Annotated in this window: 202 protein-coding genes and 2 riboswitches (2 of these 204 running past the window's edge); of the genes, 88 read left to right on the forward strand and 114 right to left on the reverse strand. The window is 71.1% G+C overall.

Features of this window, described 5'->3' with window-relative positions:
• Positions 1-158 carry the 5' portion of a DedA family protein gene (locus OG470_RS29185; RefSeq protein ID WP_328417394.1) on the reverse strand. Its footprint begins 628 nt before the window's first position, so the window shows 158 of its 786 coding nt (coding positions 1-158); its start codon is at positions 156-158; its stop codon lies off the left edge, out of view.
• An 82-nt stretch (positions 159-240) separates the two neighbouring features.
• Here OG470_RS29185 and OG470_RS29190 point away from each other — a divergent pair, with 82 nt between their 5' ends.
• Genes OG470_RS29190 through OG470_RS29200 form a run of 3 tightly spaced genes read left to right on the forward strand, consistent with a single transcriptional unit; the run spans position 241 to position 2,301 of the window.
• Positions 241-939, forward strand: a complete 699-nt coding sequence (locus OG470_RS29190) for a carbon-nitrogen hydrolase family protein (RefSeq protein ID WP_442931220.1) — start codon at positions 241-243, stop codon at positions 937-939.
• A gap of 19 nt (positions 940-958) precedes the next feature.
• Complete coding sequence (locus OG470_RS29195) at positions 959-1,789, forward strand: MOSC domain-containing protein (protein WP_328417398.1); 831 nt, start codon at positions 959-961, stop codon at positions 1,787-1,789.
• A gap of 17 nt (positions 1,790-1,806) precedes the next feature.
• Complete coding sequence (locus tag OG470_RS29200; protein ID WP_328417399.1) at positions 1,807-2,301, forward strand: VOC family protein; 495 nt, start codon at positions 1,807-1,809, stop codon at positions 2,299-2,301.
• Here the strand turns inward: OG470_RS29200 and OG470_RS29205 are convergent.
• Together OG470_RS29205 and OG470_RS29210 are read right to left on the reverse strand one after the other, a co-directional pair.
• On the reverse strand, positions 2,285-2,623 hold the full coding sequence (locus tag OG470_RS29205) for a DUF1330 domain-containing protein (RefSeq protein ID WP_328417400.1): 339 nt from the start codon (positions 2,621-2,623) through the stop codon (positions 2,285-2,287). The genes OG470_RS29200 and OG470_RS29205 overlap by 17 nt on opposite strands.
• A gap of 41 nt (positions 2,624-2,664) precedes the next feature.
• Positions 2,665-3,033: a nuclear transport factor 2 family protein gene (locus OG470_RS29210; RefSeq protein WP_328417402.1), complete on the reverse strand. Its 369-nt coding sequence runs from the start codon at positions 3,031-3,033 to the stop codon at positions 2,665-2,667.
• Positions 3,034-3,173: 140 nt separating this feature from the next.
• Here OG470_RS29210 and OG470_RS29215 point away from each other — a divergent pair, with 140 nt between their 5' ends.
• Both OG470_RS29215 and OG470_RS29220 read left to right on the forward strand, forming a co-directional pair.
• Positions 3,174-3,986, forward strand: coding sequence for a helix-turn-helix domain-containing protein (locus tag OG470_RS29215; RefSeq protein WP_328426674.1), 813 nt, complete (start codon positions 3,174-3,176; stop codon positions 3,984-3,986).
• 55 nt (positions 3,987-4,041) lie between these two features.
• A complete protein-coding gene (locus OG470_RS29220) occupies positions 4,042-4,566 on the forward strand; it encodes a GNAT family N-acetyltransferase (protein ID WP_328417404.1) in 525 nt (174 codons plus the stop codon).
• A 14-nt stretch (positions 4,567-4,580) separates the two neighbouring features.
• Here the strand turns inward: OG470_RS29220 and OG470_RS29225 are convergent, their stop codons facing one another.
• The 8 genes from OG470_RS29225 to OG470_RS29260 all read right to left on the reverse strand — a co-directional run bounded on the left by OG470_RS29225 (position 4,581) and on the right by OG470_RS29260 (position 10,656).
• Complete coding sequence (locus OG470_RS29225) at positions 4,581-5,213, reverse strand: histidine phosphatase family protein (protein WP_328417406.1); 633 nt, start codon at positions 5,211-5,213, stop codon at positions 4,581-4,583.
• Between the two features lie 33 nt (positions 5,214-5,246).
• On the reverse strand, positions 5,247-6,713 hold the full coding sequence (locus OG470_RS29230) for a serine/threonine-protein kinase (RefSeq protein ID WP_328417408.1): 1,467 nt from the start codon (positions 6,711-6,713) through the stop codon (positions 5,247-5,249).
• Positions 6,714-6,844: 131 nt separating this feature from the next.
• Positions 6,845-7,048 (reverse strand): hypothetical protein, encoded by a 204-nt coding sequence (locus tag OG470_RS29235; RefSeq protein ID WP_328417410.1) that lies wholly within the window; start codon positions 7,046-7,048, stop codon positions 6,845-6,847.
• A 2-nt stretch (positions 7,049-7,050) separates the two neighbouring features.
• A complete protein-coding gene (locus tag OG470_RS29240; protein ID WP_328417411.1) occupies positions 7,051-8,094 on the reverse strand; it encodes a LacI family DNA-binding transcriptional regulator in 1,044 nt (347 codons plus the stop codon).
• Positions 8,095-8,217: 123 nt separating this feature from the next.
• The gene (locus tag OG470_RS29245) at positions 8,218-8,391 is read right to left on the reverse strand and encodes a zinc-binding dehydrogenase (protein WP_328417412.1); all 174 of its coding nucleotides are present in this window, start codon (positions 8,389-8,391) and stop codon (positions 8,218-8,220) included.
• A gap of 47 nt (positions 8,392-8,438) precedes the next feature.
• The gene (locus OG470_RS29250; RefSeq protein ID WP_328417414.1) at positions 8,439-9,281 is read right to left on the reverse strand and encodes an SAM-dependent methyltransferase; all 843 of its coding nucleotides are present in this window, start codon (positions 9,279-9,281) and stop codon (positions 8,439-8,441) included.
• A gap of 107 nt (positions 9,282-9,388) precedes the next feature.
• Positions 9,389-10,270, reverse strand: a complete 882-nt coding sequence (locus OG470_RS29255) for a helix-turn-helix domain-containing protein (RefSeq protein WP_386992541.1) — start codon at positions 10,268-10,270, stop codon at positions 9,389-9,391.
• Positions 10,271-10,416: 146 nt separating this feature from the next.
• Positions 10,417-10,656 (reverse strand): DUF397 domain-containing protein, encoded by a 240-nt coding sequence (locus OG470_RS29260; RefSeq protein ID WP_328417417.1) that lies wholly within the window; start codon positions 10,654-10,656, stop codon positions 10,417-10,419.
• Between the two features lie 267 nt (positions 10,657-10,923).
• Between OG470_RS29260 and OG470_RS29265 the strand changes: the two genes are divergently transcribed.
• A complete protein-coding gene (locus OG470_RS29265) occupies positions 10,924-11,574 on the forward strand; it encodes a GGDEF domain-containing protein (RefSeq protein ID WP_328417419.1) in 651 nt (216 codons plus the stop codon).
• A gap of 24 nt (positions 11,575-11,598) precedes the next feature.
• On the opposite strand, the gene OG470_RS29270 is transcribed toward OG470_RS29265, so the two are convergent.
• The 3 genes from OG470_RS29270 to OG470_RS29280 form a co-directional block, all read right to left on the reverse strand.
• Complete coding sequence (locus OG470_RS29270) at positions 11,599-12,612, reverse strand: phosphotransferase enzyme family protein (protein WP_328417421.1); 1,014 nt, start codon at positions 12,610-12,612, stop codon at positions 11,599-11,601.
• A 95-nt stretch (positions 12,613-12,707) separates the two neighbouring features.
• The gene (locus OG470_RS29275; RefSeq protein WP_328417423.1) at positions 12,708-13,181 is read right to left on the reverse strand and encodes an SRPBCC family protein; all 474 of its coding nucleotides are present in this window, start codon (positions 13,179-13,181) and stop codon (positions 12,708-12,710) included.
• On the reverse strand, positions 13,165-13,509 hold the full coding sequence (locus tag OG470_RS29280) for an ArsR/SmtB family transcription factor (protein ID WP_328417425.1): 345 nt from the start codon (positions 13,507-13,509) through the stop codon (positions 13,165-13,167). Before OG470_RS29280 ends, OG470_RS29275 begins: the two co-directional genes overlap by 17 nt.
• A gap of 162 nt (positions 13,510-13,671) precedes the next feature.
• Between OG470_RS29280 and OG470_RS29285 the strand changes: the two genes are divergently transcribed.
• Entirely contained in the window at positions 13,672-14,112 is a 441-nt protein-coding gene (locus tag OG470_RS29285; RefSeq protein ID WP_328417427.1) for a hypothetical protein, read from the forward strand.
• Between the two features lie 22 nt (positions 14,113-14,134).
• Here the strand turns inward: OG470_RS29285 and OG470_RS29290 are convergent, their stop codons facing one another.
• Complete coding sequence (locus OG470_RS29290) at positions 14,135-14,626, reverse strand: type II toxin-antitoxin system PemK/MazF family toxin (RefSeq protein ID WP_328417429.1); 492 nt, start codon at positions 14,624-14,626, stop codon at positions 14,135-14,137.
• Between the two features lie 94 nt (positions 14,627-14,720).
• On the opposite strand from OG470_RS29290, the gene OG470_RS29295 reads away from it, so the two are divergent.
• From OG470_RS29295 to OG470_RS29305, 3 genes are read left to right on the forward strand one after another with little or no spacing between them, the layout of a single operon-like run.
• Positions 14,721-15,152 (forward strand): OsmC family protein, encoded by a 432-nt coding sequence (locus OG470_RS29295; protein ID WP_328417430.1) that lies wholly within the window; start codon positions 14,721-14,723, stop codon positions 15,150-15,152.
• On the forward strand, positions 15,145-15,660 hold the full coding sequence (locus OG470_RS29300) for an NUDIX hydrolase (RefSeq protein ID WP_328417431.1): 516 nt from the start codon (positions 15,145-15,147) through the stop codon (positions 15,658-15,660). Before OG470_RS29295 ends, OG470_RS29300 begins: the two co-directional genes overlap by 8 nt.
• 50 nt (positions 15,661-15,710) lie before the next feature.
• Positions 15,711-16,955, forward strand: coding sequence for a hypothetical protein (locus OG470_RS29305; protein ID WP_328417433.1), 1,245 nt, complete (start codon positions 15,711-15,713; stop codon positions 16,953-16,955).
• A gap of 76 nt (positions 16,956-17,031) precedes the next feature.
• Here the strand turns inward: OG470_RS29305 and OG470_RS29310 are convergent, their stop codons facing one another.
• Both OG470_RS29310 and OG470_RS29315 read right to left on the reverse strand, forming a co-directional pair.
• The gene (locus OG470_RS29310) at positions 17,032-17,520 is read right to left on the reverse strand and encodes a YcxB family protein (protein WP_328417435.1); all 489 of its coding nucleotides are present in this window, start codon (positions 17,518-17,520) and stop codon (positions 17,032-17,034) included.
• 155 nt (positions 17,521-17,675) lie between these two features.
• On the reverse strand, positions 17,676-18,665 hold the full coding sequence (locus OG470_RS29315; protein WP_328417437.1) for an ATP-grasp domain-containing protein: 990 nt from the start codon (positions 18,663-18,665) through the stop codon (positions 17,676-17,678).
• 91 nt (positions 18,666-18,756) lie between these two features.
• On the opposite strand from OG470_RS29315, the gene OG470_RS29320 reads away from it, so the two are divergent.
• The 3 genes from OG470_RS29320 (at position 18,757) to OG470_RS29330 (ending at position 21,233) form a co-directional block, all read left to right on the forward strand.
• Positions 18,757-19,347, forward strand: coding sequence for a DinB family protein (locus tag OG470_RS29320; protein ID WP_328417438.1), 591 nt, complete (start codon positions 18,757-18,759; stop codon positions 19,345-19,347).
• Between the two features lie 285 nt (positions 19,348-19,632).
• A complete protein-coding gene (locus tag OG470_RS29325) occupies positions 19,633-20,019 on the forward strand; it encodes a YciI family protein (RefSeq protein WP_328417439.1) in 387 nt (128 codons plus the stop codon).
• Positions 20,019-21,233 carry an RNA polymerase sigma factor gene (locus OG470_RS29330; protein WP_328417441.1) on the forward strand — a complete coding sequence of 405 codons (1,215 nt, stop codon included), beginning with the start codon at positions 20,019-20,021 and terminating at the stop codon, positions 21,231-21,233. The genes OG470_RS29325 and OG470_RS29330 overlap by 1 nt, the downstream gene beginning before the upstream one ends.
• 81 nt (positions 21,234-21,314) lie before the next feature.
• Here the strand turns inward: OG470_RS29330 and OG470_RS29335 are convergent, their stop codons facing one another.
• Positions 21,315-22,040 carry a TetR/AcrR family transcriptional regulator C-terminal domain-containing protein gene (locus OG470_RS29335; protein WP_328417443.1) on the reverse strand — a complete coding sequence of 242 codons (726 nt, stop codon included), beginning with the start codon at positions 22,038-22,040 and terminating at the stop codon, positions 21,315-21,317.
• Between the two features lie 28 nt (positions 22,041-22,068).
• Between OG470_RS29335 and OG470_RS29340 the strand changes: the two genes are divergently transcribed.
• The 3 genes from OG470_RS29340 to OG470_RS29350 all read left to right on the forward strand — a co-directional run bounded on the left by OG470_RS29340 (position 22,069) and on the right by OG470_RS29350 (position 24,963).
• Positions 22,069-23,193, forward strand: coding sequence for an FAD-dependent oxidoreductase (locus tag OG470_RS29340; protein WP_328417445.1), 1,125 nt, complete (start codon positions 22,069-22,071; stop codon positions 23,191-23,193).
• A gap of 96 nt (positions 23,194-23,289) precedes the next feature.
• Positions 23,290-23,952, forward strand: a complete 663-nt coding sequence (locus OG470_RS29345; protein WP_328426676.1) for a HEAT repeat domain-containing protein — start codon at positions 23,290-23,292, stop codon at positions 23,950-23,952.
• 6 nt (positions 23,953-23,958) lie between these two features.
• The gene (locus OG470_RS29350) at positions 23,959-24,963 is read left to right on the forward strand and encodes a HEAT repeat domain-containing protein (RefSeq protein ID WP_328417446.1); all 1,005 of its coding nucleotides are present in this window, start codon (positions 23,959-23,961) and stop codon (positions 24,961-24,963) included.
• Between the two features lie 35 nt (positions 24,964-24,998).
• Here OG470_RS29350 and OG470_RS29355 read toward each other — a convergent pair whose 3' ends face one another.
• Positions 24,999-25,190: a DUF397 domain-containing protein gene (locus OG470_RS29355; RefSeq protein WP_328417447.1), complete on the reverse strand. Its 192-nt coding sequence runs from the start codon at positions 25,188-25,190 to the stop codon at positions 24,999-25,001.
• Positions 25,181-25,948 carry a DUF5753 domain-containing protein gene (locus tag OG470_RS29360; RefSeq protein WP_328417449.1) on the reverse strand — a complete coding sequence of 256 codons (768 nt, stop codon included), beginning with the start codon at positions 25,946-25,948 and terminating at the stop codon, positions 25,181-25,183. The genes OG470_RS29355 and OG470_RS29360 overlap by 10 nt, the downstream gene beginning before the upstream one ends.
• A 198-nt stretch (positions 25,949-26,146) precedes the next feature.
• On the opposite strand from OG470_RS29360, the gene OG470_RS29365 reads away from it, so the two are divergent.
• Entirely contained in the window at positions 26,147-26,488 is a 342-nt protein-coding gene (locus tag OG470_RS29365) for a hypothetical protein (RefSeq protein ID WP_328417451.1), read from the forward strand.
• Positions 26,489-26,572: 84 nt separating this feature from the next.
• On the opposite strand, the gene OG470_RS29370 is transcribed toward OG470_RS29365, so the two are convergent.
• From OG470_RS29370 to OG470_RS29440, 15 genes are all read right to left on the reverse strand, one after another.
• Positions 26,573-27,634, reverse strand: a complete 1,062-nt coding sequence (locus tag OG470_RS29370) for an FUSC family protein (RefSeq protein WP_328417453.1) — start codon at positions 27,632-27,634, stop codon at positions 26,573-26,575.
• Positions 27,635-27,894: 260 nt separating this feature from the next.
• Complete coding sequence (locus OG470_RS29375; RefSeq protein ID WP_328417455.1) at positions 27,895-33,480, reverse strand: non-ribosomal peptide synthetase/MFS transporter; 5,586 nt, start codon at positions 33,478-33,480, stop codon at positions 27,895-27,897.
• Complete coding sequence (locus OG470_RS29380; protein WP_328417457.1) at positions 33,477-36,593, reverse strand: non-ribosomal peptide synthetase; 3,117 nt, start codon at positions 36,591-36,593, stop codon at positions 33,477-33,479. The genes OG470_RS29375 and OG470_RS29380 overlap by 4 nt, the downstream gene beginning before the upstream one ends.
• A 55-nt stretch (positions 36,594-36,648) precedes the next feature.
• Complete coding sequence (locus OG470_RS29385; RefSeq protein WP_328417459.1) at positions 36,649-36,837, reverse strand: MbtH family protein; 189 nt, start codon at positions 36,835-36,837, stop codon at positions 36,649-36,651.
• Positions 36,837-37,790 (reverse strand): TauD/TfdA family dioxygenase, encoded by a 954-nt coding sequence (locus OG470_RS29390; protein ID WP_328417461.1) that lies wholly within the window; start codon positions 37,788-37,790, stop codon positions 36,837-36,839. The genes OG470_RS29385 and OG470_RS29390 overlap by 1 nt, the downstream gene beginning before the upstream one ends.
• 23 nt (positions 37,791-37,813) lie before the next feature.
• Complete coding sequence (locus tag OG470_RS29395) at positions 37,814-43,288, reverse strand: type I polyketide synthase (protein WP_328417463.1); 5,475 nt, start codon at positions 43,286-43,288, stop codon at positions 37,814-37,816.
• Between the two features lie 14 nt (positions 43,289-43,302).
• Positions 43,303-46,824 (reverse strand): amino acid adenylation domain-containing protein, encoded by a 3,522-nt coding sequence (locus OG470_RS29400; RefSeq protein WP_328417465.1) that lies wholly within the window; start codon positions 46,822-46,824, stop codon positions 43,303-43,305.
• Entirely contained in the window at positions 46,821-49,163 is a 2,343-nt protein-coding gene (locus tag OG470_RS29405; protein ID WP_328417467.1) for a lantibiotic dehydratase, read from the reverse strand. Before OG470_RS29405 ends, OG470_RS29400 begins: the two co-directional genes overlap by 4 nt.
• Positions 49,160-52,291, reverse strand: coding sequence for a thioesterase domain-containing protein (locus OG470_RS29410; protein ID WP_328417469.1), 3,132 nt, complete (start codon positions 52,289-52,291; stop codon positions 49,160-49,162). Before OG470_RS29410 ends, OG470_RS29405 begins: the two co-directional genes overlap by 4 nt.
• Positions 52,288-55,839, reverse strand: coding sequence for an AMP-binding protein (locus tag OG470_RS29415; protein WP_328417471.1), 3,552 nt, complete (start codon positions 55,837-55,839; stop codon positions 52,288-52,290). Before OG470_RS29415 ends, OG470_RS29410 begins: the two co-directional genes overlap by 4 nt.
• Before the next feature lie 321 nt (positions 55,840-56,160).
• A complete protein-coding gene (locus OG470_RS29420) occupies positions 56,161-56,568 on the reverse strand; it encodes a DUF2267 domain-containing protein (protein ID WP_328417473.1) in 408 nt (135 codons plus the stop codon).
• Positions 56,569-56,634: 66 nt separating this feature from the next.
• Positions 56,635-57,033 carry an NUDIX hydrolase gene (locus OG470_RS29425; protein ID WP_328417475.1) on the reverse strand — a complete coding sequence of 133 codons (399 nt, stop codon included), beginning with the start codon at positions 57,031-57,033 and terminating at the stop codon, positions 56,635-56,637.
• A gap of 56 nt (positions 57,034-57,089) precedes the next feature.
• Entirely contained in the window at positions 57,090-58,445 is a 1,356-nt protein-coding gene (locus OG470_RS29430) for an MGH1-like glycoside hydrolase domain-containing protein (RefSeq protein ID WP_328417477.1), read from the reverse strand.
• Entirely contained in the window at positions 58,442-59,263 is an 822-nt protein-coding gene (locus OG470_RS29435; protein WP_328417479.1) for a sugar phosphate isomerase/epimerase family protein, read from the reverse strand. Before OG470_RS29435 ends, OG470_RS29430 begins: the two co-directional genes overlap by 4 nt.
• Positions 59,260-60,300, reverse strand: coding sequence for a zinc-binding dehydrogenase (locus tag OG470_RS29440; RefSeq protein ID WP_328417481.1), 1,041 nt, complete (start codon positions 60,298-60,300; stop codon positions 59,260-59,262). The genes OG470_RS29435 and OG470_RS29440 overlap by 4 nt, the downstream gene beginning before the upstream one ends.
• A gap of 116 nt (positions 60,301-60,416) precedes the next feature.
• Here OG470_RS29440 and OG470_RS29445 point away from each other — a divergent pair, with 116 nt between their 5' ends.
• The 5 genes from OG470_RS29445 to OG470_RS29465 all read left to right on the forward strand — a co-directional run bounded on the left by OG470_RS29445 (position 60,417) and on the right by OG470_RS29465 (position 65,015).
• The gene (locus OG470_RS29445; RefSeq protein WP_328417483.1) at positions 60,417-61,811 is read left to right on the forward strand and encodes an ABC transporter substrate-binding protein; all 1,395 of its coding nucleotides are present in this window, start codon (positions 60,417-60,419) and stop codon (positions 61,809-61,811) included.
• Positions 61,808-62,764: a carbohydrate ABC transporter permease gene (locus tag OG470_RS29450; protein ID WP_328417485.1), complete on the forward strand. Its 957-nt coding sequence runs from the start codon at positions 61,808-61,810 to the stop codon at positions 62,762-62,764. The genes OG470_RS29445 and OG470_RS29450 overlap by 4 nt, the downstream gene beginning before the upstream one ends.
• Positions 62,764-63,630, forward strand: coding sequence for a carbohydrate ABC transporter permease (locus OG470_RS29455; protein WP_328417487.1), 867 nt, complete (start codon positions 62,764-62,766; stop codon positions 63,628-63,630). The genes OG470_RS29450 and OG470_RS29455 overlap by 1 nt, the downstream gene beginning before the upstream one ends.
• Positions 63,631-63,739: 109 nt before the next feature.
• Positions 63,740-64,354, forward strand: a complete 615-nt coding sequence (locus tag OG470_RS29460) for a methyltransferase domain-containing protein (RefSeq protein WP_328417488.1) — start codon at positions 63,740-63,742, stop codon at positions 64,352-64,354.
• Between the two features lie 55 nt (positions 64,355-64,409).
• Positions 64,410-65,015, forward strand: a complete 606-nt coding sequence (locus tag OG470_RS29465; RefSeq protein ID WP_328417489.1) for a class I SAM-dependent methyltransferase — start codon at positions 64,410-64,412, stop codon at positions 65,013-65,015.
• A gap of 34 nt (positions 65,016-65,049) precedes the next feature.
• On the opposite strand, the gene eccB is transcribed toward OG470_RS29465, so the two are convergent.
• Complete coding sequence (gene eccB, locus OG470_RS29470; protein ID WP_328417490.1) at positions 65,050-66,435, reverse strand: type VII secretion protein EccB; 1,386 nt, start codon at positions 66,433-66,435, stop codon at positions 65,050-65,052.
• Positions 66,436-66,562: 127 nt separating this feature from the next.
• Here eccB and OG470_RS29475 point away from each other — a divergent pair, with 127 nt between their 5' ends.
• Both OG470_RS29475 and OG470_RS29480 read left to right on the forward strand, forming a co-directional pair.
• Positions 66,563-67,282 (forward strand): spermidine synthase, encoded by a 720-nt coding sequence (locus OG470_RS29475; protein WP_328417492.1) that lies wholly within the window; start codon positions 66,563-66,565, stop codon positions 67,280-67,282.
• Between the two features lie 150 nt (positions 67,283-67,432).
• Positions 67,433-67,609, forward strand: coding sequence for a hypothetical protein (locus OG470_RS29480; protein WP_328417494.1), 177 nt, complete (start codon positions 67,433-67,435; stop codon positions 67,607-67,609).
• 12 nt (positions 67,610-67,621) lie between these two features.
• Here OG470_RS29480 and OG470_RS29485 read toward each other — a convergent pair whose 3' ends face one another.
• Entirely contained in the window at positions 67,622-69,424 is a 1,803-nt protein-coding gene (locus OG470_RS29485; RefSeq protein WP_328417496.1) for an acyl-CoA dehydrogenase, read from the reverse strand.
• A gap of 164 nt (positions 69,425-69,588) precedes the next feature.
• Here OG470_RS29485 and OG470_RS29490 point away from each other — a divergent pair, with 164 nt between their 5' ends.
• The 5 genes from OG470_RS29490 (at position 69,589) to OG470_RS29510 (ending at position 72,620) form a co-directional block, all read left to right on the forward strand.
• Positions 69,589-70,011 carry an MmcQ/YjbR family DNA-binding protein gene (locus tag OG470_RS29490; RefSeq protein WP_328417498.1) on the forward strand — a complete coding sequence of 141 codons (423 nt, stop codon included), beginning with the start codon at positions 69,589-69,591 and terminating at the stop codon, positions 70,009-70,011.
• 131 nt (positions 70,012-70,142) lie between these two features.
• Complete coding sequence (locus OG470_RS29495; protein WP_328417499.1) at positions 70,143-70,787, forward strand: L-dopachrome tautomerase-related protein; 645 nt, start codon at positions 70,143-70,145, stop codon at positions 70,785-70,787.
• Positions 70,788-70,797: 10 nt separating this feature from the next.
• The gene (locus OG470_RS29500; RefSeq protein WP_328417501.1) at positions 70,798-71,427 is read left to right on the forward strand and encodes a DUF4291 domain-containing protein; all 630 of its coding nucleotides are present in this window, start codon (positions 70,798-70,800) and stop codon (positions 71,425-71,427) included.
• Between the two features lie 77 nt (positions 71,428-71,504).
• Positions 71,505-71,885 carry a VOC family protein gene (locus OG470_RS29505; protein ID WP_328417503.1) on the forward strand — a complete coding sequence of 127 codons (381 nt, stop codon included), beginning with the start codon at positions 71,505-71,507 and terminating at the stop codon, positions 71,883-71,885.
• Between the two features lie 39 nt (positions 71,886-71,924).
• Complete coding sequence (locus OG470_RS29510) at positions 71,925-72,620, forward strand: alpha/beta fold hydrolase (RefSeq protein ID WP_328417505.1); 696 nt, start codon at positions 71,925-71,927, stop codon at positions 72,618-72,620.
• A gap of 102 nt (positions 72,621-72,722) precedes the next feature.
• Here the strand turns inward: OG470_RS29510 and OG470_RS29515 are convergent, their stop codons facing one another.
• From OG470_RS29515 to OG470_RS29525, 3 genes are all read right to left on the reverse strand, one after another.
• Positions 72,723-74,006, reverse strand: a complete 1,284-nt coding sequence (locus OG470_RS29515) for an MFS transporter (RefSeq protein ID WP_328417506.1) — start codon at positions 74,004-74,006, stop codon at positions 72,723-72,725.
• On the reverse strand, positions 74,003-74,599 hold the full coding sequence (locus OG470_RS29520) for an ArsR/SmtB family transcription factor (RefSeq protein WP_328417507.1): 597 nt from the start codon (positions 74,597-74,599) through the stop codon (positions 74,003-74,005). The genes OG470_RS29515 and OG470_RS29520 overlap by 4 nt, the downstream gene beginning before the upstream one ends.
• A gap of 61 nt (positions 74,600-74,660) precedes the next feature.
• Positions 74,661-76,241 carry an LLM class flavin-dependent oxidoreductase gene (locus OG470_RS29525; protein WP_328417509.1) on the reverse strand — a complete coding sequence of 527 codons (1,581 nt, stop codon included), beginning with the start codon at positions 76,239-76,241 and terminating at the stop codon, positions 74,661-74,663.
• 102 nt (positions 76,242-76,343) lie between these two features.
• Between OG470_RS29525 and OG470_RS29530 the strand changes: the two genes are divergently transcribed.
• Positions 76,344-76,937, forward strand: a complete 594-nt coding sequence (locus OG470_RS29530) for a MarR family winged helix-turn-helix transcriptional regulator (RefSeq protein WP_328417511.1) — start codon at positions 76,344-76,346, stop codon at positions 76,935-76,937.
• Between the two features lie 31 nt (positions 76,938-76,968).
• Here the strand turns inward: OG470_RS29530 and OG470_RS29535 are convergent, their stop codons facing one another.
• From OG470_RS29535 to OG470_RS29550, 4 genes are all read right to left on the reverse strand, one after another.
• Positions 76,969-78,018 (reverse strand): aldo/keto reductase, encoded by a 1,050-nt coding sequence (locus OG470_RS29535; RefSeq protein ID WP_328417515.1) that lies wholly within the window; start codon positions 78,016-78,018, stop codon positions 76,969-76,971.
• A gap of 161 nt (positions 78,019-78,179) precedes the next feature.
• Positions 78,180-79,688, reverse strand: coding sequence for a phosphoesterase (locus tag OG470_RS29540; protein WP_328417517.1), 1,509 nt, complete (start codon positions 79,686-79,688; stop codon positions 78,180-78,182).
• Between the two features lie 195 nt (positions 79,689-79,883).
• Complete coding sequence (locus tag OG470_RS29545; RefSeq protein ID WP_328417519.1) at positions 79,884-81,896, reverse strand: Xaa-Pro dipeptidyl-peptidase; 2,013 nt, start codon at positions 81,894-81,896, stop codon at positions 79,884-79,886.
• A 104-nt stretch (positions 81,897-82,000) separates the two neighbouring features.
• Positions 82,001-82,663 (reverse strand): hypothetical protein, encoded by a 663-nt coding sequence (locus OG470_RS29550; protein WP_328417521.1) that lies wholly within the window; start codon positions 82,661-82,663, stop codon positions 82,001-82,003.
• 334 nt (positions 82,664-82,997) lie between these two features.
• Between OG470_RS29550 and OG470_RS29555 the strand changes: the two genes are divergently transcribed.
• A complete protein-coding gene (locus tag OG470_RS29555; protein WP_328417523.1) occupies positions 82,998-83,960 on the forward strand; it encodes a helix-turn-helix transcriptional regulator in 963 nt (320 codons plus the stop codon).
• Between the two features lie 21 nt (positions 83,961-83,981).
• Here OG470_RS29555 and OG470_RS29560 read toward each other — a convergent pair whose 3' ends face one another.
• The gene (locus OG470_RS29560; RefSeq protein WP_328417525.1) at positions 83,982-84,386 is read right to left on the reverse strand and encodes a winged helix-turn-helix transcriptional regulator; all 405 of its coding nucleotides are present in this window, start codon (positions 84,384-84,386) and stop codon (positions 83,982-83,984) included.
• A gap of 90 nt (positions 84,387-84,476) precedes the next feature.
• Between OG470_RS29560 and OG470_RS29565 the strand changes: the two genes are divergently transcribed.
• On the forward strand, positions 84,477-85,334 hold the full coding sequence (locus OG470_RS29565) for an NAD(P)H-binding protein (protein WP_328417527.1): 858 nt from the start codon (positions 84,477-84,479) through the stop codon (positions 85,332-85,334).
• Positions 85,335-85,441: 107 nt separating this feature from the next.
• Here the strand turns inward: OG470_RS29565 and OG470_RS29570 are convergent, their stop codons facing one another.
• The 3 genes from OG470_RS29570 to OG470_RS29580 form a co-directional block, all read right to left on the reverse strand.
• Positions 85,442-86,608 carry an epoxide hydrolase family protein gene (locus OG470_RS29570; RefSeq protein WP_328417529.1) on the reverse strand — a complete coding sequence of 389 codons (1,167 nt, stop codon included), beginning with the start codon at positions 86,606-86,608 and terminating at the stop codon, positions 85,442-85,444.
• A gap of 313 nt (positions 86,609-86,921) precedes the next feature.
• Complete coding sequence (locus tag OG470_RS29575) at positions 86,922-87,281, reverse strand: hypothetical protein (protein ID WP_328417531.1); 360 nt, start codon at positions 87,279-87,281, stop codon at positions 86,922-86,924.
• Positions 87,282-87,471: 190 nt separating this feature from the next.
• Positions 87,472-88,173 (reverse strand): TetR/AcrR family transcriptional regulator, encoded by a 702-nt coding sequence (locus OG470_RS29580; RefSeq protein ID WP_328417533.1) that lies wholly within the window; start codon positions 88,171-88,173, stop codon positions 87,472-87,474.
• 62 nt (positions 88,174-88,235) lie between these two features.
• Here OG470_RS29580 and OG470_RS29585 point away from each other — a divergent pair, with 62 nt between their 5' ends.
• The 6 genes from OG470_RS29585 to OG470_RS29610 all read left to right on the forward strand — a co-directional run bounded on the left by OG470_RS29585 (position 88,236) and on the right by OG470_RS29610 (position 93,992).
• Complete coding sequence (locus OG470_RS29585; RefSeq protein WP_328417535.1) at positions 88,236-89,072, forward strand: alpha/beta fold hydrolase; 837 nt, start codon at positions 88,236-88,238, stop codon at positions 89,070-89,072.
• Between the two features lie 194 nt (positions 89,073-89,266).
• Entirely contained in the window at positions 89,267-90,214 is a 948-nt protein-coding gene (locus OG470_RS29590) for an ion transporter (protein WP_328417537.1), read from the forward strand.
• A gap of 139 nt (positions 90,215-90,353) precedes the next feature.
• Entirely contained in the window at positions 90,354-91,523 is a 1,170-nt protein-coding gene (locus tag OG470_RS29595) for an acyl-CoA dehydrogenase family protein (protein WP_328417539.1), read from the forward strand.
• Positions 91,523-92,368, forward strand: a complete 846-nt coding sequence (locus OG470_RS29600) for a phosphate/phosphite/phosphonate ABC transporter substrate-binding protein (RefSeq protein WP_328417541.1) — start codon at positions 91,523-91,525, stop codon at positions 92,366-92,368. Before OG470_RS29595 ends, OG470_RS29600 begins: the two co-directional genes overlap by 1 nt.
• Positions 92,365-93,582, forward strand: a complete 1,218-nt coding sequence (locus OG470_RS29605; protein WP_328417542.1) for a ferritin-like domain-containing protein — start codon at positions 92,365-92,367, stop codon at positions 93,580-93,582. The genes OG470_RS29600 and OG470_RS29605 overlap by 4 nt, the downstream gene beginning before the upstream one ends.
• Before the next feature lie 56 nt (positions 93,583-93,638).
• Positions 93,639-93,992, forward strand: a complete 354-nt coding sequence (locus tag OG470_RS29610; protein WP_328417545.1) for a TraR/DksA family transcriptional regulator — start codon at positions 93,639-93,641, stop codon at positions 93,990-93,992.
• Positions 93,993-94,162: 170 nt separating this feature from the next.
• Here OG470_RS29610 and OG470_RS29615 read toward each other — a convergent pair whose 3' ends face one another.
• From OG470_RS29615 to OG470_RS29625, 3 genes are all read right to left on the reverse strand, one after another.
• A complete protein-coding gene (locus OG470_RS29615) occupies positions 94,163-95,623 on the reverse strand; it encodes a GTP-binding protein (protein WP_328417547.1) in 1,461 nt (486 codons plus the stop codon).
• The gene (locus tag OG470_RS29620; protein WP_328417549.1) at positions 95,620-97,476 is read right to left on the reverse strand and encodes a dynamin family protein; all 1,857 of its coding nucleotides are present in this window, start codon (positions 97,474-97,476) and stop codon (positions 95,620-95,622) included. Before OG470_RS29620 ends, OG470_RS29615 begins: the two co-directional genes overlap by 4 nt.
• A gap of 115 nt (positions 97,477-97,591) precedes the next feature.
• Positions 97,592-98,482, reverse strand: coding sequence for an IniB N-terminal domain-containing protein (locus OG470_RS29625; protein WP_328417551.1), 891 nt, complete (start codon positions 98,480-98,482; stop codon positions 97,592-97,594).
• A 298-nt stretch (positions 98,483-98,780) separates the two neighbouring features.
• On the opposite strand from OG470_RS29625, the gene OG470_RS29630 reads away from it, so the two are divergent.
• The 12 genes from OG470_RS29630 (at position 98,781) to OG470_RS29685 (ending at position 113,549) form a co-directional block, all read left to right on the forward strand.
• Positions 98,781-100,046: an Hsp70 family protein gene (locus OG470_RS29630; RefSeq protein WP_328417553.1), complete on the forward strand. Its 1,266-nt coding sequence runs from the start codon at positions 98,781-98,783 to the stop codon at positions 100,044-100,046.
• A 5-nt stretch (positions 100,047-100,051) separates the two neighbouring features.
• Positions 100,052-102,628: a helix-turn-helix transcriptional regulator gene (locus OG470_RS29635; protein WP_328417555.1), complete on the forward strand. Its 2,577-nt coding sequence runs from the start codon at positions 100,052-100,054 to the stop codon at positions 102,626-102,628.
• Positions 102,629-102,671: 43 nt separating this feature from the next.
• On the forward strand, positions 102,672-104,699 hold the full coding sequence (locus tag OG470_RS29640) for a sensor histidine kinase (RefSeq protein WP_328417557.1): 2,028 nt from the start codon (positions 102,672-102,674) through the stop codon (positions 104,697-104,699).
• Positions 104,696-105,145, forward strand: coding sequence for a roadblock/LC7 domain-containing protein (locus OG470_RS29645; RefSeq protein ID WP_328417559.1), 450 nt, complete (start codon positions 104,696-104,698; stop codon positions 105,143-105,145). The genes OG470_RS29640 and OG470_RS29645 overlap by 4 nt, the downstream gene beginning before the upstream one ends.
• Positions 105,123-105,503, forward strand: coding sequence for a DUF742 domain-containing protein (locus OG470_RS29650; RefSeq protein WP_328417562.1), 381 nt, complete (start codon positions 105,123-105,125; stop codon positions 105,501-105,503). Before OG470_RS29645 ends, OG470_RS29650 begins: the two co-directional genes overlap by 23 nt.
• 72 nt (positions 105,504-105,575) lie before the next feature.
• Positions 105,576-106,301 carry a cellulose binding domain-containing protein gene (locus OG470_RS29655; RefSeq protein ID WP_328417564.1) on the forward strand — a complete coding sequence of 242 codons (726 nt, stop codon included), beginning with the start codon at positions 105,576-105,578 and terminating at the stop codon, positions 106,299-106,301.
• A gap of 85 nt (positions 106,302-106,386) precedes the next feature.
• A complete protein-coding gene (locus tag OG470_RS29660; RefSeq protein WP_328417566.1) occupies positions 106,387-107,139 on the forward strand; it encodes an ABC transporter ATP-binding protein in 753 nt (250 codons plus the stop codon).
• Positions 107,136-109,676, forward strand: a complete 2,541-nt coding sequence (locus OG470_RS29665; protein ID WP_328417568.1) for an ABC transporter permease — start codon at positions 107,136-107,138, stop codon at positions 109,674-109,676. The genes OG470_RS29660 and OG470_RS29665 overlap by 4 nt, the downstream gene beginning before the upstream one ends.
• Before the next feature lie 110 nt (positions 109,677-109,786).
• On the forward strand, positions 109,787-111,004 hold the full coding sequence (locus OG470_RS29670) for a sensor histidine kinase (protein WP_328417570.1): 1,218 nt from the start codon (positions 109,787-109,789) through the stop codon (positions 111,002-111,004).
• A complete protein-coding gene (locus tag OG470_RS29675) occupies positions 111,004-111,648 on the forward strand; it encodes a response regulator transcription factor (RefSeq protein ID WP_328417572.1) in 645 nt (214 codons plus the stop codon). The genes OG470_RS29670 and OG470_RS29675 overlap by 1 nt, the downstream gene beginning before the upstream one ends.
• Positions 111,649-111,744: 96 nt before the next feature.
• On the forward strand, positions 111,745-112,725 hold the full coding sequence (locus OG470_RS29680; protein ID WP_328417574.1) for an ATP-binding cassette domain-containing protein: 981 nt from the start codon (positions 111,745-111,747) through the stop codon (positions 112,723-112,725).
• Positions 112,722-113,549 carry an ABC transporter permease gene (locus OG470_RS29685; RefSeq protein ID WP_328417576.1) on the forward strand — a complete coding sequence of 276 codons (828 nt, stop codon included), beginning with the start codon at positions 112,722-112,724 and terminating at the stop codon, positions 113,547-113,549. Before OG470_RS29680 ends, OG470_RS29685 begins: the two co-directional genes overlap by 4 nt.
• A gap of 1 nt (position 113,550) precedes the next feature.
• Here the strand turns inward: OG470_RS29685 and OG470_RS29690 are convergent, their stop codons facing one another.
• The gene (locus OG470_RS29690) at positions 113,551-116,730 is read right to left on the reverse strand and encodes a BTAD domain-containing putative transcriptional regulator (RefSeq protein WP_328417578.1); all 3,180 of its coding nucleotides are present in this window, start codon (positions 116,728-116,730) and stop codon (positions 113,551-113,553) included.
• A 161-nt stretch (positions 116,731-116,891) separates the two neighbouring features.
• Here OG470_RS29690 and OG470_RS29695 point away from each other — a divergent pair, with 161 nt between their 5' ends.
• Complete coding sequence (locus OG470_RS29695) at positions 116,892-117,950, forward strand: zinc-dependent alcohol dehydrogenase family protein (RefSeq protein ID WP_328417580.1); 1,059 nt, start codon at positions 116,892-116,894, stop codon at positions 117,948-117,950.
• A gap of 15 nt (positions 117,951-117,965) precedes the next feature.
• On the opposite strand, the gene OG470_RS29700 is transcribed toward OG470_RS29695, so the two are convergent.
• Together OG470_RS29700 and OG470_RS29705 are read right to left on the reverse strand one after the other, a co-directional pair.
• A complete protein-coding gene (locus OG470_RS29700; RefSeq protein ID WP_328417582.1) occupies positions 117,966-119,615 on the reverse strand; it encodes a glycoside hydrolase family 10 protein in 1,650 nt (549 codons plus the stop codon).
• A gap of 158 nt (positions 119,616-119,773) precedes the next feature.
• Positions 119,774-120,853 carry a glycoside hydrolase family 19 protein gene (locus OG470_RS29705; protein ID WP_328417584.1) on the reverse strand — a complete coding sequence of 360 codons (1,080 nt, stop codon included), beginning with the start codon at positions 120,851-120,853 and terminating at the stop codon, positions 119,774-119,776.
• A 223-nt stretch (positions 120,854-121,076) separates the two neighbouring features.
• Here OG470_RS29705 and OG470_RS29710 point away from each other — a divergent pair, with 223 nt between their 5' ends.
• Entirely contained in the window at positions 121,077-121,850 is a 774-nt protein-coding gene (locus OG470_RS29710) for an AAA family ATPase (protein ID WP_328417585.1), read from the forward strand.
• A gap of 53 nt (positions 121,851-121,903) precedes the next feature.
• Here the strand turns inward: OG470_RS29710 and OG470_RS29715 are convergent, their stop codons facing one another.
• Positions 121,904-122,311 carry a RidA family protein gene (locus OG470_RS29715; protein WP_328417587.1) on the reverse strand — a complete coding sequence of 136 codons (408 nt, stop codon included), beginning with the start codon at positions 122,309-122,311 and terminating at the stop codon, positions 121,904-121,906.
• Positions 122,312-122,387: 76 nt separating this feature from the next.
• Here OG470_RS29715 and OG470_RS29720 point away from each other — a divergent pair, with 76 nt between their 5' ends.
• Positions 122,388-123,011 (forward strand): TetR/AcrR family transcriptional regulator, encoded by a 624-nt coding sequence (locus OG470_RS29720; RefSeq protein ID WP_328417589.1) that lies wholly within the window; start codon positions 122,388-122,390, stop codon positions 123,009-123,011.
• A gap of 38 nt (positions 123,012-123,049) precedes the next feature.
• On the opposite strand, the gene OG470_RS29725 is transcribed toward OG470_RS29720, so the two are convergent.
• Positions 123,050-123,520, reverse strand: coding sequence for an amidohydrolase family protein (locus OG470_RS29725; protein ID WP_328417590.1), 471 nt, complete (start codon positions 123,518-123,520; stop codon positions 123,050-123,052).
• Between the two features lie 2 nt (positions 123,521-123,522).
• Here OG470_RS29725 and OG470_RS29730 point away from each other — a divergent pair, with 2 nt between their 5' ends.
• Both OG470_RS29730 and OG470_RS29735 read left to right on the forward strand, forming a co-directional pair.
• Entirely contained in the window at positions 123,523-123,912 is a 390-nt protein-coding gene (locus tag OG470_RS29730; RefSeq protein ID WP_328417592.1) for an ATP-binding cassette domain-containing protein, read from the forward strand.
• 33 nt (positions 123,913-123,945) lie between these two features.
• Complete coding sequence (locus OG470_RS29735; RefSeq protein WP_328417594.1) at positions 123,946-124,761, forward strand: methyltransferase domain-containing protein; 816 nt, start codon at positions 123,946-123,948, stop codon at positions 124,759-124,761.
• Positions 124,762-124,871: 110 nt separating this feature from the next.
• On the opposite strand, the gene OG470_RS29740 is transcribed toward OG470_RS29735, so the two are convergent.
• A complete protein-coding gene (locus tag OG470_RS29740) occupies positions 124,872-127,247 on the reverse strand; it encodes an acylase (protein WP_328417596.1) in 2,376 nt (791 codons plus the stop codon).
• 197 nt (positions 127,248-127,444) lie between these two features.
• On the opposite strand from OG470_RS29740, the gene OG470_RS29745 reads away from it, so the two are divergent.
• Positions 127,445-127,972, forward strand: a complete 528-nt coding sequence (locus OG470_RS29745; protein ID WP_328417598.1) for a MarR family winged helix-turn-helix transcriptional regulator — start codon at positions 127,445-127,447, stop codon at positions 127,970-127,972.
• Between the two features lie 61 nt (positions 127,973-128,033).
• Here OG470_RS29745 and OG470_RS29750 read toward each other — a convergent pair whose 3' ends face one another.
• On the reverse strand, positions 128,034-130,340 hold the full coding sequence (locus OG470_RS29750; protein WP_328417600.1) for an LLM class flavin-dependent oxidoreductase: 2,307 nt from the start codon (positions 130,338-130,340) through the stop codon (positions 128,034-128,036).
• 116 nt (positions 130,341-130,456) lie between these two features.
• Between OG470_RS29750 and OG470_RS29755 the strand changes: the two genes are divergently transcribed.
• Positions 130,457-131,383, forward strand: coding sequence for an acetamidase/formamidase family protein (locus OG470_RS29755; protein ID WP_328417602.1), 927 nt, complete (start codon positions 130,457-130,459; stop codon positions 131,381-131,383).
• Between the two features lie 132 nt (positions 131,384-131,515).
• Here the strand turns inward: OG470_RS29755 and OG470_RS29760 are convergent, their stop codons facing one another.
• Both OG470_RS29760 and OG470_RS29765 read right to left on the reverse strand, forming a co-directional pair.
• Complete coding sequence (locus tag OG470_RS29760; protein ID WP_328426678.1) at positions 131,516-132,454, reverse strand: DUF2470 domain-containing protein; 939 nt, start codon at positions 132,452-132,454, stop codon at positions 131,516-131,518.
• A gap of 162 nt (positions 132,455-132,616) precedes the next feature.
• Entirely contained in the window at positions 132,617-132,913 is a 297-nt protein-coding gene (locus tag OG470_RS29765; protein WP_328417604.1) for a DUF1540 domain-containing protein, read from the reverse strand.
• 354 nt (positions 132,914-133,267) lie between these two features.
• Here OG470_RS29765 and OG470_RS29770 point away from each other — a divergent pair, with 354 nt between their 5' ends.
• Positions 133,268-133,600, forward strand: coding sequence for a putative quinol monooxygenase (locus OG470_RS29770; protein WP_328417606.1), 333 nt, complete (start codon positions 133,268-133,270; stop codon positions 133,598-133,600).
• Between the two features lie 64 nt (positions 133,601-133,664).
• On the opposite strand, the gene OG470_RS29775 is transcribed toward OG470_RS29770, so the two are convergent.
• Complete coding sequence (locus OG470_RS29775; RefSeq protein ID WP_328417608.1) at positions 133,665-134,057, reverse strand: hypothetical protein; 393 nt, start codon at positions 134,055-134,057, stop codon at positions 133,665-133,667.
• A gap of 281 nt (positions 134,058-134,338) precedes the next feature.
• Positions 134,339-135,337 carry a glycoside hydrolase family 11 protein gene (locus OG470_RS29780; RefSeq protein ID WP_328417610.1) on the reverse strand — a complete coding sequence of 333 codons (999 nt, stop codon included), beginning with the start codon at positions 135,335-135,337 and terminating at the stop codon, positions 134,339-134,341.
• A 560-nt stretch (positions 135,338-135,897) separates the two neighbouring features.
• Between OG470_RS29780 and OG470_RS29785 the strand changes: the two genes are divergently transcribed.
• On the forward strand, positions 135,898-136,923 hold the full coding sequence (locus OG470_RS29785) for a polysaccharide deacetylase family protein (protein ID WP_328417612.1): 1,026 nt from the start codon (positions 135,898-135,900) through the stop codon (positions 136,921-136,923).
• 48 nt (positions 136,924-136,971) lie between these two features.
• Here the strand turns inward: OG470_RS29785 and pdxY are convergent, their stop codons facing one another.
• The 7 genes from pdxY to OG470_RS29820 all read right to left on the reverse strand — a co-directional run bounded on the left by pdxY (position 136,972) and on the right by OG470_RS29820 (position 145,453).
• Positions 136,972-137,823, reverse strand: a complete 852-nt coding sequence (pdxY, locus tag OG470_RS29790; protein WP_328417614.1) for a pyridoxal kinase PdxY — start codon at positions 137,821-137,823, stop codon at positions 136,972-136,974.
• A gap of 108 nt (positions 137,824-137,931) precedes the next feature.
• Positions 137,932-139,764 carry an ABC transporter ATP-binding protein gene (locus tag OG470_RS29795; RefSeq protein ID WP_328426680.1) on the reverse strand — a complete coding sequence of 611 codons (1,833 nt, stop codon included), beginning with the start codon at positions 139,762-139,764 and terminating at the stop codon, positions 137,932-137,934.
• Positions 139,765-139,778: 14 nt separating this feature from the next.
• Positions 139,779-141,485 (reverse strand): ABC transporter ATP-binding protein, encoded by a 1,707-nt coding sequence (locus OG470_RS29800; protein ID WP_328417616.1) that lies wholly within the window; start codon positions 141,483-141,485, stop codon positions 139,779-139,781.
• A 5-nt stretch (positions 141,486-141,490) separates the two neighbouring features.
• Positions 141,491-142,339: an ABC transporter ATP-binding protein gene (locus tag OG470_RS29805; protein WP_442931000.1), complete on the reverse strand. Its 849-nt coding sequence runs from the start codon at positions 142,337-142,339 to the stop codon at positions 141,491-141,493.
• Positions 142,336-143,370 (reverse strand): FecCD family ABC transporter permease, encoded by a 1,035-nt coding sequence (locus OG470_RS29810; RefSeq protein ID WP_328417620.1) that lies wholly within the window; start codon positions 143,368-143,370, stop codon positions 142,336-142,338. The genes OG470_RS29805 and OG470_RS29810 overlap by 4 nt, the downstream gene beginning before the upstream one ends.
• The gene (locus OG470_RS29815) at positions 143,367-144,410 is read right to left on the reverse strand and encodes a FecCD family ABC transporter permease (RefSeq protein ID WP_328417622.1); all 1,044 of its coding nucleotides are present in this window, start codon (positions 144,408-144,410) and stop codon (positions 143,367-143,369) included. The genes OG470_RS29810 and OG470_RS29815 overlap by 4 nt, the downstream gene beginning before the upstream one ends.
• Positions 144,407-145,453, reverse strand: a complete 1,047-nt coding sequence (locus OG470_RS29820) for an iron-siderophore ABC transporter substrate-binding protein (RefSeq protein ID WP_328417624.1) — start codon at positions 145,451-145,453, stop codon at positions 144,407-144,409. Before OG470_RS29820 ends, OG470_RS29815 begins: the two co-directional genes overlap by 4 nt.
• Positions 145,454-145,638: 185 nt before the next feature.
• On the opposite strand from OG470_RS29820, the gene OG470_RS29825 reads away from it, so the two are divergent.
• Entirely contained in the window at positions 145,639-146,433 is a 795-nt protein-coding gene (locus tag OG470_RS29825; protein WP_328417626.1) for a siderophore-interacting protein, read from the forward strand.
• A 44-nt stretch (positions 146,434-146,477) separates the two neighbouring features.
• On the opposite strand, the gene OG470_RS29830 is transcribed toward OG470_RS29825, so the two are convergent.
• The 3 genes from OG470_RS29830 to OG470_RS29840 all read right to left on the reverse strand — a co-directional run bounded on the left by OG470_RS29830 (position 146,478) and on the right by OG470_RS29840 (position 150,257).
• Entirely contained in the window at positions 146,478-146,780 is a 303-nt protein-coding gene (locus tag OG470_RS29830) for a GNAT family N-acetyltransferase (protein ID WP_328417628.1), read from the reverse strand.
• Between the two features lie 109 nt (positions 146,781-146,889).
• Positions 146,890-147,885: a ribonucleotide-diphosphate reductase subunit beta gene (locus tag OG470_RS29835; RefSeq protein WP_328426682.1), complete on the reverse strand. Its 996-nt coding sequence runs from the start codon at positions 147,883-147,885 to the stop codon at positions 146,890-146,892.
• Positions 147,886-147,923: 38 nt separating this feature from the next.
• A complete protein-coding gene (locus OG470_RS29840; RefSeq protein WP_328426684.1) occupies positions 147,924-150,257 on the reverse strand; it encodes a ribonucleoside-diphosphate reductase subunit alpha in 2,334 nt (777 codons plus the stop codon).
• Positions 150,258-150,460: 203 nt separating this feature from the next.
• Positions 150,461-150,676, reverse strand: a riboswitch (cobalamin riboswitch).
• A gap of 132 nt (positions 150,677-150,808) precedes the next feature.
• A riboswitch (cobalamin riboswitch) is annotated at positions 150,809-150,955 on the forward strand.
• 35 nt (positions 150,956-150,990) lie between these two features.
• Between OG470_RS29840 and OG470_RS29845 the strand changes: the two genes are divergently transcribed.
• Genes OG470_RS29845 through OG470_RS29855 form a run of 3 tightly spaced genes read left to right on the forward strand, consistent with a single transcriptional unit; the run spans position 150,991 to position 152,605 of the window.
• Positions 150,991-151,194, forward strand: a complete 204-nt coding sequence (locus tag OG470_RS29845) for a CbtB domain-containing protein (RefSeq protein ID WP_328417630.1) — start codon at positions 150,991-150,993, stop codon at positions 151,192-151,194.
• On the forward strand, positions 151,185-151,958 hold the full coding sequence (locus tag OG470_RS29850; RefSeq protein ID WP_328417632.1) for a CbtA family protein: 774 nt from the start codon (positions 151,185-151,187) through the stop codon (positions 151,956-151,958). Before OG470_RS29845 ends, OG470_RS29850 begins: the two co-directional genes overlap by 10 nt.
• Positions 151,955-152,605: a histidine phosphatase family protein gene (locus OG470_RS29855; RefSeq protein ID WP_328417634.1), complete on the forward strand. Its 651-nt coding sequence runs from the start codon at positions 151,955-151,957 to the stop codon at positions 152,603-152,605. The genes OG470_RS29850 and OG470_RS29855 overlap by 4 nt, the downstream gene beginning before the upstream one ends.
• Positions 152,606-152,621: 16 nt before the next feature.
• Here OG470_RS29855 and OG470_RS29860 read toward each other — a convergent pair whose 3' ends face one another.
• Positions 152,622-153,380, reverse strand: a complete 759-nt coding sequence (locus tag OG470_RS29860) for a TetR/AcrR family transcriptional regulator (protein ID WP_328417636.1) — start codon at positions 153,378-153,380, stop codon at positions 152,622-152,624.
• Between the two features lie 107 nt (positions 153,381-153,487).
• Between OG470_RS29860 and OG470_RS29865 the strand changes: the two genes are divergently transcribed.
• The 3 genes from OG470_RS29865 to OG470_RS29875 all read left to right on the forward strand — a co-directional run bounded on the left by OG470_RS29865 (position 153,488) and on the right by OG470_RS29875 (position 157,309).
• Positions 153,488-154,684: a DUF418 domain-containing protein gene (locus tag OG470_RS29865; RefSeq protein ID WP_328417638.1), complete on the forward strand. Its 1,197-nt coding sequence runs from the start codon at positions 153,488-153,490 to the stop codon at positions 154,682-154,684.
• A 224-nt stretch (positions 154,685-154,908) separates the two neighbouring features.
• A complete protein-coding gene (locus tag OG470_RS29870; protein ID WP_328417640.1) occupies positions 154,909-156,513 on the forward strand; it encodes an MFS transporter in 1,605 nt (534 codons plus the stop codon).
• Positions 156,514-156,580: 67 nt separating this feature from the next.
• Positions 156,581-157,309: a DUF1223 domain-containing protein gene (locus OG470_RS29875; RefSeq protein WP_328417642.1), complete on the forward strand. Its 729-nt coding sequence runs from the start codon at positions 156,581-156,583 to the stop codon at positions 157,307-157,309.
• Between the two features lie 19 nt (positions 157,310-157,328).
• Here OG470_RS29875 and OG470_RS29880 read toward each other — a convergent pair whose 3' ends face one another.
• Both OG470_RS29880 and OG470_RS29885 read right to left on the reverse strand, forming a co-directional pair.
• Entirely contained in the window at positions 157,329-158,045 is a 717-nt protein-coding gene (locus OG470_RS29880) for an isocitrate lyase/PEP mutase family protein (RefSeq protein WP_328417644.1), read from the reverse strand.
• 148 nt (positions 158,046-158,193) lie between these two features.
• Complete coding sequence (locus OG470_RS29885; protein WP_328417646.1) at positions 158,194-158,949, reverse strand: SDR family oxidoreductase; 756 nt, start codon at positions 158,947-158,949, stop codon at positions 158,194-158,196.
• A 90-nt stretch (positions 158,950-159,039) separates the two neighbouring features.
• Here OG470_RS29885 and OG470_RS29890 point away from each other — a divergent pair, with 90 nt between their 5' ends.
• Positions 159,040-159,630: a TetR/AcrR family transcriptional regulator gene (locus OG470_RS29890; RefSeq protein WP_328417648.1), complete on the forward strand. Its 591-nt coding sequence runs from the start codon at positions 159,040-159,042 to the stop codon at positions 159,628-159,630.
• A 32-nt stretch (positions 159,631-159,662) separates the two neighbouring features.
• On the opposite strand, the gene OG470_RS29895 is transcribed toward OG470_RS29890, so the two are convergent.
• Positions 159,663-160,475, reverse strand: coding sequence for an SAM-dependent methyltransferase (locus OG470_RS29895; RefSeq protein WP_328417650.1), 813 nt, complete (start codon positions 160,473-160,475; stop codon positions 159,663-159,665).
• A gap of 216 nt (positions 160,476-160,691) precedes the next feature.
• Here OG470_RS29895 and OG470_RS29900 point away from each other — a divergent pair, with 216 nt between their 5' ends.
• Complete coding sequence (locus OG470_RS29900; protein WP_328417652.1) at positions 160,692-161,876, forward strand: low temperature requirement protein A; 1,185 nt, start codon at positions 160,692-160,694, stop codon at positions 161,874-161,876.
• Positions 161,877-161,911: 35 nt separating this feature from the next.
• Here the strand turns inward: OG470_RS29900 and OG470_RS29905 are convergent, their stop codons facing one another.
• The gene (locus OG470_RS29905; protein ID WP_328417654.1) at positions 161,912-163,099 is read right to left on the reverse strand and encodes a low temperature requirement protein A; all 1,188 of its coding nucleotides are present in this window, start codon (positions 163,097-163,099) and stop codon (positions 161,912-161,914) included.
• Between the two features lie 308 nt (positions 163,100-163,407).
• Between OG470_RS29905 and OG470_RS29910 the strand changes: the two genes are divergently transcribed.
• Positions 163,408-164,430 (forward strand): LacI family DNA-binding transcriptional regulator, encoded by a 1,023-nt coding sequence (locus tag OG470_RS29910; protein ID WP_328417656.1) that lies wholly within the window; start codon positions 163,408-163,410, stop codon positions 164,428-164,430.
• A gap of 52 nt (positions 164,431-164,482) precedes the next feature.
• Here the strand turns inward: OG470_RS29910 and OG470_RS29915 are convergent, their stop codons facing one another.
• The 11 genes from OG470_RS29915 to OG470_RS29965 form a co-directional block, all read right to left on the reverse strand.
• Positions 164,483-165,511, reverse strand: coding sequence for a LacI family DNA-binding transcriptional regulator (locus tag OG470_RS29915; protein ID WP_328417658.1), 1,029 nt, complete (start codon positions 165,509-165,511; stop codon positions 164,483-164,485).
• Between the two features lie 311 nt (positions 165,512-165,822).
• On the reverse strand, positions 165,823-168,846 hold the full coding sequence (locus OG470_RS29920) for a beta-L-arabinofuranosidase domain-containing protein (protein ID WP_328417660.1): 3,024 nt from the start codon (positions 168,844-168,846) through the stop codon (positions 165,823-165,825).
• Positions 168,847-168,933: 87 nt separating this feature from the next.
• Complete coding sequence (locus tag OG470_RS29925) at positions 168,934-169,998, reverse strand: hypothetical protein (protein WP_328417662.1); 1,065 nt, start codon at positions 169,996-169,998, stop codon at positions 168,934-168,936.
• A gap of 65 nt (positions 169,999-170,063) precedes the next feature.
• Complete coding sequence (locus OG470_RS29930) at positions 170,064-170,687, reverse strand: hypothetical protein (protein ID WP_328417664.1); 624 nt, start codon at positions 170,685-170,687, stop codon at positions 170,064-170,066.
• Between the two features lie 24 nt (positions 170,688-170,711).
• Entirely contained in the window at positions 170,712-173,897 is a 3,186-nt protein-coding gene (locus tag OG470_RS29935; RefSeq protein ID WP_442931001.1) for an OmpL47-type beta-barrel domain-containing protein, read from the reverse strand.
• A gap of 68 nt (positions 173,898-173,965) precedes the next feature.
• Complete coding sequence (locus tag OG470_RS29940; protein WP_328417666.1) at positions 173,966-178,705, reverse strand: discoidin domain-containing protein; 4,740 nt, start codon at positions 178,703-178,705, stop codon at positions 173,966-173,968.
• Between the two features lie 87 nt (positions 178,706-178,792).
• On the reverse strand, positions 178,793-180,715 hold the full coding sequence (locus OG470_RS29945; protein WP_328417668.1) for a glycoside hydrolase family 127 protein: 1,923 nt from the start codon (positions 180,713-180,715) through the stop codon (positions 178,793-178,795).
• 2 nt (positions 180,716-180,717) lie between these two features.
• Positions 180,718-181,524 carry a carbohydrate ABC transporter permease gene (locus OG470_RS29950; RefSeq protein WP_328417670.1) on the reverse strand — a complete coding sequence of 269 codons (807 nt, stop codon included), beginning with the start codon at positions 181,522-181,524 and terminating at the stop codon, positions 180,718-180,720.
• A 113-nt stretch (positions 181,525-181,637) separates the two neighbouring features.
• Entirely contained in the window at positions 181,638-182,555 is a 918-nt protein-coding gene (locus OG470_RS29955; RefSeq protein WP_328417672.1) for a carbohydrate ABC transporter permease, read from the reverse strand.
• Positions 182,556-182,669: 114 nt separating this feature from the next.
• Positions 182,670-183,968 (reverse strand): ABC transporter substrate-binding protein, encoded by a 1,299-nt coding sequence (locus OG470_RS29960; RefSeq protein ID WP_328417674.1) that lies wholly within the window; start codon positions 183,966-183,968, stop codon positions 182,670-182,672.
• A 738-nt stretch (positions 183,969-184,706) separates the two neighbouring features.
• Positions 184,707-185,471, reverse strand: a complete 765-nt coding sequence (locus tag OG470_RS29965; RefSeq protein WP_328417676.1) for a FadR/GntR family transcriptional regulator — start codon at positions 185,469-185,471, stop codon at positions 184,707-184,709.
• A 186-nt stretch (positions 185,472-185,657) separates the two neighbouring features.
• Here OG470_RS29965 and OG470_RS29970 point away from each other — a divergent pair, with 186 nt between their 5' ends.
• From OG470_RS29970 to OG470_RS29995, 6 genes are all read left to right on the forward strand, one after another.
• Entirely contained in the window at positions 185,658-186,896 is a 1,239-nt protein-coding gene (locus tag OG470_RS29970) for an ABC transporter substrate-binding protein (RefSeq protein WP_328417678.1), read from the forward strand.
• Between the two features lie 70 nt (positions 186,897-186,966).
• On the forward strand, positions 186,967-187,914 hold the full coding sequence (locus OG470_RS29975; RefSeq protein WP_328417680.1) for a carbohydrate ABC transporter permease: 948 nt from the start codon (positions 186,967-186,969) through the stop codon (positions 187,912-187,914).
• Positions 187,911-188,726, forward strand: a complete 816-nt coding sequence (locus tag OG470_RS29980; protein WP_328417682.1) for a carbohydrate ABC transporter permease — start codon at positions 187,911-187,913, stop codon at positions 188,724-188,726. Before OG470_RS29975 ends, OG470_RS29980 begins: the two co-directional genes overlap by 4 nt.
• Positions 188,727-188,733: 7 nt before the next feature.
• Complete coding sequence (gene dgoD, locus OG470_RS29985; RefSeq protein WP_328417684.1) at positions 188,734-189,882, forward strand: galactonate dehydratase; 1,149 nt, start codon at positions 188,734-188,736, stop codon at positions 189,880-189,882.
• Between the two features lie 74 nt (positions 189,883-189,956).
• A complete protein-coding gene (manD, locus tag OG470_RS29990; RefSeq protein ID WP_328417686.1) occupies positions 189,957-191,186 on the forward strand; it encodes a D-mannonate dehydratase ManD in 1,230 nt (409 codons plus the stop codon).
• Positions 191,176-191,739, forward strand: a complete 564-nt coding sequence (locus OG470_RS29995) for a gluconokinase (protein ID WP_328417688.1) — start codon at positions 191,176-191,178, stop codon at positions 191,737-191,739. Before manD ends, OG470_RS29995 begins: the two co-directional genes overlap by 11 nt.
• 37 nt (positions 191,740-191,776) lie before the next feature.
• Here the strand turns inward: OG470_RS29995 and OG470_RS30000 are convergent, their stop codons facing one another.
• The 3 genes from OG470_RS30000 to OG470_RS30010 all read right to left on the reverse strand — a co-directional run bounded on the left by OG470_RS30000 (position 191,777) and on the right by OG470_RS30010 (position 193,556).
• Positions 191,777-192,244 carry a MarR family winged helix-turn-helix transcriptional regulator gene (locus OG470_RS30000; protein ID WP_328417690.1) on the reverse strand — a complete coding sequence of 156 codons (468 nt, stop codon included), beginning with the start codon at positions 192,242-192,244 and terminating at the stop codon, positions 191,777-191,779.
• A gap of 119 nt (positions 192,245-192,363) precedes the next feature.
• Positions 192,364-192,486 carry a ribosomal protein bL36 gene (locus OG470_RS30005; RefSeq protein WP_328417692.1) on the reverse strand — a complete coding sequence of 41 codons (123 nt, stop codon included), beginning with the start codon at positions 192,484-192,486 and terminating at the stop codon, positions 192,364-192,366.
• Positions 192,487-192,650: 164 nt separating this feature from the next.
• A complete protein-coding gene (locus tag OG470_RS30010; RefSeq protein WP_328417694.1) occupies positions 192,651-193,556 on the reverse strand; it encodes a LysR family transcriptional regulator in 906 nt (301 codons plus the stop codon).
• Between the two features lie 245 nt (positions 193,557-193,801).
• Here OG470_RS30010 and OG470_RS30015 point away from each other — a divergent pair, with 245 nt between their 5' ends.
• Complete coding sequence (locus tag OG470_RS30015) at positions 193,802-194,737, forward strand: SDR family NAD(P)-dependent oxidoreductase (protein ID WP_328417696.1); 936 nt, start codon at positions 193,802-193,804, stop codon at positions 194,735-194,737.
• 93 nt (positions 194,738-194,830) lie between these two features.
• Here the strand turns inward: OG470_RS30015 and OG470_RS30020 are convergent, their stop codons facing one another.
• Together OG470_RS30020 and OG470_RS30025 are read right to left on the reverse strand one after the other, a co-directional pair.
• On the reverse strand, positions 194,831-197,686 hold the full coding sequence (locus tag OG470_RS30020; protein WP_328417698.1) for a glycosyl hydrolase: 2,856 nt from the start codon (positions 197,684-197,686) through the stop codon (positions 194,831-194,833).
• Between the two features lie 362 nt (positions 197,687-198,048).
• A complete protein-coding gene (locus OG470_RS30025; RefSeq protein ID WP_328417700.1) occupies positions 198,049-199,089 on the reverse strand; it encodes an intradiol ring-cleavage dioxygenase in 1,041 nt (346 codons plus the stop codon).
• 224 nt (positions 199,090-199,313) lie between these two features.
• On the opposite strand from OG470_RS30025, the gene OG470_RS30030 reads away from it, so the two are divergent.
• A complete protein-coding gene (locus OG470_RS30030; protein ID WP_328417702.1) occupies positions 199,314-200,732 on the forward strand; it encodes a WGR domain-containing protein in 1,419 nt (472 codons plus the stop codon).
• A gap of 23 nt (positions 200,733-200,755) precedes the next feature.
• Here OG470_RS30030 and OG470_RS30035 read toward each other — a convergent pair whose 3' ends face one another.
• From OG470_RS30035 to OG470_RS30055, 5 genes are all read right to left on the reverse strand, one after another.
• A complete protein-coding gene (locus OG470_RS30035; protein ID WP_328417704.1) occupies positions 200,756-202,186 on the reverse strand; it encodes an FAD-dependent oxidoreductase in 1,431 nt (476 codons plus the stop codon).
• A 130-nt stretch (positions 202,187-202,316) separates the two neighbouring features.
• Positions 202,317-203,111, reverse strand: a complete 795-nt coding sequence (locus OG470_RS30040; protein WP_328417706.1) for a S1 family peptidase — start codon at positions 203,109-203,111, stop codon at positions 202,317-202,319.
• Between the two features lie 136 nt (positions 203,112-203,247).
• The gene (locus OG470_RS30045) at positions 203,248-203,988 is read right to left on the reverse strand and encodes a GNAT family N-acetyltransferase (RefSeq protein WP_328417708.1); all 741 of its coding nucleotides are present in this window, start codon (positions 203,986-203,988) and stop codon (positions 203,248-203,250) included.
• 171 nt (positions 203,989-204,159) lie between these two features.
• The gene (locus tag OG470_RS30050; RefSeq protein WP_328417710.1) at positions 204,160-205,701 is read right to left on the reverse strand and encodes an LPXTG cell wall anchor domain-containing protein; all 1,542 of its coding nucleotides are present in this window, start codon (positions 205,699-205,701) and stop codon (positions 204,160-204,162) included.
• 241 nt (positions 205,702-205,942) lie between these two features.
• Positions 205,943-206,959: a LacI family DNA-binding transcriptional regulator gene (locus tag OG470_RS30055; RefSeq protein WP_328417712.1), complete on the reverse strand. Its 1,017-nt coding sequence runs from the start codon at positions 206,957-206,959 to the stop codon at positions 205,943-205,945.
• 240 nt (positions 206,960-207,199) lie between these two features.
• Here OG470_RS30055 and OG470_RS30060 point away from each other — a divergent pair, with 240 nt between their 5' ends.
• Complete coding sequence (locus tag OG470_RS30060; RefSeq protein WP_328417713.1) at positions 207,200-209,554, forward strand: AbfB domain-containing protein; 2,355 nt, start codon at positions 207,200-207,202, stop codon at positions 209,552-209,554.
• Positions 209,555-209,686: 132 nt separating this feature from the next.
• Here the strand turns inward: OG470_RS30060 and OG470_RS30065 are convergent, their stop codons facing one another.
• Positions 209,687-209,815 (reverse strand): hypothetical protein, encoded by a 129-nt coding sequence (locus tag OG470_RS30065; RefSeq protein ID WP_328417714.1) that lies wholly within the window; start codon positions 209,813-209,815, stop codon positions 209,687-209,689.
• 66 nt (positions 209,816-209,881) lie between these two features.
• Between OG470_RS30065 and OG470_RS30070 the strand changes: the two genes are divergently transcribed.
• Positions 209,882-211,003 carry a DUF4185 domain-containing protein gene (locus tag OG470_RS30070; RefSeq protein WP_386992557.1) on the forward strand — a complete coding sequence of 374 codons (1,122 nt, stop codon included), beginning with the start codon at positions 209,882-209,884 and terminating at the stop codon, positions 211,001-211,003.
• Between the two features lie 37 nt (positions 211,004-211,040).
• Here OG470_RS30070 and OG470_RS30075 read toward each other — a convergent pair whose 3' ends face one another.
• Entirely contained in the window at positions 211,041-211,397 is a 357-nt protein-coding gene (locus OG470_RS30075) for an endo alpha-1,4 polygalactosaminidase (protein ID WP_328417717.1), read from the reverse strand.
• Between the two features lie 386 nt (positions 211,398-211,783).
• Here OG470_RS30075 and OG470_RS30080 point away from each other — a divergent pair, with 386 nt between their 5' ends.
• Positions 211,784-212,389 (forward strand): hypothetical protein, encoded by a 606-nt coding sequence (locus OG470_RS30080; RefSeq protein ID WP_328417719.1) that lies wholly within the window; start codon positions 211,784-211,786, stop codon positions 212,387-212,389.
• Between the two features lie 68 nt (positions 212,390-212,457).
• Here OG470_RS30080 and OG470_RS30085 read toward each other — a convergent pair whose 3' ends face one another.
• The 5 genes from OG470_RS30085 to rpsD form a co-directional block, all read right to left on the reverse strand.
• A complete protein-coding gene (locus tag OG470_RS30085; RefSeq protein ID WP_328417721.1) occupies positions 212,458-213,732 on the reverse strand; it encodes a rod shape-determining protein MreC in 1,275 nt (424 codons plus the stop codon).
• Positions 213,725-214,246 (reverse strand): SigE family RNA polymerase sigma factor, encoded by a 522-nt coding sequence (locus OG470_RS30090; protein WP_328417723.1) that lies wholly within the window; start codon positions 214,244-214,246, stop codon positions 213,725-213,727. The genes OG470_RS30085 and OG470_RS30090 overlap by 8 nt, the downstream gene beginning before the upstream one ends.
• Positions 214,247-214,342: 96 nt before the next feature.
• On the reverse strand, positions 214,343-214,528 hold the full coding sequence (locus OG470_RS30095) for an NUDIX domain-containing protein (RefSeq protein WP_442931002.1): 186 nt from the start codon (positions 214,526-214,528) through the stop codon (positions 214,343-214,345).
• Positions 214,529-214,713: 185 nt separating this feature from the next.
• Positions 214,714-215,379 carry an endo alpha-1,4 polygalactosaminidase gene (locus OG470_RS30100; protein WP_328417725.1) on the reverse strand — a complete coding sequence of 222 codons (666 nt, stop codon included), beginning with the start codon at positions 215,377-215,379 and terminating at the stop codon, positions 214,714-214,716.
• Between the two features lie 220 nt (positions 215,380-215,599).
• The gene (gene rpsD, locus OG470_RS30105) at positions 215,600-216,208 is read right to left on the reverse strand and encodes a 30S ribosomal protein S4 (protein WP_328417726.1); all 609 of its coding nucleotides are present in this window, start codon (positions 216,206-216,208) and stop codon (positions 215,600-215,602) included.
• A gap of 71 nt (positions 216,209-216,279) precedes the next feature.
• On the opposite strand from rpsD, the gene OG470_RS30110 reads away from it, so the two are divergent.
• From OG470_RS30110 to OG470_RS30120, 3 genes are all read left to right on the forward strand, one after another.
• Entirely contained in the window at positions 216,280-216,990 is a 711-nt protein-coding gene (locus OG470_RS30110) for a DUF2470 domain-containing protein (RefSeq protein WP_328426688.1), read from the forward strand.
• Positions 216,991-217,140: 150 nt separating this feature from the next.
• Positions 217,141-218,601, forward strand: coding sequence for an SDR family NAD(P)-dependent oxidoreductase (locus tag OG470_RS30115; RefSeq protein ID WP_328417728.1), 1,461 nt, complete (start codon positions 217,141-217,143; stop codon positions 218,599-218,601).
• A 114-nt stretch (positions 218,602-218,715) separates the two neighbouring features.
• Positions 218,716-219,192 (forward strand): heme-degrading domain-containing protein, encoded by a 477-nt coding sequence (locus tag OG470_RS30120; protein WP_328417730.1) that lies wholly within the window; start codon positions 218,716-218,718, stop codon positions 219,190-219,192.
• 8 nt (positions 219,193-219,200) lie between these two features.
• Here OG470_RS30120 and OG470_RS30125 read toward each other — a convergent pair whose 3' ends face one another.
• Positions 219,201-220,577, reverse strand: coding sequence for an FAD-dependent oxidoreductase (locus tag OG470_RS30125; RefSeq protein ID WP_328417732.1), 1,377 nt, complete (start codon positions 220,575-220,577; stop codon positions 219,201-219,203).
• 336 nt (positions 220,578-220,913) lie between these two features.
• Between OG470_RS30125 and OG470_RS30130 the strand changes: the two genes are divergently transcribed.
• Complete coding sequence (locus OG470_RS30130) at positions 220,914-222,209, forward strand: alpha/beta hydrolase (RefSeq protein WP_328417734.1); 1,296 nt, start codon at positions 220,914-220,916, stop codon at positions 222,207-222,209.
• Between the two features lie 81 nt (positions 222,210-222,290).
• Here the strand turns inward: OG470_RS30130 and OG470_RS30135 are convergent, their stop codons facing one another.
• A complete protein-coding gene (locus tag OG470_RS30135) occupies positions 222,291-222,980 on the reverse strand; it encodes a TetR/AcrR family transcriptional regulator (RefSeq protein WP_328426690.1) in 690 nt (229 codons plus the stop codon).
• Between the two features lie 137 nt (positions 222,981-223,117).
• On the opposite strand from OG470_RS30135, the gene OG470_RS30140 reads away from it, so the two are divergent.
• Entirely contained in the window at positions 223,118-223,801 is a 684-nt protein-coding gene (locus OG470_RS30140; protein WP_328417736.1) for a DUF4386 domain-containing protein, read from the forward strand.
• Between the two features lie 70 nt (positions 223,802-223,871).
• Here OG470_RS30140 and OG470_RS30145 read toward each other — a convergent pair whose 3' ends face one another.
• From OG470_RS30145 to OG470_RS30155, 3 genes are all read right to left on the reverse strand, one after another.
• On the reverse strand, positions 223,872-224,348 hold the full coding sequence (locus OG470_RS30145) for an SRPBCC family protein (RefSeq protein WP_328417738.1): 477 nt from the start codon (positions 224,346-224,348) through the stop codon (positions 223,872-223,874).
• Positions 224,349-224,388: 40 nt separating this feature from the next.
• Positions 224,389-224,901, reverse strand: coding sequence for a DinB family protein (locus OG470_RS30150; protein WP_328417740.1), 513 nt, complete (start codon positions 224,899-224,901; stop codon positions 224,389-224,391).
• Positions 224,902-225,009: 108 nt separating this feature from the next.
• On the reverse strand, positions 225,010-225,387 hold the full coding sequence (locus OG470_RS30155; protein ID WP_328417742.1) for a MerR family transcriptional regulator: 378 nt from the start codon (positions 225,385-225,387) through the stop codon (positions 225,010-225,012).
• 110 nt (positions 225,388-225,497) lie between these two features.
• Between OG470_RS30155 and OG470_RS30160 the strand changes: the two genes are divergently transcribed.
• Positions 225,498-226,202 carry an SDR family oxidoreductase gene (locus OG470_RS30160; protein WP_328417744.1) on the forward strand — a complete coding sequence of 235 codons (705 nt, stop codon included), beginning with the start codon at positions 225,498-225,500 and terminating at the stop codon, positions 226,200-226,202.
• A 44-nt stretch (positions 226,203-226,246) separates the two neighbouring features.
• Here OG470_RS30160 and OG470_RS30165 read toward each other — a convergent pair whose 3' ends face one another.
• Positions 226,247-226,696: an Rv0361 family membrane protein gene (locus OG470_RS30165; protein WP_328417746.1), complete on the reverse strand. Its 450-nt coding sequence runs from the start codon at positions 226,694-226,696 to the stop codon at positions 226,247-226,249.
• Between the two features lie 138 nt (positions 226,697-226,834).
• On the opposite strand from OG470_RS30165, the gene OG470_RS30170 reads away from it, so the two are divergent.
• Positions 226,835-227,371, forward strand: coding sequence for a hypothetical protein (locus OG470_RS30170; protein WP_328417748.1), 537 nt, complete (start codon positions 226,835-226,837; stop codon positions 227,369-227,371).
• A gap of 113 nt (positions 227,372-227,484) precedes the next feature.
• Here OG470_RS30170 and OG470_RS30175 read toward each other — a convergent pair whose 3' ends face one another.
• Genes OG470_RS30175 through OG470_RS30185 form a run of 3 tightly spaced genes read right to left on the reverse strand, consistent with a single transcriptional unit; the run spans position 227,485 to position 229,528 of the window.
• Positions 227,485-228,465: a hypothetical protein gene (locus OG470_RS30175; protein ID WP_328417750.1), complete on the reverse strand. Its 981-nt coding sequence runs from the start codon at positions 228,463-228,465 to the stop codon at positions 227,485-227,487.
• A 32-nt stretch (positions 228,466-228,497) separates the two neighbouring features.
• Entirely contained in the window at positions 228,498-228,719 is a 222-nt protein-coding gene (locus OG470_RS30180; protein ID WP_328417752.1) for a hypothetical protein, read from the reverse strand.
• Positions 228,716-229,528, reverse strand: coding sequence for a multicopper oxidase domain-containing protein (locus OG470_RS30185; RefSeq protein WP_328417754.1), 813 nt, complete (start codon positions 229,526-229,528; stop codon positions 228,716-228,718). The genes OG470_RS30180 and OG470_RS30185 overlap by 4 nt, the downstream gene beginning before the upstream one ends.
• A gap of 528 nt (positions 229,529-230,056) precedes the next feature.
• On the opposite strand from OG470_RS30185, the gene OG470_RS30190 reads away from it, so the two are divergent.
• A protein-coding gene (locus OG470_RS30190; RefSeq protein ID WP_328417755.1) for a GNAT family N-acetyltransferase crosses the window boundary here: on the forward strand, positions 230,057-230,686 show its 5' portion. The gene runs 135 nt beyond the window's last position; 630 of the gene's 765 nt are visible here — the first part of the coding sequence; it begins with the start codon at positions 230,057-230,059; the stop codon falls past the right edge of the window.

The following is a 230,686-nucleotide window of genomic DNA, read 5'->3' on the forward strand; positions in this document are numbered from 1 at the left end:
GGCGGGAACAGGTTCTCCAGCGCCACCGCCAGGCCGGCGCCCGGCCCGCCGAGCCGTTCCACCAGGTCACTGACGTAGCCGACCAAGCCATCCTGGGGCGGTCCGGCCTCAGCGATGGGGGTTCCGGTGGCGAGCACGGCGTGGGACGTTCGAATCATGCCCCCACGCTACGAAGTGATCCTGAGAGCCGACCATGGGGTCGACCACCCGGCCGCGCAGCCCGACCACAGCCCCGGGGGTGTGGAAAACCGCACCCCGCTACGGTTCGCTGTGGCGCAGCCACTGTGCGTACCCCGGGACGTCGCGGCGAACGCGCGGACGCACGCCGCCGCAGTCCGCGCGGCGCGCGCCCGGGTGGTGCTCTTTCCGGAACTGTCCCTGACCGGGTACGAGTTGAACGCCCCGGTCGTGCCAGTCGACGACCCCCGACTGACGCCGCTGGTCGAGGCGTGCGCCGAGACGGGCGCGCTGGCCCTGGCCGGAGCGCCGGTCGCCGGTGACCACATCGCCATGCTGGCGGTGACCGGCGCTGGCGTGACGGTGGCGTACCGGAAGATGTGGCTGGGCGACGTGGAGGCCCGCCGGTTCCGGCCGGGCGACGCGCCGGCCGTGCTCGACGTGGACGGATGGCGGGTGGGGCTGGCGATCTGCAAGGACACCGGCGTCGCCGCGCACGCGGCGCGGACCGCCGCGCTCGGGATCGACGTGTACGCGGCGGGCGTGCTGGAGTCGGCGAGCGACGCCGACGTGTCGGACCAGCGGGCGCACCGGATCGCCACCGCGCACCGGGTCTGGGTGGCGATGGCGAGCTTCGCCGGGTCGACCGGTGGCGGCTACACCGAAGCAGCCGGTCGGTCCGCCATCTGGTCGCCGAAGGCCGAGGTGTACGGCCGGACGGGCACGGAGCCGGGTGAGCTGCTCCGCGCCAGCCTCGACTGAACGCGGTTAGGGTGGGCCGGTGATCTCTGGGAGGCTGGTGCAGTTGCGGCGCTATCCGGTGAAGTCGTTGCTGGGCGAGCGATTGCCGGCCGCCGACGTGGGCGAGACCGGCGTCGCGGGTGACCGCGCGCTGGCCCTGCTGGATCGGGCCACCGGTCGGGTTGCCAGCGCCAAGCAACCTCACCGGTGGCGCACCCTGCTCACCCTGCGGGCGGCCGGCACGGCACCCGACGCGGTGCGGATCACCCTGCCCGACGGCCGGCACCTGTCGACCGCGGAGCCCGACATCGACGTGGTGCTCTCCGCGACGGCGGGCCGTTCGGTGACGCTGGTCGACGCCGTACCGGCCGACGCCACGCTGCTGCGTTCCCACCCGGACGCGGTGCTGGCCGCCGGATTGGCGGACGAGGTCCCGGCGGACGAGAGCCGGCTCGGGTCAGCCGCGCCCGGCACCTTCTTCGACTTCGCCCCGATCCATCTGGTCACCACCGCAACCCTGGACCGGATCGCCGCCGACCTGCCGCCCGAGGCTGGGACGGTGGAACGCTACCGACCCAACCTGGTGCTCGACACGTCCGGGGACGCGTTCGCCGAGAACGCCTGGGTGGGCCGGGAGCTGCGGATCGGCCCGGCCCTGGTGCTCGCCGTGCTCGCCCTGACGCCGCGCTGCGCGGTGCCGACGCTGGCGCACGGCCCGCTGCCACGGGAGACCGAGGCGCTGCGGGTGCCGGCTCGGCTGAACCGGATCGAGCCGTTGCCGGGCCTGGGCCCGCAGCCGTGCGTCGGCGCGTACGCCCGGGTGGTCCGTCCCGGCCGGGTGGCGGAGGGCGATCCCGTCACGGTCGGCTGATTCTCGCCCGCCAACTGATGACGCTCGGCGCGGCTCCGGCCGATGTCGTACGGGCCGGGCATCATCGCCACATGAGCACGCTCCCTTCTCGACTGTCCGTTGTCACGCTGGGCACGCGCGACATCGGCACGTTGCGCTCGTTCTACCGTTCGTTGGGCTGGCCCGAGCTGCCGTCCAGTGACGACGGTTGGTCGGCGTTCCTGCTCGGCGGCGTTCTGCTCGCGCTCTATCCGCTGCCCGAGCTGGCGGCCGAGGCGGCGCCCGGCGTGGCAGATCCGGCGGGCGGCTGGTCCGGCGTCACGCTGGCCTGCAACGTCGACAGCCGCGAGGCCGTCGACGCGGCCTTCGCCACGGCCGTCGCGGCGGGCGCCACCGTGGTCGCGGAGCCGACCGACCGGGCCTGGGGTGGGCGCTCGGGCTACTTCGCAGATCCGGAGGGCAACCGCTGGGAGCTCGCGTGGGCGGGCACGGCCCGTTTCGACGAGCGCGGTGCCCTCATTTCGTTCGGCTGAGTTCGGCGGCCATCTGCGCTGAGCTGTGGTTGGGCTCCACTCCGTCCACCAGGATGGCCTCGCCGGCGAGGTGCCTTGTCCGCAAGGGCTTGATCTCCTGATAGTTGCTGGAGTGATACCAGGAGCGAGCCGTGGGCAGGTCGGGAAATTCGATGATCACCACATCGCCCGGCCAGGTGCCTTCCATCACGTCAACGGTGCCGCCGTGGACGATGAACCGGCCACCGAAGGGGGCGAGGGTGGCATCGATACGCTCCAGATACTCCAACACGTCGGCGTGGATGGGTGCTCTGCGCAGGTGCGCAAGCGCGTACGCGGTCATGGGTTCTCCGTTCGTTACGGGTGGTCGGCCCTGGGAGTCAATTACGCCGTCGGGACGCGGTCCAGGAAACCCAGGACCTGGGTCAGCCGTCCGTCCTCGTCGGTCGTTGCGACGTCGAAGCCCACGATCGGTGCCTCGACGCCTTCCGGCCCGAGCTCCCAGGTGAAGCGGACCTGGTTGTGGTGGCCGTCGACCGGTCCGGCCAACCGGAATGTCATGCCGGGGAACTGGTTCTGCACCGCGGCGATCGTCGCGTCGATCGCCTCCCGGCCCTCGGCGACGGCCAGTGGGTCGACGTAGCGGCCCTCGGGGGCCCACAGGTCGTTGATGTCCCGGCGCCGCCTCGCCGGATCGCTCTCATTCCACATCGCGATATACCGCTCGGCCAGCTCATCGAAGGTGGTAGCCACGGATCTCTCCTTGCCCACTAGGGATGGGGCGGGTTGTCGCCTCTGGAAGAAATGATCTCGGCGCCCTGGCGCCTTGTCGATTACGTCGCAGGTAATGGCCGGTGCGCCGATGCGGTCACTAGGGTCGGGGCGTGAGGACCATGACCAGGCCCGGGCGACCAGTCGGGGAGTTGCTGCGCGACTGGCGCCGAACTCGCGGGATGAGTCAGCTCGACCTGTCGATCGAGGCGGGAGTGTCCGCCCGGCATCTGAGCTTCGTGGAGACCGGGCGATCTCGTCCGAGCCCGGAGCTGATCCTGCGGCTGGCGGAGCAGCTCGACATGCCGCTGGCTGAGCGCAACACGATGCTGCTCGCCGGCGGCTACGCGCCCGCCTACTCCAGCCACGAGCTGAGCGATCCGGAACTGGATCCGGTACGTGCCGCCATACGACAGATCCTCGACGGACACAGCCCGTACCCGGCGCTGCTCGTCGACCAGCACTGGCAACTCGTCGAAGCCAACCCTGCCGTCGCCCTGTTCACCGCCGGCGCCGAGCCCCGCCTTCTGACTCCACCGATCAACGTGCTGCGGCTCAGCCTGCACCCCGACGGCATGGCCCCGCGAATCCTCAACCTGCCCGAGTGGCGCGCCCACCTGCTCAACCGGCTGCGGCAGCAGGCCGTGACAACCAACGACCCGGTCCTGTACGACCTGCACGAGGAGCTTCGCGGCTACCCCGGCGGCAACGGCCACGGCGCACCGATCAGCGAGGCGGTTTCGCGCATCGTCATCCCGCTCCGGTACCGCCACAACGACCAGGAGATGTCCTTCTTCAGCACCACCACCCTCTTCGGCACGCCGCTGGATGTCACCGTCTCCGGGCTGGCCGTCGAGGCCTTCTTCCCTGCCGACTCGGCGACCACCGAAACGCTCCAGGCCCTCGCCACGTCGGGAGTCGGCACGGGCACGTGACACTTCACCACCGGCTCCGGTGTCGGTACGCCACCCGGGCGGATACCGTCGCCCCATGCCCGAGCTGATCGCTCCCACCGTCCGCCTGCACGCCGCCTGGCTCAAGGCGCATGCCGAGTGGGGTCCCGGCCTCCACGAGGACGGTTTCGGGCTGCGGCCGTCCGACGAGGTGCGCTCGCCTGACGAGTTCGCTGCCTGGGTGGGCCGTCTCACGGACGAGTCGGACCCGGCGAAGCCGCTGGCCGCTGGACAGGTGCGGTGCACGTACCGATGGATCGTCGAAGGTGACGAGGTGCTCGGTGGGATCGCGCTGCGGCACGGGCTCGACGACTACCTGTTGCGGGTCGCCGGCCACATCGGTTACGGCATCCGGCCGTTCTCGCGCCGGCGTGGGTTGGCCACCTGGGCGCTGGGACGGATGCTCGATGAGGCACGGGCCCTCGGCCTGGATCAGGTGCTCGTCACCTGCGCCGTGGACAACGTCGCCTCAGCGAGGACGATCGAGCACCACGGCGGTGTCCTCGAGGACATCCGGGACACCGAACACGGCGCGGTGCGCCGGTACTGGATCAAGCTCTAGCCCGCCGTCGGCTGTCACACACCCCCGGTGTCGCTGAAGCGTCGCAGGGTCCAGCGGGCCGGCGGCCAGCCGGCGGTGTCGTCGTCCGTGGTCCATTCGGTGATCGAGGCTGCGGCCACCCCCAGGTCGAACGCCCGGTAGAGCGGCTGAGCGCCGAGCGCGTGGAACGCGCCTTCGACGGTCTCGGTGTGTCCGACCAGCAGCACCGTGGCACCCCGGTGTCGTTGTGCGATCTCCATGATCGCGCGGCTGACGCGGACGACCAACTCGGCCCAGCTCTCGTTGCCCTTCTCGAACGGCCGGAACACGCCCCCACCCTCCGCCGCGTAGTCGGCCTGGAACCGGCTGATCGGCAGACCGTCGGCGTACGGCGGCGTGTGCCAGGTGCACAGACCACAGTCCGCGACCGGATTGACGCCCAGCGCCGCGGCGATCGGCTGAGCGGTCTGGACGGCCCGGCGCAGCACGGACGAGTACACGGCGGCTGGTCTGTCGGCGGCAAGGTCCACGGCGAGCCGCCGGGCCAACTGGCGAGCCTGATCGTGGCCCAGGTCCGTCAGGCCCCGGCAACCGTGCGGGCCGCCCACGATCCCCTCGACGTGGTGGATCGACTCGCCATGTCGTACGAAGATCAGCCGCGTCCGCATCGGACCATCATGCCAGCGGCGCTGGTAGATGTATCAGTCGTCCGTACGGCCGGTGGAAAAGCCGTTGGCCTGACTGAGCAGGGCATCGAGTTGTGCGCCCGTCCGCGCCGACAGCCGGTCCCGGTCCACCAACTCGGCGATGCGTTCCCGCAGCTCGGTGACGTGCTTGGCGCGGTCCTTCGAACGGCGGCTGAGGTCCTCCAGATCGTCGCGCAGATCCTCGGCGGTCCTCCGGTCGATCTCGCCGCGGGCCTGCGCCTCAGCGAGCACCGCGGCGAACGCGGTGGTTACCTGCCGCAGGCTGACCGGCACCTGCTGACCGATGGTCGGAGGCGCGGAGCTGCTGGCCGGCGGCGAGGATGGTGCCGCCGGCGTCGGCGACTGGCTGGTGGTTGACGGTGCCGGGGCGGTGGTCGACGGTGAGTCGGCGACCTGTGACGAGTCGGGCGAGCCGACGCTCTGGGCGAGCAGCGCGCCGAGACCGACCAGCGCCGCGAGACCGGCCGTGGCCAGCACAGCGAGGGGTCGTCGTGACCGGCGGCGGCGGGGCGGGGCGTCAGCCGGTGTGGGGTGGGGGCGGGCCGCCGAGCGGTCGATCAGGGTGGGCGGGTGGGCCGAGTGCGCTGACGGCAGGACGCGCAGCATCTCGGTGGGCGGCTCGACCGGCTGGCCGGCACCGAACCGGGTGGCGAGCTGTGCGGCGGTCGGGCGGCGGGCCGGGTCGGCGGCCAGGCAGGCGATGGTCAGCTCGGCGATGTCGGCTGGCAGGCCGGGCACCCGCAGCGGCGGGACCGGAGTGCCCCGCCGGTGCACCTCCAGCGCGTCCTCCCAGCTCTGCACGGGCAGCGGTGCCCACCCGGTGAGCGTGCGGTAGAGCAGCGCGCCGAGGGCGTACACGTCGCTGGCCGGGTCCGGAGGGCCGGCGGCCAGTCGCTCCGGTGCGAAGTAGGCAGGCGTGCCCATCAGCGGCTCGCCGGTCTGGCCGCCGAGCGGGTGGTGCGGCCCGCCGAGCGCAGCGATGCCGAAGTCGAGCACCTTGGCGCCGGTGTCGGTGAGCATGACGTTGCCCGGCTTGACGTCGCGGTGCACCACGCCGATGCGGTGCGCGGCGGCCAGCGCCGCGGCGATCTGCCCGGCCACCCGGACCGCCTCCGGCCAGGGCAGCGGGCCGGTCCGCAGCCGGTCGGCCAGGTTGTGCCCGTCGACCAGCTCCATCACCAGGTACGGCACCACCGCGCCGCCGGCCAGGGTCGCCTCGCCGTAGTCGTACACCTGGGTCACGTGCGGGTGGGTCAGCCGGGCGGCCGCGCGGGCCTCGCGCTGGATGGTGGCCCGCAGTTGCGGGTCGGCGGCGAGCTGCCCGGCGAGCACCTTGACGGCGACCGGCCGGCCGAGGACCTCGTCGTCGGCCCGCCAGACCTCGGACATGCCACCAAGGCCGATCCGCTCGTGCAGTACGTAGCGGTCGTGGAGACGGAGAGTGGGCGTGAACGGCGACATGGCCTCACCAGTCTGCCTGGCCGCGTCCCCCTCGACCACCCAGGGCGCCCGGTACCGGCCCACTCCTCACCTGCGTACCGAAATGGGCCGGTGCGCGGTGACGGCGGACCGGCCCCGGGCCGGCGGGTCGGCTAGGAGCAGGGGGTTGCGGCGGGCAGCGGTCGCGGCTGGATCCGGTCGGCGAGCCGGCGCAGGACGACGGCGGTGGCCCGCCGGGACGGCGCGAGCAACGGCGGCCGGACTCGCTCGACCTGGACCGGAGCATCCGGGCGGGCCGAGTTGACGTGTCGGTTCATCGCGTCGAGGGCGGTGATGTAGCCGGTCGAGTGTTCCATGGTCAACTCCTCGGGACAGGTCCGGTTGAGGCCCGGACGACGAGTGCGGTGGGCAGCAGCACGTGGCCGGCCGCGGTGTCCGCGGGCGGGTCGAGCAGTAGTTCGGCGGCGATCCGGCCCTTCTCCTCGGCCGGCTGCCGAACGGTGGTGAGGCCGGCAGCGGCGGCCTCGGGGATGTCATCGAAGCCGGTCACCGACACCGGCGGGCGCTCGCCGGCCGGTCGCTGGGCCAGGGCGTCCAGCACGCCGAGGGCGAGCACGTCGGAGCCGGCCAGCACGGCGGTCGGCGGTGTGGGCCCGTCGAACAGCCCGGCGACGGCCGCGGACGCCGCCTGGCGGCTGTTGCCCGGAGCGTTGACCACGGTCAGCTCGGCCCAGTCGACGCCGACCTCGGCGAACGCGTCGGCGAACCCGGCGAGCCGGCCTCGGGTGGTCGGGTGTACCGCCTCGTTCACCCCGGACAGGGTGAGTCGGCCGGCCGGCGCGTCGGGCAACACGCCATCGGCGAGCAGGGCCACCCGGCGGTGGCCGAGGCCGGCCACGTGCGCGGCGACGCTGCGGGCCGCGGCCCGCTCGTCGATGCCGACGAACCGCTCGTCGGGGCCGGCGTCGTCGCGGGAGGCCGTGCTGACGTACGGCAGCCCGCGATCCCGGATCACGTCCAACGCCCACTCCTCGTCGGCGACGCAGTAGACGCAGAACCCGTCGACCGCTGCGTTTTCCACCGCCCGCCGGGCGTCGGTCTGCGCCGGGGGCAGCGGCACCAGCAACATGCTGGTGCCGTGCCGCTCTGCCGCGCTGCCGACCCCGGCGAGGAAGCGGACCGCGAACGGGTCGGTGAAGGCGTACGACAACTGCGAGGTGAACAGCACCCCGATCGATCCGACGAAGCCGCGGCGCAGGGAGCGGGCGGTGGGGTTGGGGCCCGGGTAGCCGAGCTGCCGGGCGGCGTCCAGGATCCGTTCGCGCAGCGCGGCGGAGAGCTGGTCGGGGCGGCTGTAGGCGTTGGAAACGGTGCTGCGCGAGACGCCAACGGCGTCTGCCACGGCTTGCAGGGTTGGCTTCACCGGCACCTCTCTGTATCGATCCAGTCTGTATCGATACAGAGATTAGCCGGACCGGTCGGCGTCGGTCAATACCGTGCGCCGACCAATCCCGTCGTCGAGCCGTCAGGGCACCAGCACCAGACGACCCCGCACGCCCCCGGCGGCCAGCCGCTCGTGCGCCACCGCCACCTCGGCCAGTGGCAGCCGTCCGGCCAACCGCAGGCCGAACTGCCCGTTGTCGACCAGCGCGGACAGCTCGGTCAGCCGGGCGCCGTCGGCGTACACCTCCTGGACCACCACCCGGCTCCTGAACCGGGGACCGACGAGCGCGCCGCCCGACGGGGTCAGGGCAGGCGGGCCACCGCGCCGTACATGCTCACCTCGGTCGCCGAGGGGCGCGGCTGCGGCTCGCTCTCGGCCCGCCACTCGGCGACCGAGGTGATGCCCGGCTCGACCACGTCGAGGTCGGTGAAGAAGCCGGTGAACTCGGCCCGGGTGCGCAGGTTGATCAGCCCGTGCGGGCCGCCGCCCCTGGCCGCCGCCCTGGCCTCCTCGGCGACCTGCGGGGGCAGGTACTCGTGGGTGGCGTGAGAGGCGGCCAGGTAGCTGCCGGCCGGCAGCGCGTCGAGCAGCCGCCGCACCAGCGCGTACGGGTCGTCGCCATCCGGCACGAAGTGCAGGACGGCCACCAGCATGAGCCCGACCGGCCGCGACAGGTCGATGGTGCGCAGCATCTCCGGATGGGTGAGAATCCGCTCGGGGTCGCGCAGGTCGGCGTCGATGTAGGCGGTGGCGCCGTCGGCGGAACTGGTCAGCAGCGCGCGGGCGTGGGCGAGCACGATCGGGTCGTTGTCCACATAGACCACCCGGGACTCCGGCGCGATGCCCTGGGCGACCTCGTGGGTGTTGTCGGCGGTCGGAATGCCGGTGCCGATGTCGAGGAACTGCCGGATGCCGGCCTCGCGGGCCAGGTAGCCCACCGCCCGCCCGAGAAAGCGGCGATTCTCCAGTGCGGAGATGCGGATGGTCGGGAACGAGGCCGCCATGGCGTCGCCGGACTCCCGGTCGGCCTCGAAGTTGTCCTTGCCGCCCAGCCAGTAGTTGTAGCGGCGGGCCGGGTGGGGCACCGAGGTGTCGATCCGGTCGCTCGGTACGCCGGCCGTCGCGCCGGGAGCATCGGTGGTCAAGGCTGCCTCCGCGAGTCGGCGCGCATCGACCGACATCATCTGTCCACTGTCACCGGTCGCCGACCATGTTAGTGGCACCCAGGCCCGGGCACCGCCCCGGTCGCCGGTCACGCTGGATAGAGATCCTCCAGCAGCCGTCCGAGGATCTCCGGGGTGCGCTCCGGCGGCTCGGCCTCGACGCACAGCCGCTCCATCGCCACCGCGTAGTAGTCCAGGTCGTCTCGCTTGTCCAGGTAGATGGCACTGGTGAGCTGTTCGATGTAGACGATGTCGGGCAGCTCCGGGTCACCGAAGCGCAGGATGGTGAACGCTCCCCCGGCGGCGGCGTGGCCACCGGCGGCGAACGGGATGACCTGGAGGCGGATGTTCGGCGACTTGGTCGCCTCGATCAGCGCGGTCAACTGGTCGCGCATCACCTCGGCGCCGCCGATCGGGCGGCGCAGCGCCGCCTCGTCCACCACGGCCCAGAGCTGTGGCGGGTGCTCCCGGTGGAGCAACTGCTGGCGCTGCAGTCGCAGGGCGACCCGCCGGTCGATCTCGGCCGAGCCGGCCGCGCCGTGCCCGAGCAGCACCACCGCGCGGGCGTACTCCCGGGTCTGCAGCAGGCCGGGCACGAACTGCACCTCGTAGCTGCGGATCAGCGCGGCCGCCGCCTCCAGCCCCAGGTACGACTGGAACCAGGTGGGCAGGACGTCGCCGTAGCGGTGCCACCAGCCGGGGCTGTTGGCGTCCCGGGCGAGTTTGAGCAGCGCCTCCCGCTCCTGCTCGTCGGTGACCCCGTAGAGGGTGAGCAGGTCCGACACGTCGCGTTCCTTGAACCCGACCCGGCCCAGCTCCATCCGACTGATCTTGGATTCGGAGGCCCGGATCTCCCAGCCGGCGCCCTCCCGCGTCACCCCGCTGGACTCCCGCAGCCGGCGCAGCTGGGCACCGAGCAGGATGCGCAGCACGGTTGGCCCGGTTGTCGGGCCGCCCTCGGCGGGAACCATCGTCACGTGCGGACCTCCGGATACCGATCCACGCGGTCGGGCACCCCGGCCCGACCGACGTGTAAGCATGCCATGGACCGACAGTGAGATGAACTCCTCCGGACCGGTGAATCAGTCCCGTCGCCGGGATGGTCCATCGGCAACGCTCAGTTGATCAGATGGTCGAAGTCGCCATCCCGAGCGCCGAGCACGAAGGCCGCGATCTCATCCACCGTGTAGATCAGCGCCGGCCCCTCCGGATGTCGCGAGTTGCGGACCGCGATGCCCGCTCCGCCGGGCAGTTCGGCGAGTTCGACACAGTTCCCGCTGGGGTTGCTGCGGCGACTCTTCTTCCAGCTCAGCGGAGGCAACTGATGGATCGGAACGCCATTCGGAGGCTGCTGCATGAGGGCGTCTTTCTGCTCACGAGCCCGCCGATGCCCGTGGGAGGAGCGGTGACGGCGAGGGGTGCGGTATCGACATTGGACGGTGCTGCACGTGCATCTGCTATTGCATCTGCACCGGACGGCGAGCATGATAACGCACGTGAACGGTGCCCATCCGTTTACGTTGAGTTACCCGAATGGGGCAACCATCAGGAGAAACTGGGCCCGACGCGGCGTGCGCGCCGCGCCGGCCGAGGGCTGGAGGCGGTCGCGGCGATGGGAGTGTTCGTGCCGGATCCGATGAGTGTCGCCTCCGGCATCTGCGCCGCGGGCGCGCTGCTCTCCTCCTGGCAGCTCCGCCGACGGGCGCTGCGCGCCGAGGCCGAGATCGAGCACCTCCAGGCCGAGCTCGCCGCCGAGCGGCACGCCGCCAGCCACGACCCGCTCACCGGGCTGCCCAACCGGCGCGCCTTCTACCGGCTCGCGGCCACCCTGCTCACCGACGCGGCCGGGCAGCCGTTGATCGCCATCGTGCTCGACCTGGACGACTTCAAGCAGATCAACGACCGGTACGGGCACGCCGCCGGCGACCAGGTGCTGATCTGCGTGGCCGAGCGGCTGGCCGGGTTCGCTGGCGACAACCTCGTCGCCCGCCTCGGCGGGGACGAGTTCGCCGGGCTGCTCGCCAGCCCGACCGTCGATCGGCGCTGGATCGAGCACGCCACCCGGCGGCTCAGCGAGACCCTCGCCGCCCCGATCCGACTGACCGGATGCAGCGTCCAGGTGACCGCCTCGGTTGGTCTCGCCCCGGTGACCGGCCCGGCCCAGCTCACCGATGCGCTCAGCCGCGCCGACGCGGCCATGTACCAGGCGAAAAGTCTCGGCGGCAGCAGGTCACCCCGGCAGCTCGTCGACATCGCACGTGTGGCCGAGTGCTGACCGGTCGGGGATCCGCGGGTGGGGTCAACGCACCTGGTCGAGGTCGCGCAGTGCCGCGTCGGCGAGGGTGACCAGGCCGACCGGCGACACCAACCCTCGCACGATCCCCGCTGACCGTGCCCGGTCGGCCGCGCTCGCGCCGGTGTCCAACGCCTGGCGGGTCCAGTCGCTCAGGTCGTCGAGCGCGCGGACCGCGAGGAACCAGGCCAGGCGGGCCGGGTCGACGTCGACCCGGCCGTAGCCGGCGAGGACGGCCATCTCCTGCTCGGCGGTGATCGGTGCGAAGGCGAGCACCCCGCCGATGACGAACATCAGGTCACACTCGGGCGGGGCGAGCACCGCGTCGTCCCAGTCGATCAGCCAGACCTGCCCGTCCGGGCCGAGCAGCAGATTGCCCAGGTGCGGGTCACCGTGGCAGACCACGACTGGCCCGGCCGGGTCGGCGGCGCGGCGCTCGACCTCGCGGGTCAGGGCCGACACCCGGTCGGCCACCGCGGACCAGACGCCCGCCAGCTCGGCCAGCAGCGGGCCGGCGGGGTCGGCCGGGTCCGGGTCGCGCAACCGCTCGGCCATCGCGCGGGTCCCGGCCACGATCGCCGGGTACGCCGCGCCACCGGCCGGCAGCAGCCGCATCAGCTCGTCGGTCACCGGCACCGCGTGCACCGCGGCCAGCAGTTCGCCGTACGTGCGCCAGTGCGCCTCGGTCATCGGGCCGTCGAGCGCCCGATGGTCGGAGACCCAGGGCACCACCGAGAGGCGGCGGCCGTCGCGGTCACCGCACAGCCGCCCGTCGCGGGTACGCAACGGCGCGGGAATGCCCGGCACCCCCTGCCCGGCCAGGTGCGCCGTCACGACGAGGCCGGCCGGGGTGCCGGCACCGCTCAGCTTGACCGCGTACCGGGTGCCGTCGGCGGCTCGCGCCAGCCACAGCCGGGCGTGCTGGTCGGCACCGTGGGTCACCTCGTCCATCGTGGTCAGGTCGAGGCCGAAGTCCGCGCGGATCCAGCCGACCACGTGCCGCGACGCGTCCTCGATCATGCGGACACCCTGCCATCGGCCGGGCCGCCGGCCCATCGAATTTAGACCGGCGCCGGCCCGAGCGTCGCCGCGCGCGGCACCCGGGCCCGACCGGCTCAGCGCAGCGTGGCGAGGTGCCGGTCCAGTGCGGCGTACGACTCGGCGGCGCCCTGCGCCATGCCGGAATCGGCCATGCCGTCGCGCTGCTCCTTGGTGTCGAACCGGGTCGTGCTGGTGATCACGGTGCCGCCGTCGCCCTCGGTGAAGACGATCGTCTCCACCGCCACCTGGCCCGGCATGCCCTCGAACTCGAAGGTCTGCACGATCCGCTCCGGTGCGGCGATCTCCCGGAACTCGCCGCGGAACGCGTAGTCGTTGCCGTCCTCGGCGTGTTCGACGAAGCGGTAGCTGCCGCCCTCCCGGAAGTCGATCTCGATGTCCAGCGGGTTGCCCCGCCCCCACCACTGCCTCAGGTGCTCGGCCTGGGTGTGCGCGGCGAAGACCAGCTCGCGCGGGGCGTCGAAAGAACGGGTGAGGGTGATCTCCCGGTCGGACGGGAGGTCGATCACGAGGTCACGGAGCTCGCTCATCACTGTTCTCCTTCAGATCGCGTAGGTAGTCGTCCAACCTGTCGTAACGGTCGTCCCAGAGCCGGCGGTACTGCTCGACCCATTCAGCAAGCGTGCGCAGCGGGGCCGGGTCGAGCCGGCATCGACGCCACTGCGCCTCACGGGTCCGCACGATCAACCCGGCGCGTTCCAGCACGTTGAGGTGCTTGGAGATCGCCTGCACGCTGATCGGGAACGGCTCCGCCAACTCGTTGACCGTCGCCTCGCCAGCCGCCAGCCGGGCCAGGATGGCCCGCCGGGTCGGATCGGCGAGAGCGGCGAACACCGCGCTGACCGGATCTGTCGTCATTAGTCGCTCTCAACCATCTGGGTTATCAACCGTTGGGTTGAATATACCGCTCACCGGGGTTCCGTCAACCCCGTCAGGAGAAGCCGGTCCGGCACCGGTGTGATTCGGACCGGCGCCGGGGTATGAGTGGCGATCACCGATCGACGGCCGAGAGGAACCGACGTGGCGAGCATCCGCGCCCTCGTTCTCAACTGCACCCTCAAGCCGTCGCCGGTCCCGTCCAGCTCCGAACAGCTCGGTCGGGAGGTGCTGGCCGAACTCACCATGCAGGGTGTGGACGGCGAGATGCTCCGGGTGGTCGACCACGACGTGCAGTTCGGGGTGTCGACGGACGAGGGCGACGGGGACGGCGCGCACCACACCATCGGCCAGGTGCAGCAGGCACTCAACGAGGTCGGGTTCACCTGCGCCGGAGCCGGCGCCACCTACTGGGTCGGCGAGGCGCTGCACACACTGGACTACCAGGATGCCGGCCCCAAGCCCGACACCACCGGCCGCACCACGAAGACGCTGGCACTCAACAGCGCACACCTGGCCCGGCTGCTTGCCGAACAGCCGTACCCGCCGCCGGACGCGAAGGGCGCCGGCCGCGAGCCGGCCTGACGTCAGGTGCCGGGCGGGGCGGTCAGCGCCAGCCGTAGCCGGCGCGCAGGGCCTGCCCGACCCGGTCGAACCGGGGCCGGTCCAGCACGGCTCCTTCGCGGCGGATGCTGTCCTCGCGCATGGTGAGCACCCGGTCCAGCCGGACCCAGCTCGGCCGGTTGTCCCTGTCCCATTCACCGGGCCCGAGCGCGAACCAGTGCCGCTGCCCGTGCCGCTCGCTCTGGCTGGACAGCATCAGCCCGAACAGCGTCCGGCTGTGCCGGCCGACAACCAGCACCGGCCGGTCCTTGCCCTGCCGGGGGTCATCCTCGTACGGCACCCAGGTCCACACGATCTCCCCGGGGTCGGCTTGGCCGTCCCGCTCGGGGGCGTAGGTCAGCTCCCGCCGCTGCAACGCGCTCACCTGGCGCTGGCGGGCCACCTTCGCCGGGGCCGGACCGGACCGCCGGGGCGACGGGATCGCGGCGCCCACCCGTGAGATGCGCGCTGCCACATTCCTCAACAGACCAGCCACGGCGGGCAGCCTACCGGTCCCGCAGCGGCCGTCGAAGCGGGCGGTACTACGGCAGACTGGTGCGCGGCATCGCGACGACGCGGAGGTACGCGCAGTGACCATCGAGGTACGTACCAGGAGTCTGCCCGGGGCGGTTACGGCACTCGGTTCCGCCGGGGCGTACACCCTGGTGGTGGACCGGCCGGTGGACGGCGGCGGTGGCGGGCTCGGGTTCAACGGGGGCCAACTGCTCTACCTCGCGGTCGCCGGCTGCGTCTCCAACGACCTGTTCCGGGAGGCGCGGGCGGCCGGCCTCGACCTGCACCGGGTCGAGGTGACGGTGCGGGGCGACTTCACCGGCGAGCCGGCCGTGTCCACGGAGGTCCGCTACGACGTACGGGTCGAGGGCGACGCCCCGCCGGAGGTGCTCCGGGCACTGGTCGAGCGGGTGGACGCGATCGCCGAGATCCCCAACTCGCTGCGCGGTGGCACCCCCGTACGGCTGGGTCGAACCGAGATCGCCGGCGCCGGGCGTACCGATGACTGAGCTGCCACACGACCTGCCGATCCTGGAGCGGAGCGCGGTGCGGGTGGTGGTCCGCGACGGCGCCGACCGGGTGCTGCTGTTCCACACCCGCGACCCGGACCACCCGCGGCTGGGCACCTGGTGGGAGCTGCCCGGCGGTGGCATGGACCCCGGGGAGACCTACCGCGACACGGCGGTGCGGGAACTGCGGGAGGAGACCGGCATCGCGGTCACCGCCGACCAGGTGGGCCCGCCGACCTGGCGGCGGCGTGCGAGCTTCCTGCACCGCCAACTACGCCACGTCCAGGACGAGGTGGTCGTCGCGGTACGGCTGGACGGCCCCGGTCCGGACGTGGACGAGGCGCAGCGACTCGACTACGAGCTGGAGGACTACTTCGGCTTCCGCTGGTGGCCGCTGCCCGAGGTGGTGGCCAGCTCGGCCCGCTTCTACCCGGGACGGCTCCCCCGGCTGATCACGCCCTTCCTGGCCGGCGAGGAGATCGACGAACCGTTCGAACTGTTCTCGTGAACCGGGTCAGCGAGGATGCCGGACCGAGCGGCGGCGGGCAGAGTGGGGGCATGACGAGCGACCTGCACGGCCCGCTGTCCCGGTACGCCGAGAACCTGCACGCTCAGATCGGCGCCGAGCACCACGTCGCCTCCCCGCTCGGCGCCTGGCTGCTGCTCGCGCTCTCCGCCACGGCGGCGACCGACCCCCGTGCGGTCGACCGCAGAGCGGCCGACGGGTTGGCGGAGGCCCTCGGCACCGACCTGACCAGCGCGGCCGAGGTCGCCCGCGCGCTGCTGGACGCGCCGCATCCGCTGGTCGCGTCCGCCACCGCGCTCTGGCACCGGCCGGGGCAGGGCGACGGGGGACCGTCCGACTGGCGGGCCGCGCTGCCCGCGGCGACCGAGGTCGGCGCGCTACCCGACCAGGCCGGGTTGGACGCCTGGGCGCGTGAGAACACCCTCGGCCTGATCGAGACGTTCCCGCTGCGGGTCGGGCCGGACGTGGTGCTGGCCCTGGCCAGCGCACTGGCCACCCGGATCTCCTGGGCCGACCCGTTCGAGGTCGCCGACGCTGACGCGCTCGGCGTCGACAGTGCCTGGGCGACCAAGCTGCGCCGGGCGCTGCGCAGCCCGGGCCACGGCCACTGGGCCGCCATCGCGACGACCCCGGGGGCCGGTGACCTGATCGTGCACGCCGCGCCAGCCCAGGCGACCGACGGCGCGGGGCTGGTCGTCGTCTCGGTGGCCGCCGCGCCGCAGGTGCCGCCGGCCGAGGTGCTGGCCGCCGCGTACCAGCTCAGCGCCGGCGCGGCCGACGGCGCCGAGCCGGCCGGACGCCGCTCGCTGTTCGACCTACCGCTCGGCGACGCTCCGCTGTGGACGCTGCGCGAGGAGCGGGTACGGACCCGGGCCCGCGACGGCCGAGAGGAGCGACACCGCGCGGTACTCCCCTGCTGGTCGGCCCGGAGCGAGCATGACCTGACGGCTCCGAAACTGGGCTTCCCGGCCGCGTCGGCGACGTTGGCGACCGCGCTGGCCCTGCCGGTGGAGACCTTCGAGGCGCGTCAGGCGGCGATGGCCCGGTTCGGCCGGTACGGCTTCGAGGCGGCGGCAGTGACCGGGATGTTCGGCCTGACCAGCCTGCCGCCGGAGGGCGTCGCCCGCACCGCCGAGTTGCGCTTCGGCCACCCGTACGCGGTGGTCGCGGTCGCCACCGATACCCGGCCGGACGGCACCACCGGGCCCTGGCACGGGGTGCCGGTCTTCTCCGGCTGGGTCGCCGACCCGGAGGAGCTGCCCGAGGCCGACGCCTGAGCCAGGGAGTTCCGTGCGCAGTGACGAAGCGCCGGCGGCCCGCACGCTTTGTCAGCGGCAGATGAGGTCACCGAAACTACAGCAGCCCACGTTTGGCCATATGGGCTCGCAACGTCTCGGCGTCCTCGGCGGACATCAACCGACGTGGGATGACGGTCGCCGGCATCTGGCCGACGTACACGATCCAGAACTCCGGGGTATCCCTTACCTGGGCGACCCCGTCCCAGGCGATGCCGCCGGACTCCGAGCCGCTGCGCATCATGATGTTGTCATCGGTGATGTCGTAGCTGCCCTCGACAGCGTAACGACTGGAGCGGCGCCGGGCGCGCAACCGCACCCACGGCGAGTACAGCAGCGACAGCAGGCCACCCACGACCATCGCAATCCACAGCGGTGAGATCTGCTCGCCCCACGCGAACCCCCGCGAGACGGCCAAACCGATCGCCCCGACCACCGCCAGCGCCGCGCCGATATAGCCGAACCTGCGCAGCCGCACGCTGCTGAGAGCAGCGGCCACGCGACCTGGGTAGGCGGGATCGGCTGGGACGTCAAAACGGATGTGCACGCAAGAACGATAGTGCCCCCACCCGCCGCCCGGGCGGCGCCTGACCTCCGGCCCGCTGGCCGGACGTCGGGGCCGCCCGTGTCAGCGGCAGGTCCGTGCACGAATCTCGTGAGTGCGGTGTCGGTGTGCGAGCCCTCAGTGGCGCTGTTGAGGGGTTAGCGGTTCTCGGTGTCGAGAGCCGCGATCAGCTCGGCAGCCGGGGTACTTTGCGGCCGGTCGCTGACCTGGCCGTCACCGATCTCGACGATTCGCCACTGACCATCGTCACGCAGAGCGAAGTCCGCCGTCACGAACGGCAGGTCCAAGGCCCGCACCGAGGCCTCCACGGCCGACGGGTCGAACTCCGCGGCGGGCTGGTGCTCCGGGGTATCCGGGTGAGCGGTGACCAGACGGCAGAAACCCTCGACCCACCATGTCCGCACCTCCGCACCGACGAACGACTCGAACCGGCGCAGCACAAAGCCGCCGACGTAGGCGTCACCACGCAACTGCCGAAACCGGCTCGCCACCCGCCATGCCGCGTCGCGATCAGCCACGTCCGGGATGAACGACGCCTCGTGCCAATAGTGCTTCATCGACTTGCTGTAGTCGCGCAGCACCGCCGGGCCGGCGCCGAAAGCCGCGCAAGCTTGAAGGAAATCGCGGCGATCGTCGCCGGAGGTCCAGACCGACTCCGGAGTGTGAGCCTCGATCACGGAGTACCAACCAGGAAGCTCATGTGCCCGCCGGTACTGCTCGGGGCCGGTCCGCACGCTCACACCACGACCCGCGAGGGCACCCACCAACGCTGCGTACTGCTCACCTCGCAGCATCCACCCCCGGTAGACCGCATCCGCACCCTCGGGAACCCTGCCGACCGCCGTCCCGTCCGCCTGCCCGCGAACAAAGGCGTCGTGGTCGATCACCGCGACTTCGATCCCGGCCCGACCGGCCGCTTCGGCCTCCTCGGCGAAGTGCTCGTCCGGGCAGCGGGGGCGCAACACATCGGCGGGCACCAGCAACATCATGCGACAACGATCAGCTAAACAGCCGACCAATGCATCCGAGTATCCACCTCCGGCCTGCTCAGCCAGGTCACGTCCGCGCCGTTGAGGCCCGACATCACCGTCTACCCGCGGTAACGGGTGCGCTGGTGGCAGCCCCATCTCACCGCGGCAGATGCTGACCGCTCCAGCCGGGCGCTGATCTTGTAGACGACACCTCGCACGATGGCTTGGATAAGGAAAACTGGCGGGCATGGCTGACTTGGGCGATGCGAAGGCCGCGCTGCACCACTACCTCCAGGCGACTCGCGAAGACCTGATCTGGAAGGTCGACGGGCTGAGCGAACGCGAAGCCAGAATGCCCCGCACTGCGACCGGCAACAACCTACTGGGAGTCCTCAAGCACTGCCTCAATGTCGAAGCCGGCTACTTCGGGCCGACCTTCGGGCGCGAATTCCCGACGCCTGAGGAACTGGTCCCCATGCAGGCGTTCGAGGAGGACCCGCAGGCAGACTGGTACGCGACGGAGGAGGAGACGAAGGATGGACTGATCGACCTGTATCGCCGCGTCGGGGTGTTCGCGGATCAGACGATCCAACAGCTACCGCTCGACGCGCCGGGGCGGGTGCCGTGGTGGCGGCCAGGCAAACAGGCCGTGACGCTGCACAGGATCATCGTCCACGTGACCTGCGACCTCGCTCGTCACGCCGGTCACGCCGACATCATGCGCGAGCAGCACGACACGGCGATCGGCCTGCGGCGGGAGAACACCAGCATCCCCGACGACTATGACTGGCCGGCGTACGTCACCAAGCTGACGAAGCTCGCTGACCGATTCGGATAGCCGTCCGGGTCCGTCGACACCGGCGGTGAGGTCAGCATCCACCGGCGACGTTGCGAGCGGCTGGCGATGTACCGGAGATCCGGGTGAGCGTCGCCGCCCTGCCGAGCTGCGACAATGAGCTTCCTGATCAGCCAGGCGTCCGCGTTGGCCAACGCTCAGGGGCCGGCCTGACGGGCGGGACGCGGGTGGGAAGATTTTTTCCGGGGCCGTGTCGATCCGCGGGCCGCTCGTTCGACGTGTGGGGGCGAGGGCCGAGGGGCGGCCCCGCCGGACGAGGAGAACGCGATGTCGAAGTACCTGCTGATCATGCGGGGCACCGATGAGACGAACGCGGCCATGATGGCTGATCTCGACGAGATGATGGCCACGACCCGCCAGTTCATCGAGGACATGATGAAGGCCGACGTTCTCGTCGCGGCGGAAGGGCTGGACGATCCGGGCCAGGGCGTCGTGGTCGACTTCAGCGGCGAGGCGCCGGTGGTCACGGACGGGCCGTACGGCGAGACCAAGGAACTGTTCGGTGGCTACTTCCTGCTCGATGTCGCCACGAAACAGGAGGCGGTCGAGTGGGCCAAGCGGGTCCCGGCGGTCCGCGGGTCCAAGATCGAGGTCCGGCGGGTGGCCGAGGCCGACGAGGTCCCGCAGGGCGGCGAGAGCAACGGCCAGATCTGATGGCTACGGCCGACGTCGAGGCCGTCTGGCGGATCGAGTCGGCCCGGATCGTCGCCGCGCTGACCCGATTCACCGGCGATTTCGGGCTGGCCGAGGACGCGGCCCAGGAGGCGGTGGCTGAGGCGCTGGTGTCGTGGCCGCGTGCCGCTCCGGCCAATCCGGCCGGCTGGCTGATGGCCACGGCCCGGCGGCGGGCGATCGACGCGATCCGCCGCCGGGCCGCCCTCCAGCACCGATACGCCCTGCTGGCGGCCGACCCCGCGGTCGACGAAGAAGTCGACCCCGACAAGATCGACGACGACATCCTGGCGCTGATGTTCGTCAGCTGCCACCCGGTGCTCTCCCCGGAGGCCCGGGTGGCGCTGACCCTGCGCGTGGTCGGCGGCCTGTCCAGCGAGGAGATCGCCCGCGCGTTCCTCGTACCCGTGCCGACCGTGCAGGCCCGCATCACCCGGGGCAAGAAGACGATCGCGGCGGCCGGGGTGCCGTTCGAACTGCCGGCGGCCGGCGAGCGCCGGGAACGGCTGGGCGGCGTGCTCAGCGTCCTCTACGTGATCTTCACCGAGGGGTCGACGGCCACGTCGGGCGGCCGGCTGCTGCGCCCCGACCTCGCGTACGAGGCGATCCGGCTGGCCCGCACGCTGGCCGCGCTGCAGCCGGACGAGCCGGAGGTGCACGGCCTGCTCGCGCTGTGCGAGCTGACGGCCGCGCGCTTCCCGGCCCGGACCGGCCCGGACGGCTCGCCGGTCCTACTCGAGGACCAGGACCGGCGGCTCTGGGACTTCCCGGCGATCCGCCGTGGGCTGGCCGCGCTGGCCAAGGCATCGACTCGCGGCCTCGGCCCCTACGGTCTGCAGGCCGCGATCGCCGCCACCCACGCGTCGGCACCCTCGGTCGAGGAGACCAACTGGGACCGGATCGTGGTGCTCTACGAGGCGCTCGGCCGGGTCGCGCCCTCCCCGCTGGTCGAGCTCAACCGGGCTGTCGCCGTGGCCATGGCCTCGGGTCCAGCGCAAGCCCTGGCCATAGTGGACGAGCTGATCGCCTCGGACCGGCTCCCCGGTTCGCATCTGGTTCCCACCGTGCGCGGTGAGCTGCTGACCCGCCTCGGCCGGCGACCGGAGGCACGCGCCGAGCTGGAGCTGGCGGCCCGGCTGTGCGCCAACCAGCGCGAACGCTCAGTGCTGCTGCGGAAGGCAGCCGCGCTGGGCTGACTTCCCCAGCTCGGTCAGCCAGGATCCGAGCAGATGCGTTGTTTCCCTCCCCGCTTCGGCCGCTGGCCTCGGAGCAGTTGGTCACGCGCGGGGATGGCTGGTGATGCCGTCCAAGACGGTGGTCAGGTTGTGGTTGAAGGTTTCCTCGGCGTTGAGGTGGGCGCCGTCGATGACGAGCCGGGCGACCGTGGGGTACCGGCCGGTTTCCAACATGCGGGTGAGGTAGGGGCCGAGGCTGGCCTTCCAGGCGGCTTCATCGGTGCCGGTGGAACGGGCGGTGCGTCGCTCGGTGACCTCTCTGCGGACCGCTCCGATGATGAAGGCGTTGAGGGCGCTCAAAGCCCGCTGGAGATCGTCGATGCCGCGCACGCTGGGGGCCTGGCTCAGCGCCGCCGCGGTCGCTTCACCCACGGCGAGCGCGTGAGGTCCCAAGTGTGGCCTCCCGCCGAGCAGATCGGAAAACCACTCATGATCAAGGGCGGCGTCGCGGGTCGCGTGGGCGACGGCCAGTACCGTGGCGCGCCACTCGGAGTGCCGGCCGACCTCGGCGATCCGGGCATAGACGACGTCGACCATCAGATCGAGCAGTTCGGATCTGTTGGTCACGTAGTCGTAGAGCCGCATCGGGCCGACCCCCAGCTCTTTGCCGATCTTGCGAAGCGACAGTCCGTCGAGGCCGTGCACGTCGGCTAGCCGAATCGCCGTAGCGGCGATCTTCTCGCGGCTCAACGGCACCGGCGCCGCTCGCGGCTGGGGCTCGGGCCGTTCCCAAACGGGCATCGGCGCGCTACCGTACGGCGTATCCATGAATACAGCGTACGCTAAGGGGACGAAGATGAGAATCGCGATTGCCGGTGGCGGCCTTGGCGGGCTGACGCTGGCACGGATCCTGCATCGGCACGGCATCGATGCGGTGGTGTACGAGCGCGAGGCAAGCCGATCCGCGCGATCGCAAGGCGGCACGCTCGACCTGCACCCGGAGTCCGGGCAACGGGCCCTGGCCGAGGCGGGCCTCACCGGCCGGTTCCGGTCGGAGGCGCGGCCCGAGGGCGAGGAACATCGCATCGTCGACCCGACCGGACGGACCCTGGTACACCATGAGCCGCAACCTGGCTCATTCTCCGGACGTCCCGAGATTGACCGGAGCGTACTGCGTGATCTTCTGCTCGATTCGCTCCCCAGCGGCGCGGTTGCGTGGCGACACCGGCTTGTCGCAGCGACGCCACGACCTGACGGAGGCTGGGGACTCACGTTCGACGGCGGCCAAAAAATCGACTGCGACATCCTCATCGGTGCCGACGGCGCGCGCTCGGTCGTCCGGTCGCTGCTGACCGACGCGGAAACATCCTATGTGGCCACCTTTGCGGAGCTGAACATCTGCGACGTCGACCGGCGCCATCCCGATCTCGCCGAGCTGGTCGGCCCCGGGAACCTGTGGTGCGTCGGGGTGAATCAGATCCTGGCAGCGCAACGCATCGGCGATGGCAGCCTCCGCGTCGGGATCTCGCTGCGCGCAGAGGATCGCCCGATCGACACATATCGCAGCAAGCGTGCCCTGCTGGACATGTTCGGTGGCTGGCACCCACGCCTCACCGCACTCATCGAGGCCGGCGACAGCGCGCCGACGCCGCGCAGGATCGAAGCGATGCCCATTGGTACGCGCTGGTCCAGCCGGCCGGGTATCACCCTCATCGGCGACGCCGCGCACCTCATGCCGCCGGTCGGCGAGGGCGCCAACCAGGCCATGCTCGACGCCGCCGAACTCGCCAGCCGACTCGCCGCCAACCCCGCCGACCCGGCCTCGGCAATTCAGGCGTACGAGGAGGCGATGTTCAGCAGGATCCACCCGATCGCCGAAATGTCCGCACGAGTCCAGGCGATGATGCTGTCCCCCACCGCAGCGGAAGACATCATCCGCTTCTTCACGCCCCGGCCCGCCGAACCGGCACCCGCAGACTGAGAACGCGCTGCGCCTGGCCATCGCACGGGATGGTCCCGCTTGACCTTGACACAGTGACAAGCTCTTCACTCTGTCAGGGAGGTGGTCCCGATGACCATGCCGAACGAGGACACGGACGCGATGCGAGCTCTCCAGGGGCTGGCGAACAGCGGCTCGTCGGTGCGGCTGCGGGCAGCGCTGGCGGTCGGCACGAACCCTGACCCCCGGTTCATCGACAAGCTCATCGAACGATGCGCGATCGAGCCCGACTTTCACGTACGCGAGATGCTGACGTGGGCACTCATCCGACACTCGTCAGCAGTGACGGTCCCAAGACTCATGGACGAACTTCGCTCGGAGCGTGCGCAGGCACGAAGCCAGGCGTTGCACACGCTGTCCAAGATCGGGGATCGGCAGGCGTGGCCAGCGATAACACGGGCGCTGCTGACCGACGCCGACGACGAGGTGGCGCGGAGCGCCTGGCGAGCAGCGGTCGTACTCGTGCCCGAAGGTGAAGAGCCCGAGTTGACCGGAGTGCTGTCGACACAGCTCGGGCGCGGCAACCGTGAGACGCAGTTGAGCCTCAGCCGGGCGCTGATCGCGCTCGGTGAGGTGATCATGCCGACCCTGCGCGCCGCGATGACGGATCTCGACCCTCGCGTACGCGCGCACGCGATCGCCACGGAAGGGCTGTTGCGCGACCCGGATGCCGGATTCGAGTTCGCGATCGAGGAGGCGAAGCGCGTCGTAGCCCTCGGCAGGGCCGGCCAGGAGGGGTGACAGGCAGTGTTGATCGGTGAGGTGGCGCGACGGTCCGGGGTCAGCGCCCGGATGCTCAGGCACTACGACTCGCTCGGCCTGGTGCGGCCGACGGGTCGTACCAACGCTGGCTATCGGGAGTACTCCAGCGAGGACATCCGGCGGATCTTCCATATCGAGAGCCTGCGGTCATTGGGGCTGTCGCTGCGTGAGGTCGGGCGCGCGCTCGATGATCCCGGCTTCACGCCGTCCGAGCTCGTCGATGACCTCATCCGCCAGACGCGAAAGCGCATCGCAGATGAGACGGAGCTGCTCACCCGACTCGGTCGGATCGGTGCCGCGGAACCCGCCGGCTGGGAGGACGTCCTCCAGGTCGTTGCCCTCCTCCAGGCACTGGGGTCGGAGAGTGCCGGGAAGCGCCAGCGCGCGGCCTTGTCCGCAGTCGAGGAGGTTCCGGTACCAGTGGAGGCACTGGTCGAGGCAGCACTGAGCGAGACGGACCCGAACGTCGCCGGAGCCCTTCGATGGGCTCTGGCGCAATCGGGGGGTGGCGGATTGGCACTGCTGGCGGAGGGCCTCGGCTCACCCGTGGCCGAGGTGCGGAAGCGTGCCGTCCAGTCCATCGCCGAGATCCCGAACGGTGACGCGACCGCACTGCTGCGGGACGCCCTCGCGAGCTCCGACATCGTGGTCCGCAGGTATGCAGCTCTGGCGCTCGGGGCACGTGGAGTAGCCGACGCGGTCCCGACGCTCATCGACATGGTCGTCGAGGAGACGAATGACGTCGATGCAGCCGACGCATTGAGCGCGCTGGCGAGTGACCCCGCGTTAGCGGATCAGATCGCTACCAGGCTCGTTGACCGCCTCGCCCACGGCACGGGTGAATCGTCTGCCCGTCGACGGCTGACACAGGCGCTCGCGGACATCCCGGGGATCACGACCGCACGGGCCCTCGCAGATCTGTCACATGACGAAGACCGTGCCGTTGCGCTTACTGCGACATACATTCTGAAGCTGCGCGACGCGCGGTAACGGACCGTCACGGTGTGCGGGAAAGGCAGAAGCACCTACGACCGCTCGGCGACCTGGGTGACGAACGTGCGCCACGCCGTCGGGCTGAAGGCCAGTGTGCCGCCGTCGCGGTTCTTCGTGTCGCGGACCAGGACGACGCCGGGAAGGTTGTCGGCGACCTCCACGCAGTCGCCACCGTTGCCGCCGCTCTTCGTGCTCTTACGCCACCGTGCGCCGGTCATGTCCATGATCTCGCCGCTTCTGTGAGGAGTTCCAGGGAGCGCCCTCGGGGAAGGGCCTCACCCCGTATGCGTTCCCACCGCCGCTCCAGCGTACCAATCTCGGACGTCTGGTCGATGATTTGCGCACGGGCCTGGCTGTCCACATGCGCCACTCGCGTCCCGTCGGGCAGTTCAGCAAGTGTGAACGGCCCATCGAGTCCTGGATATGTCGCCGTGTCATGCGGTACGACGTGGAGTTGAACGCTTGGCAGGTCGGCGCAGGCCAGGAGATGGGCAAGTTGCTCGGCCATGAGCGCCCGGTCTCCGGCGGCCGGCCGACGAATGATCCCCTCGTCGATCACCGCGACGAACAGGGGTCCCCGCTCACGGCTCAGGATCGCTTGCCGGTCAAGACGCGCTGCGACCAACTCGTCAACCTCGTCCGGCGCCAGCGCCTGGCCCTTGAAAGTGGCGCGTGCGTACGCCTCGGTCTGGAGCAGGCCCGGAACCCAGGCGAGCTGGAACGCCCGCAGCGCGACCGCTTCACGCTCGATGTCGACCCACGGTCGGAACCACACCGGCTCACGGCGGTTGAGCACGTCCGGCCATAGTTCCAGCACGTCCTTCCGGAGGATCTGTGCTACCTCGGCACGGTGCCGGGTCTGCGGGATGCGCCCAGGGTTTGCCCACCGGGCGACGGTCTTCGGGTGCAGACCGATGCGACCGGCCAGGCTTTCGGCCGTCTCGCACGCCTCGGCGAGCGCCGCGACGAATGCATGGTTCATGCCCGCGTCCCTTCGGGAGCAAATGGTACGTACCGAAGAAATCATCTAACGCTGTGTGATTGTCACGCAACCCTCGGCAGGGTGCTGTGTAGACGGCGCGAGTGGTGGAGGCGACAGAAGCCCGCCGCCCGCGTTCGTGCCGGGGGCCCGGCCGATCCGACGGCGAGCACCGAGGCCGGGCCCCCTTCCCATCACCGGATGCGAGGGGAAGCCGTGCCGGACACACCGAAGACGCCCGACGCGAGGCCGAATGCCGAGGTGGCAGAGCGGACGATCCAGTCCGGTGACCTGCTGCGCCTGACCCGGGATGCGAGCCCGCAGTTCGTCCGGGCGGTCACCGTCCGCGTGAGCCGCGTACTGGCCGACCGGCACACCTACCACGGTTGGCTGTGGATCGAGTGCTACGAGCTGGCCCCGCACGGCGACGCGGTAGCCCGTCGCGAGCTGTACCTGATGCCCGAGGGTGTGCGCTGGCTGACGGCTCCACCCGCCCCGGTCCGTCGGCGCCGGTCGGTCGTACCCCGGCGGGTGACGCTGTGACCCGCCGCCGGTCCCTCGCGGCCCACCTGGCGCTGTCAGGCGTGTGGGATCGCCTGGCCGGGCCTCGGCCCGATGACCAGGCCGCTAATCATCGCCCGCGTGAACAGAATTCTCGCCGTCCTGCACTGCCTTCCGTACCTCGTCGTTCGCCGTTGTCGGGTCGTAGCCGGTGGCGCGAAGGAGGTCGCTGGCGGCGGTACGCAGTTGGGTCACCACCGCGTCGCCAAACTCGTCGACCCCCTGGGCTCGGGCTCGGCCAGCCTGGTGGAGGGCAGCGCGCACCGTGTGGCGGGTCCTCTCGGTGGGGCGCCCGGCGCGGTGCTCACGGCGCAGCAGGTCGACCGCGTCGGCGAGTTTTCCGACGCTGGCGGGCAGGTCGGGCGGAATCGGCTCGTTGTACTGCAACGCCATCGCCGAGCGGCGGGCCACTCCCCGGCTGTGCTCGATGACTCGTTCCAGCAGCTGGCTCGCGCGCGCGAACCGCTCCACATCCTGACGGCGCAGCCAACGGGCCGGCGCGAGGCTGACCACCTCCTCGGCGCCGCTGAGTGCCTGGTGCATCCGATCGAGGTCCGGCCCCATGCCGCGGAGGGCGTCCAACGCGCGAACCGCCCGCTGCTGATCGCTCGTCGTCAGCGCTGCGGAAACCTCTCGCAACTGACGTGCGAGGCAGTGGAAGATCGGGGCCGCGTCACGGTCGAGGATCCGCATCGGGTTCAACGGCACCAGCAACGCGACGACCACGATGCCCACCACGCCGCCGACCATCGCCTCCACGATCCGCGGCCACTCCAGGTCCTTCTGAGCCGGAGCGAGGGCCGCGAGCAGCACCGCCGTGCCGCCGGCCTGGCCGACGGCAGCCCCACTGCGCCCGAACAGCACAAGCGTGGCGAGGATGGCGCATCCGACGATGAATCCGGTCTGCCAGAACCCGGTGCCCAGAAAGCTCAGCAGGAAGTCGGTGGTGGCGATGCCGAGCCCGACGCCGAGCAGCAGTTCGACCGTGCGGTGTGCGCGCTGCCCGAGTGAGGCGACGATCGTGCCGACCGCGGCGGAAGGGGCGAAGATCGGCGCGGGGTTGCCCAGCAGGTCGTGGCCGATCGACCAGGCCAGAGCCGCAGCGAGGCCCGCCTGCACCGAGATCACCAGGGCGGCTTCCAGTTGGCTCAGCCGCAGTCGTCCCGCCCGGCCACCTCGACCCCGAACCCGAACAGCAGTTGCCTTCGCACGTGCCGCCAGCCGGTCGCGCCGTGTCGGGCTGGCGCCCGGCTGACGGCGGCCATCAGGATTCACCGAGCACTCGTACCACGGCGCAGCTCGGCAGGTCCGGCCAATCCCCAACATGATCTCTTACGCGATGGGTGCCGCCGCAGTGCCGTGCGGCACCGCGGTGGCACCCGCACCCGTCACACCCCGACCGGTACCCGCTCCTCCTCGCGCTGCGCGGCGCGGGCCGCCAGCCGACGTTCCCGCTCCTGCGCGCCGATCAGGTCGTCGGGCAGCGAGTCCGGCACCTCCAGGTCGAAGCGGCGCAGCAGCCGGATCGCGAAGCCGCCCAGGGTGATGAGGAACAGCGCCGCGCCGAAGCAGACGTACGCGAAGCCGATGCCCCGGCCCGGGCCGGTGCCGATCACGGCGCCCACCGACCCGGCGAGCGCCCCGTCCGAGGCGAGCAGCGGCTCGAACAGGCTGGTCGCCGCCGGGGCGAGCAGCGCGAAGCCGATCGGCAGCGTCGACCAGGAGATGGTCTGGTTGAGGCTGAACACCCGGCCGTGGAAACGCTGCGGCACCTTGACCTGGACGATGGTGGCGTAGATGGACTGCGCGGTGGTCATCGACATGGCCAGCCAGAACGCCCCGACGCAGATCATCGCGACCGAGGCGTCCAGGCCGACCAGGACGCAGCCGAGCGCGGTGCCGAGGTTGCCGATCAGTACGCCGATCATGCGCCGGTGTCGGGGCCCGCCCCAGAGCGACATGAGCACGCCACCGGCGACCGCGCCGACCGCCTCGGCGAGAGCCACCTGGGCCACCTGCGTGGCGCTGCCGAAGGAGAGCACCAGCGGGGTGGTGAGCACCAGCGCGGGGGCCAGGAAGATGTTGCCCAGCGCGAAGTAGCCCAGCATCAGCCGGAAACCGCGGTGCCGCCACGAGTAGCGCAGGCCGTTGGCGATCGCCACCAGCAGCCGCTCCTTGGGCCGCCAGCCGAGCAGGTCGGGGAAGCGGACCAACGACAGGGTCACCACCGCGACCAGGTAGCTGACGACGTCCAGCAGCAGGATGCCCTTGAGGTCGATGGCGGCCAGCAGACCCGCGGCGAAGACCGGCATCAGCAGCATGCCGAAGCCGTTGGAGAGCTGGGTGATGCCCATCGCGTGCCCCAGGTAGCGCTTGGGCACCAGTTGCGGCACGGCCGACTGGAACGCGATGCGCTGGAACGACCCGGCCACCTGACTCAGCGCCACCAGGGCGTAGATGTGCCAGAGCGCCAGGTTGTCGGTCCAGAGCAGCGCGGCGAGCACGAGTTGGATCGAGCCGGCGCTGCAACTGGCGATCATCATGATCTTCCGCCGGCTGACCCGGTCGGTGATCGCGCCGGCCACCGGCAGCATCAGCACCCCGCAGACCAGCGCGAGTGCCCAGAGCAGACCCAGGTTGGCCACCGAGCCGGTGCGGGTGAACAGCCAGATCGGCAGGGCGAACGCGGTCAGCGCGGAGCCGGTGGTGGAGACCAACTGCCCTGCGGTGACCGCCACGAACCGGGCCATGCTCGGGCGGACCACCGGCTGCTCCGGACCGGTGATGTCGTCGACCCCGCGGGTGTCGGCCACCGCCCAGCCGGCGTCCTCACCGCGCGCCGCCGGGGTCAGGGCGGAGACGTCGCCGGCGGCGAGCGCCGGGTGCACCCGGGTGACGATCTCGGCCAACTCCTGCGCCCGGTACTTGAGGAAGAAGTGCCCGGCCTGGTCGAGCACGACCAGCGCCAGCCGGTCGCTGAGGAACTGCCACTCGGCGTACCGCTCGGTGTGGTAGTCGGTGACCGGGTCCTCCGAGCCGACCACCGAGATGATCGGGGCGCGCAGCTTCACCGCGCGCCGGTCGAGCAGGTCGGTGAAGTACTCCTCCGAGGCTCGGGAGTCGGCCCGCATGTTGCTGATGATCCGGTCAGCCTGCTCCGGGTCCAGCTCGTCGGTGTCCACCCCCATCGACTTTAGCCAGCTCGCGTAGTGCTTGTTGCTGCGCAGCTTCTCTAGTCGGGTGCGGACCGCCGCGAACAGTCCCTTCGGGCGGGCGAACGGGAACATCGCGCCGATGTAGAGCGCGGTCAACTCCCGACCGGCGGCCTCCACCTTGCGCGCCACCTCGGCGACGATCGCGCTGCCGACGCCGCAGTGCCCGTACAGGGCGAGCGGACCCTCGACGCGCTCCAGGATCTCCTCGGCGACCCGGGTGGTCAGCTCGTCGAAGGGCAGCGCGTCCTCGGTGAGCCCCACGTCGTGGCCGGGGATGGCCAGTGACCACAGCGCATGCCCGGCCGGCAGCGCGTCCGCGAGGGGCTGGTAGACGATCGCGCTGCCGCCGCCGTACGGCACGCAGACGTAGGTGATCACCCGCTGCGCCGCCGGAATCGGCTTGGTCAGCTCGTAGAGCAGCCGGCGCGGCCCGTCGCCCTCGCCGCCGCCGGACATGAAGGTGGCCAGGTCGCGGATGGTCCGCTGCTGGAACAGGTCCATCACGCCGACCGGCCGCCCGCCGTGCTCGGCCTTGCGGATCCGGGCCACCACCTGGGTGGCGAGCATCGAGTGCCCACCCAGGTCGAAGAAGTCGTCGTCGATGCCGAGGGTGTCCACCCCGAGCACGTCGGACCAGATGCCGGCGAGCAGCCGCTCGGTGTCGTCGCGCGGCTCGACCAGCGCCACCGACGCGGCGCGGGTGACCACCGGCGCGGGCAGCGCCTTGCGGTCCAGCTTGCCGTTCGGGGTCAGCGGCAGCGCGTCCAGCGTGACGAACGCGGCCGGCACCATGTACTCGGGCAGGGTCTCCTTCAGCGCCGCCTTGACCGTGTCGTGCTCGGCCGCGCCGACCAGGTAGCCGGTGAGCCGCTTGTCGCCGGGGGCGTCCTCGCGGACCAGCACCACCGCCTCGGTCACCCCCGGCTGGGCGCGCAGCGCGCTCTCGATCTCGCCCAGCTCGATGCGCAGCCCGCGCAGCTTGACCTGGTGGTCGATCCGCCCGAGGAACTCCAGCACCCCGCCGGGCGGGCCGCCAGCGTCGCCGCCGCTCGGGGTCACGTCGGCCGGCGCGGCACCGGCCCGGTCGTCCGCCTCGCCGGGTACGCCGGGCGCGACCCGCCAGCGGGCCAGGTCGCCGGTGCGGTAGAGCCGGGCGCCCGGCTCGGCGGCGAACGGGTCGGGGACGAACCGCTCGGCGGTCAGAGCCGGCCGGCGGTGGTAGCCACGGGCCAGTCCGATGCCGCCGATGTGCAGCTCACCGGCGACGCCGACCGGGCACGGGTTGCCCCGGGCGTCCAGCACGTGCAGCCGCAGGTTGCTGATCGGCGCGCCGATCGGCACGCTGGTCAACTCGGCCAGCAGCGCCGGGTCGCACGCCCACGCGCTGACGTCGATCGCCGCCTCGGTCGGACCGTACAGATTGTGCAGACCGCAGCCGGGCAGCCGGGCGGTGAAGTCCCGGGCCGCGGCGACCGGCAACTCCTCACCGCTGCAGATCACCCGGCGCAGCGCGGTGGCCGCCTCGACGCCGTCCTCGGCGAGGAAGACGGTGAGCATCGACGGTACGAAGTGGGCGGTGGTGACCCGCTCGGAGATCAGCAGGTCGCGCAGGTAGCCGGCGTCCTTGTGACCGCCCGGCTCGGCCAGTACCAGCCGGGCGCCCTCCCGCAGCGGCCAGAAGAACTCCCACACCGAGACGTCGAAGCTGGCCGGGGTCTTCTGCAGGACCGCGTCGTCGGCGCCGAGACGGTAGGTGCGCTGCATCCAGTCGAGGCGGTTGACGATGCCCCGGTGGGTGTTCGGCACGCCCTTGGGCCGGCCGGTGGAGCCGGAGGTGTAGATGACGTACGCCAGGTGGGCCGGGCCGGCTGTCGGCGTCGGGTCGGTGGCCGGCTGGTCGGCCCAGACCGACTCGTCGTCCAGGGCGAGCACGCTGGCGTCAGTCGCCGGCAGCACGTCGCGCAGGTGCTCCTGGACGAGCACCACCGGCGCGGCGGCGTCGGTGACCATGAAGGCCAGCCGGTCGGCCGGGTACTCCGGGTCCAGTGGCAGGTACGCGCCACCGGCCTTGAGTACGCCGAGCAGGCCGGCCACCAGCTCCACGGAGCGTTCCGCGCAGACCCCGACCAGGGTCTCCGGGCCTACTCCGCAGGCGCGCAGCCGGTGCGCGATCCGGTTCGCCGCCGCGTTCAGCTCGGCGTACGTCACCGAGCGGCCGGCGAACGTCAGCGCCACCGCGTCCGGCGTACGGGCGGCCCGCTCCTCGATCGGGGCGTGCAGGGTCTGCTGCCGGGGGAAGTCGCCGGCGGTGTCGTTCCACCCGGCGAGCAGCTCCCGCTCGGCGGGGGCGAGCAGATCCAGCGTGGAGACCGGCCGGTCCGGGACGGCGACCACGGCGCGCAGCAGGGTGGTCAGCCGGTGCGCCATCCGCTCGACGGTGGCCCGGGTGAACAGGTCGGTGTTGAAGACCAGCTTGCCCCAGAGCCCGTCGCCGGTCTCGACGGCGTGCAGCTCGAAGTCGAAGCGGGTGGCGCGCAGCTCCATCGGATGCCACTCGAAGCCGACCCCGGCGTCCTCGGCGACCCCGTCGAAGCGGCCCATCTCGTAGTTCTGCAGGACGAACATCGCCTGGAACACCGGTGAGCGGCTGACGTCGCGGGGCAGCCCCAGCTCGTGCACCACCCGCGCGAACGGCACCTCGGCGTGCTCCAGCCCGTCCAGCACCGCGCGCCGGGTCCGCTCCAACAGCTCGGTGAAGGTCGGGTCGCCGGCCAGCTCGGCGCGCATCGGCAACATGTTGACGAACATGCCGACCACGTTCTCCAGCTCCGGTGCGGACCGGCCGGCCACCGACGCGCCGACCGCGAAGTCGTCCTGCCCGGAGTGCCGGGCCAGGAACACCTGGTACGCGGCGAGCAGCGTCATGAACAGCGTGCCGCCGTAGGAGCGGGTCAGCGCCCGCAGCCCATCGGTGGCGACCCTGTCCACAGTGAACTCGACGAAGTCGCCCCGGTAGGTCTGGGTGGCCGGACGGGGCAGGTCCAGCGGCAACTCCAGCGGGGTGATCCCGGCCAGCCGCCCCTTCCACCAGTCCAGGTGCCGACGGGCGCCCGGACCGGCCAGCTCCCGCGCCTCCCAGACCGCGAAGTCGCCGTACTGCACCGGCAGGGCGGGCAGTTCCCCGTCGCGGTAGCCGGTGATCAGGTCGCGCAGCAGCACGTCCACCGACCAGCCGTCGCCGACGATGTGGTGCTGGCCGAGGAAGAGCACGTGCTCGGTCGGCGCCAGCCGGATCAGCAGAGCGCGCAGCAGCGGCCCGTTGGCCAGGTCGAACGGCTCCGCGGCGGCGTGGTCGACCAGCGCCTGAGCGGCGGCCTCGTCGACGGCGTCCAGCACGGTCAGCGGCACCTCGACCGCGTCGTCGAGCACCACGGTCGGCCGACCGTCGGAGTCGGCCGGGAACCGGGTGCGCAGGGACTCGTGCCGCCGGGTCAGGACAGCCAGCGCGCGGCGCAGCGCCGCGACATCGAGCGGGCCACGCACCCGCAGCGGCACCGCGATGTGGTACGCGGCCTCGCCAGGAGCGAGCTGGTCCATGAACCAGACCCGCTCCTGCGCGTACGACAGTGGCACCTCGGCGTCCGGCGGGCGGGGCGTGATCCGTTGCGCGGCGGGTGTACCACCCGACCGGCGGCGCAGCCGTTGGGAGATCAGCGCCTGTCGGGCGGCGTCGCGGGCCGGATCCTTCACGTCGGTCATGACGGGGTGTCCTTCTCCGCCGCGAGCAGCGCGGCGACCTCGGTTTCGGAGAGCTCGTCCAGTTCGGCGGCGATCCGCTGCTCGATCTGGGCGGCCAGGTCGGCCACCACCGGGCTGCTGAACAGCGCCCGCATCGGCAACTCCACGTCCACCTCGGCGCGGATGCGGGCCATCGCCCGCATGCCGCGCAGCGAGTTGCCGCCGAGGGCGAAGAAGTCGTCGAGCGCGCCGACCTTCTCCAGTTGGAGGATCTCGGCGTAGACCTCGGCGACCAGCGCCTCGGCGTCGGTGCGCGGGGCGAGGAAACCGTCGGAGGTGGCGGCGGCCGGTGCCGGCAGCGCGGCGGTGTCCAGCTTGCCGTTCGGGGTCAGCGGCAGCGCGTCCAACCGGACGAACGCGTCGGGCACCAGGTGCGCGGGCAGCTCAAGGGCCAACTCGGCGGCGAGCGCCGTCTCGTCGACCGGGCCGACCAGGTAGCCGACCAGCGTCGGCTCGCCGGCGTCAGCGCGGACCACCACGGCCGCCGCGTCCACGTCCGGGCGGGCCCGCAGCACCGACTCGATCTCGCCCAGCTCGATCCGCATCCCCCGGATCTTGACCTGGTCGTCCCGGCGGCCCAGGTAGTCCAGCGTGCCGTCGGCCCGCCAGCGGGCCAGGTCACCGGTGCGGTACATCCGCTCCCCCGGCGGCCCGTACGGGCAGGGCAGGAATCGCTCGGCGGTGAGCGCCGGGCGGCGCAGGTAGCCCCGGGCCAGTTGCGCCCCGGCCACGTACAGCTCGCCGACCACGCCCGGCGGCACCGGGTTCAGCGCCGCGTCGAGCAGGTGGACCCGGGTGTTCCAGGTGGGCTGGCCGATCGGCACCGGCCCGGCGGGTACCGGGCTCCCGGGCGCGATCCGGGCCGCGACGCAGCCGACGGTGGCCTCGGTCGGGCCGTACTCGTTGATCACGGCCACCTCGGGGTGCGCCGCCCGCCAGCCGGCCAACTGCTCACCGGTCAGCGCCTCCCCACCGATCACCAGGTCGGTGGTGGGCGACAGCGCGCCGTCGAGCAGCGGCAGATGTCTGGGGGTGACCTTGAGGAAGGTCGGCGGCCCGCCGGCCCGGGCGGCCGGCGTGTCGATGCCGGCCAGCCGGACCGTGCCGCCGGCGGTGAGCGGGCCCAGCAGCCCGGTCACCGTCAGGTCGAACGAGACCGGCGAGTGCAGCAACGCGGTGCCGGCCAGGCCCGGGTAGGTGTCCCGGGCCCAGGCCAGGTACGCGGTGACCGCGCGGTGCTCGACCAGCACGCCCTTGGGTCGGCCGGTGGAACCGGAGGTGTAGAGCAGGTATGCCGGGTGCTCCGGGCGCAGCGGCGCCCGGCGGTCGTCGTCGGTGAGGTCGGCGTCGTCCAGGTCGGCGGCGGTCGCCGGGTCCAGCACCAGTGCGTCGGCCGGGGCCAGCGCAGCCGTCTGCGCGGTGACCAGCACCAGCGTCGGCTCCGCGTCGGTCAGCAGATAGTTGATCCGGTTCGCCGGATAGCCGGTGTCCACCGGCAGGTACGCCGCGCCGGCCTTCAGCACCGCGAGGATGGCCACCAGCAGCTCCACCGAGCGGGGGAGCAGTAGCGCGACCCGGGTCTCCGGGCCGGCGCCACGGCCGACCAGCAGCCGGGCCAACCGGTTGGCCCGGGCGGCCAGCTCGGCGTAGCTCAGCTCCGTTCCGTCGCAGATCAGGGCGACCGCGGCCGGGGTGGCGGCGGCCTGCCGCTCCACCTCGGCGACCAGGCTGCTCGGGGCCACCTCGCGGCCGGTGCCGGTCCAGGTGCGCAGCAGGTCGCGTTCGGCGTCGTCGAGCAGGGGCAACGCGGACAGCCGCGTCCCCGGGTCGGCGACAGCGGCGGTGAGCAGCCGCAGGTAGCGGGCGACGACCGTCTCGGCGGTGGCCCGGTCGAACAGGTCGGTGCGGTAGACCAGCCGGCTGGTGCCGCCGGTGATGTCGAAGGCCAGGTCGTCCTTGGTGGTGCCCAGCGGCACCGGGTCCAGGCCCGAGTCCGGGATGAGGTTCAGCGCGGTCTGGAACACCGGCTGCACCGACGGGTCGCGCTGCGGGGCGACCGCCTCGACGATCCGCTGAAACGGGACCTGCCCGTGCTCCATCGCGTCCACCAGGCCGGTACGCACCCGGCCGAGCAACTCGGTGACGGTCGGGTCTCCGGTCAGGTCGCAGCGCAGCGCCACCGGGTTGACGAACATGCCGATCAGCGGGGTCAGCTCGGTGGTGTCCCGGCCAGCGGTGGAGACGCCCACCACCACCTCGGGGTCGCCGGAGATCCGGGACAGCAGCGCGGCGAAGGCGGCCAGCAGCACCATGTACGGGGTGGCCGAGGTGCCGGAAGCGAGCTTCCCGACCCGATCCAGCAGCCCGTCGGGGAGGTCGAAGCGCACCTCGTCCCCGGCGAAGCCGAGCTGGGCGGGGCGCGGCCGGTCCAGTGGCAGGCCGGTCAGCGCCGGCGCGCCGGCCAGGTGGTCGCGCCAGAAGGCGAGCTGCCGGTCCAGCTCGTCGCCGGTGAGTTGGCCGCGCTGCCAGACGGCGAAGTCGGCGTACTGGATGGGCAGTTCCGGCACGTCGGCGGGCGCGCCGGTCAGCGCGGCCCGGGCGAACGCGGCCACCTCGGCGTCGAACAGCACGGCGGAGTGGCTGTCGAAGACCGCGTGGTGCACCACGAACTGCAACCCGAGCTGTTCGCCGGAGAAGCGGACCAGCCGGGCCCGCCACAGTGGCGGGGAGTCCAGCGGGATCGGGGTCCGGGCCAGCTCGGTCATGGTCTCAGCGTGGCGCCGCTCCTGCTCGTCGGCGGGCAGGCCGGTCAGGTCCAGCACCGGCAGCTCCAGCGGCTCGGCGGCCCGGACGACCTGCACCAGCGCGCCGTCGACCATCCGCAGGTGGGTACGAAGCGACTCGTGCCGCTCGACGACCTGGGCGAACACCTCGACGGCCTGGGCCACGGTGACGCCGGCCGGGAACCGCCACGGCGCCGAGACGTTGTAGACCGGCGAACCGGCGTCGAGCTGGTTGGCCGTCCACACCCGCTCCTGGGCGAAGGAGGCCGGGAAGGTCCACTCGCTGGTCATCGTTGCTGCCTTCCGTTCGCGACTGCGGGGCTCCGCTTCGCTGCACTCCTCGCGCTCACTGGCTCGCCTCGCGAACCGAGCGGGGACGCATGTCGGTCCAGACGGTGTCGATGTGCGCCAGGCACTCCTCGCGGGTGCCGGCGAACCCAGCGTCGTGCCACCCCGCCGGGAGCTCCCGGTCGGCCGACCAGATCGAGTACTGCTCCTCGTCGTTGCGCACGACCAGGAATCGGGGTTCGGCCATCACTGTGCTCCATCGGTGTCGGGGGTGTGCGGTTCGGCCATCGCGACGGCGATCTTGCGAGGGCCGGTGAAGGGCTCCCGGCCGTGCGCGGCGGTCATGTTGTCGACCACCAGCACGTCGTCGCGCTGGTAGTCGAAGCGGACGCTGGCGGCCCGGTAGGCGGCGCGCAGGTGGTCCAGGACGTCGGCGGGGATCTCGCCGCCGTCGCCGTAGTAGGTGTTCGATGGCAGCCCGTCGGCGCCGAACATGGCCAGCAGCCCTTCCTGAAGGTCCTTGGCGAGGCTGCTCACGTGGAAGAAGGTGGCGTGGTTGAACCAGCGGGGAACGTCCGAGCCGGCCCGGTGGTGCACGGCGTCGCGGACCGCCCGGGTACGCAGCCCGTCGCGACCCACCCACTCCAGCGTGATCCGGTTGGCCGCCGCGTACGCCTCCACCTCGGCCCGGTCGTCGGTGCCGAACACGTGCTGCCAGTTGGCCCCGAAGTCCTCGTGGAAGTTGCGCATCAGCATCCAGCGGCGGCGGACGAACTCCTCCCGTACCGCCGGGTCGATCTCCCGGTAGACCCGGCGGATGTCGGCCAGCGGGGTGGCGCCCAGCGTCTGCGGCGCCGTGATGCAGTAGAAGAACAGCGTCAACGGCCAACGGGCCTGGTACGAGTTCTCGTTGTGCAGGAAGATCTCCTCGTCCGGCGGGTAGTCGGTCGAGGTGTACACCCGGCCCTTGATGGCGTGCCGTGGTGAGGACCGCTCGGTGTAGGTCAGCGGCTCACCGGACAGTGCCCGGACCACCCGGTCGAAGCCGTCGACTCCGCCCACGTCGAAGCCGCGGAACAACAACCCACCCTGCTCGGCCAGGGTGGCCCGCAGCTCGGCGCGGCGCTCGGTGATCAGCTCGGTCAGCGCCCGGCCGTCGGATTCGACGACGACGGGCAGCGTGGCGATCGTGTCGCTCATTGCTCTCTACTCCTGATTTCTCGTCACGCGCGGGGCAGTCGCGGAATGGCGGGGATCGGCGCCGGGCTGGCCGGCTCGTCGGTGGTGGTGGCGCGCAGTTCCTCGATCCGGGCGGCCAGCCCGGCCACGGTGGGGGTCTCGAAGAGGCTGCGCATCGGCAGTCGTACCCCGGTCGCCCTGCGCATCGCCGCGATCAGCTGCACCGCGACCAGGGAGTTGCCGCCCAGGGCGAAGAAGTCGTCGTCGATGCCGACCTCGGCAACCCCGAGCCCGTCCTGCCACACGCGGGCGATGGTCATCTCCAGCTCGGTGCCCGGTGCGGCGCTGCCGTCGCCGGACGGGGTCGGGGCGGCGACCGCGTCGTCCCCGGCGAGGTTGTCGGTGGTGACCCGGCCGGCACGGCGGCGGATGTCGTCGACCGTCCGGGTGGCGATGACCACCTGGGCGCCGAGGCCGGCGGTGAGGCTGCGGCGGAACGCCTCCGCACCGTCCACCGGGCGGATGTCCTCGGTCGAGATCGGCGCACCCGCCCCGGAATCCGCGGTGGACGGTCCGGCCAGGCCACCGGTGACCGCACCCTGGTCCACCCGGCGCAGCACGAAGTCGCTGATCGCGACCAGCTCCCGGCCGTCCGGGTCGCGCAGCGACAGATCGGCGGCGACCACCTCGTCGGTGCCGCCGGACCGGTGCCGCAGCTCGCTGGTGAACCGTGCCGGCAGCGTGTCGCGCACCACGATCCGGCCGTACGACAGCGGCAGGTAGGTGCCGCTGCCCTGACCCCGGCCGAACGCGGTCGCCACGTCCAGCAGCGCCGGGTGCAGCCCCCAGGCGGGCAGGTCACCGACGGCCGCGGCGGGCGCCTCGACCACCGCGAGTTCGGTGCCGTCGGCCAGGTGGTGCTCGCCCAGCGCCGCCCAGCGCGGCCCGAAGGTGAGCATGCTGGTCCGCCCCCGACCGAACGACGCGTCGTCGTCCACCCGTCGTCCGGCCGGGATCGCCGGGTGGGCCGGCGGGGCCGGCTCGTCCGTCCAGCCGGCCGAGCCGCGCACGTGGGTACGCAGTCGACCGCCGGCGAGACTCCGCACCGCGAAGTCGGTGCCGCCGTCGTCGGCCGGCGTCAGCTCCACCCGGTACTGGGCGATTGTGCCGTCGGGCACCGCGAACGGCTCCAGGAAGACCACATCGCGCAGCTCCACGGCGGCGCCCGGGCCGGGCGCGGGCAGCGCGGCGGCCACCGCGGCCCGCACCGACTCCAGGTGGGCGGTGCCCGGTATCACCGGCACGCCGCCGATCCGGTGCTCGTCGAGCAGCCAGTGGGTGTTGGCGGAGACCAGGCCGTGCAGCACGGTCTCCGCCGGCCCGGTGACCTTCGTGGTGAGCACCGGGTGGTCGACGGCGCTGGTGACCGTGTCGCGGCCGGCCGCCCGGAACCCGGTCGGCACGGCGGTCTCCACCGCCATGCCCACCTCGGCCCAGCCGCCCCAGTTCTGCGACAGCACCGGGGCCCGCCAGCCCGCGCCGGAGCGGGCGTGCGCGTCCAGGAACGCGTTCGCGGCGCAGTAGTCGATTTGCCCGAAGCCGCCGACCAACCCGGTGATGGACGAGCAGAGCACCACGAAGTCCAGCGGCAGGTCGCCGAAGACCTGGGCGAGGGCGAGGGTGCCGGCGAGCTTCGGGGCGAGCACCCGCTCGGCCTCGGCCCGTTCCTTCACCTCGGCCATCCCGCCGCCGGGCAGGCCGGCCGCGTGCACGATGCCGTCGATGCCGCCGTACGCGGAGGTCGCGGCGTCGCGGACCCGGCTCAGGTCGGCCGGGTCGGTGACGTCGGCGGCGAGCACCAGCACCTCGGCGCCGGCGGCCTCCATCCGTCGGATCGCCGCGATGGCCCGACCGGCCCGGTCGTCGCCGTGCACGGCGAGGTGATCGTCCCAGCGCTCCCGCTCCGGCAGCCCGGATCGGGCCAGCAGCACCAGCTTCGCCCGGGCCCGGGTGGCGAAGTCCTCGGCCAGGGTGATGCCGATGCCGCCGAGACCACCGGTGATCACGTACCGGCCGCCGTCGCGCAGTGCGCCCGGATCCCCCTCGGCGTCGATCGTCACCTGCTCGACGCCGGCCACCCAGCGACGGCCGCCGCGCAGGGCCACCTCCGGTTCCCGGGGACGACGCAGCTCGGCGACCACCGCCGTGGCGTCGTCGTCGGTCGGGTCGGCGTCGACCAGCCGGACGGCCAGACCGGGCAGCTCGGCGGCGAGCACCCGGACCAGTCCAGCCAGCGTGGCGTGCTCGGGGCGGCGCAGGTCGTCGCCGCGTACGTCGCCGGTGCCGGCGGTGACCAGGTCCAGCGCGAGCCCGCTCTCGTCGCCGGTCAAGCCGGCGCCGGCGAGCGCCTGCACCAAGTGCAGGGCGCTGAAGAAGCCCAGCTCCTGGGCGGCCCAGGTGGCCGCGATGTCGGTGCCGGTCGGCGCGCCGTCCAGGGTGAACGCGTGCACCAGCCGCGTCGGCGATCCACCGTCGGCGGTGAGCGCGGCGACCAGCGCGTCGTGGTCGGCGCGCGCGCCGGGGCGCAACCGGTAGCCGCCGTCGGCGGCGGCGAAGGAGTCGCCGGGGCGTACCGGCACCGGGTCGGCGCCGGCTGCCCGCAGGCCGGCGAGCAGCGCGTCGGCGCGCGGACCCGCGGTCAGCACCAGGCAGCGGCCCAACGGCCCGGCCGGCGGCAGCGGCGCGGCCTGCCGCCAGACCGGCACCGCGAACCACTCGGGCAGCGGGCGCGGACCGGACTCCACCGGGGCTGCCGCGACCGGCTCCTCCCGGTCCGGGTCGATCCAGTACCGGCGGCGCTCGAACGGGTAGCTGGGCAGCGGCACCCGGCGGGCCGTCGGGTCGGCGTCGACGCGTACCGGCAGGCCGGCGCACCAGAGCGTGGCGGCAGTGCCGAGCAGCGTCGCGAGGTCGCCGGTGCTCTCCCCGGCGCCGGGCAGGCTGCCCAGCGGGGTGAGCGCGCGCTGCTCCGGCGCTCCCTTGGCGACCTGCATCCGGGCCAGGTTGGCCAACTGCCGGCCGGGACCGCACTCGACCAGCTGCCAGGTGCCGGCGGCCAGCAGGGTGGCCACGCAGTCGCCGAAGCGGACCGGCCGGCGCAGGTGCGTCGCCCAGTACGCCGGGTCGGTGGCCTGCTCGGCGGTGATCCAGGTGCCGGTGACGTTCGACAGGAACGGCATCGTCGGCGGGCGCAGCGGCACCTCCGCCATCAGCGCGGTGAACTCGGCGAGGATCGGCTCCATCATCGGGGAGTGGAACGCGTGCGAGGTGCGCAGCATCTTGGACTTGCCCTTGAGTGTCGCGGCGAACGCCTCGACGGCGGCGGTCTCGCCGGCCACCACGCAGGTGCCCGGGCCGTTGACCGTGGCCACCGAGAGCCCTTCGGGTAGCAGTCCTGCGACGACCGACTCGTCCAGCGCGACGGCGAGCATCGACCCGGCGGGCAACGACTGCATCAGCCGGCCCCGGGCGGCGACCACCCGCAGCGCGTCCGGCAGGCTCAGCACCCCGGCCACGGTGGCGGCGACGTACTCGCCGATGGAGTGGCCGATCATCGCGGCCGGGCGGATCCCGGCGGCCTGCCAGAGTGTGGCCAGGGCGTACTCGACGGTGAACAGCGCCGGCTGGGTGTAGCGGGTCTCGGTGAGTTTCTCCCCCGCCGCGGGGTCCCGGCCGAGGATCAGGTCGCGCAGGTCCAGGCCCAGGTCGGGGCGGAGCAGTTCGGCGCACTCGTCGACGACGGCGGCGAAGCGGGGCTGCTCGGCGTAGAGCTGCGCGCCCATCCCGGCGTACTGGGCGCCCTGGCCGGAGAACAGGAACGCCACCTTCGGGGCTGGACTGTTGGTCAAAGGTTTCGGACCGCGGACCGGGGCGCGGAGGGCGGCGACCGCACCCGGGAGGTCGGTGGCTACCACGGCACGGCGGTGCGGGTACGGGCGGCGGCCGACGAGCAGGGTGTGCGCGACGTCGGCGAGGTACGCCGGTCCGGCGTCGGCGGCGCCGTCCAGGTGGGTGGCGAGGCGCTGCACCGCGGCGTCCAGGGCGCTCGGGGTGGCTGCGCTGACCTGGAGCAGGTGCGCCGGGCGCACCCGCCGCTCGGTGCGGTACGCCGCTGGAGCCTCCTCCAGCACCACGTGCGCGTTGGTGCCGCCGATGCCGAACGAGCTCACGCCGGCCCGGCGCGGCCCACCGTCGGTGTCCCACTTGGTGAGGGTGTTCGCCACGTAGAACGGGGTGTCGGCGAACTCGACGGCCGGATTCGGCGTCTCGTAGTTGATCGTCGGCGGGATAAGCCCGTGCTCCATCGCGAGCACCGTCTTGATCACGCTGACGATGCCGGAGGGCTGGCTGAGGTGGCCGATGTTCGACTTCACCGAGCCGATGCCGCACCAGCCCCGCTCGTCGGTGTCCCGGGTGTACACGGCCGAGAGCGCGGCCACCTCGATCGGGTCGCCCATCGCGGTGCCGGTGCCGTGCGCCTCGACGTAGCTGATGCTGCGCGGGTCGACGTCGGCCATCGCCACGGCCTGGGCGATCGCCGCCACCTGCCCGTCGACGCTGGGCGCGGTGAAACCGACCTTGCCGGCACCGTCGTTGTTGATCGCGTTGCCGAGCACCACGGCGCGGATGGTGTCCCCGTCGGCGATCGCGTCGGAGAGCCGCTTGAGCAGGGTCACCCCGACGCCGCTGCCCCACACCGTGCCGTTGGCGGCGGCGTCGAACGGGCGGCACCGGCCATCGGGGGACGTGAAGCCGTCCATGCCGAGGTAGCCGACGTGCGGCAGCTCGATGTTCACGCCACCGGCGAGCGCCATGTCGCACTCGCCGTTGCGCAGCGCCTCGCAGGCCAGGTGGAACGCCACCAGCGAGGTGGAACAGGCGGTGTGCACGGTCAGGCTCGGCCCACGCAGATCCAGCCGGTACGACACGTTGGTGGCCACGTAGTTCGGCGAGTTCCCGGTGGCAATGGAGACCGCGCCGTGCGGGTTGCCGCCGACCCGCCGGTTGCGCAGCACGTTGCGGTTCAGGTACACGTTGCCGCCGGTGCCGGCGTACACCCCGATGGCGCCGTCGTAGCGGGCTGGGTCGTAGCCGGCGTCCTCCAGCGCGGTGTGGCAGGACTCCAGGAACAGCCGGTGCTGCGGGTCGGTCAGCTCCGCCTCCCGGGCGGTCATCCCGAACAGCGTGGCGTCGAACTCGTCGTAGCCGTCGACCAGCGGGGCACGGTTGACCCAGCCCGGGTCGTCGACCTCCTCGACGGTCGAACCCCGGGCGAGCTGCTCCTCCCGGGTCAGCTCGGTGACCGACTCCACCCCGTCGACGAGGTTGCGCCAGAACTCGTGCACGTCGGCCGCGCCGGGTAGGCGCGCGGCCAGGCCGACGATCGCGATCGGTTCGATGCCCTCGTGGGGCAGCTCGGTGACGTCGTCGGGTAGATCGACTGCGATCGGGTTGCTCATCAGGCTGTCCTTCGTCACGCGGTGCCGCCGGGGCGGCGGGGAGGGATACGGCGGGTACGGCTGCGGCGGGCGGCGGCGCGCAGGGCGGCCCGGGCCAGCTCCGGCCGGTCGGCGGCACCGTCGAGGCTGGCGGCGAGCGCCCGGACGGTGGGGTGGCGGAACAGGTCGAGCATCTTGATGGACCGGCCGGTGGCGGCGATCAGCCGGGCGTGCACGGCGGCGAGCGCGAGGGAGTGCCCGCCGATGTCGAAGAAGTTGTCGGTCACCCCGACCCGGTCGCGCTCCAACACCTCCCGCCAGATCCCGGCGATCAGCTCCTCGGTCTCGGTGAGCCCGTCCGGGCCAGCGGGCATCAGGGCCGGCGGAGGGCCGGCCGCGTCGCCACCGGCGACGGTCATCGCGCCGAGCTGCGGCACCCGCACGGTGGGTCGGGGCAGCGCGGCGGCCACCTCGCGTGCCGGCGTGTCCGGTGCGGCGGCCAGCGCGCCCACCAGCTCGGCCAGGTCGGCGAGCAGGTCGTCGATGCGGGCGGGGTCGAACAGGTCCGGGTTGTAGACCACCTCGACGCCGGTACGGCCGCCTGTCTGCACCACGTAGACGGTGATGTCGAACGGTGAGCCCGGTTTGGGCACCGGCACCGGCTCGGCGGTCAGCCCGGTCAGCGTCAACCGGGGCGGCGCGAAGTTGAGCACGTTGAACAGCACCTGCACCAGCGGCGCGCGGGCGGTGTCCCGGCCGACGCCGAGGGCCTCGACGATGCGTTCCAGCGGCGCCCCGGGGTGGGCGGTGGCCTCGTGCAGCTCCCCGGCACACCGGTCGACCAGCTCGGCGAAGCTCGCCCCGCCGGTGCGGACCCGCACCGGCACCGTGTCGATGAAGAAGCCGATCACGTCGTCGAAGGCGGCCAGCCGCCGGTCGGCGACGATCGCGCCGAGCACGTGGTCGTCGCCGCCGGTGAGCCGCGCGATCAGCTCACCGAAGGCGGCCAGCAGCACCGCGGCGACCGTGGTGCCACGCCGCTCGGCCAGCTCGCGGACCGCGCGGTCGGTGTCGGCGGACAGCCGGACGGCCGCCTCCACCCCGGCGTAGGTCTGCACGGCCGGTCGGGGCCGGTCCCGGGGCAGGTCCAGGACCGTCGGTACGCCGTCCAGGTGCGCGGTCCACCAGGCCAGGTCGGTCGCGCCGCGCAGCCGGTCCCGCTCGGCCCGCCACACCGCGTAGTCGGCGTACCGGGCGGGCAGCTCCGGCAGCGCCGGCGGCTGGCCGGCCACCGCCTGGGCGTACCCGGCGGCCAGGTCGTCGTAGCAGACCCGCTCGGACCAGCCGTCGAAGACGGCGTGGTGCCAGGTGGCGGCCAGCACGTGCTCGGCCGGGCCGAGCCGGTAGACGGTCACCTGCCAGGGCGGCCCGGTGGCCAGGTCGAAGGGGTGCGCGGCGCCGGCGGCGAGCATCCGGGCCAGCTCCGCCTCCGGCTCGGCGCTGCCGGTCAGGTCGACCACCGGCACCGCCACGTCGGTCGGCTCGGCGCAGACCGCGTACGGCACGCCGGCGGTCTGCGGGATCCGCCAGCGCAGCACGTCGTGCCGCTCGGCGACGGCCCGCAGCGCCGCGCTGAGCGCGGCCGTGTCCAGCGGGCCGTGCAGCCGGTGCGCCACCGCGATGTTGTACGGCGCGCTGGACGGCGCGAGCTGGTCGACGAACCAGAGTCGTCGCTGCGGCGGGGAGAGGGTGGGCGGGTTGCCGGTGCTCAGTCCGTCGGCGCCGACCGGCGCGGCGGCCACCCGCTCGGCCAGTCGGCCGAAGGTACGCTGGGTGAACACCTCGCGGGTGTCGAGCTGCCTGCCCAGCTCGGCGCGGAGCGCGGCGACCAGGCGCATTGCCGCGATGGAGTTGCCGCCAGCGGCGAGGAAGTCGGTCGCCGGCTCGGGTGCCGCGCCGAGCAGCCGGGTCCAGATGCCGGCCACCGCCGCCACCATGGACCCACCTGTGGCATCAGGCGTGCGGTCGTCCACAGTCGACGTGGTGCGGGCGGCGGCCAGCGCGCGCAGCGCCGGACGGTCCAGCTTGCCGCTGACCGGGCTGACCGGCAGCGTGGCGTGACGCAACACCCGGGCCGGCAGCATCGCCGTGGTCAGCCGACTGCCGGCGTACGCCCGCAGCCGGCCATCGTCGGGCGCGTCCGCCGGGCTGAGGAACGCGACCAGCTCGACGCCGGCCGGGCCGGGCACCGCCTCGACCGCCACCCCGGTCACCCCGGGCAGGTCGGCCAGCACGGCCTCCACCTCGCCCAGCTCGATGCGCTGCCCCCGGATCTTGACCTGCCGGTCGACCCGGCCGAGGTAGACGATCCGGCCGTCCGGGTCGTGGCGCACCAGGTCGCCGGTGCGGTACAGCCGCTCGCCGGGCAGCCCGGAGAACGGGTCCGGGACGAACCGCTCGGCGGTCAGCGCCGGCTGGCCCAGATAGCCGTCGGCCAGCCCGGGCCCGCCGATCAGCAGCTCACCTGTCTCGCCCGGCGGCACCGGGTCCAGCGCGGCGTCCACCACGTACGCCCGGTGGTTGGGCAGTGGCCGGCCGATCGGCATCGGATCGGTCTCGGTGGCGCTCAACGGGCCGCTGACCGCCAGCACCGTCGTCTCGGTGGGGCCGTAGCCGTTGAGGAAACGGCGGCCGGGTGCCCACCGGGCGACCAGCGCGGCCGGCACCGCCTCGCCGCCGCAGAGCACGGTACGCCAGTCGGGCAGCTCGGCCGGGTCCAGCATGGACAGCACGGTGGGCGTGATGAAGCCCCAGTTGACCTCGTGCGCGGCGATGAACCGGGCCAGCCGGACCGGGTCGGCGCGGTCCTCGGCGCCGAGCAGCTGCACCGAGCCGCCGAGCAGCAGCGGCACGAACAGGTCCATGGTGGCCGCGTCGAAGCCGAGCGAGGCGATGCCGAGGCTGCGTACGTCGGCGTCGGCGCCGGTGAGCGCGACCACGCCGGTGACGAACTCGACCACGTTGCGGTGGCTGGTGAGCACGCCCTTCGGGCGGCCCGTCGAGCCCGAGGTGAACAGCACGTACGCCGGGTCGCCCGGGCGGGCCGGGCAGGGCGTGAGTGGGGCCGGGCCGGGCAGCCCGACCGCCTCGATGCCGGGCGCGTCGCCGAACTCCGCCTCGGCGGCGTCGCCGACCACCAGGGACACGCCCGCGTCGGCGGCGATCCCGCGCAGCCGCCGACGCGGGCCTCCCGGCTCCAGCGGCACGTAGCAGCCGCCGGCCAGCAACACCCCCAGTACGGTGGCGACCAGCTCGGGCCGGCGGGCGCCACACACCCCCACCCGGGTCTGCCGGCCGACGCCCCGGGCACGCAGCGCGGCGGCCACCCCGGCGGCCAGGGACAGCAGCTCGGCGTAGCTGAGCCGGCTGTCCCACTGGCGCACCGCCACTGCGTCCGGTGTGCGGGTGGCCTGTGCGACCACCAGCTCGGCGATCGTCGCGTCCGGCCAGGGCAGCGGCTCGCCCCGTATCGCGCTGATGGACAGGATGTCGGTCACCGGTTCCCCCCGGGGTAGCTGCTCGGATCGGTGATCTGCAGGCGCAGCTCGCTGACGTAGGCGCGGCCCGCCGCGTCGGTCACCCAGCTGTCGGTCGGCGTCGGCAACAGCTCGCTGACCACGAGCGTCACGTCCGGCCCGCTGCGGGCGGCGGCGTCGACCATCGCGCACAGCGACTGGGCGTAGAGCGGGCCGGTCAGGTCGACGTAGCAGGGTTTGACCTCGGTGCCGACCTTCACGAACACCTGCTCGGGCAGGCCGAGCCGACCCCGCCAGCGGCGTACCGCGAGGAACCGCGCCGCCTCCCCGGTCACCCCGGCCAGGCCGCTCTCCTCGACCGTGGTCCGCCAGGTGCGTCGGGCCACGACCAGCCGGTCGATGGTGATCCTGGGCGTGTGCGGTGCCGGGTCGAGCAGCTTGAAGGCGTCCACCAGCAGCGAACCGAGCAGGTTGGCGAAGACCTCCATGAGCGGCCACCGGCTGCCGTCGGGCAGCACCACCGCCAGCCGGTCGCCGTCCGGCACCACCCGCACCTCGGTCGCCGGGACCAACCGGTCGACCTCGCCGCCCCGGGCGGTGTCGATGCCGAGCTGCCGGTCGGCCGGGCTGGTCAGCCCGTACGTGGTGCGGGTGGTGACGCGGGGGAAGCCCTCCGGGTAGAGCACCCGGACCCGGGCGGGGCCGAGGTCGGCGTCCAACCCGGCGCGCAGCGCCGCCGGATCGGGGTGGAACGGCACGAACACCGCGCTGTCGAAGGTGGCGTTGGCCGGGTGCAGCTCGCCGAGCACGAGCAGGAACTCGCCCCGGTTCAGCGCGGCCAGGTCGGTGGCGCTGATCTGCACGTCCGGGCTGTGGATCCGGGCCGACGGCCAGCCGGGCGCGCTCGCCGGGAACACCCGCCGGGCCCGGTCGGCCAGCTCCACGCCGCGCAGCCGCAACTCGGGCTGCCCGGGTGGCAGCGCGGCCAGGTCGAACAGGTCCGCCCAGCGGGCGGTGAAGCCGGCGGTGGTGGCGGCCAGCGGACCGTCCTGGGCCATCAGCAGCCCCTGGGCCAGGGACCAGACGTCGGCCAACCGCACCGGCCCGTCGGCGCGCAGCTCCTCGTACAGCTCGGCGAAGATCCGTTCGCAGGCGGCGCCGATCTCGGCGGTCAGCCAGCGGGCCGCCTGGAGCACCACGGCCAGCGGCGTGGCGAGCGCGGCGAGCACCTCGGCGCCCACGCTGACGGTGAGGTCCCGGGCGCTCTCCTCGTAGGCGACCGTGCGGCCGACGTACATCTGACCGGCCTGCCGGGTGGCGGGTCGTCCGGTGACGGCGGTGAACTCCGCGTTCAGCACGGCCAGCGCGGCACCGAGCCGGTCCGGGTCTCCGGCGCTCGCGGCGACTTCGTCGCAGGCCACGCAGAGCCGTTCGAAGCCGGCGCTCACCTCCGCGCGCAACGCGAGATCGCCGATCGCGGCCAGCCTTTCGCGCAGCACCTGCTCGGCCCGGGGGCTGATCGGCAGGCCGGCGTCCCAGGTCAGCAGGCCACGCTCGACCAGCCGGTCGAGCAGCAGGAAGCCGTCGGCATCGGTGCGCAGCCCGGCGTCGCCGTCCGCGCGGACCCGTTCGACCAGGCGTACGGCCGGGGTGCGCCCGTCGCAGGAGACCAGCAACCGTGCGTCGAGGGCGGACAGCTCGACCGGCGGGTGCAGCGGCCGGTGCAGCCACCGACCCGTCACGCTCAGGTGCGGCGGCAGCGCTGGCGCCCACCAGCGGCGCACGGCCGGGTCGTCGGCGAGCCGGTCGGCGTACGCGATCAGCGCCCACGCCTCGAAGTGGACCTCGCGCCGGGACACCAGCCGCGGTCCCGGCCACAGCCGGGTCGCCGGGTCGGCGGGGTCGAACGTGCCCCAGCAGACCGGGCCGAAGAACCCGATCGTCTCGGCCTTTCCGCAGTAGCGCTGCCAGTAGCGCAGCAGGCTCAGCTCGCGCTTGCGCCGCCGGACGTTGCGCACCATCGGGTCGGTCCGCAGCAGCCCGTCCAGGGCGATCAGCATCTCCGGGTTCTGCCAGGTGACCGCCTCACGCAGCAGCGGGTCGGCGGCGATCCGGCCGGCGGCCGCCGAGGAGTCGGCCAGCGCCACGGCGAACGCCTTGTCGAACATCTCGGCGGCACCGCTGCCGGCACTCGCCCGCCCGTCGGCGGTCTCCTCGGCGGCCAGCAGCGCATCGGCGGCACCGGCGGCGTCCGGGGCGGCGAAGGCGGCCAGCCCGTCGGCCGGGAAGCCGGCGGTGCGCAGCACCACGTGGCGCCACACCGACCAACCCGTGTCGCCCAGGGGCAGCAGGTGGTTCATCGGGCCGACTCCGACTCGTCGGTGTCCACGATGTGCAGCCGCAACTCGCTGAAGTAGCGCCGGCCGGCCGCGTCGGGCACCCAGGCGTCCTGCGCGGTGGGCAGCATCTCGCTGACCACCAGGGTCGTGTCGTCGCCGCCGTCCCGGTCGGCCGCCCGGACCATCGCGCAGAACATGTTGGCGAAGGCGGGGCTGCTCAGGTCGACGAAGCACGGCTTGGTCTCGGTGCCGAGCTTGATGTACACCTGCTCCGGCAGGCCCAGCCGACGCCGCCAGTCCCGCACGGCCAGGAAGCGGGCCTGCTCCCCCGTCACCGCGCCGAGCCCACTCGCGCCGACGGTGGTCCGCCAGGTCTGCCGGGCCACCACCAGACGATCCAGCGTGATCCGCGGGGTGTACGGCGCGGCGGCGACGAGCTTGAACCCGTCCACGGCGTGCGTGCTGAGCAGGCCGGCGCAGACCTCGGTCAGCGGCCAGCGCTGCCCGTCGGCGCCGGTGACCACCAGCCGGCCGTCCTCATCCCGCACGGTCAGCGCCACGGTGGGCAGCACCCGCTCCGGCTCGGCGTTGGGCGCGGGCGCGAACGCCAACTGTCGGTCGGTCGGGCCGATCAGCGCCTCGGCGACCCGGCTGGTGCGCCGCGGCCAGTCGGTGGGAAAGAGCAGCCGGATCCGATCCGGGCCGAGATCAGCCTCCAGCGCGGCGCGCAGCCGCTCGACGTCCGGATGCGCGGCGGTGAAGACGTGACAGTCGAACGACGACCAGGCGGCGTGCATCTCGCCGAGCACGACGGTGTAGTCACCGCGGGCCAGCGCGTCCGCGTCCGCCGCACAGATCTGCAGGTCGGGGCTGTGCAGCCGGGCGTTGGACCAGCCCGGCCGGACGGTCGGGAAGACCTCGTCGACCCGGGCGGCGAGGTCCGCCACGTCCAGCCGCACGTCGGTGCTGCCCGGTGGCAGGTCGGCCAGCCCGAACAGCCCGGCCCAGCGGGCGGCGAACTCGCTGGCCACCGCGTCGACCGGGCGCGGCCCGCTGCCCCAGAAGAGGCCCTGCACCAGGAACCACAGGTCGGACAGGGCCACCGGGGCCTCGCCGGCCTCGGCGCGCAGCTCGTCGTACAGCTCCCGGAACACCGCCCCGTACGCCTCGTCCAGCGCACCGGCCAGCCAGCGGGCGGCCCGCAGCAGCACGGCCAGCGGCGCGGCGATGTCGTCCAGCAGTGGCGCGCCGAAGACCACGTCCAGGTCCCGGCTGGTGTCCTCGTAGCAGAGCGTCCGGCCGGCGTACATCTGCCCGGCCCGGCGCTGCGCCGGCTGCCCGGTGAGGTCGGTGAACGTCTCGTCGAGCGCGTCCAGGGCGGCGCGCAGCCGGTCCGGGTCGCCGGCCGCGACGGCGACCGCGTCCCGCGCGGCGCACAGCCGGTCGAAGCCGGCCTGGGCGGCGGCCCGGGCCGGGGCGTCGCCAACCTCCGTGATCCGCTGCCGCAGCACCTCCTCGGCGGTGGGGCTCACCGGCAGGGCGGCGTCCCAGGTGGCCAGCTCCCGCTCCACCAACCGGTCGAGCAGCGCGTACCCGTCCTCCGGTCGGCGCACCCCGATGGCCGGGTCGGTGACCAGGTCGCGCGCCGGGCGTCGGCCGTCGGCGGCGGCGAGCAGCGCCGCCTCGACCGGGGTCAGCGGTACGGGCGGCCGGCCCGGACGGCGCACCTCCCGGCCGGCGAGGCTCAGCTGCGGGGCCAGCCGTGGCGCCCACCAGCGGCGAACCGCGAGGTCGCCACCGATCCGCCGCGCGTACTCGGTCAGCGCCCAGGACTCGAACCACACCCAGCGGCGGCGGGTCAGTGCCGCGCCCGCGCGCACCTCGGCGGCGACCGGCAACTCCGGGTCGACGGTGACCCAGCAGCTCGGGCCGAAGAACCCGACGGTCTCGTTCTTGCCGCAGTAGCGCTGCCAGTACTTCAGCAGGGCGCGTTCCCGGTCCCGCCGGCGGACGTTGCGGGGCGCGTCCGGGCCGCTCCGGACCAACCCGTCCAGGGCGACCAGCGCGCCCCGGTTCTGCCAGGTGACCGCCTCGCGCAGCAGCGGGTCGGCAGCCAGCTCGGTGATCCGCCGTCCGGTGGTGGACACCGCCTCGGCGAACTCCTTGTCGAACAGTTCGGCGCCGACGCCGGTGGCCAGCAGCTCGTCCGCAGCGGTGGCGGCATGCGGGGCGGCCAACAGGGTCAGCCCGTCGGCCGGAAAGCCGGTGCTGCGCAGGATGGCGTCACGCCACACCGACCAGCCGGTGTCACCGAGCGGCACCCGGTGCCCGTCAGCCGTGCCGCTGGCGGCGGCGAGCGTCCCGACCCGGCCCCGGTCGCCACCGACGGTGGCCCGGTCGGCTGCTCGGTCGGCGGTGAGCGCGGCGGCGGTCAGGTCGGCGCGGATCGCGGTGGCCAGCTCGGGCAGCGCGTCGTGGAGGAAGAAGTGCCCGCCGTCCAGCTCGCGCAGGGTGAATTCGGCGGTGGTGTGCTCCCGCCAGGCGGCGCTCTGCTCGCGGGTCACCGCCCGGTCGTTGCGACCGCTGAACGCGACGATCGGCACCGGCAGCGGCTCCTCGGGCTGGTACCGGTAGCCGTCCACCCGTTCGAAGTCGGCGCGCAGCAGCGGCAGGAGCAACTCGACCAGCTCGGGATGCTTCAGCACCCCGGCCGGCAACCCGCCGCCGGCCCGCAGCCGGCGCAGCAGCTCCTCATCGTCCACCCGGGACAGCCCGTCGAAGGCGCTGGGCTCGGTGACGTGTGGCGCGCGGGCGCCGCCGACGTAGAGCCGCAGCGGCAACGGGAGCCCGGCGCGGCGCAGCTCGCGGACCACCTCGAAGCCGAGCCGACCGCCCATCGAGTGGCCGTAGAGGGCGTACGGGCCCGCGGCCCGCCCGGCGATGGCGGTCGCCACGTCGACCACCCGGAAGCGGGGGTCCTCGCTGATCCGGTTCTCCCGACCGGGTAGCTGCACCGGCAGCACCTCGATGTCGGGGCCGAACCGGTCCGGGAATGCGCGGAACGCGCTGGCGCCGGCGCCAGCGTAGGGCAGGCAGAACAACTGCACCGGCGCCGGATCGCGGCTGCCGGCGGAGAGGAACCAGTTCACCGCACACCTTTCTGAGGGGGGTCGATCCAGTACCGCTGCCGCTGGAAGGGGTAGGTGGGCAGCGAGGTGCGTCGGATGCCGCCGGCCGGGTGCAGGGCCGTCCAGTCGAGGTCCCGGCCGGCCACCCAGTCGGCGGCGAGCTCGCGCAGCGCACCGGCCGGTCCGGCCACCCGGGCGTCGGTGCTCAGCAGCTCGTCCAGCGCGGCGACCGCCGCGGCCGGGTCGGTGGCGATCACGGCGGCTCGGCAGCCGAACTCGCGCCGGCCCAACGCCAGCGTCGCGGCGACCTCGGCCAGGGTGGGGGCGGTGCCGGCCAGGTGCCGCCGCAGCCGGGTCAGCGCCGCGCGCAACGCCACCGGGGTACGCGCCGAGACCGGCAGCAGCTGCGCGCCGGCCGACCCGGCGTCGACCGGCTCGACCGGGGGCGGTTGCTCCACCACGACGTGCGCATTGGTGCCGCCCAGGCCGAACGAGCTGACCCCGGCGACCCGGCGCGGCGCGTCCGGCCAATCGCGCACCTTGGTCGGTACGTAGAACGGGCCGGCGGCCAGGTCGATCTCCGGGTGCGGGCGGGTGAAGTGCAGGCTCGGCGGGATGACGCCGTGCTGCACGGCGAGCACCGTCTTGATCAGCCCGGCGATGCCGGCGGCGGCGTCGAGGTGGCCGATGGTGGTCTTCACCGAGCCGAGCGCGCAGGTCTCGGCGGGCGCGGCGCCCTGGTACACCTCGTGCAACGCGGCCACCTCGATGGCGTCGCCGAGCGGGGTGCCGCTGCCGTGCGCCTCGATGAAGCGGACCTCGCCGGGTGCGACCTCGGCGGCGGCGAGCGCGCCGGCCACCGCGGCGGCCTGCCCGGCCGGCCCGGGGACGGCGTAGCCGGCCCGGTCGGCGCCGTCGTTGGTGACCGCCCAGCCGGGCAGGATCGCGAGGACCCGGTCACCGTCGGCCTGCGCGTCGGCGAGCCGGCGCAACGCCACCACTCCGACACCGGAGCCGAAGCCGGCGCCCTGGGCGGCCTCGTCGAAGGCCCGGCAGCGGCCGTCCGGTGAGGCCAGGCCGCCGGGGGTGTGCCGGTGCCGGGGCCAGGTCACGCTCACACCGCCGGCCAGGGCGATGTCGCACTGGTAGTCGGCCAGGCTCTGCGCGGCGAGGCACACCGCGGCCAGCGAGCTGGAGCAGGCGCTCTGCACCGCCACCGCCGGCCCGGTCAGACCCAGCCGGTACGCGACCTGGCCGGGCAGGTGGTCGGTGAGCTGCCGGCCGACCAGCCGGGCCTCCCAGTCGTCCGGGTCGACGTCGCCGACCACGGCCGGGTTGTCCATGAGGTGGAACAGGAAGTAGCGGTTGACGGAGGTGGCGCCGTACACGCCGACCAGGCCGGGGAACCGGGCCGGATCGTGCCCGGCATCCTCCAGCGCCTCCCACGCGGTCTCCAGGAACAGCCGGTGCTGCGGGTCGGTACGGGCGGCCTCCCGCTCGCCGAAGGCGAAGAACTCCGCGTCGAAGTCGGCGACCCCGTCGAGCCGGCCGGTGGCCTTGACGTGCCGGGGGTCGGCGCGCAGCCCCGGGCCGACGCCCAGCGCGGCCAACTCCTCGTCGCTGTGATCGTGAATGGCATCCATGCCGGCGCACAGGTTCCACCAGAAGGTGGCCGCGTCCGGCGCGCCGGGGAACCGGCCGGCGAGACCGACCACCGCGATCTCGTCACCGGTGTACTCACGCACACCGACCGGCACGGCGGACGGGCCGGCGGCGCTCGGCGGCGCGGCGGGCGGGGCCTGGGCCGTGACAACCGCCGGTGCCGGCAGGGTGGCCGGGGTCGGCAGGGTGGCCGGGGTCGGCATGCTCGCCGGTGCTGGCGGGTCGACCAGCCGGGCCTGGGCGGCGACCGTCGGGTGGTCGAAGAGCCGCAGCAGGGGCAGCCGGACGCCGAACCGTTCGGCCAGCCGCTGCTGCACCTGGCCCAGCAACAGGGACTGCCCGCCGACGTCGAAGAAGCTGTCGGTGCGGCCGACCGCGTCCCGGTCGAGCACGGCGCACCAGATGTCGTGCACGATCCGCTCGGTGGGGGTGGCCGGTAGGTCCCCGGCGCGCACGGCCCGGCCCGGGTCCGGCAGTGCCCGCTCGTCGACCTTCCCGCTGACGGTCAGAGGGAACTCCGCGACCGGCACGACGGCGCGGGGCAGCGCGTACTCGGGTAGTTGCCGGGCCAGGGCGGCCCGTAGCGCCGCCGGGTCGACCGGTGTCCCGGCCGGACGGACGTACGCCAGCAGTTCGCCGTCGCGCGCGATGGCCCGCACCTCGGCGATGCCCGGCTCGGCGGCGAGCACCGCCTCGATCTCGGTCAGTTCGACCCGGAACCCACGCACCTTGACCTGCCGGTCGAGCCGGCCGAGACAGCGCAGCTCGCCGGTGGGCAGCAGCTCACCCAGGTCGCCCGTGCGGTACACCGGCACACCGTCGGGGTCGTGGCCGAACCGGTCGCTGTCCTGGTCGAGGTAGCCGGGTGCGAGGTGTCCACTGCGCACCACGATCTCGCCGTCCGGAGCCAGCCGCAGCGCGTACCCGGGCAGGGCGGTGCCGACCGGCAGCGGACCGGTGGCCGTGCGGTCGACGTCGGCCAGCGGCAGCGCGTACCGGGCGGCGAAGGTGAATTCGGTTGCCCCGTAGCCGTTGACCAGCACGCAGCCCGGTGCGAAGCGGCCCCGGGCGCGGGCGGCGTCGGTGTAGCTGGCCTGTTCGCCGCCGAGCAGCACCACCCGGACCCGGTCCAGCCGCTCGACGCCCGGGGTGTCCAGCAGGTACCGGTAGACGGTCGGGGTGGAGTGGTAGATCGTGACGCCGTGCCGGGCCAGCTGCTCGGCGGCGTACGCCAGGCCGTGCCGGCGCAGGTCGACCGGCACGACGGCGGCACCGGTGAGGAGCGCCGGGTACAGGTCGGGGATGGCGGCGTCGAAGCTGAACGAGGCGAGCAAGCTGAGCCGGTCATCTGGCCGCAGGTCGAGGGTGGCGATCTGGTTGTCCACCACGTGCGTCAGGTTGCGGTGGCTCTGCCCGACCGCCTTGGGTCGCCCGGTGGAGCCGGAGGTGAACAGCACGTACGCGAGCGCGTCCGGGTCCACCGGCACCGGTCGCAGCGGCGCGGCCCGCACGTCGACGGCCGGGACGACCCGCAGGCCGGGCCGGTCGGTGGCGAGGCGCCGGGCCAGTTCGGTGTGCTCGCCACCGCAGAGCAGGACGGTCATCTCGGCACCGTCGAGCAGGTGCCGCAGCCGCTGCTCCGGGAACCCGGGGTCGAGTGGCACGTAGGTGGCCCCTGCGGCGAGCGTGCCGAGGATGGCGGCGATGGTGCCGGCGCCGTGCCCGGTCAGCAGGCCGACCCGGACACCGGGCCGGACACCGGCCGCGGCCAGCAGCTCGGCGTGCCCACCGGCCAGGCCGGCGAGGCCGGCATAGTGGAGCGGGCCGGTGTCGCCGAGCACGGCGGGATGGTCGGGGCAGGCGGCAGCGGCATCGCCGAAGCGATGGATCAGCGTCGAGGTGCCCATCTCAGGAGGCGCACACCGTCGCTCCACAACAGACGGACGCGCAGCAATCGACAGCCAAGATCATGATCCCCCCCAGGACGTCACAATGGAAGGAGCATATGGCTCGATGCATGTCGCGAAAGATCATCGACTAGAGTCGACCCGAAGGGGCTATCGACGGCTCCGACGAGGGTCGGCGAATATCGTCCGATCATCCCCCTGGCGCGGCGCGCAATTTTCGCCTAAAGCGTCAACCGGCAACCATTTTTCCGGTTGCATTTCATTTGCGCAGTGGAATTTCCCGGTCAATAGCACCTCGTCCGAATAGCGACATCAAAACGTTCAATCCCCGACAGATGGCGGCGCAACGGGCGCGACTCCGCCGTCCGGATCGCGCGGCAACCCCGCCACCATCTCCCGGAACTCCCGCACCGTGACCGCCTCGCGCAGCGTCGCGAACACCGCACCCGCGCCGGCCCGGGCGGTCGCCTCGTCGACCCCGGCCCGCTCCCCCACCAGACGCAGAAACTCCGCCGGTCCGGCGGCCACCGGCGGCCCGGCCGCGGCTCGATCCGTTCCGCCCACATAGCCGTTCAGCTCGTCCGGGAGCTGTCCGGCCAGGTCGGCCGTCGGACAGCCGGTCACCCGTTCGGCCATCGTCTGGAGCACGGCACGAGCCACCACGGCGGCCTGCTCGGTCGGCAGCCCGGAGCGCCGGGACACTGCGTCGATGAAGCGGGGGAACCGCACGCCGCCCTCCTGTCCGCCACGGGACCCGCGCTTACCCGGGCGCGGTCGCGGCAAACGGCGACGCGGTCAGCGCAGCAGGCCCACGGCCCGCAGGTGGTCGAAGATGAGGTGGTCGACCGGCGAGGTGCGGTGCCGGTCGGCGTACCCGAGCCAGGCCGTCTCGGCAATCTCGTTGGCCGGCCGCAACTGCCCCTCGTATCCCGCCCGATAGCAGATCATCCGCACGGTGGTGCCGGCCGCGTGGCCGTGTGCCTGGGCGCTGAACGTGCCCAGGTGCGCCGCACCGCCCACGTCGACCGTGACGCTCAGCTCCTCCTCGACCTCCCGGCGCAGGGTGTCCAGGTCGGTCTCCCCCGGCTCGCGCTTGCCACCCGGCAGGTACCACACGTCCTTGCCCCGGGACCGGGTGCTCAGCACCAGCCCGTCCTCGATGAGGATCCAGGCCACCTTGTCGATCTCGGACACGCCACCCCTCCCGCCGCTGGGACGGGCACGCTATCACCGGCACCAGCCGGAGCGGGTCACACCGCGTCGGGCGCGGGCTCCTCGGTCAGCAGGTCGAGCAGCAGCGCAGCGGTCCAGCTGAATGCCGGCGAGCCCAGCCCGGCACCGGTGTCCGGATGGAAGTACTCGTGGCAGCCGGCCCCGGCGACCAGCCCGATCATCGACTGGCGCAGCCCGGCGGCCAGCTCGGGATGCCCGTGCGCGAGCAGTCCGCGCCGTACCAGCCACCCGACGTTCAGCCAGCTCGGCCCGCGCCAGTAGCGCAGCGGCTCGAAGTCCGGCGCGGTCCGGTCGTAGCTGGGCAGCGGTCGGTCCATCCGCCGAGCCACCCCGAAACGCGCCGACCGCGCCTCGACGACCAGCGCGTCGGCCTGCCGGGTCGGCAGGTCGGGCAGGATCAGCGGTGCCAGCCCGAGCACGGTACGGGCCGGGATGAGCTGGTCTGTGCGCAGGTCACGGGGGGCGAACGCACCGGTGGCCGGGTCGTACAGCCGGCGCACCACGGCCTCGGTGATCCGCGCGGCGCGGGCCCGGTGTGGCCCCGGGTCGGCGCCGACCAGCGCGGCGATCCGGGCCAGCGCGTGTTCGGCCGCCCCGAACGCCGCGTTGAACAGCGGGCACTCCACCAGGAACGGATGCCCGTCGGCCAGGTCCCGGTCGCGGTAGCCCCGGTCCCGGTAGGCCGCGACGATCGCCAGGTAGCGCGCGTAGTCCAGGTCCGTGGGGCGGTGCGCGGCGTCGGCGTGCGCGGTGTCGTGCCGGCGGTACGCGCGCATCACCGCCGCCTCGGCCGGCACGGCGGCCATCGGCTCGTCCCAGGCCGGGCTGTTGTCCAGACCGGACTCCCACGGGTGCACGATGCACACCAGCCCGTCGCCGGTCAGGTCCCGCCGGTCGGCCAGGTAGCAATGCTGGGCGACCAGCGCGGGATAGAGCCGACGCAGCACGGCCAGGCCGGCCGGATCAGGCGCCCGCCGGTACGCCAGCCAGGCGGCGAGCGCGTGCACCGGCGGCTGGACCAGGCCCGAGGTGTCGACGGCCGGCGCGCCCTCGGCGCTCGCCGAGCGCCACAGCTCCGGCCCCGGGAAGTACGCGCCGACCCGCATCGCCGGGTTGAACACGATGTGCGGCACCCGCCCGTCGGCCCACTGCGCCCGGAACAGGCTCGCCAGCTCACGCCACGCCCGCTCGGGACGGACCTGGGCCAGCCCGACGGCGATGAACGCGGAGTCCCAGCTCCACTGGTGTGGGTAGAGCGTGCGCGACGGCACCGTGTGGTCGTGCTCCCAGTTGGCGTCGAGCGTGGCGACCGCGAGCCGGCGCAGCCCGGCGAGATCGGCCGGACCGCCGGTGCGGGTCGGAACGGCGGTCATGCCGCGGCCCGTCGCGGCAGCGCGTGCCGCAGCACCGTGGCGGCCTGCTGGAGGGCGCGGACCGGGTCGCCACGCAGCCGACACTCCAGCGCCAGCCAGCCCCGGTAGTCCAGCTCCAGCAGGGTCCGCACCAGCGCCGGCCAGTCCAGGTGCCCGGCACCCGGCTGGTACCGGTTGGAGTCGCTGACCTGCACGTGCCCGAGGTACGGCGCGGCGGAACGCAGCGCCCGGGGCATGTCGTCCTCCTCGATGTTCATGTGGAAGGTGTCGGCGACCACCCGGACCGAGGGCAGCCCGACCGCCGCGCAGAGCGCGACCGCCTCGTCGAGCCGGTTGACCATGTGGTCCTCGTACCGGTTGAGGGGTTCCAGGAAGAGGCTGACCCCCTCGGCCCGGGCGTGCTCGCCCAGCTCGCCGAGGGCGTCGACGAGCACCTGCCGGTCGCCGGTCGGCTGACGCGGCGGTTCGAACGGCGGCAGCCGCCGGGAGAACATCCCCCAGGCCGCCGGGGTCATCGCCCCGACGCCACCCAGCTCGGCGATCACCGACAACTGGGAGCGCAGGTTGCGCACCGCGTCGGCGGACCGGGCCGGGTCGAAGTCGCCGATGAAGTGGTCCATCTCGACGCAGACGGTGGGCATCACCACCCCGGCGGCGCGGGCCCGGCGCAGTTCGGGCAGCCGGTGGGCGAACGCGAGGTCGCCGCGCCCGCGCAGCTCGATGCCCTGATAGCCGAGGGCGGTGGCGAGGGCGTACTTCTGGATCAGGTCGGTGCCCGGCAGGAGCTGTTCCTGGCAGGCCAGCGCAATGGTGGTCATGAGAACCTCAACACCACTTGGAGGACGTCACCGGCGCCGCGGTCGAGCAGCGCGAGGGCGTCGGCGACCGCGCTGGCGTCGACGATGTGGCTGACCAGCGGCAACGGGTCGACGCTGCGCTCAGCCACCAGTTCCATGAAGGTCTGCGCCACCCGGTCGCCGGTCCACCGACCGGCCATGCTCGGCGCGGGGGTGGGTCCGGAGACCTGGGCGGCCACCAACTGGATGCGGTTGTGGTGGAACTCCTCGCCGAGGCCGAGCCCGTCGGCCTGGCCCTGGTAGAAACCGGCGGCCACGACGCGGCCGGCGTGTGCGGTGGACCGGATCGCCTCGTGCAGCGCCGGGTACGCCCCGGACAGCTCCAGGCAGACGTCCGCGCCCCGGCCGCCGGTGGCCCGGCGCAGTACGGCGGCGGCGGATTCGGCGCCGGCGTCCACTGCGGACCGGGCACCGTAGCGGGCGGCGTGCTCCAGCCGGTCGGGCATCCGGTCGACCGCCACGACCCGGGCGCCGGAGAGCACCGCGAGCCGGGTGGCGAGCAGCCCGATGACGCCCTGCCCGAAGACACCGACCCAGTCGCCGAGGTGCAGGTCGGCGGCGAGCACGGCGGTCAGCGCGATGGCGCCGGGCCGGGCGAAGACGGCGGCGAGCGGGTCCAGACCGGCGGGCAACGGGTGGACCACCTCGGCGGCCAGTACGGCCTCGGCGCGGTGCCCCCAGATGCCCCACACCAACTGGCCCCGCTGCCGGTCGGTGACCTCCGGGGCCACCTCGACGATCTCGCCGACCTCCTCGTAGCCGAAGCCGATCAGCGGGTAGGGCACCGGGGTCTGCCGGGGCACGAACATCCGGGCGGCGTCGTCCCAGTCCTTGCTGAGCCGTGGATTGCTGCCCCGGTAAAGGGTCAGCTCGGTGCCGGCCGAGATGCCGGAGTAGCAGGTGCGGACCCGAACCTGGCCGGGGCCGAGCTGATCCGGCGGGCAGGGCTCGAGGCTGATCCGTCGAGGCCCGGCGAGAGAGACAACCCAGTTGCCCATGAGTCACATCCCGGTAGCACTGGGTTCCAGGATAGGCAAAAAATCGCTATATGTCTTGCCATTAATCAATCGAAGGCGTTGAATCCGGCATGTACCCTTCGAGAGGAGTGCCACCGATGTCAGCACCTCCGAGGCGGATACTCGCCACCACCTTGATCCTGGCACTTACCGCGTCCACCCTGCTGGCCTGCGGCGATAACGAGTCGGACAGCAGCAGCAAGAAGATCACCGTGTGGAGCCTGGAGGACGTGGCCGACCGGGTCACCGCCACCAAGGCGATCATCGCCGACTTCACCGCGAAGACCGGGGTCCAGGTTGAGCTCGTCACCGTCAACGAGGACCAGTTCCCGTCACTGATCTCCGCCAATGCCGCCGCCGGCGACCTGCCCGACGTGGTCGGCTCGGTCTCCCTGGCCGGCATCCGTACGCTCGCCGGCAACGAGCTGCTGCACGCCTCGGCGAACGCGGAGGTCGTCGACAAGCTGGGCCGGCAGACCTTCTCGCCGCGAGCGTTGGAGCTCACCTCGGACGACGGCAAGCAGCTCTCGGTGCCCAGCGACGGGTGGGGCCAACTGCTCGTCTACCGCAAGGACCTGTTCGCCGCCGCCAACCTGCCCACCCCCGACACGTACGAACGGATCACCACCGCCGCGGCGAAGCTGAACACCGGCGGCGTCGCCGGGATCACCGCGGCGACCGCCCCCAGCGACGTGTTCACCCAGCAGACCTTCGAGCACCTGGCGCTGGCCAACGGCTGTCAGCTCACCGACAACTCCGGCGCCGTCGCCCTGGACTCACCACAGTGCGTCGAGGCGTTCCGCTTCTACGGCGACCTGATCCGGAACAGCTCGGTGAAGGGCGCCCAGGACGTGGACACGACCCGCGCCACCTACTTCGCCGGCAAGGCCGCCATGGTGGTCTGGTCGCCGTTCATCCTCGACGAGCTGGCCGGGCTGCGCAACGACGCCAAGCCGACCTGCCCGCAGTGCCAGGCCGACCCGGCGTTCCTCGCGAAGAACAGCGGGTTCGTCACCGCGATCAAGGGCCCGAACGGCACCGAGCCGGCCCAGTACGGCGAGATCAGCTCGTGGGCGGTGCTGGACGGCGCGGCGACCGACCCGGCGAAGTCCTTCGTGGAGTACATGCTCAGCGACGGCTACCCGCGCTGGTTCGGCATGTCCCCCGAGGGCCGCTTCCCGGTGCGCAAGGGCACCCAGGCAGAGCCCGAGGCGTACCTCACCGGCTGGAACACCAGCCAGGCCGGCGTGGATGTGAAGAAGCCCCTTGCCGACGTGTACGGCGAGGAGGTGCTCGCCACGCTGCGCCGCAGCCCGGACACCTTCCAGCGCTGGGGTCTCACCCAGGGGCAGGGAAAGCTGGTCGGCGCCATGCTCGGCGAGTTGCCGGTGCCCAAGGCGTTGAACGACGTCATCTCCGGCAAGTCCGACGCGGCGGCCGCCGCCGGTCGGGCCAAGAAGGACGTCGAGGCGATCAAAGCAGGCGTGAATTGACCACCACCGCGCCCGGCACCGGCCGCTCCCCCACCCGGGAGCGGCCGGTGCCGGTCCGCCGCCGACCACTGACCCTGCGCCGCCGCGAGTCCCGCGCCGGGCTCGCGCTGGTCGCCCCGACCCTGCTCGTCACCATCGCGGTCATCGGCATCCCGATCGTCTGGACCGTGGTGCTCGCCTTCCAGCGGGTCCGGCTCGCCACGCTGCGCAAGACCGGGCTGTTCGGCGAGTTCACCATGGACAACGTCGACCGGGTGCTGCACACCCCCGGCTTCGCCGACACGCTGTGGATCACCCTGCTCTACAGCCTCGGCGGCACCGTCGGGTCGATCCTGCTCGGCCTGGTCGCCGCACTGGTGGTCCGCCGGCCGTTCCGTGGCCGCACCCTGGTCCGGGCATCCATGCTGCTGCCGTACGTGGCGCCGGTGGTCGCGGTGACGTTCGTCTGGCAGGTGATGCTCGATCCGCAGCTCGGCATCGTCAACGCCTGGGGCCAACGGTGGCTCGGCTGGGACGCCCCGGTGCCGTTCCTGTCCCAGGAGTCGACCGCGCTGGCCACGGTCGTCGTGTTCGAGGCGTGGCGGTACTTCCCGTTCGCGTTCCTGTTCCTGCTGGCCCGGCTACAGGCGGTGCCCGGCGAGTTGGAGGAGGCCGCGCGGGTCGACGGCGCCACCCCCACCCAACGCTTCCGGCACATCCTGCTGCCGCAGCTGCTGCCGGTGATCGCCCTGCTCGGCGTGCTGCGCTTCATCATGACGTTCAACAAGTTCGACGACGTCTACCTGCTCACCGGCGGCGCGGCGGGCACCGAGGTGGTCAGCGTGCGGGTGTACGAGTTCCTCACCGCCCGGACCGACATCGGCGCCGCCGCCGCGCAGGCGGTCGTGCTGGCTGTGGTGCTCATCGTGTTCGTGCTGATCTATCTGCGCTTCTTCGGACGGAGGGTGGGCTGATGGACCGCGACGTGGTCGAGACGGTGAGCCTGCGCTGGCTGCGCCGCCTGGTGATCGCCGTGTTCCTGGTGGTCACCGTCTTCCCCTTCTACTACATGCTGGTGCTCTCGGTGCGACCCATCGAGCGGCTGCTGCTCGACCCCGGCTCGCTGATCGTCGGCTTCGGCGAGCTGACCGTGGCCACGTACGCCGAGGTGCTCAAGGCCACCGACGACGGCGGCCAGGGGTTCCTCACCTTCATCCGCAACAGCGGTCTGGTCGCCGTGGCGGCGACCCTGCTCACCCTGGTCGTGGCGATCCCCGGGGCGTACGCGGTGGCCCGGCTGCGGTTCTTCGGCCGGCGGCAGGTGGACTTCCTGTTCCTGGCCGTCTACCTGTTCCCGTCGATCGTCATCGCGATCCCGCTGTTCGTGGTCTTCACCCGGGCCGGGCTGCGCGGCTCACTGTTCGGCCTGGTGCTGGTCTACATCTCGCAGACGCTGCCGGTCTCGGTCTACATGCTGAAGAACTACTTCGAGACCATCCCGGTCAGTCTGGAGGAGTCCGCCGCCATCGACGGCGCCGGTCGGCTCGGCATCATCCGCCGGGTCAGCCTGCCCCTCGCCATGCCGTCGATCATGGCGGTTGCGCTCTACGACTTCATGATCGCCTGGAACGAGTTCCTCTTCGCCCTGTTGTTCCTGGTCGACAAGCCCGACCGGTGGACGGTGTCGCTGGGGCTGTCCCTGCTCTCCGACGGGGTGGAGGTGCCCAAGACGGTGTTGATGGCCGGGTCGGTCGTCCTCACCCTGCCCATCGTGATCCTCTTCTTCGCCAGCGAGCGGCTGCTCACCGAGGGGCTGACCAGCGGCGCGGAGAAGGGCTGAGCCAACCGGCGTCATCGGCCGGTAAACATGCCGGCCGATGGCTCTGGTTTCTCGCGCCCGGCATCCGTACCATCGGCAAGTCCGTAAGCGCGAAGCCGAGGGGGCCGCGATGAGGCAGAGCGAGCCAAGCCGGCCGACCGATACGGCCGGCGAGGACTACACCGAACGGCTGCAACGACTCGGGGGTGCCCGCTGGAAGCGGCTCCTCGACGTGCAGGCGCCCTACCGGTGGAACCTGCGCCGGCTACGGCTGGGGCACACCCTCGACGTCGGCTCCGGCCTCGGCCGTAACCTCGCCAACCTGGACGGCAACGGCGTCGGGGTGGACCACAACCCCGCCTCGGTGGAGCACACCCGGGCGGCCGGCTTCGAGGCGTACACGGTCGAGGAGTTCTTCGGCGGCCCGCACGCCCGTCCGGGCGCGTTCGACTCGCTGCTCGCCGCGCACCTCCTGGAGCACCTGCCCGCCGAGCAGGCGCGGGAGGTCGTCTCCTCCTACCTGCCGTACGTGCGCTCCGGCGGGACCACCGTGTTCATCACCCCACAGGAGCGCGGGTACGCCAGCGACGCCTCGCACGTCCGGTTCGTCGGCTTCGACGAGGCGGCGCAGATCTGCCGGGAGCTGGGCCTGACCGTCACCCGGCAGTTCTCCTTCCCGTTCCCCCGGGCGCTGGGGCGGGTCTTCACCTACAACGAGTTCATCACCGTGGCCCGGGTGCCCTGACCCCTGCTCCCCGGGTCGCCCGCCGCGTCCCCGCAGGCCCGGTTACGGTGGCCACATGGCCAACCCGACCCGCTGGGCGACCGACACCGGCCCCGAGCACTCGCAGTGGTACATCGACCGGTTCCGGAAGCTCGCGGCTGAGGGAGCGGACCTGGCCGGTGAGGCCCGGCTGGTGGACACGCTGGTCCCGCCCGGCTCGCGGATCCTCGACGCCGGCTGCGGCACCGGCCGGGTCGGCGCCGCGCTGGCCCAGCGCGGGCACACCGTGGTCGGGGTGGACGCCGACCCGGCACTGGTGGTCGCCGCCCGCACCGACCACCCCGGCCCGCTGTGGCTGGTCGCCGACCTCGCCGAGTTGGACCTGCCGGCGGCCGGCGAGGCCGAGCCGTTCGACGCGGCGGTGCTGGCCGGCAACGTACTCGCTTTCGTAGCGCCCGGCACCGAGCCGGAGGTGCTGCGCCGGCTCGCCGCGCACCTGCGCCCGGACGGCGTGCTGGCGGTGGGCTTCGGCACCGAGCGCGGTTACCCGCTGACCGCCTTCGACGCCGACGCGGTCGCCGCCGGGCTGCGCCTGGAGCACCGCTTCGCCACCTGGGACCTGCGCCCGTGGCGCGACGACGCGGCCTTCGCGGTCACCATCCTGCGCCGCCCGGCCGCCTGACGCCAGACCCGGCTCCCGCCACGTCGCCCGACCGTCAGGCGGGGGCGGCGACGGCCCGCGCGGCGGCCGGGTCCAGGGTCGCACCGGCCGGCACCAGGCTGACCAGGCCGGCCGGCAGCCGCAGTGGGCGCACGTCGCGGTAGCCGAGCATCGGGAGCACGTCCCGGTCGGCCAGCACGTACCGCCGGCCCAGGTCGGTGACCACGGAGACCGCGCCGCCGGACGCGCCGGGCGCCGCGGCGGCCTCGACCACCGCACCCCGGCCCGGCTCCACGACCACGTGATCGGCCAGCACGGTGCCGCCGGCCGGCACGGTGCGCGGCACGGCGGCCAGGTCCGGCAGCGGTACGCCCCACCGCACCTCGCTGGCGCCGTCGTCGCCGCTGACCCGGGTGCAGAGCGCCGCGTCGTCCCCGGCCGCCAACCGGGGCGGGGCTGGCGGCGGGGCGGTCGGACCGCTCGGGGCGAGATCCGGCACCGTGGGCAGTGCGGCGAACCGGCCCAGCGTCATCGGCTCCGGCTCGTCCTGGCTGGTGCTGGCCAGCAACAGCCCGGCCTGCAACTCGGTGATCCCGGCCAGCCCCGCGTCGAGCGCCACGGCGTACTGCCGGCCGCCGCCGGAGTTGCTCACCAGGTAGACCTGGCCGATCGTGGCACCCGGCACCCGAGTGGCGGGCCCGCCCAGGCCGGGCAGGGCGAGCGGGGCCAGGTCGAGGCCGGCGGGTAGCGAGTTGAGCAGGGCGGGCGCCACCGGCAGCGCCCGGGCCCGGGTGGTGGCCAGGGCCGCCAGCACCCGGCTGGGATCGCGGATCAGGTAGCGCCGCTGATGCCAGACGAGGTGCAGACCGCCGTCGGGGCCGCGCAGCAGCAGCGCGTCGTCGCCCAGCGGCCGGCCGCCGGCGGGCTCGGTGCCGATCAGCAGCGCGGAGCGGGGCGCGTCGGCGCCCGCGCCGGCCGGGATCGTCGAGCAGACCGTCCACGCTCCGGTGGCCAACCGACCCGGGGCGGGCAGCGAGTCCGGCGCGTCGGCGATGCCCAGCGGCAGCCCGCGCGGCACGCCGTCGATCGAGCGCCGGGAGACCAGCACGGTCTTCGATCGGTCCGCGCCGACGATCAGCAGCGCCGAGGCGTAGTTGAGCACCGGGTGCAGCTTCTGCTCGCGGTAGACGAACCGGGCGCCGGACTCCTTCTCCACGATCACGGCGCCCGCGTCGCGCCAGCCGCTGCCGCCCCCGGCGAACAGGCCGTAGAGCGCGAAGCCGCCCAGCCCGATCGCCGCGACCAGGACGCTGGCCAGGCCGGCGCCGGCCAACCGCCGGAACGGCGACTGGGCCGGGTCGGTCTCCCGCATCACCAGGGCGGCGACCGCCCGCTGAACGCTGAACTGGTAGGAGTGCAGCTGGTCCTGCCGCGACGGCATGGGGTCCCTCCCGGTGGATCGGCCGGCCACAGGATATGCGTTGCGTCGATGTCCCGTGGACCCTGCGTGGCGGTGACCGTGCCGACCGGTACCATCCGGGGACGAATCTGGCGGCGAGAGGGCACCCGTGGGCGCGCGTTTCGAGGAGCTGGCCTGGCGGGAGACCCCGATCGGCGCGATCAGCCTGCGCCGGCGCCGGGACCCGGCGCTCCAGGTCGAGGTGTACGAGGTCAAGCTCGACGACGAGTTCCTCATGTCCAGCCTCTTTCCAGTCGCGGAGATCGAGCTGGCCCGGCTGGGCCTGGCCGAACTGGCCGGTGACACGCTCGACGTGGTGGTCGGCGGCCTCGGGCTGGGCTACACCGCCTGCGCGGCGCTGGATGACCCGAGGGTGCGTTCACTGCTGGTGGTCGAGGCGATCGAGGACGTGATCGACTGGCACCAGCGCGGGCTGCTGCCGTTCGCGGCGGGGCTCGCCGAGGACCCGCGTACCCGGTTCGTGCGGGCCGACTTCTTCGCGGCGGTGGCCGGCGACGCCGGATTCGACGCCGAGGCGCCCGGGCGGCGGTTCGACGCTGTCCTGCTCGACGTCGACCATTCCCCGCGCAACGTCCTGCACCCCAGCCACGCCGCCTTCTACGAGCCGGCCGGGCTGCGCCGGCTGTCCGCCCTGCTACGCCCCGAGGGCGTCTTCGCGCTCTGGTCGGACGACCCGCCGGACGCCGAGTTCACCGCAGCGCTCACCGAGGTGTTCGCGACCGCGCGGGCGCACGTCGTGGCGTTCGCCAACCCGCTGACCGGTGGTCAGTCCGCCAACACCGTGTACGTCGCCCGTACCGCGGGCTGAAACGGGCCCCGCGCACACCGCACGCTGAACCGGCCCGCCCGCACCGCACGCTGGGCTCGGCTCCTCGTGCTGGGCGGGCATGGTGTCGGCCGGATGGGGAACGTGGCGCGGGGGTCGCCGCATGGGCGCGGCCGGTCACGGGAGGTCGAGATGCGTGCCATGCTCTGGGTCGTCGGCGTGGTCGCCGGCGTGCTGATCCTGCTCGGGCTGATCCTCGAGGCGGTCCGCTGGCTCATCATCATCGGCCTGATCGCGCTGGTCGTGGTGATCGTGCTGGGCGTCATGAAGGGACGGCAGGCGATGAGTCACCAGGGCCGGCGGCGGTGAGGCCGGGCCCGCTCAGAACCAGTCCGCGCGCATCTCCAGCGTGGTCCGGTCCCGGCTGTCCAGCAGGTCCAGCTGCGGGCCGGTACGCGGCAGCTCGACCGTGAAGAAGTAGCGGGCGGCCTGCCGCTTTCCGGCGTGGAACGCGTCGCCGGACCCCTCCGGTGGCAGGGCCAGCACCTGCTCCAGCCACATCCACGCGATCACGACGTGCCCGACCGCCTCCAGGTAGACGCTGGCGTTGGCCAGCGCGAGCACCGGGTCGCCGTCGGCCCAGAGTCGGCGGGTGACCGCGACGACCCGGTCCACCGCGCCCGCCAGCCTGTCGGCCAGCTCGGCGGCCTCGCCGCCGACCTGTCGGGCCCGGTCGACGGTGTCGCGGATCGTCCCGGTCAGCAGGACCAGGCCGGCGCCGTCGTGCATGGTCACCTTGCGCCCCAGCAGGTCCAGCGCCTGGATGCCGTGGGTGCCCTCGTGGATCGGGTTGAGCCGGTTGTCCCGGTAGTGCTGCTCCACGTCGTGATCGCGGGTGTAACCGGCCCCGCCGAGCACCTGGATCGCCAGATCGTTCGCGGTCAGGCACCACTGCGAGGGCCAGCTCTTGGTGATCGGGGTGAGCACGTCCAGCAGCAGGTGCGCCCGCTCGCGATCGGCCTCGGCGGGGGCGGTCTTCTCCTCGTCGAGCAGTCGCGCGCAGTAGAGCACCAGGGCCAGCGCCCCCTCCACGTAGCTCTTCTGCGCCAGCAGCATCCGCCGTACGTCGGGGTGGTCGATGATCGGCACCTGCGGCGCGGCCGGGTCCTTACCGCCGACCGGCCGGCCCTGCGGCCGCTCCCGGGCGTACGCCAGGCTCTTGAGGTAGCCGGTGTAGCCCAGCGCGGCGGCGCCGGCCCCCACCCCGATCCGGGCCTCGTTCATCATGTGGAACATCTGGGCCAGTCCCTGGTGCGGCGGGCCGACCAGGTGACCGACCGCGCCGGGACGGCCGGCCGGGGTGTGCCCACCGTCGCCGAAGCTGAGCAGGGTGTTGGTGGTGCCCCGGAAGCCCATCTTGTGGTTGAGCCCGACCAGCACCACGTCGTTGCGGTCGCCGAGCGACCCGTCCGGCCCGACCAGCACCTTTGGCACGATGAACAGCGAGATCCCCTTCACCCCGGGCGGCGCGCCGGGGATCCGCGCCAGCACCAGGTGGACGATGTTCTCGGCCAGTTCGTGATCGCCGCCGGAGATCCACATCTTGGTGCCGAAGAGCCGGTACGTACCGTCCGGCTGTGGTTCGGCGCGAGTGGTGATGTCGGCCAGCGAGCTGCCGGCGTGCGGCTCGGACAGGCACATGGTGCCGAAGAACCGGCCCTCCAGCATGGGCCGCACGTACGTGTCGACCTGCTCCGCGCTGCCGTGCGCCAGCAGCAGGTTGGCGTTGCCCAGGGTGAGGAACGGGTACGCCGAGGTGGAGACGTTGGCGGCCTGGAACCAGGTGAAGCAGGCGGCCGCGACAGCGTGCGGCAGCTGCAGGCCGCCGACCGAGGCGTCCAGCCCGGCCGTGAGCAGGCCGGTCTCGGCGAAGCTCTCCAGCGCCGCCCGGACCTGCGGGATCAGCCGCACTCGCTGCCCGTCGAAGGTGGGCTCGGCGAGGTCGGCGGCGCGGTTGTGCGGGGCGAACTGCTCGGTGGCCACCCGCTCGGCGAGATCCAGGGCATCGTCGAAGGTGTCCCGGGAGTGCTCGGCGTACCGGGGGCGCTCGACAAGCTTGGACACCTGCAGCCAGTCGTGCAGCAGGAAGTCCAGGTCGCGGCGGGAGAGCAGGGTGGACGGCACGGCACTCCTCATCGGGCACGGGGGTGGGTCGGTCCGGGGCGCTGCCCGGCGGCGCCCGTGCCCATCCTGGCGGATCGGCCGGATGGACACCACCGGCACCGACGGGCCGGGCAACCATCACGAACCCGGTGATCTGTCGTACCGGCCCACTAGGGTCGCTGACCGTGACCGAACCCGGAGACGTCCCGCCCGAGGTCCTCGACCGGCTGCGGCCGATCTGCCTCGGGCTGCCGGAGAGCTACGAGGAGCCAGCCTGGGTGGGCACCCGCTGGCGGATCCGCAAGCGGACCTTCGCCCACGTGCTCACCGTCGACCCCGACCACCAGGTCGCCCACGCGCGCGCCGCCGACGTCGACCGGCCGACCTGCCTGCTGATCTTCCGGTCGCCGCCCGACGAGATCGCCGGGCTCGTCGCCAGCGGGCCCCCCTTCTACAAGCCGGAGTGGGGCCCGACCGTGCTGGGCATGGTCGTGGACGACGACACCGGCTGGGACGAGGTCGCCGAGTTGCTCACCGAGAGCTACTGCCTGCTCGCCCCGAAGCGGCTCGCCGCTCTGGTCGACCAGCCCGGCCCACCGGCTGGTTGAGCGGCTGAACGGCATCCGCTGGGGCGATGGTTTCGCCCGACGCGGCCCGGGGATACCGCGCGGCGGGTGGTCGAGGCCGTCGGTCACCGGGTGGAGGCCAGGACGCCGTCGGGCGGGTGAGGAGCGGACCGATGTCCACGCTGCCCACCGAGGAGGATCCCCGGCTGACCCCGGTGCTCACCGAGGACCGGGTGTGCACGGGCGTGACGACCCTGCGGGATCGGATCTTCCTGAGCTACCCGTCGGCGGACCGGCCGGGCGTGCAGGTGGCCGAGGCGCTGCCGGACGGCCGCCGCGACCCGTACCCGAATGCCGCGTGGAATCGGGCGGGCCAGGGACCGGACGGCGCGTTCGTCAACGTCAACGGGTTACGTGCCGGGCCGGACGGCCGCCTGTGGATCATCGACGCTGGGGCGCCACAACTCGGCGCGCGGCAGGTGCCCGGCGGGGCTCGGCTCATCGTGGTCGACCCGGACGGCGACCGGGTGCATCGCGTCTACCACCTCGACGCGGCGGTGCACCCCACCAGCCACGTCGACGACGTCCGGTTCCACGACGGCGTCGGCTATCTCACCGACGCCGGAGCGCCCGGCCTGATCGTGCTCGACCTCGACTCCGGGCAGGTCCGGCGGGTACTGGACGGGCATCCGAGCACCGTCGGCGGGCCTCTGGTCGCCGACGGCCGGCCGTTGCGCGACCCGCCGCCGCAGGTCCAGCAGGTCCAGCACCGGCATGGGTACGGAATCTCGGTGGAGCAGCCGAGGGCGGATCGGTGAGGATCGGGGCATGTCCGTTCCCGCCCGTCAGATTCGCGCTCGCTACTCCGCCGACACCGTCACCGTCTACCAGGCGTATCCCCCACAGGTCGCGCTGCCGGCGGTGGCGGCCGGCCGCTTCGTGGCCCCCTTCAAGCGGGACCGGATGACGTGGATCAAGCCGTCCTTCCTGTGGATGATGTACCGCTGCGGCTGGGCCACCAAGCCGGGCCAGGAGCGGGTGCTGTCCATCGACATCACGCGGGAGGGCTTCGAGTGGGCGCTGGCGCGAGCCTGCCTGAGTCACTACGACCGGGACGTGCACGGCGACAAGGCGACGTGGTCGCGTCAGCTGAAGGCCAGCCCGGTGCGGGTGCAGTGGGATCCGGAACGGACACTGCACCTGAAAGCTCTGCCATACCGGTCGCTGCAGGTCGGGTTGTCCGGCGAGGCTGTCGCCCGGTACGTCGACGACTGGATGGTCTCGGTCACCGACATCACCCCCACCGTCCACCGCGTACGGGAACTTCTGCGCGCCAACGACGCACATGCGGCGACAGACCACCTGCCGGTCGAACATCCCTACCCATTGCCGGCTCAGATCGCCTCCGGCCTCGACGCCAGCGCAGACGTCACGGCCGGAGAGATACCCGGACAGTGACAACGCGCGGCTGGCCGCATCGCTCGGCGGCAGAGGCGGACGCCGATTCTTGCGTGGCCGGCGATATCCTGCCTCGCATGCATCGAAGCCGTGTGTACGCGCTGCTGATCGACGCCCCCGAGGCGGAGGCCGCGCGGGCGGCGCAGTTCTGGTCGGCGGCGCTGGGCGTCAGCACCCGGTCCGATCCCGCAGAGCCACAGTTCATTGGCCTGCACGAGGCGCTGCCCGGGCTGGTCACCGCGGTCCAGGCAGTCGACGACGCCCCGCGCTTTCACCTCGACATCGAGACCGACGATGTGCCGGCCGAGACCGCACGGCTGATCGACCTGGGCGCGACCGAGGTGTCGCAGTGGCTGGAGTGCCGGATTCTGCGGGCACCCGGTGGGCACCTGCTCTGCGTGCTGCCAGTGGCGAGCCCACCGGCGGTCTTCGCCGCCCAGGCCCGAACCTGGCCCTGATCCGCCGGGTTGTCGCAGGTCGGCGCTAGGGTTCCGGCCATGGCAGAGTTCGTACTGGTGGCGGGGGCGTGGCTGGGGTCGTGGGCGTGGGACGAGGTGCTGCCGCCGCTGCGCGCGGCCGGTCACGGCACCCATCCGCTGACCCTCTCCGGCCTCGCCGAGAAGCAGGGCGTGCCGGCCGGGCAGCAGACCCACGTGCAGGACATCGTCGGTGAGATCGAGCGGCGCGACCTGCGCGACGTGGTGCTGGTCGGGCACAGCTACTCGGGCATCCCGGTGGGTCAGGCCGCCGAGCGGTTCGGCGACCGGCTGACCCGGGTGGTCTTCGTCGACTCGGAGGTGCCGGTCGACGGTGGCTCGTTCGCGTCCGGCTGGTGGCAGGGCCCGGCGGCGCTGGAGGCGTTGATCGCCGACAACGGCGGCTACTGGCCGCCGCTCGGCGCGTCCGACCTCGACGGCCAGGGTCTCACCGACGAGCAGGTCACCCGGCTGGTCGAGGGCTCCACCCCGCACCCCGGTGCCACGTTGACCGAGCCGGCCGTGCTGACCCGCCCGCTCGGCGAGCTGCCGGCCACGTACGTCAAGTGCCTGCTCGACGGGCCCGAACCCAACGACACCGTGGCGAAGCTGCTGACCAGCGAGCACTGGCGACTGGTCACGATGGACACCGGCCACTGGCCGATGATCTCCCAACCCGCCGAGCTGGCCCGGCTGCTGCTGTACGCGGCCGGCTGAGCTGCTCCGCCGGCCGGGTTCTCCCCCGGCCGGCGGTGTGCTGGCCGCCTGCCTGCTGCCCGCAGCCCGGTCAGGTCGCCAACTCGTCCCGCAGCGGCGCGGTCAGGTCACCGGCTCGTCCTGCAGCGGCGCGGTCGCTGGCTCGTCGATGGTGGTGATGTGGCGTACTGGCGACGCGAACAGCCAGAGCACGGCGAGCACGCCGCCCAGGCCGGCGACGACCAGTGTCGGCCGCAGCCCGATGGTGGTGCCCAACGCGCCGCCGACCAGCGCGCCGAGGGGCCGGATGCCGTAGTTGACGGCGCTGTACGCACCGGCTCGACGGCCCCGCGCGTCGTCGGGCGTGACCGCGGTGATGAGGGCGTTCAGGTTGACGTCCATCAGCATCACCCCGACGCTGGAGACCAGTTCGATGGCGGCCAGCATGCCGACCTTCGCCCAGGTCGGGCCGGCCACCAGCGCGGTCAGCGCCAGCGGCGCGGGAAAGAGGACGACGCCAATCATCGCGGTACGCCCCAACCCGATGGCGCGGGAGACCCGTGGCGCCAGCGCCGCGCCCGCCAAGCCACCGATCGCGCCAGCGCCGAACGCGATGCCGATGGCACCGGCGGACAGGTCGAGCTCGCGACTCGCGTAGAGCACCAACAACGCGCTGGCGATGAAGGTGAAGAAGTTGACGGTGCTGGTGCAGCCGAGCGCGGCGCGCAGCACCGGGTGGCGCAGCACCAGGACGAGACCTTCGCGGACGAGGCCGAGGGTGGACGACCGCCGCGGCGGCGGAGGCGCCTCGGTCACCGGGATGCGGCCGAGCATCAGCGCGGAGCCGAGGAACGACACCGCGTCGACGATGACGGCGACCGGCGCGGTCAGCGCCTGGACCAGTCCACCGCCGACGGCCGGGCCGGCCACGAACGACACGGCGCGGCTCATGCTCAGCTTGCTGGTCGCGTCGACGTACGCCGACCGCGGCACCAACGCGACGAAGAACGCCTGGCGCGCCATGGCGAACAGCACCGCCCCGGCACCGGTGAGCAGCGCCACCAGGTAGAGCTGGGTGAGGGTGACCGCGTCGAAGAGGTAGGCAACCGGCAGGCTGAACAGCACCGCCGCGCGGATCAGGTCGGCGATGATCAGAAGCCGGCGCTTGTGGGTGCGCTGGTCCACCCACGCGCCCAGGAACAGCCCCAGCAGGTTGGGCAGCCAGATCAGCGCGGTGAGGATGCTGACCTGCGCGGGCGTCGCGGCGAGCAGGGAGACGGCGATCAGCGGCAGGGCCAGTTCGCTGATCCGATCACCGAACTGGGAGATCGTCTCGCCGATCCAGAAGGTGCGGAACCGCCGGTCGCGGTGCAGGGCGGGTGAGGGCGCGGTGCCGACGGTGGTCACGACGCGGCCGAGTCGTCGCCGGGCTCGGGCAGCACGTAGCGCAGCATCCGGACGACCTGCGCGTCGGCCGGTGGCGCCTGGTCGTCCTTGCGCCGTACGTACGGGCCGAGCAGCTCCTCGATCGCCTCCTCCAGCTGCCGCATCTCGTCGGCGGTGGCCACGAACCGGGTGTCGGCCACCCCGGCCAGCCCGCGCCACTCGGCGTCCAGCCGGGGCTCGTCCTGCAGCAGCCACTGCTGCGGAGCGTCGGCGTACCGGGCGAACATCTCGCCCCGCAGCTGGCGGCCGGCGGCCTGTCCCTCGGCGTCGTCAGGGAGCGTGAAACGGAAGCCCCGGGCCGCCGCCTGCCACCAGCGTTCCCGCTTGCTGGTGGCGCCGTCCCAGTCGGTGACCAGGCCGAACGTCGCGAGGTGTCGCAGGTGCCAGCTGACCACCGACGGCGTGGCGCCGACGTGCGGCGAGAGCGCGGTGGCGGTGGCGGGACCGTGCCGCTGCAAGCGGTCGAGGATGGCCAGCCGGACCGGGTGCGCCAGCGCCCGTAGCGCCTGTGGCTCGGTGATCTCGAAATCCCCGTACGGATTCTTGAGAGACATGTTTCGAAAGTAGTCTCTCAGGTTCCGTCGGGCAACCCCGGGCTTCGCCGGATGGCTTCGGTCAGCTCACCCCCAGCCGGGCCAGCGGCTCGACCAGCTCGCGCTCCTCGTAGCTGAGGTGGGACAGCAGGGTGTCGCTCAGCAGGTCCACCGCGGCACGCAGCTCGGCCAACCCGTCGGGCGCGCCGACGTACGCGACCAGGGCCTGGTCGACGCCCTCCAGCACGTCGTGGATGACGTGGTGTTCCTGCTCCAGCCGGTCGACGACCGGGGCGAGGCGGGGATCGCGCTGCCGCAGCCGCGGGAAGAGGGCCTGGTCCTCGATGGTGTGGTGGGTGGTGACGATGCGGCAGTAGGACTCGCAGTAGACGCCGAGGGTCCACCGGTTCTGCCGCATGGTCATCGTGTTGATGTGCGACCGGGCCGTGCCGGCATCGATCTCACCGGCCGCCACCTGCTCGATCAGGTCGTGGATCTGGGCCAGTTCGCCGCGCAGGCCGTCGTGCACCTGCACCAGGTGCTGGCCGTTGGCCTGCTCCTGCGGGGTGTAGGTACGCGTCGGGTCGGGCGCGGGTCCGCTCGGCCGGGTCGACTCGTCCCAGACCTGCCGGTCGCTGCGCCGCCGGCCGTCGTCAGGGGTCGGCACCACCGCGAAGGCGCCGCTCGGGCGGGCCGCCCGCACCGGCGCGGCGACAACCCTCGCCGGCTCAGGCTCAGGCTCAGGGTCCGGCGTGCGCTCCGGCGCCGTGCCACGGTCGCGCTCGGCGGCCACCAACTCGCGGACGGCGGGAGCCACCTCGCCGGCGAACCGGCGCAGGTCGTCGGGGTCGTCGCTGCCGAGGATGAAGGTGCTGATGCCCTCGTCCAGCGCGAGCTCGGCCAGTTCCTGCACCCACTGCTCAGCCGGCCCGTGCAGCGGGCCGCGTCCGACCGAGTCGAACTGTCCGGAGATGTTGAGCAGCCGGCGGATGTCCTCGGGCGAGCGGCCCGCCTGCCGGGCGGCCTCATCGATGATCACGTTGCCCTTTTCCAGGTCACCGGGCTGGAGGTAACCCAGCGAGGGCAGCCAACCATCGGCCCGGCGACCGGTGAGCTCAAGCATCCGAGGCTTGTACGCGCCCAGCCAGATCGGCACCGCGTGCGCGGGCGCCGGGCCGCGCTTGGCACCGACCACCCGGTGGAACTCGCCATCGACGCGCACTCCGCCGCGCGCCTCGGCGTCCCAGAGCTGGCGGATGACCTCGATGGCCTCCTCCAGCGCCCGTACACCCTGGCCGGGGGTCAGCCGACGGCCGCCCATCGCCTCGATGGCCTCCCAGAACGCTCCCGCGCCGAGGCCGAGCTCGACCCGGCCGCCGCTGAGCAGGTCCAGGCTGGCGACGCTGCGGGCGAGCACCGCCGGAGGTCGCAGCGGCAGGTTCGTGACGTTCGCCGACAGGTGCACCCGGGTGGTCCGCGCGGCGACGTAGCTCAGCAGCGTCCACGTGTCGAGGAACTTCGGCTGGTAGGGGTGGTCCTGGAAGGTGACCAGGTCCAGGCCGACCTGCTCGGCCAGGACCGCGAGACTGACGGTGTGTCCCGGGTCGTCGGCGCCGGGCGTGGTGAACGATCCGAAGACCAGGTCGTGGCCGTAGTCGCTCATCTGCGAGCCTCCCGTGTCGCGCGATGCATCATGACCTCAACCTTATGTCATACAGAACATCTGCTGCCAACAAGGTCTGCGACGCTGCGCTATTGTCGGCGTATGACGGGTGCCACCGACGCGCGGGACCGACCCGATCCCCTCGACGAAGACCTGGGCTGGATGCTCGGGATCGTCTTCCGTGGTTACGTCCGGGCGGCCGAGCACGCGCTCACCGACTTCCCCGGTGGCCCACGCGGCTACCAGGTGCTCACCGCCGCGATCAACGGGCCGACCCGGAACCAGGGTGCGATCGCCGAGGAACTCGGCATGGACCGCACCGTGCTCACCTACGTCATCGACGACCTCGAACGACCCGGGTTCGTCGCCCGCCGGGCGGACCCGGCCGACCGGCGCAGCCGACTGGTCGACGTCACCGACGCCGGTCGCGCAGCGTGGGAGCAGCGGCGGCGGGCGCTGCGCCAGGTCGAGTCACACCTGTTGGGGGCGCTCTCGCCGGCCGAGTCGGCGACGCTGCGGGCCCTGCTCCAGCGGGTCGCCTGCTCGGCCCAGGCCGTCGACCCACTACGCGACCTCTGCGAGGTGGTCGCGCAGGTGCAGCCCGACCCGACCCCGCCCACGCTTTCGCCGAGCGCACCACCGGCGTCCGCGCCCCCGCGGCGGACGCCGGCCACCCGCACCCGCCGTCGCGGCTGAGCCGGGCAGGCGGTCTGGTCAGGCGGTCGGGTCAGGCGGCGGCCCGCTCCGGCAGCGGACGACGCCGCAGCGCCGGATCGGTGAGCACCTGCGGCGACCAGGCGCCGTCGGGCTGGTAGAGGTTCGTTCCGGGCGCGACGATCTCGTCGATCCGGTCCAGCACCGCGTCGTCGAGGGTGAGTTCCGCACCCGCCAACAGCCCGTCAAGCTGCTCCATGGTGCGCGGGCCGATGATGGCCGACGTGACACCCGGATGCGCGACAGTGAACGCCACGGCCAGCTCCGGCAGGGTGCAGCCGACCTCCTCGGCGAGCGCGACGAGACGGTCGACCGCGGCGTACTTGGCCGCGTTGCCCGGCAGCGCGGGGTCGAAACGGGCCGGGGTGAGGGCAGGTCGGCCGGCGCTGAGATCGACCGGTCGGCCGGCCCGGTACCGGCCGGAGAGGAAACCGGAGGCGAGCGGGCTCCAGACCAACACCCCCATGCCGAGACGCTGGCAGACCGGCAGCACCGACGTCTCGATCCCCCGGGCCAGGATCGAGTACGGCGGCTGCTCGGTGCGGAACCGACCCAGCGCCCGCCGCTCGGCCACGTGGTACGCCTGCACGATCTCGTCCGCCGGGAACGTCGAGCAGCCGAAGGCCCGGATCTTTCCGGCCCGTACCAGGTCGGTGAGCGCGCCCAGCGTCTCCTCCACGTCGGTGGTGTGGTCCGGCCGGTGCACCTGGTAGAGGTCGATCCAGTCGGTGCCGAGCCGGCGCAGGCTCTCCTCCACCTCTCGGACGATCCAGCGCCGGGAGTTGCCCCCGCGGTTGGGGCCCTCCCCCATCGGAAAGTGGACCTTGGTGGCCAGCACCACGTCGTCGCGCCGGCCGCGCAGCGCCTTCCCGACAATCACCTCCGACTCCCCGGCGGAGTACATGTCGGCGGTGTCGACGACGTTGATCCCCCGGTCCAGTGCGGCGTGCACGATGCGGACGCAGTCGTCGTGGTCGGGGTTGCCGACCGCGCCGAACATCATCGTGCCGAGACAGTGGACGCTGACCTGGATGCCGGTGCCGCCGAGGACGCGGTAGCGCATGGAGTCCCCCGAAATGGTTGGAGCCGCGCGGACGGGGGCGGCTGGCCCGTCCAGCCAACCTAGGCATTCGAGCGCACTCGAGGTCAAGTGAGCGCTGGCCAGGCCCGCCGGCACCGCTCGACCGTCGTGCGTCGAGCCGTACCGGCGGGCCCGTGCCGAGGTCAGCGCACGTGCACGAACACCGGGTTCGAGTAGAACCACAGGTCGTCCCACGGGCTCTCCAGCCCGTCGGCCAGCGGCTCCGCCTCGTCCGTGCTGGTGCCGCGGACCCGCGCGTAGGTGTCGGCCTCCACGTTGCGCAGCGTGTGCCGGATGACGTAGTCCGCACCCTGCCGGCGCCAGTCCCGCGGGCCGAACCGGGCCACCACCTTTGTGGTGGGGTTGGTGTCGGCGTCCGGGTTGGCGCTCGGACCGGTGATCTGACCGACGATCAGGTCGACCCGGCGAACCTCGGGGCGGTCACCGTTGGCGTTCGCGCCGTTCAGCGGACGGAACTTGATCTCGATCTCGACATCGGTGCGGTTGCGACGGCTGACCGTGATGGTCTCGCCCACCTCGGCGGTCCGGCCCTGGGAGCTGGCGGTGACGTCGAGGCTGCTGATCAGGTCACCGGTGGTGACCCAGATCCGGCCGTTGCGCAGGCCGTCCATGATGTCGCCATAGTCCTGGCGGGCGTGCACGTAGGTCTTGCTGTACTCGCCCGGCCAGAAGTCCGAGCCGCCGCGCGTCCAGTGCACGTGTGAGTCCGAGGTCGCCGTGATCCACCAGCGGCGGCCCTCGCCGAGCAGCGAGTCCCACAGCCCACCGACCCGCGCGGTCATCTGGTCGAAGCCACCGTAGGTGGGGTGGTTGCCGTACCCGCCCCGCTTGCCGCCGTTGAGCGGACCCGCCTGGTGGCCGGGCGCACCCTCGAAGCCGATGTACACGTCCGGGGCGGCGTTGTTGCCGTTACGGAACTCCCGTGGGGTGTCCTGGCCGTAGACGCCGAGGCCGGGCGCCGAGCGCGACGCGTGGTGGGCGATCACCAGCGGCTTGTGCGGCATCCCCCGGGCGACCTTGAGGAACTCCACCATCCTGGCCTCGGTGTCCCGGGCCGGGTCGGTGGGGAACGCGTCGTACTTGGCGAACCGGCTCTCCAGCTCGAACAGCTGCTTCGCCTCGTCGTCGTGGCGGGGGATCATCAGCGTGTGGTGGTCCAGCGCCGGCGCGTCGAACTCCATGCCCCAGAACTGGAGCACCTCGGGGACCAGCTTGCGCGAGCGCAGCAGGTCGGGGTACGCCTGCTCGATGTTCACCTTGGAGTGGGTCGGTCCACCGTGGTCGGTGCACATCGCCCAGCTCAGGCCGAAGTTCTTCGCCATGATGGCGTTGGTGACGATCGGGTAGACCGCGTCCGCGCCCTTGTGGAACACGATCGGGGACTTCGTGGTGTCGAATTCGCCGCTGTACTCGGAGTGGACATGGTGGTCACCGGCACGCCACGCCCGGTTCTTGGAGTTGCCCCGGTCGCCCGTGTCGTCGCCGGGCCGCCGCTCCTCGTCGGCCCAGGCCGCGCCTCCGCCGATCAGCGGGCTGGCAGCGGCCAGCGTCGCGCCGACGCCCGCGTACTTGACCAGCTTGCGGCGCGACAGCTGCCCGCGCTCGGTCTCTTCGGGTTGCTTGTCCCTCACGTGAGAGCCTCTCCTCGATCAAGCGAATGCTCTTTCGATCAAGGAGCCTTGAAGAAGGTCGTGAACGCACTCTGTACGGTGCGCGGGCGCACGATGAACACCCGGCCCGGACCTCCCGACAGGCCCGGCGCCGCCCGCTCGAGGCTGCGGCCGGCACCCCGCGACGGCGCGGGGTGCCGGACCAGGATCGCCAGGTCAGGGCACCTGCCGGGTATCCCGCGTGCTCCGGGCGGCCGACGAGTCGGCCGGTCCGGTGACCACCGGTGGCGCGACGTCGACCGAGGGCAGCCCGGCCCGGCCGGCGAGCGGCAGGATCAGCTCGCTGCGACCCAGGTCGACCCGGACGGTGGCGTCCTGGTCGTCGGTCTCGGTGAACTGCGGGTCGCTCTGGCCGAGCACCAGGCCGAGCACATGGCCGGCGGGTAGCACCGCGTCGTACGCGTTCAGCGGCACGGTCACCGTGTACCAGCGGTCCGGCCGCAGGGGGGTGGTGAACCGCAACGAGCGGTGGTGCGCCGCATCGAGCCAGCCCCGGGTGAGCACGGCATGGTCGGAGACTTCGGTGATCTCCTCGGTGTCCCGGTAGCAGGCGTCGTCGACGTCCGTGGAAGCTCCCCAGCACGACTCGGTGCTCAACGTCCGCACCCCCTCCGAGCTGCCGTACCGGATCCGCTCAGCGGTGCCGTAGTCGACCAGCCGGGCGGTCAGCTCGGTGGTCGGTCGGTCCACCCGGATCCGTAGCCGCACCGAGGCGCTGCCGGAGATCCGCACCGGCGCGGTGAGCGCGCCGGAGAGGAAGACCAACCTTCCGGCGGTCGCGGTGCTCGGCTTGGCGACCAACTCCGCCTCGCTCAGCGACTCGTCGACGTACGCCTGCTCGCGGCCCGGCCGCGCGCCGCGCCCGCCCAGGGTGCCGGTCACGCCGTCACCGGCACCGAGGGCCACCCGTACCTCCCGGGTGCCGGGTGCCGGCCAGTCCCGTTGCGTCGTCCAGGTTCCCGGCGCGGTCTCCAGGTCGACCCGCGGCTCGTCCATCACCCCGTTGCGCAGCCCCTGCAACCAGTAGTCGAACCAGCGGTGCAGGTCGGACACCCACTCGGCACGCCGGACGTCGAACGGGTCCTCGTGGCCGGCCTGGTAGAGCCAGAGCTTGCGGGGCACTCCCTGCTCGGCCAGCTCCTGCCACCAGCGGGCGAACTGGTTGGTGGTCACATTCAGGTCGTTGACGCCGTGCGCCACGAACACGCTGGCCCGCACCCGGTCGGCCGCGGGTCGGTAGTCGCGCTGCGCCCAGAACCCGTTGTAGTCGCCGGTCTCCTCGGCGCTGTCGGCGCGCAGCCGGGCCAGCACCTCCGCGCAGGCCTCGTCGGTGCGGCCGTTGACGTACGAGTGCAGGTAGCCGGGATAGTCCGAGGCACGCAGCACCCCCTGGTAGCGCATGTAGTCGTACCAGCTGGAGATCGCCGAGATCGGCACGATCGTCGCCAGCCCCGGCACGCCGGTGGCGGCGACCCCGTTGGCGACCGAGCCGTCCCACGACTTGCCGATCATGCCGACCCGCCCGGTGCTCCACGCCGCGCTGACCGCTTGACCGTCGGCGGTGAAGGCGCGGGCCCGCCCGTTGAGCCAGTCCACCACCGCCTTGGCGCTGCCCACCTCGGCCGGGCCGCCGACGTCCTCGCAGCCGGTGGAGCGGGCGGTGCCGGCGAGGTCCACCGCAGCGAACGCGTAGCCGCGCGGGACGAAGTAGTTGTCGTAGAACAGCGGCGCCTTGGCGATCACGCCTGCCGCGTCGTACGTCTTGCGCTCGCTCTCGTTGCCTCGGCCGCAGCAGAGGTAGTAGGGCGAGGCGTCCATGATGACCGGCACCCGGACCCCCACGGCGGCGGCCTCCCGGGGCCGGACCAGGTCCACCGCCACCCGGTCCCGCACGCCGTCACCGTCGGTGTCGGCCCGGGTCTCCACCCAGACGCTCTCCCGGATCGCGTCGGCATAGGAGTACGCGGGGACGGTCTGGTCGCCGACGACATGCGGCGGGGCCGGGCGGTGCTGGGCGGCCGGGTCAGCGGCCACCGGAGAGGCGGCAAACGAGTCAGCGGCCACCGGGGCGGCGGCCACCGGAGCGGTGGGCAACGTCGCGAGCAACAGGCCGGCCAGGACGGCGGCGACCCGGGCGCGGGTGCCGGCGGTCAACGGAGTGGGCGACATCGGTGTCCTCCCCAGGATGCGGCGCGTGGATGACATTCCATCGCATCGATGCCCTGCTTGCCTAGTGCCCGCCCGATCGCCGCCCACGACCGGCGGGGCCGTCGTCAGATCCGGGCGCGGGGCAGCCAACCCAGGAATCGGTTCCGGACCCGGGGTAACGGCAGCGTCGGCAGGTCCTGGACGGCGGCGACGAGGCAGGAGCCGAGGTACATGGCGAGGGCGGCGCGCGCCCCACCGAACTCGGCGAGGAGCTGGCTCTGTTTCGTGGCGCAGGGCCATTCGCGACCGCAGCCGGTGCAGGTCCAACTAGGCGGGTTGGGCAGGTGCTCGGGCAGTCTCGCCCGGCGGTACCGGCCCACGACACTGTTGTCCGAGCGCACGTCGCGTCGCTGGGCGGCTGGGCCGCCGTTGCGTGGCGCGAGCGGCCGAACGGGCGGCAGGTAGCGCCGGACGGTCCCGAGGAGTACACCGACGCGGATCAGCGCGTCCGGCCCCACCTGGTGGGCCAGCAACGCCGTCATCACGTGGTGCCCCAGCAGGTCGAGGGAGTCACGGTTCAGGCGCAGGTCGCGGCAGAGGTCGACGAATTCGAGGGTGGCCAGTGGTACGCGGTCGTCGAGCGCGCGGCGCAGCACCTCGCGCAAGGCGGTCCCGAGGCCCTCCAGCGCGTCACCCTCGCCCAGTCCCAGGCTGTCCTGGTCCGCCACCCGCGTCAGCGCCTCGGCCACGGCCAGCCGGACGACGCGGTCAGGGTCGGTACTGTCCACTGGTCACCCCGTTCGATGGCCGGTCGTCCGGCAAGGCCCGGCCGCGCTCCGGCGTCCGGGGAATTGTGGACAAGATTCCGGTGGGCGCAACCTGCATGGCTAGGCCAGCAGGCGCACCGATACGAATGCGGTAGTCGGAATGCGAAGTCGACCAGCCGACACACCGAGGTGGAACGGCGGGCGGGCCTCCACCTGCCCTATGGTGGAACTTCCATCAAAGCCTGTTGTGTAAGTGGGAATTGTTCACAGTTCGCTCCGGCCTCGCGGCCCGGTACGTCCCGCCGCCGGCCCCGGTCCAGCATCCGGCGACACCTTCCCCGGACGGAGACAGCGGATGACGTCACCAGTGCAGACCCGAGGATTCGAGAGCCGAGATCCGGCGGCCATTCGCCACTTCCTGGCCCGGACGTACGACACGGACCTGCGCATCCGCGGCGGGGACAACGGCTACCGGCTCTCCCACCAACGCATAGACACCGGGTTGTTCGCTCTCGCGACGATCGCTCAAACGGCGCACCTCGACATCGACGTGCACGGTATCGACGCTCTGGTCATCTGCCGCACCCGCACCGCCAGGGTCGAGCGCGCCACCGACGGAGCGGTCCATCGGTTCGGCCCCGGCGACGTCTTCCTCACCACCAGACCCGGTCTGCCGTTCAACGTGCACTGGCAACCCGGCGAGGTGGAACTCTGCGTGCTGGACCTGGCAGTGCTGGCGCAGGTCGCCACCGCCGCGCCGGCCCGGCGACCCGGTCAGGTCCGGTTCACCGACCTCGGGCCTGCCAGTGCCGCCCACGCCCGGCAGTGGCGGAACACCACCCGCTACATCAGCGACGTCGTGCTGACCAACGCGACCACCAACGCGGAGCCGCTGGTGATCGGCAACGCGGCGCGGATGCTCGCCGCGGCGGCACTCACGGTCTTCCCCAACACGGCGGTCACCGATCCGACCACCGAGGACCGGCGCGACGCCGGCACCGCCACGTTGCGCCGGGCGATCACCTTCATGGACGAGCACGCCGACCGGGACATCACCGCGGCCGACATCGCCAACGCCGCCGCCGTCTCCCTGCGGGCGGTGCAACTGGCCTTCCGCCGTCATCTCGGCACCACCCCGATGGCGCACCTGCGTCGGATCCGGCTCGATCGGGCCCACCACGACCTGGTGCGGGCCGACCCTCGTCGGGATACCGTGTCGGCGATCGCCAGTCGGTGGGGCTTCGCCAGCCACAGCAGATTCACCGCCCGGTACCACGCCAGCTACGGGGTGCCGCCCCGCGAGACCCTCCACGCCTGACCGACGCCAGCACCGCGCGGGCTAGTCCCGGTCGCGCTCGTGGGCGTCGCGGGCGGTCTGCAACTCGGGCACAGAGCCTTCCAGCAGGTCGGCGAGGCCGCGCAACTGCTCGGCGACCCGGGCACCGAGGGGGGTCAGCGAGTATTCGACGCGCGGCGGAATCGCCGTGAGGACCTCGCGGGTCAGCATGCCGTCGCGCTCAAGGGTCTGCAGGGTCTGGGAGAGCATCCGCTCGCTGACCCCGTCGATGCGCCGACGCAGCGCGTTGAATCGGTAGCGACCCTCGCCGAGCGCCAGCAGGGCCAGCGAAGCCCATTTCGAGGTGACGTCCTCGAACGTGGCGCGGGAGGTGCACCCGCGCGCGAAGACATCGCTGACGAGTTCCTGGGTAGGCCCCGCCGGGTCTTGGGCCGGCACGTCGTTCACCTCAACAGCCTACCTCACGATTACGAGTTCGCATGTACTGTGGATTAGTAAGTGCCTACAGTTTCGTCATCGCCGCACCGGAGGTTTCCCATGCCCACCTATGCCGTCACCGGCGCCACCGGCCGACTGGGCCGCCTGGTGATCGAGCACCTGCTCGACGCCGGCGTACCCGCCACCGAGATCGCCGCCGTCGTCCGCACCCCGGAGAAGGCCGCCGACTTCGCCGCGCGCGGCGTCGAGATCCGCCAGGCCAACTACGACGACCCGTCGACGCTGCCCGGCGCCGTGGCCGGAGTACGCCGCCTGCTGCTCATCTCCGGTGACACTCCCGGTCAGCGCGTTGCCCAGCACACCGCGGTCATCGACGCGGCCAAGCTCGCCGGGGTCGAGCGCCTGATCTACACCAGCATCCTGCGCGCCGACACCACCACGAACCCCCTGGCGCCCGAGCACAAGGCCACCGAGGAGGTCATCGCCGCCTCGGGTCTGCCGTACACGATCCTGCGCAACAGCTGGTACACCGAGAACTACACCGACCAGCTGCCGCAGTACCTGCAGACCGGCGTGATCCTCGGCGCCACCGGTGGCAGCAGGGTCTCCGCCGCGACCCGGGCCGACTACGCGGCGGCGGCCGTCGCAGCGCTGACCCGCCAGGAGGACGGCAACGCCGTCTACGAGCTGGGCGGGACGGCCTTCACCTTCGACGAGCTGGCCGCCGCCGTTACCGAGGTCACCGGCACCACGGTCGTCCACCGGGACCTGTCCGCCACCGAGCTCGCCGCGACCCTGGAGAACGTCGGGCTCGACGCGGGCACCGCCGGGTTCGTCGCCGCGCTCGACCACTCGATCGCCATCGGTGAACTGACGACCGACAGCGACGACCTCAGCCGGCTGATCGGCCGCCCGAGCACCCCGCTGCACGACGCCGTCCGGGCCGCGCACGCCTGACCGGCGGCCGTCGGCCACGTCGACGAGCACCGGCGGGCGACGGGTGCGTCCCTGTCGCCCGCCTGCGCTCCGGGAGCCCCCACGGCCGACACGTGCCGGCCGGGCGTTTACGCCCCGCGGCGCAGCGGTCGGAAGAAGTCTCGCAGGTCGTTGGCGAGCACGTCGGGTTCCTCCAAGGGCAGGAAGTGGCCTCCGCGGGTCGGGCCACGCCATTGGCGCAGGTCACGATAAACGCGCTCGGCGTACTCGCGGGGGTAGTCCCGGTCCTCCGGGGTGAGCCGGACTCCTGCTGGCACGTCAACAGCCCTCAGGGGCGGAGTCCGGGAGTCGTCGTAGTAGGGCCTGAAGGATGAGCCGATCGTCCCGGTCGCCCAGTAAAGAGTGGCGATGGTGAGTAGAAGGTCTTTGCTGAACCGAGATTCGAGGTCTCCGTCGCAGTCGCTCCAGGCCCGATACTTTTCCACGATCCAGGCGGCTAGGCCGGCGGGAGAGTCGAGCAGGGCCGCAGCGAGGGTGTCCGGTCGGGTGCTCTGGATGGCGGCGTAGCCGTCATCGCTGCCATCGTGCTCGTTCGATCGCGCTTTCAGGTAGGCCTGCTCGGCTGCGGACAATGGGTGGGCGTCGTCGAGAATGGGGTGCAGGTTCGGATGGTGGGTGTGGATCCCGACCACCCGCTGCCGGTGCCGGGCGCCGAGAAAGCCGGTGACATGAGAGCCGATGTCGCCGCCGTACGCGCCGAACGTGGAGTAGCTCAGGACATCCGTCATCAGCCGTGCCCATAGGTCAGCAACTACCGGAGGGGTCACCAGGCCGTGGATCGGCAGGTCCGAGAACACGAAGCCGGGCAGGGACGGAACGACGACGTCGAAGGCGTCGTCCTGCTCGCCGCCGTAGGCAGCCGGATCGGCCAGCCGCGCCGCTAGCGGCAACATCTCCACGAAGCTGCTGGGCCAGCCATGGGTGAGCACCAGCGGCAGCGGGGAGCGGGTGCCGCTGGAGGTTGCCGCGCGCAGGTGCACGAAGTGCACGCGCCGGCCGTCCAGGGTCGCGGTGTAGTGCGGCACTGCGTTGAGTTCGCGTTCCCGGGCGCGCCAGTCGAAGCCGCTGCGCCAGTAGGTCACTAGCTCGCGAAGGTAGTCCGGATCCGTGCCGGCACACCACCCGCTCGCAGTCGGGCGGGGAAAGCGGGTGCGCGCCAACCGCTCGGCCAGGTCCGCCAGCAGGTCGTCGGAGACGTCGATGGTGAATGGCACAGCTTGTGGCAGGGATGACATGAAGAGGGCCTCCGTGACCTGGGACGGATGAAATCCACATTCCCCAGGTCAGCTCGCCATATCGGCTCGCCCGATGGCTGCAAGGGAAGCGATTCGCATGCTACCGGCCGCGACGCTGCCTGAAAAGTGCTCACTCGGCTGTGGCCGGGAGCGCCACGTAGCCGGTGGTCGGCTGGGGCCGGGATCCGGCGAGCTCGGTAAGCATCGGGTGCAGCCGGGGAGCAGGAACATCCGGCACACCGCCGCGGCGGGCTAGTCAAGGTCGGGCTCGTGGGCGTCGCAAGCGGTCTGCACGGCGACACGTGCCGGTCGGCTACTCCGTCTCGTCGTCCTGGTCGGTGAGGTCGGCCAGGACGTCGGCCGCGTCCCGGTTGCCGCCGTCGGCGAGCCGTCGAAGCTCGGCGACATCGACCCGCTCGGTCGCCAGCTCGACGAGCTGATCGGTCGCGTCCTGGTCGCCCCGGTCGGCCAGGCGCCGCAGCTCGTCCATGTCGCCGCGCTCAGTGGCGAGCTCGACGAGCTGAGCCGCCGCGTCGGTGTTGCCGCTCTCTGCGAGCTGGCGCAGCTCCGCCAGGTCACCCCGCTCACCGGCGAGCTCGACGAGCTGGTCGACCGCGTCCCGGTCACCGTTCGCGGCCCGTTCCCGCAGGCCCGCAAGATCAGAATCTGACACGATCACGTACCTTTCACCAGGCTCACGCACGACGGTTCTCCATCGGCCCGCCGTCATCGTCGGCCGCCGCACCCGCCCGGTCGACCCGACCACTCCCCCGGGCTCACCACCGAAACCTAGACAACCGGCGCCGCGTCGGGCAGCCGAACGCCTCAACAGCATCGGCTGGCGGCGCGCCCTTCCGCGGTTGTCAGGGGGCCGTCTCCGTGGGGTCGGCGAGGAGCAACCCGGTCAGCAGGCTGCGCACGGTCCGCTCGAAGAGGTCCGTCTGGGGCGCGGGCGCCGAGGGCTGGCTGAACGCCGCGACCATGTGCGGGTACGCGGTGAGGTCGCCACCAGCGAAGCTGAACGACCCGGAGGTGGCCTCGCTGCGGGCGAATAGGCTCACCACGCCGGTCATCATGGCGATCGCCTCGAACTTGGCGGTGGCGGCGCAGCGGACGGGTTCCAGGACCCGCAGGCAGTTGTCGAACCAGGCGAGGCTGTCGGGGCCGATGCCGGACGGTCGGTGACTCACGTCGAACAACCACGGGTGGCGCCGGTGCAGCGCCAACTGCCGGCGGGCCAACAGCAGCATCGAGTGCAGCCAGTCGCCCTCCGTCTGCGGGTACGGCCGCAGCTCCCCAACGGCCCGGTCGGTCATCAGGTCCAGGAGGTCGTCACGGGAGGACAGGTACCGGTAGAGCGATCCGGCGCCGGTGCCCAGCGCGGTCGCGACGGCGCGCATCGACACCGCGGCGAGTCCTTCGGCGTCGGCCAGTGCGATGGCGGCCGCGACGATCTCATCGCGGCTGTGCGCCGGAACGGGACCGCGGCTGCCGCGTTCGGGCCTGGTCCAGATCGGTTGCCGGTCGGTGTCACCGCCGCCGGACTTCCTCGGTGCGTCGCTCACCGATCTACTGTAAACTGCAAACGTCGTTCGCAGTTTAGACCTGGCGGAAGGGCGGACCGATCATGGAACGGATCACGGCACGGGACGGCGCCAGCATCGTGCTGCACTCCACGGGCAGCGGACCCGGGATCGTCGTGGTGCACGGCGGCGGGGTCACCATCGACGTGTACGGTCGGCTGGCCACGGCCCTCGCCGACCGGTTCACCGTGCACCTCTACAACCGGCGGGGACGGGCCGACGCCCCGCCCAGGTCGATGCCCTACACGTTCGACCAGGACATCGACGACCTCGCCGTGGTGCTGGAGCACACCGGGTCCGGCAATGTCATCGGCCACAGCTCCGGCGGCTTCATCGCGCTCCGGGCCGCACTCCGGCTGCCGATCGACCGGCTCGCCCTCTACGACGCCGCGATCTCCATCGACGGCGGCTCACCGTCCGCGTGGCTGGAGCCCGCCCGCGCGGCGCTGCGGCGTGGCGACACCGCTCGGGGCCTCGCCATCACGGCCGCCGGCATCAACCCGCAGATGGCGGCGGCGAAGCTCCCGCTCGGCGTACGGGTCGCGATCACTCGGGCGTTCATGCGTACCCCGATCGGGCGCACGATGGGCGAGCTGCTGCCGATGACTCTGGACGAGACGGCCCTGATCCTGGCGCACGACGGCCCGGCCGCCCAGTGGGACGGGGTCACCTGCGAAGTGCTGCTGACGTGCGGCGCCGACGGCCCGCCCTACTACATCGATCTCAACGAGGCATTGGCCCGCGCGCTGCCACGAGCCAGGACGCTGACGATTCCTCGGAGCGGGCACGACGCCATCAACCGGGCGTACCCGAGAATGGTCGAGCCGCTCGTCGACTTCTTCGCGGCCCCGGTGACGCCGCAGCGGACGCCCCACACCTGACGGGCCACGCGGTCGCCCGGCCTGGCCGTCCCCAATGGATGTCGGCGCCATCGCGCGGCACGCACGGCTGCCCACGGTTATTGATCTTGGCTTAGGGTGGGGGACATGCCCGAATGCCCCTCGCACCGCCATCATGACGGCCACAGGTCGGGCCGCCCAGCGGCCTCGGAACACACCACCGAGCCGGCCGGCTGGTGAGTGGAGCACCCGCGCCCGCCGAGCGAGGTGAGCCGGCCGCACCGACAGACGGCCAGTCGAGGCTGGTCGACGGCTGCCGGCGACTCGCCGACTCGCGCCCCTTCGAGATCGGCATCGTTGTCGTCATCCTCGCCAACGGGGTCGTCCTCGGTCTGGAGACGTACGACGGCCTGATCGCACCAGGTGCGGCGCTGCACTGGCTGGAGTTGTTCTTCCGCGCCGTCTTCGTCGTCGAGATCGGCATCCGGCTGGCTGCGTACGGCCGTCGTCCGCAGGACTTCTTCCGGCACGGCTGGAACGTCTTCGACTTCGTGGTGATCGCGGCGATCTTCATACCGGGCCTGCACGGTGACCCGGCGCTGCTGCGCGTGGTGCGGGTCGCACGGATGATCCGGTTGGTGCGGTTCTCGCCGGGCCTTCGCACCATCGTCGCCGCCCTGTGGCGCAGCCTGCCGGGCGTCGGCGGTTTCCTCGCCCTGGCCGTGGTGACGCTCTACGTGTACGGCATGGCGGGCTGGCTGATCTTCGGCAGCAGGTACCCGGAGGAGTACGGCGACATCGGCCGGTCCCTGCTGACGTTGTTCGTGCTGCTGTCGCTGGAGACGCTGCCGGACCTCATCGAGCAGGGCATGGCCATCTCGCCGTGGACCCTGCTCTACTACGTCAGCTACGTAATCATCACCGTCAACCTGCTGCTCAACATCCTCATCGCGGTCATCGTCAACTCGATGGAGGAGGCACGCCGGTTGGAGATGACCGAGCGGCTGGCCCCCGGGTACGACGAGGACGGTGACGGCGTACCGGACGAGCTGGACCGTATCGCGCTCACCCAACGGCTGGACGACCTGCGGGCGGTGATCGCCGAGTTGGAACGGGAACTGCGGATCGACCGCGACGACGGGCACGGCCGCCCACACCGCGAGGACGCCCGTGCCGGACGATGAGCCTGGCCGCCGGGTGCCCGGATACACCCTCCGGTGCGGCGCATTCCAGCACGTGACGGTCATCCGACGTTCTTCCGTGGCGGTCCGCGTACCAGTTAGTCTCGATGGCGTCCTACAGGTCTGGCTGAAGGGCATCCGCATGACGGCCAGTGTCGACAATGCCCGCACCAACACCGACACCCCGGACGCACTCGGCACGCTGATCGACGACGTGATCCGCCCCCAGGCGGCGACTGTCGACCGGGACGGTTCCTTTCCCCGGCAGGGCGTCGACGCCCTCGCCTCGGCTGGCCTGCTCGGCCTGGCCTCCTCGACCGAGGTCGGTGGCGGCGGCCAGGGGATGCGCGCGGTCGCCGAGGTCATCGAGCGGCTGGCCGCCGAGTGCGGCTCCACGGCGATGGTTGTTCTCATGCACTACGCGGCGACCGCCGTCATCGAGGCACACGGCCCGCGCGAGGTCCGCACGGCCATCGCCGCCGGCGGCCATCTGACCACGTTGGCCTTCTCCGAGTTCGGTTCGCGCAGCCACTTCTGGTCGCCGACCGGCACCGCGTCGGCCGCCGACGACGGCACCGTCCGGCTCGACGCCAGGAAGAGTTGGGTCACCTCGGCCGGCGAGGTGAACAGCTATGTCTGGTCGAGCCTCCCGCTGTCCCCGGGGGCGGGTCCGATGACCCTGTGGCTCGTCCCGGCCGACAGCGCCGGCCTCAGCATCACCGGCGACTTCGACGGGCTCGGCCTGCGCGGCAACGGCTCCCGACCGATGACGGCCGACGGGCTCCGGGTCCCCACCGGCGCGATGCTGGCCGCCGACGGTGCCGGCCTGGACACCGCGCTCGGCGCGGTCCTCCCCTGGTTCCTGGTGCTGAACGCCGCGTTCTGCCTCGGCCTCGCCGACAGCGCGGTCGCCGAGGCCGGCCGGCACCTCACCAGGACCACGCTCACGCACACCGGCGCGGCCCTGCGCGACGCGCCCGTCACCCGGCGTGGCTTCGCCCAACTGAAGATCCGCACCGACGCCCTGCGCGCCTTCCTCGGCGACACCCTCACCGCGCTGGAGACCGGCCGGGAGGACGCGATGCTGCGGGTGTTGCAGGTCAAGGCACTCGCTGGCGAGACGGCCGCCGACGTGACTGACGGCGCGATGCAGCTCTGCGGCGGCAGCGCGTTCCGCAAGGAGTTGGGCCTCGAACGCCGATTCCGCGACTCTCGCGCGGCACGGGTGATGGCACCTACGACCGACGCCCTGCACGACTTCGTCGGTCGCGTCGCTACCGGGCTGCCGCTGCTCGACGAGGCCAACCGCTGATGCCGGCGCCAGCGGTCCTGATGGGGGCGGTCGCCTACGACCCCAAGGTGGTGACCATCTGGGAGGGCTTCCGTGCCTGGCTCCGAGAGGGCGGCCTGGACTTCGACTTCGTCCTCTACTCCCACTACGAGCGGCAGGTCGAGGACCTCGTCGCCGGGCGGATCGACGCGGCGTGGAACTCCCCCCTCGCCTGGCTACGGGCGGAACGCCTAGCGGCGGCCAGCGGCAGCGCCGTGCGAGCACTCACCATGCGCGACACCGACCGGGACCTCACCTCGGTCGTGGTGGTGCGCGCCGACTCACCGGTGCGGCAGGTCGAGGACCTCGCCGGGAAGCTAGTGGCCGTCGGTGCCGTGGACAGTCCACAGGCGACGCTGATCCCGCTCGGGCACCTCGCGGCCGCCGGAGTCGAGGTCGAGGTACGCCGGTTCGTCGTCGGCGTCGGTCTGCACGGCGACCACATCGGCGGCGAGCGCGACGCCGCTCGGGCCCTCATGTCCAAGGAGGTGGACGCCGCCTGCATGATCGACGCCAACCACCTGGCGTTCGTTCAGGAAGGCACGCTGCCGGCCGAGGGCACCCGGATCATCGCGCAGACCGCGCGATACGACCACTGCAACATGACGGTACTCGACCCGGCGTCCGCCGGGGTCCAGCTCTTCGGCACGCTGCTGCGTGGCATGTCGTACGCCGACCCGCAGGTACGGCCGTTGCTCGACCTCGAAGGGCTGACGGCCTGGGAAGACGGCCGCACCACGGGGTACGACGCCCTCGCCCGGGCGGTCGACGCGAGCGGGTTCTACGCCGCCGACGGGCGGGTGACGGCCGCGGACTATCGGCCGTGAGCAGCGTGCCGGCCGCCGACGTCGAGATCGACCTCGGCGGCCTGGGCTTCGGCCGGGGCGCACACCTGCTGGTGCAACGCGCCCTCGCCGGGCTACCGCCCGGCGGCCGGCTGGCGGTCTCCGGCCGCGACCCGGCCCTGCCCGTGCACCTGCCCGCCTGGTGCCGGAGCCGGGGCCACCGGCTCGAATGGCCGGATCCGGCCGACCGGAGCGAGCTGGCGGCGGTGGTCGTCCGGGGCACGGCGGATGTCGACCGCTGGTTCGGCGCGGAGCGGGCCGGGCCCGCCCTGCCGTCGGCGCTCAGCAGTCGTCCGCCGCCCCGCTGGGGGCTCGGCGCCCGCGGTGCGCTGCTGGAGGCCGGCGGCCCCGAGGCCCGGTTCGACCTGGACGAGCGCGATCTGGTCTGGGCCGACGTCGCGCCCAAGCTGTACGCGCAGGCGGCCGCGCGGCAGTGGGACCCGGAGACCGCGGTGTCGTGGGACGACGCGTTCACGCTGCCGGCCGACGTCGAGGCCGCGGTCGTGCAGGTGATGACCTACCTCGTCGAGAACGAGCAGGCCGCACTCGTCGTGCCGGCGCGCTTCGTCGGGCGCATCCACCCGCACTTCCGCGAGGTGGTGCAGGTTCTCGCCGTACAGATGGCCGATGAGGCTCGGCACATGGAGGTGTTCAGCCGGCGGGCGCTGCTGCGCGGAGCGGAGCTGGGCACGTCGTCGGCCGGCGGCCGGCAGTCGCTCTTCACGCTCGTCGCCGAATCCGACTTCGCGCTGGCCTCGTTCCTGCTCTCGGTGCTCGGCGAGGGCAGCTTCGTCGACCTGCTCTCGTTCCTGGAGCAGAACGCCCCGGACCCGGTGACCCGGCGGATCTGCTGGCTGGCGATGCAGGACGAGCGCCGGCACGTGGTGTTCGGCATGGCGCACCTGGAGCACCAGGCATCCGTGGACCCGCGGCTGCGTGACCGACTGCGGGCGGCCATCCACCGCCGGCACGACGCGCTCGTCGACACCGCGGGCCTCAACGCGGACGTCTTCGACGCGCTCGTGGTGCTCGCGGCCGGCGGCTGGCACCCCGATGACGTGTCCGCCGGCTTCGACCGGGTGCAGGACCTGCAGCGCGCGATGGATCAGGGCCGCCAGCGCCGGCTGGTACGGCTGGGCTTCCGACCCGACGAGGCGGCCGCGCTCTCCGCCCTGCACACCCGCAACTTCATGTAGATCCAAGGCCCGGGACGCCGGCGGTCTGCGGGCCTGCGCAGTACCGTTGAATGGTCATGAACAGGGACAACGACTCGGTCCGTGCGGCACTGCTACGACTGCGCGCCGAGACCGAGGCTCAGGCCGCAGCCATGGACGGCGATCTGCGGAGCCTCTTCGAGGCATCCCGGTCGTCCAACGCCGATGACGAGCACGACCCCGAGGGCAGCACGATCGCGTTCGAACGGGCACAGCTCACCGCGGTCCTGGAGGCGGCGCGTCGGCGCCTCGCCGAGTTGGACGTCGCGTTGCAACGGGTCAACGCCGGCACGTACGGCGTGTGCGAACGCTGCTCCCGGCCGATTCCCGCCGAGCGGCTGGTCGCCCGCCCCTCGGCGCGTACGTGTGTCGCCTGCGCCAGCCAGCGGTGATGTGGTCAGCTGCCGCAGCAGCCGCGGCCTGAGCGTCGGCGGGCGCGGCGTCGAGGGCCATGAGGGTGAGCGGCGCGGACGGCAGCCCCCGCTCGACGACCCGGCCGGCAAGGGCGTCGAGGCCGTCCGCCTGATCCGCGGCGAGATCCGTGTCCGGGTGGAGAAGCTCCTCACCGGCCGCCCGCGGCCAACTCGGCCAGCATCCCCTCGCAGCTGCGGACGACGACCTGCGCGCCGCGTCGCTGGGCCAGCGGGAGCAGGGGATCCTCCGCCCGGTCCCGCCATCGCCACTGAGCATCGGCGGCGACCTCCCAGAGCCGCTGCACGGTCGCCTCGTGCTCGACACCGAGTCGGGCGGCCAGCCCGACCCCGTCGCCCCCGATCAGTCGCTGCGCCTCGGCGACCAGGTCGGCGTCGAAGCCCAGCCGGGAGTTGCGCAGCGCCACCAGGAGGCGTAGCTCCCGAAACTCGTGCGCACCAGCGAGGATCTGCTCGATCGCGCCGACCAGCTCGTCGGTGCCCCGGGCGGGTTCGGCCCGCAGCAGGGCCTCCACGGCGGCCAGCGCCGACCGGGCCTTGAGCGTGTCTCGGCGGTCGATGAAGCAGCGGGTCACCGACTCCCGCAGCTCGGTGAGCCCGCTGCGCCGAATGAGTTCGGCGGAGAGTTTCACCCGGCTGTCGAACCCGGCACGGACCAGGGTGGTCGCCAACCGGATCCCGAAGAGCCCGAACCGATCCAGCAGTTCGGCGCGGACCTCGGGGTCCAGCCGTACCGGCAGCTCGCCCCGGACGAAACGGTCGGCGGAGAGCAGGTGCGCCTCCAGCTCCGGTCGGGGCGCCCGGGCCAGCATGGCGAGCGCGGCGAAAGCCGACTCGCCGAGCGTCCGGCCCGCGAGGCCGAGCGCCCCGCTGCACGCCACCACGTTCACGCAGAGCGCGCTCACCCGAGGTTCGCGGTGGTGCCGTCGGGCCAACTGGCGGGCGGTGAGCAACCCGTCGATCCGGCCGCCGCCGGTCTCGTCCGCCCGGGACAACACCATGATCACATTTACCGGGGCGGCCTGCCCGACGACACTCTCCCGGCTGGACTCCAGCACCCGCAGATCGCTGTCGCGACCATCGCGGGTCAGGTACAACACCGCGTCCGCGTCCCGCAGCACGCGTTCCATCACCGGCACGTGGCCCTGCTCACCGGTGTCGGTGACCGCCGGGGTGTCGATCAGGGTGACCTGCCGCAGCGCCCGGGTCGGCCACTGCACCACGATGTCGCGGACCTCCCCCGCCCGCCAGCCGAGATCCACCCGCATCCCGGTCGCCGACTTGAGCACCGTCAGCTCCTGCGGAGGTTGACCGGCCGGGTAGGCGGTGGCGCGCGGCTGGGCACCGTCCTCGTACCAGGTGAAGACGCCGTCGGCGCCCTCGACCGGCGCGACCTCCTCACCCATCAGCGCGTTCAGCACCGTCGATTTGCCGGAACGCCAGGGACCGGCGACCGCGATCCGCAGCGGATGCTCCAACCGGGCCACCTGGTGCCGCAACTCCCCCAGCGCCCGGGGATTGTCCTGGTAGAGGTCGATGGCCTGGTGCAGCAAGCCCCACGCCGCCTCATCCAACCGCAACCCGACGGTCATGCCCGGGGTTCCAACAGCACCGGGGCGGGGCGGGCACCGCTCAGCTGCTGAGCCTGCTCGTAGAGCGCGGCCAACCGGGTCATCCTCAGCCGGATCTCGCGCTGCCGCTGCTCGCGCAGGGCGGCATCGGTGTCAGCCTCCTGCTTCGCGCTGCGGAAGGACTGGACGATGGCCTCCTGCAACTCCTCGGTCAGCCCGGTGAAGTGGTCCCGCAGCATCCGCTGCACCTGCCGGGCGGCGTCCCGACAGTCTCTGATCATCTGGACGAAGAAGTCGTCGACATGCCGCTGAATCGCCGTCTTGGCGGTCGCCTGCCGGCGCCGGAGCAACTGCTTGCCCTCGTCGCGGATGCTCTTGCCGCCGAAGAGCGCGCCGATGCCGACCGAGACCGGATTGATCATCGGCATTCCGGCCAGCGTGGTCGCCAGACCGAACATCAGCATGCCGCCGTACGAGCCCTTCATGCCGGTGAACAGCTTCTGCCCAGTGGTGAACCGGTCGATCCTCGGACGTTCCAGCTCTGGCAGGCGGTCGCCGAAATCCTCCGGCATCGTCATCGACCACGGCGGCAGCACGTCGTAGCCGTACCGGGTGAAGTTGGCGGCCACCCGGCGGGCGATCCAGTCGCAGCGCTGGATCAGCCACTCGTGGTTCGCCTCCGCCGCCTCCACCAGGCTTCGCTCCAGCCAGTCCTGGAAGGTGTCCCAGGCGACCAACGGATCGGCCGTGTCAAACGCCTCGTCCACCGTGCGCAGGATCTGCCGGGTCCGGTCGCGCAGGTCGTACTCGATGTCGGAGAGCAGGTCGGCCATCTCGTCGGTGAGGGTGTTCTGCCACCGGGTGGTGCAGCGGCGCAGCTCGTCCACCTCACGCTGGGCCGCGTGCAGCCGGGAGATCGGCCCGGACTGCACCTCGGCCTCCTGGGTCGCCAGCTCGGCGCGCAGCGGCGCGGCCAACTGCTCCACCACCGTCCGGGCCACCCCCTGCACCGAGGCCCGGGCCAGTTGGTCGGACTTGCCGGCCAGGTCCCGCTGCAAGCGGGCGATCAGCGCGGGAAAGCCGGACTCGGCATTGAGACTGCGGTCGTCGGCCGCGGCAGCGCGCAGCCGCAGCGCCGCCGAGACCGGGATCAGCGGCACCGGGACGCCGGCGTCCGCCAGGTGTTGCCGGTTGCGCTCGGCGACCGCGCGCCAGTCCGCCACGAGATCGGTCTTGCTCTGCACCACGACCACGTTCGGATGCGAACGCATGACGTGCAGCAGCATGTTCAGTTCGGTGACCGAGAGTTCCCGAGTGGAGTCGGAGACCAGCAGCACGGTGTCCGCGCGGCTGGGAGCGGCGACCGGGGCGACGCTGCCGAGCACAGCGATCTCGTCGGTGCCCGGAGTGTCCACCAGCACCAGTCCGCCACCGAGCAGGGCGCGGGGCAGTCCGATCTCGACGTACACCGGGCCGCCACCGGGCCGACGCCCGATCGTGCCGGCCACCCCAGCGGCGACCTGGTTGAGTGCCACCGGGGTTCGCTCGACGATCGCCGCGGGCGCGGCGCCGGCAGGCCGGCCCGGGGCCGGTGGGGGCGCCTGGACCACGGCGGCGGAGGTGACGTCGGCGTGCTGCACCACGGTTGGGAGAACGGTGGTACGCCCGTCGCCGACCGGGCAGGCCGGCGCGTTGATGATCGCGTTGATCAGCTGGCTCTTGCCCTGGTTCGGTTCGCCGATGACCAGGACGCGGAGCTTCGGGTCCAGCAGTTGGGTACGCCTCTGCCGCACCGTCTGGAGCAGGTCGCCACGTCCGTGTGTGTGGCACGTGCGGGCGATCTCGTCCAGCACGTCCAACCAGATCCCCGCCATCACCGCACCAAGTGTGCGGATTTCGGCTCAATTATCAAGAGGGGCCGGATGTGGAACCGGAGAGGGCCGGATCGCCCGAGGCGATCCGGCCTTCCGTTCCCACCGGGAATCCCGGTCAGAGCAGACCGCCGGTGATGCCCAGCAGTCCGTTGTCCGACGAGGCGTGCCCCCCGTCGTGCGAGTCGCCGAGCACGCCGCCGGTGACTCCACCGGTCACGTCACCGACCGTGCCGGTGACACCGGGGAGAAGCCCGTCCACCTGGTGCGTCACGCCGCCCACCACGGACGGCACGTCGACCGGCGGGACCACGCCGCCGACGCCGCCACCGTCACCCAGGCCCAGCCCGCCAAGGGTGTCGCCGACACCGAGCGAGCCGACGACACCGTCGAGCTGACCGGTGGTGCCGGAGAGGAGACCACCGGTCAGGTCGCCACCGAGCAGGCTCGGGTCGGTGGTGCCGAGCACGCCGGCCGGGTTGCCGACCGTGCCGGTGACGTCACCGAGCAGCGGGTCGGCGATGCCGTCCACCGGCGCCACCACGTCGGCGTCGAGGGTGTGCGCCACGTCGTTCACACCCGTGAGGTCGGTGTCGAGGCCGTTCGGACCGACGCCCAGGCCGATCCCGGGCAGCACGGTGACCCCGGCGGCGAGAGTCGCCGGGTCGACGGCGATGGCGCCCAGCACGCCGGCCTTGACGTCCAGGCCGGTGGGAGAGCTGGTGATGCTGATCTGCTGCGCCACGCTCTGCAGTTGGCCGACCGCGTCAGTGGCGTCGGTCACCAGCGGGTCGAACCCGAGCTGCCCGACCGGAGCCAGCGGCGCGAGACCCTGCCCCGGGGCGTAGTCGACCACGAGCGGAACCACGTCCTGCACGTCGGCGGCGGTGATGTCGGTCAGCCCCGCGGCGTTCAGTGCACCCTCCGGGTCGAGGTCGAACGCCGACCGCGCGTCCGGGTTCGTCAGCAGGTCGAGCACGAAGTCGTGAAGGGTCTGGTGCGAGTCCATGTGCCGGTTCTCCTCGGATTGGCATCGGCGACCGTCTTTCGTCGACAGCGACGTTATTGCGGGGAGCGACCGTGGACATCGGGGCTCGGCCCGCATCTGGTCCCGCCGCGTTGGGGCCTCCGGCGCCTCCTACGTTAGGGGGACTGGGGGAAACCGTCCCGGCCAGATTAGGGTCCCGATCGGGAGCCGATCTCTGGTACGAACGTAGGAGCCCGCGGGGGCTCGCCGGGGGTGGGTCGTCGGGCGGCACCGACGCCATCACCGCTGGTCAGCCAACTCACGGGGAGTTACGAGACGGATGCCTTACGTCCTGGGGATAGACATCGGAAACACCAACACGGCCGCTGCAGTCGCGCGGCGACACGGCACGACCTGGACGCGCCCCGAGGCGGTGCCGCTGAACGCCGACTCGGCTCTCGTACCGTCGGTGTTGTACCTGTCGACGGACGGTTCGCTGCACATCGGCGAGCCCGCGACCGACGACGGCAGCCGCACCACACGGGACTTCGTCCGGCGGATCGGCGACGACGTGCCCCTGCTGCTCGGCGGCGAGCCGTGCGCACCGCAGACGCTGGCCGCCGAGCTGGCAACGTGGGTGGTCGAGCAGGTGTACGCCGTGGAGGGCGGCCCGGCCGAGGCGATCGTGCTCAGCCACCCGGCGGGCTGGCGCCCGTACCGGCGGGAGTTGCTGCACCGGGCGCTGTTCGACCTCGGCCTGCGCAACGTGACGCTGCTGCCCCACACGGTCACGGTGGCCGAGAGCCACGCGGCGCACGGGTTCGCGGGCACCACGGCCGCCGTCTACGCACTGGGTGGAAACAGCTTCGAGGCGGCACTGGTGCGGCGCACGCCGCGGGGCACGTACGAGAGCTTCGGCACGCCCCAGGGCCTCGACCAGATCGGCGGCGCCGACTTCGACGAGGTGCTGGCCGGGCACGTACGCAGCGTGCTGGCCCGGGAGTTGGCCACCACCGCACGCCGGGACACCAACGCCGCCCTGCGGGGGCTCCGGTCGGAGTGTGACCGGGTCAAGTGTGAGCTGACCGTCGATCTGGCAGCCGACGTGGTGCTGACCCTGCCGACCGGGCCGGCGCGGATACCGGTGACCCGGGCGCAGTTCGAGGACATGATCCGCCCGACGGTGCAGGCCACCGTCGACCTCCTGCTCCGGACCGTGTGCGGCGCCGGCCTGAAGCCGGCCCACCTCGACGGCGTCCTGCTCGCCGGCGGCTCCGCCCGCATCCCGCTCGTCACCGAGCTGATCACCGCAGCTCTCCCGGTCCCCGTCGAGGTGGAACCGGACTCGCAACTGACCGCCGCCACCGGGGCCGCGAGGGCGGCCTGCCAGGTGGTGTCGCCGCGCCCCCGCCGGCCGGACCCGGTACGCGAACCGGCGCCGGTCAGCGGCGCCGGCCGGGCCGCCATCCCGGCGCCGCGCCGCCCCCACCACGACAACACCGTTCCGGGCGATCCGCCACCTCGACCCCCGGTGCGGGTTCTCCCACTGGAACTGCCGAAGGCGTCCCGCCTGGCGCTGGCCCTCAGCCGGGGACGCGAAGGATGACCACAATGATCATGAATGACGTCGCCGAATCCAGGCTGGTCCTGGGCAAGGGTCCGAAGGCCCTGCTGGACATGGTCTCGGAGGACCCGACCGGCCCGCTCACCGTTGGTCTGGCCGGGCCGGGCGGCCACGGCAAGACCGCACTGCTCGCGGAGCTGGCGCGGCTCCACCGGCGGGCCGGGATCGCCGTGCGCACGGGCGCTCCGGAGCCGGGCGAACAGGTCGACCCCGACGCGCTGCTGCTGGTCGACGACGCCCACCTGCTCGACGACGCCCGGCTCGGGGCGCTGCTGCGCCTGGTGTCCACCCGTCGCCACCGCCTCGTGGTCGCCCACCGCCCGTGGCCCCGGTCGGCGGCCCTCATGGAGTTGGCCGACGCCCTGCGCCGGGACGGGCAGGCGGTGCTGCTCACCCCGTTCACCGGGGAGCAGACCGCCGCCTACCTCGCCGCCGCGCCGGAGCTGAGCAGGCGGAGCGACCTGGTCGACTTCGTACACACGCAGACCGGCGGCGTGCCCCGTGACGTCGAGCGGCTGGCCCGCGGACTGCGCGGGCCGGAGTGCCCGGCGGGCACCACGGTCGAGCCACCCCGGGCCGTCGTCCTTGAGTTCGGACCGGACCTGGAGGTGCTGCCCTCCGACGTCCGCCGACTGATGCTCGCCGTCGCGGCGGGCGTGCCGCTGCCGGTGAGCATGCTCGGCGCGCTCCTCGGTCAGGAGCCGGAGGCGGTCGACGAACTGATCGCCATGACCAGGGGAGCCGGGCTGCTCGGCGCCGACGGCCGGCTCGCGCCGATCGTCCGGCGAGCCGTCACCGCGCTCAGCCCGGCCAACGATCGCGCCGCGGTCTGGCGGCGGCTCACCGAATTGCAGCTCGCGCGGGGCGGCGCGGTGCTGCCGCTGGTCCGCTCCCTGCTCGCGGCCGGCGTGCTCGGCGACTGCCCGGCCTCGACGCTGGCAGCCGCCGCGGAGGAGGCGCTGGCCGACGAGCCAGCCTTCGCCGCCGAACTGTTCGCTGGCGCCACGGCGGCCGGGCGGCCGGCGAACGCGCGGCAGGCGCTCGCCGCCGCGCTAGCCGGCAACCTCGACGACGCCCTGCGGCTGGCCGACCGGCTGCTGAGCGCGACCGCTCCGGCCGACCGCACGGAGGCCGCCATGGTGTCCGCGACCGCCCTGGCGCACCGCGGTCACGTCGGTCGCAGCGTGGAGCTGTACCGGTGGTCGGGCACCGCGTCGTCGGTGGCATTCGCCACCGTCGGCGGGCTCGCCTCCGGTGACCTGACCGCCGTCGCCGAACCGGCGGCGGACGGCCCGGCCGGCGAACCGCCCACGCTGCACGCCAGCGCCGCCCGGCTGATGGCCGACGGGGTACGGGAGAGCGTCACTGGCCCGCCGACAGCCGCGCTCTCCGCGCTCGTGCAGGCCGCCGCGCTGCTGGAGCCGGCCGGGCGGGCGGCACTCCTGCCGGACAGCCCGGCCGCGCTGGCCGCCTTGACCGCGGTGCACTGCGGCGAGCTGGAGATCGCCGAGCGGGTGCTGCACCGGGCCCTGGTGGCCGGTGTCGGCGGCCCGCTGATGGCCCGCCGTCACCGGCTGTTGCAGGCCTGGATCCTGATGGTCCGGGGCCAGACGCACGCCGCAGCCGAACGCCTCGCCGCGGTGACGGTCGACGGGCGCCCGTTGGAGTCACGCGACCTGCTCTTCGCCGCCGCGCTCCGGATGGGCATCGGCCGGCGCAACAGCGACCTCGGGGCGCTCACGCGTGGCTGGGGGCAGGCGCTGGAGGCGGTGGTCCGGCACCCCGTCGACCTGTTCACGCTGCTGCCGCTGGGCGAGCTCGCCATCGCCGGCGCCCGGCTGGGTGACCTGGCCCGACTGGACCCGTACCTGCGGGAGGGCCGGTCGCTGCTGGGCCGACTCGGCGGGCCGGCACTGTGGAGCATCCCGCTGCACTGGAGTGGGCTGCACGCCGCGATCCTGACCGACGAGCCGGCGGTCGCCGACGAACACGTCACCGCCCTCCTCGCCGCCGCGGGCCACAGCCGGTACGCCGCCGTGGTCGCCGCGGCCGCCGAGAGCTGGGTGGAGGTGCTCCGGGGCGTGGTCGACCCGGTCCGGGTGGAGGCCGCCGCCCGAGGGCTGCACGACACCGGACTGTGCTGGGACGGCGCCCGCCTCGCCGGGCAGGCAGCGATCCGGACCTCGGACCGGCGGGCGATGACCACCCTGCTGGAATGCGCCCGGGTTCTGCAGGGCCGGCCGGCCGGCGGCAACGGCGGGCAGCGACCCGCAGCCGGCGAGAGCACCGCCCAGGTCGCCGACGCCATCGCCGGCCCCACCCAACAGGGGCTCAGCGACCGCGAGTACGAGGTGGCCGAGTTGGTGCTGGCCGGGCTGACCTATCGGGAGATCGGCGACCGACTCTTCATCTCGGCCAAGACCGTGGAGCACCACGTGGCCCGGATGCGCAACCGACTGAACTGCGCCAACCGCGCGGAGCTGCTGGCTCTGCTGCGCACCGTCGTCGCCGACCGTGCCAGCAACGCGGCCGGGCAGCCGTGGCCGCAACGGTCGGCCCGATGAGGCCGCCGTGCGCCGGATGCCGGTGGGCCGAGCGGAGCGGAACGTGACGCGGCCCGAGGACCCGCCGATCCGGATGAGGCTCGTCGCGCTGGCGGTCGTGCTGCTCACGCTCTGGTCGTACGCGGCCTACCTGACCAGCCAGGACGCCGCCGACCTGCTCCGGGTGCGGGCCCTGGCGGACACCCTGGGCCAGCCGATTGACCGGCTGATCCTGAGCCTGCAGGCCGAACGCCGGCTCACCGCCGAGACGAGGGCCGGAGCCGGGCTACCGGCGACCGCGCTGGGCGGGGCACGCGAGGGGACCGACCGGGCCGCGGCCGAGGTCCGCGCGTTCACCGAGGGCACCGACCTCCGGCTGCTCACCGCCGGCGCGGTCCGCGACCGGGCCGACGAGCTGGTCCGGCGGCTGAACGGACTGGGCACCATCCGGTCCCAGGTGGACGCCGAGCAACTCGACCCGGCCGAGGCGGTCGACGGGTACGACCAGCTCGTCGATGTCGCATTCGACGTGTACGGCCCCGAGTGGGGCGCGTACGAGAGCGAGCTGGCCGCCGACACCCGTGCGGTGATCGCGCTGGCCCGCGCCCGCGAACTGCTCGCCCGGGAGGACACCCTGGTCAGCGCCGCCCTGACCGGTGACCCGGTCGACGCCGACCAGCGGCGTCGTCTGGCCGAACTGATCAGCAACCAGCGGTACGCACGCGCCGAGGCGACCGCCGGGCTGCCCGTCGACGGTCGGGGCGAGCACCAGGGGCTCACGGCGGGCCCCCGATTCGCCGGCCTGCTCGCCCTGGAGGACATGCTGCTGCGGGCAGGCAGCGCCAACGCCCTGAGCGGGATCACCATGGCGGATTGGCGGGCCGCTGCGGACGACGCCCTCGGCGCGCTGCACGAGTTGGTGACGACCACCGCGCGGAGCAGTGTCGAGCGGGCCACGCCGGGTGCGGCCGTGGTCGTGGCGCGTACCGGCGCGGTGGTGGGGCTCGGACTCATCGCGGTGATCGCGGTCCTGTTGAGCTGGGCCGGCACGGTCCGCCGGTTGACCGAAGGGTTGGCCCGGTCGGGCACCGACCGCGATCGGCGGCAGCCACCGGGTGGCCTGGCGGAGCCGGGCGGCACCGCGCTGACCCGCCCCGACGTCGCGGCGGAGGTCCACTCCCCGGTCCCGGCCCGGGATGCCTCGGCGGCGGAGCGCACCCAGGACCTGTTCCTGCGGGTGACCCGACGCAACCAGGTCCTGCTGCGCGACCAGCTCAACCTGCTGGACGGCATGCAGCGGCGGGAGCGGGCCGCCGAGGAGGCCGACGAGCTGTTCCAGCTCGACCACCTCACCACGCGGGTCCGGCGCAACGTGGAGAAGCTGATCGCCCTCGCCGGTGCGACCCCGGCCCGCCGATGGCGGCGCCCGGTGCCACTGCTCGACATCGCGCGCGGCGCGGTCGCCGAGGCGCCGGAGTACCACCGGGTCCTGATCGCGCCGCACTGGCCGTGGTCGCTCGCGGGTCCCGCCGTCACGGACGTCATCCACCTGCTGGCCGAGCTGATCGAGAACGCCCTCGCCTTCTCGTCGACGGACACCACCGTCCGGGTCGCCGGTGAGCACCGGCCGCAGGGCTGCGCGGTCGTGGTCGTCGACGACGGGCCTGGCCTCGACGCGACCGCGCTGGCCGAGGCGAACCACCTGCTCGGCAACCCGCCACCGAACGGCCCGCCCGTCGGGCCGGCGGGGCTGTACACCGCCGCCCTGCTCGCCGCCCGCTGTGGCGCCCGGATCTCGCTGCGTCCCAGCCAGCGCGGCGGGACGGCGGCGATCGTGCTGCTCCCGGCCGGGTTGGTCACGGTGACCGGTGCCGGTGGTGGCCGGGCCGGCACCGGCGACGGAACGGCCACGTCGCCCCCCGGCCTCGCGTACCCGCCGGCCCGGGGCGGAGCCGACGCGGCCGACCCGAGCGGCCACGGCGAGCTGCCGATGCGGATCCGCCAACCCGGGCCGACCGGCCGCGAAACCGGCGGCGCCGGCCCCGAGACCGTCGAACTGCCGGTAGCAAGAGCAACAAGGAGACATCGATGACGCATGCAGTGGCCACCAGCGACAGCCTGACCGGCGCCCTGGACCGCCTGGTCGACCGGGTACCCGGCGCGGAGTTCGCCGTGGTGCTCTCTCCGGACGGGCTGCCGCTCGGCGGTTCCCGGCATGTCGAGGCGAAGCTGGCCGAACAGATCTCCGGTGTGGTCGCCGGCCTGCTGGCGTTGGGGCAGGCCGCCACCCGGACGTGCGAGGCGGGCGGGCTGCGTCAGATCGTGGTGCAGATGTCGCGGTCGTTCCTGTTCATCGCCACCATCCGGAACGGGACCATCCTCACCGTTCGGATTGCCGGTGACGACGCCGAGGTCGGCGACATGGCGTACGAGGTGGCGCTCTTCGTGGGGCAGGCCGAAAGGCACCTGCCGGTCCGCCTGGTACCGGCCTCCTCGGCGACGAGCGGGGACACTGGTGTACACCACCGGCACGGCTGACGAGGCGTGGTACGACGACGACGCCGGCCCGGTGGCCCGCCCCTACACGATGACCGGCGGGCGCACCGCACCCGAGCGCGGGCAGTTCGATCTGATCTCACTGGTCGTCGCCCGGCGGGCGGCCACGCCTGACGCACCGCTCTTCCCCGAACAGGCGCGGATCGTCGAGCTGTGTCACCATCCACTGTCGGTGGCTGAGGTCGGCGCCGAGCTGGATCTGCCCCTGGGCACCGTCCGGGTACTGCTCAGCGACCTGCTGGCGGCCGGGCTGATCGAGACGCACCAACCGCCGTCGCTGTCGGAGCTGCCGTCCGAGGACCTGCTTGAGGCGATACTCGTCGGGCTTCGCGCGCTGTAGGCCGAGCGAACGCCACGGCGACCGGAAGGGTCGCGGGCGCCCGTCCGGGACGAACTGAAGGGGAGACAGGTAGTGCCGGCAACTCCGCCCCAGCCACGGCGTACCGCGGCGATCATTCTGCTGGACCGGATCGTGGCCATCGCCGCGGCCGTACGGCGGGCGCTCCCCGGTCGCGGCGACGGCTCGCGGGCCACCTGGGTGGCCCTGATCGCGGCGCTCGGGGTGCTGGTCGCGACTGCGGTCTCCATCATCGGGGTGCTGCGCACGCCGGAGCGGCTGGCACCGGTGACCCTCGCCCCGCCGCCGTCCGCCGAGCAGGTGGGCACGCCGCAGGTCGGTACGCCCCGGGCGCAGGCGAGACCGGCGGCCACCAGCCCGACGAGGTCCACTCCCCCGCCAGCCCCGTCCACCACCGAACCGTCGACCAGCGCCCCCGCACCGACCGCCTCGGCGGCCGCACCCACGCCGGCCGCCCTGCGCGGCGACTTTGCCATCGCGGAGAACGCCCTGCTCAGCTACGGCGCCGCCGTGACGATCAGCAATCCCGGACCGGTGCCGGTGACGCGGTGGACGCTCGTCGTCACCCTGCCCAGGGATTCGCTGCGGGTCACGTCGGTCGAGGGCGCTCGGGCCAGCCAGAACGGAGCGGTGTGGACGTTCGTACCGGACGGCAGCGCCGGACAGGTGGCCGGCAGCGCTTCGGTGCAGGTGACGTTCCGGGTCAACGGCTCGACGGTCGGCTCCGCCCCCACGGCGTGCACCATCGACGGGGTCGCGTGCACCGGTCTGCCCGACTGAGCAGCCGACGGTAGGGGTTTCCCCACCACCGAGATCATGGGTCGCCGTATGTTCCGGAAACGCGACCTCGACCAGGCTTTCCGCTATGCGAAACAGCGATGTGACCCCCGCTCGCGGGCCGGTCGTCGAGGTGCTCGACGTGACGAAGACCTATGCCGGCGGGGGCGGTGTCCGGGCGTTGGATGGCGTGTCGGTCGCCTTCGAGGCCGGTTCGTTCTGCGCGGTGATGGGTCCGTCGGGCTCGGGCAAATCGACGCTTCTGCACTGCGCGGCGGGCCTGGATCGGCCGGACAGCGGACGGGTGCTCCTCGCCGGTCAGGACATCGGCGGGCTGCGTGAGCCGCAGCTCACCCAGGCACGGCGGCGGCGGGTCGGGTTCGTCTTCCAGTCGTACAACCTGATGGACGCGTTGTCGGTCTGGCACAACGTCCTGCTGCCGCAGCGGCTGGCCGGGGTACGACCGGACCGGGACTGGGCGCGGGAGGTGATGCGCCGCGTCGGGCTCACCGGACGGGAGAACGACCGGCCCGGCCAACTGTCCGGCGGCCAGCGGCAGCGGGTCGCGCTCGCCCGCGCCCTGGCCAGCCGTCCGGAGGTCATCTTCGCCGACGAACCGACCGGGGCGCTGGACCTGTCGACCGGCCGCGAGGTGCTCGGGCTGCTGCGCGAAGCGGTGGACGGCATCGGCACGACGGTCATCATGGTGACGCACGACCCGGCCGCGGCGGCGTGGGCCGACCGCGCGGTGTTCCTCGCAGACGGGCGGATCGTCACGGAACTCGCCGACCCGACCGCCGAGAAGGTCGCGGCGCAGATGATGGCGGTGACCGTCCGATGATCCGGCTCGCTCTCGGCACCCTGCGCCAGCACCGCGGCGCGTACGCCGGCACGTTCTTCGCCGCGCTGCTGGCCGTTGCCCTGCTCGCTGGCGGCGGTCTGCTGCTCGCCTCCGTGCTCACCGCGAAGCCGCCGGCCAACCGGTTCGCGGCCGCGCCGATCGTCGTCTCGGGCGACCGCGACGTCACCCTCGAGATGGTCACCACCAAGCAGAAGAAGGACAAGGTCAAGGTCAAGCGCAAGGTCAAGTCCGAGCGGCTCACCGGCGCCGCCTCGCTGCCAGCGGACCTCGCGGGCCGGCTGGGCAACCTTCCGGGCGTCGCGGCCGCCGTCGCGGACGTCGCCTTTCCGGTCCAGACAGGTACGCCGGACGGACGTCCACTGCGCGGTGCCGACGATGCTCCCGTGATCGGACACGGGTGGGCCTCCGCACCGCTGACCCCGTACTCGCTGCGCACCGGTGAGGCACCCGGCCCGGGCCAGGTCGTCATCGACGCCGACCTCGCCAACCGGTCGGGCACCACGGCGGGCGGACGTCTCGTCGTCACCACCAAGACCGGGGTCCGCACCATGCTCGTGTCCGGTGTCGCCGCACCGGCCGGGCGGGACGGGCTGCCCGCCCAGGGCGCGCTGTTCTTCGCCGACAGCGAGGTGGCGTCGGTGTCGGGGCTGCCCGGCCCGACCGCGGTGGCCGTCCTGGCCAGACCCGGCACCGATCCGGTCGCGCTCCGCGACGCCGTCGAAGGGGTCGCCGGAAAGGCGCCCGTGCTCACCGGCGCCGACCGGGTCCGGGCCGACCTGCCCGGCGCCCTGCCGGACTACATCGGTCCCATCTCGATCTTCGGCTTCGTCATCGGCATCACGGCGTTCTCGGCCGTCTTCGTCCTCACGGGCACGGTCACCCTCGGCGTACGCCAGCGCCTGCGCGAGTTGGCCCTCCTGCGCACCGCCGGCGCGACCCCCGGTCAGCTGCGCCGCCTCCTCGGCGTGGAAAGCCTCCTGCTCGCCGGGGTCGCCGCGCTGCCGGGCGCGCCGCTGGGTGTGGTGTTCGCCCACGTGGTGGCCGCCCGGTTCCGGGAGCTGGGCGCGGTGCCGGCCCAGTTCGTCGTACAGACCAACGTGATCGTGCTCCTCGCCGCCGCGGTGGCCGGGATGCTGGTGACCTTCGTCGGTGCCCGGATCGCCGGCCGCCGAGCGGTGCGGATCGCCCCGACGCAGGCACTCGCCGAGACCGCGAACGCACCGACCGGCGGCCTCGTCCTGCGGACCGCCGTCGCGGTGGTGACCACCGCCGGCGCGATCGCCCTGCTCATCTTCGTTCCGCTCGACGGGCCGCTCGGGATGGGCATGAGCTTCATGTCGTCCGCCCTGTTGCTGTGCACGGTCGCGGCCCTCGGCCCGGTGCTGGTCCGGGTGCTGACGGCGCCGGTGTCCCGCCTCGTCGGCGCCGGCGGCGCGACCGGTTGGCTGGCCGGCCTGGTCACCCGGGCCGAGCCGCGACGGGTCGCGGCGGTCGCCGTCCCGCTCGTGCTCATGTTCGCGATCAACGCCACCATGCTGCTCAACAGCGCCCTGCTGGACGAGTTGACGGCGCAGGAACAGGCGGAGCGGACCGCGGCCGCGACGGCTCAGGTGACCGCTCCGGGCGGACTTCCGCTCGGAGTCGTCGAAAGGCTCACCGCTCTCGACGGGGTGACCGGTGCGGCGGCGACGTTGCCGACGCGGGCCATCGTCGAGCAGGGCGGCAAGCCCGAGGACTACGCGACGCAGGGTCTGCTGGTCGCCGGCACCGAGGCGGTGCTCGACCTCGATCTTCGCGCCGGGACGCTGCCGGGCACGGGCACGTTCGCCGCCAGCGAATACGTGACCGGTCAGTACGGCTGGCGGGTGGGCGACGACGTGCAGATCTGGCTCGCCGACGGCCACCAGGTCCAACTGCGCCTCGCCGGGGTGTACGCCCGAGCGCGTGGCTTCGGCGACCTGACGCTACCCGCGGACCTGGTGGCGGCGCACGACCCGCGCGGACTGGTCAGTACGGTCGGGCTGCGTTACCGCGGCGACGTACCGGACCGGATCGCCGCCTCGTGGCCCGGCCTGCGGCTGACCCCCACGCTCGGTGCGGCACCCGCCGGTGACGCGCAGAACCAGCAGGGCGCCTGGGAGCTCATGGTGGTGATCTCCCTCGGCTTCACGGCGATCGCGGTCGTCAACACCTTCGCCATCGCCACCGCCGCGCGTCGCCGCGAGTTCGCCGGCCTGCGGCTGGCCGGGGCGACGACCGGGCAGCTCCACCGGCTCGTCGGGCGTGAGGCGACGATCACGGTCACCGTTGGGCTGGTGCTGGGCATCCTGGTCACCGCGATCGTGGTCGGCGCGTTCAGTACCGCGCAGGACGGCACGTTGCGGGTGTTCGTCGACGCCGGCACGTACGCGGGGATGCTCGGCGGTGTCGCGGCACTGGGGCTGGTCGCGGGTGCCGTACCGGCCCGGGTCCTGCTGCGGCGGCGCAGCCTGCCGGCCCTGAGCGACGGACGCTGACCGTGCGCACGGCTGGATCGCCGCTCGGACCCGTCCTCCGGATCGTCGGGGGCCGGATCCGGCCGGCGGCCGCGGTCCGGTGCCGGCGCGCCGCCGGTACGATCGCCGCGATGATCCGCACAACGATGTCGGCGCTGGCGTACCTGTTCAGCAGCCTCGTCGCTGGTGTCGTCGGCCTCGCCTGGGCCGTGGCGTCCACCCTCGGCGTCGGTCTGCTGGCGATCACGCAGCTCGGCGGCCCGGCGTTCCTCGGCGCCGCCTGGGTGACCCGGCGCCTCGCCGACCTGGAGCGGCACCGGGCCGGTTGGGTGCTCGGCACCGCGATCGCCGCGCCGTACCTGCCGATCGAGGGCGCAACCATGCGGCAGCGGGTCAGCGCGGTCGCCGTGCAACCGGCCACCTGGCGGGACCTGGCCTGGCTGGTCGCGCTGTTTCCGCTGGGCCTGGCAGGCGGGATCGCCGCCATCGTGATCACCGTCGTCGATCTCGCCGCCGTTGTGGCGCCGGTATGGGCGTGGGCGGTGCCGAACCCGCACGCACCGTTCCCGATGCGTCCGCTCATGACGACGGTGCCGGGCCGGTTCGGCCTGACCGTCCTCGGCGTGCTGCTGTTGCCGGTCACCGCGTGGTTCCTGCGGACCGCCGGGCTGCTCCAGGCCCGTACGGCCCGGGTCCTCCTGGCGCCCGGCGCGCACCGGCACCTGGTCGAGGAAGCTGCCCGACTCGCGCAGACCCGCCGTCGGGTCGTCGACGCCCAGGCGGCGGAGCTGCGTCGGATCGAGCGGGACCTGCACGACGGCGCCCAGGCCCGGATCGTGGCCGCCGGCATGACGCTGGCACTGGCTGCCCGCAAGCTGCGGGCAGGTGCGGCCGCCGCATCCGACGTGGACCTCGCCCGCCGGCAGCTCGACGACGCCCTCACCGAGCTGCGCCGGCTGGTACGCGGCATCCATCCGCCGATCCTCACCGACCGGGGGCTGCACGCCGCTGTCGCCGCCCTGGCCGGCGACAGCCCGCTCAGCGTCGAGATTCGGGGCGACCCGGACGACCGTTACCCGCCGGCGGTCGAGTCGGCGGCCTACTTCGTCATCGCCGAGGGTCTCGCCAACGCGGGCAAACACGCCGACGCCCGGACGTGCGTCGTCACCCTCGCCCGAACCGCCGGCACGGTCACCGTCACGCTCACCGACGACGGACAGGGCGGTGCCGACCCGTCCGGATCCGGGCTCGACGGTCTGCGCCGCCGCGTCGAGGCACTCGACGGCCGGCTCACCATCACCAGTCCACCCGGCGGTCCCACCGTCCTGTCCGCGGAGCTACCCCACTGATGCGCATCGTGATCGCCGAGGACCTGCTGCTGCTCCGGGACGGCATGGTACGGCTGCTGACCGACACCGGCCACACCGTCGTCGCCGCCGTCGACACCGCACCCGCCCTGCTGGCGGCCGTCACCGAGCACCGACCCGACCTGTCGATCGTCGACGTTCGACTGCCACCCGGCTTTCGCGACGAAGGGCTCCGCGCCGCTCTGACGCTGCGTGCCACGGACCCGGACACCAAGGTGCTCATCGTCTCCCAGTACGTCGAACGGGCCTACGCCGTGGAACTGCTCGCCGACGGCCGGGGCGGTGTCGGGTACCTTCTCAAGGACCGCGTAACCGCTCTCGACGACTTCCTCGACGCGGTGGAGCGGGTCGCCCACGGTGGCACCGCCCTGGACCCGGAGGTGGTCCGCCAGCTGTTCACCCGCAACAGCCGCAACCACGGAGTCGACGGGCTCACCGCACGGGAACGAGAGGTGCTCGGCCTCATGGCCCAGGGCCTGTCCAACGCGGCCATCTGCGCCGCGCTCGTCCTGGCGCCGGTGTCGGTGGAGAAGCACATCACCAACATCTTCGCCAAGCTCGACCTGCCGCCGGCCGAGGACGCCAACCGGCGTGTTCGTGCGGTCCTCGCCTACCTCAACCACTAGCCAGCCGTACGCGGCTCGGCCCGGCCGGCCGCCTTGTCGGTCGCGTGTCGGTGCCGTGTCGGGGCGGTGTCAGGTGCCCCGCGCACGATCTACGGCATGACATCTGACCTGGTGATCGAGGCCGAGGGCCTCGTGAAGAACTTCGGGAAGACGAGGGCGCTCCAAGGCGTGGACCTCGCCGTGCCCCGAGGGACGGTGCTCGGGGTGCTCGGCCCCAACGGCGCCGGCAAGACCACCGCCGTACGCATCCTCTCCACGCTCCTGACCCCGGACGGCGGCACCGCCCGGATCGGCGGCTTCGATGTCGTACCCGACGCCGAGCGGGTCCGGCAGAGCATCGGGCTCACCGGCCAGTACGCCTCGGTCGACGAGGACCTGACCGGGCGGCAGAACCTGGAGCTGTTCGGCACCCTGCTGGAGCTGGGGCGCACCGGATCGCGGCGGCGGGCCGCCGAGCTGCTCGAATGGTTCGACCTGACCGCCGCCGCCGACCGGCAGGCCAAGACCTACTCCGGCGGTATGCGGCGACGGCTGGACCTGGCCGCCAGTCTCGTCGGCTCGCCGGACGTGATCTTCCTGGACGAGCCGACGACCGGGCTCGACCCGGCCAAGCGCGAGGACATGTGGGACGTGGTCCGGTCGCTGGTCACGAACGGCTCGACCGTCCTGCTCACCACGCAGTACCTGGAGGAGGCCGACGCGCTGGCCGACTCGATCACGGTGATCGACCACGGCCGGGTGATCGCGCACGACACGCCCGAAGGGCTCAAGCGGGTGGTCGGGGGGCAGACACTCGAGGTCCGGCCGTCCGACCCCGCGCACCTGTCCCGGATCGCGGCGATCCTGTCCGAAGTCGGCTCCGGGGCGCAGGCCGACGAGATCCGCAAGGGTGTGCTCGCGGTGCCGGTCGCCGACGACGGGGCCCTGACCGAGAGTGTCGCCCGGTTCGCCGCCGCCGGCATCGCGGTCACCGAACTCTCCCTGCACCTGCCGAGCCTCGACGAGGTGTTCTTCACCCTCACCGGGCGGACCGCATCCGAGGACGACACCACCAGCCTCAAGGAGGTCGCCGCATGAGCACCCTCGTCCGCACAGACCCCACGACGAGCCCTGTGCTCTCGACGGCCGCCCCGAACCCACGGCCGTTCCGGCTGGTCCGGCACTCACTGGCGCTCGCCAAGCGCAGCCTCATCAAGACCTGGCGTACGCCCGAGGCGCTCATCGACGTCACGCTGCAACCGGTGCTGTTCCTGATCATCTTCGTGTACATCTTCGGCGGCGCGGTCGCCGGCTCCACCCACGACTACCTGCAGTTCCTGCTGCCCGGCATCCTGGCGCAGACCATCGCCACCGGCGCCATAGCGATCGGCGTCAACCTCAACACCGACATCGCCAAGGGCATCTTCGACCGGTTCCGGTCGCTGCCGATCCCGCGCTCCGCGCCACTGCTCGGCGCGGTCCTGGGCGACGTCGTCCGGTACGTGATCGTCACGATCTCGACCCTCGCGATCGGCTACCTGCTCGGTTTCCGGATCGACTCCGACCCGCTGCGTGCGATCGCCGGCTGCCTGCTCGCGGTGCTGTTCGCGCTCTGCCTGAGCTGGCTGCCGGTCTTCGTGGGCATGAAGGTGCGTACCCCGGGAGCGGTGCAGGGCCTGATGTTCGCGTTGATCATGCCGCTGAGCTTCGCGTCGAACGTGTTCGTCAGCGCCGACACCCTGCCCGGTTGGATGCAGGCCTTCGTGGACGTCAACCCGATGACCCACCTGGTGGCAGCGGTGCGCGGACTGTTCCTCGGCACGCCGGTCGGCTCGCACGTGTGGTGGACGCTCGCCTGGTGCGCCGGCTTCGTGGCGGTGTTCATGCCGCTGGCGCTGCGCGCGTATCGCAAGAAGATCTGACCTAGGCGAGCAGGTCGTCCATCAGCTCGCGGATCCGGGCGACGGCGGCGGCGACCGGCCGCTCGCGCCACGCGGCCAGCAACGGCTCACGCTGCTCCTCGTCTCCGAGGGCGGCGATGAGCCGTTCGCCGTGCCCGGGCGGGAAGAACGTCTCGACGTGGGTGCCGATCCGCGTACCGAGCGCGGACAGTTCGCGGGCGGCACCGACATCGCCCCGGTACGCGGCGAGTTCGGCGCCGCCCAGCGCCCACGCCCCGATCACCGGCAGGTCCCGCGAGGACAGCGCGTCGGCGGCGGCGAGCGCGAGCAAGGTGGCGGCCTGGGAGACGGCGTCATCCGCCGACGACCGCCGTACCTCGGCCACCCGCACGTACAGGACCGCCACCGCGACCCGGAGCATGGCACGCGGCTGCGGCGGCGGCCCGGCCCACTCGGCGAGAGTGCGGGTCACCCCGTCGGCGTGGGCGAGTGCCTCGTCGTACCGGGCGCGCTGCCAGGCGAGGTGCGCCAGGCCGAGACGCGCCTGCGCGATGTCCATCTGCTCGGCCTGGCCCGATGTCGCCGTCTCGCCCACCCGCCGCTCCGCCTCCGGATCGCCGGCCAGGGCGAGCTGCACGTCCAGCCGCACCCGGATCGACCGCGCGTCCTGCGTGGCGCCGACCAGTTCCATGTGCCAAACGCTGCGCGTCAGCCACTCGGCCGACCGGGCCTCCCCGCCTGGCATCAGGAACTGCCCGACGGCTCCCGCCGCCATCGCCATGCCCCAGTGGTCACCGACAACCTCGAATCGGCGGTACGCCTGCTCGGCGTCGACGATCGACGCCTGCGGCATGCCGCCGTTCTCCCGTACCGCCGCGCGGGCGAACAGGCCGAGCGCCTGCACGTACGGGTCCGGGTGCGCGATCATCTCGGCCGCGCTCTTCAGGCTCTCTTCCGGATCGGACTCGTCGAAGCCAGGCAACGCCGACGCGAGCGCGGTCAGCCGGGGCGACACCTCGGCGGGCCGCTCGGCCAGGAGTGTCCGAAGGGCCCGCCGGGCCAGCACGGCGAGCCGCAGCTCACCGCTGATGCCGGCGTTCACCCCGATCACGAGGCACGTCCAGGCGAGCCGGTCGGCGTCGGGCAGTGGCCGGCCGGTGGCCCGGCCGCGCAGGGTCGCCGAGCGTCGGCGTCGCTCCGGGTCCTCGACGTGCAACAGGCCGCGTGCCCAACCGACGACCTCGAGGTGCAGGCCGCGCACTGTCCAGAGGTGGAGCAGGGCGGTGGCGACGTCGATCGCGGCCGGCTCGTCGTCGTGCCCGAGCGCCCAGCGGAGGCCCGCGATCAGGTTGTCCTGCTCGGCGGCGCAGTGGTCGAGCGCCTCGACCTGTCCGGGGCCGACGAACCGGCCGGCGAGGGCGACGGCCAGCTCCCGAGCCCAACCGACCAGGCCGGTCATGGCGCAGGCCCGGTTGCCGGCCGCGTCGAGGCGGGCTTCACCGTACTCGCGGACGGTTTCGAGCATCCGGTAGCGGGGCGGGCCCTCTCCCTCGATCAGGGTCAGCAGGGACTGTTCGACGAGCGTCGCCAGGCCGCGTCGTACGTCCGGGGTCTGCGCGACCGCGGCGGCGAGGTCCGCGGTGAACGGCGCGGGGATGACCGCGAGCCGCTGGAGCAGCGCCTGGTCGTCGGGGGTGAGCAGTTCCCGGCTCCAGTCGACCATCGCCCACAGGCTCGCGTGCCGTTCCGGCAGGCCGCGCAGCGCATCGTCGAGCAGCGCGAACCGGTCGGTCAGCCCCGCGAGCACATCGTCGATCGGCATGTGGCGCAGTCGTGCGGCGGCCAGTTCAAGCGCCAGTGGCAGGTTGTCGAGCCGGTGGCACAGCGCGAGCGCCCGCTCGGCGTCCCAGGTCAGCACCGCACCGCCGGCTCTCGCCCGGGACTCGATGAGCCCGAGCGCGTCGGAGTCCGGCAACACGGTCAGTCGGTGGACCGTCTCGCCGGCCAGGCCCAACGGAGCCCGGCTGGTCGCGAGGACCGCGACCTCCGGCGAGGTCACCGCCAGCAGGTCGGCCACGACGGTGGCCGCCGCGTGGAGAACGTGCTCGCAGTTGTCCAGTACGACGAGCCCATCGACGTCCGGTGCCACGGCGCGCAGGCGCTCCTCGGGGCTGAGCACCCTCCGTTCGAGGCCCAGGTTGCCGCCGGTCGCCGAGGTGTCCGCGCCTCCAAGCGCCGCGAGCACCGTGGGCAGCACCTCGTCTGGCGAGCGCAGTCCGGCGAGTTCGACCACCCGTACCGACTGCCCGGCCGCCGCCGCGCGCCGCGCCACCTCGGCGGCGAGCCGGGTCTTGCCCGCACCGCCGGTCGCCACGATCGTCACCAGAGCCGCCTCAGTGAGTGCCGCACGCACCGCTTCGACGTCCTGCTCCCGGCCGACGAGAGCGGTAACCGGGCGGCGCCACGCGGCGGGCAGGGCAATCCGCGCCGGCTGCCGGGGCGGTGCCACGACGGCCGGGGTGGTGAGCTCGCCGCGCAGTAGCGCCAGGTGGACCTGTGTGATCACGGGGGACGGGTCGCTGCCGTACCGGTCGGCCAGTTCGGCGCGCAGCCGCTCGACCACCTCCAGTGCCTCCGCGTCCCGGCCCTGGGCGGCGAGGACCCGGACGAGCAGGGCAGCCGACGGCTCGTCCGGCGGCGTACGCGCGACAAGCCTGCGCAGGTCAGCCTCGTCGTACGGCCCCACACCGGCGAGTGCCGCCTCCGCGCGCAGCGCGGCGACGTCCGCGAACAGGCGCGCGTCCGCGGCGGTGACGAGCTCCGGGACCTCGGGGAACAGGGCACGGGCCTGGTCGGCTGAGCTGCGGGCGGCAAGGACGTCACCGGTCCCGAGTACGGCACGCGCCCGCTCGACGAGCGCCCGCGCCTCGACCGCGTCAACGGTGACCTGCTCGGCGGGCAGGCGGTATCCCGCCGGCACCGCGACCACGGGCAGCCCGAGGCGGCGTACCCGGGACACGAGCGCCTGCACGGCACCGGGCGCGTCGTCGGGGGGCGCGCCGTCCCACACGGCGTCCACGAGCAGCGCGGTGGAGACCGCCCGCCCGCGCGCGTCGACGAGCGCGCGGAGCACCGCCGCAAGCCGCTCGCCCCGGACCGGCCGGCCGTCGACGGCGAGCGGGCCGAGGATCGTGATCTGCACGGACCCAGCATCCCCCACCGGTGGGCCGGGTCGCCGGCCACCCGCTTGTGGTCATCGCTTGCCCCGAGGATCGGGGTTCAGGTCGCGGGACGCATACCCGGAGCCCGAGCGGCTGCTGAAGGCGCGGGGTGGGCCGCCCGCCGATCCGTGGGCGTGTGAGGATGCAGCTCGTGCGTGCCGTGATCTTCGACGAGTTCGGCGTCCGACCCGAGGTCCGTGACGTCCCGGACCCGGTGCCGCCACCCGGGGGCGCCGTCATCCGTGTCGAGGCGACCGGGTTGTGCCGCAGCGACTGGCACGGTTGGCAGGGGCACGATTCCGACATCCGACCGCCACACGTCCCCGGTCACGAGTTCGCGGGCGTCGTCACGGCGGTCGGCACCGGCGTACGCGGCTGGCGGCCCGGCGACCGGGTCACCGCACCCTTCGTCTGCGCGTGTGGGCAGTGCGCGGCCTGCCTGGCGGGCGACCAGCAGGTCTGTGAACGCCAGACGCAGCCCGGCTTCACCCACTGGGGGTCGTTCGCCGAGTACGTCGCGCTGCACAATGCCGACGTCAACCTGGTCCGGCTCCCCGACGAGCTGGACTACCCGGCCGCGGCGGCGCTCGGCTGCCGGTTCGCCACGGCGTTCCGCGCGGTGGTCAGTCAGGGGCGGGTCGGCGCCGGCGAGTGGGTGGCGGTGCACGGCTGCGGCGGCGTGGGACTCTCTGCAGTGATGATCGCCGCGGCCTGCGGCGCGCGGGTGGTGGCGATCGACATCGCCCCCGCCGCGCTCGAGCTGGCCAGGAGCTTCGGTGCCACGGTCTGCCTGGACGGCAGCACCCTCACCGGCCCGGGCGCGGTGGCCGCCGCCGTTCGGGAGGCGACCGGCGGCGGGGCGCACCTGTCGCTCGACGCACTGGGCAGTCACGCCACCTGCATAGCCTCGGTGGAGTGCCTGCGGCGGCGGGGACGGCACGTTCAGGTCGGACTTCTTCCCACCGCCCAGGGCCGTCCGGCCGTGCCGATGGAGCTCGTGATCGCGTTCGAGCTGGAGCTGCGCGGCAGCCACGGGATGGCGGCGCACGCCTACCCGGAGCTACTCGGGCTGGTCACCGCCGGCGTGCTGCGCCCAGCCGAGCTGATCACCCGCACCATCGGCCTCGACGAGGTGCCTCACGCGTTGGCCACGATGGACCAGCCCGGTCACGGGGGAATGTGCCTCATCCACCCCCGATGAAGGGGATGTCCCACGTCACGGCGATGCGGACGTGGCAGCGCTGAGTGCGCCCTCGTTCCCGCTGCGATCCAACGCGGACACGCAGTAGGAGAGCGGGCCGTCGGCTGGGGCGGTGCGGTCGACCCAGCCCGTACCACGGGCGGTGCCGACGAGCCGGGCGGTGTCGCCGTCCACCCGGTAGACGGCGAAGCTCGCGGCGCCGTCCCCCCGCCAGGTCAGCGCCACCCCGCCGGTGTCCGCACGCCGCACGCCGGTGACCGTGGGCGCGGCCGGCGGCGGCGCCGCCGGTAGCTGCGCCATCACGGGTACCAGCGCCGGGCCGGCGTAGTGCGCCGCGCTGTACCGGCTGACCGCCCCGAGTTTGTCGGCCCGCACCTGCCGGGCGCTGAAGTGCACGCTTCCGCTCACCCCGTGCCGGCGGTTGAGCGTGAGCTGGCGGTCCAGCTCGGCCGGGTCGCGCCAGGCGCCACGCTCGCCCACCCGGTAGTCGGCCTGCCCGATGTAGAGCTGCACCCGGGTGCCCTTCACCGTGGCCGCCCACCATGGCAGGAGCTTGGCGTAGTCGGCCTTGTCGAACCCGATGTGCCAGTAGAGCTGCGGTACGACGTAGTCCAGCCACTGCTTTCGTACCCACAGTCGGGTGTCGGCGTAGATGTCGTCGTAGCTCTGCAGACCGGCGGTGGCTGAGCCGGCCGGGTCGGTGCGCGCGTTGCGCCAGATGCCGAACGGGCTGATCCCGAACTTCACCCACGGCTTGATCGCCTTGATCCGTTCGCTCATCTCCCGGACCAGCGTGTTCACGTTGTCCCGCCGCCAGGCGTGTTTGTCCGCGAAGCCCTTGCCGTACCGGGTGAACGCCGCGCCGTCCGGGAAGTCCTGCCCGGCCTCCGGGTACGGGTAGAAGAAGTCGTCGAAGTGCACCCCGTCGACGTCGTACCGCTGGACGGCCTCCAGCATCGCGTCCTCCACGAAGGTGCGCGCTTCGGGAATTCCCGGGTTGAAGTAGAGGCGGCTGCCGGGTCGGTCGGCGCTGGGATAGGTGACCACCCAGTCGCGGTGCCGCCGCAGCGGGTGTGTCGGCGCGAGCTGGTCCAGCTTGGGGCCGGGCCCGCCGACCGTGGCCGGCTGCCCGCCCCGGTACGGGTTGAACCAGGCGTGAAACTCCAGGTTGCGGGCGTGCGCCTCGGCGACCATGAACTCCATCGGGTCCCAGCCCGGGTCGCGGCCGTCGCGTCGTCCGGTCAGCCACTCCGACCAGGGCGCGTAGTTGGACGGCCAGAGCGCGTCCCCGCTTGGGCGCACGTGCACGAAAACCGCGTTGTGGTTGCGTCGCACGGCCAGGTCCAGCCACCCGCGGAACTCCGCCCGCACCGTCTCGGCTGGCAACCCCCGGCGACTCGGCCAGTCGATGTTGTTCACCGTCGTGATCCACATGCCACGCAGTTCGCGGGGCGCCTGGGCCGGCCGACCCGCACAGGTGGGGATGTCGCCCGCCGCGCCGGCGACCGAGTTGCCCCGCTGCGGTGCGCCGCCTTCGCCCGCAACCCGGTCCCGCAACGACCAGGCACCGACCACGATCGCCATGACGAACGCGACGACCACTGCGACGAGCGCTCGGGCACGACGACGGCTATTGGGTGCGGCGGGCGGAGCGGCGGCGGGCATTGCCCCAGTCTGCCCAGGGTTGCCCGGCGGATGAAACACGATGGGCCGTTACTTAACGCTCAGCTAAGTCGGGCCGCTCATGCGGTGGCCGCTTCAGCCCACCCGCTTGCCGGGCCTCGGCGCCCAGGAATGCTGGGGCGTCGAGGCCCGACCGCAGGTCAGCAGTAGAGGTTGGCTCCGGCGGGCACACCGAGGATGGCAACGAACTGCTGGTACTTGGTGACGCGACTCTGCACCTGGGCGGGGTTCCCGCCGTTGCACTCGATCGAGCCGTTGATGCTGCGGATGGTCTCGCCGAACCCGGCGCCGGTGACCATCGCGTTGTGGGCGGTCATGCTGCCCGGTCCGTTCTGGGTCATCCAGTACCAGATGGCGGTCTTCCAGGCCACCGCGGCATCGTTCTGCATTAGCCAGGGGTTGGTCAGCAGGGGCAGCCCGAGGGCGTTCCCGGCGGCGTTGTAGTTGAAGTTCCAGCTCAGCTGGATCGGCCCGCGCCCGTAGTAGGCGGCCTGCCCGGCGGGGCAGCCGTAGGGCTGGCCGGCGTCGCAGTAGTGCGGGTAGTTCGCGGTGTTCTGCTCCACGATGTGGACGAGCCCGCCGGTCTCGTGGTGCGCGTTCGCCAGGAAGGCTGCGGCTTCCTGGCGCTGGACGGTGGCACTGCCGGTCCTGGTGAACGCCGAGTAGGCGTTGAGTGCGGCGACGAGTCCGGAGTACGTGTAGAAGGAGTTGCGTCCCGGGAACATCTGGTTGAACTGGGCCTCGGTGACCACGAAGCCGCCGGGGTTGGTGGGGGGCGGGGTGGTGGGCGGTTGGCCGCCGCAGGTGTAGGGCTCCCAGTACCAGGTGCTGATGGTGGGGTCGTAGCCGGGATTGTCGTGCTCGGCGATGTAGTACAGGCCGTTGGTGAACCGCACGATGGCCCCGGTGGTGTACCAGGTGCCGGCGACCCAGTTCGGGTGGTTGCAGCTTCCAGAGGGCGGCGGGGTGGTGCCGCCGCCGCAGGCGCCGAGATCCTCCCAGACCCCGGTGGTGCCCGGGGGCGCCTCGCTCTGGGTCCACCACTTCGCCTGATAGTTGCGGCCGTTGTGGGAGACCTGGGCGCCTCCCGTGTAGACGGCCGAGGACTGCCACGATGCTGCACAGGCCGCGGCGGATGCGGCCGTCGACGGGATGATTGCCATCAGTCCGCTGGCGACAGCCAGTGCCGCCAGCGCGACCAGGGCGCGCAGTCTCGACATGTGATCACTCCTTCCTGGGATATGACCGGCCGACGACTCGGCCTCACATAGACAGGAGTGACTGTAACATCTTCTGTTCGGAATCTTTACTATTAGTCGAGGGTCGAAGGTCCATGCCGCGAATGCAGCGCTGCCTACTGCAGACACGGCCGGTCGGACGTCCTGCGTCCTGGGCAGCTACCGTCGAAGCGGTAACCAGGGCAGCGGTGCAAGGGGTCGGGTGATGACACGCCGGGACGAGGAGTCGGCATCGCCTCGAGACGGCGGCGGGTTTCTGCGGTGGGTGGAGCTGGCTGAGGGCGACGCGAACGTGTCGGACTATCCGTTCACGTTGCCCGTCGTTGCCGGGCTACGGGCGGCAGGTCGGCTGGAGCTGGATCCAGCGGTGACGTTCCTGGCCGGAGACAACGGCACCGGCAAGTCGACGCTGATCGAGGCGATCGCGGTAGCGGCGGGGTTCAACCCCGAGGGCGGATCAACCAACTTCCGGTTCAGCACCCGCGCCACCGAGTCCGCTCTTGGTGAGCACCTGCAACTAGTCCGCGGGATCAGAAAGCCCCGCACCGGGTTCTTCCTGCGCGCCGAGTCCTTCTACAACGTGGCCACCGAGATCGACCGGCTCGGCGTCGCCGCCGGCTACGGCGGCGCCAGCCTGCACGAGCGATCCCACGGCGAGTCATTTCTCGACCTGGCCACGCACCGGTTCAAGCCCCGAGGCCTCTACCTGCTCGACGAACCGGAAGCCGCCCTGTCCGTGCACGGCTGCCTGGCGCTACTCACCCGCATCCACGATCTCACTCGGGCCGGCTCACAGTTCGTCATCGCCACCCACTCCCCCATCCTGCTGGCCGTCCCGCACGCCCGGATCCTGCAAATCGCACCCAGCGGCGTCATCAGCCATGTCGACTACGACGACGCCCAGCCGGTGCTGCTGACCCGATCATTCCTGGCCAACCCGCAGCGCTATCTGCATCACCTCTTCAGCGACGACGGCTGACCTGAACCAGACATGCATCACCTGGGAAATGGGTCGACCGGCGGGCGGGCAGTTCAGTCCAGGACCGCGGTGGCATCGACCTCGACCAGGAGGTCGGGGCCAGCGAGCGCGCTGACGCCCACCCCGGTGATCGGCGGGACCGGAGTGATTCCCAGCTTCGCGGCTGCCCGGGCAATCCCCTCCACCAGCAGAGACATCTTGTCTGGAGTGAAATCGACGATGTATACGGTCAGCTTCGCGATGTCATCGAAGGAGCCGCCGACCTCAGCCAGCGCGGTGCCGACGTTCAGGTAGCACTGCTCGACCTGAGCGGCGAGGTCGCCCACGCCGACCGTGCCGCCGTCGGCGTCCACGGCGACCTGGCCGGCGAGGAAGACCAGCTTCGAGCCGGTGGCGACTGCCACCTGCCGGTGGGTGTCGACCTTCGGAAGTCCTTCGGGGTTCACCAGAGTGATGGCCATGCGTCCTCCTCGTCGTGGAGCCAACGGGCTCGCTCAGGTCAAAACATAGCATGGCAATGTTATGTATCCTGGTGTGATGGTGAGAACAAAGGATCCGGCCGTCCGCACCTTGCTCGTCGAACGTGCGGCAACGATGCTCCGCACGCGAGAGCCCGTCACCCTCCGCTCACTGGTGGCCGGGACGGGCATGTCAACGATGGCCGTCTACACCTACTTCGGCGGCATGGAGGGCGTATGGAAAGCCCTGCGACAGGAGGGCTTCACCCGCCTGGCAGCGAGGTTCGCTACGGTACCCACCTCCGAGGATCCGGTTCAGGACCTGACGGCCCTGACCGTCGCCTACCTCGGCAACGCCCTGGACCACCCCGACCTGTACCGGGTCATGTTCGACGCGAACTTCGACCTTGAGGACCTCAAGTCCGCAGACGCGACCCTGGAGTACATGGTGCAAGCCGTCGGACGGTCCAGGCAGGTCGGCCGCTTCCGCGCCGGCACCGATCCGCTGGAGGTGGCGACCCAGACCTGGACCGTCGCCCACGGGCTGGCCTCCCTGGTCGCCAACGGTCCACTGTCGTCCCAAACGCTCGCCAACGGCGTCGCCCTCTTGACCGCGCTGTTCATCAACACCGGAGACGATCCCGGCAAATGCCGTTCCTCCGTCGAGAAGGGCTGGAAGCAGTTGCACCTGCCAGCCGGATAGCCCCGTCAAACGACTCGTCCGTTGGCCCGCGCCGGCGGTCAGCGCTGCCAGCGCACGATCCCACCGACCACGGTGAGCGCCACCCTCAGGTCGCGCAGGCCAGCCGGCTCCACGCGGTACGGGTCGGTGCGCAGCGCGATGAAGTCCGCGAGCATCCCGGGAGTCAGCCGCCCCTTCAGGTGCTCCTCGTAGGAGGCGTACGCGCCGGCCTCCGTGAAGCAGTGCAGTGCCGCGTCGAGATCCACCCGCTCGTGCGGGTCCACGCCGCCGGGTGGGGTGCCGTCGGGCTGCTGCCGGGTAACCGCGGCGTGGATGCCGAAGAACGGATCCGGGTCCTCCACCGGGGCGTCCGAGCCGAACGCCACCGTCGCGCCGGCGTCCAACAGGCTGCGCCAGGCGTACGAGGCCAGATCCCGCCCGGCGAGCATCCTGCTGGTCAGCGGGATGTCGCTGGTGCAGTGGGTGGGCTGCATCGAGGCGGTCACACCCAGCCGGGCCAGCAGCGGCACGGGTGCGGCTGCGGCACCGCGGCTGCGAACTCTCCGGCGGCGAGCAGCAGATGCTGGCGATCGCCCGTGCGCTGCTCGGCCAGCCACGGGTGCTGCTGCTCGACGAACCGTGTGAGGGCCTCGCCCCCGACCTGGCGGTGCGGGTCCGCGAACTCATCAGTGGCCTGGCCGCCGACGGGTTGACCGTGCTGCTCATCGAGCAGCAGATCCATCACGCGATCGAGATCGCCGACCGGGTGGCGGTCCTGGAGTACGGCCGGGTGGTCTACGACCGGCCCACGATCGAGGCCCGCGCCGATCCGGCCCCGCTGGCGGCGATGTTGAGCGTCGCCGCCGTCCCGCCGCCCCCCGCCGCCCGACCAAACCCTCGGCTCTGGGCCGACACCCCGTAGACGAGCCAACCCCTCTCGGAGAGGTAGACACCGATGGCAACCGCTGCGAACGATGCTGCGTACACCTTTGACAACGGCTCACCGGACGCCGTCCCACAGATGCATGCGCTGGAGTCCTTCCTGGATCCGATCACGACGCGCCGCCTGGCCCGCCCGCTACTGCAACTCGGGGCGAGCTGCTGGGAGGTCGGGGCCGGTGGTGGCTCGATGGCCCGCCGGATCGCCCGGGCGGTCGGCGACGACGGTCACGTGCTGGCCACGGACATCGACCCCACACACCTCGTGGCGGAGGGCAACCTGCACGTACGCCAGCACGACGTGCGCACCGAGCCGCCACCCGGGGACGCGTTCGAGCTGATCCACGCTCGGCTGGTGCTGTTGCACCTGCCCGACCGACGACGGGTTCTCCGCACGCTCGCCGGCGCGTTGGCTCCCGGCGGGTGGCTGGTGGTCGAGGAGTTCGACTGCACCGCGCCGCTGCGGGTGCTGACCGCACCGACGGACGACGCCGCGAAGCTCTTCGCGCAGGTGATGGACGCCATGATGAGCATCCTGCAGGACCACGGAGCCGACCTGGGGTGGGCGCAGGACGTGCACACCGAGATGGCCCTCTCCGGTCTGACCGACATCGACACCATCACCCACTCGCAGAGCTGGGTCGGCGGTTCGATGGGAACGTCGCTCTACGAGACCAACTCCCGCCAGTTGGAGCCCGACCTGCTCGCGGCGGGGCTGTCAGCCAACCAGCTTCAGGCCTTCCGCAAGCTGGTCCGCGACCCCGGGTTCGCCGTCATGTCGTACCACTTCGTGTCGACGCGGGGCCGTCTACCGGGCCGCGAGAGCAGGTAGGCCACCGCGCGGAGTACGGCGGCGCCGCAGGCGCACCCGCACGGCGCAGCCCGGATCGCAGAGCGGCCGGGCTCCCTCCCAGGGAGCCCGGCCGTCCGCGTACCGGCGGGTCAGTGGTGGCGGCCCTCCCCCACCCGGTAGGTGCGCAGGCTCGGGTCCGCCTTGATCTGCGCCTCGGTGTACTTGATCGTGTCCCAGCCCTTCCCGGAGTAGAGCGCCGTCTGGTCGCCGTACCAGGGGGAATTCGGGTTGGTCGACTGGGAGTAGGTGAGGATCTGCCGCCCGGACGGCCCGTGCGGGCCCAGCTCGACGGCCATCACGAAGGACGAGCCGTGCACCACCTTCGGGTAGCCGACGCCGGGCACCCGGTTGTTGACGATCATGTTGAAGATGCCAGCCTCGGCGCGTCCACCGTGGATCGGTATGCGCCGGTCTCCGCGCGGCTCGGTCTGGACGGTGCCGAGACGGGCGTCGAGCGGGATGCCGGCGAGCCGCTGCACGGCGTCGGCGAGCGCGGTACGCACGGCCGGATTGGCCGTGTCCAGCCGGCGCGGCGTGCGCACCGGGTCGGTGACGGCGAAGGTGTCGGCGAAGCGCAGCCCGTTGGCCAGGACGAACTCGGTGAACAGGTGCGCGCCGCGACTGTCCAGGTCGACGTGCAGGTCCCAGCGGGCCAGTGCGGCGCAGGCGGCGCGCAGGTCGACGCTCGCGCCGTTCGAGGCGGTGCCGGTGGGCTGGGCGGTGCAGAGCGCGACGAGGTCGTCGCGGACCAGTTCACCGCCGTACACCCGGTTGCCGAAGACGGTCCGCCACAGCCGGTCGGCGGTGAACCCACGGCCGGGCAGCCCGTCGGTGCCGGCGAGGCGCTGCTGCACCTGATCCAAACCGAGACGGGTACGCAGGCTGCGCGGGGTGCGTTCGTCGCCGATGATGCGCGAGAAGCCCTCCAGTGGCGCCTTCGGGTTGGCCAGCCAGTAACTGTCGTTGGAGTTGGTGACGTAGTCGGCGCGGATGCTGACCGGCAGATTCGCCGGGCCGAGGATGCCGGGCACGGCGGCGTCCGGGTCGGCGCCGAGCGCGCAGGCCGATCGGGAGCCGTCCAGGACGGCCTGGCCGCTGCTGGCGTAGAGCGGCTGGAACGGCGCTGGAATGCAGGCGGCGGCGAGGGCGTCGGTCACCCGGGGCACCACGGAGTGGTCGGCGTAGAGCGCCTCGCCGCGGGCGTCGGCGGCGATCACGTTGACCCAGGGCAGGAACTGGTAGCGGTCGAGCACCCGATTCAGGTCGCGGACCGTCTCGGCGCGGCCCATCTGCAGCCAGCCGTCGAAGGCCCGGTTGTTGGTGGCGTTGGCGTCGGTGATGGCGTACGCGGTCCCGGCGGTCCAGTCGAAGGTGCCGGGCACCACCACGACCGGCCCGAAGTGGGTGTCGTGGAAGGTCCGGCTGACCGGCACGGTGCCGCCGTTCGGGCCGGGCACCTGGACGGTGACGGTACGGGTGGTCATCTTCCGGGGCTGACCGTCCAGGTAGTACGAGGTGGGATCGCCGGGGACCAGCGCGAGGCGGTGCCAGACGAACCGGCGTGCGGTGGAGACGGTGTGGCTCCAGGCGAGGGTGCGGTTGTGGCCGATCTCGACAATCGGATCGCCGATCAGGGCGGCGCCCTCGACGTCGTAGCGGCCGGGAACCTTGAGGTGCATCCGGTAGAAGCGTTCCGCGCCGTCCCACGGGAAGTGCGGGTTGGCCAGCACCATGCCGCCCCGATTGGCGGTCGCCGCCTCGCCGAGCCCGTACGCGTTGCTGCCCACCCCGGCGGGGGCGCCGTCGCGGGCGGCGAGCACGGCTGCCGCGCCGGGCGCGTCCTGCGCGGCGGCCGGGCCGGTGGCGGTGGGCGGGGCGGCGGCGACGATCCCGTCGAGCAGCGCCCGCGAGCCGGCCCGGATCATGCTGGCCCAGGTGGTGCGCCAGATGTCCAGCTCGGTCAGCGGGCGCACCCAGGGCTTGGCCCGGCACGCCGGGTCGGTGAGCTTCGTCGCGCCGGTGCGGCGCAGGTAGGAGTTGTAGCCGGCGACGAAGCCGCGGATCTGGTCGCGGACGTCGTTGGACGGTGAGTGGATGCCGTCGCGGCGGCCGTCGAGCAGGCGTTGCACCGTCCGGTCGTCGATGGCCTTGCGGAAGAACAGGTCGCTGCGCACGTTGGCGTCGGTCGGGCCGGTCGCGCCGAAGTAGCGGGAGCGCTCGGCGTTGACTGTCACCACCTTCTCGGCGATGACGCAGAGATTGTCCTCCGCCTGCACGTATCCGACGCCGAAGCCGAGGTTGGCGTAGCTCGTGGCGGTGATGTGCGGCACGCCGTAGGACGCGCGGCGGATCTCGGCCGAATAGCCGCGATCACGCTGGTGCGCGCCGGCCGGTGGCGCGCTCAGCCCCACTATGACCAGGCCCAGAGCGGTCACCGCCGCGCCGAGGCGTGTTGCTGTTTTCATCGCATCCTCCCCCCGTCACGTCCCCCAGACGCCGTCGTCAGAGAGACATTCACGTTGGTCGGCATTCTCGTCGCTGCCGTGCCGCCCCGTACACCCCGGCGCGCCGATCGACCGCCCCGGCGCGGTCAGCGGTCGAACAGATACGTTGGTCGACAACCGATAAATGGATCAACATAATGCCTGCTACGGTGGGTTGTGTGTCCACCACCGACCCGTGCGAGCTGCCCGCCGACCGCGAGCGAGGTTCGAACTTCGGCTGGTCTCTCGGCATGGTGCTGCGGCGCTGGCACGAGTACGTCGAGGAGGCGCTGAAGGATCTGCCGCACGGCAGCCGCGGGTATCACATCCTGGCCGTGGTCGTACACGAAGAGGTCCCGACCCAGGCGGCCCTGGCGTCGCGCCTGGTGATCGACCGCAGCGTCCTAACGTACGTGATCGATGACCTGGAGAACGCCGGCCTCATCGAGCGGCAGTTGGACCCGCGCGACCGGCGTGCCCGGCGCATCGTGGCCACCGAGCGTGGGCGGGAGACGCTCGCCGACGCCGAGCAGCGGGTCGCGCACGCCGAGGACCACGTGCTGGCCGGGCTGCCCGAGGAGCAGCGGGCCACCTTCCGCGACTTCGCCGAACGCGCCGCCGAGGCGATCCACACCGCCGCACCCGGCACCGACCCCTGCGCCGCGGTGACGGACGTCCTTCGCCCGGAGGATCAGCCCACCCGCTGACTCAGACCCGACCAGGCGCGACGACCGTTTGCCGTCCCGAACTGGCGGCGGCCCGGTGGTCTCAGTCGGCATCGTCGATCTCCTCTTCGGTCCGCCGGGCACCCGCCGGTGGAATGGGGAAGTTGCGGTTGAAGATGTTGTCCGGGTCGTACGTCGCCTTGATGGCGCGCAACCGGCTGAGGGTCGGCTCGGGAAAGGCGTCCAGGAGCCGTTCCGGACTGGTGTCGGACTCGAAGCTGAGGTACATGCCGTCGAGGTGCTCGTACAGGTCAGCCCAGAGCTTGTCGAGTTGGGACCTGCGGTCCGCGACGGTGGCGGCGAGCACCGAGAAGTTCTGGTCCCGGTGTGCGTAGGCGGTCGCCTCGCGGGCGATGTCGTTGACCGCTCCCCCGACGGAACGGAACTGCATGATCATCACGTCACCCGAGCGGATCATGGCGGCCATGACGTCCGCCGCCTGCGGGGTGATGTGATGCAGCAGGCCACTGTGGCTGTCGGACAGTCCCTGGCCCCGATGCTGGTTACCGGGCGGTGCGACGATCGCCGGGTACGGCACGAGCTGAGCCTGCTGGTCGAGGATCGGCCCGATCTCGAGGAACGGGCTCAGGGCGGCCTGCGCCGCTTCGACGTCGTCTCCGGCGTAGACGAGGGTGACCTGGGCCGCAGCGGAGTTGCCACGGCGGGCGGGGAACAGGGAGAGGAAGCTGGTGATCTCCCGCGGCGCGTCCTCGACGAGCTGGCCCCAACGACGGAGCAGGCCGGCGGTGTCGGTCGCATCGACGACGAGCTGGGCGTAGGCGACGTTGTCGACCTCGTACGCCTCCAGTTCGAGGGCGGTGACGACGCCGAAGTTGCCGCCGGCGCCACGGATCGCCCAGAACAGGTCGGGGTGATGGTGCTCGTCGACGCGGAGCAGGCTGCCGTCCGCGGTGACGATCTCCGCGGCGACGATGTGGTCGATGGTGAGGCCGTACCTGCGGACCAGATATCCGATACCGGCGGTGGTGGCCAGGCCACCGACGCCCACGTCACCGTAGTCTCCCGAGCTCATCGCCAGGCCGTACGGGGCGAGCGCCCGGGCGACGTGGCCCCAGCGGGCTCCCGGCTCCAGGCGGATCCGGCGGGTGGCCCGGTCGAGCACCTCGACCTTGTTCATCGTGGACAGGTCGATGACGACTCCGCCGTCGTTCGTCGATCGGCCACTGATGCCGTGCCCGCCACTGCGTACGGAGATCGGAGCACTCTGCGTCCGTGCATAGGCGACCGCGTCGACCACTTCGGCGGCGCCCTGCGGACGGATCACCAGGGCCGGTGATCCCTGCCAGCTGTAGCTGTGCCGCACCCGCTCGTACTCCGGGTCGCCAGGCTCGACGGACCGGGTGGCCAACGACGCGGGCAGCGCGTCGTAGTCGATGCCGGGCTGGCGCTTCGCCAGGGTGACGGCGGACCGGACCGGGCCGGTCGCGGCCGCGATCCCCGGGCGCTCCCTGGCCACGGCCTCCCGCAGCGCGGGAGCGATCTCCTGCCCGAAGGTCTGGATGAGGCGTGGATCGTCGCGGCCGATCAGGAAGGCGCTGAACCCTTCCTCCAGCACCAGCGGGAGGAGCTGGTCGACCCATTGCTCGGCCGGTCCCTGGAGGAAGCCGCGGTTACGCGACGACACGTCGACCGTGAAGAGGTTGAGCAGCCGACGGATCTGGCGCGGGTCCCGTCCGGCCTCGACCGCCGCCTCGTCGATGAGGCGGTTGGCGGTGAACCGGTCCGGCGACCGGAGGTACTCCAGGGTCGGCAACCAGCCGTTGGCCGTCTGGCCGGTCAACGCCAGCATGCGTGGCTGGTAGGCGCCGAGCCAGATGTCGATCGCATGAGCCGGCACCGGGCCGCGCTGCATGCCCGGGATCGGGTAGTACTTCCCTTCCCTCCGCAGCGGTCCGGAGTCGGCGTCGTCCCAGACGCCGCGCAGGACGTCGATCGACTCCCGCAGCGCGGTGACGCCCTGCCCCGCGGTCAACCGACGGCCACCCATGCCCTCGACGCCGTCCCAGAACGCGCCAGCGCCGAGGCCGAGTTCGAACCGGCCGTGCGACAGCCGGTCCAGGCTCGCCGCGGCCCGGGCCAGGACGGCCGGCGGACGCAGCGGCAGGTTCAGGACGTTCGCCGAGACCTTGAGCCGCTCCGTGCGGGCGGCGACCCAGCTCAACAGGGTCCAGGTGTCGAGGAACTCGGCGTTGTACGGATGGTCCTGGAAGGTGGCGAGATCCAATCCGACCGTCTCGGTCAGTTCGGCCAGCGTCACCACCCGATCCGGGTCGTCCGCGCTCGGCGTGACAAACGTCCCGAACAGGAGTTCGTGTCCGTAATCAGGCATGTCCGGTTGCCACCAATCTCACCATCGCTCGGGTATCTGTTGGTCAACAACTCATATGCTGGACAACGTATTCCCTACCCTCGCGGCGATGTCACGGCAGCAACTAGCCTGCGCAGATGCGACACACCCTCACCCCGGGCGACGAGACCCTGCACGGCCACTTCTCCCCCGACTTCCCGCCGGTGCTCACCATCGAGCCGGGCGACACCGTCACCTACCGCACCCTGGACTGCTGGTGGTCGGCCGGCCCGTACCCGGGCGGGAAGAACCGGGAACGGCCCCGGGCCCCGCAGTACCAGCCCGACCACGGACACGCGCTGATCGGTCCGGTTGCGGTCCGCGGTGCACGCGCCGGCCAGACCCTCGAGGTACGCATCGACGCGATCGTCCCGGCCACCTGGGGGACCACTGTGGCCGGCGGCTGGCCGAGCAACTTCAACGAGCGGTACGGCGTCGAGACGGACGGCGTGGTGCACGCCTGGGCACTGGACCCGGTGACGATGACCGGCCGCAACCAGCACGGCCACACCATCGCGCTGCGTCCCTTCATGGGGGTGCTCGGCATGCCGCCGGCCGAGCCGGGGCAGCACTCGACGGTGCCGCCGCGACCCCACGGCGGCAACCTGGACTGCAAGGATCTGACCGCCGGCAGCACCCTGCTGCTGCCGATCCCGGTCGACGGGGCGCTGTTCTCGGTCGGAGACGGGCACGCCGCGCAGGGGGACGGAGAGGTCGGCGGTACCGCGATCGAGTGCCCGATGGACGAGGTGACGCTGACCGTCGACGTCCGCGACGACTTCCCGGTCACCGGCCCGGTGGCGCGCACTGCGGACGCCTGGCTGACCCTTGGCGTCGGCGCGTCCCTCGACGACGCCACGTTCATGGCCCTGGACTCGATGCTGACCCTGATGCAACGGCTGCACGGCATCAGTCGTCCGGACGCGGTGGCGCTGGCCAGCGTCGCGGTCGACGTACGGGTGACGCAGATCGTCAACCAGACCGTCGGCGCGCACGCGGTGCTCCGCCACGACGCGCTGCGCTGAGCCGGCGCGACCACGTCGGCGCTGTCAGCGCCTCGATGATCCCGTCAGTGCGGGCCGCCGTCCAGGATCGCGTACGCCAGCCACCGGATCCGCTGCATCTCGGTGGCCAGGTCGGCGGCGGCCACCGCGCAGTTACTGCTCCGGCGTCGCGTGCTTCGTCACTGACGGAATGCCGCACAACGCCCCTGGTAGATCGCAGGCGATCGCCGGAGGCCGCGCCGCGACAGCCGCGGCGCGAGGCGGGCGGCCGGAGCCAGGCCGTGCCGCCTCGGCAAGCAACATCCGCAGTCCCTCGGCGAGGCCGGCGTGCCCGGGGGCCCGGATGGGGAACGGCAGCCGGGCGTCGGTGTATCCGTCCGCTGCCTCGACGCGGAGCACCATGCCGTCGGCGTCGACGGCGACCGGTACGACCCGAGTCGACCTGGCGGTCACCGCAGGGTCGACCAGCATCGCGAGCTGGTCGAGAACGTCGCCGTGCCGCTGGACGAGGTGCTGCAGGTATGCGGCCTCGACGGTCGCGAGCGGGTCCGGCAGGGCGGCACGATAGGCGCTGACGCTCACCGTCGTTTCGTCGCCGTCATGGATGAGGCCGACCTCGACCGGTTCGACCGCCCACAGCGCGACGGGAGGCAGGTCGAGCAGGGACAGGACGGTGTCGTCGTCGCACGAGTCCAGGCTGGCCGGGTCGAACCGGCGGGCGGTACCCAACACCCACACCCTGGCCCGCACCCGGGACCGGACGGCAACCGGAATGAGCTGCGTCACGTCGAGCCGGACTGCCCCCGGTCGACCTCGGGCGGCGACCAACAGGCCGCCGGCCTGGGTCATCGCATCGACCGCGAGAACCACCGTGCCGTCGGGCAGTACGGCGTGCTCTTCGATGAGATCTATGGCGGTGTCGCCGAGCCGGAGCCGTAGTGACGCCGTGGCGGACAGGGCGGAGCGCACCGTCACGCTGGTCAAACCGGTCGCTACGGCGCGTACTCCCGCCGCTGGCGCCTCTGCCGTCGCGTCGGAGCCGGGAGCGGCATCAGCCAGCTCCGCTCGATGCCCGGCGGGATGGAACACGATGTCGGGCCCCCTCGGCCATGAAGTGAAGACGAACTCGACCTAGGGGCATGACTTTAGTAGGCAAGGCTTACCTTGCCAAGTGAGGTGGTGTCGTACCGCCGCAAGGCGGCACGGCACCGAGTCCGAGGCGCCGTCACCCGGTAGGGCGGCACCTGGTGACTCTCACGCGGGCTGGTAGGTGAGGCAGTCACTCGCGGTGGCGCCCGGACCGACAGTGATGGACTCGGCGGTGCAGGCGAGGTTGGTGTTGTAGACACACTCGGAACGCGCGCACGCGCCAACCGCACCGGTGACCTCCGCGATCCCTCCGGCCACCGACGACTCGACAAACGTCGCACACGATGCGGCGTCCCCCGTCGAGGCCACGGTGATCGCCGGAGCGTGGCAGCCGCTGTCGTTGAAGCTACAGGTCGTGGCGGCGCATTCGCGTACCGGAGGTGACTGCAGCAACGTTTTCATGGTGTCTCCCTTTGTCCGGCCCAGGCGGCGGGGCGCGTCCACCCGGCGTGTGGATCTGCCGTCAATATTTGCCGCTCAGATGGAGGGCAAACCCGTTACCAGCCATCCTGCATTTAAATCTGAATAGCAATCACCACTCTAGCGGCGAACGCCGGTGACAGCAGACTTGTCGCAGTTTCCGCCCTGGGTCGTGAACAAGAAAGATTAGCCTTACCTTTGTTAGGCCAGTCTTGCTTTACCTGCCGAATCGAAGAGCCTTTTTCATCATGCGTAGTGGCTGGTCTCCACACGGTGTAGGACGAGGGTGGATATGGGCGCTGCTGGAGAACGCGGGATCTGGGTAGCCTGGACACCATGATCTTCATTACCGCCAAGTTCCGCGTCCTGCCCGAGCACGCTGACCGGTGGCCGCAGATCGCCGCCGACTTCACCGAGGCGACCCGGGCCGAGCCGGGTTGCCTGTGGTTCGACTGGTCCCGCAGCCTGGACGACCCGACCGAGTACGTGCTGGTCGAGGCGTTTCGCGACGACGAGGCCGGCGGGGCACACGTGCAGTCCGCCCATTTCCGCACGGCGCAGGAGACCCTGCCGCCGCACCTGGCCGAGACGCCCCGCATCGTGAACGCCACTGTGCCGCAGCAGGACTGGTCGCTGCTCGGCGAGATGGCCGTGCCCGAGGGGCGCTGACCGCGCTGGCGCAGGCGCGCCGGGATGGCAACGGCATCGACCCGGCACGCCCCGCCGGCGTACTTCACCGGAAGAACGCGCGCACCGGGCGGACGAACCACAACATCCAGACCACGACGATCGTCACGACCGCGCCCATGATCAGCAGAAGCCTGATCCACGGATTGTCGATGAACGCGAAGACGAAGAACCGCCCGACGAACTGGATCGCGAGCAGCACCGTGACGAGCACCCGGGTCCAGGGGCGGCCGCTGAAGAGCTTGACCGCCAGCCACGCGTAGAAAAGCCCGAAGCTGAGGTGGAACGCTTGCGGAACACCGATTCCGTACGGCGGCGTGAACAGCGAGAATGCGTGCTCGGCCACCAGGACGAACAACAGCACCCGAACTGCGGCAAGCCCGGCCGGCGCCAACCGGGGCGAACGTTGCTGTGCGGGGCGTAGCAGGGAATCAGCCATCGCGAACACTCTCCCTCAGGGCGCTCGGTGTCGATCGGCAAGCCGATCGTCACCCCACCCGGTTCACCGGCACATCCGGGCGATCCCCGCGCCGCCCCCAGAGACAACCCCGAGGACGCACCCCTACAGGTGCTGGTGGCACACCCGCGATCGCCTGGACTACGGGATATCGACGCGCGAGCGTGGCCGACTCGTCTGGCGCTCCTCGCCGCTGACCACCGGCCGGCGGTACTCCGGCGCGGCGGCCGATCGGCCGCCGCGCCGGAAGGCGTGGACTCGGGTCAGCTCGCGCTACAGGAGACCGTCGGCCAGGTCCAGTTGCCGTTGGCCTGGATGGTGACACCGAAATTGTTGCCGTTGCCGTTGGGCCTGGCGGTCAGTACCTGGGCGCTGGGATAGCTGGCGCTGATGTTCCAGGTGGAGAGAATCTTCGCCGGGGACGGGACGTTCATCGTCACGGTCCAGTTGCTGGAGCCGGAGACCGAGACGTTGAGGTTGTACCGGTCGCTCCACTGCTGGCCGGCGGAGAGCGACGCGCTGCAGCCACCCCCGCCGGGCGGCGGGGTGGTCGGGTTACCGCCGCCGGAGCCGCCCAGCGTGATGTTGGAGTTCCCGCTGCTCTGGTATCCCTCGGTGGCGAGAATCATGTAGTCATGACTGCCCAGGTTCATTCCATTGCGGGCCCAGGCATCAAAGTGGTTGCCCGAGGTGATGGTTCCGCCTGTCCTCTTTGACTGCCGCACACTCCAGTACTGGTAGAAGGTCCTGATGCCCTCGATGGAGGGCTGGTTGACCCGCTGCGTCTGATAGATGTCGTACGTGCCGCCATCACTGGTCACCGTGCCCTTGTAGGTGCCGGTGGGCCGGTAGGTGCCCCAGTTGTCGACGACGTAGTACTCGATGAGCGGGTTTCCCGTCCACCCGTAGAGGGTCAGATACGCGTTGCCGGACGGATTGAAACTGCCCGAGTAGCTCACGCTCCTGCGCCCGCCGGTGCTCCAGCCCTTACCGGCGACGAAATTCCCGGTGTTCTGCCAGGAGGTGCTGTAGTTCCCCCCGGCTCCCAACTCCATGGAGACCGACCCGGGACTGTCGGTCCAGAACGAATAGAAGTAACCGTTGTTGGTGCCGGTCTGATTCGAGGTCACGGCCGCCTGAGCCGGGCCGGACAGGACCGCCGAGGCCGCGACCAGCACCAGGGCGCAGGCACCGCCGACGAACAGCCTGATGCGGCCGCGGATCCGGCCTTTCGGGTGGGTGGGGGCGTCGTTCAGGTGCATGCTTCCTCCTCGTGAAGGCTGGCAGGGCGGCCAGACAGCGTGGTGCGACCCGGCAAGGCGCTCGGCGCTCGGCGGTGACGGCCACCGGGCTTCGACGTCTCACAACGCGGTGGGGGTTGGCCGGTCGCCCTGCCGTCGGCGACCGGAGGACCAGGGCGCGGGACGTGTCCTGGATCGACATCGGTCGAGGTCTGTCGATGGCGAGAGTATTGATACGACTCAGCCTGGATGTCAACGTCTTCCGGAAACATTGCGAAAACCAATCAGGGCCCCACTTGACCTTGGTACACCGTTTCCCCTGAGCAGCGACAAGGCCGAAAGATCGTCTTAAGTCGATGACCGAAGCTGCGGCCCAGGCGATCAAGATCTGATTCGGCGACGGCCGGTACTTTCCGGAAGTTGTTGACGTGCTTGAATTCTCGCTGCAATACTCCGATCCATCAAGGTCGATGCGATCCGCTCCGCTTCGGTTTCGGTTGACCTCTCCGCTCACACCCACAGGTCCGGACCGTGCTGCCCACACACCGGAGCGCGTCCGGGCCCGGTAGAAGGGGCACCAGATGAGCAATGTCTCCGCTGGCACGGTCATCCGGTCGGGGCGACTACGCGCGGCGCTGTCCGTGCTGGCCACCGCCATCGCGATGTGCGGCGTCGTCATCGCGGCCACCGCGACCCCGTCGAGCGCCGCCGCCTGCAACGGCTACGTTGGGCTCACCTTCGACGACGGTCCGACCGGCAGCACCAGCGCCCTGCTGACCGTGCTGCGCAACAACGGCGTACGGGCCACGATGTTCAACGTCGGGCAGAACGTCCAGAACAACCGGGCGGCGGCGCAGGCGCAGGTGGCCGCCGGCATGTGGGTCGGCAACCACAGTTGGAACCACGCCCACATGACGTCGATGAGTCAGGCGCAGATGCAGTCCGACCTGTCCCAGACGAGCTCGGCGATCCAGTCGGCCACGGGCAGCCGGCCGCAGCTGTTCCGGCCGCCGTACGGCGAGACCAACTCCACCCTCCAGTCCGTCGCCTCGTCACTCGGCATGCGGCAGGTGATCTGGGACGTGGATTCTCAGGACTGGAACGGCGCCAGCGTCGGCCAGATCGTGTCCAACGCCGGCCGTCTCCAGGCCGGCCAGGTCATCCTCATGCACGACGGGATCCAGAACACCCGCGACGCGATCCCACAGATCATCGCCAACCTCACCAGCCGCAACCTGTGCCCCGGCATGATCTCGCCGTCGACCGGCCGCGCGGTCGCGCCCGACGGCACGAACCCGCCGCCTGGCGGTGGCACCCCGCCACCCACAGGCGGAAGCTGCACCGCGACGGCGACGACCACCAACGTCTGGGGCGACCGGTACAACACCTCGGTGACGGTCAGCGGCGCCAACACCTGGACCGTGGTCGTGGCCACCACCGCACCGCAGAGGATCTCCACCACCTGGAACGGCAGCGCCAGCTGGGACGGCAGCGGCAACGTCCTGACCATGCGGTCCAACGGCAGCGGTAACACCTTCGGCTTCACCACGATGTTCAACGGCAACAGCAGCGCCCGACCGCAGATCCGCTCCTGCACCGCCGGCTGACAGAGGCGGGGTCGCGGCAGGTACGGCTGCTGCTCCGGACGAGGCGCGTCAGCGTAGCCGTCGGGCGGTGAACCGGGCTGGCGGCTCGGCGATCGCGTCCTGGGCCGCGATCAGCTGGATCTCCCGGGTGCCCGCCGCGAGGGTCGCCTCGAGGACGGCGAAGACGGAGGCGATGGTGCGTTCCAGCGCCGTCGCGGGTGAGCCCGTCGTCCGCAGATGCGCCAGGTACAGCGCTGCGGTGACATCACCCCCGCCGTTCGGGTTGATCGGCAGCAGGGGCGTGGTCACCGCCCAGGCGCCTTCGTCCGAGACGGCCACCACCTCCAGCGAGCCCACCGGCACGTCGCCGTGGAGCACGCTGGTGACCAGGACGTGCCGCGGCCCCGTCTCGCGCACCACGTCGACCGCGTCCAACAAGTCGGCCAGCGAGTTCGTCGTACGGCCGGCGAGGAAGTCCAGCTCGAACTGGTTCGGGGTGATGATGTCGGCGCGCGGGACGACGACGTCCCGCAGGTACTCCGGGATGCCTGCCCGGACGAACATCCCGCGGCCGGCATCGCCCATCACCGGGTCGCAGCAGTACACCGCGTCCGGGTTGGCCGCTTTGACCTTGTCCACCGCGTCGAGGATCACCGCACCCATCGCCGGGTCACCCTGGTAGCCCGACAGCACCGCGTCGGCGCTGCCGAGGGCCCCGCGGTCCGCGATGCCGGCAATCACCTCGGCCACGTCGGCCGGTGCCAGCATCGGCCCACGCCATGCGCCGTACCCGGTGTGGTTGGAGAAGTGGACCGTCAGGACCGGCCAGACCTCGTGGCCGAGCCGCTGAAGGGGGAACACGGCCGCCGAATTGCCGACGTAGCCGTAGGCGACCGACGACTGGATGGACAGGATCTTCACCGGCTCATCATGGCGGTTCCCGCTGATGCCGCACGTCCGGCCCGCCGTTTCTGTCGGGTGACCCACTCCGGTCCGTGTGCCCGGGCCGGGACAGCTCGGCGAATCGAGTCAGACGAGCGGGCCGGACGAGGACGGCACCGCGAGATCGGGCGTGCTCCAGGAACGCCACAGCCGGCTGTACCCTCCCCCGGCCTCCAGCAACTGGTCGTGCGTGCCCTGCTCGGCGACGCGCCCGTGCTCCAGGACAACGACGCGGTCCGCGGTGGCCGCCTGGCTGAGGCGGTGGGCGACGATCAGCGTGGTACGGCCCTCGGTGGCCGCCGCTGCCGCACGGTCGAGGTCCCGCGCGCCCGCGCTGCCGGCCTCCGCGGTGGCCTCGTCGAGGATCGCGACGAAGGGGTCGGCGAGGACGAGGCGAGCGAGGGCGAGCTGCTGGGCCTGGGCGGCGGTGAGGTGCCGCCCGCCCTCCCCCACGCTGGTGGCGAGGCCGTCCGGCAGGGTACGCAGCCAGGCGGTGGCGCCGACGAGGTCGAGGGCGGCGGTCATCTCGGCGTCGGTGGCGTCCGGGTCGGCGAGGCGCAGGTCATCTCGGAGCGGCCCGGCGAAGACGTGCACCTCCTGGCTGATCAGGGCGATCTCCCGACGAACGCGATGCTCGCCCAGGTGCGCCAGCGGTACGCCCCGCAGGCACACCGACCCGTCGGCGGGCGCGATGATTCCGGCGGTGATGCTGGCGAGCGTGCTCTTGCCCGCTCCGCTCGCTCCGACGAGAGCGACACGTTCCCCGGGCGCGAGACGCAGGGCGATGTCCTGCAACACGACGGGTCCGTCGTCGTAGCAGTGCCGCGCGATGACCACCTCCAGCGCCGCAGGCTCAGGCTCCCCCGTCCCCGCCGTCGCGGACGGTCCTGGGCGAGCGGGCACGGAGCCCTCGGGGGAGGCGGAGTCGGGCAGTGACGTGACGCCGACGAGCCGGGCGAGGCTTGCCCCGGCCTGCAGCACCGAATCGGACTCGAGCAGCAGCAGGCCGATCGGGTTGAACAGACGGTGGAAGTAGAGCGCGGCAGTGGTGGCCGCTCCCACGGTGGACAGGTCGTCGCGAACCAGCAGGAAGCCGGCGAGCAGCACGGCGGCGAGCCCCACGAACTCCGACCGGTTGATCCGCAGCCCGAATCGCGTGTGCAGGCCAAAGATCTCCAGCGACAGGTCGCGGGCAGTGGCAGAGCGATCGGCGATGCGAGCGACGTGGGCGTCTTCCATCCGGTACGCGCGCACGGTCGCCGCGCCGCGAAGTGCCCCGGCCATCGCCTGTGCTCGCTCGCCGGTCGCCACTCGCTCGCGGGCGTAGTACGGAACCGACCGCTTCAGGTACCAGCGCAGCGCCAACGCGTACGCCGGGGCTGCGGCCAGCCCGGCGAGGCCGAGCCGCCAGTCGAGGACGAAGAGCCCTGCCGCGGTCAGCACGATGGACAGGAGCGCGCCGAGAAAGGCAGGGCCGCTGGTGGCGATCACATTCGTCACCACGGCCACGTCGTCGCCGGCGCGTGCTATCAGGTCCCCGGTCCCGGCACGCTCCAGCGTGGCGGATGGTAGGTGCAGGGCGCGGTCGAGGACCCGCTCCCGCAGCCGCGCGAGCACGGTCTCGCCGAGGCGAGCGGCGACCGCGGCCCCGGCCGCGGTGAGCAGGCCGGCGAGCACCGCGGCGCCCGCGATCACACCGGCCCAGGCCACGATCCGTGCCGTGTCGGACCCGGCCATGACGTCGTCGACGAGCCGGCCGAGCACCCAGGGGGCGACGAGCCCGGTCGCGGCCGCGGCGACCAGCAGCGTCACGGCGACGGCGCTGAGCCCGGGCAGCCGGGCGAACTCGGCGCGGAGGGCGGCCCAGGTCTGCCGGGCGGTGGCCGTCGGCAGCAGTTGCCGGGATTCGGCACCAATCATGGTCGGCTCATCGGTCACCGCAGGACCTCCTCCCGGTAGCGGGCGTCGCTGGCGAGCAGCTGGTCGTGCGAGCCCTCGGCGATGACCCGCCCACGGTCGATCACGGCCACCCGGTGCGTGATCCGCAGCAGGGCTGGACTGTTGGTGATGAGCACGGTGCCCCGGGCCGCCGCTCCGCGAGCGGAGGCCAATCCCTCGGCGAGCAGCACCTCGGTCACGGCGTCGACCGCCGTGGTGGGGTTGTGCAGCACCAGCACCGGCGGGTCGGCGACGAGTGCCCTGGCGAGCCCGATCCGCTGTCGCTGCCCGCCGGACAGGTTCGCCCCTCGCTCGGTGAGCACGCGGTCGATGCCGTGCGGGTGCGCCGCCAGCACGTCCTCGGCCGCCGCGGCCCGCACCGCGGCGTGCAGGACGGTCTCGTCGATGCTGGCACCGGCGGCGAGATTGGCGCGCAGCGTCCCTTCGAACAACGCTACGTCATGCTGCTCGACCAGGACTGTGCTGCGCAGGGCGTCGATGTGCAGCTCCTCGGCGGGCACGCCGTCGACGTACAGCGTTCCCTGGTAGTCCTCCCGGGGCACCCGGCCGGACAGCAGCGCGACCAGCGCCTCGGCCTCGCTCGGGTCGTAGGCGAGCACGCCCAGGACCTCACCGGCGTTGACCTGTACGCAGACTCCGTCGAGCCCGGCGTACCCGACCTTGTCGAGGGCGAGCCGCGACGGGCTCGGAGCAGGCGTCCCGGCGGTACCCGGCCGGATGAGCGGCGCGGCACCGAGTATCCGGGCGACCCGGCCCGCCGACGCGCGCGCCATGGCGAACACCTGCACGCAGTACCCGAGCGTCTGCACGGGCTCGGCGATGAACTGGGCCAGCCCGACGACGGCGACGAGCTCGCCAATGGTGAGCCGGCCCTGCAGCGCGAGCCAGCCGGCGACGCCGGCGACCGTCGCGAGGAAGAGTCCGTTGACCGTGGTGGTGAGCCCGAGGTGCAGGCCCTTCGTGGTGGCGGCACGCAAGGTGACGTCGAGGGCGTGACGGCTGGCGGCCGCGTACTGACGTGCGGCGTGGTGTTGTGCGCCGATGCCGCGCAGCACGCGTAGACCGGTGACGAGGTCGACGGCGAGCGACGTCGTGGCAGCGAGAGCCTCCTGCTGCGATGCGCTGCGCCGGGTGAGCAACGGCGCCATCCGCTGCAGGGCGAAGACCACCAGAGGTACGCCGATGAGCACCCCGAGCCCGAGCGGAACGTCGACGATGAGCAGCGCGACGGCCGCGACCACGAGGGCGGTGATCGCCGCGGCGGAGAGCCCCGCGACCCGCACCACGAGCGCGGACAACTCGGCGTCGGAGGCGGTGACCGCCAGCAGATCCCCGTCCCGCATGCCGGAGCGGTGTCCGCGCGGGTCCAGGGCACTCCTGGCGATCTCGACCCGTACGGCGTGTGCCTCCTTCTCCAGGGCAGCGTATGACAGGCGGGCGCCGGATCGGTAGGCGAAGGCGAGAACGGTGAAGAGGACGGCAAGACCGGCAAGCGAGAGCACCAGCGCGCGCACATCCCCGGTGGCGACCGCGCGGTCGATGATCACGCCGATGGCGACCGGGACGAGTGCCTCGGTGGCCTGGTGGGTGCAGAGCAGCGCGGTGCCCGCCACCACCCGGCCGCGCTGGCGGCGCAGGACGCGGCGCAGCAGCACGCCACTGCTGATGTCGTCGCCTGCCATGAGGGTCAGGACCCGGCGAGCGGGGCGAGGGCGTCAGCCGGCCGGCCGGCTGACGGGATGACGTGATGGCGGCCGATCGGCAGCATCAGCGGCTTCTCCGACGTCGGATCGATGATGACCTGGCTTTCGAGGCCGAACACGGCGCGGACGCACTCCTGCGTCAGGACCTGCGCCGGCTCTCCCGCGGCGTGCAGCTTACTGGCGGCCAGCGCGATGAGGTGGTCCGCGTACCGGGCGGCCAGGTTGAGGTCGTGCAGCACCATGACGATCGTCGTTCCGCGCGTCAGGTTGAGGTCGGTGAGCAGGTCGAGGACTTCAACCTGATGGCTGACGTCGAGGAATGTCGTCGGCTCGTCGAGCAGCAACAGGTCCGTCTGCTGGGCCAGGGCCATGGCGATCCAGACCCGCTGCCGCTGGCCGCCGGAGAGCTCGTCGACCGCGCGGTCCGCGAGGTCAGCCGTCTGTGTCGCGTCCAGGGCCGCCGCCACGGCGGCGTCGTCCTCCCTGCTCCAGCGCGAGAGTACGCGCTGATGCGGATTGCGCCCGCGCCCGACGAGGTCGGCCACGGTGATCCCTTCCGGCGCCGTCGGTGACTGGGGAAGCAGGCCGAGGGTACGGGCCAGTTGCTTGGCCGGCAGCCGGTGCACCTGCTTGCCGTCGAGCAGGACGTGGCCGGCGCGGGGCGCGAGGAGGCGTGACATCGATCGCAGCAGGGTCGACTTGCCGCACGCGTTGGCGCCGACGATCGCCGTGATCTTTCCGGGCGGCACGACGAGGTCGAGCGACTCGATGACGACGCGGTCCTTGTAGCCGAGCATCAGACTCTCGACCGCGAGCGTATGAGTGGTGGTCACAGCGAGCCTCCCGCGCGGTTCGTACGGATGAGCAGGTAGATGAGGTAGGGCGCGCCGAGCACGCCGGTGACGACACCCACGGGGTAGCGCGTGTCGAAGGCGAACTGGCCGACGAAGTCCGCTACCAGCACCAGGAGGGCGCCGACCAGGGCGGACGGCAGCAGCAGCGACCCGGCCGGTCCGATGATCCGGGCGGCGATTGGCCCGGAGAGGAATGCCACGAAGGCGATCGGCCCGGTCGCCGCGGTGGCGAAGGCGATCAGACCGACGGCCGCGATGATGACCAGGATCCGGGTGCGTTCGAGGCGGACCCCGAGCGCCGCCGCGGTGTCGTCGCCCAGCTGCATCATGGCGAGGTTGCGGGCCTGGCTCAGCAGTACCGGTACCAGGGCGGCCACGGCGATGGCCACCGGAACGGCCTCCTCCCAGGTGGCGCCGTTGAGGCTGCCGGTCAGCCAGCGCAGGGCCTCCTGCAGGTCCCATTCGGCGGCCTGGGTCAGGACGTACGCAGTCAGGCTGTCGAGCATGGCGGCCATGCCGATGCCGATCAGGACGAGGCGGGTGCCGGCGACGCCGTCCTTGAACGACAGGAGGTAGATGACCAGCGCCACGGCCAGCCCGGCGACGATCGCGAAGGCGGACACGCCGGCCTCACCGAGGTGCAGCGTCACGATCGCGAAGGCGGCTGCAGCGCTCGCGCCGGAGCTGATGCCGATGAGGTCGGGGCTGGCGAGCGGGTTGCGCAGCATCGTCTGGAAGGTGACACCGCCGATCCCGAAACAGGCCCCTGCCAGGATCGCGAGGACCGCCCGCGGCAGGCGGAGCGTGCCCACCGTGAAGGAGGCCCCGGGGACGTCCTCGCCGGCAATCACCGCCAGGACGTCGGCTGGCGGATAGAAGGTGCGTCCCGCCATCAACGAGACGGCGAACGCCGCGACGACGAGGACGGCCAGCACGATGAGCACGCCGCGCCGTCGACGCGTACGGCGGACCCGGCCGTGGGTGACGGCCTCGAGAGTCGCAGTGCTCACAGCTCGCGCACCTTCTGCCGACGGACGATGTAGATGAAGAACGGGGCGCCGATCAGCGCCGTCACGATGCCCACATCGATCTCCGCTGGGCGTGCCACCACCCGTCCGACGACGTCGGCTGCGGTCAGCAACGACGCGCCGAGGAGCGCGGAGAACGGCAGCAGCCACCGGTGGTCGAGCCCGATGAGGAGGCGGCACACGTGCGGGACGACCAGGCCGACGAACCCGATGGGGCCGGCGACCGCCGTGGCGGCGCCGCACAGCAGCACGGAACCGGCACCCGCGACGCCCCACACCACGGCGACCCGCTCGCCGAGCCCCGCCGCGAGGTCGTCACCGAGCGCGAGCGAGTTCAGGGCCCGGCCCGACAGGAGGCAGATCACCAGACCCACGGCGAGGAACGGCAGGGCCTGCCGGATGCTGTCGTAGGTGGCACCGCCGACCCCGCCGATCTGCCAGGAACGGAAGTTGCCGGCGACGTCGTTGCGGGGCAGCACGAAGGCGCTGATCAGCGACGCGAGCGCGGCGGACGTGGCAGCGCCCGCGAGCGCGAGCTTGAGCGGCGTCGCGCCACCGCGTCCCAGGGAGCCGACGGCGTACACGAAGACAGCCGCGAGGCCGGCGCCGAGGATCGCCACCCAGAGGTAGCTGGTCGGCGAGGAGAGGCCGAACATGACCATTCCGGTGACGACGGCGAGCGACGCCCCCATGTTCACGCCCAGGATTCCGGGGTCGGCCAGCGGGTTGCGGGTCACGCCCTGCATCACCGCCCCGGCCAGGCCGAGCGCCGCGCCGACGATCACGGCGAGCAGGGTCCGCGGGATCCGTTTGGTGACGGCGGCCTGTTCCATGGTCTCGTCCACGCCCTGGAACGCGGCGAGGATGTCGGACCAGCCGACGTTGCGGGAACCCAGCGCGACCGATGCCGCCATGAGCGCCAGCAGCACCGCGGCCGCGACGAGAAACCACAGCAGGCGTACCCGTGCCGGACGCCGCACCACGGCGACGTCCGGCAGGGCACGCGAGTCGAGCTGGGTCATGACACCTTGTCGGCAGCCTTGGCGAGCATGGCGACGTAGTCGTTCAGCACGAACGGGATGGCCAGCGGGGTCGGGTTCGCCGCGGTGCCCAGCGGAGTGGTGCCGGAGAGCATGACCACCGAGCCGCGCTTGATCGCGGGGATCTTCGACAGCAGCGGGTCGGCTTGCGCGGCGGCGAGGAGCTTGTCGTCACCGTAGGCGACGATGACGTCTACGTCGTTGAAGACCTGGATCTGCTCGGCGCTCTGGTTCAGGCTGAACTTGTCCGTGCCGGCGGAGAGCGTGGCGATGCTGCCCGGCACCTTCAGGCCGAGGTCGGCGAAGAACTGGGCCCGGGTGTCGTGCGTCGTGTAGAAGCCGATCTTGCTCAGGTCGGTCGGGTCGACGTGCGTCATGAACATCGCCGACTTGCCCGCCAGCTGCGGGTACTTCGCGGTGGCGTCGGTCATCTGCTTCTCGAAGTCGGCGATGAGCGCGTCGCCCTCCTTCGCCAGGCCGAGGGCCTGGCTCTCCAGCTTGATGGTGTCGCGCCACGCCGTGGCCCAGGGCCCCTCGGGGTAGGCGACGACCGGAGCGATCTTGCTCAGGGTCTCGTACTCCTGCGCCGTCAGGCCCGAGTAGGCGGCAAGGATGACGTCGGGCTGGGTGTCCGCGACCGCCTCGAAGTTGATGCCGTCGTTCTCGTCGAACAGCACCGGTGCGGTCCCGCCGAGCGACTTGAGCTTCTCGGCCACCCACGGCAGGATGCCGTCGCCGTCGTCGTCGCCGAAGTTGGCCTTCGCCATTCCCACGGGAACGATGCCGAGGGCAAGCGGAACCTCGTGATTCGCCCAGGCCACGGTTGCGACCCGCTTCGGCTTCTCCTTGATGGTCGTCGTGCCGAGCGCGTGCTTGATCGTGATCGGGAACGCTGCGGTGCTGCTGCCGGCGGCGGCGTCCTCGTCCTTTGATGATCCGCCGCAGGCGGCGAGCGCCAACGTTGCGGCCAGGGCGACGACCCCGGTGAGGAAGCGGTTTTGGCGCATGGTTCTGAACTCCAGCACTAGGTAAGGGGAGGCTAAGCTAACACACCAATATGAGAGCCCTTCGTGATCAACCCCTGCGACCCAGTCGGCCACAGCGGGAGTGAGCAGACCAGGGCGATGGGGGTTCTCCGAGCGCCGAAGCGAGGCTAGGCTAGCCTAACTTCGGACCAGGGCATGGCTCACGATCCACAAAGGAGCGGCACATGACCGTCGCCACCATTCCGGTCGAGGCCGGGCTGATCAAACGCCCGATGCTCGCCGAGGTCGTCGCCAACCGGCCGCTCACACCTCATCTGCGGCGTATCACGCTGACCGGCATGGAGATCGACCGCTTCGGCTACGGCGGACCGGACCAGCTGGCGCGGATCTTCCTCGCCGCACCCGGCGCCGAACTGCACCTGCCGGACTCTGAGCAGTGGTGGCCCGCCCTGCAGGCCATGCCGGCCGAGCTGCGGCCGGTGGTTCGCAACTACACGGTCCGGCGCCTGGACGCCGGACGGCGGGAGCTGGACATCGATTTCGTGCTCCACGGCGACGGCGGACCGGCCTCGGCCTGGGCGCGTAGAGCCGCACCCGGCGACCCGATCGGCGTGCTCAGTGACGGCTCCGACTACGCCCCGCCCGTGGACACCGAGTGGCAGTTGCTCATCGGCGACGAGACCGCCATGCCGGCGATCACCGCGGCTGTCGAGGCGCTGGCGCCAGGGACCCGGGCGATCGCGCTGATCGAGGTGGGTTCCGCGGAACACGAGATCGAGGTACGCACGCCCGCCGGTGTCACGCTGACCTGGCTGCACCGCGGCGGCACACCGGCGGGCGGCAGTGATGTGGTGATCCGCACGCTGCGTGAGCTGGCGTTGCCGGCCGGCACGCCGTACGCCTTCGTGGCGGGTGAGTCCGCAATGGTCACGACCGTCCGCCGGCACCTCTGCGCCGAACGGGGCATGGCCAAGGACCGCGTCTACTTCTGCGGCTACTGGAAGGTCGCCGCACACTGAACCTTCCGCCTACGGCCGCCGTCGTCCGGCATCCGCACCCGGAGCTATTTGACCTTGCGGGTCGATCGGGCCACGATGCCCTCGTACTCCGGGTGCTTGCCCAGCCACTCGGCGAGGAACGGGCAGATCGGCACCACGGTCCGACCCTTGGCCCGCGCGTCGTCCATCACGGCACGAGCCAGGGTCGACCCGACGCCCTTGCCCTCGAACTCCGGATCAACCTCGGTGTGGGTGTAGACGATGATGGTGCCGGTCAGCTGGTAGGTGACCACCCCGGCGACCACGCCCGCCTCGTCGCGCGCCTCGAACCGCTCCCGCGTCGGCGCGTCTGTCACGGTGAACTGCACCGGACCATCCAACCACGCTGTCCAGCCGGCCAATTGGTCGGTGCGAGGGCACCGCGGACCGAAGCCCGGACCGCTGTCGACAGCGGTCCGGGGCTTCGTCGTGTCAGGGCTAGAAGTCGTCGTCGAAGGCGACGGTGCCGCTGACCCCGACCTGGTACGCCGACACCCGCCGCTCGAAGAAGTTGGACAGCTCCTGCACGTCCTGCAACTCCATGAAGGCGAACGGGTTGGCCGACCCGTAGTGCGGGGCGATGCCGAGCTGGGCGAGCCGCCGGTCGGCGACGTGCTGGAGGTACTCCCGCATGTCGGTCAGGGTCAGTCCCGGCACACCGTGGTCGAGCAGGTCCTCGGCGAACTGGACCTCGCACTCGACGGCCTCGTTGAGCATCTGGCGGACCTGGTCGGCGAGGTCGTCGTCGAACAGGTCGGGTTCCTCGCGACGGACGGTGTCGACGACGTCGAATGCGAAGGCCATGTGCATGGACTCGTCGCGGAACACCCAGTTGGTGCCGGAGGCCAGGCCGTGGAGCAGGCCACGGGAGCGCAGAAAGTAGACGTAGGCGAAGGCGCCGTAGAAGAACAACCCCTCGATGCAGGCGGCGAAGCAGATCAGGTTGAGCAGGAACGTCCGGCGGTCCTCGCGGGTCCGCAGCTCCCGAAGATCGTTCAGGGAGTCGATCCAGCGGAAGCAGAACTCGGCTTTGCGGCGGATCGAGGGGATGTTCTCGATGGCCGCGAAGGCGGCGAACCGCTCGGTCTCGTCGGGCACGTACGTGTCGAGCAGGTTGAGATAGAACTGGACGTGCACCGCCTCCTCGAACAGCTGCCGGGACAGGTAGAGGCGACCCTCGGGGCTGTTGACGTGCTGGTAGAGATTGAGCACGAGGTTGTTGGCGACGATGGTGTCGCCGGTGGCGAAGAAGGCCACCAGGCGGCTGACCAGGTGCCGCTCGGCCGGGGAGAGCTTGTCGAGGTCGGCGAGGTCGGCGTGCAGGTCGACCTCCTCGACGGTCCAGGTGTTGCGGATGGCGTCGCGGAACCGGTCGAAGAAGTGCGGGTAACGCATCGGGCGGAGGGTGAGGTCCATCCCGGGGTCGAGCAGCATGTGCGTGGTCCTCGTGTCGGTGGTGGTGTGGGCGGCGGTCACTGGCAGGCCTCGCACGACTCGGGGTTCTCCAACGAGCAGGCCAGTGCCTCCGCGTCGGTGGCCGCGGGTGCGACAAGGGCGACGGCGGTGGGCGCGACGGTGGCCTGCTGGATCCGGGTGGCGGGGCGGGAACGCAGGTAGTAGGTGGTCTTCAGCCCGGCCTTCCAGGCGTACAGGTACATCGAGGAGAGCTTGCCGATGGTGGGCGAGGCCAGGAAGAGGTTCAGCGACTGGGACTGGTCGATGAACGGTGCGCGGGCGGCGGCCAGGTCGATCAGTGCCCGCTGCGGCAGCTCCCAGGCGGTGCGGAACAGCTCCCGGACGTCGGTCGGCAGCTCCGCGATGTCCTGCACCGACCCCTCGGCGCGCCTGATCGCCGACCTGATCCGGTCGGTCCACAGGCCACGGGTCTTCAGCTCGCGTACCAGAGCGGTGTTGACCTGGAGGAACTCCCCCGACAGCGTCTCGCGCTTGAACAGGTTGGACACCTGCGGCTCGACGCACTCGTAACAACCGGCGATCGACGCGATGGTGGCGGTCGGGGCGACCGCCACCAGCAGCGAGTTGCGCAGCCCGTAGGCCTCGACCCGCTCCCGCAGCTCGGCCCACCGTGCGGTCTGCGTTCCCTCGACCCCCCACAGGTCGGGCTGCAACTGCCCCCGCGCTGCCCGAGTCTGCCCGTACGCCGGGTGCGCGCCGAAACGGCGGGCCAGCTCGGCGGACGTCTCCAGGGCGGTCAGGTACAGCTCCTCGCTGATCCGGGTGGACAGCTCCCGGGCGGCCGGGGAGTCGAACGGCAGCCGCAGCGCGAAGAACACGTCCTGCAGGCCCATCAGCCCGAGCCCGACCGGCCGCCAGCGGGGGTTGCTCGCCGCCGCCTGCGGGGTCGGGTAGTAGTTGATGTCGATGACCCGGTCGAGGAACGTCACCGCGGTACGGACCGTGGCGCGCAGCCGTTCCCAGTCGACGCCGCCGTCGGTGAGGTGGGCGGCGAGGTTCACCGAGCCGAGGTTGCACACGGCGGTCTCGGCGTCGCTGGACACCTCGATGATCTCGGTGCAGAGGTTGGACAGGTGCACCACGTTGCCCGGCTCGGCGGTCTGGTTGCACAGCCGGTTCGCCGCGTCCTTGAAGGTCATCCACCCGTTGCCGGTCTGGGCCAGGGTGCGCATCATCTTCCCGTACAGCTCCCGCGCCGGGACCTGCCGCACGTAGCGGCCCTGCGCCTCGGCCGCCCGGTACGCGGCGTCGAACCGCTCCCCCCACAGGTCGGGCAGTTCCGGTACCTCGTGCGGGTCGAACAGCGACCACAGCTCGTCGGCCTCGACACGGCGCATGAACTCGTCGGGGATCCAGTTGGCCAGGTTCAGGTTGTGGGTACGCCGGGCGTCCTCGCCGGTGTTGTCCCGCAGTTGCAGGAACTCCTCGACGTCGGGGTGCCACGGTTCCAGGTAGACGCAGGCCGCGCCCTTGCGCCGGCCGCCCTGGTTGACCGCCGCGACGCTCGCGTCCAGTGTGCGCAGCCACGGCACGATCCCGTTGGACTGCCCGTTCGTGCCGCGGATCAGCGAGCCCCGGGACCGGACCCGGGAGTACGCGATGCCGATGCCGCCGGCGAACTTGGACAGGTTGGCGACCTGGGCGTACCGCTGGTAGATCGAGTCCAACTCATCACGCGGGGAGTCGACCAGGTAGCAGGAGGACATCTGGGTGTGCCGGGTGCCGGAGTTGAACAGCGTCGGCGAGCTGGGCAGGTAGGCCAGGCTGGACATCAGCCGGTAGAAGTCGACCGCCTCGTCCGGCGTACGGGACAACCCGCAGGCCACCCGCAGCAGCCAGTACTGCGGGGTCTCCAGCACCAGCCGGCTGCTCGGGTGGCGCAGCAGATACCGGTCGTACACCGTGCGCAGGCCGAAGTACTCGAACCGCCGGTCGCCGCCCGCATCGACGGCATCGTCGAGGGTACGGGCGTGCGCGGCGACGAACGCGGCGGTGTCGTCTCCGATCAGGCCCTCGGCGTGGCTGATCCGGATCGCCGCGCTGAACGAGGTGATGCCCTGCCGGCGGACCTCCTTGTCGACGTAGCCGGCCAGCAGCCGGGCGGCGAGGCGGGAGTACTGCGGTTCCTCGCCGATCATCTCGGCGGCGGTCTGAATGGACAGCCGGTCCAGTTCGGCGGTCGTCGCGCCGTCGTACAGGCCGCTGATCGTGCGGGTCGCCACCCGCAGCGGGTCGACGTCGGTGAGGTCGTCGGTCCACCGCTCGACCGCTCGAACGATCTTGTTCACGTCAACCGGTTCGCTGGCGCCGTCGCGTTTGCGGACATGCATCTGCGTCCGCCGCCGGCCGGGCGGGGTCGGGTCGCCGGTGACCGGAGCTACCTGGGTGACCGTCACTACTCACTCCTCGCGAGTTCGAGACCTGATGGCCCTCGGACACGAGGAGACAGACACCGGCGGACGCCACGCCGACGGGCGTGGGTCAGGTGGCGTCAGCCGTCCCACGCGGCGTCGGACCGCCGCCCACCCGGGTGCGGGTGCACGGCGCGCTGGCAGGTCTTCGGACTTGCGGGCACGACCGGACTCGCCGGTCTCCTACTGGCCGTCGCTTCCCAGGCCGCTTGGCGGCCCAGTGCTGATGACGGCGGTCGTTCCCACTCACCGCTGCGGGGCAGTCCCGGATTTCCACCGGGTTCCCTCTTGCCTCGACCCTCTGGATGAGCGGCCGAACCAGCTGCGCTCGACACCATATATAGGGAGGGACGCCGTTGTCACACCCCACATGTCGGTCCCGGGCGTGTCGGTGGCCGGACTGGTGACGGCCGTCACCGACGCCTGAGACCGTCCACCCCGATGCCGCGGGGACCGGGTTGACCGTTCGGACCGGCACCGATACGGTCGACCCACTATCTGCGGCGACGCGAGGGAAGCCGGTGTGAATCCGGCGCGGTCGCGCCACTGTGAGCGGTCCCCATCCTCTACGGGAGGGGCCGCGAGCCAGGACACTCGGTCGTCCGCAGCCTTGCGATGGGGACGCGTCATCCCCGAGGAGGTTCGCGTACGCATGTCCAGCTCCACGTCCAGCCAGCCGTTGGTGCATCCCGCTGGCACTACCCGTCTCCTGTGGACGGTTCTGGCCGCCGTCGCCGTGCTCACGCTGCTGGCCTATCTCGTCGCCTTTGACCAGGGGGCGGTCTCGCGCAGCGGGATGTACCTGCACGAGCTGATGCACGACGGCCGGCACCTGCTCGGTGTCCCGTGCCACTGACCGCCACCAGGGCCGCGCCCACGTTCGTCAGCGTTCTCCTTCGCGGGCTGCTCGCCGGCCTGGCCGCGGGTCTGCTCGCCGGAACGTTCGCCTACGTCGCCGGTGAACCACACGTCGAGGGGGCCATCGCCATCGAGCAGGCCGCGGCGCACGCCGAGCCCGCCGGTGGCGGACACGATCACGAGGATGCCCTGGTCAGCAGGTCTGGCCAGCGTGGCGGCCTGTTCCTGGCCACCGGTCTGTTCGGCGCCGCGATGGGTGGCCTGCTGGCCACCGCGTACGTCCTGCTGTGTCGCCGGCGGCGGGCCTACGACGACGGACGGTCGGGTCTGCTGCTGGCCGGTGCTGCGCTGCTCGGCGTGGTGATCGTGCCGTTCATCAAGTACCCGGCCAATCCCCCGGCCGTCGGTGACCCGGCCACCATCGACCAGCGCACCGGCACCTACCTGCTGATGGTGGTGCTCGGCCTGGTGGCCGTCTGGGCCGGCTCGCTGGGCTACCGAGCGCTCGGCGACGGGGCGCCACAGTGGCTTCGGGCCACCACGGCCCTCGGCGGATTCCTGCTGGTCACCGCGGTGTCCTACGTGGTGCTGCCGTCGTTCCAGGAGGTCCCGGACGACTTTCCCGCCGCCCTGCTGTGGGACTTCCGACTGGCCTCCCTCGGCACCCAGGTGGTGCTCTGGACCGGAATCGGCCTGCTGTTCGCGGCCCTGATGAACCACGAACGGCGTCGCGGAACCGCCAGCGCACCCCTGAGCACGTGACCGCCACCAGCCTGCGGCTGGTTGCCCACGGTCACACCGCCGCCCTGCGGCGGGCCCGGTTCGGCGGGAAGAACGACAGCCTGGACGAGGGCGGCCTGCGAGCCGCCCTCGCCCTGGCCTCCGCCGCGCCGGGCCAGCGGTCGATCCTGGGCGCCACCGACGTCTGCCTGTCCAGTCCAGCGGCGGCGGCCACCCAGACCGCGCACGCCCTCGGCCTGACGCCCACCATCGAAGCGGCGCTGGCCGACTGCGACTACGGACACTGGTCCGGACGGCTGCTGGAGGAGGTCGGCACCGAGCAGCCCCAGGCGCTGCGCGAGTGGCTGTCCGCACCGGACGCCGCGCCGCACGGAGGGGAATCAGTCCTGTCGCTGCGGGACCGGGTCGGCCGCTGGCTGGACGGGCAGCGCGGCCGTGGCCAGCGGATCACCGCCGTCACCCACCCGATCGTGCTCCGGGTTGCGATCGTCCACGCCCTCGATCTGCCGTTGGCGACGTTCCGGCAACTGGACGTCGAGCCGCTGGCGATCGTCCGGCTCACCGGCGACGGGTCACGGTGGCGGCTACGACTGGGCGCGCCGCCGGCGTGCGGGACACCGAACGTCGGTGCGGACCACCAACCTACGACCGCGAAGCGACCGGCATGAGAGGCGGGACCGCGCGTCAGGAGTCGGAGCGCCCGATCCTGACGGCGACGCCGTCGAGGATCAACTCCAGTCCGAGCGTGAAGTCCGCGTCAGCGATCGTCGCGTCAGGGGTGTCGGACGGCGGCGCCTCGAACAGCGTCGAGGAGAACAGCCGGGCTGTCTCGGGGAAGCGCTCGGGTTCGACGAGACGCACCAGCGCGCGGCCGTAGTCGCGCTCGGCGTCGGCCTGCCCCTGGCCTTCGGCCCTGCCCTCGGCGAGGTCGCTGTACTGCCGTACGGACTGGACCACGTAGCCGTTGATCAGCGACAGGACGCCGATCTTGTGTGCCCAGTCGAGCCGGGTACGGGACATGACCGCCAGCCCGGTCTCCATCCAGGCGATCTGATTCGGGCCGGAGGGCGGTCCGGAGGTGGGCACGCGTGTCAGCCACGGCCGACGCTGGAACACCGCGCGTTGCGCGAAGGCCCAACCGCTCAGCCCGTCCCGCCAGTCGTCGGTGCGGGGGTCCGGCGGTACGCCCATGGCGGCGTCGGCCATGAGCGTGAGCAACTCGTCCTTGGAGCCGACGTACCGGTAGAGCGACATTCCGGTGAAGCCGAGGACCTTGGCAACCTTGGGAAGCGTCACGCCGCCGAGCCCGTCGCGGTCGGCGATATCCACCGCCGCAGCGACGACCCGATTGACGTCGAGGGCTGCCGGCCGCCCGAGCCGCGACGACTCGGACATGCCCCACAGCCGGCGCAGCCGAGCCGGAACGAAGTCGTCGCTGGTCATGGCCCCCTCGTTCGCCTCCGGAATTCAGGGCTCATCATGCCAGACGGCATTAGTATGCCCGTGATACTTTCTCCGACATACTAAAGCCGGACGGGGAGAGGGACGACATGAGCATCGACACCGCACCACGCACATCGAGAGGGCCGGTGCTTCGCGCCGAACGCGCCCTCGCACCGGACCTGGCCCGCGGAGCGATGCTGCTGATCATCGCGTTGGCCAACGTCGCCGGAGTCGTCTTCGCTGGCGAGCCGGGCCTCGACAGCGCGCCGCAAGGTGTGGACCGCGGCCTCAACTTCCTGCTGTTCGAACTCGTCCACGCACGCGGCTACCCGGTCTTCGCCGTGATGTTCGGCTACGGACTCGTCCAGCTCGCCCGGCGCCAGGACGCCTCCGGCGCCACACGGCAGCAGGTCCGCTCCGTGCTGTTGCGCCGCAACCTGTGGCTCGTCGTCTTCGGGTTCGCGCACGCCGCTCTGCTCTACTACGGCGACTTCCTCGGCGCGTACGGGATCGTGGGGATCGTGATGACCCTGGCGCTGCTGCGCCGCGGTGACAGGTTCCACCGGATCGCGCTGGTGCTGTGGGCACTGGCGGTCGTGGAGATCCTGGTCCTCAGCGCCGTCGTGGTGAGCCGCATCGGGGGCCCGGGCGGATCGGCTCCGCTGCCGTCGGACCACGTCGACTCCCTCGCGGCGCCCGACTACGTCACGTCCATCCTGGACCGCCTCGCCGAGTGGCCGGCGCACACGCTGACCGTCTTGCCCTTCATCTTCATCACCTGGCTGGGCATGTGGGCGGCCCGCCGCCGCGTCCTCGAAGAGTTGGCCCGCCACCGGACCCTGCTCAGGTGGACCGCCGCCCTGGGACTGGGGATCGCCGTCGCCGGAGGTCTCCCGGCTGCCCTGGTCAGCGCCGGGTGGCTGCACGTCGACACGTCGACCGCCAGTCTGAGCCTCATGCTCCACGGCGCCAGCGGCATGTTCGCCGGCCCCGGCTACGTGGCCGTCTTCGGCCTGGTCGCCATGCGGGTCATCCGGCCCGGTCCCGTCGTCGGCGCGCTCTCCGCCCTGGGCCAGCGCTCCCTGTCGGGATACCTGTTCCAGTCGGTGGCCTGGCTGGTCCTCCTGGCACCCTTCACGCTCGCCCTCGGCGACCGTTTCGGCAGCCGTACCGTTGGCGGCCTGATCATCGCGGTCGTCGTCTGGCTGGTGACCGTGCTGATCGCCCGCCTGCTCGACAAGCGCGGGCGGCCCGGGCCCGCCGAGGTCGTCCTGCGCAGATTGACCTACGGGCCCCGGACCTAGGACCCAGGTGTACGACGCCCCTCCGGCTCACCGGCCGGAGGGGCGCGCGGTGCGCGCTGGAGTGGATCCCAGCGTGCACCGTACGGCGGTGCGGACTCGAATCACCTGCCACGCACAGGTTGTCCGACGCCGGACGGGCGGAAGCTGGTTGCGTCTGTTCGACCAGCCGGAGTTCGGGCAGTCGACCCGCCGAGGCACCCGCCCGGAAGAAGACAGGTATCAGAATGCGCAAGTGGCTGCCGCTGCTGACGGTCTGCCTGGGTACGCTCATGCTCCTGATCGACGTCACGATCGTGATCGTCGCCCTGCCCGACATGGTCGATGTCCTGGACGCGTCCTTCCGGGCATTGCAGTGGGTCATGGACGCCTACGCTCTCGCGCTGGGCGCACTGGTGCTCGGCGCCGGCTCGATCGCCGACCGGGTGGGCCACCGCCGGGCCTACGTCGTCGGGCTCGCGCTCTTCGCCGTCTCGTGGCTGATGTGTGGTCTCGCGCCGAACTCGGGCGCGTTGATCGCCGCGCGCGCCGTACAGGGCGTCGGCGCGGCGGCCATGTTCGCCACCACGTTCGCCCTGCTCAACAACGCCTACACCGGTCGCGACCGGGGAAGCGCCTACGGCATCTGGGGCGCGGTGTCGGGTGCCTCGGCCGCGCTGGGGCCGATCCTCGGCGGGTTGCTCACCGAGGGCGCGTCGTGGCGCTGGATCTTCCTCGTCAACCTGCCGGTCAGCGCCGCCGCCATCCTGCTGTGTCGCACGACGCTCACTGAAGCCCACGCGCCGGTACGCCGCAGGATCGACGTCCCTGGCATGGCGAGTTTCAGCGCCGCCGCGGCCTGCGCGACCTACGGACTCATCCGCGCGAACGAGGACGGTTGGTCCTCCGTCGGTGTCTGGTGGCTGCTGGTGGGCGCGGCGCTCCTGCTGGCCGGGTTCGTCGCGATCGAGGCCCGCACCCGACACGCCATGTTCGATCTCGCCCTCCTGCGCAACCGCTCGTTCGTCGCGGTGCTGCTCGCTGGGCTGCTGCTGACGTTCGCCGCTTTCACCACGTTCACCTACACCTCGATCTGGCTCCAGTCCGTGCTGGGAATGAGCCCGCTCGCGGCGGGGCTCACCGGCCTGCCGCTGTCCGTCACCGCGTTCGGCGTCTCGGCGGTGCTGGGGCGGGTGTTGCACGGCCGCCGGCCAGACCTGGTGATCGGCGCCGGGCTGCTGTTCGTCGGGCTCGGCAGCCTGCTCACGGCGGCGCTCCTGCGCGGTCCGGCCGGTTGGCCGTCGCTGCTGCCCGGGCTCGCTCTCGTCGGCGTCGGCGTCGGCCTCGCGACACCCATCCTCGGCTCGTTCTCCATGTCCCTGGTACCCGCCGACCGCGGAGGCATGGCGGCCGGAGCGGTCAACACCGCCCGCCAACTCGGCTTCGCCTTCGGCATCGCCGCGCTCGGCAGCGTGTTCACCACCCGCGCCCAGAGCATCCTGGCCGGACGTGACATTCCGGACCCGGGGCGCGTCGCGCACGCCATCGTCGGCGGGCAGACACCCGGCCTGCTGCGTGCCGCTCCGGCAGCCGGTCGGCAACTGCTGGACAGCGCGGCACACGCCGCCGGAGTGGCCGGCGTCCAGGCGACCTTCGCCGTGGCCGGAGCCGTCGGGGTCATCGCCGGCCTGCTCGTGACCGTCCTCATGCGACCCGGCAGACCACGCCCCGCTGCCTCGGCAGACCGTCCGCCCGTCGCGGAAGGAGCGGGCGCTGACGGTGGCCCCGGGCCCGGGAGTCCTGCCCGGTCCGGTACCGGCAGGTGGGCGACCTGGCCAGCACAGCGACGGTGAGCAGGCATGGTCACGGCCGGAACGGGAATCGGAGAACCGCCAGCAGGACTGACGGAGGAGACGCGCCATGACGGACCCACCGCGCACCGGGTCGACGGACGGCGGCTTCGCCCTCGTGGAGATGTTCACCTCCCAGGGCTGCTCGAGCTGTCCTCCGGCGGAGGAAGTGCTGACCGAGATCGAGAGCGATGCCCGGACCCGGGGACAGCCTGTCTTCGCCCTCGGATTCCACGTCGACTACTGGGACGATCTGGGCTGGCCGGATCCGTTCGCCGACGCGGCGTACACCGCGCGACAGCAGGCGTACGCGCGGGCCTTCGGCTCCGGGCGCTTGTACACCCCGCAGATGGTGGTCAACGGCACCGTCGAGTTCGTCGGTTCCGACCGTCGACGGGCGTCGGCCGCGATCGCGGCCGCGCTGACCTCGGCAACCCCCACACCGCTCGCCCTGTCGGTCCAGGACTCCGCCGGAGGCGCCGGCGGCGGACAGCGCGTGATGATCGACTATCAGACCGAGCGTCCGCCGCAGCGCGCGGTGGTGAACGTGGCGATCGTGGAACGCGGCCTGGAGAGCGACGTCGCCCGGGGTGAGAATGCCGGCCGGACGCTGCGGCAGGACAACGTGGTGCGCGCCTTCACGTCGTTGGGTCTGGACGCCGAGCGTGGGCGGGTGGAACTGGAGACGCCGCCAGATCTTGACCCTCGACGGGCCGCGGTGGTCGGCTACGTGCAGAACGACGGTGACAAGGCCGTCGTCGGCGCCGTGGCCATCGACCTGTCCGCCGAGCCTCGGTAACAGCCCGGATCGCCGGGAGTCAGAAGCGCAGCCCTGCCGCGAGTTCGCCGATCGCCCTCGTCGCATACCGCTGCATCCCCGGACCGAAGGTGATGCGCGTGGCGCCCAGCCGTCCCAACTCGGCCACCGACTCCTTGTCCGTGTCGGCCGCCATGTTGAGCGGACCCTCGATGCCCTCCCGCAGCACCGGGAGCACCTCGAGCGGCGCCAGGAGCGGGTACACGCAGTCGGCGCCGGCGGCCACGTACAGACGTGCGCGCGCCACGGCGTCGGCCGGGTCACCCGTCCCGACCAGGAAGGTGTCGACGCGCGCGTTGATGAAGAGTGCGTCGCCCGCTTCGGCCCGTACCTCGGCCAGCCAGTCCGCGTGCCGCTGCGGATCCTTGAGCGTGGCGTGGTTCTCGGAGTCCTCCAGATTGCAGCCGACGGCGCCCGCCTCCAGGAGCCGCCCGACCAACTCCCCGGGAGCGAGGCCGTAACCGCCCTCGATGTCAGCGGACACGGGCACCGGGACGGCCCGGACGATCCTCGCCACCGCGGCGAACATCTCGTCCGGCGGGGTTGCGCCGTCCTCGTAACCGAGCGAAGCGGCGACCCCGGCGCTCGGGGTGGCGAGCGCCGGGAAGCCGGCGTCGGCGAAGACCCGGGCACTGGCCGCGTCCCACGGCCCGGGCAGGACCAGCGGGTCACCGGCGGCACGGCCGTGATGCAGGGCGCGGAAGGTGGAGGCGGTCATCTTTTTCACGTCTCCCGAAGGGATGCGGACGGTGTTGGTACGGACCGAAGGTGCGCGGACCGCTCGGCCGATGTGCCCGCTGTGAGCGCAGCGGGACCCACAACGTACCTCTGGACAGCCGAGCCGCAGACGCCTGGTTCCGATCCGGTCAGGCGGTGTACCCGCCGTTGGAGTCGAGCACGGCGCCGGTGATGTACGAGGCGGCCGGGCTGGCCAGGAAGGTGACGGCCGCCGCGGTCTCGGCCGGGTCGCTGAGCCGCTGGAGGGCGAGGCTCGACACCAGGGTCTTGAGGACCTCCGGGTTCGGCGGCTCCATGCCGGTCAGCATCAGGCCGGCCTGCACCATGTTGACGGTGATGCCGCGCGGTGCCAGGTCGCGGGCGACGCCCCTGGTGTAGCCGATGAGCCCGGCTTTGGTCGCGGCGTAGTCAGCGAGGCCGGGGACCCCGACGCGGGAGCCGACGCCCGAGCCGATGTTGACGATCCGGCCGTTGTCGCGCAACACCTTCGCCGCAGAGCGGATGATTGCGATGACGCCGGTGTAGTTGGTGGCGTGCATCCGGTCCAGGGCGGCGATGTCCGCGTCGGGGTCGTCGACCGTTCTGCCCTGCTCCACGGAGATGGCGGCGTTGTTGACCAGGATGTCCAGGCCGCCGAACCGGGCCACGACATCGTTGATCAGTTGGGGTGCCCGCGAGGTGTCCGCCTGGTCGTTCTGGAAGGCGGCGGCGCGTACGCCCCGGCCCGTCAACTCCTTGACGACCTCGGCGGCCTTGTCGGCGGAGCCGACGTAGGTGATCGCGACGTCCGCGCCGGAGTCGGCCAACGAACGGGCCGTGGCCGCGCCGAGGCCCCGGGAACCGCCGGTGACGAGGGCGATCTTGCCTTGGAGAGGTTGTGACATGAGTGTTCCCTTCACGTGACCAGGTTTTTGACTGCTCGGTCCACCATACGGTTGGTGGACCGGTCGGTCAATAATTGCTACGCTGGTCACATGGCCAGACCGCGGCAGTTCGACGAGGAGCAGGTGCTACGCGCCGTCCGGGACCAGTTCTGGGACGCCGGCTACGCGGCGACCTCGCTGGAGGACCTCATGCGCGTCAGCGGGCTGGGCAAGGGCAGCCTCTACGGGGCCTTCGGCGACAAGCATCAGCTCTTCCTTCGGGCGCTGCGCAGCTACACCGACACAAGCGGGGGCTACCTGCGGGAGATGCTCACCTCCACTCCCCGTGCCCTGGACGCCCTGCGGGCGTTCGTGATGGCACCGGTGAGCGACCCGGGCGGAATCGCCGCCCGCCGCGGCTGCCTCATGGCGAACAGCACCTGCGAGCTGGCCACCACCGACGCTGACGTCCTGGCGGAGGCGCGGCGCACCTACGAAAGCACCACCGCCCTGGTCGCCGAGTGCGTCGTACGAGCCCAGGACGAGGGTGACATGCCGAGCGGTGCCGACCCGGTCGAGACGGCGCGCGCACTGCTGGCCGCGCAGCAGGGGCTCGTGTTCATGGGCCGCACCGGCCTGGACATCGACAAGCTGACGGCGACGGCGCGTACCCTCACCGCCCAGTTCCTGCCGGAAGCCTGAGACCGGCGGTCACGCGCGGCCTCGTCGTCCGCTCAGCCGCTCTTGCGGGCCACGGCGCAGTATTCGGAGACGGGTGTGGTGTCGTTGCCGTCCGGACGCCACTGGGAGCAGGTGAGCAGGCCGGGCTCGAGGATGTCGAGGCCGTCGAAGAACCGGGTGATCTCCTGCGGTGTCCGCACGCACATCGGCGCGGCGCCGCCGGCGTTCCACATCTCCACGGCCTGGTCGACCGCTTCCGGGTTGACCTCGCGGGTCGGGTGGGAGATGACCAGGTAGCTGCCGGTGGGTACCGCGTCCACGAGACGCCGGACGATCCGCGTCGCCTCGTCGTCGTCGACGACGAAGTTCAGGATCCCCAACAGCATGATCGCCACCGGCTGTCCGAAGTCCAATGTCCGGCGGGCCTGCACGAGGATCGGGCCCGGGTCCCGCAGGTCGGCCTCAAGGTAGTCCGTGGCGCCCGCCGGGCTGCTGGTCAGCAGCGCCCGAGCGTGCACCAGCACCATCGGGTCGTTGTCGACGTAGACGATCCGCGATTCCGGGGCGGTCGCCTGGGCGACCTCGTGGGTGTTGTTCGCGGTGGGTAGGCCGGTGCCGATATCGAGGAACTGCCGGATGCCAGCGTCACCGGCGAGGTGCCGCACGGCACGGCCCAGAAACTCGCGGTTGAACCGGGCCGACTGGACCAACTCCGGCATGAAGGCGAGCACCTGCTCGGCGGCCTCCCGGTCAGCGGCAAAGTTGTCCTTGCCGCCGAGGAGGTAGTTCCACAACCGGGCCGAGTGCGGGACGCTGGTGTCCACTGTGCTCGCCCGGCCCCCGTCCGTGGAAGGCGCGTCCGTCACCGAGGCTCCTCTGGTTGTGACGTGGTTGGTCCCGGACACGATAGGCCCGCGCCCCGGTGACCTTCAATGCCTGAAGATCAAAGAAACAGCTGAGACGGGCTGAGCCCTTTCGGGTGTCCGGGCCTGTCCTGTTTTGTAGGTTCAGAGGTGACAGGAACCTTGCCAGGTTGCCAGCGCCTCCGCTCCCGGTCCGGCGTCCTAGAGGAGGCAGACGCCGTGACGTCGAGTCCGCTACCCCGGATTCTTCGCCGACGCGGCGCGCCCGAGTTTCCGACGTTCCTGGAGCTCTTCTTCGATCTGGTCTACATCTTCATGTTCTCCCGGCTCTCCGTGGGACTGGTCGACGATCTCAGCGTTCGTAACGCGGCGCAGACCGCCGTCCTGCTGCTGGCCGCATGGTGGGTCTGGGTGTTGACCGCGTGGCTCACCGACCTGTTCAATCCGCGGCTACCGCTGATCCAGGCCACCGTTCTCGTGGTCATGTTCGGCACCCTGTTGATGGCCGTCGCGGTGCCGCGTGCCTTCGGCACACACGCGTGGCTCTTCGTCGCGGCGTACTTCGCCATCCACCTCGCCCGGGATTCGGTTCTCATTCCCGGCACCCGGGTGAACCGGCCAATCCAGGCCAGGAGCATCCGGGTCTTCTTCTGGTTCGGTGTGACCGTCGGGCCATGGGTGGCTGGCGTGTTCGTGGACGGCACAGCCAGGCTGGTGCTCTGGTCCATCGCGGTGGCGGTCGACCTCGGGTCGGCCCGGATCGGTTGGCCGACGCCGGGGCTCGGTCGTACCGAACTCGCCAGCCAGATCTTCACCGGCGCACACCTGTCCGAACGACACCGACAGATCTTCATCATCTCGCTCGGCGAGTTGATCCTGACCATCGGGATGGGCCTGGCCGCCAGCGGCTTCGAGGCCGGCCGGGTGGTCGCGTGCACGATCGCGTTCGCCAACGCGCTCCTGCTGTTCCACATCTACTTCCACCGGATCCGGCAGCTACTGGCGCCGACCGCCGTCTCGACGGTGGAGCGGGTCCGCTCCGGCACCGCCACCTCGTACACCCACCTGGTCATGGTGGCGGGGGTGGTGGTCATCTCGGCCAGTGACTCACTCGTCATCGACCGCCCGTTCGGCGAGGCCCCGCCGGGCTGGATCGTCGCAATCCTGGGTGGGCCCGCACTCTTCCTGCTCGGTGGCTGCCTGTTCGACTTCGTGGTCACCGGCCGGATCCTCTGGTCACGGGTGGTGGGGGTCGTCGTGCTGGGCGCCGCCGGACCCGCGATGCCGCTGCTGCCACCGCTCGCCATCATGATCGTGGCGAACCTCGTCCTGCTGCTCACGCTGATCGTGGAGACGAGGGCCCCGCGCTCGCGGTTGACCAGTGCCCCGTTGCCCGCCGGGTGAGCCGCGGGAGTGCCGGCGCTGCGGCCCGGTCGACGTCAGCCCAACGCCGGTGGCCTCGCCGTACGGGTGTGCACCCGGGTGCTCAGCAGGTTCGCCACGGCGACCAGGGCGAGAACGACCACGGCAAGGAGGACGACCATGAGCGGCGGCAGCAGGTACGTCGCCGGTGCCACCCCGCTCAGCAGGACCAGACCAGCCAGCCGCGACCTGGACACCCGACCGAACACGGTGTAGTCGAGCAGCCCACGGCCGATCAGGAAGAGAGCCGGTCCACCGAGGATGACCGCGGCCCAGGACGGTGGGGTCTCACCGAACGGGCGGTCGATGACGAGCTTGCTGGTGACCGCCGCGCCCCCGATACCGGCCACCATGATCAGGTGAGTGACCGCGGCGGACTGGCCCAGCAGGGCGGAGTTCGTCGACTTGGCGATCGCGTCGGTCAGGAGTTCTCCCGCACGGTAGATGTAGATCCGCCACATCAGCACCACGACCAGGAAGACGACCACGAGCGCCCAGACCCGCGGGGCCGTGTAGTCGCTCTGACTGAAGGTCTCCGCTGTCGTGAATATCGAGACGCCGAGCGCGATGATGACGAACTGCCGGTACCGCTCGGAGAGTCTCTCGCTGGCCGGCCCCCACTCCTCGGAGCGCGGACGCCCCAGTCGCAGTACCGGCCAGCCGAGAGCGGCCGCGGTGTACTCCACCCCGACCGCCGCCGCCCAGAGCACCAGCCGAGCCGTGTCACCGAGGAACCCTCCACTGATCCACCCGATTGCGGCGATGGCCTCCCAGAACAGGACCCGACCGTTCCTCCCACGCTGGGACGTCTCCCGCACGATCAGCAGGTGGTAGACGCTGGAGCCAACGTGGATCGCCACGTAGGTGATCGCGAACAGCAGGCCACGGCTGCCGTACGCGTCGGGGACCGTGGCCGCCAACAGCATGCTCGCCGCCATTGCCCCGATGAACTGCAGCTGGACCGCCGGCCGGCTCCGGTCGAGCGCGTCACCCGCCCACGCGGTCAGCGCCCAGATGAACGTGAACGCGAGCAGCAACACCACGGTCTGCGCGGCACCCGTCCAGGTGAGCTCGGTGGCCAGCTTCTCCGCGAGGGAGATCAGCGCGAAGATGTAGACCAGATCGAAGAAGAGTTCCAGGAGTGCCGGATGCGCCGGATTCCTCCGGCCCGAAACCGCCACCCCGGCGTCGCCATCCGCTGTCATCGACCACCCTGCCGCGCCCGTCCACCGTTACCGCCACCGGATGACGACACTACGGGTAATCAGAGATTGACGTAGGGTGGTTGCCCGGGGCCGGGTGCCGTGCGAAGGGCCTGACGCGGTCGGTGGTCAGCCGTCGAGGCGCTGCGGTCCGAAAACGCTTTCGATTGACCGTCGTCGGTATCGGCCGCCCACCTTGCCTCGACGGCTTCGTCGCCTTCCCCGAAACCAGTCTGCGCACTACTCTTACGAGAACCAAGGGGCAGCAAGCAAACCACCAACCACCCTGAAATGTTTGCGAAAGGCTTTCGGTGGGCCGACGACGATCCCAGTCAGTGACGTTGAGCGACGTGGCGAGCCGGGCCGGCACCTCCGTGGCCACCGCATCCAAGGCACTGAACAGCCGCGCCGAGGTCGCCCCGGAAACCCGGGAGCGGGTGCTGCGGGCCGCCGCCGAACTGTCCTTCCAGCCCAACGTGCTGGCCCGCGGTCTGATCTCCGGACGCACCCGCACGGTCGGGCTGCTCACCGACGAACTCGGCGGCCGGTTCGCCATACCCATCCTGCTCGGCGCCGAGAACGCCCTCGGCAACGGGCAGATGTCCGTCCTGCTCTGCGACGCTCGCGGCGACGCGATCCGCCGCCAGCACTACATCCGCACCCTGCTCGCCCGCCAGGTCGACGGGTTCATCGTGGTCGGCGACAGCAACGACCTGCGCCCATCATTGACACAGGACATCCCGGTCCCGGTGGTCTACGCCTACGCCGAGTCAACCGATCCGCGAGACCTGTCGATCGTCGCCGACGACGAGGGCGGCGCCCGACTCGCCGCCGAACATCTGGTGTCACACGGCCGACGCAGGATCGGGCACATCACCGGGCCCGACACCTACCGCGCGGCACGCGATCGGGTCGCCGGACTACGAGCGGTGCTCGCCGAGGCGGGGCTCACCCCCGCCGGCGACCCGCTCTACGGCGAGTGGTCGCAACGGTGGGGCCGGCACGCCGCCCGGCTACTGCTCGCCGCCCGACCTGACGTGGACGCGATCTTCTGCGGCAACGACCAGGTCGCCGCTGGCGCCGCCGACACCCTGCGGGACCTCGGTCGGCGAATCCCGGACGACGTGGCGATCGTCGGATACGACAACTGGGAGTTCTTCGCCGCCGACTGCCGACCGCCCCTGACCACCGTGGACCTCAATCTCGAACAACTCGGCGCCGCCGCGGTCAATCACCTCTTCGCCGCCATGGACGGCAACGCCGGCGCCGGCGTCATCCGGCAACCCGGCCGCCTCGTCGTACGCGAGTCCACCGGCCCTGTGCTGCATCGCTGATACCCGCTCGCCGGGGCCTCGACCACCCGCCCCGGCATCCACGCCCCGACACTCAGCCGACGGGCAGGGTCGACTCGCGCATCACAACGCGACCGGGGAACTCCTCCGAGCTGGCCGCGGCACCGTCGATAGCGGCGAAGAGCCGTTGGCCGGCCACCGCGCCGAGGTGTTTGAGGTTCATGTCGATGCTGGTCAAACGCGGGCGTGAGTCCGCGGCGATGGCTTCCCAGTTGTCAAAGCCGATCACCGAGATCGTTCGCGGCACATCGCGTCCGAAGTCGCGCAGCGTCTCCAGGACACCCCGTGCGATCTGGTCGCTGCCGCAGAAGATCGCGTCGACCTCGGGATGTTGCTCGACGACCATGTGTGCCGCGGCTCGCCCCCAGGACTCGTCCCACGACCCGAAGTAGGGCCGGTCGCCGACCATTCTCAGGCCGGCGGCAGCGAGCATCGCCGCCGCGCCCTCGGCGCGGTCCCGGGCCGCTTGGAAACCGGCCTCCCCGGTGATGTGGGCGATGTTGCGCCGGCCGCACGCCAGCAGGTGCTCGATGGCGAGCCGTCCACCTCCCACGTTGTCGACGGTGATCGAGATATCCGCCGGATCGGCGGAGGGGGCGTAGACGTACACGACCGGCACGGGGATGTTGCCGGCCAGCGGCGGGCGGGGGTCGGTGCGGGAGCCCACGACCATGAGGCCGTCCACGCGCCGGGACAGCAGCGCCTGTACGTGATGCTTCTCCCGGATCGCGTCGCCGCGCGCATCGCACAGGAAGACCGAGACCTGACCCGCCCCGGACGCGTCCTCCGCGCCCATGAGGATGGGGATCGAGAAGCGCCCCTCCAGGTCGCTCGTCAGCAGGCCGACGGTCCCGGTCCGACCACTGAGAAGCCCACGGGCCAGGGCGTTCGGCGCGAAGGACAGCAACTCCGCGGCCTCTAGCACTCGGACTCTCGTGGTCGTCCGCACCTCGCCGCGTCCGTTGATGGCCTTGGACGCGGTCGCCACCGACACCCCGGCGAGCTTGGCGACATCGGTGAGCGTGGGCGGGCGATAAGCGGGGACCTCAGGCTCGGTGGTCATGCTTGCTCCCTCCCAGCGACCCACACCGCAGCGGTGGGCGTCGGCGAGGCCGCCGCCGGAGTGTCGTGTCGGTCAGCCAGCGGAAGCACATCCTAAAACCTTTTCGGCGACGTTGCGGCGGGGTTGCAGCCCGAACACTACACGGGGATCCCGCCGCCCTTGTGACAGGCAGGGTCGCGGCAACTCGCCCCCTCGAAACCTCTCTCGAAACCTTGAGCAGCCGGCCGTTGGGTCACCGGAACAGCCGTGGCCCGGTCGGGTCGATCGGGCCACGGCCATCCATGGAGTGGGCGGGCAGCAGCCGGCAACGCCTACGGAGCGAGTTCCTTGTTCGATCGAGCGGCGCTCGTCACGACGATCGACCTTTCCCTCCGGCTGAAGATGCCGGCCTCGACGAACGTCTTCGCGATGTGGCTGACGGTCGACACGAACTGGCCGTGGGTCTTGAAGGGCGCCTGATCCCAGACCAGGTCGAGGAAGGTGGGGCCGTCGCTGCCGGGCGACGGAATGCCCGCTACGGGTACGTCGTAGTTCGGCAGGCCGTCGTTCCGCTTGCGGTTCGGCACACCGGTGTCGACCGACCCGAACACGATCGTCGGCTCGACCCGCCGGAAGTACGTCGAGGCGGCCTGGGTGTCGCCGATGTGGTACGGCCGCAGGGTGAAGCCGTGCGTGGTGAACAGCGCGTCACCCGTCGCCGTGGTGCTGTCGTGAGTGATCGCCGAGCGGGCGTAGTCGCCGTCCCGCTTCAAGTGGCGGTACAGGGACAGTTCCCGGTAGTTGCCCACACCCGGGTTCCCGAGGATCTGCATGAGGAGGGGACCCCAGAAGACCGACTGCGTGTCGGGGCGGTCCAGGGTCCGCTCGATTCGGATGCTGAACGGCATCCGAATCTCGATCGTGTCGCCCGGCTTCCAGGTCCGGCTCAAGGTCAGGTAACTGCCGGGCTTGGCGGCGACCTTCTGAGCGACGCTGTTGATCGTGACGAAGAAGCCCTTCTGCACCCAGCCCGGCACCCGCAGTTTGATGGTGAGCCGGCCGCGGCCGTTGACGGTCAGCTTGGTGCGGTCGTCCCGCGGGTAGCTCGTCTCCTGAGTGACGACGAAGCCCTTCTCGGCCCAGGTCAGCGTCGACGGTGCGTACAGGTTGACCCAGAGGGTCTTGCCGTCGGCCGACTTGAAATAGATCGTCTCCTGGTACTTGGTGTGGTTCTCCATGCCGGTGCCGCCGCAGCAGGTGCCGGTGTTGCCGTAGTTGCGGGTGGCCCCCGGGGTCAGCGGCTGGAAGTAGGTGACCTGCGGGTTGTTGACGTTCGTGTTGTCGGCGCGCGAACCAAGGATCTGGTTGAGCAGGCCGCGCTCGTAGTAGTCCAGGTAGGCCGGGTTGTGCTCGTGGAGGAACAGGTTACGAGCCAGCTTGATCAGGTTGTAGGTGGTGCAGGTCTCCGCGCCGCCCTGGGCGATCGAGTTCGCGATGTTGCCCCGGTTCTGGAACAACTCGGTGTTGTTGTTGGAACCTGGGTAGTTGCCGCTCGTTCCGCCGTTGGCGTACATCCGGTGCGGGACGACCATTCCGAGGAAGTTCTTGGCGGCCTGGAGGTACTCGCGGTCGCCGCTGTGCTCGTAGACGCGCAGGTAGCCGACGAACTGCGGCACGTGCGAGTTGGCGTGCAGCCGGTCCGGCCGACGACGACCGGGACGGGTCTGTGGCGTCGTGACGAGGATGTCGCGGTTCTCGACGCAGGCGTCGAAGAGTGACTCCCGGTTGTCGAAGCGCTTGGCGGTGTCCAGGTGCCTCGCGTCGCCGGTGAGCGCGTAGATCTCGGGGAACACCTCGTTCGCGCCCCCGGTCTCGCCCGCGATGTAGAGGTCCCACATGTAGTTCAGGTTGTCCCGCGTGATCGGGCCCGAGTACGCGGGGTGGTTCTTGTCCCCGACGGTGAGCGCGAGGTGAGCCCAGTCGGCCATCCTGACGACCACGTCGAGGGCCTTCTGGTTGTCCGTGTGGTAATACGCGTCGAGCAGACCACGCATGATCTTGTGCTGCGTGTACCACGGCGCCCAGGTGTTGGTGGTCAGGTCGCCGCCGTAGACGGCCCACCTCGGCGGACCGAGTCGGAGCACCGCGTCCTCCGGGATCGCGCCCAGATAACCCGGGTGGGTCGGGACCCAGACGGCGGCCCCGCCGCTCTGGCTCGCCACGATGCCGCCGTCCCGGCCGTTGGGCGAGGCGTCCCTGATCGTGGAGCCTTCCTCCTCCTCGAACCGGTACCAGGCGATCGACCCGCCGCCGGTGCTCCCGTCCGCCGAGTCCAGCAACGACTGGACCTCTGGCTGGCTCAGGGCACGGTCGAAGATGTGGAACTCGTCGACGGTCGCGTCCAGGAACGGATCGCCGTACTGCGACCGCCCGATCCACCGGTTTCCGGGGTTCCCGAGGTCGGCCGGACTGAGGGTCATGGTCGTGTTCTGGCCGGCCTGCTGGCCGTTCACGTACAGCGTGCCGGTGTTCTGGGTGAGGGTGACGGCCAGATGCACCCACTGGTTGGTCGGCAATGCCGCGGCGCCGTCGATCCGCTGCTCCCCGCCGCTTCCGCTGACCGTGATCGCGAACCTCGGCACGTTGCCGGTGACACCGGCACGCGGGGTCAGGAACATGTTGACCGTGGTGTTCTGGCCGAAGTCAAACAGCCGGCTCCAGCTCTGGGCGGATGCGAGATTCACCCAGGTGGCGATGGTGAAGTCGGCGAGCTGGCTGATCGCCTCCTGGGGAAGGGCCACGTGCTGTGCCCGGCTGGGGCCGTTCAGGCGGAGGCCACTTCCGAAGCGGCCCGGCACCCGGCCGATCTGCGGCTCCTCCGGTTCCTCACCGCCCGGGTCGCCGCCCATCCGCGCGGTGATAGCGGCCTGGCACGCCGCGAGCTCGTCGACCATCCAGTCGAGCTTGCTCTTGAAGATCGGCTCTCCATGGTCGGCGTAGCCCTGCGCCAGGGCTGTCATGAAGTGGCCGGCCCAGTGGCCGCTGAGCAGCCCGCCGTCCTCCCAGCCCCCGGGGACGGAGACGCCCGGCGGGTTCGGCCGGCCGGCCTGATTGTTGAACAGCACGAGGAAGCGCCGCTCGTCGAGCTGCCGAAGGTAGTTCTTCATCCGGTCGCGCTTCTCCTGGAGCAGGCCGTCGCCCAGCGTCACGTCACGCAGTTGGAACGGCCTGACCGGGGCGGTGCCGCCGGGGCCGGGATCGGCCGGGGTCGCGCCCCGCGCGGTCGGGCCGATTGTCGCCTCGGAGGTTGTTGCTGCCTGGGCAGCGGTCGTCGGCAGCGCGCCCGCGGTGGCCACCGCGGCGACACCGACGGCTGATGCCTGAAGTACCTGACGTCGACTGGCGGGCATTTTCTCGGATTGGACCACGTGAAAATCGTCCTTTCAGGCGGGGGTACGTGCTGACGGTGCGGCCTGCCTCCGGGCTTCCGCCCGGCCCTCGTCCCGGGCGTCGGCGAGCAGCTGCGCGAGTCGCCGCCGACGTCGCCGGGCGGTGCTCCGGATGGTGAGGGCGAGGGCTGCGAGGATGGCAGCGAGGGCCAGTTGCGGCCAGGGCAGAGCCCAGGTCGTGACGGTGGCGGTGGCGGTGGCGGACTGGATCTCGGCGCCGGTGGGGCCAGCACCGGGGACGGCCGGGGTGACGTCGACGCTCGTCCGGAGTCGCCCCCATGCCCGGACTCCGTCGACGCGGGCGTCGACCTCCCGGCTGCCGCCGGGAAGCATCTCGTCGACCTTCGTTGAGGTCTGCCGCGTGCCCAGGCCGAGCGGCCCGGTGGCGGTCGTCCGGCCGGTACCGGTCACCGCCACGGTGCCGTTGTTCGTCGTGGCGTACCTGAGGTGGATGGCGCCGGCCGAGAAGGGGTTCCACGAGCGCTCGTACCTGGCGGTGAGACCGCTGATCGCCAGGGCGGCCGTGACCGTACCGCTGGCCCGCAGCATGACCCGGAACCCGACCCGGCTCTCGACGGCGACCGTGCCCCCCGTGCTCGTGACCGTCGCCGCGATGCCGGCCGGGTGGTCCCCAGGCGAGGCGTCGTGCGGCACGGTGATGGTGAACGGCACCACCTTCGTCTCCTTGGGCCCGACGGTGACCGTCCTCTGCACCGTGATCCAGGTGCCGCCGTCCTCCGACTCTCGGTCGGACGGGAGCATGTTGAAGCGCCCCTTGTCGGTGAGGTAGCCGTCGGCGGCCTTCAGGGCGAAGACCGCCCTGCCGTCGCTGAGGTTCCGCACGGCCAGGTGCTCGGTCACCACCTGACCCGGGTCGAGCGTGCGCTCGATCCACCGGCGGCCGTCGGGACCCTGCTGGTTGGCTGGCTGGACCGCCCAGGTCAAGGTCGGACTGGTCGGTTCCGCCGCCGCCGTGGCGGGTGCGATCGGCACGGTGACGAGCACCGCGGCCAGCAGGGCGAGCAGCCGCATCGGCGTCCGCGGCAAGGTCCGGATCATCGCGGGGTCCTTCGACGAAGGGATGTGATGGTGGGGGCCGCGGCGAGACGGCCCCCACCCGTGCGTCACTCGAACAGGGACAGGGTCAACGTCGAGGTGTACGAGCCGGCGGCGACATCCGCCGGGGTCCGCAGGTACAGGTCGGCGTTGACGGAGTACGCGTCGCCGGTGACCGCCGCGGAGTCGAACGTCGACACCAACAGCTCCTGGTCGACCAGGCCCACGTTGTTGCCGGGCTGGGTCGGTTCGTCGAGGACGGTCACCACCTCCTCGCCTCCGGAGACCAGGCCGGTGTCGCCGCCGTCGAGCAGGCGCGGCTTCCAACCAAGGTGGCCGGCGCTGATCGGAGCCTGACCGGCGCCGCCGACGAAGTCGGTGGCGCTACCCAGCACGGCCCAGGCGGCGTTGTCGGGCACCTCCTCGGCCGTACGGGTGTCGGTGACCGTCACCGTCGGCAGGGTGCCGACAAACTGACGGACCAGCAGGGTCGAGCCGTCCTCGGACAGCGCGACCGAGTTGCCGGCGATCGACATGGCGAGCACACCAGGTTCGGTGATCTCCTCGATATCGACCGTCACCTGCACGTCGGCGTTGTCACCGGGCTCCGCCCGGGCCGGCGACTGCAACGCCACCGTCCCGACCAGCACCGCGCCCGCCGCGATCAACCGCTTTCGATTCCACGTGTTCATCTGCTACTCCAATGTCACTAGTGGTTACGGAGCCTGACGGGGATCGCCGGCACAATCGACATCGGCGTGGTCTGCGATGCGGACGGTCGTCACGTCCTCGCCGTTGATGGGCCCGGTGGCCCGGACGGTCGCCGAGCCGGCCGCCACCGAGACCGCCCGGGTCGCAAACGACTGGTAGGCGTTCGCACCCGGCGCCACATCGGCGACCGAACGCTGGCCGTGCGCCGTCTCCAGGACGATGTCCACCGGCGCGTCGTGCTCGTTGCGCGCCAGCACGGCGACGTACGCCCTACCGCCGACGCACCGCACCTGCGCGCTGACCGTGACGGGCACCTCCGGTGGTACGCCCGGGTCGTCGGCGAAGACCCGCCAGTCCGTGATCGCGACCGCCGAGTAGGTGGTGCCGTTCCCGTTGGCCCGGATCGTGGCCCGCACCCGGGGCGTGGTGACGGGGTCGAAGGTGACGGTGTTGAACGCGGTGGTGCTCGTGCCGTAGGCGGATGCGCCGGTCACGTCGCGCCAGGCCGAGCCGGGCTCGTCCCAGTACTGCAGCACCCACCCGTCGGGCTCGGCGACGCCGTCGCCGGTGCCGCGGTTGGCGTCCCGCCAGAACTTCAGTTCGGCGCCGGTGATTCGTACCGGGCGCGACCAGTCGTACTGGACCCACTGGGTCGCCGGACGGGTGCCGGACCAGGTGCCCCAGAGTTGGGCCTGGCTCGGGTTCGACGGGTCGGCGCCGTCGTTGAGGGCCGTGACGCTGTTCCAACCCGCCGTGTAGGAGGCGGTCGGGGTCGCGATGGGCCCGATGTTGCCCGTGAGTGGCCCGGACAGGTCCGCCGGGATGGTGACCGTCTTGGCGGTCTCCAGGTTTCCCGCCACGTCGAGCGCACGGAACAACACGGTGTGCCGGTTGGAGTCGGGTGCCGCGATGGCGCCGCTGTAGGCGGTCCACGCACCGGTGCCGATGGAGTACTCGATGCGGGCGACCCCGGAGGTCGCGTCGCTGGCGGTCACCGTGACCGTCCGGGTGGCGCTGTTCGCGGTGGCGGTGCTGACCGGTGCCGTGGCGTCGATGCGTACGGGGACGTTCGCGGGCGCGGACACGTTGCCGGCGCGGTCGGTCGCGGTCGCCCGCACGGTGTGCTGACCGTCTCCGGAGACGGTGACGTCAACCGACCGCACGTCACTCGCGGTGACCGGCTCGCCGTCGTCCACCCGCGACTCGATGGTCAGCCGACCGCCACGGTCGTCGGTGCCGGCGACGCGCACCCGCACCGCGGACCGGAACCAGCCGGCACCGCCCGCGCTGCCGCTGGGCGTGAGCGTCAGTGTCGGCGGGGTCTCGTCGCCCTCGGTGTCGCCGGGCGAGATGACTCGGACCTGCGCGGATACGCGACTGGCGGCGTAGCCGAGCACACTGCCCTGGATGGTGAACGTTCCGGGCGTCGCGACATCGTCGGGTTGCACCGGGTCCCAGAAGACCGGCACCCCCAGCGTTTCGGCGCCGAACGACACGGGAACGCTGCCGGGCAGTTCGGTCTCCCCCACCTCCACCGTCATCGTCGGTGCGCTGACGGTCTCCGGCTGCGCTGCGAGGATCTTCCACTCTTCGACCGCCACCGCCGAGTAGGTGCTGCCATTGGTCGACGCGTCGAGCACGGCGCGTACCTGCGTGGTGGTCACCGGGTCGAAGGTGGTGTCCTGGAAGCCCTGCGTGCCGGTCGGGAAGCCGCTCGGATTGGGCACGTCGGCCCACTGCCCGGTGTCGAGGTTCCAGTACTGGACGCGCCAGCGGGCGGGTGCGGCGACGCCGACGCCGCTGCCCTGCGGCTGGTCGTTCCAGAAGTCGATCTGCGAACCGGAGATCCGCATCGGCTGGTCCCACGTGTACTGCACCCACTGCTGTGGCGGGTTGTTGCCCGTCCAGGTCCCCCACATGTCCGGTGGCAGCGGGTTCGATCGGACGATCTCGTCGTTGAGCGCCTTGACCCAGTACTGGGTGGGCACCGGTTGGTTGGAGACGGTGACCGTCGCCTCCTGGGCGATGTTCGGCCGGGGGGTGCGGTCCGGTCCCCTGATCGGTGTTGGCGTGACGAGCTTCATCCGCGGCGGGGTCAGCGTGTCGTCCCACTCCAGCGGGTCGATCGCCACCGAGCGGCGGAAGTGGCCGCCGCCAACGGCGTCAGCGGTGTGGTAGGCGAGGTACCACGTGCCGTTGAACTCCAGGATGCCCGGGTGACTCGTCGTCGAGGAGACCGGCCGGAGCACGGTCCCCCGGTAGGTCCACGGCCCCTGTGGCGACGAAGCCGTCCCGTACGCGATGCAGGCGTGGTAGTTCGCCGGCGTGCACTGCGAGGTCGGGCCGGCGTTGTTGCCGGCGTACGCCATGTAGTAGGTGTCGTTGCGCTTGAAGACCCAGGCGCCTTCGAAGAAGCCGGTCAGGCCGGTGACGGTGCGCTGGGTGCCGACCGGGGTCTTCATGTCCTGCTGGAATTCCTGCATGCGCAGCTGGCTGAACGAGCCCCACCAGACGTACACCCGCTGGTTCGGGGCGGTGCCGTCGATGAGGATCGTCGGGTCGATGTTGTGGATGTTGTTGGCCGCGGGCACCCGCTGGGAGATGATCGGCCCGCCCGCGTGGTCGGTCCACGGGCCGGTCGGGCTGTCCGAGACGGCCACGCCGATGGCGAACTTGTCGGCCGCCGGGCTGTCCCGCTCGTTGATCGGGACGTACCAGTAGTAGCGCTTGTCGACGCCCTGGATGACCTGGCCCGCGTACGCGCGTCCCGGCGTCGCCCAGGCGAAGACCTGTTCCGGGCGCATCAGCGACGGATGGTGGGTCCACTCGCCGGCTTCGACGTCGGTGGTACGAAACGCGCCCCACTCGTTCATGATGAAGTCGTTGGTGGACGGTCCGGCCTGGTCATGGCCGGTGTAGATGTAGAGCTCGTCCCGGTCGGTGTCGTTACCGGGAGCGCCGGCCGGCACGACGACCGGCGCCGGATCGGCCGAGTAGTAACTGCCGTCGCCGAGGATCGGGTTGACGGTGTTGGTGAAGGTGTACGGATCGGCGGCGTAGGCCGGCGCGGCGACCCCGACCAGGCCAGCGGCGACGAGCCCGGCGACCGCCGTCGCGGCGGCCATCCTGCGGAGCCGACGCGACGGCCGGGCTGTTGGTGGGGCGGCGCCGCGCACCACGGTGGTGTTCACGGTGTCGATCTCCTCACTGTTGGGCGGGGGTGGTGGCGGCACCGGTGCGGCGCCGCCACCACGGATGCCTAGCCGCAGCTGAGTGCGCCGAACGGCGCCTCAAACTCCTCGGTTACCGGCTGGCCGTTGACGGTTCCGGTGGCCTTCACCGTCGCGATCCCGGCCTGCACCGTCTTGGCGCGGGTGTTGAACGCCTGGTAGGCGGCCTTCCCGGGCGCGACGTTGGCCACCGTGCGCGACCCGTACGGCGTGACCAGCTCGATGGTGAGCGGCACGTCCTCGGCGTTGCGAGCGTTGACCGAGACATAGACGTTGGTGCCGGTGCACTGTGTGCGTGCCTGCACCTCGACGTCCCACGCCGGGGTCTCCGGCGGGTCGCCCACGGTGAGCGTCAGCGTGGTCCGCGTGGCACCGGCCTCGCTGACGTAGTAGGGCAGGATCAGGTCACCGATGATGGTGTAGCGACCGGGGGTGTTGACGATGTTCTCGTCGAAGTCCCAGTCGACACCGATGGCCTGGTTGTCCCGGGAGCCGTCGTTGTAGGAGACCTCCACCTTGTTCGGCAGGTAGGGCAGCTCGCCCACCTCGACGGCCTGCTCGAACGCCTCGGCGCCCTGGATCGAGATGCCGCCTGGGGACATCTCGGGCCGCACGTAGATGCGGGCCTCGGCGATCTGGCCGTACGCGTCGTTCGTGCCGTAGACCACGAACGGGTCCACGTTGGGCTCCGCGACCATCACTGGCGTGATCTCCTGCCAGTTGAACGCGACGGTGCCGCGAGCGCCGCTGGCGTAGATCGCGTCGAGCGTGCTCGGCAGGGCGGGCACCTGGCCCACGCCGGTCCGGATGAGCACCGGCGAGCGCACCGAGTTGACGGTCTCGCCGTTGGCGCGCCAGCGCAGCACGCCCGTGCCGGCACCGCCATCCATGAGGCCCCAGATGCGGATGCGTAGGTAGCTGGTTGTGACGGGTTCGAAGTCGAAGTGGTTGTAGGTGTTGGTGGTGAGCCCAGCGGCGTACGTCGAGCCCTTGGTGAGGGTGACCGGCGTCCAGGTGGTGCCGTTCTCGGAACTCTCGATCGCGTACGTCGTGGCCGTGGGCCGACGGGTGCCGCCGTTGTCGTCGTACCAGTAGATGTCGGTCGACGACAGCCGCACCGGTGCGGTCCACCGGTACTGGAGCCACGCGGCACGCTCGATGCTGGTGCCGTTCTGCGTCTGGCCCCAGTTGCCCCAGCCGTTTCCGGCACCCGGGTTGGAGCTGTTCGGGGTGGTGCTCTCATTGACCCGCTGGTGGTTCTCCCACGACGAGGTCCCACTGGTGCTGATCGTCGCCGAGGAGCCGAACTCCGCGACGACCTCCCGCTTGGCGAGGGTCGCCGTCACGGTCGCCTCCGACCGCTTCTCGCCATCAGTGGCGAAGAGCCGGAACACGTAGTCACCCTCGATCGTGCCGGTCACCCGGGTCGCCAGCGCCTTCGCGTCGGAGAAGATGACGCCCGCGCCCTGCGGCGCCGAGACGGTCTCCCAGCCGAAGGTGAGCTCGCTGTCGTAGGGGACGCCGTCGTCGGACGCCGTGCCGACCAGCCTGGTGGACAGGTTGCCGTCCGCCGAGCCGTCGCGGGTGGCGGTGACCGCGGGTGCCTGGTTGGAGACCTCTGGTACGTCACGCCCCGAGTCGAACGCCTGGATCTCGGAGATCGCCGTGAAGAAGGTCGGGTTGTTCGTGAAGGCGATGCGCAGCTTGTTCGACGTCACGGTGTCGAACAACGCCTCGTTGAACTTCGCCGACGGGACGGTCGGGCTCTTGAACTGGCCCGGTACCTCCTTCCACCCTCCGTTGCCGTCGGGCACCTGGACCCACCAGCGCGCGGGCTCGCGGTAGCCACCGGCTTGACGGTCGCTGACGAAGAACACCTTCACGTTGTCGAAGGACTTGGCCGAACCCAGGTCGAGCTCGACGTAGCCGTTCTTGTCAGCGGTGCCGTAGTTGCCCCAGTATGGCTCGTTGGCGGTGACGCCGTCGGTCACGGCCGCCAGCGACACCGGCCGCTCGGTCTCCTTGATGGCGCCGGGCGTGTAGTTCATCGAGGTGGTGCTCCAGCCCGGCGTGTGGAACTGCCGCCACGGCGTCGGCCGCACACCCTGCTGGGTGTACGACGAGCTGAGGTTGGCGTCCGCCGTCAGGTTCGGCGCGTCCTCGGTGAGGTCGATGCCGGCCGTCTTGAGATACGAGACGACGCGGTCGTCCTGGATCGGGGCGTCGACCGCGCTCGGGAAGTTGGCCCCGGTCGTCGCGGTGAAGGTGACGGTGAGGCCGTCCTCGGCCTGGACCTGGTTGGTGCCCGGGTCGTAGGTGAACTTGCCGACCTTGTCGGTGCTGACCTTCTTCTCGCCGTTCAGGAACAGGCTGTAGCCGGCGCCCAGGCCGTACTTGCTGCCGTCGGGGTCCCAGACGATGGTGACGTCCTGCCCGTGGTAGCGAAGGTTGTTGGCCATGAAGTGTTCGTAGCCGAACGTGATCGGCGACAGCTCGATCTTGTCGTCGGAGCGCGGCTGCAGGCCCGCCATGTCCTCGACGAAGATGTAGTTCATGTTGCCGAGCATGATGTGGTTCGGGTTGTTGCGGTTGTAGGTCTTCGCGGTCGCGTTCCAGTTGGAGTAGTACTCCGCCTGGTTCGCGACCCGCATGTCCGCACCCGGGTAGATGCTCCAGGCCATCCAGTCCAGCAGCCGCTTGGCGTACGCCGGGGTGATGTACTTCTGCTCCGGGTCGTAGTGGCGCAGCGCGGAGCGGACGCTGCGGTACTGCACGGTGAAGTTGATGTTGGAGAAGTTGTTGGAGCCGCCCACCCCGTAGGCCGACCGGTCGTACTGGTTGGCGGTGTAGAACGGGAAGATCGGGAAGTTGTCGCCGTAGGTCAGGAAGCGGAACCCGTCGACGTAGGTCTGCCACTGGTCGAACGGGATGAGGTTCTCGGCGTAGATGTCGTAGAGGTTCGACTCCTTGGCCGGGATCAGGTCACGGGCCGACTGGGGCAGCGGGTTGGGCCGGCCGTTGGAGCTGGCCGCGCTGGTGGCTCCGTGCGACGTGCCGGCCAGGAACATCCGCGTGTCGGGGCTCCACAGCCGGTCGAGGATCGCTGCGCGGATCTCGTTGGCACCGGTCGCCATCTCGTCGACCTTGGCCTGGTCGGCGCCGGCGATCTGGTAGAGCTGGCGGGCGGCGTCGAACGCGCCCCACACGTACGCCGACTCGGGTCGCTCGATCGTGCGCGCCCCGGGTGCGCCGGCGTTGGTCTTCGGGTAGCCGAAGGTGATGGCGTCGGCGTCGTTGCCCGGCATGTAGTTGGTGTCGTACGCGATGAGCTTGTCGTCGTTGCCGTCGTAGTGCTCAAGCTGGCCGACGCCGTCGCCCTCGAAGTAGTGCGCGAACTTCCCGGCGATCTCCTTGCCACCGCCGTGCACGTTGTAGGCCTCGAGCCCGGCCGTGCCGAGGTACTGCGAGTAGTGGTTGTTCCAGCTCGTGTGCCCCGGGCTGTCCAGGAAGGCCGAGGAGCCGGACAGCTCGCCGATGTTGAGGATCTGGCCGTACGGCAGGTAGGGCGTGCGCAGCCACTTGGTGTCCTGCAGGTGCATCGGCTGGGTCAGCGCCACGGCGTTCTGGTAGAGGTTCACCCCCTCGATCGTCGTCGGGTACTGGTAGACGTGACCGGATGCGTTCGCGTCGAGGGTGTTGTACCGCTCGCCCCACCAGCGGTAGACGATGGCCTTCTCCAGGGCGGGGTCGGGCAGGTCGATGTAGGGGACGTCCTGTGCCCAGCGGCGGTTGAACGCGGTGATGCCGGTACGCACGGCCGTGGCCGCCGACATGCCGGCGTACTCCTGGTAGCTCTCGACCGTCTTGGTCAGCGTGGCCGAGGAGACGGCGCCGACGACCGACAGCGACAGCGAGCCGTCCGCGGGCACGGTGATCTCGCGGTCCAGGTTTGTGCCGGTACGGCTGAAACCGGCACCGGTGAGGTCGATCTTGATCGAGTTCCACGCGGTGTCGACGAGTCCGTTGTTGGCGCCGCTGGTGATGGTGCGCGTGCCGGTGAGCGTCGCCGTGCCCGTTCCGGCCTGGGTGGCCAGCGGGGAAGCGGCGCGGACGGTGAAGGTCGCCGGCGAGCCGCCGGGGTTCTTGAAGTCGATGGCGGTGACCGCGACGTTGTCGTCGGTGATGAACTTGGTCAGGTCGGCGGTGACGCCGGTGGTCCCGATCGTGTACCGGCTCTTGGCGTGGCTCGGCGCGTTGAACCGGTTCGCGTTGACCTCGGTGACGGCCTGCCCCGGCACCGTGACGGTGTACAGGTTGCCGAGGTTGTTGGGGCCACCGACGTAGGCGCTGCCGGCGAAGCCCATGGTGGTGAAGTTGTTGTTGCTCGCGCCGCGCATGTACAGGGATCGGCCTCGGGTCATCAGCACCGCTGACCCGAGTGTCCCGTGGACACCCAGAATGCGGTCGAGGTAGTAGTCCGTGCCGCCAGCGGCGAGATCCTTCTCGAAGATCGACTGGTGCATGTTCCCCGCGGTGAACGGCACACCGGGCATGAGCTGGTTGGCGACGTCGCCGACGTTGCTGTAGGCCGGGTCGCCGATGTCCATGGCATGGCTCTGCCCGTCGGTGTAAACCCCGACGTCGCCCTCGTTGCCGGGCAAAATCGGGCTGGCGGCGTTGGCTGGGGATGGCACACCCACAGCCCCTCCGACCACCAGCGCGGCCAGGGCGGCCCATAGGGGCACCCTCCGCACGCGTCCATGGATCATGTTCTTTCCTCCTTGTTGTCGGTGCGGCCGAACGGGTGGAGCGTTAGCGCTAACATCGGGCCTGCCCTTCAGCCCATGACGTCCGGGTCAGCGGTCCATGGGCAGCCAGACGCGCATCGTCGAGGGCCCGCGATTGGCCCAGGCGTGGTATTCCACCAGCGCCACCTCGTCGAGTACCTCGCCGACGATCGGCGCCGCCCCGGCCGCGTCGGGTCGGTAGGGCCAGCCGTGGTCCTGCGGGTGCACGCGCCGGCAGCGCACCGTGACCCGGCCATCGACCAGGCGGGGCGGCTGGCTGTCGTCGACGCGAAGCTCATCGACGGAATCGACGCCGGGTACGTCCACCGACTCCAGGGCGAACACCAGAGGGCCGCGCTCCACCGCGACGCAGCCACGGACCGAGTCGATCCGCGCGTCCGGGTAGGTGAACCGGGGTGCCATCGGCAGCGACAGGACAACCTCGTCGCCTCGTCGCCACGTCCGATTCTCGGTGACGAAGCCGGGACCGACCGGGCGGCTGTCTCCGTCGATGGTCACCGTCGCACCCTGGGCCGCCCAACCGGGCACGCGCAACGAGAGCGACCAGGGGCGGTCGTCGTCGCTGTCGATCCGTACGTGGATCTGCCCATCGTGGGGGTAGTCGGTCGCAATGCTCACGCACAGGTCACGCCCGTCGGCGAGGCGGTGCTCGACGGTGCCGGGCATGTACTGGTGGAGTTGGAGGCCCTCGTCGTCGGACGTGGCGATGTACGCCGTCAGGCTGGCCAGGGTACGGGCGACGTTGGTCGGGCAGCAGGAAACCTCGAACCAGGGTGCCCGCAGCGAGGCCGCCGCACGAAGGCTGGGCCGGTCGGCGTCGGGAAGGGTGCCGAGCTCACGCCGGTGCAGCGTGTTGGTGTAGAAGAAGCTCCGCCCGTCGGCCGACGGCGAGGTCGACACCACATTGAAAAGCGTCCGCTCGATGAGGTCGGCGTACCGGGGGTCGCCGTCGGCCAGCAGCAACCGCCACGCGAGCATCACCGAGCCGACCCCGGCGCAGGTCTCGGAGTACGCGCGGTCGGGGGCCAGCAACCAGTCCTCGCCGAAGGCTTCATCCTGGTGGCGGGAGCCCTGACCGCCGGTGACGTACGTGCGCCGGGCCACCGCGTTCTTCCACTGGTTGCGTACCGCCTCCAGCAGGCTGGCGTCTTTCAGCTCGACCGCGACGTCGGTGGCGCCGGCGGCAAGGTAGTTCGCCCGCACGGCGTGCCCGCGCAGGACTGTCGCCTGCCGCACGGGAAGCTCGTCCTGGAAGTACTCGCGACCGTACTCCACATCGCTGAGCCGGCCATGGCCCCGCCGGTCGACGAAGAGAGCGGCCTGGGTCAGGTAGCGGTCGTCACCGGTGACCCGGGCGAACTCCACCAGCGCGGGCTCGATCTCCGGATGTCCGCAGAGGCCGTCGATGCCGTCCGGCCCGAACGTTTCGCACACGTTGTCGGCGGCACGGCGGGCGATGTCGAGCAGCCCGTCGTCCGCGCCTGGACGCGTTCGCGCGCGGGCGACCGCGGCTTGCAGAAGGTGACCGATGCAGTAGAGCTCGTGACCCCATTCGAGGTCGGACCACCGCGGTGCCTGGCCTGGGCGACCGAACCTGGTGTTGAGGTAGCCGTCGGACTCCTGTGCCGCGGCCACCCGGCGCACGATGGCGCGAAATCTCGTCTCGAGCTCCGCATCGCCGGTCCGGCCGATCTCCCACGCCATTGCTTCGAGGAACTTGTAGATCTCCGAGTCGGAGAACTCGCGTCCACGGCGTTCGCGCGAAAGGTCGCCCTGCACGGCGAGGTCGAAGTTTCGAATCCAGCCTTCCCGCTCAAGCCAGTGCTCGATGTGCTCGAGGGTCGCGACGCCGTTGATTGATTGACGCTCAGCCCAGAATCCGCCCGTGATCCGGACTTTGTCCAGCCCGACGGGCCGCAGCCGGCCACGAATCGGCAGGACAGGGGCGGCCGCAGGTACGGTGCCGCTCATGGTCATCCCTTCATCGCGCCGGACATGAAGCCGCGCACGTAGTGTCGTTGAAGCAGCAGGAACAGCACGATGCACGGAAGGGCGAGAACGACGACGCCCGCTTCAGTAGCCCCGTAGTCGACGACACCTTGAACCTGGCCCCGCAGATTGGAAACAGCGAGCGGAAGTGTCATGCGCTCGGTGTCGTTGATGAGGATCAGCGGTGCCATGAAGTCGTTCCACGCGGCGAGGAATGCGAACAGCCCCACGGTGATCAGGCCCGGCTTGACGGCGGGTAACAGCACTCGCCACAGGGCGCTGAACGACGAGCACCCGTCGACCATCGCGGCCTCGTCCAGCTCGCGCGGCACCGCTTCGAAGGAGATGCGCATCAGAAAGGTGGAGAACGGCAGTTGGAACATCGTGAGGACCAGGGCCACGCCGACGAGGGAATTCTCCAGCCCTACCTGGTTCAGCAGCACGTAGAGCGGGATGAGCAAGGTCGCGTACGGGACCATGAGGATGGCGAGCGTCACCAGGAACAGGATGTTCTTGCCCGGGAAGCGGAACCGCGCGAACGCGTAACCGCCGAACAGGGAGATCAGCAGCGTCAGGGTGACCGTGAGCAGGGAGACGAAGGTCGAGTTCGCGAGGTAGCGCCAGATGCCGGCCTGGTAGTTGGCCAGCGTCTCGTAGTTGCCGAATCCCCAACCATCGACCTGGTTCGTGCCGGCCTGCGGGCCGACCGAGGCGACCGCCGTCCAGAGCAGCGGAGCCAGGAAGATCAATCCCACCGATCCGGTGAACACCCAGTACGGTGTGCGCAGCACTATGCCGAAGATGGTGACGCCCTTGGTTCTGCGCCGGCCGACTGGCGCCACGGGTGACAGAGGTGGCCCTCCGGCAGTGGTTGAAGTGGAACTGGGCAGGGCGACCATCGTCGTCAATTCTCCTCGGACCGGAAGGCGCGCAACTGCAGCGCATTGATGAGGACCAGGGCCACCAGCACGATGACAGAGAGGGCCGCCGCCACACCGAGGTCGTTCTGACCTTGGAACGCCACCATGTAGATGAGCTGAACGACCGTGATCGTGCTGTTGTCCGGCCCGCCCTTCGTCAGGATGTAGAACTGCTCGAAGGCGAGCAGGGAGCCGGTCACGCAGAGGACGGTCGTCAGTGCCAGGGTCGGGCGCAGCAGCGGCAGGGTGATCTTCCGAAAGGTCTGCCAGCGGCTGGCTCCGTCCGCGCGTGCGGCCTCGTACACGTCCGCCGGTATGCCCTGCAAGCCGACCAGCATGAGCACCATGTAGAAGCCGGCGTAGCGCCACACGATGAGGAAGGTCGTCGAGAAGAGCGCCGCGTTCGGTGAACCGAGGAAGGTGACGCCCAGGCGATCCATCACGGGCGCCAGTGGGCTCGCGTACGGCGAATAGAGCACGTAGAACAACAGGGACGCCGACGCCAGCCCGAGGGCACTGGGAATCAGAAACGACGCACGGAGCAGGTTGTTCCACCGGCTCGACTCCTGCACGAGCAGGGCCAGCCCCAACCCGAGGGCCAGCAGCAGCACGGTCGCGAGCGCCGTGTACTTGATGGTGAACACCACCGAGTCGGTGAAGAACCGGTGGTTGATCGCCTTCACAAAGTTGTCGGGAGCGTTGATCCCCTGGTCGCCGGCCAACAGCGGCCATCTCGACACCGACATCTTGATGACGAGCAGCAGCGGCACAGCGAACAACGCCACCACGAACACCGCGGTCGGTGTCGCGTAGAGCCAGCCAAGCAGGGCCTGACGGCCGCGTGGGCGGGCGCGGTCCCGCATCGCCGCACTGGGCGGGCGAGACGGTGCGGTGACTCTCATGGAAACCTCTCGTTCAGTCGCGACGGGCGGTCGTTGACACGTGCGAGTCGTGTCCCGCCGCAGGCGCATGCCGGCCGACAAGGCCGTTGGACGGCACACGCCTGCGGTGAACACCTACTGCTTGAGTACGGCGTTGATCTCGCCGTTGTCCTTCTGCAGGTCGCCGCTACCGTTCAGCACCCGATTACGGACGAGGGTCAGCCAAGGGCTGTTCGGCGCGTTGAACGCCTGCTGGAAGTTCAGCGCGACGGGCGTGTCGCCCTTACCAGCCGCGTCGTTGATGGTGACCAGCCGTGGGTCCTCGGCGGCGTACTTGTTGCTCGCGAGGTCGGCGCGGGAAACCACGTCCTTGTTCTTCGCCAGCACCTCGACCTGGGCGGCCTCGGACATCATCCAGCTGAGGAAGTTCCAGGCCTGCGCCGCCTTCTTCGAGTCCTTCGAGACGCCGATGCCGTCTCCGCCGACAAAGGTGGAGCCGCCACCGGTCGGGCCGGGGATAGCGGCGACACCGACGTCGAACGGGGTCGAGGAGAGCAGCGTCGCCGGGTAGAGCATCAGTCCGACCTTGCCCTCGGTGAATGCGGCAGTCCAGGTCGGACCCGTCTCGCCCGCCGAGGAGGGCAGCACGGCACCGGACTTCCACATGTCATGCCAGGTGCTGTAGACCTTCTGGGCGGTGTCGTCGCCGAGCTTGGATTCGGTGCCGTCCTCGCTCAGCACCTCACCGCCGCTCGCCCAGACGGAGGGGAACCAGGTGAAGACGAGGCAGCCGCCGCAGTTCAGACCGGCCGCCGTGCCGTAGACGCCGGGCTTCTTCATGGCCTGCACCGCCTTGGCGGCGGCGGCGTATTCGTCGAGCGTTGCCGGCGCCTTCTCCGGGTCCAGCCCGGCGTCCTTGAACAGCTGCTTGTTCCAGAACAGCATCGACAGGTCCAGCACGAAGGGTAGGACGTGCTTCTTGCCGTCGAGCGTGCCGGCCGAGAGGTGCCCCTTGTTGATGGAGTCCTTGAAGCTGAGGCCGTCGATGTTCGCGCTGAGATCCTGGAACAGGCCCTGGTTCACCCAGTTCGGCACATAGACGATGTCCGCGGCGAAGAGATCCGGCAGGCCGTCCGAGCCTGCCGCCGCGCCGACCTTCGCGACGTAGTCGTCGTTGGGTACGACGGTCAGTTTGACCTTGTTCTGGTGGCTGGAGTTGTACGCCTCGACGAGCAGCTTCGCCTGCTTCTCCAGGGGGGCGCGGGTCCACAGGGTGAGCTCGCTGCCGTCGTCGACGCCGTTGGGTCCGGCCTCGGCCGCGCTCGAGCCGCCCGAGTCGTCGCCGCTGCACGCGGCCATGCCGACAGTCAGCGCCGCCACGAGGACTCCCGCCAGCGAACGAAGGGCAGTGCGTCTGCCCAAGGTTTTTCTCATGATTCCTCTCCTAGGGTTCATCGTTCGGAGGGAGCCGCCAGGCGGTCCCCGCGAGCTGAGGCTCAGACCGGATCATTGGTTCGCTCGGGTTGCTGAGACGGGGCTAGAGCCGCCGGTGGATCCGGTCCGCGTCGCCCGCGTCAGTCGCTTGCGGTGGCGTGCCGTGTTGCCGCCCTATGTGGATCGTCTGCGCCGCGCTGTCGCAGCTGACCGCTCGACGTATTGGGTTGACCCTCGGCAACGCTGCTGATCGCACCGCCTCCGTGCGCGGTGCCGCGTACGTCCTCATCGCGCCTCCGCCTCCCGCCGGATCCGGCGCGGCTCGTGCGTCACGTCGTTACCGCCGCGACCGAGGTGGTGGATGTCACTCCGCCGCTAGCGTGTCGCACGAAAACGGTTTCGGCAAGATGTCGAAGCAGTAAAAACTAAACGGCCTTCGCCGATGTCCTTGCCGGCCTCAGGACGATGCCTGCGCACTTCGGTTGCCGGAAGCATGGGACCGCAAACGACTGACGGGGCCGCTGAAAAGCTTGCGAAAGGGTTTCGGCGGCCCGACGCCGACCACGGCCGGCTGCGCCGAGCGAGGTGCCGCCGGTGTCCCCCGAGTGACTGGCCGGCGGCAGAGAACGGCGTTGCGCCTGGCGCGGATAGCACCATCACGGAGACGACGTGGCGAAGCTCAGCTGGAAAGTCGGCGCGCAGGGCGAACCCTGCGCGCAACCAGCGCTGCGACTGTGCTCAGCCCTGACCGGGCTCGCCGGTCTGGTCCCACATCGACTTCATCTCGCCGAACGCCTGCTCCATGATCTGCACCATGGCGGCCCGGGCACGGTCGCCGTCGTGCCGCTGGATCGCCTGCGCCACGTCGGCGTGCAGCTGGAGGGCCTGCTCGTGGGGGTAGTGCGGCATCAGGTCGTAGTGGTGGCGGCCGGTGAGCACCTCCGCCACCAACTCCTGCAGCTTGACGAACATCTCGTTGCCCGAGGCGGCCAGCACCCGCCGGTGGAACTCGATGTCGAGCTGGAGGAAGCGCGCCTCGTCCCCGGCCTTCCCGGCGGCCCACATCTTGGCCGCCAACCCGACGAGATCGCTCGCCTCGTCGTGGTCGACCCGGCTGGCGGCCAGCCAGGCGGCGTGCGGTTCGACGGCGGTCCGCAACTCGGTGATCGAGCGCATCTGCGCCATCCGGCCGGCCGAGGCCAGTCGCCAGCGGATCACCTGCGGGTCGAAGACGTTCCAGTCGCGCGCCGGCCGGATCAGCACCCCGACCCGGCGCCGGGTCTCGATGAAGCCCATGGAGGCCAGCACCCGCAGGACCTCGCGGACGACCGAGCGGGACACCCCGTAGCGGTCGACCAGCTCGTCGATGTTCAGGACGGAGCCGGGCGTCACCTGGCCACCGCAGATGGCGGTGCCGAGGTGGTCGAGAACTTGCGCGTGCAGCCCGGCCTCGGCAGGGGCCTTCTTCTGGACGGCTGCAACCCCTAATGAGGACGGGTCCACGCCATGAAGCATATCAGTTGAAGATCACCCCTTGAATAAATCCGCTTTATCGGCCTAGCATCCGGACGTTAAGCGGATGTAAACACGAGGTTCCGCCCTACCCCCGGGGCGGCGACCACGACAGAAGGAGAGATGGACGTGCGGCGTCGATCGATATTCGGAACTTCTCTGGCCGTGGTTGCCGCCATGGGCCTGTCGGCATGCGGCGGCGGTGACGACAGCGCCGCGTCGACGACGGTGCGGGTGACCCTGGCGAATCACGTGTGGACGGAGAACATCAAGAAGGCTCTGCCCGAGTTCGAGAAGCAGACCGGCCTGAAGGTCGAGATCACCCAGCTCGGCGAGGACCAGCTCTCCGACCAGTACAACGTCAAGCTGAACGCGGGCTCCAGCGACATCGACGTGATGATGTACCGCCCCCTGCAGGAGGGGAAGCTGTTCGCCAAGAACAAGTACCTCGCCGACCTGTCCGACGAGGTGAAGTCCAACAAGGACTGGGACTTCAGCGACTTCCAGGCCGGCCCAGTGACGGCCACCTCGTACGAGGACAAGGCGGTCGGTGTCCCGATCATCACCGAGCAGGAGGTCCTCTACTACCGCAAGGACCTGCTGGCCAAGGCCGGTCTGACGGCCCCGCCGAAGACCCTCGACGAGCTCAAGACGGCCGCAGCCAAGATCAAGGCCGCCGACCCGGGCATGGCGGGCTTCGTGGCCCGTACCGGCAAGTCGCCGGCGGTCACCCAGTTCTCCAGCTTCCTCTACAGCTTCGGCGGTGACTTCGTCGACAGCAGCGGCAAGGCCACCGTCAACAGCGAGCCGGCCAAGCAGGCGTACGCCTACTACGGCGGGCTCCTCAAGGACCACGGCCCGGCAAACGTCAGCACCGACATGAGCTGGCCCGAGGCGATGGCCATCTTCACCCAGGGCAAGGCGGCGTTCTACACCGAGGCCAACTCGCTCTACAAGAACGCCACCGACCCGGCCAAGTCGAAGGTCTCCGACACCGTCGGCTTCGCGCCCTTCCCGGCCGGTCCCGCCGGTTCGAAGCCGTACAACATCCCCTCCTGGGCGCTGGGCATCAACGACAACTCCGAGAACCAGAGCAACGCCTGGAAGTTCGTCGAGTGGGCGACCAGCAAGGAGCAGACGCTCGCGCAGCAGAAGTCCGGCGTGCCGGGCGCGCGTGCCTCGGTCTGGGCCAACCCGGAGGGCACGGCGACGTACCCGAAGGACCTCGTCGAGGCCATCGCGGCCAGCACCAAGGAGGGCGTGGGTCACGACCGCCCGCTGGTCAACAAGGTCGCGCAGGCGCGGGAGATCGTCGGCCAGCCGATCGTCGACGCCATCGCCGGCAAGGACGCGGCGGCTGCGGCCGACACCGCCAACGAGGCGTTCCAGAAGTTCCTGGACGACGAGGCCAAGTAAGCCTGGCGCGGGGGTGGCGGGGCCGACCGGCTCCGCCACCCCCGTCCGGCCCGCCCACCCCGGAGATCTCATGGCAGCAGTGACCACTCCCACCAGACCGCCCCGCCGCGCCACCGAGACGCCGGACACTCCGGCGTGGGCACGCTGGGCCAACGACCACCGCAAGTGGCTCTTCGCGGCGCCGGCCATGGCCTTCGTCGCCGCACTGATCATCTTCCCGCTGGCCTGGACCGGCTATCTCAGCCTCACCGACGCCGAGGGCTCGGTCCGGGCGGAGTCCGAGTTCGTGGGCTTCCAGAACTACGTCGAGGTGCTCTCGGACACCGACCGGTTCTGGCCCGCCGTCGGCCGGACCGCCGGGTTCACCGTCGTGGCGTTGCTGTTCGAGGTGGTCCTCGGCATGGCGGTCGCGTTGCTGCTGTGGCGACCGTTCCGGGGCCAGAAATGGGTCCGGGTCGCCATCCTGATGCCGTTGGTCGCCACCCCGGTCGCGGTCGGCATGATGTGGCGGCTCATCTTCGACCCGAACATCGGTCTGGCGAACCAGGCCCTCGGCTGGATCGGCATCGGACCCCAACCATGGCTGGCCGGCCAGCACTCGGCGCTGCCCACGACGATCTTCATCGACGTCTGGCAGTGGACCCCGATGGTGGTGCTGATCCTCCTCGCTGGCCTGACCTCGCTCTCCGACGAGCCCCAGGAGGCGGCGCGCATCGACGGCGCCAGCGCCTGGCAGCGGTTCCGGCACGTCACCCTGCCGCTGGTGATGCCGACCGTGGTCGTCGCGATCCTGCTGCGCGGCATCGACGCGCTGAAGACCTTCGACATCCTCTACGCCACGAAGGGTCGCGGCGGCGGCTCATTCCACGAGGTCGAGACGCTCAACGTGTACGCCTACGGCCTGAGCTTCGACTACAACGAGTACGGCATCTCATCGACAGTCCTCATCATCTTCTTCCTGATCATCATCGGGTCGATGTGGGCCCTGACGTCCCGTAGGAAGGAGTCGCAGCGATGAGGTCCAGCCCCGCCTACCGGGTGTTCCGCGTCGTGGCGCTCACCGTCGTGGTGATCGCGCTGCTCGCACCGCTGCTCTGGATGGTCGCCGCGTCGTTCAAGACGAACGTCGACATCTACGACACGGGCAAGGCGCTCGCCTTCTCGCCCACCCTGGACAACTACGCCAACGTCCTGGAGCAGGCCAACTACGTCCAGTTCATCGGCAACAGCCTCTGGGTGGCCTTCGCGGCGACCGCGCTCTCCCTCGTCCTCGGCATCCCCGCGGCCTACTCCATGAGCCGCTTCAACATGAAGAAGTCGGCGCTCGTGGTGCTGATGGCGAGGGTCATCCCCGGCGTCTCCCTGCTGGTCCCCTGGTACTACGTCTTCTCCAACCTGAAGATGGTCGGCGGGTTCAGCGTGCTCGTCCTCAGCCACATGTTCGTGTCGCTGCCGCTGGTGGTCTACATCATGATGGGCTACTTCGACAGCCTGCCCCACGAACTCGAGGAGGCGGCGCTCGTGGACGGGCTGACCCACATCGGCGCGTTCCGCCGGATCACACTGCCGCTGTCGATACCGGGCGTGGCCACCGCCGGCATCCTGTCGTTCATCTTCTCCTGGAACAACTTCATGTTCGCCCTCGTGCTCTCCGGCGCCGACACCAAGACCCTGCCCGTCGCGATCTTCGACTTCGTCGGCTACGCCAGCATCGACTGGGGCGGCCTGATGGCGGCGGCCAGCGTCGTCACCCTGCCGATCATGGTGATCGCCCTGTTCGTGCAGAAGTACGTCGTCTCCGGCCTCACCGCCGGCGCGACGAAGGGCTGAGGACACCGTGACGACAATCGCGCGGGTCGAAACCTTCCTGGTCGCCCCCCGCTGGCTCTTCGTCCGCGTCGAGACCGAATCCGGGATCGTCGGCTGGGGCGAGGCGACCTGCGAGGGCCGATCCGAAACCGTCCGGACCGCCGTCGAGCAGCTCAGCGAGCTCCTGATCGGCCGGGACGCGCTGCGGATCGAGGACCACTGGCAGACCATGACGAAGGGCTCCTTCTACCGGGGCGGCCCGATCCTGGCCAGCGCTGTGTCCGGCCTGGACCAGGCGCTGTGGGACATCGCCGGCAAGCGGTACGGAGCGCCGGTGCACCAACTGCTCGGCGGCCCGGTCCGGGACCGGATCCGGGTCTACGGCTGGGTCGGCGGCGACGAGCCCAACGAGGTCCGCGACCACATCGCCGCGCAGGTGGAGGCCGGGCTGACCGCGGTCAAGATGAACGCCTCCGGGCGGATGAGCCCGATCGCGTCGGTCGCCGAGCTGGACGGAGTGGTCCAGCGGGTCGCCGCCGCCCGGGAGGTGCTGGGCGACGAGCGTGACGTCGCCGTCGACTTCCACGGCCGGTTCACCCTCGCCAACGCCCGCCGCGTCGCCCCGCTGCTCGAGCCGTACCGGCCGCTCTTCCTCGAAGAGCCGGTCGTACCGGAGAACTCCCACCTCATCGGCGACTTCGTGCGGTCCACGACCACGCCCGTCTCGACCGGAGAGCGGCTCTACAGCCGGCAGGAGTTCCTGCCCGTCTTCCAGGCCGGCATCGCGGTCGCCCAGCCGGACCTCTCGCACGCCGGCGGGATCTCCGAGGTACGCCGGATCGCCGCGCTCGCCGAGGTCTACGACGTGCAGCTCGCCCCGCACTGCCCGCTCGGGCCGATCGCCCTCGCGGCGTGCCTGCAGATCGGCTTCGCCACGCCCAACTACCTGATCCAGGAACAGAGCATCGGCATCCACTACAACCTCGGCGCCGAGGTGCTCGACTACGTCCTGGACACCACGCCGCTGACCTTCGTCGACGGGCACATCGAGCGACTCACCGCCCCCGGGCTCGGCATCGAGATCGACGAGCAGGCGGTACGGGCAGCGGACAAGCGCGGGCACGCCTGGCGCAGCCCCACCTTCCGGCACCCCGACGGCTCCTACGCGGAATGGTGAGCCTGCTCGACGGCCACGGGACCGCAAGCACCATCCGCTAACCCCGCCCAGGCGGCACCTGAGAAAGGCACCACGTGAAGATCGTCGCAGCGGACGTCATCGTCTCCAGCCCTGACCGCAACTTCGTCACCCTGAAGATCACCACAGATGACGGGCTCACCGGCCTGGGCGACGGCACCCTCAACGGGCGCGAACTGTCGGTCGCCTCGTACCTGCGCGATCACGTCGTCCCGCTGTTGATCGGGCGCGATCCGCACCGCATCGAGGACACCTGGCAGTTCTTGTACCGCTCGGCGTACTGGCGGCGCGGGCCGGTGACCATGGCGGCGATCGCGGCCGTGGACGTCGCGCTCTGGGACATCAAGGCCAAGGCCGCCGGCATGCCGCTCTACCAGTTGCTCGGCGGCGCGTCGCGGACCGGCATCATGGCGTACGGCCATGCCTCGGGTCGCGACATCCCGGAGCTGTTCGACTCGATCCGCAACCATCTCGACCTCGGCTTCCGTTCCATCCGGGTCCAGACCTCCGTCCCGGGCATCAACGCCGTCTACGGGGTGGCCGCGCAGCCCAGCGCCGACGGCAAGCGGTACGACTACGAACCGGCGCAGCGCACCCCGCTGCCGGCCGAGGAGGACTGGGACACCCGCGCCTACATGCGTCATCTGCCCGGCGTCTTCGAGGCGGTACGTAACGAGTTCGGGCCCGAGCTTCCGCTGCTGCACGACGGTCACCACCGGATGACGCCGATCCAAGCCGCCCGGCTCGGTAAGGATCTCGAACCGTACGACCTGTTCTGGCTTGAGGACTGCACTCCGGCGGAGAACCAGGAGGCGCTGCGGCTGGTACGCCAGCACACCACCACGCCGCTGGCGATCGGCGAGGTCTTCAACACCGTGTGGGACTACCAGACGCTCATCCGGGAACAGTTGATCGACTATGTCCGGTCCGCCGTGACCCACACCGGGGGCATCACTGCCATGCGCCGGCTGCTGGACTTCGCGGCGCAGTACCAGATCAAGTCCGGTATCCACGGCCCGACCGACATCTCACCCGTCGGCATGGCTGCCGCCCTGCACCTCGACCTGGCCATCCACAACTTCGGCATCCAGGAGTACATGCGGCACGGAGCCCTGACCAACGAGGTCTTCCGGCAGTCCTTCACCTTCGCCGACGGCTACCTCCATCCGGGTGAGCAGCCGGGGCTGGGCGTCGAGCTCGACGAGAAGGCCGCCGACCGGTTCCCGTACGTACCGGCCTACCTCCCGTTCAACCGCCTGAAGGACGGGACCGTCCATGACTGGTGAGCACCGTGCCACTCCCCCTCGCCACGACCCACCCCGACATGTCGTCGTGATGGGCGTGTCCGGGGCGGGAAAGACGACCGTGGCCAGGGGAATCAGCGACCTGACCGGCCTGACCTTCGCCGAGGCCGACGAGTTCCACTCCGAGGCCAACGTGGCGAGAATGCGCTCGGGCGTACCTCTCGACGACGACGCCCGCTGGCCCTGGCTCCGCTCCCTCGCCGACTGGATGGCCAGCCGGGACGCCGAAGGCGTGTCGACGGTGCTGGCCTGCTCGGCGTTGAAGCGGTCCTACCGGGAGGTGCTCCGGGAAGGACCACCGACCGTGGACTTCCTCCACCTGGACGGGACGGCGGAGATCATCCGGGAGCGGATGTCCCAGCGCGCCGGGCACTACATGCCGGCAAGCCTCCTGGACTCCCAGCTGGCCATCCTGGAACGGTTCGGGCCGGGCGAGCCGGGTCTGGTGCTCGACCTCGCGCTGCCCCCGGCCTCGCTCGTGTCGACCGCAGTCGACCGTCTCGGTCTACTTCGCCGCGACGTGCTCGCCACATAGCGCGACGAACAGCACGGCTCGGGGGCTGTCCAGGCGCTCAGGTCACGGGGCCGTCCGTGTTTCGGATCATCTGCCGGAGCACCTTCAGGGCCGTCACGTAGTCGGTGTCCTCGATGCCCTGGTGGATTCGATCGCGGATCGCCGGAGCGTGCTTCTTGAGGTCGGCACGAGCCTCGTCGCCGTCCTCGGTGATCCACAACCGTCCCTGGTCATCACGGGTGAGCCAAGCCCGCTCCAGCAGAACCTCTGCCTCGGCCTCCAGATCGTCCTCGGGCCTGAGGTAACTGCTCATCGCGAGCTTCAGCTCGGTGATGGTCATGCCATGGCCGTCCGGCGAGATGTCGTTCTTCGACAGGTTGCGCAGCAGCCAGAACTGGGGCTGGGTGAAGCCGAACTCGGCCTGCCGGGCCCGGGTGAAGGCGATGAGGGCCTCATAGGCCACGCCGGTCCAGTACGCGGCAGGCTGAGCCGCCAGCTCGGCATCGGAAAGGTGCTGCGTCGCCATGCGGAGCCTCCGTTGAAAGATCGCTTGTGGAGCGAATCTAGAACCTCGACTTTGGTTGAGGTCAAGGAGGCACGCAAAGCTGATGGCACGCCGGCCAGCGGTGTTGGGTGAGTCGGCTCTCAGCCCTGTCGGGCCTTCTGGCGCCGGTCGTTCTTGTTGATGACGAAAGTCCTGCCCCGGCGGCGTACCACGATCGAGTTCATCTTGTTCTTCAACCCGCGCAGAGAGTTCCTGACCTTCATCGCAACCACCCTCTCCTGGTCATACCCGCTCCCGCAGGACGATCCGGCACAGCCGTGCCGTCCACCGTCGCGGCGGCGCTCGCCGCTGACTCGGCGTTGTGCTGCAAAGGTCGCTCCCCGTTCGCGTACCCGACGGGGCGTCGCTCATGCCACGGCACCCCGTGTCAGCCGGTCTGGGTCAGGTCGGTCGTTGCCGCGAGTTCGGTGACCACGTCCACGAGCCGGCGCAGGACGGGTGAGGTGTTGCCCGACAACCACACCATCTCGGTGTGCACGAAGGCGCCGGTCAGCGGAACGAACACCACGCCGGTGCGGCGAAGGCTGCGTGCCGAGCGGGCCAGGCGGGTGACTCCCAGCCCGGCGGCGACCAGGCCGAGGAGACTCTGCACGCTGGCTTCCTCCTGGACGACGTTCGGTACGAAGCCCGCTTCCCGGAACTGATCGTCGAAGGTGCGGTGCCAGGGTTCCCAGGAGCTGTGCGGGGTCATCACCCACGGTTCGTCCGCGAGGTCGGAGAGCTTCAGTTCGGTCCGCTCGGCGAGCGGATGACCCTCGGGCAGTACGGCGCACACCGGTTCGGTCGCCAGAGTCCTGGACTGCAGGCCGGGCACCAGCGGGGGTCGGGTGAAGGCGAGGTCATAGTGTCCGCCGAGGACACCCTGTACCAGGGGCGCGATGCCGGTGGACTCCGTCGTCAGGCGAAGGTCGGGGAGTTGGTGGCGCACGGCCCGGACCACCGGCGGCAGGAGGTGGTTGGCGACGGTGGTCAGGAAGGCCAGGCTGAGGTTTCCCACCTCGCCCCTGCGGGCCCGTCCCACGACGGCGACGGCCTCCTCGGCGCGGTCCGTCACGGCGCGGGCCTCGGGGACGAACAGGGCGCCGATGTCGGTCAGGGTGGTGCCGCGGGTGCCGCGGTCGAACAGCTTCACCCCGAGGGCGCGTTCCAGGGCGGTGATCTGCTGGGACAGCGACTGCTGGGCGATCATCAGGCGGGCGGCGGCCCGCGTGAAGCTGAGTTCCTCTGCGAGGACCAGGAAATACCGCAGTTGCCGCAGCTCAGGGGTGGTCACAGGATCAGACTGTAGCCACGCCAGGAAGCGTGTGTTGGACGCTTCGCGGGCCGCCGCGCAGGATCGTTCCGGGAGCCGCACCGGCGTGCGGACACGGCCCGGGCCGTGCGGACATGACCAGCCGGGCGGCAGGACAGGCCGGAATCACCGGCCACGGCGAGCGCCGGAACCGGACACACGTGCAGTTGCCGACCCGGTTCGCACCGCCGGACACGCAACGACAAGATCTCGAAGGAAGCCCATTCATGAGTGCAGACCGCGTCACCACACCCTTCAACGCCCGATCCACCGCCAGTGACGTCGTGGCCGGTGTCGACCTCACCGGGCAACGCGCCATCGTCACCGGCGCCTCATCGGGCATCGGCGTCGAGACCGCCCGGGCGCTCGCCGCCGCGGGCGCCGAGGTGACCCTGGCGGTACGGAACGGGGAGGCCGGCGAGCGGACAGCGAAGGACATCCAGGCCACCACGGGCCAACTGGTCCGGGTCGTCCCTCTGGACCTGTCCGACCAGGGGTCCGTCGCCGCCTTCGTCACCGCCTGGAAAGACCCCCTGCACATTCTGGTCAACAACGCCGGGGTATCGGCGACCCCGGAGATGCGGACGCCGGAGGGCTGGGAGCTGCAGTTCGCCACCAACCACCTCGGCCACTTCGCGCTTACCACCGGGCTGCACCGGGCGCTCGCAGCGGCCGGCCGGGCCCGCGTGGTGTCGCTGAGCTCCATCGCACACGTGCAGGCGCCGATCGTCTTCGAGGACATCAACTTCCACGAGCGCCCCTATGACCGTCTCCTCGCCTACGGCGAGTCCAAGACGGCCACCGCGCTGTTCGCGGTCGAGGCGAACAGGCGCTGGGCCGGCGACGGCATCACCGTCAACGCGGCCAACCCCGGCGCGGTCACCACCAACCTGGGGCGCCACCTCACCGAGGAGGACTACGCGCAGCTTCCGGAGTACGACTTCAAGAACCCGGAGCAGGGGGCGGCCACCTCGGTGCTGCTCGCAGCCTGGCCGCAGCTGGAGGGCATCGGCGGCCGGTACTTCGAGGACTGCAACCAGGCCGCGCGCCACACCGCCGAAACACCGCTGAGTGGCGTCGCCGACCATGCGATCGACCCCGCGGCGGCGGAGCGACTGTGGCAGGTCTCGCTCGACCTGCTCGCCGACGCACCGCGGGGCTGACCGCACCGATCCCCACCACATCCGGGTGGCCCATCCCGTCGCACCACGCCGCCGCCGGCCGTGTCTCGACCGGCGGCGGCGTGGGCGGGTGGATCAGGAGTACGGAAGGCGCAGCACCGACTGGTTGCCGATGCCCAGGGTGCTCGGGTTGTTGCCGATCGCCGACCAGACCTCGACCCGGACCGTGCCGTTGCTCAGCGCGCCCAACGTGCCGGTGGCCGAGGCCAGACCGGCGTTCTGGGTGTAGTGCTCGTAGCCGGGAACCGGGTCGGTGGCGAAGTAGCGCGAGGTCTCCACCCTCTCCCAACTGCCGTTGCCGGTCAGGTCGTAGGAGACCCGCACCTGCACGCCGTTACCGACCGCCGAGCCGGCGTCCAGGAACAGGTCGAACGCGGTCTGCCCTCCGGAGTAGGCGAGGTTGAGGCCGGTCGCGGTGAAGACCTGCGGGTTCGTCGGCGTACCGTCGTGGTTTCCGTTGGCCGCCGCGACCGTGGTGGTGGCGGCACCGCCAGCGGCGCCCAGCCCGCCGCCCGGCAACAGGTACCGCGTCGGAGTGCCCGGCGTTGGTGGCGGGGTGGTCGGCGGTGGGGTGGTCGGGGGTACGCCGCCCGCGGCGCTGCCGCCGCTCCAGGTGTACGCACCGGTGGTGGCCGTCCGCCCGGCCGCTACGGCCAGCGTGGTGCCGTTGGAGAACGTCACCGTGATCGGCGTGGCGGTCGAGTTCGACGCCACGTAGGTGCGCGCCCCGTTGCGCGAGAAGACCGCTGACAGCGGGTGGTTGGCGGTCACCGTGGTGTCGACGGTGCCCAGCGCCGCGAGGTTGCGGATCCAGTGGAAGGTGTGTGCCCGGCTCTCCCCCTCCTCGACGGCGTAGCCGGGGTTCGCACGGAGGTTCGCCAGCGCCGTGTCGCCGTCACCAAGGGCCTGGAACTGCCAGAGGATGTCCTGCCACACCGTCGGCTGGCCGCCGTTGTTGCGGACCAGTTCGGCGTAGTTCGTCCGCACGTACGCCGGGTTGTTGCCCAGGTAGAGGTGTCCGCCGGTGACCGGCAGCAGGTTGATGCCCTGGATCATCTCCGGCTCGGCACTGAACCAGGTGGCGTACGCGCCACCGTCGCCCCAGACCATGCCGACCGTCGAGTGCCCGAAGGCGGCGGGGAAGTTCTGGTCGCTGACGTCGAACCAGTACTCCTGGATGGCCGCGGCCTGTGTGGTGTAGAGGAAGATGCCGGCGTCACGGACGGCGGTGTCGCCGGTTGCCTGCCCCCACTGGATCAGGGCGTTGGCGAAGTTCATCCCCTCCGACGAGGACTCCTGGTTGTTGCCGGAGCCGAACGAGCCGTGCCCGGACGCCCAGTCGTGGCCGGCGTAGATGTCGAAGTCGCGCAGGTAGGGGAAGCGGGTGTCGTCGCGGCGGTAGTTGTTGGCGTCCCGGATCAGCAGGTCCACCATGCCGCCGTACCGGCTGGTGGCGGCCCATGCCGGGTCGAACTTGGCCAGCGTCGCGGCGGCCGCGATGAAGTAGCCGTAGTGGAAGTGGTGGTCGTTGAGTTCCTGGTCGGAGCCGTACGACGCCGGGTAGCCGATCAGCGTGCCCCAGTTGGCGTCGTAGTAGAAGACCTTCGCGGCCTTGCCGCTGGAGGCGGTGAACCAGTCGGTGAGCGTGGTGCGGATCGCGTTCAGCGCGCTGTCCCGCGTCGCGGTGTCATTGACCAGGTCGGCCACCTCGGCCAGTCGGGCCGCCCGGCCGAGCCCCTTGCCCGTCCAGTACGTGTCGCCACCGCGCTGGTCCATCGGGTTCGCGCGGGCGGCGGCCAGGTGGCTGTTGAGCGTCGCCAGGTCGGCGCCGCTGCCGTCGCCGACGGCCGGCAGTTCCGGCAGGACGCCCTGGAACTTCATCGAGGTGCGGAACTGGTTGACGCCGGTGAGCACCTTCATGCGGCCACGCGCCGACGGGTACGTCGGAGTGATCGGGGTCGAGCCGGCCAGCGACTTCCACTGGTGCGGGTAGAGGCTGACCACGGTCTGCGTGGCGCTCCCCTCCCGGGCGGTCGTGGTGAACGCGTACGTGGTCGTCAGCCCGCTGGTCGCCTGGTCGTAGGCGTACGAGACGGTGGTGCCGGTGACGTGGGCGTGCGCGTACCGGCCGTAGGTCGTCGCCAGGTCGGCGCGCTCCGTGGCGTTCGCCGTGGGCGGCAGGAGAGCGACGGAGAAGTAGCCCCGACCGGCCAGGGTGGAGGAGATCCGGCCGGCGCCGACAGTCCAGCTGGCGCCGCTGGGGGCGTACCCGACGTAGTCGTGGCCGTTGACCCGGAAGCCGATGGTGGCGCCGCTGTTGGACCAGACGTCGGCGGTGCCGGCCGTACTGATCACCGCGTCCCCACCGCTGGTCTGGAAGTACGCGAAGGGCAGGCCGTGGCCGATGGTGGCGCGCATGGTCCGCGCTCCGTCGCTCCAGTGTGGGCTGACCGTCCAGTCGGTCCAGCCGTCGACCTTGACCACGGGCGCGCCGAGCCCGGCCACGCCGACCCGGATGTCCTGGACGTACGGGTAGTGGTACTCCCCGACGCCGGTCGAGGTGCCGCTGATGGCGGGAGTGGAGTTGGCGGAGAAGCCGAGGCCGTCGGTGAAGGTGTCGTACGAGAGCGGGTGGGCGTGCAGGGGCTCGCTGAAGGCGCAGTCGGTGCGCTTCCAGAGCAGCGAGGACCACCAGTCGTTGGTGGGTATCGCACCGGCTGGCGCGTTGGCGGTGGCGAACTGTCGGGGGTTGCTGGACATCGGGCCGCAGCCGGTGGGGAGCGGGCCGACCGGGGTGGTGGTGTAGCTGCCGGCGCCGACGGGGGCAGCCTCCGCGGGGCGGGTGACGGCGACCGCAAGGCCACTGACGGCCAGGACCAGAGCGGTGGTGGCGGCCAGGGCCCATCGGCGGTGTGGGACGGGAGGTTTCATGGTGCCTCCATCGCGCGCCGACACGCCGGCTTACCGGCCTCGACGCGTTTCGTCGTAATTGAGGAGAAGGTTAGGTGAGAGAGCGCTCTCTCGATCGGCACGGTAATCGAGCACCGAGACCCTCGTCAATGTTTCCAAGGGGTTCCGCGCTGATGTCGGCGATTCGAACGCCCGACGAGCGGAGACGTGGCCGTGGGCAAGCCGTTCACGGCAGCACGCCCCACGACGACGGTGGCGGCGGTGCTGCCAGCACCGCCGCCGCCTCAGATCGCCGCATCGCGGGCCGCCCACCCGGACCGCACTCTCACCTCGTGATCACCATGATCTGCCGCCGCGCGAAGGCGGTGCTGGGCGCGAGGATGTCAGCTTGTGCCGCTCGGGCGCGGCTGCCCCGTCGGAGGGGGCCCACCGGGTCCGCCGGGTCCACCGGACATGTCGGGGCGCGGGGGTGCGCCGGACGGGGCGCCGCCACCGGGCATACCGCCGCCGGGGGCACCGCCACCGGGCATACCGCCGCCGGTCGGGGTGGTGGCCGTGTCGACCCGGACGGCGAGGGACACGGCGTAGCCGTGGCTGACATCACCGGTCACGGTGCCCAGTTGGAGCGCGCCGCCATCGTCGCCGAAGACGTTGTCGTTCTGCAGGGAGACCTGCGACATGTTCCTGACTGACACCTCGTAGCCCTTTTCGGCGTACACCTTGTCGCAGACGTCCTTCGGAAGGGCGACCTGGGAGGTGGCTATCGCCTTCGTGGAGTCGCTGATGCTGGCCTGGTCGGGGTAGACCTCGAAATGGATGTGCGGCCAGCGACCGGTGTAACAGGCCGGGAAGATGCTGGTGAACCGCACCTTCCCTTGCGCGTCGGCGATCTGCACGCCGCGGAGGTAGTTCTGGTCGGTGACGCCCTCGGAATACAGTGAGTAGCGGCCTTCCCGATCACACTGCCAGACGTAGACGGCCGTTCCGGCGAAGGCTCCACCGCCTTTCGCCAGGTCCTGGATGGTCAACTCAAGCGTCATGGGGACACCCTCGGCGGTGCCGCTGGCCCCACCGAAGCTCGACCGGATGTCGCTGCGGACGACGCCGCTCTGCTCCAGAACGTCCGGGCCGTTCGAGCCGTCGCCCGGGTAGGGGCCAGCGGTCTCGTCGGGAATCTCACCGGTCGTGGCGCTCGCGCCCGCCGACGAGGACGTCGGTGGTGACGGGCTGCCGCCCGACCCGTTCCCGCATGCCGCCAGGCCGAGAGTGGTCACGCCCAGGCCGACCGCCCGCAGCAACTGCCGGCGGCCCATCAGGGTTCCGATGTCGAAGCCGAGACCCTGGTCGACGACATCCTCCTCGGGCCGCTCCAGCGGGCGGCCCTCGTACATCGGCCCTGGCTGGCGCTGCTGGTCATGCTGCATCAGATACCTCCGGTCGCGGCTCACGGCGTCTCCGCGAGTTCGACGATGGCCGCGGTTCCGGGGAGCCAGCTATGCCGAGGCTAGGAAACTGCTGTGAGGCCGAACCCGGCCGGTACTCGCCGCCGTCACCGGCAACTGATCTTGTCGGGGGTGACGGTTAGTGTGTGGGGACTGTCGCCGCGCCGGCCACGTCGGGCCGATCGCTGACCCCCTCGGAGGCCCCCATGTCCCAGGAGACGACCTACCTCGAACTGTCCGAAGTGGACGGTGCGCACAAGTTCTACGAGGTCGTTGTCGACGACGCCATGCTGACCGTGCGTTACGGCCGGATCGGCGACCAGGGGCAGATCAAGGCAAGCGCCTATCCGGACAACGCCCGGGCCCGGGCGGCCGCGGCGAAGAAGATCGGGGAGAAGGTCCGCAAGGGGTACGCCCCGGCGGTCCCCGGCGTCCGGCAGAGGCGGAGCGTCTCCCGCCGGCAGATCGTCAGCACCCGCTCCACCGCCCACACCGCCCCGGTGCTCTGGCGCTACGACTCCGGCGCCCCCGCCTTCGGCATCTTCGTCGACGATCAGCACTGCATGGTGGGCAACGAGCACGGGGTGATCACCACCCTCGGCCACGACGCCCAGGTCCGCAGCCAGGTCCGCCTCCCCGACGGGGTGAAGTGCATCGTCGCCGACGACGCCTGGATCTACGCCGGCTGCGACGACGGCAACGTCTACGACCTCTCCGGCAAGGTGCCCCGGGTGGCGTACGCGATCGCCCCCGAGATCGACATCTACTGGCTGGACATCCACGACGGCGTGCTGGGCGTCTCGGACGCCGACGGCGGGATCGCCGCCATCGACCACGAGGACGAGTTCCTCTGGCGCCGGCCCGGGCGGGGTCGCTCCGCCTGGATGGTGCGCTGCGACGCCGACGCGCTCTACCACGGCCACTCGCAGGGCGTGACCGGCTACGACTGGCGTACCGGCCGCGAGCTGTGGCACACCACGACCGGCTCCGTGCTCTTCGGGTGGCAGGAGCCCGGCAGCGTGTTCGCCGGGACGGGCACCCGTGAGGTGGTGCGGCTGGCCAAGGACGGTCGGGTCGAGCGCAGCTACCGGTGCGACGCCCCGGTCTTCTCCTGCGCCACCGCGGAGGGCGGCCGGTACGTCTTCGCCGGCGACAGCCAGTCCTCGATCTACTGCTTCGACGCAGCGGGCACCCGACTGTGGAAGCTCGGCACCGGCTGCGGCTCGGCGTACTCCATGCAGTACCGCGACGATCGGCTCTACGTCGTCACCACCGGCGGTCATCTGGCCTGCATCGATGCCAGCGAGCCGGCGATCCGGGCGGCCCAGGTCGGCGACGTGCCGGAGGTGCTGGACGTCAAGGCGCCCCGCCAGGCGCCGCGGACCGTGGAGCCGATGGTGGTCGAGGTGACCAGCGACGCCGGTGCGGGCGTGGTGGTGCAGTGCCTGGACGATCACGGGCGGCTGCGGGTCCAGGTGGTTTCCGACGGCTACCGGCGCGACTGGTCGGTGCAGTTCCCCAAGGGCATCCGCGAGCCGGGTGCCCGCTACCTGGTGACCGAGATCCGCGAGTCCGGCCGCGGCGGGTTCTACCGCGCGTACGGCGACATCCGCCGGCTGCGCTGAGCGAGGCGTCCAGGTTCAGGCGGTCAGTGGCTGTCGGGCGAGGCGGTGGCGGAACGGCTCCGGAACAGGCCGAGTCGGAGCGCCCGGAGCAGGGTGCCGGGCCGGCTCAGCGTCGCCGGGTGGTCGAGCATGGTGGTGACCCGGCTCAGCCGGGCGTTGAGCACCGGATCGGTCAGCGAGGTCCGGAAGAGCAGATCACCGAACCACTTCGTGACCTTGTAGCCGGGCGGGTACGGTCCGTCGACGTGCGGAAGCTCGATGTCGGCGGAGGTGGAGACCTGCCACGCGGCATCGACGATCACGCGGACCTGGTCGAAGTACGCCCGCGCCGGCTCGTCCAGCTCTGGGTCCGACCGCAGGTACGCCGACAGGCAGGAGGCGTGCAACGTCGCGGAGGTCATGCCCTGGCCGTACACCGGATTGAAAGAGGCAACCGCGTCGCCGGCGGCCACCAGGCCGGCGGGCATCCGGTCAAGCTTGTGGAAGTCCCGGCGTCGGCTGTCTGCCTGGTGGTACGTGACCACCCCGCCGAGCATCTCCCCATGTTCGGCGATGTCGCCGAACATCCGGGGATAGTGCTCGCGGCAGCGGGCGGTGAAGTCGGCTACGTCGCGGCTGGGCCTGTCCTCGTCGTAGCCGGCCACCAACATGATCCAGCGGTTTCCCTCGACCGAGTTGATCCCGCCGATCCGCGCGGTACGGCCCTTGCCCGCCATGGTGTGGTAGACCACCACCCAGGTATCGCTGACCTTCTCGTCCTGCTTGTAGAGCGCGGTCGCGTAGTTCAGTTTGATCGGCATCCGCTGCATCGGCGGGCGAGGCCACCCGTTGTCCGCCAGCCAGTCGCTCAGCCGGCTGGACCGCCCCATCGCGTCGACCACCAGGTCCGCCGGTTCGACGACCGGCTCCTTGCCGCCCTCCGGCACGTAGGAGGCGCCGGTGACGCGCCGGTCGGCGAGGACCAGGCCGTCCGCCCGGCCGTACACCATCCGGATGTTCCCGACGGCGAGGGTCCGCCGCCGGATCAGCGCTTCCAGGAACGGTCGCGTCGTGATCAGCGCCGGCCCGGTGCCGGACGGCTCCGGCGGCAGCCCCAGTTCACCGTTCACGAAGATCTTCGCCGTGCCCACGTCGCCTGGCGGCGGCGGGGCGCCGAGCGCGAGCGCCTCGTCGACGATGCCCGGAAACCAGCGTTCCAACTGGATCTGACCGGAGGGCAGCAACGCGTGCACCTGGCTGCCCTGCGGCACACCGGGCCGGGGCTCACCATCCATATCGGAGGCATCCCGCTCGATGATCAGCACTTCCTCGGCGTGGTCGCTCAGCACCCGGGCCGCCATCAGCCCGGCGATGCTGCCGCCGAGTACCACCGCACGCCGCATGACCACTGTGGTCTGAGCGGGACTTTCAGCCGTTGCTATCTCGGCGAAGAGCCGGGACGGGGAGGGTGGCATGCGGTCGCTCCTCAGGTGGTCGGGAAACCTCACCCACGACCGTAACCACGATATCCACCACAGTCATTGCTCCGAGCACACGCGGGCGGCCCGGGCCGTCGCCGGCCGGGCCGCCCGATCGGTCGTACGATCAGCCGCCGAGGCTTGCTGCGGCCGAGGCGATGGTCGAGGCGAAGTAGCTCACCTGGGTGTAGACCCCGGGGTAGTTGGGTCGCGCGCAGCCGTTGCCCCAGCTGACGATGCCGACCTGGATCCAGGCGTTGTTGGCGTCGCGGCGGAACATCGGGCCGCCCGAGTCACCCTGGCAGGTGTCCACGCCACCGCTGGCGTAGCCGGCGCAGATTTCCTGTGCGGGGATGAGGTCGCCGCCGTAGTTGGAGTTGCAGACGGAGTCGCTGACGAACGGGACGGTCGCCTTGAGCAGGTACCGCTGCTGTGCTCCACCCTCGCGTGCGGCGCCCCAGCCGGCGACGGTGAAGGTGCCGGTGTCGTAGGCGGTCGTGTTGGCAATCTTCAGCGTGCTCAGCCCGGTGACGGGGGTGGCCAGCCGGATCAGCGCCCAGTCCCTGCCGCTGCCGTTGTAGCCGGGAGCCCGGTAGACGTAGTTCGACCGGACGGTGATCCGGCTGGACGACTGGAGGTCGACCGTCCCGAGCGTCGCGGTGATGCTGGTGTTGGTGCCGGTGGCACCCACGCAGTGCGCCGCGGTGAGCACCAACCGCGCGCTGTACAGGGCCCCACCGCACCCCATCGAGAGCCGCACCATGAACGGGAACTCGCCCTGGGCGGCGCGGGTGCCACCGACAACGTTCGGCGTGATGGGGCTGTCGGCCGCGGCCGCCGGCGCCGCGAGAGCCAGGCTGCCCGCGGTCACCGCGGCCAACACGGTGGCCAACAGGCCAGTGAGGGTACGCCAGCGAACCATGCATTCCTCCGCATCAGGAAGGCACGCCTCGTAAGCGCACCTGATTCAAGATTGCGGCCATCATATTGATATCAATGGATCAGGTAGGACATCCCCTCTGGGTCCTACTGCCGACGCTATGGATCGCGGTGGCGGGTCAGAGTTGGTGGCGGACCCACACGTTCGGTTCGACGTAGACGCCGTGGTCATGTTCCACGTCGCACCAGACCGGGACGAGCGCACCCGGCACGTGCACCTGGCCGGTGCGGTCGAACGGCAGACCGGTCCACCGCCGCCACTCCTGCAGCGTGCCCGGGATCGTCATCGACCGTGGCGCCACCGACTCGATCCTCCCGCCAGCGCGCACGTGCGTACGCAACCACGGGTCCACCGGCAGGCCGTCGTCGCGGACACGGAAGGCGTACCGGTCCATCGGCTCGTCGGGAACCTCGTGCTTGCCGCTGGGGCGTACCGGGGCGACCAGGGTGTGGTAGCCAAGCCGGCGGGTGTTCTCGCGCATCGCGTCGAGCAACCGAGCGGACAGGCCTCGGCCGCGGGCCTCGGGGCGGACGCAGATCTCCAGCGCCGACACGGTGTTCGCCGACGTGCCGGCGAGGCGGTTGATCGTCGCCCGCTGCACGATCCGATCCCATCCGCCCGGCGGCAGCCGTTCCTCGGTCCAGGACAGCGGCACGCTGTAGGCACGCGCCACCGCCCGGTCCGGCTCAGCGGGGTCGACGGCGAGGAGAACGAACTCCGGGTACAGCCTGTCGGCCACCGCGTAGTACAGCGATGCCATCGGATCCCAGCTCATGAACTCCGGCCAGGCGTCGTCGAAGTCGTCGAGCAGCGGCGCCAGTTCGGGCCGCTGCGCGACCGTCACGATTTCAAGATCCATCCGCGGACCATAGCGGATCGGTCCGGCGGTAGCACCCGGGTTTCCGTCCGCCCTTTCCCTTTCGCCAGCTCACGCCCACGACCGCACGGCGGGACCACCCGGTCACCCGCACGCACGACGATGATGCCCCGCCGACCAGGGTCGGCGGGGCACCGGTGGAGGCGCGGTCGATCAGGCGGCGAAACGGGTGTGCCGACGGCGGGACAGGAGGTAGCCGCCCACGCCAAGGGCGATCAGTAGGCCGCCGAGGCCGGCGATCAGCCCAGTGGAGGCACCGGTGATCGGCAGCGAACCGCCCCCGCCGCCGGCCGGGTTGACCATGATCTTCGCGCTGTCGTTGGCGGGGTTCAGGTCCTTGAGCGGGCCGTCGCCGGAGTAGGTGTACAGCTTCACCGTGCCGGACTGGCTGCCGGGCCGGTCGATCCGCAGTCCGAACTCGAACGTCGCCCGCTCGCCGCGGGCGATCGTGTGGCCGGCCGTGCACTCGTAGTGCCGCGCGCCTGGCTTGCCCGGCAGCCATTCCTCCTCCGTCGGGTCGACGCAGGACTTCGACACGGTGACCGCGGTGACGCCTGCGGGAAGGGTCACCATGGTCGCGATGGCGAGCCCCTGCTGGCCGTCGGCTCCGGCCCGCGCGGGGCCGTTGTTGGTGTAGCCGACGGTCATCGGGACGGTGGCGCCGACCGCACCGGTGACGGTGGCGCCCACCGCCGCGGCGTCGGCGCGCTGGTCGCCGGCCACGGTCAGCGTCACCGTGGTGTCGTTGTTGACGGACTCAGTGTCGGTCTGCCCGAGCGAGCGGGCCTGTGCGCCGCTGACCGGCACCAGCTTCAGAGCCGGGTCGGTCCCCTTGGGGCCCAGCGGCCCTTCCGGCCGGTACTGGTTACGGAACTCCGCCCAGTCGGCGGGGGTGAACCAGAAGGCCCAGCTGAGGTGCCGGTTCGGCGCCCAACTGTCGGCAGGGATCGTTCCGCCGAACGTCGGGTCCACGCCGACCGCCTCACCGGGTGCCAGCGAATCGTCGAACGTGCAGGCAAAGCCGCTCATCTCGGTGACGCTGTCGCTGTACTCGCAGTTCTCGTACCGCTTGGACGGCGTGAACCCGTAGGAGCCGAACACGTACAGCACTGCCCCGTTGACGGTCTTGGTACCAGCGTTCGCCACCCTGAGCGGTACGGTGACCGACGAGCCGAGCGTGCCGTCGAGCGACAACTCGGACTCGGTGGCGAGGTCGACGCCCTCGCCGATGGCGACGGTGGAGCGGTAGGTTCCGGTGCCCACGCCGGGCACGGTGACGGTGAACAGCAGTTCGCCTCGCTGACCCACCTCGGCACCCGCGCGAGCCGTCACACGCAGGCTGAGCAGGTCCGTGGAGTCCGGCTTGTCGTCGCCCGTGCAGGTGATGATGGCACCCTCCGTCGTGCAGGCACGTTCGCCTTCCTCCTCGACGTTGGCGAACGCGGCAACCGCACTGCGGTCCACCCGCACCGTGTAGGCGCTGGGACGCCGGCTGCCGACCGGGTTGAGCGCCACCCATTTCTGCGGGCCGTCCGGGGCGACGGTGACACTGTTGGCGTAGATCGCGACGTCAGCGGCCGGTGCCGCGGCAGCAGCAGGTGCCGCGGCAGCAGCGGGGATGCCCGTGGACGCGGTCAGGAGCGCGCCGACGACGGCCAACCCGGCAAGCCAGCGCCGGGCGGGATACGGATTCATAGCGGGGTTCCTCCGGTTATTGACGGTGGGCAGGCGGAGTTCGGCGCGGGATGAGCGCGCCAACCACCGGCCGTCCGGTTGAGCCCCCGCCGAGCAAGGTGACGGAGCACGGCGGGGTACGTCGAGCTGCGGAGCGAGGTCAGACTCTCACGGATGTCACTGAAATGGGGCTCCTGACCTCGCTGAACACGCCGGAAGCTGCCGCTACGCTCCGCCGGCCTGATGGGGAAACGCCTGGTCGTCACGCGCCTGGTGTACCGGTGCTCTCCCGGCGGATCAGGCGGAACGGCGTCTGCACGGTCAGCGGTGCCGCGACCTGTGTGCCCTCGATCCGGGCGACCAGGCGGCGCACCGCGAGCCGGCCGATCTCCTCCTTGTCCGGCGCGATGGTGGTGAGGGTCGGGGTGCTGAACCGTCCCTCCTCGATGTCGTCGATGCCGATCACCGCGACGTCCTCCGGCACCCGGCAACCGGCCTCGGTCAAGGCCCGGAGCGCGCCGATGGCGATCAGGTCGTTGTAGCCGAAGACCGCGTCCGGGGGCTCGCCGAGGGCGACCAGGTCGCGCATGGCCCTCCTGCCGTCCAGCCGGCCGAACTCGTCGGTACGGGCGACCAGCCACGGGCGGAACGGCAGGCCGGCTGCCTCCAGGGCCTCCCGGTAGCCGCGCATGCGCAGGTGCGCCGACTGCCTGTCGCCACCCGGAGCAGCGCCGATGAACGCGATCCGGCGGCGTCCGATCGCCACCAGATGCTGGATGGCCGCGTGACTCGCGGCGACATTGTCGATGGCGATGTGGTCGTGCGGTACGTCGTAGACGCCCTCGCCGATCAGCACGAGCGGGCTGTCGGCGGTCCGGGCCAGCACCTCTTCCCGACCGATCCGCACCGGACTGAAGATCAGGCCGTCGATGATGTGTCGCCGGGAGCCGTCGAGGAGCAGCAGCTCCGCGTCCCGGTCCGCGGCGGTGTTCTCCATGAGGAGTGTGTAGCCAAGCCCGGCGGCTTCCCGGATAGCGATCTCGGCGAGCTCGGCGAAGTAGGGATTGTTCAACTCCGGAATGGCCAGGGCGATCAGGCCGGTACGCCCCCGGCGGAGGTGCCGGGCGCTCAGGTTGGGGCTGTAACCGAGTTCGTCGATCGCCTGCTGCACCCGCTGCCGGGTCCGCTCCCCCACCGGTCGGTACCCGTTGACCACGTTGGAGACCGTGGCCAGCGAGACGCTGGCGCGCTCGGCGATGTCCTTCAGGCTGACGCCCATCCACCGACCCCTCCGGGTGCCACCGGCGGCTGGCAAGGATTGACGGGACGTCCGCCGTGCCTCTATAACGTTAAACAGGTGGTGATGGATGTCAATATGATTGCCGTTGCTTGCTGATGGAAATCCCACGGACATCTGTCGATGAGGCCCGCCCCCGGTCGAGTGACCACCCGATGCCCACCGCCAACGCGCTTCGGGCCCAGCTGCACCGCCCGCGGCGACTCGCCCCTCGGAGACGGCATGACACGTCACGTCCCCATCCGCCCCGCCCTGCCCCTGCTGCTCATCCTCGCGCTGATCGCCGGCGTCCTCGCCGCGCCGGCGCCGCCAGCCCACGCCGTACCGCCCAAAACGCCGCCGCTGACCACCCCGTGGACCAACCAGGCGTTGCTCGGCACGCCACTGCCGGAGTACCCGCGACCGCAGATGACCCGGCCTGACTGGCTCAACCTCAACGGCGAGTGGCAGCTACGCCAGTCCGCCACCGACGACGCCCCGCAGTTCAACACCAACCTGCCCGAGCGGGTCAACGTGCCGTTCCCGGTGGAGAGCGCCCTCTCCGGCATTCAGCGGGCCGCCAACGACAACCGCAACTACCTGTTCTACCGACGCACCGTCACCATCCCGCCGAACTGGTCCGGCCGGCGGACGCTGCTGCACTTCGGTGCGGTCGACTGGCAGACCACCGTCTGGGTCAACGGCGTCCGCGTCGGAGCGCACACCGGTGGCTACGACGCCTTCACCTTCGACGTGACCCCGCAGCTCACCAGTGGAGCCAACGAGATCGTCGTCAAGGTGTGGGACCCCACCGACACCCGGCAGAACGGCAGCCTGCCCCCGATCGGCAAGCAGACCAAGCAACCCGGCGGGATCTTCTACACGCCCAGCTCCGGCATCTGGCAGACAGTGTGGATGGAGCCGGTGCCCACGGCCTCGATCAGCAGCGTGGACGTCTACCCGAACCTGAGCAACAACACCCTGCGGGTGCGGGTCTTCACCCGGGGCGACGTCAGCGGCCACAGTGTGCTCGCCGAGGCGTTGAACGGAAACACCGTGGTCGGCACCGCCACCGGCGGCTTCACCGACTTCAGCGTGCCGGTACCCAACGCCCGCCGCTGGTCACCCGACGACCCGTTCCTCTACAACCTCCGGATCACCCTGCGCAACGCCGGCGGTGCCGCCGTCGACCGGACCACGCACTACTTCGGCATGCGCGAGATCACCACCGGCCTGGTGAACGGGGTGCTGCGTCCCAAACTCAACGGTCAGTTCGTGTTCCAGGTCGGCACCCTCGACCAGGGCTTCTGGCCGGACGGGCTGTACACCGCGCCGACCGACGCCGCGCTCGCCTTCGACCTGCAGAAGCACAAGGACCTCGGCTTCAACATGGTGCGCAAGCACATCAAGGTCGAACCGCAGCGCTGGTTCTACCACGCCGACCGGCTCGGCCTGCTGGTCTGGCAGGACATCCCGTCGATGACGGCGCAGGACATCAACCCCACCGACGCGCAGCAGGCGCAGTTCGAGACCGAGGCACGCGAGATCGTCGACGAGCACCGCAGCTCCCCCGCCGTCATCGAATACACGCCGTACAACGAGGGCTGGGGTGAGCGGGCCCTGGCCGACACCCGTCGGGTCGCGCAGAACATCAAGAACCAGGACCCGACCCGCCTGGTCAACCCACACAGCGGCCACAACTGCTGCCAGTCCCTCGGCAACCCCGGTAACGGCGACATCGACGACTGGCACGTCTACCTCGGACCGGACTCCCCGGTACCGTCGAACAGCCGCGTCGCCGCGCTCGGCGAGTTCGGCGGCCTGGGCATCCACACCCCGGGCCACGAGTACAGCCCGAACGGCGAATTCTTCGCCTACGAGTGGCAGACCAGCTCGACCGCGCTCACGGACCGCTACGTGGGGCTGGTGCAGGGCACCCAGAACCTGATGCTCGGCAAGGGACTCAGCGCCTCGGTCTACACGGAGATCACCGACCTGGAGGGCGAGCTGAACGGCTTTCTCACCTATGACCGTCAGGTGATCAAGATGGATCAGGCCCGCGTCCGTGCCGCCAACACCGCACTGATCAACGCGTCGAAGACCATCGGCAGCTCGGCACCCGTCGCGCTCCCGGTCAACACCCGGCGGTCGTTGCAGGTGACGACGCCCGGCTACACCAACCGGTACCTGCGCCACCAGGACAGCCTGGCCTACACCGAGGTGGTCGACGCCGGCAGCCCGGACCTGCTCAAGAACGATGCCACCTACACCATCCGGCCCGGCCTGGCCGACACCAACTGCTACTCGTTCGAGTCGGTCAACTATCCGGGGCAGTACCTGCGCCATCAGGCGTCCCGGGTACGCAACTCGCCGAACGACGGCTCCGCGCTCACGCGCGCCGACGCCACCTGGTGCGCCCGGGTGGGCCTGACCGGCACGGGGGTGTCGCTGGAGTCGTACAACTTCCGGGGCAGGTACCTGCGGCACTACAACTCGGAGGTCTGGCTCAGCAACGGCACCGGCGGCGACGTGTACAACACGCCGACGTTGTGGGCCGCGGACAGCACCTGGAACATCGCCGCTCCCTGGGCACCCTGACCAGTCAGCGGCCGACGGCAGGGTCGTCGTAGCCATCGGCTGACCGCGGGGGTTCCGGCCTGGCCGGGACGCCCGCGGTCAGCAGGCGTGGCGAAGCGGTAGTACTGGAGGCCCCCGGCGTTCTCGTTGTGGTCAGAGGGCGGTTTCTTCGTAGACGTCGCCGGTGTCGAATGCTGAGAGTGCCACCAAATCGATGATCGCCGTCAATGTCATCTGAAGATTTCCTTCGCTGTGATGGCGATGAAGGTCAGGCATTGACATCCGCCACTGTCGCAGGTTAACTCGCCGGCAATCGATGTCCTGCCGCCGGGAAGGACGACCATGGGTATGCGTCGCCGCTCGTTCATCGGTCGCGTCGCCGCAGTTGGCGCGGTCGGCGCACTCGGTGGCGCCGGAGCCGTCCTGACGACCGCCGGTCCGGCCCAGGCGGCGGTGTGGAAGAAGCGGTTGACCGGCGCGGACCTCGACACCAACAGCCGGTGGCGGGTCGCCGGCACGGACCTGGGCATTCCCTACGTGCTGGAGAACGGGTCGATCGGCTACCTCTTCGGCGACACCTTCGACACACCGTGGCCGGAGGGCCCGCCCCTGCCGAACGACTGGCGATCACCGGTCATGTTGCGCTCCGCCGTCCACCCGGGCGCGCCGGGCGGCGTGGTCTTCGACAGCGCGGCACGGGTCGCCGGCAACGGACGCGCGCCGGAACTGATGCACAACGGCCACCATGGCATCGGCATCGACGGTCTTCCGGAGGTGACCGTCATCCCGAACGACGGCATCGGCTTTCCCGAGACGGGCCGGCAGCTCATCTCCTACATGAGCATCGAGAACTGGAACTCCGCCGGCCCGGCGGGACCGCACTGGAAGTCGCGCTACGCGGGGCTGGCCTACTCCGACAACGGCAACGACTTCATCCGTACGCCGCTCAAGTGGTGGAACAGCTCCGACAACAAGGACCCGTTCCAGATGTGGACCATGCAGCGGGACGGTGACCACGTCTACGTCTTCTCGGTGCGATCAGGGCGCCAGGACGGCCCGATGATGCTGCGTCGCGTCCGGTGGGACCGGCTGTTCTACCCCGAATCGTATGAGGGATGGGGCTGGAACGGCGCGAACTGGGGCTGGGGGCGGCCCTGCACACCCATTCTCACGGGCCGCTTCGGCGAGCCGTCGGTCCGTCGCCTGAGTGATGGCACCTGGGTGATGTCGTACCTGAACTGCCAGACCGGCTGCGTGGTCACCCGGACCGCCTCCGGCCCGGACCGGGCGTGGACGGCGGAGAAGATCCAGGTGACGAGCTGGCAGGAGCCCGCTCTCTACGGCGGGTTCATCCATCCCTGGTCGAGCCGCAACGCCAACGACCTGCACCTGATGGTCTCGAAGTGGACGCGTACGCCGGACGGCCGCAGCACCGCCTACCACGTCAGCCAGTTCGTCGGCTCGGTGTGACCGGGCCGCTGACCGTGGCGCTTCAGGCGCGCGACGGTCAGCACCGCTCGTAGTGGTAGCCCTGGCGTCCGAAGGGCACGACGTCACGGTCGCGCAGGATGACGGAGATCCGGGCACCACGAATGGCGCAGGCCCGGAGGTACGCGCCCACCGGGTTGTCGGTGTACTCGATCTCGATCAGATGGTCACCGTACGCGTCGGTGTAGCTCTGGCACTCGTCGTGGTGCTGGCACTCCTCGACCACGGCGAAGTCGAAGCCGATCTGGTCGCGGCCATACGGCGCTAGTACGGCAGCCGCCGTTTGAGATGCTGCTGGTGGAGTGGCGTGGACGCGAGGCGGCCACCGTGTGATCGTCGGTACGCTGTGGACATAACTTTCAGTTATGGGGGGCATGAGCGGGAGGGCTGGATTCCGGGGAATCAGGAGCGCCCCCTGGCGTCAGCCGACCGCCTCGACGTCGTCGTCGCGCGGCGAATTCGGTCCCACGACCTGCAGCCGGACGGGTCAGTGAGCCCTGGGCAGGTCGACGTCAACGACCCACGCCAGCCGACTGTCGAGCTTGTTCGCTCAGGCATTCCTCGCGTTGGCACGTTTGCCGCAGCCGCCTCCCGAGCCACCCCCTCACGTAGAGACTCCTGGCAATACCATATGTCCGCCGGACGCGTTGACCCGATGCTGGTGAAAATTCGCACAGAAATAGACCGCGGTCGGTCTTGTAGTGATTGCCCGACTAATGAAATGGTCGGACTATCACACAAACCGCACGGTAGGATCACAGAGTGTCACACTCGTTAGTGAAGCGGTCTTTTGGAATCGCCGCTGCCGTGGCCACGGGATTGCTGCTATTGGCTGCTCCGGCTCAAGCGGCACCTGAAATTGAAGCGGCCGGCAGCGATCCGGCGAAACCGACGGTTAGCGCCGCCGAGATTGCGGCGAACAATGCTGCCGTGTGGGCGTCGCTGCCGCCGAACGTGACCATGAGGGTTGTCGGGAAGATGCCCAAGCTTCAGGGCCCGATCGACCACTACACTCAGAACGGCCCTACGGTCACGACGGGAGTGACTCCTCTCGCGGTGTCCACAATCCCCTACTCCTTCACATTTGATGGAGTGTGGAGCCTGAAAGGCCGAGACTTCAAATCCACGCAGTCGACTTTCTGCAAGGATATCGAAGCCACGTGGGACTACCCCGAGGAGTCGTGGCATCAGTTTAAGGTTTCCCTTTCAGCGGGCGGGACTATCACCGTTCCCACTGACGGCGTGACGCGTGTCTGGTGCTGGTCGAGCGTTCCGACGAACACAACTTTGTATTTCAACTATTTCTCTACGGGTAATTCCGGCGGTGACATCGCCAAGGCTTCCGGCAGCGGCCGGGTCCACTACTGACCTGCAGACCTGTTGAGGATGCGCGGAGGCGAGTCGCCTCCGCGCATCCTTGCGTCGGCAAGCCGCCGTCAGGGGGCGGATGGCGTCATGATCGACAACCTGGTCAGGTTGGCAAGGTCGGCTGTTGGCGTAAGCTCCAACGTCGTCCCGCCCGCCGCCTTGTCCGCAGACGCTCGCCCGATCGTGACAGCGCCAACCTCATTGCTCTGCTGGGACGGATCCGGCATCAAGACACGGTTGGTCTGGTAAACCTCACCATCTGCGGGAACGCCTTCCATGACCAGCTTTCCGCCGGTGCCACGTACGGCGCCCGGAACATCACTGATATTCGTGTACACCTGGCCAGCGAATCCGGTGCTGGTAACGAGGTCGACAGTGGCTTCGCCGCGGTCGGCATCGACTGCCGTTACGCGTCCGACCAAACCTTCGGCGACAACGGCTAGTTGCCCTCGCCGGACTCCCTGATCCTTCGGAAACGCCACGATCATCTGTTGGCCGTTCCGGCCGACTACTTCAGCGGGTACGGCCCGCGCATCGCCGTCCACACCGTCCTCACCAGGCACCTCGAACACCTTCGTGAAGCTGGCGAACGGTCGCTTCGGCTTGATGAACCCCGCGATCGTCGTCGTCTGCGCGGTCGCAGCGATCGGGAATCGTTTTACAACAAGGCGACTGGTAGGTCCGTCCGGTTCTTGTATCATTTCATCATCTACTGCGGTACTCGACACCCGCACCGCTGTCACGCCCGGCATGGCGAGGACAATGGCATAGGTGCCCGCGGAGTCATTACTAACCTCGCCGGCGGCTCCGGACAACCGTGGACTGACCAGACTTATCACCTGAGTCTTCACCGGGTCGGGCACCGGCCGATCAACCCGCATCCGCAAGGCGTCCGCCGCACCGGAATCACCGGTGAAGAACGCCAACCGCGCGTCGCCCTGCTTGTCGTATCCCTGCAGGACGACCACCGTCGAGCGCAGGCGTGGATGGCGCGTCGCGACAAGGGCCCGAACATCAGTGTGCGGGCCTGCCGAGTTGGTACGGTCCCAGACGCTGGTGGCGTCACGTACCAGGCCAGCGTCCACGTCTCCCACCGGGGACCAGCCCAGAAACGGGCCATCCGGCGGCGGTGCAGCGAGTTGCGGTGTGGACTCGAATCCGACAACCCGAAACATCGTGACCAGAACCGCCACGCATACTGCAGCCGCGGCTCCGGCGGCGATACGCCGCCGCCCGCGACGCCGGTCTGCCCGCCGCATGATCTTGCCTTGATAGCCCTCGGTCGGTACCACCGCCTCGGCCAGATCCGCCAGGCCGTCACGCAACTCGGTCGTGTTATGCATAGCGCACCTCTTGATCAGCAACAGCGTCGGCCTCAACCCACTGCTTACGCAGAGTCTGCAGACCCCTTGATGAAAGACTCTTGACCGTGCCAACCGAACAACCCAGTACGTGCGCCGTGTCCTGCTCGGACAGGTCCTCGTAGAGGCGCAGTACGACGGCGGCACGCTGTCGTGCTGGCAGCCCGTCCAACGCCCGGCGGAGCAAGTCCCGCTGTTCCACTCCTATGTACTCGTCGCGTGCCTGACTCTCCACCAGCCGACCCAAGGGCTGTTCCCACCAGGATCGGCGCCGCCTCCAGGTCACGAATGTGTTGACTAGAATGCGCCGAACGTAGTGATCGACGCCTTCTGAGCGTTGCAGTCGAGGCCATGCCACAACCGTCTTGGCCAACGTCGTCTGGACCAGATCCTCGGCTTTCCCTCGGTCTCCGCACAGCAGGAAGGCGGTCCGGAGTAGCGATCCGTAACGCGCCCGTACAAAGGCTGTCACCTCCTTATCCTCGCGATCGTGCATCAGCCACCCGCACCCTCAGTCTCAATCTCACGGCCACTACTTACGCTCTCGACCCCAGCAAACGTTGCCGTAACTCCGGAACTTTTTGACGACTGATTATCTCGACCCGCGGGTCGGTGAGGGGTGACGACCAGCCCCGGTTTCCTCGGTCAGCGCCCGGGCCGCCGCGTCGGCCACGGTCTCGCCCGGCTCGATGTGGCCGCCGGGCAGCGCCCACCCGCCGCCGTCGCGGCGCTCGATCATGACGATCCACCGGCCGCCGGTGATGTCGGTGGCGGTCACCGCGGCGTCGGGGCACTGCGCCTCGCCCCAGTGTCCGCGGCGATTGCGGCCGTAGCGGACGAAGTCCGTCGGCTATCAGCGCCTTCATCATCCGACCGATCCACGAACTCGCCCACCGTGTGCACTGGTCACAGTGGCGACGCCGCCATCAAGCCCGAGCCCGACGAGCCCACTACAACGACGCCTCAACGCCGAACTTCAGCCATTATCCCGAACGGCGGCTGCCGTGCCAGCTCCGGCGTGTTCTTCTGCGCCACCGCCAGCCCCGCGTCGTGCGCATGTTCGACCAGCAACCGCGCCAGCGCCATGTTGTGGTCGTGGGTCAACCGGTCGCCGGACCGCGTCCAGGAGTCGAGGTTGTCCGGCTCGACCGCCCGGAACCCCTTCGCCGCGCACTCGTCCATCCAGCCTTGAACGACGCCGGCGATGGCGGTCCGGCGTGCCGGCGTCGTGGTGTCCAACAGAATCTCGCCCGGCCATTCTGGATCCTCGACGTACGAGCCGTCCGCCGCCTTCAGCAACAGGTCGCGGTGTTCCGCCTTCCACCACGCCGCAGCCTCCGGCTGGGTTTGGAAGGCGTTGACGTAGCAGATGTTGTAGGCGGCGCCCGAGGGCACACCGGAGTGATCCCGCTCGACGATGGTCACACCCACGTCCGGCTCGTAGGCGCCGCCGATCTGGTAGTCGAAGCTGCCGTTGGTTGGCGGCAGCACCACGGGCCGGCCGGCGCCGCTGGCCGACGCCGGGGCTCCGCTCCCGCTGCCGTCCGGCGCGGGTCCGGTCGAGGTGGTGTCGGCGCAGCCGGTGACCGCGACGACCGTGGCCAGGGCGGCCGCCAACCACCTTCGCATCCCGTCAGCTCTCCCCTGCGGTACCTGAACCGCCCGACCGTCGGTTCCCGCCAACCAGGATGCCGTCCGTCGTCCAGGTCACCGCCGTCGCCCAGGCGATCACCGTCGCCGTCGGGTCCCGGGTCGGTGGACTGGCCCCCGGTCGCGCCGGGCCGGATACCTGGACCGACGGGCGTACCGGCCCACCGTCGCGGCCATGGACACGGACCGGCCCGAGTGGTCAGCGCGAGTAGTACTCGACGACGAGCTGCTCGTCGCAGAGGATCGGAACCTCCGTCCGCAGCGGAACCCGGATCAGGCGGGCGGTCAGACCGGTCAGGTTGACCTCCAGATACGGCGCGGGACGCTCCGGGGCGTGCGCCCCGGCCGCCGCCACGACGAACGGGGCCTTGCCCCGGCTCCGGTCCGCCACCGCGATGACGTCGCCGGGGCTCAGCCGTGCCGACGGCCGGTCCAGCCGACGACCGTTCACTGTGAGGTGCTGGTGGGTGACGACCTGGCGGGCCTGATAGATCGTGCGCGCGAAACCTGCCCGCAGCACCAGCGCGTCGAGCCGGGTCTCCAGGTCGACGATCAACTCCTCACCGGTCTTGCCCGGCCGGCGTGCGGCCCGGTCGAACGCGCGCCGTAGCTGGCCCTCGTGCAGGTCGTACTGCGCCTTGAGGCGCTGCTTCTCCAACAGGCGGACCTTGTAGTCACTGGTGGTACGGCGGGCGCGGCCGTGCTGACCCGGCGGGAACGGACGGCGTTCGAAGTACCGTACGCACTTCGGAGTCAGGGCGATGCCCAACGCGCGGGAGCGCTTGACCTTGGGGCGGGTCTGATTCATCCTTCACCTCTCAATTAAGGTAAGCCTTACCTTATTAGGAGGTGATCGGGTTGAGCAACCAGCCGACCGACATGACGGACGCGACAGACAGCCCGGCAAGCCGGCTCCGATCGATGCTCGTCGCCGCCCAGTCCCTGGGCCTGCACACACCGGGCTATCGGGCGGACATCGCCGGCCGGCACTCCGTCACCGGCGACGGGCGGGTACGGGTCGAGCTGCCGGCAGGCTGCCGCATGGCGCAGGACATCGCGCACCAGCGGGAGACGGTGGCGATGATCGAGGTGACCGACCTGGCCCCCACCCCGGTACGCGACCGGGTCCGGGCACGCGGCACGCTCACCGGCTGGCTGAGCCCGGCCGACACCATCGACTGTGACGCCGAGGACAACCAACTGGTGACCGTTCTCGACCTCGCCACCGCCGAGTTGACCACCAGCGAGGGCACCACCGCGATCGACCCGACCGACTTCACCACTGCCCAGCCCGACCCGCTGGCCGCCACCGAAGCCGAGCTGTTGTGCCACCTCGACCATCACCACCCGCACACGGTCGAACGACTGTGCCGGCTGGTGGATCCCCACCAGTTGCACGGCGTCCGGATGGTCCGCCCGGTGCGGCTGGACCGCCACGGCCTCGTGCTACGACTCGAACTGCTGAGCTGCGACCGGGACATCCGGCTGAGGTTCCCCGCCCCGGTACGCCATCCGGACCAACTCGGCGCCCAGATCGACGCACTGCTCAGGCAGAGCCGACGCTGCCGGCCTCCGCGGGCCCACCGGTGACCAGAGGGACGGTGCGGACCGATCCTCAGGTGCGGCTGGCGGACAAGGCGGCGCGGGATGCGTCGGAGGCCGCACGGTGCGTACAGTTCCTGGTCGGACGTGAGGTGGGCCGGCGGTATCCGGCACAGGAACGGGACGAGACAGAGACGTATGACGGCGGACAACATTACCGAAAACGGTCAGCACGCGATTGACCGGAGCCGGCTGGAGACCTGTCTCAGCGTCTTCGAAGCGTTGGAGGCCCTGCCTCCCGATCACCCCGACGTGGTGCGGGTGCAGCGGGCCACCGCGAAGCTCTACAAGGTGATCAAGCAGCGGCGACGCGAGGAGCGGCGCGACGCCATCGCGGCAGCCGACCGCGCCGTGACGGCGGCCACCGCGACCGGTGCCCCCGGCCGGATCGACGACGAGACCCAGGGCATCCCGCTCGCCTCTCCCACCGCGAGTGCCACGGCCGGGCTCCTGCACAATCCGCGCGGCTGCTACGTCTGCAAGCAGCGATACCGCGAGGTGGACGCCTTCTACCACCAGCTCTGCCCTTCCTGCGCCGCGCTCAACCGCGAGCGCCGGGACGCCCGCACCGACCTGACCGGCCGGCGGGCGCTGCTCACCGGCGGCCGGGCGAAGATCGGCATGTACATCGCGCTGCGGCTGCTGCGTGACGGCGCGCACACCACGGTGACCACGCGGTTCCCGCACGACGCGGTCCGCCGGTTCGCCGCGATGCCCGACAGCGCGGACTGGCTGCACCGCCTGCGGATCGTCGGGATCGACCTGCGCGACCCCGCCCAGGTGATCGCCCTCGCCGATTCGGTCAGCAGCCAGGGGCCACTCGACATCCTGATCAACAATGCGGCGCAGACCGTCCGCCGCTCGCCCGGGGCGTACGCGCAGCTCGTCGCCGCAGAGGCCGCGGCCCTGCCGGACGGCCCGCTGCCGGAGCTGATCACGTTCGCCAAGCCGGGAGGCCAGGGCGCGCCGGCGGGCAGCCTGACGGCCGGGCCGCAGTCGACCGCGCTCACCCCGCACGCGCTCACCGCACTGGCGTTGACCAGCGGCTCCGCCTCACCGGAGCGGATCGCGGCGTCCACGGCCATCGACGCCGGCGGTCTCGTGCCGGACCTTGGCTCGGTCAACAGCTGGGTGCAGCGGGTGCACGAGGTGGACCCGGTCGAGCTGCTCGAAGTGCAGCTGTGCAACGTGACGGCGCCGTTCATGCTGGTCAGCCGGCTACGACCGGCGATGGCCGCAGCGAAGGCCCGCCGCAAGTACGTGGTGAACGTGTCGGCGATGGAGGGGCAGTTCGGCCGCGGGTACAAGGGGCCGGGGCATCCGCACACCAACATGGCCAAGGCCGCGCTGAACATGCTGACCCGGACCAGCGCCCAGGAGATGCTGACCGACGGCATCCTGATGACCAGCGTCGACACCGGCTGGATCACCGATGAACGACCCCACCCGACGAAGATGCGACTGGCGGACGAGGGCTTCCACGCCCCGCTGGACCTGGTCGACGGAGCCGCCCGGGTGTACGACCCGATCGTCCGTGGCGAGCAGGGCGAAGACCTCTACGGCTGCTTCCTGAAGGACTACGCGCCCTGCGCCTGGTGATCGGCGCTTCCACCCGCCACGGCGCGTCCAGCGGGTTTGCGACAATCACCAGGTACGCACACGCGGCCCTACCCACACCCGGGCCGGCCGCCACTCGATGAGGAGAAGGTACGCATGCCATCTGACCGTGACGCGTGGCCGACGTTGGACGAGCTGCAGCGTGAGGAGATCGAGCTGGAGCTGCCGGGCCTGTCGGAGACCGACGCGTACGAGTTGGGCATGCTGGCCGTCGCCGCCGCGAGCGAGCAGCGGCTCCCGGTCGCGGTGGGTGTGTGGCGGGCCGGGCGTCAGCTCTTCCACTGCGGCCTGCCTGGTTCGACCCTGGACAACGACGCGTGGCTGCGCCGCAAGGGACGCGTGGTGATGCGGTTCGAGCACTCGTCGCTGTACATGGCCCGGCTGTGCCAGGACAAGCAGACGACGCTGACGGAGAAGTACGGCCTGCCGGCCTCCCGGTACGCGGCCGCCGGAGGTGCGGTGCCGCTGCGCGTTCGCGGCACCGGCGTGGTGGGCTGGGTGGGTGTCTCCGGTCTTCCGCAACTGGACGACCACCGCTTCGTCGTCGACATCCTTCGCAAGCTCCCGCGATAACGCTCCGATCAGCGCGCTCGCCGGTTGGCGCGCAGGGCGCCCAGAATCACGCCGGGTGACGCCAGCGAACGCGGATGTTCCCGCAACGAGACGACCTCGTTGAACCGCCGCGCGATCGTCACGTCGGTGACCGTCGCCGCGATGATCTGCCTGCTGGCCCAACTGGAGACCCGGTAGCCACGCGGGTAGGGCCCGTCGACGTGGGGCAGCGCCAGGTCGGCGGAGGTCGACAACGACCAGGCCGCGTCGACCACGATCTTCTGCAGGGCGAGGTACTGGCGCGCGGGCACGCTCAGGTCCGGGTTCGTCCTCAGGTACGTCGACAAACAGGCCGCGTGCAGGGCCGCCGCCGTCATCCCCTGCCCGTACACCGGGTTGAACGACGCGACGGCGTCGCCAACGCTGACGAGCCGGGCCGGGAACCGCTTCACCGCATGAAAGTCCCGTCGCCGGCTGTCGGCATGGCGGTAGGTCTGGACGTCGCCGAGCATCTCGTTTCCGGCGACCTCGCCGAACTCCGGCGGGAACTGGTCCCGCAGCCGGCGCACGAAGTCCTCCGCGGTACGCCCCGGGCGGCTGTCCCCGTACCCGACCATCATGGCCATCCACCGGTCACCCTCGATGGCGAAGAATGCCGCGCCGGCGACATCCGACGACATCTCCGGGCTGTGCACTGCCAGGACGACCGCCGCATCGGGGTTCGCCTCGTGGCGGCGAAACAGGGCGGTCGCGTAGTTCAGGTGCACGGTCATCCGCCGCGTGACGGGCCGCTCCCAGCCGGCCTGCCCCAGCCACTCGGAGAGCCTGCTCGAACGCCCCATGGCATCCACCACAAGATCACCGCCCTCGACGCCGGACACCCCATCGACGTCGTAGCGGACCCCGGTGACCTCGGGACCGTCGAACACCAGACCCGTGGCGCGGGCGGTGACCACCTTGACGTTGGGCAGTCGAAGCACCTGCTCACGGATCAGCCTCTCCAGGAGAGGCCGGCTGCCCGCCAGGCTGTCGGCGTCGTTGGGAACGACAACCTTCAGGCGGCCGTCGAGGTAGTTCCGCCGGGCCGTGGGTGGAGCCTCGATCGCCCCCTGGGCCAGTGCCTGTTCGCGGAATCCCGGAAACAGCTGCTCGAACTGGAGGAAGCCGCCGGGCAACAACGCGTGCAGTTGCGTCCCCTGTGGCACGCCGGGCCGCTCGCCGGCCGTCTGTAGGTCGTCGCGGTCGATGATGACCACGCTCTCCGCGTAGTCGGACAACACCCGCGCCGCCAGCATGCCGGCGATACTGCCGCCGACCACGACGGCCTTGTCCAGGATCGGGAGCGCCTGGTCGGGGGGTCGCACGGCGTTCAACGCGGCGAAGACCCGAGCCGGGGAGAGGGACATCGAGCTCTCCAAGGGGTACGAGGTGAGGCGCCCTCTCCCGTGCCTGCCGCGACTGGTGCGCGGAGAGACCGGTGGACGGCCGTTCGGCATGACGCCCGACGATCGTTGCACAGACGCCCATCGCTGGCCCGCCCGGCCGGGCGGCGATGGTAATCCCATCGCACACCCGGCTACGGCGGCTGCACGCGACCCTGTCGGGCGATTGTCGGAGGGCTGCACGCGCGGTATAGACGACCGGCCACCACCCTGACACGATACTTGCGCTCCTAGTGCATAAACTTTGTCGACCGAGGTGGAGGATCGATGCACACGTCTCGCCGGAGATTGCTCTCCCTGATGACCGGACTTGCGCTCGCCGCCGGAATGTCCGTCGCTGGCGTTCCGCACGCCGCCGGGGCTGCCGCCACTTCGTCGTACCGTCCAGTGGTCTTCGTGCACGGCAACGCCGGTGCGGCGTCACAGTTCCAGTCCCAGGCCAAGCGCCTGGCCAGCAACGGCTACCCGCTAGACATCATCGAGGCGCACGAGTACGACTCGCCGAACATCGCCACGATCCTGCCCCAGGTGTACGCGGGGATGGACGCGCGGATCTCCCGGCTGCTGGCGGCGACCGGCGCGGACAAGGTGGACCTGCTCGCGCACTCCCTGGGCACCTTCGTCATGCAGGGCTACCTCAACAGCTCACCGGCGCGGGCCGCCCGCGTCGCGCACTACGTCAACCTGGACGGACGAACCGCGGCGTCACCACCGGGAGGCGTACCCACGCTCGCGATCTGGGGCGAGGGCGACCCGGCGCGGGCCGTCGTGGGCGCGACCAACGTGTACTTCCCGAACCAGTCCCACACGCAGACCGTGTCGTCGCCAGAGTCATTCAGCGAGATCTTCCGGTTCTTCCAGGGTCGCGCTCCCAGGACAACGCGGATCGTGCCCCAACTGTTCGGCACCGCGCAGGTCTCCGGCCGCGCGGCGCTCTTCCCGAGCAACGTCGGCGTCACCGACGCGACGCTTGAGGTCTACCCGGTCAGCTCCCTCACGGGCGGTCGGCTGTCGAACCGGCCCGCGCATCGGGTGCCCCTGAGCGGCGACGGCTCGTTCGGACCGTTCCCGGTGCTCGCCACAGCCCGGTACGAGTTCGCGATCGTGCGCGCTGGCGCGCCGACGCACCACCTCTACTTCCAGCCGTTCCTGCGGTCCGACTCGTTCGTACGCCTGGCGACCAGCCGGCCGGGCGAGGGGCTCGGCGCGCTGGTCGACACCAGCGACCGGCACACGGCGCTGATCATCCAGCGGCAGAAGGAGTGGTGGGGCGACCAGGGTGACGCTGGCGACAAGCTGTGGATCAACGGTCGGGATGTCCTGAACCCGGCGAACACGCCGCGCGTCAAGCGGACGATCGGCATCTTCGCGTTCGACGACGGCAGCGACGGTGTCACCGACCTGACCGCGCCGCTGCCGGAGTTCTTCAGCCAGACCTTCATCACCGGCATGGACCTGTTCATCCCGGCCACGCCGGCACACCTCGGCATCGTGCGGATCATGGTCGGTCAACGCGGCGGCGGGTTCGACGCGGTCAACGTGCCCAACTGGAAGTCCAGCGAGCATCGCGTGACGGTGAACGTCGACGACTTCTGATCGGCGTCACCGATCGGCCGGGCGGAGCGGCGAGTTCGCCTCCACGAGCGCGGGCTCGCCGCGGCCGACAGTGTTCGGCCCTCAGCCGCGGAGGCGTTCCAGCCCGTCCAGGAGCAGGTCGAGCGTGAACTCGAACTCGGTCTGACTGTCGCACCAACCGAGCATGGGGTCGGTGACGTCGTGGATCTCGGATGCCACCATGGCCGTCAGGTGCGGTAGCGCCTCGGCCATGGCGGCCAGGTCCGCCTCCGCGACGTCGGCCTCCAGGCTCCCGCCCGCCGACGCCGGGCTGAAGATCTCCTGCGCGAACCCGAGAGGCAGACTGCCGAACGCGTGCAACGCCCGGTGCGCGAGGAGGTGCGAGAACCCGGCATCGACCAGGGTGCCCACGATCCCGTCGTAGTACGCGTACAGGCCGACGGGGATGGTCCGTCGCGAGCCCAACAGTCCGGGCATCCACGGGTGACGAAGCATGATCTGACGCGCCGCGAGGAACTGCCGGCGCAACCGCCCTCGCCAGTCTCCATCGCCATCGTTCGTGGAGATGCGACCAACAGCGGCAACGATCTCAGCGACCACGGTCTCCACGACGCCGTCGAGGAGGGCCTCCTTGGCGGGCAGGTGATGGTAGAGCGACATGGCCTCGACGCCGAGATCGGCAGCGAGGCGGCGCATCGTCAGCGCCTGAATCCCCTCAGCGTCCGCCAGTGCGACCGCCGCTGCCAGTACGCGCTCACGACTGAGCGGTTGTCGAATTGCCTTCGCTGCCACCTGTCCCCCACCTCTTGCCAGCACCTTACATCGTATGGTTGCCTTACAACGTAAGGTCGGTGGCCGGAGCGCGACCACCTCCACGAGCCGATACGGCCCAAGGAGCCCCAATGCCCGCGCTGATCCGTACCGCCCGCGTGACCGGGCTGCTCTACCTCGCCCTCGCCATCAGCGGCGCACTCGGCTTTCTGCTCATCCGGTCGCGACTCTTCAATGCCGACGACCCCAACGCGACGCTCGCCAATCTGGTCCAGCACGAAACACTCGCGCGCGTCGGCGTCGCTTTCGAACTGCTCATCGTCGTCACCCAGGCCCTCGCCGCCGCATGGTTCTACCGGCTGTTCCGCACCGCAGACCCACGTGCCGCCGGCGCCATCGCCGCGTTCGGCCTCATCAACGCGGTCGTGGTCCTCGTCAGCGCAGCACTGCTCGCCACGGCGGTCGACATCGCGCTCGACCCCGTGGGGGACGCGGCGGCCACCGTCCAGGTCCTCTACCTGACCAGCGGCAACCTGTGGGGCGTCGGAGGGCTGTTCTTCGGCCTGTGGCTCATCCCCATGGGACGCTGCGTGCTCCGCTCGAACTGGATGCCCCGCCCGCTCGGCTGGATCCTCGTCGGCGGCGGCATCGGATACCTGCTCAGCGCATTCATCGGATACCTCGCCCCTGACGCACAGGGCGTCGCTGACGCTCTGGTCGTTCCCGCGACCATCGGCGAATTCTGGATGGTCGGCTACCTGCTGACGCGCGGCGTCCGCCGCCGCACACTCGACCAGGCACCCGCCGACCGGCAACCGGAGGCCGCGCCATTGACCGCCTGAGTCCCGATGGCCCGAACATGGCCGAGCGCGCTCGCACCATGGGAGAGGGGGCCCTGCCGGTGCGGGAGCGTCACACCGCGGCGGGGGGTGACAACGTCATCTTCTGCCAGTTCCGGAACACGAAGCGGTGTACCGACTTCAACCCGACCCAGAGCGCCGGCTCCACCGCGACGCGGCCGAACCCGCGGACCGTCACCGTCGTCGTCCGGGTGACCCTCGTGCCGGCACCCGCCGGCTCCAGCTCGAACAGATCCCCGAGATGGTCGACGAAACGGTGGAAGTAGAGGTCCGTCGACTCCATGTGGAACGCCAACCGGCTCGGTGGCTCCCAGAGGGTGATCCGCTGCCGCACCACACCCTGCTCTGAGACGCACTGCCGGGCCGCGCCCACCTCACCGGGACCATCGGGCAGCCGGCACGTGGTCGGCCGGGGCGTACCCAGGTAGAACACCGGGCACCGGGGTTGCAGCTCAAGGCGCGAGTCGCAGAGCGCCGGCCACAACACCTCCGGTGAGTGGGGCATCGTCCAGCGCGTACGCACCATCATGTCGACAACCGTAAGCCCGGCGTCGCCGCCACCCAATCGGTCAGAAGTAGCCCTTCTCGCCGTCGAGCAGCTCCCGGATCGTGTCGGCGTGACCTGCGTGCCGTGCGGTCTCCTCGATCATGTGGATCAGCATCCAGCGCAGGCTGGCGGCCGCGGACCGGAAGTCCGGGTGCCGGCCGACGTCGTCCAGGGAGTGGGCGGCGACGATGTCGTTGGACACCGCGCATTGCCGGTCGTACTCCTCTAGCAGTTGGGCGAGCGGAACGCCGTCGACCCTCATGTCGGCGTCCTCCGGCTCGTCCACGAATTGCGGCCCCTCAGCCGGGCGGCCCAGAAAGAGGACTTCGAACCAGCAATGTTCGGTCCACCGCAGGTGGGAGACGAGACCCGCCATCGTCATCAGGGGCGAGGCCGGTAGGACCGCGCGATGGGCGTCCGTCTCCGACAGTCCTTCGCACTTCCAGCGAATGATCGCGCGCTGCATCTCCAGCCAACCGACCAGCTGGCTTCGCTCGTCGGCGGTGAAGGGTGGGCGTAGGCGGGTAGTAGGCACGGGGGCACGCTACTCATGGCCGCGTCGGTGGGCACGCGATTTCCCCGCCGGCCGAGGGGTACGGATCGCCGCATCGAGGACGCGGGACAGCACGGGCTTCGCCTCGCGCTAGGCGGGCGCGGTTTCCATCCTGGTGCAACCGCTGGCCGGGCTCTGGCTGAGAGCGATGACCGCGTCGAGTCGGTCCCTGGCCTGCAGGAGTTGGTTGATCTGCTGGTCGATGCGCTCGCGCTCGGCGTTCAGCATGGCGCGGGACTCCGGGGTGTTGACCTTCGCGTCGACGCAGGGCAGGAGGTCCAGGATGGTCCTGCTGGACAGCCCGGATGCGTACAGCATCTGGATCAGGTGAACCCGCTCGATCGCGCTGTCGTCGTAGTGGCGCTGGCCTCCGCTGCTGCGTGCCGGGATCAGGAGGGCCTGCTCCTCGTAGTAGCGCAGGGCCCGTACTGACACGCCGGTCCTGGTGGCGAGTTCGCCAATTCGCACGGCCCCTGCCGCTGGTAGTGACGCCGGCCACACGGCTTGCATCTCACGTCTACGTCAGGTTTTAGCGTAGCCCGCGTACCGAACTACCTCGAATCCACCTGGAGGCAATCATGCAGATCGCTGGTTCGATCGCGCTGGTTACCGGCGCCAACCGTGGCATCGGTCGGCACTTCACCCGGCAACTGCTGGAGCGCGGCGCGACGAAGGTGTACGCCACGGCCCGCCACCCGGAACGGATCGACGTTCCCGGCGTCGAGAAGCTCCGACTGGACATCACCGACCCACGGTCGGTCGAGGACGCGGCGGCGGCCGCCTCCGATGTGACCCTGCTGATCAACAACGCCGGGATCTCCACCTGGACCAACCTCGTCACCGGTGACCTGAGAAAGATCCGGTCGGAGATGGACACCCACTTCTACGGCACCCTCAGCATGGTGCGGGCGTTCGCGCCGGTGCTCGCCGGCAACGGTGGCGGTGGGATCCTCAACGTCCTCTCCGCGTTGTCGTGGTTCTCCTATGACGGGACCAACGCCTACGGCGCGGCGAAGGCCGCCGAATGGAGCCTGACCAACGGAATCCGGATCGAACTGGCCGGCCAGGGCACCCTCGTCACCGGACTGCACCTGGGCAGCGCCGACACCGACATGTCGGCCGGCTATGACGGCGACAAGGTCGACCCTGCCGCGGTCGTCCGCGCCGCCCTCGACGGCGTCGAGGCCGGCAAACTCGAAGTCGTCGCCGACGAGTGGAGCGCCAACGTCAAGGCGTCTCTCGCTGCGGACCCCAGCGCCTTCTACACCGTCACCGCCAACTGACGGCACGGCTCACCGCGGTTCAGCGCGCCGCACATCGTGGCCATTCATTGGCAGACGCGCCACTCACCGCGTTCCTTGGCCAGTGGAACGGTTTGCGTGAACCGCCCGCCCGTCTCCTGAACCATCTGAACGGTGACGGCCCCGCTGACCCGGCCGTTGTAGTTGGAGACGGACGCACCGGTGATCTCGTAGCTTCTGATCTTCAATTGCGCGGACTGGATCCGGGTGTACTCCTCCTGCGACATGCCGTCGCGCACCTTCTCACACAGCCGGCCATAGGCACCCGGGTAGTTGCCGGCCTGCACGTCGTCCAGGTACGCGGCAGTGGCGTCCCGAGCTGGCCCGACCGCCTTGCTGACGGTCCGGTAGAGCCAGAACCCGCCGCAGACACCACCGAGACAACACACCACCAGCACCGCGGCAACGACAAGCAGAACGGTACGGGTCGTCCGGTTGGGTTTCCGGTCGGGCACAAGCATCGGCTCGTACGTCATGGCCCGGATGGTAGGGACGGCAGGCAAGCCACCACGTCGTCCCTACCCGGGGGCAGGTGGCCGCTCGGTGCCGACACTGTCTGCCGATCGTGACCGCCAAGGGATCGGAGCGTGATGCCACCTGGGCATGCTGCAACCATGCGTAGACAGGCGGGTGCATGGATTCTGATTACGCTACTCGGACTCCTGGCGGCCTGCAGTCCGCCCGACGAGCCGGTTGTCGCTTTGGCTGTCCACGATGGCGAGCCGATCGGCGTTCTCGTCACCTGCGACGGTGCTTTCTCTCAGCTCGGCGTGTTCGAGAACGACAACAGGAACGACGCGAGTGCACGACCGCTGATCACGTGGGGCGTAAGCGGCACACCGATGAGCGAGGTTGTGGAGGTTCCCCTGTTCGGCCAGCCGCCGGATGGTTTTGAGGTCGACGAGATCCGCGACATCCCTGCGGAGGAGGCAGGCATGGCCGTCGATGTCGAACCGCTCACCAAACTCGAGCCCGAGGTGAGATACAGCCTCAGCGGGTCAAGTCGCCATGACGGCATATCGGTAGACTTCACTGTCGCGGACTTCGCCCGGATCGGCCGGGACGAGGTGCTGGCACCGAGGGGCCGCGAGACGATGAAGATCATGTCGCGGGAGGCCTTTGTACGCAAGGCCCGAAGCATCTGCAACTGATCCATGCCGCACTGTGGTGACACAGCTGCGCGAGCAGACAACTGGATCCTCCCCCGCCGCCGGGCCGGACGTCCCATGACGTCCGGCCCGGTGCCGTCAGGGCGTCCGATCAACTAGAGCCGGGCGTCGCCGGCCGCGGTGGCCTCCTGGACCGCCACGGTACGGCGGGTCTCCGCCCGCTGATCGCCGGCGTCCTCCCGGTCCGGGACGGCCGCGGCTCGGGCCGACCGGTTGGTGGTCGCAGCCGCCTGGTCACCGGTGACGCCGCCGCGGATACGGTTGTTCGCGGCCACCTGGGCGGCCGGGTTGTTGGACGTCACGGTCAACTGGCCGTTGATGATGTTGTCGTCGACAGTGACACCGCCGGTGGTGCTGGTGATGCTGACGTCCCCGCCCCAGTAGCCGCCCGAAGCGCAGCTGTCGAGGTTGCCGTTCGGGCCGAGTTGCACGCCGCCCAGGTTGCCGGCGAAGGTCGCCCGGCCGCGGACCGCGCTGCCGCACACCACACTGCCGGTGGCGCTGTTCAGCACCGACAGCGTGCCGTCGACGAACGAGTCGTGCACGTCGGTGTAGTAGGTGCCGGTGCTGCTGAGGTTACGTTCCGCCTGCGTGCCGCGGTCGAGCCGGACCTCACCGGCTCCGGCGTTGACGGTCCCGGCGATCGTCGACTCCTCCACGAACAGGAAGCTGTCGATGGTCGTGGTGCCCTTCGGCCGTACGGTCACGTTGCCGGTCCGGGCGTCCTTGAGGAAGGCGCCGTATCCGCCGGCGGCCAGCACCACCTGCCCGTTGATCGTCGTGTCGGTGGCGTCCAGGTAGCCGTTCGCGGCGACGCGTACCTCGCCGCTGACGTTGCCACCGGTGACCACCAGGTTGCCGCCGGCGGCGACGTTGACGTTGCCGGTGATCGTGGTGCCGGTGAGCGCGCAGGACTCGCCGGCCGGCACGTACAGATCGTTGGGCACCGTCACCGCACCGCCGGTGCCGATGCAGTAGGTGACCAGGTCGGCGTGTGCGCTGGGGGCCACCGCCAGCACCGAGGCGGCGACGACGGCGGTCACGGTGGCCAGCTTGGCGACGGTACGTCTGGGCATCGCTGTACTCCCTGTCGATGAGGTTTGAGGACTCATGCGCCGACGTCCGATCGGGCCGCGGCCCGGACGATGGCGCCCTGCTGCCGCCGGTTCAGCGTGCCGGCGGTCACCAGCGCGGTGGTGACCGTTTCGACATGCCGGACGAATTCGGCGTGCCCGGGGTAGTCGGCGTGTTCGGCGATCAGGTCGTTGATGGTGCAGCCGTCACCGGTGTCGACGTTGGGCACCCCGGTGTCGTCGCCGTCGATGATCACCGTGCCTCGGGTGTCCGACTCGGGGCAGCCTCTTCGGCGCCCGGCGGCATGCTGCCGTCGGCGTTGCGCACCAGGAAGATCCCGGCCATGCCACCGTCGGAGTGGAACTGCACGTGGCAGTGGTACATCCACGCCCCGGGTCCGACGCCCTCGCCTGCCAGCACCTGAAAGCCGAACGAGCTGCCCGGATTGAGGTCCTTGTTGTCGATCACCAGGCTCGGGTCGCTCGGGCCCTCGAGCATTCCGGTGCGGTTGTCCGCCCAGCGGTGGGCGTGCAGGTGGAAGGTGTGGAAGGTGCCGCCGTGGCCGATGGCGATCCACTCCACCCGCTGACCCAGGTTCGCCTCGAACATCGGGGTGTCCGGGGCCATCCGGTTGTTGATCATCATGTCGTTGAACACGACCGTGTGCTGCTTCTCCGGCAGGATGTCGCCGCGGCGCCGGACGATCAGCGCCCCGTACAGCCCCTTGGCGACACCGCCGGTGCCGTGGTCGGTGCCCATGGCGTGGTCGTGGTAGTGCCAGTAGCCGGCGCTGCCCGGCATGAACCGCCGGCCTGAGGCGAGGAACATCTCCCGCGAGCGCCACACGTACGTCCGGTTCTCACCGGGATTGTTGGACGAGGCGTTGAGCGGGCTGCCGTCCGAGTCGGTGCTGTAGTCCACCCCGTGTGGATGGATGGACAGCCGCTGGTTGGTGGTGTTGACCAGGGTGATCTCCAGGGTGTCACCCTCGTACATCTCCAGCAGCGGCCCCGGCACCGTGGCCTGGCCGGGTGCCAGGCCGTACCCGAACAGCCCTCCGGGCAACTGCTCGGCGTAGATGGTGACCTTTTTCGTGACACCGGCCGCGGCCCGGGCTGGGCTGCCTCGGAACGCGGCGTCGATCGCGGGGCGGACGCGCCCAGTGCTCCGGCGGCGAGGGCTCCGGTGGCGATCAGGGATCTGCGGGACAGGTGGCGGTGGGAGCCGACGGAATTGTCGTCCATGGGTCTCCGTTCACCGGGCAAAGCCGTGACGAGGGCACGGTGCAGCGACCGCCGAGCATGAAGGGCGGCAGCACGACTGCGTGGACCTCGTCGCGGACTTTGCTCGGAAGACTCAGAACTTTCGATGAATAACGGCAACTTATGTAATCCATCGACGAAAGTGCAGGCCTGATTGCAAGAAGGTTACCTTGACATCACGACGACGCTCGATTGACCATGAATGTCCCGCACGCCAATCCGCCACGCTCAGTGACCCCAGCGGCAGCCAAGGGCTCGGGTTCGGGCCGGTGTCGAGGAGACGGTCGCATGTCGACAGTTGTCGCCGTTGACCCCTGGCCTCGTCCGAGGCTTGCAGGAACGGGCGGCCCGGGCCTTTCCCGCGATGGTCCTCGACCACCTCGACGGGTGGTGGTTACGGTACGGAGACAGCGGAGCGTGGTGGGCCAGCTCGGTGCTGCCGCACAGCGACGCCGTGCCGGCGGACCTGTCGGGCACGATCCGATCCGTTGAGGAGTTCTACGCCGGCCACGGGACGTGCACCCGATTCCAGATCAGCCCGGGGGCCTGCCCGGTCGGCCTCGACGACGCGCTGGCCAAGCGCGGTTACCGCGCCGACAGCACGATGTCGCTGCAGTCGGCCCCGACCGCGCAGGTCATCGACCGGCTACCCGGGGATGGGCTGCGAGTCCGCCTGGACGATCAACCGACCGACGCCTGGTTCGACGCCTGGCTGGCGGTGCACGCCAGCGGGGGCGACCCCGGCCGTGAGTGGGACATGCTCCGCCGGGTACGCCAGCGCAGCGGGTACGCCTCGGTGCTGACCGAGGCCGGTGTCGTCGCGGCCGGCCGTGCGGTCATCGAAACCGGCTGGGCGGGCGTATTCGGGATGGCCACGCCTCCGGCCGCCCGCGGCAGAGGCGCTGCCAGGACCATCCTCGCCGCCCTCGCCCGCTGGGCCGCCGACCACGGCACCGAGCAC

It is taken from the genome of Micromonospora sp. NBC_00389 (assembly GCF_036059255.1).
Lineage (GTDB): Bacteria > Actinomycetota > Actinomycetes > Mycobacteriales > Micromonosporaceae > Micromonospora.

Excerpts from the sequence above, each read along its gene's own strand:
- OG470_RS29705 (WP_328417584.1), bottom strand. The coding sequence starts at position 120,853 with ATGTCGAGACTGCGCGCCCTGGTCGCGCTGGCGGCACTGGCTGTCGCC.
- rpsD (WP_328417726.1), bottom strand. The coding sequence starts at position 216,208 with ATGAATCAGACCCGCCCCAAGGTCAAGCGCTCCCGCGCGTTGGGCATC.
- OG470_RS29445 (WP_328417483.1), top strand. The coding sequence starts at position 60,417 with ATGTCAGCACCTCCGAGGCGGATACTCGCCACCACCTTGATCCTGGCA.
- OG470_RS29890 (WP_328417648.1), top strand. The coding sequence starts at position 159,040 with ATGGCCAGACCGCGGCAGTTCGACGAGGAGCAGGTGCTACGCGCCGTC.
- OG470_RS29525 (WP_328417509.1), bottom strand. The coding sequence starts at position 76,241 with ATGAGCGACTACGGCCACGACCTGGTCTTCGGATCGTTCACCACGCCC.
- OG470_RS29715 (WP_328417587.1), bottom strand. The coding sequence starts at position 122,311 with ATGGCCATCACTCTGGTGAACCCCGAAGGACTTCCGAAGGTCGACACC.
- OG470_RS29330 (WP_328417441.1), top strand. The coding sequence starts at position 20,019 with ATGGCTACGGCCGACGTCGAGGCCGTCTGGCGGATCGAGTCGGCCCGG.
- OG470_RS29880 (WP_328417644.1), bottom strand. The coding sequence starts at position 158,045 with ATGACCGCCTCCACCTTCCGCGCCCTGCATCACGGCCGTGCCGCCGGT.
- OG470_RS29365 (WP_328417451.1), top strand. The coding sequence starts at position 26,147 with ATGCGAGGGGAAGCCGTGCCGGACACACCGAAGACGCCCGACGCGAGG.
- OG470_RS29345 (WP_328426676.1), top strand. The coding sequence starts at position 23,290 with ATGCCGAACGAGGACACGGACGCGATGCGAGCTCTCCAGGGGCTGGCG.
- OG470_RS29300 (WP_328417431.1), top strand. The coding sequence starts at position 15,145 with ATGACTGAGCTGCCACACGACCTGCCGATCCTGGAGCGGAGCGCGGTG.
- OG470_RS29905 (WP_328417654.1), bottom strand. The coding sequence starts at position 163,099 with ATGACAGCGGATGGCGACGCCGGGGTGGCGGTTTCGGGCCGGAGGAAT.
- OG470_RS29670 (WP_328417570.1), top strand. The coding sequence starts at position 109,787 with ATGATCCGCACAACGATGTCGGCGCTGGCGTACCTGTTCAGCAGCCTC.
- OG470_RS30170 (WP_328417748.1), top strand. The coding sequence starts at position 226,835 with ATGCGTAGACAGGCGGGTGCATGGATTCTGATTACGCTACTCGGACTC.
- OG470_RS29645 (WP_328417559.1), top strand. The coding sequence starts at position 104,696 with ATGACGCATGCAGTGGCCACCAGCGACAGCCTGACCGGCGCCCTGGAC.
- OG470_RS29205 (WP_328417400.1), bottom strand. The coding sequence starts at position 2,623 with ATGACCGCGTACGCGCTTGCGCACCTGCGCAGAGCACCCATCCACGCC.
- OG470_RS29535 (WP_328417515.1), bottom strand. The coding sequence starts at position 78,018 with ATGCGCTACCGCGTCCTCGGCGGCACCGGCATCCAGGTCAGCGTCCAC.
- OG470_RS30060 (WP_328417713.1), top strand. The coding sequence starts at position 207,200 with ATGACACGTCACGTCCCCATCCGCCCCGCCCTGCCCCTGCTGCTCATC.
- OG470_RS29955 (WP_328417672.1), bottom strand. The coding sequence starts at position 182,555 with ATGAGAGTCACCGCACCGTCTCGCCCGCCCAGTGCGGCGATGCGGGAC.
- OG470_RS30005 (WP_328417692.1), bottom strand. The coding sequence starts at position 192,486 with ATGAAGGTCAGGAACTCTCTGCGCGGGTTGAAGAACAAGATGAACTCG.
- OG470_RS29865 (WP_328417638.1), top strand. The coding sequence starts at position 153,488 with ATGAGCATCGACACCGCACCACGCACATCGAGAGGGCCGGTGCTTCGC.
- OG470_RS29530 (WP_328417511.1), top strand. The coding sequence starts at position 76,344 with ATGACGGGTGCCACCGACGCGCGGGACCGACCCGATCCCCTCGACGAA.
- OG470_RS29380 (WP_328417457.1), bottom strand. The coding sequence starts at position 36,593 with ATGACCAGCGAGTGGACCTTCCCGGCCTCCTTCGCCCAGGAGCGGGTG.
- OG470_RS29960 (WP_328417674.1), bottom strand. The coding sequence starts at position 183,968 with ATGAGAAAAACCTTGGGCAGACGCACTGCCCTTCGTTCGCTGGCGGGA.
- OG470_RS29275 (WP_328417423.1), bottom strand. The coding sequence starts at position 13,181 with ATGAGCGAGCTCCGTGACCTCGTGATCGACCTCCCGTCCGACCGGGAG.
- OG470_RS29255 (WP_386992541.1), bottom strand. The coding sequence starts at position 10,270 with ATGGTTCCCGCCGAGGGCGGCCCGACAACCGGGCCAACCGTGCTGCGC.
- OG470_RS29220 (WP_328417404.1), top strand. The coding sequence starts at position 4,042 with ATGCCCGAGCTGATCGCTCCCACCGTCCGCCTGCACGCCGCCTGGCTC.
- OG470_RS29355 (WP_328417447.1), bottom strand. The coding sequence starts at position 25,190 with ATGGACATGACCGGCGCACGGTGGCGTAAGAGCACGAAGAGCGGCGGC.
- OG470_RS29780 (WP_328417610.1), bottom strand. The coding sequence starts at position 135,337 with ATGCACCTGAACGACGCCCCCACCCACCCGAAAGGCCGGATCCGCGGC.
- OG470_RS29610 (WP_328417545.1), top strand. The coding sequence starts at position 93,639 with ATGAACAGGGACAACGACTCGGTCCGTGCGGCACTGCTACGACTGCGC.
- OG470_RS29815 (WP_328417622.1), bottom strand. The coding sequence starts at position 144,410 with ATGACCCAGCTCGACTCGCGTGCCCTGCCGGACGTCGCCGTGGTGCGG.
- OG470_RS29840 (WP_328426684.1), bottom strand. The coding sequence starts at position 150,257 with ATGCATGTCCGCAAACGCGACGGCGCCAGCGAACCGGTTGACGTGAAC.
- OG470_RS29435 (WP_328417479.1), bottom strand. The coding sequence starts at position 59,263 with ATGACCACCATTGCGCTGGCCTGCCAGGAACAGCTCCTGCCGGGCACC.
- OG470_RS30050 (WP_328417710.1), bottom strand. The coding sequence starts at position 205,701 with ATGAATCCGTATCCCGCCCGGCGCTGGCTTGCCGGGTTGGCCGTCGTC.
- OG470_RS29740 (WP_328417596.1), bottom strand. The coding sequence starts at position 127,247 with ATGAAAACAGCAACACGCCTCGGCGCGGCGGTGACCGCTCTGGGCCTG.
- OG470_RS30130 (WP_328417734.1), top strand. The coding sequence starts at position 220,914 with ATGACCGGACTTGCGCTCGCCGCCGGAATGTCCGTCGCTGGCGTTCCG.
- OG470_RS29440 (WP_328417481.1), bottom strand. The coding sequence starts at position 60,300 with ATGGGCAACTGGGTTGTCTCTCTCGCCGGGCCTCGACGGATCAGCCTC.
- OG470_RS29570 (WP_328417529.1), bottom strand. The coding sequence starts at position 86,608 with ATGTCATCCCTGCCACAAGCTGTGCCATTCACCATCGACGTCTCCGAC.
- OG470_RS29375 (WP_328417455.1), bottom strand. The coding sequence starts at position 33,480 with ATGACCGACGTGAAGGATCCGGCCCGCGACGCCGCCCGACAGGCGCTG.
- OG470_RS29835 (WP_328426682.1), bottom strand. The coding sequence starts at position 147,885 with ATGCTGCTCGACCCCGGGATGGACCTCACCCTCCGCCCGATGCGTTAC.
- OG470_RS30075 (WP_328417717.1), bottom strand. The coding sequence starts at position 211,397 with ATGCCCCCCATAACTGAAAGTTATGTCCACAGCGTACCGACGATCACA.
- OG470_RS29385 (WP_328417459.1), bottom strand. The coding sequence starts at position 36,837 with ATGGCCGAACCCCGATTCCTGGTCGTGCGCAACGACGAGGAGCAGTAC.
- OG470_RS29660 (WP_328417566.1), top strand. The coding sequence starts at position 106,387 with ATGCGAAACAGCGATGTGACCCCCGCTCGCGGGCCGGTCGTCGAGGTG.
- OG470_RS29885 (WP_328417646.1), bottom strand. The coding sequence starts at position 158,949 with ATGTCACAACCTCTCCAAGGCAAGATCGCCCTCGTCACCGGCGGTTCC.
- OG470_RS30000 (WP_328417690.1), bottom strand. The coding sequence starts at position 192,244 with ATGGCGACGCAGCACCTTTCCGATGCCGAGCTGGCGGCTCAGCCTGCC.
- OG470_RS29415 (WP_328417471.1), bottom strand. The coding sequence starts at position 55,839 with ATGGGCACCTCGACGCTGATCCATCGCTTCGGCGATGCCGCTGCCGCC.
- OG470_RS29430 (WP_328417477.1), bottom strand. The coding sequence starts at position 58,445 with ATGACCGCCGTTCCGACCCGCACCGGCGGTCCGGCCGATCTCGCCGGG.
- OG470_RS29875 (WP_328417642.1), top strand. The coding sequence starts at position 156,581 with ATGACGGACCCACCGCGCACCGGGTCGACGGACGGCGGCTTCGCCCTC.
- OG470_RS29565 (WP_328417527.1), top strand. The coding sequence starts at position 84,477 with ATGCCCACCTATGCCGTCACCGGCGCCACCGGCCGACTGGGCCGCCTG.
- OG470_RS29555 (WP_328417523.1), top strand. The coding sequence starts at position 82,998 with ATGACGTCACCAGTGCAGACCCGAGGATTCGAGAGCCGAGATCCGGCG.
- OG470_RS29785 (WP_328417612.1), top strand. The coding sequence starts at position 135,898 with ATGAGCAATGTCTCCGCTGGCACGGTCATCCGGTCGGGGCGACTACGC.
- OG470_RS29600 (WP_328417541.1), top strand. The coding sequence starts at position 91,523 with ATGCCGGCGCCAGCGGTCCTGATGGGGGCGGTCGCCTACGACCCCAAG.
- OG470_RS30045 (WP_328417708.1), bottom strand. The coding sequence starts at position 203,988 with ATGGATCTTGAAATCGTGACGGTCGCGCAGCGGCCCGAACTGGCGCCG.
- OG470_RS30055 (WP_328417712.1), bottom strand. The coding sequence starts at position 206,959 with ATGGGCGTCAGCCTGAAGGACATCGCCGAGCGCGCCAGCGTCTCGCTG.
- OG470_RS29980 (WP_328417682.1), top strand. The coding sequence starts at position 187,911 with ATGAGGTCCAGCCCCGCCTACCGGGTGTTCCGCGTCGTGGCGCTCACC.
- OG470_RS30040 (WP_328417706.1), bottom strand. The coding sequence starts at position 203,111 with ATGGTTCGCTGGCGTACCCTCACTGGCCTGTTGGCCACCGTGTTGGCC.
- OG470_RS30115 (WP_328417728.1), top strand. The coding sequence starts at position 217,141 with ATGACGGCGGACAACATTACCGAAAACGGTCAGCACGCGATTGACCGG.
- OG470_RS29685 (WP_328417576.1), top strand. The coding sequence starts at position 112,722 with ATGAGCACCCTCGTCCGCACAGACCCCACGACGAGCCCTGTGCTCTCG.
- OG470_RS29770 (WP_328417606.1), top strand. The coding sequence starts at position 133,268 with ATGATCTTCATTACCGCCAAGTTCCGCGTCCTGCCCGAGCACGCTGAC.
- OG470_RS30110 (WP_328426688.1), top strand. The coding sequence starts at position 216,280 with ATGACGGACGCGACAGACAGCCCGGCAAGCCGGCTCCGATCGATGCTC.
- OG470_RS29800 (WP_328417616.1), bottom strand. The coding sequence starts at position 141,485 with ATGGCAGGCGACGACATCAGCAGTGGCGTGCTGCTGCGCCGCGTCCTG.
- OG470_RS29665 (WP_328417568.1), top strand. The coding sequence starts at position 107,136 with ATGATCCGGCTCGCTCTCGGCACCCTGCGCCAGCACCGCGGCGCGTAC.
- OG470_RS29765 (WP_328417604.1), bottom strand. The coding sequence starts at position 132,913 with ATGAAAACGTTGCTGCAGTCACCTCCGGTACGCGAATGCGCCGCCACG.
- OG470_RS29755 (WP_328417602.1), top strand. The coding sequence starts at position 130,457 with ATGCGACACACCCTCACCCCGGGCGACGAGACCCTGCACGGCCACTTC.
- OG470_RS29975 (WP_328417680.1), top strand. The coding sequence starts at position 186,967 with ATGGCAGCAGTGACCACTCCCACCAGACCGCCCCGCCGCGCCACCGAG.
- OG470_RS29460 (WP_328417488.1), top strand. The coding sequence starts at position 63,740 with ATGAGGCAGAGCGAGCCAAGCCGGCCGACCGATACGGCCGGCGAGGAC.
- OG470_RS29325 (WP_328417439.1), top strand. The coding sequence starts at position 19,633 with ATGTCGAAGTACCTGCTGATCATGCGGGGCACCGATGAGACGAACGCG.
- OG470_RS29280 (WP_328417425.1), bottom strand. The coding sequence starts at position 13,509 with ATGACGACAGATCCGGTCAGCGCGGTGTTCGCCGCTCTCGCCGATCCG.
- OG470_RS30025 (WP_328417700.1), bottom strand. The coding sequence starts at position 199,089 with ATGCAGCATGACCAGCAGCGCCAGCCAGGGCCGATGTACGAGGGCCGC.
- OG470_RS29225 (WP_328417406.1), bottom strand. The coding sequence starts at position 5,213 with ATGCGGACGCGGCTGATCTTCGTACGACATGGCGAGTCGATCCACCAC.
- OG470_RS29720 (WP_328417589.1), top strand. The coding sequence starts at position 122,388 with ATGGTGAGAACAAAGGATCCGGCCGTCCGCACCTTGCTCGTCGAACGT.
- OG470_RS29520 (WP_328417507.1), bottom strand. The coding sequence starts at position 74,599 with ATGTCTCTCAAGAATCCGTACGGGGATTTCGAGATCACCGAGCCACAG.
- OG470_RS29335 (WP_328417443.1), bottom strand. The coding sequence starts at position 22,040 with ATGGATACGCCGTACGGTAGCGCGCCGATGCCCGTTTGGGAACGGCCC.
- OG470_RS30120 (WP_328417730.1), top strand. The coding sequence starts at position 218,716 with ATGCCATCTGACCGTGACGCGTGGCCGACGTTGGACGAGCTGCAGCGT.
- OG470_RS29860 (WP_328417636.1), bottom strand. The coding sequence starts at position 153,380 with ATGACCAGCGACGACTTCGTTCCGGCTCGGCTGCGCCGGCTGTGGGGC.
- OG470_RS30035 (WP_328417704.1), bottom strand. The coding sequence starts at position 202,186 with ATGCCACCCTCCCCGTCCCGGCTCTTCGCCGAGATAGCAACGGCTGAA.
- OG470_RS29545 (WP_328417519.1), bottom strand. The coding sequence starts at position 81,896 with ATGTCGCCCACTCCGTTGACCGCCGGCACCCGCGCCCGGGTCGCCGCC.
- OG470_RS30090 (WP_328417723.1), bottom strand. The coding sequence starts at position 214,246 with ATGCACGATCGCGAGGATAAGGAGGTGACAGCCTTTGTACGGGCGCGT.
- eccB (WP_328417490.1), bottom strand. The coding sequence starts at position 66,435 with ATGCCGTCGCGGCAGGACCAGCTGCACTCCTACCAGTTCAGCGTTCAG.
- OG470_RS29680 (WP_328417574.1), top strand. The coding sequence starts at position 111,745 with ATGACATCTGACCTGGTGATCGAGGCCGAGGGCCTCGTGAAGAACTTC.
- OG470_RS29930 (WP_328417664.1), bottom strand. The coding sequence starts at position 170,687 with ATGAACACGTGGAATCGAAAGCGGTTGATCGCGGCGGGCGCGGTGCTG.
- OG470_RS29315 (WP_328417437.1), bottom strand. The coding sequence starts at position 18,665 with ATGGGGCTGCCACCAGCGCACCCGTTACCGCGGGTAGACGGTGATGTC.
- OG470_RS30015 (WP_328417696.1), top strand. The coding sequence starts at position 193,802 with ATGAGTGCAGACCGCGTCACCACACCCTTCAACGCCCGATCCACCGCC.
- OG470_RS29595 (WP_328417539.1), top strand. The coding sequence starts at position 90,354 with ATGACGGCCAGTGTCGACAATGCCCGCACCAACACCGACACCCCGGAC.
- OG470_RS29630 (WP_328417553.1), top strand. The coding sequence starts at position 98,781 with ATGCCTTACGTCCTGGGGATAGACATCGGAAACACCAACACGGCCGCT.
- OG470_RS29870 (WP_328417640.1), top strand. The coding sequence starts at position 154,909 with ATGCGCAAGTGGCTGCCGCTGCTGACGGTCTGCCTGGGTACGCTCATG.
- OG470_RS29405 (WP_328417467.1), bottom strand. The coding sequence starts at position 49,163 with ATGAACCACCTGCTGCCCCTGGGCGACACGGGTTGGTCGGTGTGGCGC.
- OG470_RS29735 (WP_328417594.1), top strand. The coding sequence starts at position 123,946 with ATGGCAACCGCTGCGAACGATGCTGCGTACACCTTTGACAACGGCTCA.
- OG470_RS29675 (WP_328417572.1), top strand. The coding sequence starts at position 111,004 with ATGCGCATCGTGATCGCCGAGGACCTGCTGCTGCTCCGGGACGGCATG.
- OG470_RS29200 (WP_328417399.1), top strand. The coding sequence starts at position 1,807 with ATGACGCTCGGCGCGGCTCCGGCCGATGTCGTACGGGCCGGGCATCAT.
- OG470_RS29845 (WP_328417630.1), top strand. The coding sequence starts at position 150,991 with ATGTCCAGCTCCACGTCCAGCCAGCCGTTGGTGCATCCCGCTGGCACT.
- OG470_RS29270 (WP_328417421.1), bottom strand. The coding sequence starts at position 12,612 with ATGATCGAGGACGCGTCGCGGCACGTGGTCGGCTGGATCCGCGCGGAC.
- OG470_RS29995 (WP_328417688.1), top strand. The coding sequence starts at position 191,176 with ATGACTGGTGAGCACCGTGCCACTCCCCCTCGCCACGACCCACCCCGA.
- OG470_RS30160 (WP_328417744.1), top strand. The coding sequence starts at position 225,498 with ATGCAGATCGCTGGTTCGATCGCGCTGGTTACCGGCGCCAACCGTGGC.
- OG470_RS29945 (WP_328417668.1), bottom strand. The coding sequence starts at position 180,715 with ATGAGCGGCACCGTACCTGCGGCCGCCCCTGTCCTGCCGATTCGTGGC.
- OG470_RS29915 (WP_328417658.1), bottom strand. The coding sequence starts at position 165,511 with ATGACCACCGAGCCTGAGGTCCCCGCTTATCGCCCGCCCACGCTCACC.
- OG470_RS30070 (WP_386992557.1), top strand. The coding sequence starts at position 209,882 with ATGCGTCGCCGCTCGTTCATCGGTCGCGTCGCCGCAGTTGGCGCGGTC.
- OG470_RS29695 (WP_328417580.1), top strand. The coding sequence starts at position 116,892 with ATGCAGCTCGTGCGTGCCGTGATCTTCGACGAGTTCGGCGTCCGACCC.
- OG470_RS29615 (WP_328417547.1), bottom strand. The coding sequence starts at position 95,623 with ATGACCGTCGGGTTGCGGTTGGATGAGGCGGCGTGGGGCTTGCTGCAC.
- OG470_RS29320 (WP_328417438.1), top strand. The coding sequence starts at position 18,757 with ATGGCTGACTTGGGCGATGCGAAGGCCGCGCTGCACCACTACCTCCAG.
- OG470_RS29395 (WP_328417463.1), bottom strand. The coding sequence starts at position 43,288 with ATGAGCAACCCGATCGCAGTCGATCTACCCGACGACGTCACCGAGCTG.
- OG470_RS30085 (WP_328417721.1), bottom strand. The coding sequence starts at position 213,732 with ATGCATAACACGACCGAGTTGCGTGACGGCCTGGCGGATCTGGCCGAG.
- OG470_RS29215 (WP_328426674.1), top strand. The coding sequence starts at position 3,174 with ATGACCAGGCCCGGGCGACCAGTCGGGGAGTTGCTGCGCGACTGGCGC.
- OG470_RS29940 (WP_328417666.1), bottom strand. The coding sequence starts at position 178,705 with ATGATCCATGGACGCGTGCGGAGGGTGCCCCTATGGGCCGCCCTGGCC.
- OG470_RS29585 (WP_328417535.1), top strand. The coding sequence starts at position 88,236 with ATGGAACGGATCACGGCACGGGACGGCGCCAGCATCGTGCTGCACTCC.
- OG470_RS29700 (WP_328417582.1), bottom strand. The coding sequence starts at position 119,615 with ATGCCCGCCGCCGCTCCGCCCGCCGCACCCAATAGCCGTCGTCGTGCC.
- OG470_RS29510 (WP_328417505.1), top strand. The coding sequence starts at position 71,925 with ATGGCAGAGTTCGTACTGGTGGCGGGGGCGTGGCTGGGGTCGTGGGCG.
- OG470_RS30100 (WP_328417725.1), bottom strand. The coding sequence starts at position 215,379 with ATGCGAAGGTGGTTGGCGGCCGCCCTGGCCACGGTCGTCGCGGTCACC.
- OG470_RS29305 (WP_328417433.1), top strand. The coding sequence starts at position 15,711 with ATGACGAGCGACCTGCACGGCCCGCTGTCCCGGTACGCCGAGAACCTG.
- OG470_RS29925 (WP_328417662.1), bottom strand. The coding sequence starts at position 169,998 with ATGATCCGGACCTTGCCGCGGACGCCGATGCGGCTGCTCGCCCTGCTG.
- OG470_RS29455 (WP_328417487.1), top strand. The coding sequence starts at position 62,764 with ATGGACCGCGACGTGGTCGAGACGGTGAGCCTGCGCTGGCTGCGCCGC.
- OG470_RS29235 (WP_328417410.1), bottom strand. The coding sequence starts at position 7,048 with ATGGAACACTCGACCGGCTACATCACCGCCCTCGACGCGATGAACCGA.
- OG470_RS30145 (WP_328417738.1), bottom strand. The coding sequence starts at position 224,348 with ATGATGGTGCGTACGCGCTGGACGATGCCCCACTCACCGGAGGTGTTG.
- OG470_RS30065 (WP_328417714.1), bottom strand. The coding sequence starts at position 209,815 with ATGTCAATGCCTGACCTTCATCGCCATCACAGCGAAGGAAATCTTCAG.
- OG470_RS29390 (WP_328417461.1), bottom strand. The coding sequence starts at position 37,790 with ATGAGCGACACGATCGCCACGCTGCCCGTCGTCGTCGAATCCGACGGC.
- OG470_RS29260 (WP_328417417.1), bottom strand. The coding sequence starts at position 10,656 with ATGCAGCAGCCTCCGAATGGCGTTCCGATCCATCAGTTGCCTCCGCTG.
- OG470_RS29480 (WP_328417494.1), top strand. The coding sequence starts at position 67,433 with ATGCGTGCCATGCTCTGGGTCGTCGGCGTGGTCGCCGGCGTGCTGATC.
- OG470_RS29620 (WP_328417549.1), bottom strand. The coding sequence starts at position 97,476 with ATGGCGGGGATCTGGTTGGACGTGCTGGACGAGATCGCCCGCACGTGC.
- OG470_RS29465 (WP_328417489.1), top strand. The coding sequence starts at position 64,410 with ATGGCCAACCCGACCCGCTGGGCGACCGACACCGGCCCCGAGCACTCG.
- OG470_RS30165 (WP_328417746.1), bottom strand. The coding sequence starts at position 226,696 with ATGACGTACGAGCCGATGCTTGTGCCCGACCGGAAACCCAACCGGACG.
- OG470_RS29625 (WP_328417551.1), bottom strand. The coding sequence starts at position 98,482 with ATGGACTCGCACCAGACCCTTCACGACTTCGTGCTCGACCTGCTGACG.
- OG470_RS29775 (WP_328417608.1), bottom strand. The coding sequence starts at position 134,057 with ATGGCTGATTCCCTGCTACGCCCCGCACAGCAACGTTCGCCCCGGTTG.
- OG470_RS30175 (WP_328417750.1), bottom strand. The coding sequence starts at position 228,465 with ATGCCCAGACGTACCGTCGCCAAGCTGGCCACCGTGACCGCCGTCGTC.
- OG470_RS29795 (WP_328426680.1), bottom strand. The coding sequence starts at position 139,764 with ATGATTGGTGCCGAATCCCGGCAACTGCTGCCGACGGCCACCGCCCGG.
- OG470_RS29825 (WP_328417626.1), top strand. The coding sequence starts at position 145,639 with ATGACCGTCGCCACCATTCCGGTCGAGGCCGGGCTGATCAAACGCCCG.
- OG470_RS29505 (WP_328417503.1), top strand. The coding sequence starts at position 71,505 with ATGCATCGAAGCCGTGTGTACGCGCTGCTGATCGACGCCCCCGAGGCG.
- OG470_RS29230 (WP_328417408.1), bottom strand. The coding sequence starts at position 6,713 with ATGTCGCCGTTCACGCCCACTCTCCGTCTCCACGACCGCTACGTACTG.
- OG470_RS30125 (WP_328417732.1), bottom strand. The coding sequence starts at position 220,577 with ATGTCCCTCTCCCCGGCTCGGGTCTTCGCCGCGTTGAACGCCGTGCGA.
- OG470_RS29495 (WP_328417499.1), top strand. The coding sequence starts at position 70,143 with ATGTCCACGCTGCCCACCGAGGAGGATCCCCGGCTGACCCCGGTGCTC.
- OG470_RS29750 (WP_328417600.1), bottom strand. The coding sequence starts at position 130,340 with ATGCCTGATTACGGACACGAACTCCTGTTCGGGACGTTTGTCACGCCG.
- OG470_RS30030 (WP_328417702.1), top strand. The coding sequence starts at position 199,314 with ATGTCCCAGGAGACGACCTACCTCGAACTGTCCGAAGTGGACGGTGCG.
- OG470_RS29500 (WP_328417501.1), top strand. The coding sequence starts at position 70,798 with ATGTCCGTTCCCGCCCGTCAGATTCGCGCTCGCTACTCCGCCGACACC.
- OG470_RS30020 (WP_328417698.1), bottom strand. The coding sequence starts at position 197,686 with ATGAAACCTCCCGTCCCACACCGCCGATGGGCCCTGGCCGCCACCACC.
- OG470_RS29970 (WP_328417678.1), top strand. The coding sequence starts at position 185,658 with ATGGGCCTGTCGGCATGCGGCGGCGGTGACGACAGCGCCGCGTCGACG.
- OG470_RS29635 (WP_328417555.1), top strand. The coding sequence starts at position 100,052 with ATGATCATGAATGACGTCGCCGAATCCAGGCTGGTCCTGGGCAAGGGT.
- OG470_RS29710 (WP_328417585.1), top strand. The coding sequence starts at position 121,077 with ATGACACGCCGGGACGAGGAGTCGGCATCGCCTCGAGACGGCGGCGGG.
- OG470_RS29360 (WP_328417449.1), bottom strand. The coding sequence starts at position 25,948 with ATGAACCATGCATTCGTCGCGGCGCTCGCCGAGGCGTGCGAGACGGCC.
- OG470_RS29340 (WP_328417445.1), top strand. The coding sequence starts at position 22,069 with ATGAGAATCGCGATTGCCGGTGGCGGCCTTGGCGGGCTGACGCTGGCA.